This is a genomic window from Cytobacillus sp. QJM3NY_8, assembly GCF_056173585.1.
The window spans coordinates 3,090,410-3,321,095 of the sequence record NZ_CM149681.1; the positions used below are offsets into that span (position 1 = coordinate 3,090,410).

Annotated in this window: 212 protein-coding genes and 3 pseudogenes (2 of these 215 cut by a window edge); 47 read left to right on the forward strand and 168 right to left on the reverse strand. The window is 40.4% G+C overall.

Annotation, left to right across the window (positions count from 1 at the left end; translation table 11 throughout):
• A protein-coding gene (locus AC0VZ9_RS15940) for a LacI family DNA-binding transcriptional regulator (protein ID WP_475396441.1) crosses the window boundary here: on the forward strand, positions 1-902 show its 3' portion. It extends 82 nt beyond the left edge of the window; 902 of the gene's 984 nt are visible here — the last part of the coding sequence; its start codon lies off the left edge, out of view; the stop codon is at positions 900-902.
• A gap of 556 nt (positions 903-1,458) precedes the next feature.
• Here the strand turns inward: AC0VZ9_RS15940 and AC0VZ9_RS15945 are convergent.
• The 3 genes from AC0VZ9_RS15945 to AC0VZ9_RS15955 form a co-directional block, all read right to left on the reverse strand.
• Entirely contained in the window at positions 1,459-2,463 is a 1,005-nt protein-coding gene (locus tag AC0VZ9_RS15945; RefSeq protein ID WP_071157098.1) for an anti sigma factor C-terminal domain-containing protein, read from the reverse strand.
• On the reverse strand, positions 2,456-2,956 hold the full coding sequence (locus AC0VZ9_RS15950; protein WP_071157100.1) for an RNA polymerase sigma factor: 501 nt from the start codon (positions 2,954-2,956) through the stop codon (positions 2,456-2,458). The genes AC0VZ9_RS15945 and AC0VZ9_RS15950 overlap by 8 nt, the downstream gene beginning before the upstream one ends.
• 540 nt (positions 2,957-3,496) lie before the next feature.
• Positions 3,497-4,165, reverse strand: coding sequence for a DNA alkylation repair protein (locus AC0VZ9_RS15955; protein WP_475396442.1), 669 nt, complete (start codon positions 4,163-4,165; stop codon positions 3,497-3,499).
• A 315-nt stretch (positions 4,166-4,480) separates the two neighbouring features.
• Here AC0VZ9_RS15955 and AC0VZ9_RS15960 point away from each other — a divergent pair, with 315 nt between their 5' ends.
• On the forward strand, positions 4,481-5,101 hold the full coding sequence (locus AC0VZ9_RS15960; RefSeq protein WP_475396443.1) for an NAD(P)-dependent oxidoreductase: 621 nt from the start codon (positions 4,481-4,483) through the stop codon (positions 5,099-5,101).
• Between the two features lie 257 nt (positions 5,102-5,358).
• Here AC0VZ9_RS15960 and AC0VZ9_RS15965 read toward each other — a convergent pair whose 3' ends face one another.
• Complete coding sequence (locus tag AC0VZ9_RS15965; protein WP_475396444.1) at positions 5,359-5,850, reverse strand: CBO0543 family protein; 492 nt, start codon at positions 5,848-5,850, stop codon at positions 5,359-5,361.
• A 1,354-nt stretch (positions 5,851-7,204) separates the two neighbouring features.
• Here AC0VZ9_RS15965 and AC0VZ9_RS15970 point away from each other — a divergent pair.
• Both AC0VZ9_RS15970 and AC0VZ9_RS15975 read left to right on the forward strand, forming a co-directional pair.
• Positions 7,205-7,873, forward strand: coding sequence for a hypothetical protein (locus AC0VZ9_RS15970; RefSeq protein WP_475396445.1), 669 nt, complete (start codon positions 7,205-7,207; stop codon positions 7,871-7,873).
• A gap of 48 nt (positions 7,874-7,921) precedes the next feature.
• Positions 7,922-9,424 (forward strand): glycine betaine uptake BCCT transporter, encoded by a 1,503-nt coding sequence (locus AC0VZ9_RS15975; RefSeq protein WP_475396446.1) that lies wholly within the window; start codon positions 7,922-7,924, stop codon positions 9,422-9,424.
• A gap of 250 nt (positions 9,425-9,674) precedes the next feature.
• Here AC0VZ9_RS15975 and AC0VZ9_RS15980 read toward each other — a convergent pair whose 3' ends face one another.
• The 5 genes from AC0VZ9_RS15980 to AC0VZ9_RS16000 all read right to left on the reverse strand — a co-directional run bounded on the left by AC0VZ9_RS15980 (position 9,675) and on the right by AC0VZ9_RS16000 (position 16,238).
• Positions 9,675-9,818, reverse strand: a complete 144-nt coding sequence (locus tag AC0VZ9_RS15980) for a hypothetical protein (RefSeq protein WP_475396447.1) — start codon at positions 9,816-9,818, stop codon at positions 9,675-9,677.
• A gap of 189 nt (positions 9,819-10,007) precedes the next feature.
• Positions 10,008-10,820, reverse strand: coding sequence for an aminoglycoside adenylyltransferase domain-containing protein (locus AC0VZ9_RS15985; protein WP_475396448.1), 813 nt, complete (start codon positions 10,818-10,820; stop codon positions 10,008-10,010).
• Between the two features lie 233 nt (positions 10,821-11,053).
• Entirely contained in the window at positions 11,054-12,853 is a 1,800-nt protein-coding gene (ltrA, locus tag AC0VZ9_RS15990; protein WP_159871190.1) for a group II intron reverse transcriptase/maturase, read from the reverse strand.
• A gap of 753 nt (positions 12,854-13,606) precedes the next feature.
• A complete protein-coding gene (locus tag AC0VZ9_RS15995) occupies positions 13,607-14,476 on the reverse strand; it encodes an alpha/beta fold hydrolase (protein WP_475396449.1) in 870 nt (289 codons plus the stop codon).
• A gap of 487 nt (positions 14,477-14,963) precedes the next feature.
• Positions 14,964-16,238: an IS110 family RNA-guided transposase gene (locus tag AC0VZ9_RS16000; protein WP_009336805.1), complete on the reverse strand. Its 1,275-nt coding sequence runs from the start codon at positions 16,236-16,238 to the stop codon at positions 14,964-14,966.
• 458 nt (positions 16,239-16,696) lie between these two features.
• Between AC0VZ9_RS16000 and AC0VZ9_RS16005 the strand changes: the two genes are divergently transcribed.
• The 8 genes and pseudogenes from AC0VZ9_RS16005 to AC0VZ9_RS16040 form a co-directional block, all read left to right on the forward strand.
• Positions 16,697-17,146, forward strand: a complete 450-nt coding sequence (locus AC0VZ9_RS16005; protein ID WP_258752449.1) for a MarR family winged helix-turn-helix transcriptional regulator — start codon at positions 16,697-16,699, stop codon at positions 17,144-17,146.
• Positions 17,136-18,686: an ABC transporter substrate-binding protein gene (locus AC0VZ9_RS16010; RefSeq protein WP_475396450.1), complete on the forward strand. Its 1,551-nt coding sequence runs from the start codon at positions 17,136-17,138 to the stop codon at positions 18,684-18,686. Before AC0VZ9_RS16005 ends, AC0VZ9_RS16010 begins: the two co-directional genes overlap by 11 nt.
• 72 nt (positions 18,687-18,758) lie before the next feature.
• Positions 18,759-19,676, forward strand: a complete 918-nt coding sequence (locus tag AC0VZ9_RS16015) for an ABC transporter permease (RefSeq protein WP_475396451.1) — start codon at positions 18,759-18,761, stop codon at positions 19,674-19,676.
• An 8-nt stretch (positions 19,677-19,684) separates the two neighbouring features.
• Positions 19,685-20,587, forward strand: a complete 903-nt coding sequence (locus AC0VZ9_RS16020; RefSeq protein WP_284521844.1) for an ABC transporter permease — start codon at positions 19,685-19,687, stop codon at positions 20,585-20,587.
• A gap of 16 nt (positions 20,588-20,603) precedes the next feature.
• The gene (locus AC0VZ9_RS16025; protein ID WP_475396452.1) at positions 20,604-21,593 is read left to right on the forward strand and encodes an ABC transporter ATP-binding protein; all 990 of its coding nucleotides are present in this window, start codon (positions 20,604-20,606) and stop codon (positions 21,591-21,593) included.
• Positions 21,551-22,597 (forward strand): ABC transporter ATP-binding protein, encoded by a 1,047-nt coding sequence (locus AC0VZ9_RS16030; RefSeq protein WP_423376005.1) that lies wholly within the window; start codon positions 21,551-21,553, stop codon positions 22,595-22,597. Before AC0VZ9_RS16025 ends, AC0VZ9_RS16030 begins: the two co-directional genes overlap by 43 nt.
• Positions 22,578-23,759, forward strand: coding sequence for a M24 family metallopeptidase (locus tag AC0VZ9_RS16035; RefSeq protein WP_251265155.1), 1,182 nt, complete (start codon positions 22,578-22,580; stop codon positions 23,757-23,759). Before AC0VZ9_RS16030 ends, AC0VZ9_RS16035 begins: the two co-directional genes overlap by 20 nt.
• A 286-nt stretch (positions 23,760-24,045) precedes the next feature.
• Positions 24,046-24,297 (forward strand): annotated as a pseudogene (locus AC0VZ9_RS16040) (hypothetical protein); the annotation flags it as partial.
• A 274-nt stretch (positions 24,298-24,571) separates the two neighbouring features.
• Here the strand turns inward: AC0VZ9_RS16040 and AC0VZ9_RS16045 are convergent.
• Together AC0VZ9_RS16045 and AC0VZ9_RS16050 are read right to left on the reverse strand one after the other, a co-directional pair.
• Positions 24,572-25,087: an SRPBCC family protein gene (locus tag AC0VZ9_RS16045; protein ID WP_475396453.1), complete on the reverse strand. Its 516-nt coding sequence runs from the start codon at positions 25,085-25,087 to the stop codon at positions 24,572-24,574.
• Between the two features lie 85 nt (positions 25,088-25,172).
• Positions 25,173-25,499 (reverse strand): ArsR/SmtB family transcription factor, encoded by a 327-nt coding sequence (locus AC0VZ9_RS16050; protein ID WP_048008571.1) that lies wholly within the window; start codon positions 25,497-25,499, stop codon positions 25,173-25,175.
• 321 nt (positions 25,500-25,820) lie between these two features.
• Between AC0VZ9_RS16050 and AC0VZ9_RS16055 the strand changes: the two genes are divergently transcribed.
• Together AC0VZ9_RS16055 and AC0VZ9_RS16060 are read left to right on the forward strand one after the other, a co-directional pair.
• Positions 25,821-26,261, forward strand: coding sequence for a CBO0543 family protein (locus AC0VZ9_RS16055; protein WP_475396454.1), 441 nt, complete (start codon positions 25,821-25,823; stop codon positions 26,259-26,261).
• A 51-nt stretch (positions 26,262-26,312) separates the two neighbouring features.
• On the forward strand, positions 26,313-26,828 hold the full coding sequence (locus AC0VZ9_RS16060; RefSeq protein ID WP_071155332.1) for a CBO0543 family protein: 516 nt from the start codon (positions 26,313-26,315) through the stop codon (positions 26,826-26,828).
• Between the two features lie 44 nt (positions 26,829-26,872).
• Here the strand turns inward: AC0VZ9_RS16060 and AC0VZ9_RS16065 are convergent, their stop codons facing one another.
• Positions 26,873-27,418 (reverse strand): cupin domain-containing protein, encoded by a 546-nt coding sequence (locus AC0VZ9_RS16065; protein WP_071155333.1) that lies wholly within the window; start codon positions 27,416-27,418, stop codon positions 26,873-26,875.
• A gap of 113 nt (positions 27,419-27,531) precedes the next feature.
• Here AC0VZ9_RS16065 and AC0VZ9_RS16070 point away from each other — a divergent pair, with 113 nt between their 5' ends.
• The gene (locus tag AC0VZ9_RS16070; protein WP_009333938.1) at positions 27,532-28,155 is read left to right on the forward strand and encodes a LysE family translocator; all 624 of its coding nucleotides are present in this window, start codon (positions 27,532-27,534) and stop codon (positions 28,153-28,155) included.
• Between the two features lie 83 nt (positions 28,156-28,238).
• On the opposite strand, the gene AC0VZ9_RS16075 is transcribed toward AC0VZ9_RS16070, so the two are convergent.
• Positions 28,239-28,367, reverse strand: coding sequence for a hypothetical protein (locus AC0VZ9_RS16075; RefSeq protein WP_256815164.1), 129 nt, complete (start codon positions 28,365-28,367; stop codon positions 28,239-28,241).
• A gap of 393 nt (positions 28,368-28,760) precedes the next feature.
• On the opposite strand from AC0VZ9_RS16075, the gene AC0VZ9_RS16080 reads away from it, so the two are divergent.
• On the forward strand, positions 28,761-29,108 hold the full coding sequence (locus tag AC0VZ9_RS16080; RefSeq protein WP_009333937.1) for a PadR family transcriptional regulator: 348 nt from the start codon (positions 28,761-28,763) through the stop codon (positions 29,106-29,108).
• Entirely contained in the window at positions 29,095-30,093 is a 999-nt protein-coding gene (locus AC0VZ9_RS16085) for an HAAS signaling domain-containing protein (RefSeq protein ID WP_071155337.1), read from the forward strand. The genes AC0VZ9_RS16080 and AC0VZ9_RS16085 overlap by 14 nt, the downstream gene beginning before the upstream one ends.
• A gap of 62 nt (positions 30,094-30,155) precedes the next feature.
• On the opposite strand, the gene AC0VZ9_RS16090 is transcribed toward AC0VZ9_RS16085, so the two are convergent.
• The 18 genes from AC0VZ9_RS16090 to AC0VZ9_RS16175 all read right to left on the reverse strand — a co-directional run bounded on the left by AC0VZ9_RS16090 (position 30,156) and on the right by AC0VZ9_RS16175 (position 48,740).
• The gene (locus AC0VZ9_RS16090; protein WP_009333935.1) at positions 30,156-31,505 is read right to left on the reverse strand and encodes a purine-cytosine permease family protein; all 1,350 of its coding nucleotides are present in this window, start codon (positions 31,503-31,505) and stop codon (positions 30,156-30,158) included.
• 96 nt (positions 31,506-31,601) lie between these two features.
• A complete protein-coding gene (locus AC0VZ9_RS16095; RefSeq protein WP_071155341.1) occupies positions 31,602-31,931 on the reverse strand; it encodes a cupin domain-containing protein in 330 nt (109 codons plus the stop codon).
• A 1-nt stretch (position 31,932) separates the two neighbouring features.
• The gene (locus AC0VZ9_RS16100) at positions 31,933-33,681 is read right to left on the reverse strand and encodes a hydantoinase B/oxoprolinase family protein (RefSeq protein WP_475396455.1); all 1,749 of its coding nucleotides are present in this window, start codon (positions 33,679-33,681) and stop codon (positions 31,933-31,935) included.
• Complete coding sequence (locus tag AC0VZ9_RS16105; RefSeq protein WP_475396456.1) at positions 33,682-35,727, reverse strand: hydantoinase/oxoprolinase family protein; 2,046 nt, start codon at positions 35,725-35,727, stop codon at positions 33,682-33,684.
• Between the two features lie 43 nt (positions 35,728-35,770).
• A complete protein-coding gene (locus tag AC0VZ9_RS16110) occupies positions 35,771-36,316 on the reverse strand; it encodes a helix-turn-helix domain-containing protein (protein WP_009333931.1) in 546 nt (181 codons plus the stop codon).
• 261 nt (positions 36,317-36,577) lie between these two features.
• A complete protein-coding gene (locus AC0VZ9_RS16115; protein WP_009333930.1) occupies positions 36,578-37,402 on the reverse strand; it encodes a cytochrome c oxidase assembly protein in 825 nt (274 codons plus the stop codon).
• Positions 37,392-37,895 (reverse strand): DUF2243 domain-containing protein, encoded by a 504-nt coding sequence (locus AC0VZ9_RS16120; protein ID WP_009333929.1) that lies wholly within the window; start codon positions 37,893-37,895, stop codon positions 37,392-37,394. Before AC0VZ9_RS16120 ends, AC0VZ9_RS16115 begins: the two co-directional genes overlap by 11 nt.
• Positions 37,896-38,208: 313 nt before the next feature.
• Complete coding sequence (locus tag AC0VZ9_RS16125) at positions 38,209-38,685, reverse strand: hypothetical protein (RefSeq protein ID WP_071155349.1); 477 nt, start codon at positions 38,683-38,685, stop codon at positions 38,209-38,211.
• A 315-nt stretch (positions 38,686-39,000) separates the two neighbouring features.
• The gene (gene cyoE / locus AC0VZ9_RS16130) at positions 39,001-39,918 is read right to left on the reverse strand and encodes a heme o synthase (RefSeq protein ID WP_009333927.1); all 918 of its coding nucleotides are present in this window, start codon (positions 39,916-39,918) and stop codon (positions 39,001-39,003) included.
• Between the two features lie 257 nt (positions 39,919-40,175).
• Positions 40,176-40,916 (reverse strand): hypothetical protein, encoded by a 741-nt coding sequence (locus AC0VZ9_RS16135; protein WP_251267005.1) that lies wholly within the window; start codon positions 40,914-40,916, stop codon positions 40,176-40,178.
• Between the two features lie 239 nt (positions 40,917-41,155).
• On the reverse strand, positions 41,156-41,806 hold the full coding sequence (locus AC0VZ9_RS16140) for a hypothetical protein (RefSeq protein ID WP_009333925.1): 651 nt from the start codon (positions 41,804-41,806) through the stop codon (positions 41,156-41,158).
• A gap of 171 nt (positions 41,807-41,977) precedes the next feature.
• Positions 41,978-42,595, reverse strand: a complete 618-nt coding sequence (locus AC0VZ9_RS16145; RefSeq protein WP_252245053.1) for a malonate decarboxylase holo-ACP synthase — start codon at positions 42,593-42,595, stop codon at positions 41,978-41,980.
• On the reverse strand, positions 42,589-44,280 hold the full coding sequence (mdcD, locus tag AC0VZ9_RS16150; RefSeq protein WP_009333923.1) for a biotin-independent malonate decarboxylase subunit beta: 1,692 nt from the start codon (positions 44,278-44,280) through the stop codon (positions 42,589-42,591). Before mdcD ends, AC0VZ9_RS16145 begins: the two co-directional genes overlap by 7 nt.
• On the reverse strand, positions 44,258-44,569 hold the full coding sequence (locus tag AC0VZ9_RS16155; protein WP_009333922.1) for a malonate decarboxylase subunit delta: 312 nt from the start codon (positions 44,567-44,569) through the stop codon (positions 44,258-44,260). The genes mdcD and AC0VZ9_RS16155 overlap by 23 nt, the downstream gene beginning before the upstream one ends.
• Before the next feature lie 18 nt (positions 44,570-44,587).
• Complete coding sequence (locus AC0VZ9_RS16160; RefSeq protein WP_341001783.1) at positions 44,588-45,457, reverse strand: triphosphoribosyl-dephospho-CoA synthase; 870 nt, start codon at positions 45,455-45,457, stop codon at positions 44,588-44,590.
• Between the two features lie 18 nt (positions 45,458-45,475).
• Complete coding sequence (gene mdcA / locus AC0VZ9_RS16165) at positions 45,476-47,122, reverse strand: malonate decarboxylase subunit alpha (RefSeq protein WP_252245055.1); 1,647 nt, start codon at positions 47,120-47,122, stop codon at positions 45,476-45,478.
• Positions 47,123-47,151: 29 nt separating this feature from the next.
• On the reverse strand, positions 47,152-48,078 hold the full coding sequence (gene mdcH, locus AC0VZ9_RS16170) for a malonate decarboxylase subunit epsilon (protein WP_475396457.1): 927 nt from the start codon (positions 48,076-48,078) through the stop codon (positions 47,152-47,154).
• The gene (locus tag AC0VZ9_RS16175) at positions 48,075-48,740 is read right to left on the reverse strand and encodes a GntR family transcriptional regulator (protein ID WP_475396458.1); all 666 of its coding nucleotides are present in this window, start codon (positions 48,738-48,740) and stop codon (positions 48,075-48,077) included. The genes mdcH and AC0VZ9_RS16175 overlap by 4 nt, the downstream gene beginning before the upstream one ends.
• A gap of 288 nt (positions 48,741-49,028) precedes the next feature.
• On the opposite strand from AC0VZ9_RS16175, the gene madL reads away from it, so the two are divergent.
• Positions 49,029-49,442, forward strand: coding sequence for a malonate transporter subunit MadL (gene madL / locus AC0VZ9_RS16180; RefSeq protein WP_475396459.1), 414 nt, complete (start codon positions 49,029-49,031; stop codon positions 49,440-49,442).
• On the forward strand, positions 49,423-50,187 hold the full coding sequence (gene madM / locus AC0VZ9_RS16185) for a malonate transporter subunit MadM (protein ID WP_256815152.1): 765 nt from the start codon (positions 49,423-49,425) through the stop codon (positions 50,185-50,187). Before madL ends, madM begins: the two co-directional genes overlap by 20 nt.
• A gap of 89 nt (positions 50,188-50,276) precedes the next feature.
• On the opposite strand, the gene AC0VZ9_RS16190 is transcribed toward madM, so the two are convergent.
• The gene (locus AC0VZ9_RS16190; protein WP_217025648.1) at positions 50,277-50,843 is read right to left on the reverse strand and encodes a competence protein ComK; all 567 of its coding nucleotides are present in this window, start codon (positions 50,841-50,843) and stop codon (positions 50,277-50,279) included.
• Positions 50,844-51,513: 670 nt separating this feature from the next.
• Positions 51,514-52,152, reverse strand: a complete 639-nt coding sequence (locus AC0VZ9_RS16195; protein ID WP_475396460.1) for a hypothetical protein — start codon at positions 52,150-52,152, stop codon at positions 51,514-51,516.
• 214 nt (positions 52,153-52,366) lie between these two features.
• On the opposite strand from AC0VZ9_RS16195, the gene AC0VZ9_RS16200 reads away from it, so the two are divergent.
• Positions 52,367-52,831, forward strand: a complete 465-nt coding sequence (locus AC0VZ9_RS16200) for a hypothetical protein (RefSeq protein ID WP_475396461.1) — start codon at positions 52,367-52,369, stop codon at positions 52,829-52,831.
• 48 nt (positions 52,832-52,879) lie between these two features.
• Here AC0VZ9_RS16200 and AC0VZ9_RS16205 read toward each other — a convergent pair whose 3' ends face one another.
• The 9 genes from AC0VZ9_RS16205 to AC0VZ9_RS16245 form a co-directional block, all read right to left on the reverse strand.
• A complete protein-coding gene (locus AC0VZ9_RS16205) occupies positions 52,880-54,001 on the reverse strand; it encodes a hypothetical protein (protein ID WP_284521827.1) in 1,122 nt (373 codons plus the stop codon).
• Between the two features lie 17 nt (positions 54,002-54,018).
• Positions 54,019-55,041, reverse strand: coding sequence for a Nif3-like dinuclear metal center hexameric protein (locus tag AC0VZ9_RS16210; RefSeq protein WP_475396462.1), 1,023 nt, complete (start codon positions 55,039-55,041; stop codon positions 54,019-54,021).
• Positions 55,042-55,173: 132 nt separating this feature from the next.
• On the reverse strand, positions 55,174-55,536 hold the full coding sequence (locus AC0VZ9_RS16215) for a Na-translocating system protein MpsC family protein (RefSeq protein WP_009333910.1): 363 nt from the start codon (positions 55,534-55,536) through the stop codon (positions 55,174-55,176).
• A 144-nt stretch (positions 55,537-55,680) separates the two neighbouring features.
• Complete coding sequence (locus AC0VZ9_RS16220; protein ID WP_475396463.1) at positions 55,681-56,886, reverse strand: metal-dependent hydrolase family protein; 1,206 nt, start codon at positions 56,884-56,886, stop codon at positions 55,681-55,683.
• Positions 56,887-56,956: 70 nt separating this feature from the next.
• Positions 56,957-58,087: a M24 family metallopeptidase gene (locus AC0VZ9_RS16225; protein WP_475396464.1), complete on the reverse strand. Its 1,131-nt coding sequence runs from the start codon at positions 58,085-58,087 to the stop codon at positions 56,957-56,959.
• A 26-nt stretch (positions 58,088-58,113) separates the two neighbouring features.
• Positions 58,114-59,520 (reverse strand): sodium:solute symporter family protein, encoded by a 1,407-nt coding sequence (locus tag AC0VZ9_RS16230; RefSeq protein WP_252245062.1) that lies wholly within the window; start codon positions 59,518-59,520, stop codon positions 58,114-58,116.
• A gap of 171 nt (positions 59,521-59,691) precedes the next feature.
• On the reverse strand, positions 59,692-60,876 hold the full coding sequence (locus AC0VZ9_RS16235; RefSeq protein ID WP_475396465.1) for a metal-dependent hydrolase family protein: 1,185 nt from the start codon (positions 60,874-60,876) through the stop codon (positions 59,692-59,694).
• Positions 60,877-60,987: 111 nt separating this feature from the next.
• Positions 60,988-62,565 carry a helix-turn-helix domain-containing protein gene (locus tag AC0VZ9_RS16240; protein ID WP_475396466.1) on the reverse strand — a complete coding sequence of 526 codons (1,578 nt, stop codon included), beginning with the start codon at positions 62,563-62,565 and terminating at the stop codon, positions 60,988-60,990.
• A 165-nt stretch (positions 62,566-62,730) separates the two neighbouring features.
• Positions 62,731-63,327 carry a LysE family transporter gene (locus tag AC0VZ9_RS16245; RefSeq protein WP_475396467.1) on the reverse strand — a complete coding sequence of 199 codons (597 nt, stop codon included), beginning with the start codon at positions 63,325-63,327 and terminating at the stop codon, positions 62,731-62,733.
• A gap of 113 nt (positions 63,328-63,440) precedes the next feature.
• Here AC0VZ9_RS16245 and AC0VZ9_RS16250 point away from each other — a divergent pair, with 113 nt between their 5' ends.
• Entirely contained in the window at positions 63,441-63,998 is a 558-nt protein-coding gene (locus AC0VZ9_RS16250) for a helix-turn-helix domain-containing protein (protein WP_009333902.1), read from the forward strand.
• On the opposite strand, the gene AC0VZ9_RS16255 is transcribed toward AC0VZ9_RS16250, so the two are convergent.
• Positions 63,978-64,283 (reverse strand): hypothetical protein, encoded by a 306-nt coding sequence (locus AC0VZ9_RS16255; protein WP_475397509.1) that lies wholly within the window; start codon positions 64,281-64,283, stop codon positions 63,978-63,980. The two genes, AC0VZ9_RS16250 and AC0VZ9_RS16255, sit on opposite strands and share 21 nt — an antisense overlap.
• Before the next feature lie 311 nt (positions 64,284-64,594).
• On the opposite strand from AC0VZ9_RS16255, the gene AC0VZ9_RS16260 reads away from it, so the two are divergent.
• Entirely contained in the window at positions 64,595-65,065 is a 471-nt protein-coding gene (locus AC0VZ9_RS16260) for a DinB family protein (RefSeq protein WP_386850153.1), read from the forward strand.
• A gap of 96 nt (positions 65,066-65,161) precedes the next feature.
• On the opposite strand, the gene AC0VZ9_RS16265 is transcribed toward AC0VZ9_RS16260, so the two are convergent.
• From AC0VZ9_RS16265 to AC0VZ9_RS16305, 9 genes and pseudogenes are all read right to left on the reverse strand, one after another.
• On the reverse strand, positions 65,162-65,650 hold the full coding sequence (locus AC0VZ9_RS16265; RefSeq protein ID WP_475396468.1) for a DinB family protein: 489 nt from the start codon (positions 65,648-65,650) through the stop codon (positions 65,162-65,164).
• A 21-nt stretch (positions 65,651-65,671) separates the two neighbouring features.
• Positions 65,672-65,791: pseudogene (locus AC0VZ9_RS16270) on the reverse strand (DinB family protein); the annotation flags it as partial.
• Positions 65,792-66,069: 278 nt separating this feature from the next.
• The gene (purU, locus tag AC0VZ9_RS16275; RefSeq protein ID WP_192908804.1) at positions 66,070-66,969 is read right to left on the reverse strand and encodes a formyltetrahydrofolate deformylase; all 900 of its coding nucleotides are present in this window, start codon (positions 66,967-66,969) and stop codon (positions 66,070-66,072) included.
• Positions 66,970-67,532: 563 nt separating this feature from the next.
• Entirely contained in the window at positions 67,533-69,416 is a 1,884-nt protein-coding gene (locus AC0VZ9_RS16280) for a sigma-54-dependent Fis family transcriptional regulator (protein ID WP_475396469.1), read from the reverse strand.
• 192 nt (positions 69,417-69,608) lie between these two features.
• A complete protein-coding gene (locus AC0VZ9_RS16285; protein WP_019382247.1) occupies positions 69,609-70,667 on the reverse strand; it encodes a 2,3-butanediol dehydrogenase in 1,059 nt (352 codons plus the stop codon).
• 14 nt (positions 70,668-70,681) lie between these two features.
• Positions 70,682-72,061 carry a dihydrolipoyl dehydrogenase gene (lpdA, locus tag AC0VZ9_RS16290; protein WP_475396470.1) on the reverse strand — a complete coding sequence of 460 codons (1,380 nt, stop codon included), beginning with the start codon at positions 72,059-72,061 and terminating at the stop codon, positions 70,682-70,684.
• Positions 72,062-72,076: 15 nt separating this feature from the next.
• Entirely contained in the window at positions 72,077-73,306 is a 1,230-nt protein-coding gene (locus AC0VZ9_RS16295) for a dihydrolipoamide acetyltransferase family protein (RefSeq protein ID WP_475396471.1), read from the reverse strand.
• An 18-nt stretch (positions 73,307-73,324) separates the two neighbouring features.
• Positions 73,325-74,353, reverse strand: a complete 1,029-nt coding sequence (locus AC0VZ9_RS16300; protein ID WP_475396472.1) for an alpha-ketoacid dehydrogenase subunit beta — start codon at positions 74,351-74,353, stop codon at positions 73,325-73,327.
• Positions 74,354-74,417: 64 nt separating this feature from the next.
• Entirely contained in the window at positions 74,418-75,413 is a 996-nt protein-coding gene (locus AC0VZ9_RS16305) for a thiamine pyrophosphate-dependent dehydrogenase E1 component subunit alpha (RefSeq protein ID WP_009333893.1), read from the reverse strand.
• 381 nt (positions 75,414-75,794) lie between these two features.
• Between AC0VZ9_RS16305 and AC0VZ9_RS16310 the strand changes: the two genes are divergently transcribed.
• On the forward strand, positions 75,795-76,142 hold the full coding sequence (locus tag AC0VZ9_RS16310; protein ID WP_192908810.1) for a hypothetical protein: 348 nt from the start codon (positions 75,795-75,797) through the stop codon (positions 76,140-76,142).
• Positions 76,143-76,415: 273 nt separating this feature from the next.
• On the opposite strand, the gene AC0VZ9_RS16315 is transcribed toward AC0VZ9_RS16310, so the two are convergent.
• From AC0VZ9_RS16315 to AC0VZ9_RS16335, 5 genes are all read right to left on the reverse strand, one after another.
• Positions 76,416-77,519: an ABC transporter permease gene (locus tag AC0VZ9_RS16315; protein ID WP_251267026.1), complete on the reverse strand. Its 1,104-nt coding sequence runs from the start codon at positions 77,517-77,519 to the stop codon at positions 76,416-76,418.
• Complete coding sequence (locus tag AC0VZ9_RS16320; protein ID WP_475396473.1) at positions 77,519-78,784, reverse strand: ABC transporter permease; 1,266 nt, start codon at positions 78,782-78,784, stop codon at positions 77,519-77,521. The genes AC0VZ9_RS16315 and AC0VZ9_RS16320 overlap by 1 nt, the downstream gene beginning before the upstream one ends.
• A gap of 13 nt (positions 78,785-78,797) precedes the next feature.
• Positions 78,798-79,730 (reverse strand): ABC transporter ATP-binding protein, encoded by a 933-nt coding sequence (locus AC0VZ9_RS16325; RefSeq protein ID WP_475396474.1) that lies wholly within the window; start codon positions 79,728-79,730, stop codon positions 78,798-78,800.
• 117 nt (positions 79,731-79,847) lie between these two features.
• Positions 79,848-80,480, reverse strand: coding sequence for a response regulator (locus AC0VZ9_RS16330; protein ID WP_475396475.1), 633 nt, complete (start codon positions 80,478-80,480; stop codon positions 79,848-79,850).
• 241 nt (positions 80,481-80,721) lie between these two features.
• Positions 80,722-81,843: a sensor histidine kinase gene (locus tag AC0VZ9_RS16335; RefSeq protein WP_475396476.1), complete on the reverse strand. Its 1,122-nt coding sequence runs from the start codon at positions 81,841-81,843 to the stop codon at positions 80,722-80,724.
• Between the two features lie 366 nt (positions 81,844-82,209).
• Between AC0VZ9_RS16335 and sigJ the strand changes: the two genes are divergently transcribed.
• Positions 82,210-83,085, forward strand: a complete 876-nt coding sequence (gene sigJ, locus AC0VZ9_RS16340; protein WP_475397510.1) for an RNA polymerase sigma factor SigJ — start codon at positions 82,210-82,212, stop codon at positions 83,083-83,085.
• A 110-nt stretch (positions 83,086-83,195) separates the two neighbouring features.
• Here the strand turns inward: sigJ and AC0VZ9_RS16345 are convergent, their stop codons facing one another.
• From AC0VZ9_RS16345 to AC0VZ9_RS16445, 21 genes and pseudogenes are all read right to left on the reverse strand, one after another.
• Positions 83,196-83,672: a carboxymuconolactone decarboxylase family protein gene (locus AC0VZ9_RS16345; RefSeq protein ID WP_475396477.1), complete on the reverse strand. Its 477-nt coding sequence runs from the start codon at positions 83,670-83,672 to the stop codon at positions 83,196-83,198.
• A gap of 421 nt (positions 83,673-84,093) precedes the next feature.
• Positions 84,094-84,388: pseudogene (locus tag AC0VZ9_RS16350) on the reverse strand (sigma 54-interacting transcriptional regulator); the annotation flags it as partial.
• Positions 84,389-85,066, reverse strand: coding sequence for a deoxyribose-phosphate aldolase (gene deoC / locus AC0VZ9_RS16355; protein ID WP_475396478.1), 678 nt, complete (start codon positions 85,064-85,066; stop codon positions 84,389-84,391). It lies immediately after the preceding pseudogene.
• Positions 85,067-85,078: 12 nt separating this feature from the next.
• Entirely contained in the window at positions 85,079-86,074 is a 996-nt protein-coding gene (locus tag AC0VZ9_RS16360) for a substrate-binding domain-containing protein (RefSeq protein ID WP_475396479.1), read from the reverse strand.
• Positions 86,075-86,086: 12 nt separating this feature from the next.
• Complete coding sequence (locus tag AC0VZ9_RS16365) at positions 86,087-87,061, reverse strand: ABC transporter permease (protein WP_475396480.1); 975 nt, start codon at positions 87,059-87,061, stop codon at positions 86,087-86,089.
• A 23-nt stretch (positions 87,062-87,084) separates the two neighbouring features.
• Positions 87,085-88,569: a sugar ABC transporter ATP-binding protein gene (locus tag AC0VZ9_RS16370; RefSeq protein WP_475396481.1), complete on the reverse strand. Its 1,485-nt coding sequence runs from the start codon at positions 88,567-88,569 to the stop codon at positions 87,085-87,087.
• Positions 88,553-90,094: an FGGY-family carbohydrate kinase gene (locus AC0VZ9_RS16375; protein WP_475396482.1), complete on the reverse strand. Its 1,542-nt coding sequence runs from the start codon at positions 90,092-90,094 to the stop codon at positions 88,553-88,555. Before AC0VZ9_RS16375 ends, AC0VZ9_RS16370 begins: the two co-directional genes overlap by 17 nt.
• A gap of 3 nt (positions 90,095-90,097) precedes the next feature.
• Positions 90,098-91,132 carry a galactitol-1-phosphate 5-dehydrogenase gene (locus AC0VZ9_RS16380; RefSeq protein ID WP_475396483.1) on the reverse strand — a complete coding sequence of 345 codons (1,035 nt, stop codon included), beginning with the start codon at positions 91,130-91,132 and terminating at the stop codon, positions 90,098-90,100.
• Positions 91,110-92,084 (reverse strand): sugar-binding transcriptional regulator, encoded by a 975-nt coding sequence (locus tag AC0VZ9_RS16385; RefSeq protein ID WP_475396484.1) that lies wholly within the window; start codon positions 92,082-92,084, stop codon positions 91,110-91,112. The genes AC0VZ9_RS16380 and AC0VZ9_RS16385 overlap by 23 nt, the downstream gene beginning before the upstream one ends.
• A gap of 446 nt (positions 92,085-92,530) precedes the next feature.
• Complete coding sequence (locus AC0VZ9_RS16390; RefSeq protein WP_475396485.1) at positions 92,531-92,854, reverse strand: pyrophosphohydrolase domain-containing protein; 324 nt, start codon at positions 92,852-92,854, stop codon at positions 92,531-92,533.
• A 36-nt stretch (positions 92,855-92,890) separates the two neighbouring features.
• Complete coding sequence (locus AC0VZ9_RS16395) at positions 92,891-95,365, reverse strand: DUF2357 domain-containing protein (RefSeq protein ID WP_475396486.1); 2,475 nt, start codon at positions 95,363-95,365, stop codon at positions 92,891-92,893.
• On the reverse strand, positions 95,337-97,871 hold the full coding sequence (locus AC0VZ9_RS16400; protein ID WP_475396487.1) for an MrcB family domain-containing protein: 2,535 nt from the start codon (positions 97,869-97,871) through the stop codon (positions 95,337-95,339). The genes AC0VZ9_RS16395 and AC0VZ9_RS16400 overlap by 29 nt, the downstream gene beginning before the upstream one ends.
• A gap of 84 nt (positions 97,872-97,955) precedes the next feature.
• Positions 97,956-98,807 (reverse strand): phosphoadenosine phosphosulfate reductase domain-containing protein, encoded by an 852-nt coding sequence (locus AC0VZ9_RS16405; RefSeq protein WP_342025546.1) that lies wholly within the window; start codon positions 98,805-98,807, stop codon positions 97,956-97,958.
• A 3-nt stretch (positions 98,808-98,810) separates the two neighbouring features.
• Positions 98,811-102,251 (reverse strand): hypothetical protein, encoded by a 3,441-nt coding sequence (locus AC0VZ9_RS16410; RefSeq protein WP_342025547.1) that lies wholly within the window; start codon positions 102,249-102,251, stop codon positions 98,811-98,813.
• Complete coding sequence (locus AC0VZ9_RS16415; RefSeq protein ID WP_342025548.1) at positions 102,248-103,126, reverse strand: DUF4007 family protein; 879 nt, start codon at positions 103,124-103,126, stop codon at positions 102,248-102,250. The genes AC0VZ9_RS16410 and AC0VZ9_RS16415 overlap by 4 nt, the downstream gene beginning before the upstream one ends.
• Before the next feature lie 131 nt (positions 103,127-103,257).
• The gene (locus tag AC0VZ9_RS16420; RefSeq protein ID WP_475396488.1) at positions 103,258-108,336 is read right to left on the reverse strand and encodes an FtsK/SpoIIIE domain-containing protein; all 5,079 of its coding nucleotides are present in this window, start codon (positions 108,334-108,336) and stop codon (positions 103,258-103,260) included.
• On the reverse strand, positions 108,333-109,913 hold the full coding sequence (locus tag AC0VZ9_RS16425) for a hypothetical protein (protein WP_342025550.1): 1,581 nt from the start codon (positions 109,911-109,913) through the stop codon (positions 108,333-108,335). The genes AC0VZ9_RS16420 and AC0VZ9_RS16425 overlap by 4 nt, the downstream gene beginning before the upstream one ends.
• Positions 109,914-109,923: 10 nt before the next feature.
• Positions 109,924-111,603 (reverse strand): hypothetical protein, encoded by a 1,680-nt coding sequence (locus AC0VZ9_RS16430; RefSeq protein ID WP_226617757.1) that lies wholly within the window; start codon positions 111,601-111,603, stop codon positions 109,924-109,926.
• Between the two features lie 762 nt (positions 111,604-112,365).
• On the reverse strand, positions 112,366-114,525 hold the full coding sequence (locus AC0VZ9_RS16435; protein WP_342025551.1) for a DUF262 domain-containing protein: 2,160 nt from the start codon (positions 114,523-114,525) through the stop codon (positions 112,366-112,368).
• 321 nt (positions 114,526-114,846) lie between these two features.
• The gene (locus AC0VZ9_RS16440) at positions 114,847-115,077 is read right to left on the reverse strand and encodes an HNH endonuclease (protein WP_342025552.1); all 231 of its coding nucleotides are present in this window, start codon (positions 115,075-115,077) and stop codon (positions 114,847-114,849) included.
• Between the two features lie 229 nt (positions 115,078-115,306).
• Positions 115,307-115,549 (reverse strand): hypothetical protein, encoded by a 243-nt coding sequence (locus tag AC0VZ9_RS16445; protein ID WP_342026182.1) that lies wholly within the window; start codon positions 115,547-115,549, stop codon positions 115,307-115,309.
• A 158-nt stretch (positions 115,550-115,707) separates the two neighbouring features.
• Between AC0VZ9_RS16445 and AC0VZ9_RS16450 the strand changes: the two genes are divergently transcribed.
• Positions 115,708-116,751: a GIY-YIG nuclease family protein gene (locus AC0VZ9_RS16450; RefSeq protein WP_475396489.1), complete on the forward strand. Its 1,044-nt coding sequence runs from the start codon at positions 115,708-115,710 to the stop codon at positions 116,749-116,751.
• Positions 116,752-116,869: 118 nt separating this feature from the next.
• Here the strand turns inward: AC0VZ9_RS16450 and AC0VZ9_RS16455 are convergent, their stop codons facing one another.
• Entirely contained in the window at positions 116,870-117,934 is a 1,065-nt protein-coding gene (locus tag AC0VZ9_RS16455; RefSeq protein ID WP_475396490.1) for a tetratricopeptide repeat protein, read from the reverse strand.
• Positions 117,935-118,194: 260 nt separating this feature from the next.
• Between AC0VZ9_RS16455 and AC0VZ9_RS16460 the strand changes: the two genes are divergently transcribed.
• Complete coding sequence (locus AC0VZ9_RS16460) at positions 118,195-118,698, forward strand: DinB family protein (RefSeq protein ID WP_019382277.1); 504 nt, start codon at positions 118,195-118,197, stop codon at positions 118,696-118,698.
• Between the two features lie 316 nt (positions 118,699-119,014).
• Here AC0VZ9_RS16460 and AC0VZ9_RS16465 read toward each other — a convergent pair whose 3' ends face one another.
• Entirely contained in the window at positions 119,015-120,832 is a 1,818-nt protein-coding gene (locus AC0VZ9_RS16465; protein ID WP_192908820.1) for a LysM peptidoglycan-binding domain-containing protein, read from the reverse strand.
• Positions 120,833-121,351: 519 nt separating this feature from the next.
• On the opposite strand from AC0VZ9_RS16465, the gene AC0VZ9_RS16470 reads away from it, so the two are divergent.
• Positions 121,352-122,191, forward strand: a complete 840-nt coding sequence (locus tag AC0VZ9_RS16470; protein ID WP_009333858.1) for an isocitrate lyase/PEP mutase family protein — start codon at positions 121,352-121,354, stop codon at positions 122,189-122,191.
• A 104-nt stretch (positions 122,192-122,295) separates the two neighbouring features.
• Here the strand turns inward: AC0VZ9_RS16470 and AC0VZ9_RS16475 are convergent, their stop codons facing one another.
• The 5 genes from AC0VZ9_RS16475 to AC0VZ9_RS16495 form a co-directional block, all read right to left on the reverse strand.
• Complete coding sequence (locus tag AC0VZ9_RS16475) at positions 122,296-123,258, reverse strand: DUF3231 family protein (RefSeq protein ID WP_475396491.1); 963 nt, start codon at positions 123,256-123,258, stop codon at positions 122,296-122,298.
• Between the two features lie 132 nt (positions 123,259-123,390).
• Positions 123,391-123,855 (reverse strand): hypothetical protein, encoded by a 465-nt coding sequence (locus AC0VZ9_RS16480; protein WP_342025558.1) that lies wholly within the window; start codon positions 123,853-123,855, stop codon positions 123,391-123,393.
• A gap of 273 nt (positions 123,856-124,128) precedes the next feature.
• Entirely contained in the window at positions 124,129-124,587 is a 459-nt protein-coding gene (locus AC0VZ9_RS16485) for a hypothetical protein (RefSeq protein ID WP_475396492.1), read from the reverse strand.
• Positions 124,565-125,245: an MFS transporter gene (locus AC0VZ9_RS16490; protein WP_475397511.1), complete on the reverse strand. Its 681-nt coding sequence runs from the start codon at positions 125,243-125,245 to the stop codon at positions 124,565-124,567. Before AC0VZ9_RS16490 ends, AC0VZ9_RS16485 begins: the two co-directional genes overlap by 23 nt.
• 95 nt (positions 125,246-125,340) lie before the next feature.
• Positions 125,341-125,904: a TetR/AcrR family transcriptional regulator gene (locus AC0VZ9_RS16495; RefSeq protein ID WP_009333854.1), complete on the reverse strand. Its 564-nt coding sequence runs from the start codon at positions 125,902-125,904 to the stop codon at positions 125,341-125,343.
• Positions 125,905-126,096: 192 nt separating this feature from the next.
• Between AC0VZ9_RS16495 and AC0VZ9_RS16500 the strand changes: the two genes are divergently transcribed.
• Genes AC0VZ9_RS16500 through AC0VZ9_RS16510 form a run of 3 tightly spaced genes read left to right on the forward strand, consistent with a single transcriptional unit; the run spans position 126,097 to position 129,790 of the window.
• The gene (locus AC0VZ9_RS16500; protein WP_475396493.1) at positions 126,097-127,611 is read left to right on the forward strand and encodes a spore germination protein; all 1,515 of its coding nucleotides are present in this window, start codon (positions 126,097-126,099) and stop codon (positions 127,609-127,611) included.
• Positions 127,601-128,680, forward strand: coding sequence for a Ger(x)C family spore germination protein (locus AC0VZ9_RS16505; RefSeq protein WP_009333852.1), 1,080 nt, complete (start codon positions 127,601-127,603; stop codon positions 128,678-128,680). The genes AC0VZ9_RS16500 and AC0VZ9_RS16505 overlap by 11 nt, the downstream gene beginning before the upstream one ends.
• Positions 128,681-129,790, forward strand: a complete 1,110-nt coding sequence (locus tag AC0VZ9_RS16510; RefSeq protein WP_009333851.1) for a GerAB/ArcD/ProY family transporter — start codon at positions 128,681-128,683, stop codon at positions 129,788-129,790.
• A 68-nt stretch (positions 129,791-129,858) separates the two neighbouring features.
• Here the strand turns inward: AC0VZ9_RS16510 and AC0VZ9_RS16515 are convergent, their stop codons facing one another.
• Both AC0VZ9_RS16515 and AC0VZ9_RS16520 read right to left on the reverse strand, forming a co-directional pair.
• The gene (locus tag AC0VZ9_RS16515; protein WP_009333850.1) at positions 129,859-130,287 is read right to left on the reverse strand and encodes an organic hydroperoxide resistance protein; all 429 of its coding nucleotides are present in this window, start codon (positions 130,285-130,287) and stop codon (positions 129,859-129,861) included.
• Between the two features lie 257 nt (positions 130,288-130,544).
• Positions 130,545-130,985 (reverse strand): carboxymuconolactone decarboxylase family protein, encoded by a 441-nt coding sequence (locus tag AC0VZ9_RS16520; protein ID WP_009333849.1) that lies wholly within the window; start codon positions 130,983-130,985, stop codon positions 130,545-130,547.
• 222 nt (positions 130,986-131,207) lie between these two features.
• On the opposite strand from AC0VZ9_RS16520, the gene AC0VZ9_RS16525 reads away from it, so the two are divergent.
• Entirely contained in the window at positions 131,208-131,702 is a 495-nt protein-coding gene (locus AC0VZ9_RS16525; protein WP_009333848.1) for an RrF2 family transcriptional regulator, read from the forward strand.
• Positions 131,703-132,032: 330 nt separating this feature from the next.
• Here AC0VZ9_RS16525 and bioA read toward each other — a convergent pair whose 3' ends face one another.
• Positions 132,033-133,394, reverse strand: a complete 1,362-nt coding sequence (bioA, locus tag AC0VZ9_RS16530; protein ID WP_009333846.1) for an adenosylmethionine--8-amino-7-oxononanoate transaminase — start codon at positions 133,392-133,394, stop codon at positions 132,033-132,035.
• Positions 133,387-134,100: a dethiobiotin synthase gene (gene bioD, locus AC0VZ9_RS16535; RefSeq protein WP_318871765.1), complete on the reverse strand. Its 714-nt coding sequence runs from the start codon at positions 134,098-134,100 to the stop codon at positions 133,387-133,389. Before bioD ends, bioA begins: the two co-directional genes overlap by 8 nt.
• Positions 134,101-134,215: 115 nt before the next feature.
• On the opposite strand from bioD, the gene AC0VZ9_RS16540 reads away from it, so the two are divergent.
• Positions 134,216-134,797, forward strand: a complete 582-nt coding sequence (locus AC0VZ9_RS16540) for a biotin transporter BioY (RefSeq protein WP_009333844.1) — start codon at positions 134,216-134,218, stop codon at positions 134,795-134,797.
• Positions 134,798-135,018: 221 nt separating this feature from the next.
• Here AC0VZ9_RS16540 and AC0VZ9_RS16545 read toward each other — a convergent pair whose 3' ends face one another.
• From AC0VZ9_RS16545 to AC0VZ9_RS16595, 11 genes are all read right to left on the reverse strand, one after another.
• A complete protein-coding gene (locus AC0VZ9_RS16545) occupies positions 135,019-135,972 on the reverse strand; it encodes a branched-chain amino acid ABC transporter permease (RefSeq protein WP_034296916.1) in 954 nt (317 codons plus the stop codon).
• Positions 135,973-136,013: 41 nt separating this feature from the next.
• Positions 136,014-136,883 (reverse strand): branched-chain amino acid ABC transporter permease, encoded by an 870-nt coding sequence (locus AC0VZ9_RS16550; RefSeq protein ID WP_009333842.1) that lies wholly within the window; start codon positions 136,881-136,883, stop codon positions 136,014-136,016.
• Between the two features lie 20 nt (positions 136,884-136,903).
• On the reverse strand, positions 136,904-137,608 hold the full coding sequence (locus AC0VZ9_RS16555; RefSeq protein ID WP_009333841.1) for an ABC transporter ATP-binding protein: 705 nt from the start codon (positions 137,606-137,608) through the stop codon (positions 136,904-136,906).
• A complete protein-coding gene (locus tag AC0VZ9_RS16560; RefSeq protein ID WP_009333840.1) occupies positions 137,586-138,359 on the reverse strand; it encodes an ABC transporter ATP-binding protein in 774 nt (257 codons plus the stop codon). Before AC0VZ9_RS16560 ends, AC0VZ9_RS16555 begins: the two co-directional genes overlap by 23 nt.
• A 38-nt stretch (positions 138,360-138,397) precedes the next feature.
• Positions 138,398-139,600 (reverse strand): substrate-binding domain-containing protein, encoded by a 1,203-nt coding sequence (locus tag AC0VZ9_RS16565; RefSeq protein ID WP_009333839.1) that lies wholly within the window; start codon positions 139,598-139,600, stop codon positions 138,398-138,400.
• 21 nt (positions 139,601-139,621) lie between these two features.
• On the reverse strand, positions 139,622-141,469 hold the full coding sequence (locus tag AC0VZ9_RS16570) for a 6-bladed beta-propeller (RefSeq protein WP_341001646.1): 1,848 nt from the start codon (positions 141,467-141,469) through the stop codon (positions 139,622-139,624).
• Positions 141,466-142,476 carry a 3-oxoacyl-ACP synthase gene (locus AC0VZ9_RS16575; RefSeq protein WP_341001644.1) on the reverse strand — a complete coding sequence of 337 codons (1,011 nt, stop codon included), beginning with the start codon at positions 142,474-142,476 and terminating at the stop codon, positions 141,466-141,468. Before AC0VZ9_RS16575 ends, AC0VZ9_RS16570 begins: the two co-directional genes overlap by 4 nt.
• Positions 142,476-142,892, reverse strand: a complete 417-nt coding sequence (locus AC0VZ9_RS16580; RefSeq protein WP_087944881.1) for a MaoC/PaaZ C-terminal domain-containing protein — start codon at positions 142,890-142,892, stop codon at positions 142,476-142,478. The genes AC0VZ9_RS16575 and AC0VZ9_RS16580 overlap by 1 nt, the downstream gene beginning before the upstream one ends.
• A gap of 4 nt (positions 142,893-142,896) precedes the next feature.
• Positions 142,897-144,378, reverse strand: coding sequence for an o-succinylbenzoate--CoA ligase (locus tag AC0VZ9_RS16585; RefSeq protein WP_009333835.1), 1,482 nt, complete (start codon positions 144,376-144,378; stop codon positions 142,897-142,899).
• Between the two features lie 14 nt (positions 144,379-144,392).
• Entirely contained in the window at positions 144,393-144,995 is a 603-nt protein-coding gene (locus tag AC0VZ9_RS16590; RefSeq protein WP_071155541.1) for a TetR/AcrR family transcriptional regulator, read from the reverse strand.
• A 171-nt stretch (positions 144,996-145,166) separates the two neighbouring features.
• Positions 145,167-146,060 (reverse strand): Vgb family protein, encoded by an 894-nt coding sequence (locus tag AC0VZ9_RS16595; protein ID WP_475396494.1) that lies wholly within the window; start codon positions 146,058-146,060, stop codon positions 145,167-145,169.
• Positions 146,061-146,528: 468 nt separating this feature from the next.
• Between AC0VZ9_RS16595 and AC0VZ9_RS16600 the strand changes: the two genes are divergently transcribed.
• Positions 146,529-147,785, forward strand: a complete 1,257-nt coding sequence (locus AC0VZ9_RS16600) for a dicarboxylate/amino acid:cation symporter (RefSeq protein ID WP_009333832.1) — start codon at positions 146,529-146,531, stop codon at positions 147,783-147,785.
• Between the two features lie 30 nt (positions 147,786-147,815).
• Here AC0VZ9_RS16600 and AC0VZ9_RS16605 read toward each other — a convergent pair whose 3' ends face one another.
• The 11 genes from AC0VZ9_RS16605 to AC0VZ9_RS16655 form a co-directional block, all read right to left on the reverse strand.
• Positions 147,816-148,295, reverse strand: a complete 480-nt coding sequence (locus tag AC0VZ9_RS16605; RefSeq protein WP_475396495.1) for a DUF3574 domain-containing protein — start codon at positions 148,293-148,295, stop codon at positions 147,816-147,818.
• 288 nt (positions 148,296-148,583) lie between these two features.
• Positions 148,584-150,341, reverse strand: a complete 1,758-nt coding sequence (locus AC0VZ9_RS16610) for an ABC transporter ATP-binding protein (RefSeq protein ID WP_256816258.1) — start codon at positions 150,339-150,341, stop codon at positions 148,584-148,586.
• A gap of 32 nt (positions 150,342-150,373) precedes the next feature.
• Entirely contained in the window at positions 150,374-151,186 is an 813-nt protein-coding gene (locus AC0VZ9_RS16615; RefSeq protein WP_256816259.1) for an energy-coupling factor transporter transmembrane component T family protein, read from the reverse strand.
• Between the two features lie 34 nt (positions 151,187-151,220).
• Positions 151,221-151,799 (reverse strand): hypothetical protein, encoded by a 579-nt coding sequence (locus tag AC0VZ9_RS16620; RefSeq protein WP_256816260.1) that lies wholly within the window; start codon positions 151,797-151,799, stop codon positions 151,221-151,223.
• Between the two features lie 39 nt (positions 151,800-151,838).
• A complete protein-coding gene (locus AC0VZ9_RS16625; RefSeq protein WP_256816261.1) occupies positions 151,839-152,885 on the reverse strand; it encodes an NAD/NADP-dependent octopine/nopaline dehydrogenase family protein in 1,047 nt (348 codons plus the stop codon).
• 29 nt (positions 152,886-152,914) lie between these two features.
• Positions 152,915-153,604 (reverse strand): GntR family transcriptional regulator, encoded by a 690-nt coding sequence (locus AC0VZ9_RS16630; protein WP_342025563.1) that lies wholly within the window; start codon positions 153,602-153,604, stop codon positions 152,915-152,917.
• Between the two features lie 208 nt (positions 153,605-153,812).
• Positions 153,813-154,166, reverse strand: a complete 354-nt coding sequence (locus AC0VZ9_RS16635) for a GIY-YIG nuclease family protein (protein ID WP_009333830.1) — start codon at positions 154,164-154,166, stop codon at positions 153,813-153,815.
• 17 nt (positions 154,167-154,183) lie between these two features.
• Entirely contained in the window at positions 154,184-154,939 is a 756-nt protein-coding gene (locus tag AC0VZ9_RS16640) for a DUF2087 domain-containing protein (protein ID WP_009333829.1), read from the reverse strand.
• Between the two features lie 224 nt (positions 154,940-155,163).
• Entirely contained in the window at positions 155,164-155,331 is a 168-nt protein-coding gene (locus AC0VZ9_RS16645) for a hypothetical protein (protein ID WP_009333828.1), read from the reverse strand.
• A gap of 517 nt (positions 155,332-155,848) precedes the next feature.
• Positions 155,849-156,298, reverse strand: coding sequence for a CBO0543 family protein (locus AC0VZ9_RS16650; RefSeq protein WP_009333827.1), 450 nt, complete (start codon positions 156,296-156,298; stop codon positions 155,849-155,851).
• Positions 156,231-157,358: a DUF2515 family protein gene (locus AC0VZ9_RS16655; RefSeq protein WP_019382295.1), complete on the reverse strand. Its 1,128-nt coding sequence runs from the start codon at positions 157,356-157,358 to the stop codon at positions 156,231-156,233. The genes AC0VZ9_RS16650 and AC0VZ9_RS16655 overlap by 68 nt, the downstream gene beginning before the upstream one ends.
• 80 nt (positions 157,359-157,438) lie before the next feature.
• Here AC0VZ9_RS16655 and shc point away from each other — a divergent pair, with 80 nt between their 5' ends.
• Positions 157,439-159,310 carry a squalene--hopene cyclase gene (gene shc, locus AC0VZ9_RS16660; protein ID WP_019382296.1) on the forward strand — a complete coding sequence of 624 codons (1,872 nt, stop codon included), beginning with the start codon at positions 157,439-157,441 and terminating at the stop codon, positions 159,308-159,310.
• Between the two features lie 112 nt (positions 159,311-159,422).
• Here shc and AC0VZ9_RS16665 read toward each other — a convergent pair whose 3' ends face one another.
• The 11 genes from AC0VZ9_RS16665 to AC0VZ9_RS16715 all read right to left on the reverse strand — a co-directional run bounded on the left by AC0VZ9_RS16665 (position 159,423) and on the right by AC0VZ9_RS16715 (position 173,224).
• Positions 159,423-160,235: a sugar phosphate isomerase/epimerase family protein gene (locus AC0VZ9_RS16665; RefSeq protein ID WP_009333824.1), complete on the reverse strand. Its 813-nt coding sequence runs from the start codon at positions 160,233-160,235 to the stop codon at positions 159,423-159,425.
• Complete coding sequence (locus tag AC0VZ9_RS16670; protein WP_475396496.1) at positions 160,222-161,412, reverse strand: dihydrodipicolinate synthase family protein; 1,191 nt, start codon at positions 161,410-161,412, stop codon at positions 160,222-160,224. The genes AC0VZ9_RS16665 and AC0VZ9_RS16670 overlap by 14 nt, the downstream gene beginning before the upstream one ends.
• A complete protein-coding gene (locus AC0VZ9_RS16675; RefSeq protein ID WP_019382297.1) occupies positions 161,384-162,574 on the reverse strand; it encodes a Gfo/Idh/MocA family protein in 1,191 nt (396 codons plus the stop codon). Before AC0VZ9_RS16675 ends, AC0VZ9_RS16670 begins: the two co-directional genes overlap by 29 nt.
• Before the next feature lie 366 nt (positions 162,575-162,940).
• A complete protein-coding gene (locus tag AC0VZ9_RS16680) occupies positions 162,941-164,209 on the reverse strand; it encodes a TRAP transporter large permease (RefSeq protein ID WP_009333821.1) in 1,269 nt (422 codons plus the stop codon).
• Complete coding sequence (locus tag AC0VZ9_RS16685) at positions 164,206-164,727, reverse strand: TRAP transporter small permease (RefSeq protein ID WP_475396497.1); 522 nt, start codon at positions 164,725-164,727, stop codon at positions 164,206-164,208. The genes AC0VZ9_RS16680 and AC0VZ9_RS16685 overlap by 4 nt, the downstream gene beginning before the upstream one ends.
• Positions 164,728-164,792: 65 nt before the next feature.
• A complete protein-coding gene (locus AC0VZ9_RS16690; protein ID WP_217025584.1) occupies positions 164,793-165,821 on the reverse strand; it encodes a TRAP transporter substrate-binding protein in 1,029 nt (342 codons plus the stop codon).
• A gap of 116 nt (positions 165,822-165,937) precedes the next feature.
• A complete protein-coding gene (locus AC0VZ9_RS16695) occupies positions 165,938-166,786 on the reverse strand; it encodes a helix-turn-helix domain-containing protein (RefSeq protein ID WP_071155568.1) in 849 nt (282 codons plus the stop codon).
• Positions 166,787-167,179: 393 nt separating this feature from the next.
• Positions 167,180-168,754, reverse strand: a complete 1,575-nt coding sequence (locus tag AC0VZ9_RS16700) for a SagB family peptide dehydrogenase (protein ID WP_475396498.1) — start codon at positions 168,752-168,754, stop codon at positions 167,180-167,182.
• Between the two features lie 22 nt (positions 168,755-168,776).
• Positions 168,777-170,720 carry a TOMM precursor leader peptide-binding protein gene (locus AC0VZ9_RS16705; RefSeq protein WP_475396499.1) on the reverse strand — a complete coding sequence of 648 codons (1,944 nt, stop codon included), beginning with the start codon at positions 170,718-170,720 and terminating at the stop codon, positions 168,777-168,779.
• Positions 170,717-172,672 (reverse strand): putative thiazole-containing bacteriocin maturation protein, encoded by a 1,956-nt coding sequence (locus AC0VZ9_RS16710; RefSeq protein ID WP_475396500.1) that lies wholly within the window; start codon positions 172,670-172,672, stop codon positions 170,717-170,719. Before AC0VZ9_RS16710 ends, AC0VZ9_RS16705 begins: the two co-directional genes overlap by 4 nt.
• Positions 172,673-172,843: 171 nt before the next feature.
• Positions 172,844-173,224, reverse strand: coding sequence for a heterocycloanthracin/sonorensin family bacteriocin (locus tag AC0VZ9_RS16715; protein WP_309486486.1), 381 nt, complete (start codon positions 173,222-173,224; stop codon positions 172,844-172,846).
• Positions 173,225-173,392: 168 nt separating this feature from the next.
• Between AC0VZ9_RS16715 and AC0VZ9_RS16720 the strand changes: the two genes are divergently transcribed.
• Both AC0VZ9_RS16720 and AC0VZ9_RS16725 read left to right on the forward strand, forming a co-directional pair.
• Complete coding sequence (locus AC0VZ9_RS16720) at positions 173,393-174,817, forward strand: Na+/H+ antiporter NhaC family protein (protein ID WP_475396501.1); 1,425 nt, start codon at positions 173,393-173,395, stop codon at positions 174,815-174,817.
• Positions 174,818-174,928: 111 nt separating this feature from the next.
• A complete protein-coding gene (locus AC0VZ9_RS16725) occupies positions 174,929-176,383 on the forward strand; it encodes a flavin monoamine oxidase family protein (RefSeq protein WP_009333813.1) in 1,455 nt (484 codons plus the stop codon).
• 158 nt (positions 176,384-176,541) lie between these two features.
• On the opposite strand, the gene AC0VZ9_RS16730 is transcribed toward AC0VZ9_RS16725, so the two are convergent.
• The 5 genes from AC0VZ9_RS16730 to AC0VZ9_RS16750 all read right to left on the reverse strand — a co-directional run bounded on the left by AC0VZ9_RS16730 (position 176,542) and on the right by AC0VZ9_RS16750 (position 180,956).
• Positions 176,542-178,446: an endonuclease MutS2 gene (locus AC0VZ9_RS16730; RefSeq protein WP_251156085.1), complete on the reverse strand. Its 1,905-nt coding sequence runs from the start codon at positions 178,444-178,446 to the stop codon at positions 176,542-176,544.
• Between the two features lie 681 nt (positions 178,447-179,127).
• Positions 179,128-179,325, reverse strand: coding sequence for a hypothetical protein (locus AC0VZ9_RS16735; protein ID WP_251267082.1), 198 nt, complete (start codon positions 179,323-179,325; stop codon positions 179,128-179,130).
• Between the two features lie 222 nt (positions 179,326-179,547).
• Positions 179,548-179,814: a hypothetical protein gene (locus tag AC0VZ9_RS16740; RefSeq protein WP_009333810.1), complete on the reverse strand. Its 267-nt coding sequence runs from the start codon at positions 179,812-179,814 to the stop codon at positions 179,548-179,550.
• A gap of 213 nt (positions 179,815-180,027) precedes the next feature.
• Positions 180,028-180,165 carry a hypothetical protein gene (locus AC0VZ9_RS16745; protein WP_019382305.1) on the reverse strand — a complete coding sequence of 46 codons (138 nt, stop codon included), beginning with the start codon at positions 180,163-180,165 and terminating at the stop codon, positions 180,028-180,030.
• Between the two features lie 191 nt (positions 180,166-180,356).
• Positions 180,357-180,956, reverse strand: coding sequence for a GNAT family N-acetyltransferase (locus tag AC0VZ9_RS16750; protein ID WP_009333808.1), 600 nt, complete (start codon positions 180,954-180,956; stop codon positions 180,357-180,359).
• A 131-nt stretch (positions 180,957-181,087) separates the two neighbouring features.
• On the opposite strand from AC0VZ9_RS16750, the gene AC0VZ9_RS16755 reads away from it, so the two are divergent.
• Together AC0VZ9_RS16755 and AC0VZ9_RS16760 are read left to right on the forward strand one after the other, a co-directional pair.
• A complete protein-coding gene (locus tag AC0VZ9_RS16755) occupies positions 181,088-181,876 on the forward strand; it encodes a Cof-type HAD-IIB family hydrolase (protein ID WP_019382306.1) in 789 nt (262 codons plus the stop codon).
• 321 nt (positions 181,877-182,197) lie between these two features.
• Complete coding sequence (locus AC0VZ9_RS16760) at positions 182,198-183,658, forward strand: serine hydrolase domain-containing protein (RefSeq protein ID WP_475396502.1); 1,461 nt, start codon at positions 182,198-182,200, stop codon at positions 183,656-183,658.
• A 108-nt stretch (positions 183,659-183,766) separates the two neighbouring features.
• Here AC0VZ9_RS16760 and AC0VZ9_RS16765 read toward each other — a convergent pair whose 3' ends face one another.
• The 12 genes from AC0VZ9_RS16765 to AC0VZ9_RS16820 form a co-directional block, all read right to left on the reverse strand.
• Complete coding sequence (locus AC0VZ9_RS16765; protein ID WP_019382308.1) at positions 183,767-184,453, reverse strand: copper homeostasis protein CutC; 687 nt, start codon at positions 184,451-184,453, stop codon at positions 183,767-183,769.
• 32 nt (positions 184,454-184,485) lie between these two features.
• On the reverse strand, positions 184,486-185,502 hold the full coding sequence (locus AC0VZ9_RS16770) for an asparaginase (protein WP_475396503.1): 1,017 nt from the start codon (positions 185,500-185,502) through the stop codon (positions 184,486-184,488).
• Positions 185,503-185,530: 28 nt separating this feature from the next.
• Positions 185,531-186,685, reverse strand: coding sequence for an ROK family transcriptional regulator (locus AC0VZ9_RS16775; protein ID WP_071155584.1), 1,155 nt, complete (start codon positions 186,683-186,685; stop codon positions 185,531-185,533).
• Between the two features lie 27 nt (positions 186,686-186,712).
• Positions 186,713-186,856 carry a hypothetical protein gene (locus tag AC0VZ9_RS16780; protein ID WP_251156090.1) on the reverse strand — a complete coding sequence of 48 codons (144 nt, stop codon included), beginning with the start codon at positions 186,854-186,856 and terminating at the stop codon, positions 186,713-186,715.
• Positions 186,857-186,918: 62 nt separating this feature from the next.
• Positions 186,919-187,806, reverse strand: a complete 888-nt coding sequence (locus tag AC0VZ9_RS16785; protein WP_251156091.1) for a sugar phosphate isomerase/epimerase family protein — start codon at positions 187,804-187,806, stop codon at positions 186,919-186,921.
• Between the two features lies 1 nt (position 187,807).
• Entirely contained in the window at positions 187,808-188,869 is a 1,062-nt protein-coding gene (locus AC0VZ9_RS16790) for a Gfo/Idh/MocA family protein (RefSeq protein WP_251156092.1), read from the reverse strand.
• Between the two features lie 5 nt (positions 188,870-188,874).
• A complete protein-coding gene (locus tag AC0VZ9_RS16795; protein ID WP_341001600.1) occupies positions 188,875-189,783 on the reverse strand; it encodes a sugar phosphate isomerase/epimerase family protein in 909 nt (302 codons plus the stop codon).
• A 190-nt stretch (positions 189,784-189,973) separates the two neighbouring features.
• Positions 189,974-190,942, reverse strand: coding sequence for an ABC transporter ATP-binding protein (locus AC0VZ9_RS16800; protein WP_475396504.1), 969 nt, complete (start codon positions 190,940-190,942; stop codon positions 189,974-189,976).
• Complete coding sequence (locus tag AC0VZ9_RS16805; protein WP_475396505.1) at positions 190,935-191,924, reverse strand: ABC transporter ATP-binding protein; 990 nt, start codon at positions 191,922-191,924, stop codon at positions 190,935-190,937. Before AC0VZ9_RS16805 ends, AC0VZ9_RS16800 begins: the two co-directional genes overlap by 8 nt.
• 13 nt (positions 191,925-191,937) lie before the next feature.
• The gene (locus tag AC0VZ9_RS16810) at positions 191,938-192,834 is read right to left on the reverse strand and encodes an ABC transporter permease (RefSeq protein ID WP_019382316.1); all 897 of its coding nucleotides are present in this window, start codon (positions 192,832-192,834) and stop codon (positions 191,938-191,940) included.
• A gap of 12 nt (positions 192,835-192,846) precedes the next feature.
• The gene (gene gsiC, locus AC0VZ9_RS16815) at positions 192,847-193,770 is read right to left on the reverse strand and encodes a glutathione ABC transporter permease GsiC (protein ID WP_009333796.1); all 924 of its coding nucleotides are present in this window, start codon (positions 193,768-193,770) and stop codon (positions 192,847-192,849) included.
• A gap of 75 nt (positions 193,771-193,845) precedes the next feature.
• Positions 193,846-195,426, reverse strand: coding sequence for a glutathione ABC transporter substrate-binding protein (locus AC0VZ9_RS16820; RefSeq protein WP_475396506.1), 1,581 nt, complete (start codon positions 195,424-195,426; stop codon positions 193,846-193,848).
• Positions 195,427-195,801: 375 nt separating this feature from the next.
• Between AC0VZ9_RS16820 and AC0VZ9_RS16825 the strand changes: the two genes are divergently transcribed.
• The gene (locus AC0VZ9_RS16825) at positions 195,802-196,305 is read left to right on the forward strand and encodes a spore coat protein (RefSeq protein ID WP_009333794.1); all 504 of its coding nucleotides are present in this window, start codon (positions 195,802-195,804) and stop codon (positions 196,303-196,305) included.
• Positions 196,306-196,599: 294 nt separating this feature from the next.
• Here the strand turns inward: AC0VZ9_RS16825 and AC0VZ9_RS16830 are convergent, their stop codons facing one another.
• From AC0VZ9_RS16830 to AC0VZ9_RS16910, 17 genes are all read right to left on the reverse strand, one after another.
• Complete coding sequence (locus AC0VZ9_RS16830) at positions 196,600-197,457, reverse strand: PhnE/PtxC family ABC transporter permease (RefSeq protein WP_009333793.1); 858 nt, start codon at positions 197,455-197,457, stop codon at positions 196,600-196,602.
• The gene (locus AC0VZ9_RS16835; RefSeq protein WP_475396507.1) at positions 197,457-198,242 is read right to left on the reverse strand and encodes a PhnE/PtxC family ABC transporter permease; all 786 of its coding nucleotides are present in this window, start codon (positions 198,240-198,242) and stop codon (positions 197,457-197,459) included. Before AC0VZ9_RS16835 ends, AC0VZ9_RS16830 begins: the two co-directional genes overlap by 1 nt.
• Positions 198,232-199,020 carry a phosphonate ABC transporter ATP-binding protein gene (gene phnC / locus AC0VZ9_RS16840; RefSeq protein WP_019382320.1) on the reverse strand — a complete coding sequence of 263 codons (789 nt, stop codon included), beginning with the start codon at positions 199,018-199,020 and terminating at the stop codon, positions 198,232-198,234. The genes AC0VZ9_RS16835 and phnC overlap by 11 nt, the downstream gene beginning before the upstream one ends.
• A 239-nt stretch (positions 199,021-199,259) precedes the next feature.
• Positions 199,260-200,294 (reverse strand): phosphate/phosphite/phosphonate ABC transporter substrate-binding protein, encoded by a 1,035-nt coding sequence (gene phnD / locus AC0VZ9_RS16845; RefSeq protein WP_475396508.1) that lies wholly within the window; start codon positions 200,292-200,294, stop codon positions 199,260-199,262.
• Positions 200,295-200,411: 117 nt separating this feature from the next.
• A complete protein-coding gene (locus tag AC0VZ9_RS16850) occupies positions 200,412-201,116 on the reverse strand; it encodes a phosphonate C-P lyase system protein PhnL (RefSeq protein ID WP_019382322.1) in 705 nt (234 codons plus the stop codon).
• A gap of 29 nt (positions 201,117-201,145) precedes the next feature.
• Entirely contained in the window at positions 201,146-202,324 is a 1,179-nt protein-coding gene (gene phnM, locus AC0VZ9_RS16855; protein WP_475396509.1) for a phosphonate metabolism protein PhnM, read from the reverse strand.
• Between the two features lie 44 nt (positions 202,325-202,368).
• A complete protein-coding gene (locus tag AC0VZ9_RS16860; RefSeq protein WP_475396510.1) occupies positions 202,369-203,214 on the reverse strand; it encodes an ATP-binding cassette domain-containing protein in 846 nt (281 codons plus the stop codon).
• Positions 203,215-204,069, reverse strand: a complete 855-nt coding sequence (locus AC0VZ9_RS16865; protein ID WP_251156098.1) for an alpha-D-ribose 1-methylphosphonate 5-phosphate C-P-lyase PhnJ — start codon at positions 204,067-204,069, stop codon at positions 203,215-203,217. It abuts the gene before it with no gap.
• A complete protein-coding gene (locus AC0VZ9_RS16870) occupies positions 204,062-205,195 on the reverse strand; it encodes a carbon-phosphorus lyase complex subunit PhnI (protein ID WP_251156099.1) in 1,134 nt (377 codons plus the stop codon). Before AC0VZ9_RS16870 ends, AC0VZ9_RS16865 begins: the two co-directional genes overlap by 8 nt.
• A complete protein-coding gene (gene phnH, locus AC0VZ9_RS16875) occupies positions 205,183-205,803 on the reverse strand; it encodes a phosphonate C-P lyase system protein PhnH (RefSeq protein WP_475396511.1) in 621 nt (206 codons plus the stop codon). Before phnH ends, AC0VZ9_RS16870 begins: the two co-directional genes overlap by 13 nt.
• 18 nt (positions 205,804-205,821) lie before the next feature.
• Complete coding sequence (phnG, locus tag AC0VZ9_RS16880; RefSeq protein WP_009333782.1) at positions 205,822-206,244, reverse strand: phosphonate C-P lyase system protein PhnG; 423 nt, start codon at positions 206,242-206,244, stop codon at positions 205,822-205,824.
• A gap of 122 nt (positions 206,245-206,366) precedes the next feature.
• Entirely contained in the window at positions 206,367-207,068 is a 702-nt protein-coding gene (locus tag AC0VZ9_RS16885) for a GntR family transcriptional regulator (protein WP_251156101.1), read from the reverse strand.
• A 140-nt stretch (positions 207,069-207,208) separates the two neighbouring features.
• On the reverse strand, positions 207,209-207,844 hold the full coding sequence (locus AC0VZ9_RS16890; RefSeq protein WP_475396512.1) for a DapH/DapD/GlmU-related protein: 636 nt from the start codon (positions 207,842-207,844) through the stop codon (positions 207,209-207,211).
• Positions 207,845-207,876: 32 nt separating this feature from the next.
• Positions 207,877-208,743 carry a PHP domain-containing protein gene (locus tag AC0VZ9_RS16895; protein ID WP_251156102.1) on the reverse strand — a complete coding sequence of 289 codons (867 nt, stop codon included), beginning with the start codon at positions 208,741-208,743 and terminating at the stop codon, positions 207,877-207,879.
• Positions 208,744-209,049: 306 nt separating this feature from the next.
• Entirely contained in the window at positions 209,050-209,229 is a 180-nt protein-coding gene (locus tag AC0VZ9_RS16900; protein ID WP_251156103.1) for a twin-arginine translocase TatA/TatE family subunit, read from the reverse strand.
• A 2-nt stretch (positions 209,230-209,231) separates the two neighbouring features.
• A complete protein-coding gene (locus AC0VZ9_RS16905) occupies positions 209,232-210,644 on the reverse strand; it encodes a metallophosphoesterase (RefSeq protein WP_475396513.1) in 1,413 nt (470 codons plus the stop codon).
• A gap of 78 nt (positions 210,645-210,722) precedes the next feature.
• The gene (locus AC0VZ9_RS16910; RefSeq protein ID WP_217025564.1) at positions 210,723-211,925 is read right to left on the reverse strand and encodes a metallophosphoesterase family protein; all 1,203 of its coding nucleotides are present in this window, start codon (positions 211,923-211,925) and stop codon (positions 210,723-210,725) included.
• A gap of 309 nt (positions 211,926-212,234) precedes the next feature.
• On the opposite strand from AC0VZ9_RS16910, the gene AC0VZ9_RS16915 reads away from it, so the two are divergent.
• Together AC0VZ9_RS16915 and AC0VZ9_RS16920 are read left to right on the forward strand one after the other, a co-directional pair.
• Positions 212,235-213,026, forward strand: coding sequence for a DeoR/GlpR family DNA-binding transcription regulator (locus AC0VZ9_RS16915; protein ID WP_019382333.1), 792 nt, complete (start codon positions 212,235-212,237; stop codon positions 213,024-213,026).
• Between the two features lie 369 nt (positions 213,027-213,395).
• Positions 213,396-213,554 (forward strand): hypothetical protein, encoded by a 159-nt coding sequence (locus AC0VZ9_RS16920; protein WP_009333774.1) that lies wholly within the window; start codon positions 213,396-213,398, stop codon positions 213,552-213,554.
• A gap of 51 nt (positions 213,555-213,605) precedes the next feature.
• Here AC0VZ9_RS16920 and AC0VZ9_RS16925 read toward each other — a convergent pair whose 3' ends face one another.
• Positions 213,606-214,577: an HD domain-containing protein gene (locus AC0VZ9_RS16925; RefSeq protein WP_475396514.1), complete on the reverse strand. Its 972-nt coding sequence runs from the start codon at positions 214,575-214,577 to the stop codon at positions 213,606-213,608.
• An 82-nt stretch (positions 214,578-214,659) separates the two neighbouring features.
• Positions 214,660-215,376, reverse strand: a complete 717-nt coding sequence (locus AC0VZ9_RS16930) for a YwaF family protein (RefSeq protein WP_475396515.1) — start codon at positions 215,374-215,376, stop codon at positions 214,660-214,662.
• 156 nt (positions 215,377-215,532) lie between these two features.
• Here AC0VZ9_RS16930 and AC0VZ9_RS16935 point away from each other — a divergent pair, with 156 nt between their 5' ends.
• Positions 215,533-215,916: a hypothetical protein gene (locus tag AC0VZ9_RS16935; RefSeq protein ID WP_192908845.1), complete on the forward strand. Its 384-nt coding sequence runs from the start codon at positions 215,533-215,535 to the stop codon at positions 215,914-215,916.
• A gap of 221 nt (positions 215,917-216,137) precedes the next feature.
• Here the strand turns inward: AC0VZ9_RS16935 and AC0VZ9_RS16940 are convergent, their stop codons facing one another.
• The gene (locus AC0VZ9_RS16940; protein ID WP_475396516.1) at positions 216,138-216,980 is read right to left on the reverse strand and encodes an STAS domain-containing protein; all 843 of its coding nucleotides are present in this window, start codon (positions 216,978-216,980) and stop codon (positions 216,138-216,140) included.
• Positions 216,981-217,843: 863 nt separating this feature from the next.
• Between AC0VZ9_RS16940 and AC0VZ9_RS16945 the strand changes: the two genes are divergently transcribed.
• Positions 217,844-218,581, forward strand: coding sequence for a YqcI/YcgG family protein (locus tag AC0VZ9_RS16945; RefSeq protein ID WP_372675470.1), 738 nt, complete (start codon positions 217,844-217,846; stop codon positions 218,579-218,581).
• Positions 218,582-218,606: 25 nt separating this feature from the next.
• Here the strand turns inward: AC0VZ9_RS16945 and AC0VZ9_RS16950 are convergent, their stop codons facing one another.
• The 3 genes from AC0VZ9_RS16950 to AC0VZ9_RS16960 form a co-directional block, all read right to left on the reverse strand.
• Positions 218,607-219,296: a YetF domain-containing protein gene (locus AC0VZ9_RS16950; RefSeq protein ID WP_217025557.1), complete on the reverse strand. Its 690-nt coding sequence runs from the start codon at positions 219,294-219,296 to the stop codon at positions 218,607-218,609.
• A gap of 187 nt (positions 219,297-219,483) precedes the next feature.
• The gene (locus tag AC0VZ9_RS16955) at positions 219,484-219,936 is read right to left on the reverse strand and encodes a hypothetical protein (protein WP_019382342.1); all 453 of its coding nucleotides are present in this window, start codon (positions 219,934-219,936) and stop codon (positions 219,484-219,486) included.
• A complete protein-coding gene (locus tag AC0VZ9_RS16960) occupies positions 219,937-220,725 on the reverse strand; it encodes a hypothetical protein (RefSeq protein WP_251267090.1) in 789 nt (262 codons plus the stop codon).
• Positions 220,726-220,920: 195 nt separating this feature from the next.
• Between AC0VZ9_RS16960 and AC0VZ9_RS16965 the strand changes: the two genes are divergently transcribed.
• From AC0VZ9_RS16965 to AC0VZ9_RS16980, 4 genes are read left to right on the forward strand one after another with little or no spacing between them, the layout of a single operon-like run.
• The gene (locus AC0VZ9_RS16965; RefSeq protein ID WP_251175285.1) at positions 220,921-223,047 is read left to right on the forward strand and encodes an MMPL family transporter; all 2,127 of its coding nucleotides are present in this window, start codon (positions 220,921-220,923) and stop codon (positions 223,045-223,047) included.
• A 42-nt stretch (positions 223,048-223,089) separates the two neighbouring features.
• Complete coding sequence (locus AC0VZ9_RS16970; RefSeq protein WP_475396517.1) at positions 223,090-223,761, forward strand: response regulator transcription factor; 672 nt, start codon at positions 223,090-223,092, stop codon at positions 223,759-223,761.
• Positions 223,758-225,152, forward strand: coding sequence for a sensor histidine kinase (locus AC0VZ9_RS16975; RefSeq protein ID WP_217025554.1), 1,395 nt, complete (start codon positions 223,758-223,760; stop codon positions 225,150-225,152). Before AC0VZ9_RS16970 ends, AC0VZ9_RS16975 begins: the two co-directional genes overlap by 4 nt.
• Before the next feature lie 6 nt (positions 225,153-225,158).
• The gene (locus AC0VZ9_RS16980) at positions 225,159-225,557 is read left to right on the forward strand and encodes a hypothetical protein (protein ID WP_475396518.1); all 399 of its coding nucleotides are present in this window, start codon (positions 225,159-225,161) and stop codon (positions 225,555-225,557) included.
• Between the two features lie 51 nt (positions 225,558-225,608).
• Here AC0VZ9_RS16980 and AC0VZ9_RS16985 read toward each other — a convergent pair whose 3' ends face one another.
• From AC0VZ9_RS16985 to AC0VZ9_RS17010, 6 genes are all read right to left on the reverse strand, one after another.
• The gene (locus tag AC0VZ9_RS16985) at positions 225,609-226,454 is read right to left on the reverse strand and encodes a class I SAM-dependent methyltransferase (RefSeq protein ID WP_475396519.1); all 846 of its coding nucleotides are present in this window, start codon (positions 226,452-226,454) and stop codon (positions 225,609-225,611) included.
• A gap of 457 nt (positions 226,455-226,911) precedes the next feature.
• On the reverse strand, positions 226,912-227,331 hold the full coding sequence (gene arsC / locus AC0VZ9_RS16990; RefSeq protein WP_019382349.1) for an arsenate reductase (thioredoxin): 420 nt from the start codon (positions 227,329-227,331) through the stop codon (positions 226,912-226,914).
• Positions 227,332-227,359: 28 nt separating this feature from the next.
• Entirely contained in the window at positions 227,360-228,655 is a 1,296-nt protein-coding gene (locus tag AC0VZ9_RS16995; protein ID WP_475396520.1) for an arsenic transporter, read from the reverse strand.
• A gap of 14 nt (positions 228,656-228,669) precedes the next feature.
• Positions 228,670-229,014 (reverse strand): ArsR/SmtB family transcription factor, encoded by a 345-nt coding sequence (locus AC0VZ9_RS17000; protein ID WP_019382351.1) that lies wholly within the window; start codon positions 229,012-229,014, stop codon positions 228,670-228,672.
• Between the two features lie 574 nt (positions 229,015-229,588).
• Positions 229,589-230,086, reverse strand: coding sequence for an arsinothricin resistance N-acetyltransferase ArsN1 family A (locus AC0VZ9_RS17005; RefSeq protein ID WP_475396521.1), 498 nt, complete (start codon positions 230,084-230,086; stop codon positions 229,589-229,591).
• Between the two features lie 12 nt (positions 230,087-230,098).
• On the reverse strand, positions 230,099-230,686 hold the end of the coding sequence (locus AC0VZ9_RS17010) for an MFS transporter (RefSeq protein WP_475396522.1). Its footprint extends 663 nt past the window's final position; 588 of the gene's 1,251 nt are visible here — the last part of the coding sequence; its start codon lies beyond the right edge, outside the window; the stop codon is at positions 230,099-230,101.

A 230,686-nucleotide genomic window follows, 5' to 3' on the forward strand; every position in this document is an offset into this window, starting at 1 on the left:
TTTCAGAAGACAGCCGAACAAAAGTAATGGAAGCAATAGAAAAGTTGTCTTTTGTTCGAAATGCACGAGGTGTAAACCTTAGAACACAGACAACAAAAACAATTGGTGTGACAATCCCGGTCCTTGATCACCCATATTTTAGCCCGCTTGTTGGCATGATTGCAGCAAAATGCAGAAAAGCTGGATATAAGATAGTGATTTTCCAAACGTTTTATTCTATTGATGAGGAAAATAAAATTTATGAGAAGTTAACTGAAAATGAGCTGGACGCGGTAATTATCACCCATACTTTATTAGGTGAGAAGAAGATTAAACAGAGAGTTAGAGATAAGATAGTGCTTATTTGCAACGAACCACTTCAAAGAAGACATTTAGATGTCTTTTCACTTGATGAAAGGGATGCAGTTTATTCATCTACCCAATACCTGCTGAAAGAAGGACGCAACCAACTATTATTTTGTGCGGATGAAGAAAAAACGCCACTTCAGCGACAAAGATGGGAAGGGTTTAAACAAGCTCATCTTGATTTAAATAAATCATGTACTATTCAGCAAAAGTTAAGTGGTTACTCTACGATTGAAGAAGGTATACTACTGGGAGATGAAATTTTTTCAGGTAATTGCAATCATGATGGAATTCTTGCAGGCAGTGACTTTTTAGCGGCAGGATTACTTTCGTCAGCTAAAAAACATGGTGTTTCTGTTCCAAAAGAACTTTCCATTATTGGTTTTGACAACCACCCAATTTGCCTGACAACTTTCCCTGCACTTTCTAGCATTCAAAATCAGACTGAATTGATGGTCAAGGATTTGATGTACTGTTTACTTGACAGACTTGAAGGTAAAAAGTTTCCCACTGTAAGAAAAGTTTATAAAGGGAATCTGGTAATAAGGGGGACCTAAGAATGGAATTGAGTCCTGTACAAGATTAAATCCCTCTAAAAATGTTTCCCTTTTCATTTTTTATTTTATCATCCTTCTTTAACAAACCTGCTCCTTTAGTGCACTAAGAAAAAGCCGCCTAGTTTGGCAGCTGATCCTGATTTCATACCCTTATTTCTCCACAAAATTGAAGGTGCAGCAGAACATAGGAACCCACTAAATTAATATTTCTTTAAATTATCAATTCAAATGAGAGGAAAGACTTCTTTTTTCGTTTCCCTTTTGGGATCGTTATCATACGTTTCGGCCAATTAACATCCACTTTTTCATGTCAACTAACTCTCTAAGGCACACAGACCTGGCATTATGTAATAATGAAAGGACGTTGTATTCAAGAAAACCAAAGGAATGTCTCAACTTTGAAGTCATTCCTTTTTCTAACTAGAAATATTTAGCACCCTTTTTACCCTTTTCTGGTACAGCTCGATTGACATTAAACATCTAATTATTTATTTTGAGTTTTGTTTTCCATAGTGGCCCCCGGTTCTTTGAATCGTTTCCGTCCCCCTAGAATACATTAATATTTGTCGATGGTAGCACCGAGAACAGAGGCACGAATGAAAGGAAGGTCTTGAAAGCGTTTAAGCTCTTCAGCTGTTCCCGTCACAACAGCTCCGTTATATCGAATCTTCCCTTCAGTGGAACGGGTGTTTTCCTCAATTCCTTTTAAAGCTTCGTTGACTATACTTTTACGGACTCCTTTTTTCTTTAATTCTTTCAGCGTTCTCATAAAAAACTCTTCATGTTGGCTGGCATAAGGCTCTTGAGGATTAATATCAAATCCAAAAGCTCCACCCCCGCCTTTTGTCTTTACACTATCACTATCTAGTTCATCTTCCATTCTATGCATTTGAGCTTTCGTCGACGTGTCTACCCACAACCAATTCACATTTTTATAACCAAGCTGCTTGGAAACCTCAGCTAATGTCATTGGCTTATCAAAGGAAAGTGCTACTTCAATTAACTTATTTTTATCTAAATCAGCAGCAATATCTAGTTCATGAGGTAAATAATCGTATCTTAAACCCGGATAATAAAAATCAATTTTTCGTTCATTATTAAAATTGTTATAGCGTATATGGCGATGAGCTTCTTTATCAAGTGAAGTAGTATAAACCATACCGCTCCCTTGACTAAGAGTTTCTATCCTGCCGAATAAAGGTATTTTTTTCATTTTCGTATCCCATAATATAGAACGGTCTCCTACCGTCTTAAAAGTTCTTTCGTCTACTGTTACACTAAATAGATCATAATTATAAGAGCCACCACCCGATGATAGGTTTGCGCCATAAATGGGGTCCAAAAGAGACTTCTGGTTGTCATCTTCAATACGCTGATTTAGTATGTATTGGCTGCCGCTTATCAGTACATATAATAAAACGATTGTTGTCAAAACAGTAATGCCAATATATTTGAATGTTTGTTTTATCTTGGATCTTTTTACGGCTAACTGTAAAGAAGGCTTGCTCATAAAGTCAATCTCTTTCTCATCCTCTTCTTTTGATAAACGTTTATCACTCATCGCTTTCCTCCTTGTAAATCTTCGCTAGTTGTTTTCTAGCCCTAAATAAATTTGTCCTTACTGAATTGATATTTGATCCCAGCAGCTCTGCAATTTCTTTATAGGACAAGCCGGATTGGTACTTTAACAATAATAGTTCTTTAAAGTACGGCTTTAGCTTGGAAATTGCAAACGAAAGATGATTGTTCCGCTCTTTTTCAATAAAGAGCTCTTCTGGCTGATCCGCCGCAACCAATTTTGTAACATTTGCATCTAAATCAAGCTTATATCTCTGTTGTTTTCTGCATTGATCATAATAAAAATTTAATGCTACACGTATTAGCCAGCTACGTATTTTTGAAGCTTTAATGGAATCGTAATATAGTAAGTATTTGTACGCAGTTTCCTGAACAGCATCCTCAGCATCAGCTTGAGAAATTCCTAATTTACGTAAGTACCTATATACGATGTTAAGCTCTGTATTCAATGCATTATTCTTATTTAACTCATTCATTACTCCCCTCCTGAATACTAGACGTATTCGATAAGAAAAAATATACAGCAGTTCGTAATTATTTTTTTAAATATATAGGGGTTCAGCCGAGATACGTGTAAAAATAGGTCATATCTTTCTTTTTTTTTCCAAATTACGCGATATCAAGAATAGCATTAAAGAAACATTATTCAACCTAAAAAAGTCGAATTCCTGTACGCAAAGAAACCGATTTTTTAGATTTGATTATTCAAATAAAGCACCCTATAGAGTTGAAGAAGGACGATTACCAATTTTATGGCTAACGTTCTTTTTTATTTCCTGCTGAACAGTATCCTTGTACTCCGCTGCTGGAAAGCTGTTCTTCTTAAAGATATGCGCCCTACATATCAAAAAGAGATAGTGGGTTAATCCTTTACATTTTCCTTGCATACTTCACTAACTAGCTGCCATAACGTGTTGTTTTCTTTATTTTGCGGTCCAAGCCTATTACAATTTTCATATGAGGCTTTGAATTCCTTTATTCTTTGCATCAAACTCTATTGAATCTTTCAAAGGTAACTATTTATTTTGTCGTTTGTTAACTTCAATCTTAATGAACTCCGGCAAATAGCTGGGAGTACATCCTTTTGCTGCTATTTCATCTTTATAAAGACCCGTTTTCTCACCAAGTTTAATACAACGTGCACGATTCTTTTCATCATAAACGCCTATCCAGCCTGCGGTGAAATTCATAGCCCATTGAACTTCCGGTTCTTCCTGCGTAATATTAGCTTCTAATGCAGATAGCAAGTCTTCGGTGTTATCAGGCGGTGTTTGTCCAGTCCATCTCAATCGCCCTTGATAATACCAGAAAGCTCGTCTTTGAAGAGCAGAAGAACTATTTTCCCATGACTCCATCAATGCAATTGTCTTCTTGTCTTTGGTAATCTGATTAGCCATTAACCAATCCATTAAGTTATTTCGCTCATCAAAAGTGTGAGTCTGTATATCCTTATCAAGCTTATTTAGCACATCTTGTGAAAGAAGTTTTTTGTCCATAATTAAGATTGCTAATAGTCTTGGCAAAAACTCTTCGGTTGACCAAAGTTCCATAGCTAGTTCGTGATCTTTTTTAATGTCCTTCGCGATTTTTCGTAAGTCGCCTAGCTTAGTTTTACTATTGATCTGAGATAGAATGTTTTCTGCTTTTAAAGAGCGTTTTATATCTGTACCTTTATTTTCATTCATTTTATACAACTCCTTTATTGAAGCACTGTTTCATAATATGTCCTTGACAGGATATATCAAGAACTTAATTTCGTTATAAGTCTTATTGATTGCAGTGGTGTGCCTCCAAAGTTTATCTTTTTTAATATTGTAGCATAAATCTTATTTAAAGCTTTCTCCATCTATATTGTTCCCAACCTGCCCTGTTAGTCGACTAATAAAAGGCTGCCGAAGCAAACCTTGATCTTCAACTTTAGCCCTCATTAGTTTAAAAAGACAATAGAGTAACTTATATAGTAAATTAGTAAGTAGTATTTGCAAAAGGAGTTCATTCTTATGAATATATTAATTTTAGGTGCAACTGGACGAATTGGAAGTCAAATAGTTACTTATGCCCTTCGTGACAGACATAATGTTACTGTATTAGTTCGTACTCCCGGGAAGATTCAAATTAATAATGAAAATTTAACCATTATTCAAGGGAATGTTTTAAATAAAGGTGATATCGTATGTGCAATGCATGGGATTGATATAGTTATTAGTGCACTAAATACTGATGGCACCACCACTCTATCAGAAAGTATGCCACTTATTATAGAAACAATGGAAAATGAAGGTATAAAACGAATAATAACTATAGGAACTGCAGGTATCCTGCAAAGTAGGACCACTCCAAATTCTCTGCGTTATCAGTCAAGTGAATCAAAGCGTAAGTCAACCCGTGCAGTGAAAGAACATCATAAAGTTTATGATATACTCAAACAATCAACCCTCGAATGGACGATTGTCTGTCCTACCTACTTGCCGGATGGGGAAAGGATAGGTAAATATCGTATAGAGCGAAGTTTTTTGCCGGAAGATGGAGTTGAAATATCCGTTCCGGATACAGCAGAATTTACATTTAGACAGATAAAAACAAGCGATTATATAAAATCACGTGTAGGTATCGCCTACTAATAAGATTCTTATACTACTTTCATAAATATAAGTTTTGATAAACAAATAGATGGGGAAACCCGTCTTTATGAATGTCACAACAGTTGCTATTAAACAATTTCTTGTTCAACAAACCTCCCCGTTTTGTTGAACAAGAAAAAAGCCGCCTGATTCGGCAGCTGATCTTGAACATAAGCACCCTAATAACTTCCACAAAAAAGAGCACTTCTCCTTCTTAGGAAATGCATACCATTGCTTTAAGGAGAAACCCTACTATCTTAGGTCTTCATCTTTGCGTCTGCTCTACTAATTAGTGCAATAAATAGTCGCGTTAAAAGAGATTTAATGATTATACTAAAAAAAGTATGATACCATCTCCACTTTCTGGTCCATTCAACTAAATTCGTCTTTCTTTCTGCGAGAAATTCAATTAAAAATACAGGGATCGTAATAATAAATAATTTATAGATAATGCCAAAGGCTTTATCTTTTGCTGTCATCTGATTATATACTATCGTAAAAGTAGGATATAAAAAGAAATCAAACAATATATGTGTATCAAAAATCTTCGGAAATAGGCGATTTGGGTATTTAATTATTTTATTTTTAGTTAAAACTTTATCAATGATTCCATTCGTAACAGCATTAAATAAGTAAACGATAATCCAATCTTTTATTGGAGACTTTCGATGAATAAGGGGTAGTAAAACTCCTAAATTTAAAATGAGTGCACTGAGTAATAATTTTTCCTCAAACTTTTTTTTTCTCATAAAGTATCCATACACCTTTTTATTTTTAATGTGTTCTACTCAAATGGTTTTATTCAACAAACCTTCCCTTTTGTAGAATAAGACAAAGCTATCTGATTCGGCAGCTGATCTTGAATATAAGCACCCTTAAGTTGAATAACCGCCTTCTCCGGTAGTGCATTATTTTATCGATTATATCGAAATGCGAATTGACTTTTATCATTCACTTTAATGCCTTATAACTTTCATACCTAAATTCCCGATGGCTTCTTGTTATTCTTCGTTTTAAACTCCTGCATCCACACATTAATAAAGCCTTCAATTAACTTTGATCGGAGTTTTAGTTCAATATAATTGCTTCCCTTAACTATTTGTCTCAAGAATTCATAAACCAATTTAAGCTGGGCAAACTGTTAGGGGTTCCACAATATTAACTCTCTGCCAATTTAATCCTTTTTTGCCAATCAAAGAATTTATATCGATGAAGACTGTTTTATGCATACCTTATATGGATTGCTTTGATTATTTGCTGCATATAAATATGCGAATTGGAAAAACCTTGATAGTTATTATCCAACTTTTTTATTTCTCTGCTTCTGGGATTTTTTATATCAGTTATTCCTATTCAATCATTCCTTATGGGTTTTTAAACCTTCATTTGATCACTTTTACCTCCCAAACCACAGCTTTATTGTTGTATTCCGAATGCTAACTATTTATTTTTCTGCAGTAATAATTAGAAACTGATCTATCATTTTGTTTCAACAGATTCGAACTACTTGAATTTATTCTTTTTGTTTAAACTTGATTTATTTAGGGTTTAAAAAATATAGGGGGGACTTCCATCCTTTTCATTCATTATTCTTCTATCACTTACAAGGTAATTACGATTCTCATTTACCCATCCGTTCGAATACGGAATACCTTTCGTATTCCTCAATACCCAACCAAAACATATCTATTTAGGTTGCTTTCATCAATGCTATTCTCTTTGATTTGTCAATTAGTACAGCGAGAATATTTGCTAAGTCTTCATCGGTATTGAGTGTTCCGAAACATTGGTTTTAAGAATGTCAGAAGTTATTTTATATTCCCAATATTGATGTCAAACAATCATGGTCAAGTATCAGACTGTCTCATGCCTGTCTTAAAAACTATCCTTAATCGTATTCCTTCATCATAAAGATAATTAAGATTATCAAATAATTGTTCTAGGACATACTCTTTCTGGTTTTCTTTTATATTTTAGTGGGAGTAGTAATAGAACGGAGAATTTTCACATAACTTTTTGGGAAAGTTAACTGTTGTCGGATATTATTCGATGAACTTTCTTAACTTTATAAAAGTTAAATGATCACTGAAGGGAGAGTTTTACATGAAACTGTATCAAGTAAGAAAAGGACAATTTGTATATTTTAACAATGAATTGCACAGGGTATATTCTGTGAAGCCTGTATACAAACAGTCCGTCCATCTTATCAAACTTAAAGATTTAACGCAGCATTTATCCACTGCCTCGAAAATTGAAAAATATAAACCCAAACAGCTTGACAGCTTTATTTTCAACCATAAGGCTTATACACTTCACAAGGATAAAAAAGCTGAAGAAGGGGACTATATCTTAATTACAAATCCAAATCCCGATTACATGGATTACTACTCATTAAACGAAATTGAAATTGTATTGTCTGTTGAAACCGATGGGGTTATCACAACTAAGTATAATGGGGTTAAACATAACGAGTATTTACTGATGATTCCAGGCCGTGATAATGACAGTCACACTATAGATTATTTTGATAAAAATATGGCAAATAGTAATTTAATGAGCAACGATTCTGATCAACCTGAAAAAAATACCCAAGTTAATATGCCGAGTATTGGTGATGTATATAAAAAAAGAGGTGGGGATCATCCGCTTCAGACGATGGTGGTCGCCATCAACGGTGATACGATTTTTTTGGGAAATAATTTAGAACTCTCTTTGAATGAGTTAAACGATAATGAAATATGGGAGTTTCAATATAGCCTCCTAGAGGACTAACCATGGAGAAGGCTTGAAATGAACGCAAGAGTCTGAAAGGTGGATTTGATGAAAAAAGTAACGGTTGTTTTTACGATTTCAGTTATTATTTCCGTTTTATTTGTCCTCTGGGGTGCCTTCGCGCCCAATAATCTTGCAAGTGTAACAGGCAAAATCCAAAAATTTCTTCAAATGAATTTTGGCTGGTTTTATCTTATTGTGGCAAGCGTCATCTTGCTTTTCGCGATCTACTTAATCTTCTCTAAATATGGAAAAATTAAACTTGGCAAGGACGATGAAAAGCCCGAATATGGTCTCGTCAGTTGGTTTTCTATGTTATTCAGCGCTGGTATGGGTATTGGCATTGTTTTCTATGGCGTAGCCGAACCATTACAGGATTATATGAACCCACCTTTTGGAGATCCCGGTACAACGCAGGCTGCAACTGATGCCATGCGGTATTCCTTCTTCCATTGGGGACTCCACCCTTGGGGAATATATGCCGTGGTCGCCCTCGCCCTAGCCTATTTTAAATTTAGAAAAGGGGCACCAGGATTAATTAGTGCCACATTTTATCCACTATTAGGAGATAGGGTAAAAGGGTGGACAGGCAAGCTCATTGACATTATTGCCGTTTTTGCAACGATATTTGGTGTCGCTACGTCATTAGGACTTGGTGCAGCCCAAATTAATGGCGGTTTACATTTTATATATCCTAACATTCCAAACAACATTGTTGTTCAATTTTTTATTATTGCTATCGTTACGATATTATTTATGCTGTCATCTATATCTGGGTTAGGACGTGGAATAAAGTGGCTAAGTAACTCGAATGTAATTGTTGCCATTGCCTTGATGCTATTTTTATTATTTGCGGGCAATACAAGTTTCTTGCTTAATTATTTCACATCTACCCTTGGAAGCTATATCCAAAAACTGCCGGAGATGAGTTTGAATATCTCTCCATTTGACCAGCAGCACAGCAAATGGATGCAAAGCTGGACACTTTTTTATTGGGCTTGGTGGATTGCCTGGGCTCCATTTGTAGGGACGTTTATCGCCCGTGTTTCAAGGGGACGTACAGTACGTGAGTTTATTATCGGTGTTTTAGTTGTTCCAACCATTTTTTGTACATTATGGTTTTCCATTTTTGGCGGCTCTGGCATGTACTTAGAACGAGTCATGAATGTAAACCTCGGAGAAGTGATAAGCACCCAAGGTAGCGAAGTATCTTTATTTGCTGTATTGGCGCATTTTCCATTGAGCACTTTCACATCTATATTAGCGATTTTACTTATTAGTACATTTTTTATTACTTCGGCAGACTCAGCAACATTTGTTCTAGGTATGCAAACGACTAACGGAAGTTTAAATCCTCCAAACATCACAAAAATTGTATGGGGAATCCTTGTATCTGCAGCGGCATTGATTCTGCTTTGGTCCGGTGGATTGAACGCCCTGCAAACGGCGTCAATTATCGCGGCCTTCCCTTTTGCGTTCATCCTAATTTTTATCATGTTTTCGTTGATTAAATCCTTTAGGGAAGAGTTTAAAACAAGAAAGCGAAAGTAAGTGGAGTAAAACGTTAAACGGTCTGGTTGAGACCGTTTTTTCTGTGTGGCCGGCTCTACTAAACAACGCTACTTTAATTAAATTAAGCTCTACATGAAAATATAAGAAATCAGAAGTAATCGGGTATATTCTGCCAAGTTAAACCAACTATGACCTGTCGGATCCAAATCGACAATACTTTCTCCATACTACATGCTTTATCGTTTCCGAAATCCACTGAGGAAAATACTCAAAACCTTCTTTTGCATTTTTAAAATAACAAGGGATTCCAAACTCCATTCCCCTGAAATCCCTGGGCACGTGCCACATGCTTGAATTTCGAGATACGATATCCACCCCTATAATCAGTGTAAGGAGTAATTTGAGCAATCTTCTTATTCTTGTTATTATTCATTTTAAAGCCTCCTGGTATTTGAGAGTAATGTCCTTTTCGCTTGCCGGCTTCAGGACTCTCTCATTCTACCAAGAGGTTATTTTTTTGTTCAGACCCAATTTACCTTCATAACAGGAATGCTGCCCCTATACTTGAATAAAAAAGACCGGCTGTGATTGCAGCCGATCCTTTAGAATGTACCCGTTAGCTTTATAAAATGTCTTGCCTTATTTCTTTAATCATGAATTCAATGAATTCATAAAAAGTCTGGGAAACAACTTCGCTACTAAATGTTTCTCCGTTATATTCATTTAGACAACGTTCAACCAACTGCTGGTATTTATGAGGCAGGTTATTTAATCCCCATTCCCCGCCTTCGCGCTTTGAAGATATCTTACCTTCTTTAATAAAAAAAAGAACTCGACAGAGATTTAAGGTTAGGTACATAGGAGTCAGGTACGCAGGTGGATTGCTAATGATCTCCTCCGCAGCTCCCTCCACATCATGCAGAATGGAGGCAAGGTAATACTGACTATCGATTGGTTCATAAAGTTCACTTAATGGTTTTCCATACAGTGTTAATCCTCTCTCATAGGCAACAACAATTTGTGAAGCTAAATCCTCATCTTCAAATCCCCCGCAAAGATAATTCTCATTTGTGCGATATTTCTCCCTATGATATTCCGAGTAATGAAACTCGAAAGGAGTCGGATAAACAAACTTTTTTAGGTAAGTTTCTAAAATAATGGTAAACTCTATTCCACGCTCATTAGACATCTCATCATGTAAAGATAAAGATAATTTTGCGATCCTAGAAATATTTGCTGGTGTTAGCTTTTCATTTACAACGACTAAGAAATCGATATCACTTTTTTGGGGATTATAACACCCCATTGCTAGAGATCCATGCAAATAAATCCCTATCAAATTATCCCTAAGTTCTTCTTTAAAAAGTATTGTTATTTTGTCTAAGAAAAGTTTTGTATCCAAACCAATCCACTCCCCATATTCTTCCATCACCATTCTAAGTATAGATCCACTGAAAACTTGGTCAAGGTAAAACTTATATATAATTAAATCAACTGATGCTACCCTTTAGTTGAATATTAAAAAAGAGCTGAATCCTATTGGATCTTCAACTCTTTCACCCGTTAGTTTAATAGCAATAGGTAAGACTTTGATGTAATCTCCATCTTTTCCCCTGCTCCACACCCAACGTGCGATTTTCACCGCATTAGGCGTTCCATCTTATTCTTTTAGACTAAAGCAATTAAATTACAAACTTTACGGAATTGGTTTAGTTTCTTCAGTTGTTTTCCATCCAATTGAAGAATGTTCCTATATCGTTCAATCGTCGTTTCATTAGTAGCATGGATTAATCTATGTACATCTTCATGTACGATTACAAGATTGCTAAATTCATCTGTCCCCCCCATATGTCGGGGTAACTTATGGTGACAGTGCAGCTTATCGGATGTCAAAAATTCCCCTGTTACAGCACATTTTCCTAGTTGCATAGAGTACCTTGAAATTTTGTTATCTGCAAATTCTAAGTTGTCTTTACCGTAAGGTATTTGTAACATCTTGTTTATTTCTATGGCAATGTCAGCCCTAAGATTTTGATGAAGTTTAAGCCTTCCTTCTTTTGTATAGTCACATATATCTTGACTGAAGTTCATGGCATTACTTGTTTGTGTATCTCCGAAGAGAAATAAATGCAAACCAGCAATTTTATATGTTTTGAAATTATTCTTATGAAGTCTCTTGTATGTTTCCGATGGATTAATGGGTTTTCCATATTTCCCAATTGATTTTAGACGATTATACATGGTTTTCGTTAGACGATAGGCTATTTTTCCAAAGTCAATATTTACATGAGTTGCAATTTTAAAGTAATTTTTTATTCCGAGAATATAAGAGTTATAATCCAAAACAGTTTTTGGCGTTGGCTTATTTTGAATCTCGCGAATTAAATATCTAAGTTTATCTAGTATGTTTTTCTTCTTTTTATCCATAATATGTGTATTGGCTACATATTTATTACGCTTGGATACTGCTTTAATAGAAAAACCTAGAAAATCAGATTTTCTCTTTCTTAGATTAGTAATCGCTGATTTCTCGGAAGATACATCAAGGTTTAATTGATTTTTTAGGTATTCTTTGGTGGCGTGATGTATTCTTATAGCTGATTCATGAGAATTTGTGAAAATCTTGAAGTCATCCGCATATCTGATGATATACATTTGTTTGAGATTCGTTTTCTTTAACGCTCTAGTCTTACTATTAGGTGCATAAGAATGTTTTAGTTTTAAGCATTCCCATTGGTTAGCTATCCACCAATCTAAATCATTTAAAACAATGTTCGATAGTAGGGGGGATAGGATACCTCCTTGCGGAGTTCCTTTAGTTGGAACACCTATGCCTTTTATTGGTGCCTTTAACATTTTTGAAACAATGGCTAATACTCTTTTATCCCGTATACCTATACTGTACATTTGTTTAATTAATTTTGAATGGCTTACATTGTCAAAAAAACCTTTTATATCAATGTCTACTACATGATGTAACTTCACATTATTGACTAAGAACTGACATCTAGCCATTACATGATGAGTTGACCTATTTAGTCTGAAACCGTATGAATGGTGATAAAATTTAGCCTCACAAATTGGTTCTAATACTTGTTTGAACATCTGTTGTATTAACCTATCTCTCATAGTTGGAATTCCTAATGGTCTTTTCTTTCCATTCGGTTTAGGTATTTCAACTCTTCGTACCGTTTGAGGTTTATAATTCTTTAATGCTTTTCGAATTACTTCAATAAATTCATCAACGTTTTCAATTTTATATTTATCAATCGTGATGCCATCAGTTCCAGCTGTTTTTGAACCTGTATTCGCTTTGATGTTTCGAAAGGCTAATAAGATATTGTCTTTCGATATGATATGTTCATATAGCCTTAAACCCTTTGTAGCATTGTTTTTACTTCGCTCGTAAAGGTCATCAAATATGTCTTGCATACTGTAATATTCTGCATGCCGTAAAGCTGTACTCACCGATGGATTGTTTCTCCTTCCTTGCGGAAAATCCCATCATCGTACTCGACCCTGTGAGTTTCATTAAATTGATTTGCCTTCAACGAATAAGACTTGGGACCATCCCTCCACGTTCGTTACACGTTTCATCGGTACTATATCCCTACTTTCGCAAGAATAAAGTCACTTCGATGTTTATTTATCTTATAGACACCATCCAGATAGTAGTCTTTTAATAGTGGATGTTTCTTACTTACAACGTTCCGATTAACCTAGCTTTACATATATCCGTAGGTGCTTACTTTAAGCCTGTCAATTCTATATCCTCATTAGTTAGATATTCCGAGGTTCCTATGTACTAGTCGTACTTTTCGGTGTTTGACACTGCATTTACAGCATACGTCTTTCGAGCGTATTAGATTCTAGACCTGTACATTCGCAAGTTCGTCAGTCCATCTGGACATTCTCACCTTAGATATTTTATAGCATCCCGACCTATCATGAACCATATTCTGTTTAAGAACTTAGGTACATTTCAGCCGACTTCACCTAGCTTCATACACGTTCGGGCTACTACCATTCCGTGCATGTAGGAGTATCAGATAACTCGTTTCAGCTCAACATGACGGCCCTCATTCCAAGTTTCAATTAATCAGTTGTGATTGCTTTTTAGCAATCCTCCTATTTCGTGTTTATACACTTATAAGGAAACGTTTCGCACAGTACATTTCTTCACAAACTTTAGGAAAAAAACGATGGTGGATGCTATATCTCCTAAAGCAAATGACTCGAGTTACTATTTACTGTCAATCTTTTGAAATCAGAAACCATTTCATCAAATATATTTTTCTGCTCTAAAAATGGGGAGTGATTACTTTCTTCAAATATATATAATCTTGAGTTTCTTATTCCTTCGTTGATTTCTTCAGAAAAAACCAAAGGGCATTGTGCATCATATTTTCCACAAAAAACAATCGTGGGGGTTGTTACATTTGGCAGCTCGCTTTGGATATCAAAATTGGGTAGGTCTTTAAACGAATAGTAATCTAATCTCTTTTGCACAACTTTCCCACTACTTGGTTTTGAGAAGTATTCATCCCATCTTTCAGGACTATGTAATGACATACTTGTCCATTCCTTACTAGCTTCTCTTCTCTCTTCCTTAGTTGAGGTTGGAGATTTTAGTATTGAGAAAATATCCTTTAATCGTTTATTTAAGAGACTTTTTGGACAATACATACTTCCTTCGTGTTCCATATACCGCCTTGAAGATGCTGCACCTCCAATTAATAACCTTTCAAGAGAATGCGGGTACATTAAAGCATAAACCAAACCTAACATTCCTCCGGTTGAATGTCCTGCAAAACTCCATTGTTTATAATTTAGTGCTTCCCTAATCGCCTCCAAGTCTTTGACACTTTCACTTATACTGAGATCGGCATCACAAGAAACTTTGTCAGATTTACCAGCTTCTTTTAAATTAATCAAATACACTTTGAAATGCTTTACGAAAGAATCAGCAAAATAGTTACCTAATTCATTAAACTCAGTATATAAATGGGTAATACAAAGAGCTTCTCCACTTCCTTGAGTAAAGTATTCAAATTCTCCTCTAGATGTCTGAACGAAATTTTTCTCCCACATACTAATCCCCCTTCAACTCAATAAAATAGGCCTTGAATAGTTTCTATGATACGTATGGGAAATCCTCCCTGTTCAACTCCCTCAGTTTAATACGGTTTACTCACGAATGCTCGCTTATTCGCAGGATTTCATCCTCCATGGATATATATTTCTAAATTGAAAAGAGTAGATTCTGGACAAATGGCTACATGAAGACATAGTTAAATAGAGGAGTAGGATTATACTCCAAATTCTACCATATGATGTACTTCTCCACGCCAGCCCTTGGAGGCTTTCCCTCCCATGTCTCAACGGGTCAATTGCCCTCTCATTCCTTCGTCATGCCTATCCAAGGGGTGGAGGCCAGTTATGCTAACCTGATGGGTCAGTGCCCTTTTGTTGAACAAACCTGGTACTCCGTACATATTTGAAATCCTGCGAATAAGCCAACACTCGATCTTTAAAAATATAAGGGGTAATGATTCTCTTCGAGAAAAAGTGAATTGGACTACGCTGCCAACTCAGTTAACGGCTGGACCTTCTTGGCACAATAAGCTTCGTTTTTTCGCGCTATCCCTACAAAGATCCTAGCTAACTTCCCGATCAGCTTCATTATAGATTTCATTTTTTTCATTTTCTTGAGCTTAACATTATTCGAGTGGAGGGCTTTAAATTCCGGGTTGTTCATTACCAGACTCATAGTAGCTAAATAGAGGAAACGTCTTAACCTTGATCTTCCACGCTTTGAAATGATAATTTGCCCTTTCCACTTCCCTGAACTGGCTTCGGCTAGATGGAGTCCTGCATGGCGAAGTAAAGAGTTGCCGTGTGAAAAACCACTTAAATCTCCTGCTTCCCCTAAAATACCAGCTAACGAAATTTCACTAATTCCCTTAATCATAAGTAACTTATTCGCGAAAGGAATTTTAGGTAGTTCATCCTTGATTGCCAGCTCAACTCTTTCAAGTTGTTGAATCGCAAGGTCATACTCTTCGAGTAATTGTTCAAGATGAAATTTATAAGCTTCTAATGCTTGCCTTGTACCAACTGATTTCCTGGCTACATTGAGGAGTAAATAGGCTTTCTTTAATCCAGGCTGTCGCTTCATCAATAACTTCCACCCGGCCACGATCTCTTCAGGCTTCATGGAACCCAGTTCCATCGGAGATGGGAAAAGCCGAAGTGTTGCGATGGCCCCTTTAGCAGTGATGTCTTTAAATACTTGTCTAAGCTCGGGGAAGACAATATCCACCCAGCGATTCAATTGATTAATCGAGCTTACAAGCCTCTTAACAATGACATCCCGATTCGACATAAGTACCCTGAGCTTTTCAAACGACTCAGAAGTATCTCTTACAAAGGAATAGTAACCGTTCTTCACCATATCTGCTATTACAAGAGCGTCTTTTTTATCACTCTTTGATTGGGTATTATCACGGTTTTCTTTATTTCTTTTCACCAAATGAGGGTTAACTGTCACTACCTCAATATCTTGTTTCATCAGCCATTTAGAAAGATTAATCCAATAATGACCGGTAGGTTCCATACCAACTATGGCAGCCTCAAGTTTATGTAAACTTTTAATGCTATTAATCCAGATTAACAGGGACGAAAATCCCTCTTCGTTGTTTGGAAAAGTGATTGGATCTCCTACTACAATCCCACGGAAATTCACTGCTCTGGCTACGTGAAATTGTTGAGCAATATCCACACCAACCACAAGATGTTTTTCAGTAATTCTTTCTATTAGTTGATTTTGTTTGTCCTGCATTTTAAACTTCATAGTAAGGGTTCCTCCTAAGTTTGAGTTAGAGTCGTGTCTTACTCATATCTTACTGAGGAGCCCTATTTTTTTCAAAGCTCAAAAATAACGATCTACAGGAATGCTAACCTCCCTCAATAAAAGAAGCGAAAACGGCTGTTTACTCTTGTTTTCTTAGATTTTCAATAGTTAATTACCTGCCGGTAAGCCCTTTATGGGATTTATCACTTTAAAGTATATATTAGGATCCTTAAAGAAAACAGAATTATAACCAACTAACCAATCAACTACAGAAATTGGTGGATGAGTCAATATATAATTGCACTGGTCGATGTCCACAATTAATAAGGCATAAGAGAACCTGATTTTATTTATACAGAATTTTCATAAAATTCTGTTGACAAATGTGACCAATTAAAATTAATATGTAAACAAGTTGTTATTAGCAACTAAATTTATGAACTAAGGAACTAAACTATATGAATGAAAAAATCGAAAAAATTAAGAAGTTTAACCGTTTTTATCTTAATGTTGTTGGTTTGTATGCTCAGTATTCAAAAGGAAGCCCCTATTCAATGTCAGAAGCGATGATTTTATATGAGATAGATAAAAGGAAGAGATGTACAGCTTCTCAATTATCCGAGTATTTCGACTTCGATAAAGGTTATGTAAGTAGAATGATACATAAGCTCAGCAAACAAAAACTTATTGAACGGGTATCGGATAACCAAGATAAACGGAAGAAATATTTGCATATCACTGAAAAAGGGCAAAAAGTTCTTAAAGAACTTTCAGATAATGCCAGCCATGATGTAAGGAGGATGATTGAAAAAATTGATTTGGAACAAGTAAATTCTCTTATTCAATCAATGGAAGAAATCGAGAAAATTTTATCAGTCAATAAAGGAGGAAGATTTGATGAGGAATAATAAGCTCCTGATTACATTTCTTTTAATCATTACGATGTTATTGGCAGCATGTACAGAAAGTACGAATGTGGATGGTAATTCCAGTAGTTCACCAGATTCCAGTTCAGGTGCTAATAGTCAGGGTCCCCTTGTCATCGGTTTTGAAGCAGACGCTACCACACTTCTAGCAAATCACGATGTCAACTACACCACAGATACGCTAATTCGTAATATTTATGATCCACTGATTGATCGAGATTCTCAAACAGCTGAGTTTGTCCCTGTTCTTGCAGAGGAATGGAAAAATATAGATGAAAAAACATGGTACTTAAAGCTGAAAGAAGGAATTAAGTTCCATAACGGAGCAGATTTTAATGCAAATGCAGTTAAATTTAGTATCGACTACATCTTAGATGAAAGTAACGGGTCATTTTACCGTTCAAGATGGGCTAACGTTGAGGAGGTCGTTGTACTTTCAGATTACGAAGTGGAGATCCATACATCCGTGCCTTTTCCAAGCTTAATCCAACGAATTGCAGAAGATTTGCTCATTATAGAACCTGGCTATGTTGAAGAAGTAGGTATAGAGAAAGCATCAAGCAAACCAGTTGGTACAGGGGCATATACGTTTGTTGAATGGTCAAGAGATAACCATTTGAAATTAAAAGCTTTTGAAGATTATTGGCAAGGAAAACCTGAGATTGAGGAAGTTGAGTTCCGAATTATTCCGGAATTTAGCGCAAGGATGTCTGCTTTTATGAGCGGAGAAATATATTTATTTAAGAACATCCCTGTCGACTCAGTTAAACAATTTGAAAGTAATGAAGTAAAACAAATTTCTTCTTCACGTATCAATTACTTAGCATTATCGAACCTTGTCGATGGTCCATTAAAAGATGTCAAAGTTAGACAAGCGATTAATCACGCTATCAATGCAAATGAACTTCTAGAAACTGTATTAAGTGGGTATGGATCGAGAATTACAGGACCGCTGTCCCAATTGAATGCTGATTATGCTGAAACTAAAGAATACGACTATGACCCAGATCTTGCCGTAAAGTTAATCGAAGAAGCTGGCTATAGTCCAGAAGAATTAACATTAACTTTGGATACACCAAGTGGTCGATATCCGATGGACTCCCATATTGCTCAAGCCATTGCTTCACAATTACAAAGTATTGGGATCAATGTAGAAGTAAGGGTGAATGAATGGGGACAGCATTTGGAGAAAATTCAAAAAAGAGAAACTGGTGATATGTACATTCTTGGATGGGGGCCAGCTTTCGATGCCCAGTCAACAATTGAAAACTTGTTCACTTTAGAAGCGCCATACAGTAGTTTTTACCAGGAGAATATTGAGAAAAAGATTAAGGAAACAAACCAATCGTTTGATCAAGAAGCGCGCTATGCTGGATACGCTGAGCTTCAACAGGAGTTAGTAGAACAAGCTGCTTGGGTTCCATTATGGCAACAAGCAGACCTTTACGCTGTTAAATCCTCTTTAAATTTCTCACCTCGTGTTGATGAGAAAATGAACGTGTTTGAGATGTCATGGAATTAAATTTATAGTTTCAAAGAAGAGAGGGTCCCCTTCTCTCTTCTTTTATTCCAAGGGATAAGGCGGGGTGCTACTATGTTAGATTTTATAATTAAAAGATTAATACAAGTGGTCATCGTTGTATTTCTTGCTCTAACAGCAGTCTTCTTTTTAATTCGTCTTTCGGGAGATCCGACCACACTATTCCTCCCGCCTGATGCGCCAAGGGAACAAATTGAAGAATATCGTGAGTTATTAGGATTTAACCGCCCACTATATGTTCAATATACTGACTTCATGAAAGGCGCCATTCAAGGTGATTTTGGAGAATCTTTAAGAAGTGGCGACGATGCTCTAGGACTAGTTTTAGAAAGAATGCCTGCAACTTTTCAACTAGCATTCTCAGCATTGTTATTATCAATCATCATCGCTATTCCACTTGGTGTTCTATCTGCATATAAACGAAACACCCTATTTGATAAAGCAAGTGTAGGGATTACGGTTATCGGTCAGGCTATCCCCAGTTTTTGGTTTGGTTTAATTTTAATTTTTATTTTTGCTGCTCAACTAAAATTATTTCCATCGAGTGGAGGCGGCTCTGTTAATCACATGGTGCTTCCAGTTATTACACTAGCTTTGTATAGCGTATCGCGTTTTGTCCGCTTTACTCGATCGGCCATGCTAGATGTATTAAATAAAGACTATATCCGAACATCCAAAGCAGCTGGAACACCAACATCCACGCTAATTATGAAATACGCCTTAAAAAATTCTTTGATTCCGATTCTCACATTAATTGCGCTTGATCTCGGTGTTTTATTAGGCGGCGCTGTTATTACGGAAGCTGTTTTTTCTTGGCCTGGTGTTGGTAGACTATTACACCAGTCATTAATGAATCGAGATTTCCCAATTGTATTGGCTGGCGTATTTATCATTGCCATCATTTATGCAGTCATCAACTTTATTACAGATATTTTATATGCATATGTGAACCCCCAAATTAGAGTGAAGTAGGTGAAGCTGTGGAAACCAGTACAATTACAACCACTAATAAATCAATTGATATGAAATTTAAAAAGAAATCTAAATTCAAGGATTTCTTTCGAAAACTGTCAAAAAGCTGGGCTGGGTTGCTCGGTTTTTGCATCATTATCTTTTTAGTAGTTCTCAGTCTATTTGGGCAATGGATTGCCCCTTTTGATCCTATGGATGCCCCATTACGAGATCGTCTACTACCTCCTTTTACAGACGGTCACATATTAGGAACCGATCAATTAGGAAGAGATATACTTTCTAGAATCATTGCAGGTACAAAAGTATCCTTAATCATCGGGTTAGCCACAGCTTTATTAGCCGGGGTCATTGGCACCATCGTGGGTGTGATTGCAGGATACTTTAGGGGCTGGATTGATATAGTTCTAATGCGAATTGTGGATGTTCAATTAAGTTTTCCATTTATCTTATTAGTACTCGTCATAAGTGCAGTACTTGGAGCAGGACTTACAAACATTATCATATCTCTTGCTTTAGCTGGATGGGTTATTTTTGCCAGAGTTATTCGTAGTGAAGTGTTGGCTTTGAGAGAAAAGGAATTTATTACAGCAGCAATCGCAACTGGTGTGCCGAAATTCGAGATATTAGTAAGACATATCCTTCCTAATATCTTTACACCCATCATTATTTTGATCTCTTTACAAATGGGCACATACATTATCGCAGAAGCATCCGTAAGTTTCTTAGGATTCGGAGTTCAACCGCCTACTCCTGCATGGGGCAATATGCTTAATGAAGGAAAGGATTATATTTTCAGTTCTTGGTGGTTAATCACATTCCCGGGTATTGCGATTATCCTCACTACTCTTGGGGTTAATTTATTCGGTGACTGGTTAAGGGATACACTCGATCCAGAACTAAAAGGCGAATAATAGGAGGTGAAAAAAAATGACTGAAGTACTTCTTGAAATCAAAAATCTTGGTATCCAATTTAGTACAGGAGAAGGTACCGTTCAACCGATTCGAGGGGTAAATTTCTCCTTGAAAAAAAATGAAACTCTTGGGGTTGTTGGTGAATCTGGCAGTGGAAAAAGTGTTACTTCATTAGCGATAATGGGACTTTTACCAGAGAAAAAAAGCAAGATTGTTTCTGGGAGTATTCATTTTAATAATATAGATGTAACTACTCTAGATAATCACCAATACAGAAAACTTCGCGGGAATGAAATATCCATGATATTCCAGGAACCAATGACCTCTCTCAATCCTGTTTTTACAATAGGTGAACAATTAAGTGAGCCACTAAAACAGCATAAAAAAATGCCAAAGAAAGAAAGAAAAGAAGCCATCATCAATATGTTAAAGCAAGTGGGCATTCCAAGAGCGGAACAGATTATTAACGAATATCCTCATCAATTATCAGGCGGTATGAGGCAACGCATAATTATTTCATTAGCCCTTTTATGCGATCCTAAACTCCTCATTTGCGATGAACCTACTACTGCTTTAGATGTAACCATTCAAGCTCAAATCTTAGAACTGATGAAGCAAATTAAAGCTGAAAAAGATATGAGTCTTCTTTTTATCACACATGATTTGGGTGTGGTAGCAGAAATGTGCGATCGTGTTGTGGTCATGTATGCTGGGGAGATTGTTGAAGTGGCAGAGATCCATGAACTATTTGACAATCCCCTACATCCATATACAAAAGGTCTAATCCATTCACTTCCGACGAATAATTCGAGAAAAAGCAAACTCTATTCCATTAACGGACAAGTACCTAGGCCTGATGAAATTGGTGAAGGCTGCACATTCGCCAATCGATGTCCATATGCATTTGATAAATGCACTGTGAGCGCCCCTCCTACTTTTTCAATGGGAGAGCATTTAAGTAAATGTTGGCTACAAGAGTCCAATCGGCAGGTGAATATTCATTGACGGAAAAGCCCTTACTAGAAGTTAAGAATCTAAAAAAATACTATGATATATCACAAGGTCTCTTTAAGCCGAAGCTAGTAGTAAAGGCTGTAGACGATATTAGTTTTTCGATTAATAAAGGAGAAACTTTTGCCCTAGTTGGAGAATCTGGTTGCGGAAAATCGACAACTGGGAGAACCATATTAAGGTTAACTGGTGCAACTTCAGGTGAAATCCGATACAAGGGGCAAGACCTTCTATCATTACAGACTGAAAAAATGCGCTCATTACGGAAAGAGATGCAAATGGTTTTTCAGGATCCGTACGCTTCTCTTAATCCTAAGATGACCATTAAACAAATCTTAATGGAACCGCTCCGAGTCCATAAGAAATTTCATCCTGACGAACGGTTGGAGAAAATTATCGAGATTCTAGAAATCGTCGGTCTCTCTAAAACACATCTTGATCGGCACCCTAATGAATTTTCCGGTGGACAAAGGCAGCGGATCGGCATAGCTAGGACTGTTATTTTAAACCCAGACTTTATTATAGCAGACGAACCCGTTTCTGCTCTTGATGTATCTGTTCAATCACAAGTTATTAATTTAATGCTCGAGCTACAAAAAGATTTTGGTTTGACATACTTATTTATTTCCCACGATTTAAGTGTAGTTAAACATATGACAGACCGAGTTGCTGTTATGTATCTTGGGAAAATTGTAGAATTAGCCGACACTGAAGAATTGTTTTCAAATCCAAAGCACCCTTATACTCAGGCATTAATCTCAGCTATCCCTGTATCTCACCCTAGAGAAGCGAAAGAACGAATCGTATTGAAAGGAGATGTTCCTAACCCTGCCAATCCACCTTCTGGATGCACGTTCCACACAAGATGCCCATTTGTCATGGAAATGTGTAAATCTATTGAACCTTCACTCACAGAAATAGTTACAGGTCATACCGCAAGCTGCCATCTATATACCAATAACAAGGAGGAAAAAACAAATGCTATTATCTATTCCTAAATACGAATTTAAAGAAAGACAAGAAAAGTTTAAAAGCATTTACAAAGGAAAGGAATGTGATGCTACCGTTCTTTTCTCTGTAACAGATATCTTTTACTTAACTGGATTTCATTTCCATCCTACCGAGAGACCTATTGGTTTGCTGATTGATCCGCAAGATAAAGTTCACTTATTTGTTCCAGCATTAGAGCATGAACATGCGGAAGAATATAGTGTTGTGGATTATGTACATTCATATCCTGAATATCCGGGAATTAAGCACCCGATGGAGTATTTCAAAGAAATCTTAATAGAATATGGGTTTGAGAATAAAACGATTGGTTTTGATTCTATAGGCTATGGCTCCCCAATGGGCTATCGTGGTCCTGCTATAGATCAGCTAATCGACTCGAAGCAATTTGTATCTTTACAAGGTGTAGTTGAAGAAATGAGATTTATTAAGAGTCCAAATGAAATTGAATTAATTAAAGAATCCTGTCGCTGGGGAAATCTAGTGCACCGCTTGCTCCAAAAGTATACCAAAAGTGGTTTAAGTGAAATTGAAATTACTAGTAAGGCTTCGAATGAAGCAACAAAAGCCATGATTGATACTCTTGGACCCGATTATAAACCACATGGTCAAACACCTTACGCTGTTTTTCGCGGTCAAGTCGGTCCAGAATCTGCTTTCCCCCATGCCGTAACACAAAATATCGTACTAAAAAAAGGAGACACTCTAGTGACGGGAGCAGCATCCAGTGTTTTTGGATATACAAGTGAGTTAGAGCGAGTCATGTTCGTTGAAGAATATTCTAAAGAGCAGGAAAAATATTTTCACCATATGTATGAAGCCCAAGAAGTTGCATTTAAAGCCATCAAACCTGGAAGAACGTACTCTGATGTTGAAAAAGATGTTCAAGCATATTTCAAAGAAAACAACTTAACAGAATTAACGAGACACCATACCGGCCACAACATCGGAATACTAGGGCATGAAGCACCGTTTTTCGACTTAGGTGATCACACATTACTAAAACCAGGCATGGTTGTTACCGTTGAGCCTGGAATATATGTGAAGGGCTTAGGTGGATTTAGACACTCTGATACGGTTCTTGTGACAGAAGATGGTATTGAAATGTTGACCTATTACCCGAGAGACCTCCAATCCTTAATTTGTTACTAAAGGAATTATCCTTAGTACCAATAATGAATGACTCAATCTTTCTGAAAGGACGGTTGAGTCATTATAATTTTTTCTGAGGTACTTTAAATGAATTTTTTTATTTCGGCCAGTGGAACTTAAAAAGTAATGGAAAATGGAAAAAACGCACTTTACCCAAAGGATTAATTAACTACGATAGTAGTTTTACTCACTTGGGTAAAGTGCGTTCATAAATTAAAGATAATAACGCCCGCCCGGGTGTTATTAAAAATGAAAAGAAGAAGTATAAGTCTAGAATACCCTCTTCATGCTCCATATCGGACCAGGGCTTGGTACGATCTTAACTGCTTCTGAGCTTCCAGTAGCTGTAACATTTTCTGCACTTATCTTAGCTGAATTAGTAAGTTTTTCACATTGGCTAGGAGTTGTCATTATATTAATAAATATAAATGCGAATTGTCCATACCTACTCCCCCAATCTTTCAATACCTCCTCAACAGCATCGAGAGCATCATCTCCATCAGTACCTAAAACAATAAAGAGAGAGACTCATTTTTGAATCAGAAAAGCCCGAGTTTTTAAGATAATTAATCAAATCTTATTGAAGGAGAGCTTAAATTTGTATTTCACTCTTTTCGCAAATACTTTATCTTTAAAATACTGAAAACCATATAAAACCAATGCTACAATCTTAAAACATTCATTAATTAAATTTTTTTCGAACCAAGCTAATAAGCAATTAATTCATAAAACAAGCGTTAATCCTTCTTGGATTAACGCCATGTTAATTAATATAATTGCAGCAAACTTTGCCTTCTATATGTTAAATTTCGTTATTTGACCTCGTTCAAATGCTCTTCAAGACGATTCCAAGTATCTGTAATGCCTTGCAGCATACCCATTTCCATTACGGACTGAAGCGCTTCTGCGGAAACGTATTCTCCACGGTTAATTATTTTCGTTTTGCCGTCTACATCCACAAATTCCAGAGTCACTTCTGTAGATGGCATTTCCTCGTTAATTGTCCCTTCAGCATCGGAAAAATAGTCTGTATAGCTGATGCTCTCCGGCTCGCTAATCTCCTTGTATATCCCCTTGCCCCAGGATTCCATGCCATAGAATTGGCCCTGATTCCGATCAACACACTTCATGCAATAATGCCATACTCCACCAGGTCTGAAGTCAACGCTGCAGACCGGGAGCTCCCATCCTCTCGGACCCCACCAATGTTTCAGGTGTTCCGGTTCTTTGAACATTTTATAGACAAGCTCGCGCGGTGCATCGAATACGCGCTCCAATACCAGCACTCGTTCATCTTCAACTCTTGAAAGCATTGCATTATTTGACATTGTTACTCCTCCATTAGAAGCTGTATTTGTAAAACCGTTTGTAACTGAAGAGACAGATTTTGTTGAGCTTACTCCATTTTATCCATCAATTCAAAGGTTTTTTGCCCTGCAATACATTAAGGTAATCATCCAGCCTATCCATCCTGCCTTCCCATAATCGACGATAGGAATCAAGCCACCTATCCAGTTCTTGAAACGGTTCAGGCCTGATTTTATAAATCCGGCGGTTGGCGATCGGCTGAACCTCTACGAGCCCAGCGTCACAAAGAACGCGAAGATGCTTGGAAGTTTGAGGCTGGTTCAATTCTAGTTTTTTTGCAATATCCCCCACCGGAAGCGCTCCTTCCAGCAGCAGGTCAATGATATCCAGGCGGTTGGGCTCAGCAAGTGCACTGAAAATTTGCCCGTTCATGTTGAATCATCTCCCAGTGTGATTGTGTTCACTATTCCCATTTCAATTGTAGATCCCACCCCCGCTTCCTTATTGTAACTTTCCTTAAGAACAATATACACCATTAGGAATATTCCTGTAAAGGAATATTTTAAAAATTATAAAGTAATTTTTTTCTCCCCTCTAAATAAACATATCCGATAATACTCTTTACCTTGTTTAATCGTTAGTCAGCATGATTCTTCCCTGCTAATAATTTTCAGAATTGGTTCTATAAAGAAAAAACTGTGTTTCAGGCAGAACGGCGGGAAACCTCATGAGAATCGAATGGTGGATCTTATAATGGTTTATTTGGCAGCGACTGCCATTCTTCTCTTCATTCCGAAAAACAAAATTCGGCTTGCGGTTATGGCTGCCTTATTTAAGCAGTTTATTACGTTTCTGGCGGGTCTGGCTGTCGTGGAGCTGGGCATGCTTGAATATCCGATTCGGTTATTCCCCTCCATAAGCAGAACGAGCTTTACATATGAATACTATGCGTTCCCGGTTGTATGTGCCGCGTTTATTGTGTGGTATCCGAATGACCGGAGCCATGGTCTTCAATTCAGTTATTTTGCAGGATTTGCATCAGTATTGACCTTTGTTGAAGTCCTGATCGAAAAATACACCGATCTCATTACCTATATACATTGGGAATGGTATATTACCTGGTTTTCATTATGTCTTTCCTTCTATATCAGCCGCTTATTTTGTAATTGGTTTTTTCAAAAAGCGAATGCTTAATATTTTGGTCTTTCTTGCTTACAAAATGGTTATTGAGGGGCTTGTTATGATATGCAAACATCGTTTGTTGTCTTTTTCATCATCGTTAGCTTATTGTTTGGTGCCTGGAAACGGCTGAATGAATTTTATCCCACCTTATTATTTTGGATTATAGGCGACCTGCTATATGCATCGCTGCTTCATGACTTCAGGGTTTGGGAATTCCGTCCTGTATGGATTGACCATTTTATTTTGCCAACGCACACCATAATAGCAACAGCCATAGCATTTCTGATCTATCCATCTGTTATTGTTGTGTATTTGGGAAGATTCCCCAAAACCATTTTCAAAAGAATAGGCTGGGTTGTTTTTTGGGCTCTGATTTTCGAGGGTATTGAATTAATTGCTTATTTTAATGAAAGCATCATTCATCAGTATGGATGGACACTTGCTTATTCCTTTCTTTTTAACATAATGACTTTTTCCTTACTCGCGATCCATAAATGGAAGCCCTGGGCTGCCTGGGCTTTAGCATTTTTTAGCATTCTGCTTCTATGGATAATCTTTGATCCTCCGCTCCCCCAGTAAGTGACTCTGGTCCACTGCCTACACACATAGGATGCGGGTCCAGATTAAAAGGATGGCGGAGTCACAGAGAATAGAATAACAGCTTTTTCATCAAAGGTATTTTCCCACTTATGCTTCATATATGCTGGTATTTTAACGCTGTCACCAGCTTCTAATATGTATTCTGCTTCATCCAGATTCACCTTAATTTTCCCTTCCAATATATAAGCAACCTCTTCCCCTTTATGCTCCAATAGCTTCTCCGACGAGGAGGTGCCCGGAGGGATATTCATGATTGCAGTTGCCAGTGTCCCTGTAAAATCAGGCGACAATAATTCATAGGATATGTTTTCAACCACCATATGTTTACGTTCATTAAATCGTACAACTAAATCTTCTGTATTCGTCTCTTCGAGTAGAAAGCTAAAGGTGGGAACATCAAGGGCTTTGGCTAAAACCTTCAAGGTCTGAATCGAAGGATTCGCGAGCCCCCGTTCAATCTGGCTTAACATGGAAGGGGTAATTTCAGCTATTCTGGCTAATTCTCTGCTGCTATAACCCTTCTCCTTCCTGAATTTCTCCACTTTTTTGCCAATATCTATATTTTCCATAATCCCGCCCCTTAAATTTTTTAAATATTTTAACAAAACATGATCATCTTGTGTTAAATTATATTTAACATTTGTTAAATGATATTTTAACATATCAGCAAGGAGTGAAGAAAATGAATGATTTCTTTACGTTTTTGGTTCTTTCATTGTTTGTGGTAATGAGTCCAGGGATCGATACTGCTCTTATTACAAAAAGGACGATTGCAGACGGAAGAGCAGATGGCTATAAAATGGGACTTGGGATTACAGCCGGCTCTTTAGTGCATACCTTTGCGGCTGCTTTCGGTCTATCAGCCATCTTAATGCAGTCTGCTGCTGCATTTGAAATCATAAAATATGCCGGGGCTGTCTATTTGATCTATCTCGGGTTATCTTCGTTCATCTCGATGAAAAAGAAGAATGATACTGGTATAGAAATTGAGGTTAAATCCGATATGAAAAAGTCTGCCTTTAAACAAGGACTCCTTTCAAATGTGCTCAATCCCAAGGTTGCGATGTTTTTCTTAACCTTTCTGCCGCAATTTGTGAAGACAGGCGAAAACGCAACACATCAGCTGATCATCATGGGAATTATATACACACTGCTGAGCATCTCCTGGTTTTTCATATACGTCTACTTCATAAATTATATGCGGGAATGGCTCATGTCCCCGAAAGTACAAAGGGTTATGGATAAAGCAACTGGGCTTGTCTTAATTGGATTTGGATTAAAGCTAGCCTTGGATAAACAGCATTAAACTGTAAAAAACATTGGATAACCCCAATGTTTTTTTACTTCCGCTGAAGCACAACAGGAAGATCACAGGATACCCTGGTGAATTCAATGGTAATGGTGAAGGAGCAGCAGTGCTTCGGCAATCGATGATAAATTCTCTTTCTGCAGGAACTGCTCCTGGCTGCTAGGAGAATGTAAAAATTGCGCATCACGTTTCTTCTTTAAATCTGACAAAAGAAAACTCTGCAGGCTAAGGACTTTGACCAGGACCTAAAGCTAAAAATTCGGCAGTTTCCTTTCAGCATAACCAAAAATTCCTGCCCTTTTCTCTCATTCCTTAATGTACTGTCGGCACATCCCTCACAAGCTGATGGCAGCGGTTCACACCACCAGCATTTTCCTAAAACAAACATACTATCACCTCCTATATAACTAACATATTTACCTACCTGAGCCTGAATTACAAAGGTAAGTGTCTGCCCTGCACATCTGCTTATCCAAGCAGGACCAGATTTACTGATAAAAAAACTTAAAAGAAGCAGTTGATTATTGTCACGTCCATACTGTATGATACATAGTATAAACCATATAGTGTATGACATATAGTATATCAAGCGAGGTGAGTGAATGAGTACGCTGCTGAATTCGTTAACAACAGAACTTCGGAGAGGAACACTGACGCTGGCGGTTCTAAGCCAGCTGCGGACACCGCAATATGGGTATTCGCTAGTTCAATTATTAGAGGACTCCGGCATAAATATTGATCAGAGCACGTTATATCCATTGCTGCGGCGTCTGGAAAAACAGGAGCTTGTGACAAGCAATTGGGATCATACCGAGAGCAGGCCACGCAAGTATTATGTTTTGAGCGAACTGGGACTGGAGACTTTTCTGCAGTTAAGAGAGGAATGGATCAAGAATTCAAAACAGCTTTACGGGCTGTTGAAAGGGGATGAGGAAGATGAATTTAATTGAGGTATATATACAGGAAGTGACCCGGAGGCTGCCTGAAAAAAGCCGTGCGGATATCGCACTCGAGCTGCAGTCAACGATTGGGGATATGCTTCCGGATGATTACAATGAGGAGGATGTTAAGGATGTCCTCGGTAAATTGGGAAGCCCCGCAGCTTTAGCCGCCGGTTACCGTGATCAGCCGATGCATCTCATCGGGCCGCGCTATTTTGATGTTTATGTGTCATTATTAAAAATGATCCTGCCGATTGCAGCAGCGGTTGCATTGATTTCCGTTGCTGCCGAGTTCATTTTTGACTTTAACCGCGATGATACCATCATTAATGCGGTGCTCGGTTTCATGGGATATGGGATTTGGAGACTGATTGAAGTGGCCGTTCAGGTATTTTTCTGGCTGACGATTGTATTCGCCGTTATTGAGAGAATGGATAAAGGAAAAGAGCAGCATCCTTTATCTCCAAGCTTAAAACCATGGACACCGGAAGACTTGAAAAGCATCACCTATATTCCGAAGAAGAAAGCCATTTCCAAGTTTGAGGTTTTCGGAAGCTTAATGTGGACTGCCATTTGGGCAACCCTTTACTTTTATGCAGACCGGCTGATGGGTGTATATAGAGGCGGCGGTGAAGGACTGGAGTTCCAAATTGCAGCAGTCAGCCAGGAGGTTCTGCTCGGGTATTGGCCTATCGTCGTAGTCATCATTGCGCTCGAAGTAGGATTGGCACTCTACAAATTAATCATTGGCCAATGGACGAAAAGAATGGCGATCTTTAACACCGTCCTTGAACTGTTCGCCACCATCGTGTTCATCTTCATTCTGCTGAACCCGAATTTGCTCCAGCCTGAATTCACAGCCTACATGAGCGATTTATTCTCGATTTCAGCCGCTCAATTTAAAAACTGGCTGCTTGGCGGCATCATGATGGTATTTATCTTTTATGCAGGAATGAGTATCTTTGATGGGATACGTAAATCAAGAATTCAATAATGTGAAGTCCACAATCATAATGCCTGTTCTCAAAAATTAGAGAACAGGCATTATTGAATAGATTATAGAATTTTAACATTATCAGAAGTATATGAGTCTGGCTGGCTGCTAATCACGGTAAAATGATCAGGTGCCACTCTTGCTTTGATTTTCATTGCAATGATATATACAAGTGCAGAAGCAATGATGGACTGGACAGCTGGGAGGCCAAAGGATTGTACATATTGAGTATAATAGCCAACGAAAGTTCCTACTGCTAATGCAATGGTCGCCATCCAATTCCATCCTTTATTATCGGTCCATTGCTGTTTTCTGATAAAAAAGAAATCTGCCATCATTACACCGCCAATGGCTGGATAAATTAATGCCGTCATATAAAGAAAATCCATAAAATAATCCAGTATGCCTGCTAAAGCAATAACAATGGAAATAATCGTACCAGCCAAAGTCAGCAAGGCTCTCCCTTTATTAGAGTTAACGTTCAGCATATTTGCCAACGCCAGACCCATACTATAGTTATTTACTAATTGACTAGTCCAAGTCGCTAACCATAAGATAAGGAACCCCCATACCGGAAATCCTAAGTTCATCATGACATTTACAATATCCGCATCGCCAACCCCAATGGACATGATGGCGCCAACATAAAAAAGCGGGAAACCAACAGCAATTATACCCAGTGGTATAAGTACATTGTCTTTTACAGAAGGCTTTGCATAGCGTGTATAATCTGAGGCAATCACCCATTGTGAAACGTTTATGCCAATAACTAAACTGACGGCAGCAAGAAAAGTCATTTGTGGTTCAGGGTTCCAGGATGCTATCTTTTCCCAGCCGATATTTTTTAAAGCATAGAAAATACCGCCTGCAATTAATAATAATCCAGCTGGTACCGCTAAATAATCAGTCCACTTCATAGATGAGTATCCAATTATGGATGGCAGTGCAAATAGAAGGCCAGCAATGATTGTAACAATGGCCCACATAAACCACTCAGTCTTATAATCTATTCCAAACATCGCTGCTATGGCATTTCCTGCAACAGCTGTCTGGAGCGCCCACCACCCCATTGAAACGATAAATATTGTCAAGCCTACAATAAATCTTGCCTGATTTGAACCAAAGCTTGTTCTGGCAATTACTGACGATGACCGACCAGTTTTTGCACCGATGTATCCTGCAAGGGCATTACCGATCCATTGGAAAATAAACAAAGCTGCTGCCAAGATCCAGAACAACTTCCCGAGACCAAAGCTTGCTGTCAATGTTGCACCTACCATTAAAACCGGAATTGTAAATTCAAGTCCCCCAAAAATGATTGCAGGTGAAACCCAGTGCTGCCTTTCATTTATTGGTACTGAAGCAAGAGCTTCATCCTTTCCTCCGGTTTTCCTTAAAGACACATCCTCCATCCCTGTCCAACTCCTTTTTATTTTATATCGGAATATTCTGTAAAATCTTCTTATAATAAAGACCTTGCCCATGCAAGGTCTTTAAAGTGAAAGTAGTTAACCAACCAATACCCACACAATTTCACAATCCTCATTACTGTCATTGTAGGCAATATGTTCTTGCCCTGCAGGAATAAAGGTTGCATCTCCGCTTGAAACCCGATAGGTTCTTCCCTTCGTTTCTGTTACAATTGAACCTTTTACTATAATCGAATATTCATTTTCTTTATGATTAGAAACTCCTGTTAAAGGGACTCGCTTTCCTGGTGGAATGACAACCGTACCAACTTTCAGGTCTCCAGCCAATGCTTTTTGTGAGAATACTGTTTTAAGAGGAACTGCAGCATTCGAATCAATCTGGATATCCTCTATATTTAATACATCCACTTTATTCACCTCTCCTCTGACGTTCTTCTGTTAAACCTTCGACTTCATATGTTTTCTCATTTACTTTTACCCCAAAGTCAGCTTCTGCCTGCGCCACATTGATATAGCCATTTTTCACATCTTTGGCTACCTTTTCTGCAGGGCGCTTGAAAGGCTCTCCGTATCCGCCGCCTGTAGCGGTCACCAATTTAACGACATCCCCTTTATTCAAGGGGTATCTAGGATAGATCCCAAATGGGCCATCGACATCACCATTTGCTTTCTCAATATAAACCTTGTTAGCTGATCCGTCATTCCCGTCATTCATTCCCCAAGGAACAAATTTATTCCGTCCAAAAGTTACAGAAACCATTTGGTTGTCGGTTAGGGCTTTATAAGAGCGAATGACACCAGAACCGCCAATATACTCTCCTGCTCCGGCTCCATCTGTATGCAAGCTGTACTCATCAACCATAATGCCATACCTTGTTTCAGCTACTTCAACTGGAACATTATACGTTTCGCCATCTCCAATGCAGAATTGTCCTCTTGCACCATCCTGGCCTTCAGATGCGCCCCAGCCGCCAACAGAAGGCTCAACAATTAAAAATGGTTCATCTGTATCCTGATGCAATCCTGATAATACGACCGAACAAACAGATAACAGGTGGCCAGCATTAAGCCTATGTGGAATTACTGGAGCAAGAGCTTTCCATATCAAGTCCGCTCCTGCAAGCATGCTTTCCCAATAGATTGAAACAGGAGCAGGCCGTTCTGCTGAAAGAACTGAGCCCTTATCTGTAATAACCTCCAATGGACGGAACACTCCATCGTTCGCATCTTGAGAAGGATTCGTAATGGCGAGGAAAATAGTCCGTACAGCTGAAACAAGTGCCGTATAAGAACAGTTAACAGGTCCTGGAACTTGAGGGTGGCTTCCCCTAAAATCAGCAACGAATTTTTCATCAGAGATGGTTACTTTAACTTTGATCTTGAAAGGGCCATTCCCAAAGCCATCATCATCAATAAACCCTTCAGCATGAAAAGTGCCTTTTGGCAGTTTGGTTAATTCCTGACGTGCAAGCTGTTCTCCGTGGTCGAGCAGATAATCAACTGACGATAAAAATAATGGCTTCCCATGCTTATCACATAATTCCTTAACACGTTTTTCACCTGTTTTAAGGGCTGCAACCTGAGCCCACATATCTCCCAGCGACAATTCCGGGAATCGAACATTCGCTTCGATGATATCGACAATAGCCTGATTGATTTCGCCTTCATTGAAGAGCTTAACACTTGGAAACTGCAAGCCCTCCTGAAAAATATCTGTAGCATCGTTGCTGAAGGAACCTGGATCTTTTCCTCCCACTTCTGTCCAATGAGCCTTATTGGCAGAGAAAGCAACAATTTCTCCTTCATAGAATATGGGCATGACCAGGCCAACATCGGAAAGATGGGAGCCGCCGCCGCCATAGGAATCATTAATAATGATAATATCGCCCTCTTTTAGCTTTCCATCCCCGAATTTCTTGAGTGTTTGCTTTACCATATCTGAAAGCATCCCAATAAATCCTGTAACACCATTTCCTTGCGTCAACAGCTGCCCTTTTGCATCGGTAAGACCGCTGGCATAATCCAATACTTCATAAATAATGGGGCTCATTGATGTTTTAGCAAGTGCAATAAACATCTCATCGCCAATGGCAACAAGTGAATCTTTCACAATCTCAAGTGTAAATGGATCTACTTTACTGCGAACAATTTGCGTCATTTATTCCACCCCTGTTTCAATGATTAAATTTCCGTACTCATCTACAGTCAAGGACTGACCTGGATAAATAACCGTAGAAGCAGACTGTTCCTCTACAATGGCTGGCCCGGAAACCTCCATGCCTTTACCAAATAAACTGCGGGAATATACCTTTGTTTCGACCCAGCCTTCCTCTTCAAAATAGACCGGCCGTGTTTCTTTGTAAGCTTCCTGAATATTGCTGTTTATAGAATTAATTTTTTTCATTTTTAGCTTTAGTACCTTCCCAAAAGCTGTTAAATGCAGATTAACAATTTCTGCTGGTGTTCCTTCAAGCTTAAAAGTATAGTGCTGTTCATGAAGATCACCAAAGCGCTTTACCACTTCTTTAAGGGTTTCATCAGACCATTCCCCGTTCGGAACAGGAACCTTTACGGTATGCTCCTGCCCAAGATATCGAATATCTGCAAACCTCGTAAATAACACCTTTTCTTCCGATACGCCCTCTTCCTGATATTGTTTAAGTGCTTGTACTTCAATTGAATTCCATTCTTTGTTTAACTCAATAGGATTAAGTTCATTTATTCTTCTAATATATGTCTGGATGTAGTCATGCCTTAAGTCGGTCATAAGCATTCCCCATGCTGAAAACACAGATGAAGCTACTGGTACGATTACTTTTTTGACACCAAGTTCTTTAGCCAAGGCAGGTGCATGCATTGATCCTCCGCCGCCAAAAGCGACCAATGAGAATTCGCGGGGATTATGTCCTTTTCTTACTGATATAAGCTTTAAAGCATTCAGCATATTGGAGTTTGCAATTCGAATAATCCCTAATGCAGCTTCTTCCACCGTCATTTCAAAATGATCGGCAACCTTCTCTTTAATGGCAGCCTTTACTTTATCCAAATCTACTTCATAATCGAAGTTTTCTGGAGAAAGCCTGCCAGTAATCAAGTTTGCATCTGTGGTTGTTGGTTCCGTTCCACCTTGACCATACGCCACAGGACCAGGTAAAGCGCCGGCAGATTGCGGACCCACCTTTAATGAACCTGCTCCGTCTATCCATGCAATTGAACCGCCGCCATTTCCGATCTCAACAATGTCAACAACCGGTACTTTTATGGGATAACCAGCACTTCGTTCATTTTTTTCGATAAAATAATCAGTTGAAACCTTTACCTCCCCCTGATTAATCAGAGAACATTTCGCTGTAGTCCCGCCAATATCAAAAGCAATAATATTTTTCTCATTCAAGATTTCACCAAGAACTGCAGCACCATAAATCCCGGCTACAGGGCCGGACTCTACCATATTAATAGGGGTTTGTTTTGCACTATTAAAGGTTGTTGTACCGCCGTTTGACTGCATAATGTAATTCTGGCTGTCAGTCTTGTTTTCTACTAATTTATTATGCAGACGGTTTACATAGGTAGCCGCAATCGGCTTAACATATGAATTAAGAACCGTAGTGCTGGTCCGTTCATATTCCCGCCATTCCTTTGTCACTTCATAGGATGCTGTAACGGCTGCTTCAGGCCATAGCTTTTTTATTAATTCCACTGTCTCCATTTCATGAACTGGATTAACATAAGAGTGTAGGTAGGCGACAGCAATAGCTTCTACTTTTTGTTCCTTGAAATAGTTAATAACAGCCGTTAACTGTTCCTTGTTTAACGGAGTAAGTACCTCACCTTTATAATTCAGACGCTCCTCTACTTCCTGGCGTAAATAGCGCTCAACAAAAGGCACCGGCTTTTCGTATCGTACATTAAATAGATCCGGACGGTTTCCTCTTGCAATTTCAAGCACATCACGGAAACCTTTGGTTGTAATTAAACCTGTCTTGACCCCTTTGCGTTCTGTAAGAGCATTGATAATTACCGTGGTACCATGGATAAAAGTCTTGATGGCTGTCTGATCGATTTCACTTTTCTCAATAACGTCGATCACTCCCTTTTCAAAATTGGGAGGTGTGGTATGGCTTTTAGCAACCCCAATTTCACCTTCATCATTGACATAAACCAGGTCAGTAAATGTCCCGCCAATATCTGTAGCTACACGCATGATACTCCACCTTTCATTGAATAAGATATTTATAATCAGCCAATTAAAAAATAACTGGCGTCAAAACACAAAGTAATCTTGACTCTTCATTTATGGGATTCTCTACCGTATGCGGGCACGTTGATGGAAAGTGAATGGAATCTCCTTCTCTGACTATGTATTCCTTCCCATCCACATGGAAAATGACGAAACCCTTTAATACATAGTAAAATTCTTCGCCAGCATGGCCATACTGCTGAGTTTGTTTTTGATTAGGCGCTAAGGTAACCAATAATGGTTCAAGGCTTCTTCCTGAAAACTCCCCGTTCACCCTTACATAAGTAAACTCAGATCCCTTAATATTGAATGGCTTGTGCTCGCAAGACTTAACCATAAAGTTCTGATTGGGTGTTTCATCTTCAAAAAACTCAGATATTTTGACATTTAGCGCATCCGCAATTTTCTTTAAAGAAGTAATAGCTAATGAAGTAGCTCCTCTTTCCACCTGAGAAAGGAAACTGATTGACAACTCGGTACGTTCACTTAATTCTTTTAGGGTATATCCCTTCTGAAGCCTTAAATCTTTTATTTTTTTATAAATTTCTTCCATCTCGATCTCCTTTGAAGCAGTACTGAAAAAATTAAGTAATAGTGTAATTTATTTTAGTAATACTGTAATTAAACGTATAATATCATAAAATATTTAAAATTAAAAGAAAATTTAAAATAGATAAAAGATAACCACCTACACTTTGATAAAAGCTAAAGCTGCAAACCTGCATTGATAAATAAAAAAATCCGGCTTTCATATATGAAAACCGGAGTAAATTGACTTTAAAGATGAAGCCCATTAGGTAAGCACCCTCATTGATTACACTCTAGTACTTTCTGTTTCCGGGCTTACTGATACATCTTCTCTTTGCCTGCTGGCTCTGGACCATTGCCAGCAAAAGATGAATATGAGAATAATGTCAATCGCGTCCCCGCCATAATACATGATCATCCCTCCAATTTCAGCCTGACCTGCAGATACACCATCAGGCGGATTGGCATAAATGTATTTTGAAAGAATCCCATGCCCTGCCAAAGCAGAAACGAATACAAGTGCACGGTACAAAAAAGGAATACGATGAGGGATCGGATCAAAATAAATCATTGATACTGTAAATAAATAACCTGCCAGGAATACATGGAAATGAACAATTAGGTGAATAAGAATACTCTCGTGCATAAACGAGTAAAGTGAGGTCGTGTATAATAACCAAAGCCCCCCTATATTAAGAAAGGATGCTATAATGGGATGATTTAAGATTCGCGAAATCTTACTCTTCAGAACCCTTGAAAGCCTTCTTGCTAGAGGAACACTTAGCGTTCGCAGCACAAGCGTCATTGGCGATGCAAGTGCCATGAGCAACGGTGCAAGCATGCCTAAAAACAAATGACTGAACATATGTGCCGAGAAATCTGTATGGGCACGGGCAGCAAGAGGGCCTGCTACGGATGTAACAGCGAAAAAAACGCCAAAAATCCAGCAAACAATCCGGTATACCGGCCACGGCTTGTGATTCCTGCTGGAGACGAATACGGCAAGAATATATAAAATTAAAGCCAGCACAAACGGAAATGCAGTGAGTATTTGAGGGATTAGATCAGCTGCAGGAGCTCCGTCAGTATGATGCATATGATTATTGTTCATGGGGGACAGCCTTTTCAGGTTGCTGTTTCCTGTTTGTACGAATAACAAGGATCAGACCGATTATGATCATTAATGCAGCTAATGCATTCCATATAAGATCGTAAATAAATACATTCTCTACATAGCGAATCTGATGTATCCGCATTAATTTGTGCTGGATCGTACCATCATATAACTGGAAACCGCCAGCACCCAGCAGCTTCCCTCCCCACCACCGCTTGAAGCACAATGCATTTCGCCGACGAAGATCGGCAAAAATAAACAAGCCTCCAATTGTCGCAAACCAGCTGAAAGCATGAAAAAGCCCGTCGGAGATAAGTCCAATATCCGTAGTAGATTTGTCATAAAAATGATGCCAGCGCAGCAGCTGGTGAAAAATTGTCTCATCTATAAAGGCAGCAAACCCAATGCCAAACAGCACACCAGACCACAGATTGCGAGCTGAACTGGCAGGGTGGTTTGATTTAGCTGTACGATTATGTTCAGCAGCCATAACCTTATTCCTCCATTCGTATCCTGACGATACATTATTTCTCTTGTTCACCCATCATTCTAACCAGTATGATCATACATTACTCGAACTCATCACCTTTTATGAGCCATCTGTATGGTTTTATATACCCTCATTTTAAGATGAACTATCAGGCAGTCATGTTTATTTACGTTTTTTAATTGAATCATCTTTATCCGGTTCCAGTCCAATTCCTTTATCAGGCCAAACGAAAAGACGCGTGTCTTGATAAACGCGTCTTTTAATCAGATAAAAGATTTCTCCCTTTCATCTTTCATCCTCGAATTGTTATTCTTTACTTCCTCTGCTTAAATATTATTTTTTCTTCAAATAGATATTGAAACCAATATAATAAAAATGCTTTAAAAAAGAAATAAAGAAAAAACTGAAAATTATTAAAACGCACTAGCGTATAGTATCTTACTTTTTTTGCAAAAAAGGTAAATGGATATGCAAAGATAGCATGTATTATGGCATTGATAAAGAGATATTTCCTAAAGTTCCCGTATGCTGACTTTAGTGTCCAGATTGAGGTAAAAATAAAAGGACCAATATCAAAAGGCATTTCACCAAAAAGATTAGATTTTGGCTTATTGTAAAAAGCCCAGTATTTTTTCTTCTTTCCGATTCGTGCATGCAGGATCTCTAAAATACCAATCAGGAGTGTTGAAGGAAAAAATCTTTTTATATTGCCGCTGCCTAGAAGCGGTAATGACAACCATGATAGCAGCACCATTAGAATATTAAGTATCCATTGCTTTCTTAATGACATATTAGTACCCTCTCTTTTTAATTAGGGTTCTTTTTTAAAAAGATAATATACGTGATTACCAAGAAAGTCCTTTAAAAAATAAATGAATTTTTTTCTGAAGTGGACGTTTCCAAAAGAACTTCCTTCAGATCAAAAATCATAGAAAAGGAGCTTAGAATTTCTAAACATGCAAGTGCTGCTAAGCATGGATATGTGTAACTTAGGGATAGGACAACAGCGCTATTGTTTCTGGCGCACAGATACTTATTAGCAGCAGATTTAAGCAAAAAAAATAAGCCCCTCTGAATTTTTCAGGAAGGGCTTATTAGTTTCCATTTACAAATCAAAAATAATCCCCATAATCGAGTAAATAATAACCGTCGAAAACAGGACTGTCATATGAACTAGCGAAAAGATAAACAGGGATTTCGCCCACTTCTCCGGATCCATACGCTTATAGCCATAAACACTTATGCCCAGCCAAATAATCCCCAGCAGCAGGGCAACCAGCATAAGGCCAATGCTTAAGGAACCTAACAGAAAACTGATCCCGATCAGAATGATCAAATAAATATTTGTCTGGATATACGTTCTTCTGACCCCTTTTACAACGGGCAGCATCGGAACGTTTGCTGCTTTATATTCATCATGCTTCCGAATGGCAATCGCATAGAAGTGCGGCATTTGCCAAATGACAGTGATGATAAATAAACCAAGGATCGCAGGATGCGTGATATCCGGATGGATGGCAGCCCAGCCAATGAGCGGAGGCATCGCACCGGAAATGCTTCCGATTTCCGTATTGTAAATGGTTCTTCTCTTGCTCCACATAGTATAAGGAACCACATAAAAAAACAGCCCCAAAAACCCAAGGAAGCCCGCCAAAGGAGTCGTGAAGGCAAGAGCGAGGATTCCAAAAACAGACATGAGGGCACCAAGCCATAAAACCTGTTGTGGCTTGATTTCCCCTGTGACAGTTGGTCTGCTTTGGGTCCGCTTCATAATCGAGTCGATGTCACGGTCATATAAATTATTAAAAGCCCCGGCTGCCCCCATTACCAGGCTTGAGCCAATAAAGGCAAGTAAAATCTCAGGCAGCTTTTCCAAAAGGCCGAAGTCATAGGTATATAAGGCCAATGTTAATCCTGCAAACATCGGGATCAGGTTTGATTTTATAATCCCTGTCTTGACTGTCAGTGCGAGGATCTTTGATAAAGGCCGTCCCTGCATTTTCAGGGTTGCTTCCTCTTTCATGATCGATCTATTCCCCTTTTATTGATTATCTCTCTTCTCTATCTAAAAAATACTAATTAGATAAACAGTATACACTTATTATAACAGGAGTTGCCACTTAATGATTTCTGAAAAATCACTGTGCTGAAATGCTGATGGCAAATTGAAAAGAGAACCTTGCTCAGGTGCATAGTTCTCTTTGTCCATTCTACCATTATTCACATTGTAAAGGGGCTTATAATCGTGACAGCTTTGTATCACTTTACTGGATAAGCCGTCTAAAAAATAATTCCGCCGTCTCCAGCTCCAATTTCTTGACGTTGTACCATTTGAATATAAGACTCCTTTTCAAAGGTATGGATATACCTGCTTAATTTATAATAGCCAATATCGTTGATCGTATAGAACACGACTGTCGGTTTTCCTTTTTGATAGAAGAAATGAGGATTCAGAATAGCGGGAATTTCTTTGAGTTCATCCCATGGGTGAATGAAATTCAAGTAATCTTCTATGCTTAAATCTGCATCCGGATCGTCTATTTCAGAAAGCATTTCTTCTTTGTAATCATCCGTAAACGCCAATATCCGATCCTGTCCCCAGGAACAGCCATGCCACATAGCCCCAAATTCATGAAGTTCATGCCATGCAATCGCTGCCTGCAGATAAGATAATGGAGATCTGTCACCCTCAATCGCCCCCATAAAATCAGCCAGGGCAATTTCAGGCTTTGGCGGACCAAGAAACATTTCATCCAAACGGTCACAGAAATCAGGATGAGGAAGTTCCTCTGAAGCTGGAATCGCCCAGACAATTCCATTGCCGTTTCCTCCGCTGAAATATTGATATCCTCTAAGCTTGTATTCTTTCTTTATCTTTAATTGAGAGAAGCCATGAATAATGTCTTCTGGATTTTCAGCCGAAATGCTCCAGCCGGCTGGCGGTTCAATTCGGTCATCTGCAGCATTCACCAGTAGATTAGGTCTAGTCGCTGAGGCTGTGAAAATGGTCAGGTTTTTCATGTTTGATTATCTCCCTTTAATTTGATGTTATCCTCTTTGTTCTTAATTATATTATGCAGGCCTATTAAATTTTCAAATGGGTGGATCAGGAAAACTAAAACACCTGCCCTTTTTGTCCTGTACGGTACAAGAAGGTCAGGTGCTGATTTTGGAAAATATTATTTAGATGAAGCAGTGAAGAATAGTATTCATAAATTTAATTGAATTGTGAGGAATACTAAGGACACAATGATCCAAAACTATGCATCAATCTCCGGCTCTATACCCGCCATAAAGCTTTTTACCTCACTTCCATATTTCCTGCTTACTTCAGCACGGTCCTCAGAATTATATGCTTCCACTAATTTTGGGTATAGCTTTTCGTTCGTAACCATCAGCATAAGGGAACTTTTTTCGATCTCCAGCAGCACTTCCTTTGGACTTAAATTATAAGTCTTTGCAAAAGCTTTGAGGTAACCTTCTAATGGAATGTCTGAAGAAAGGTCTTTTAATTGTTCAAGTGCCAATGCTTCCACCTCTTGTTCAGCAGCTTTTATGTCATATTTTACTTCGGCATATTCGATACTGGCATTTTCCAATTGAATCTTTTCCCTGGCATTCTTTATCAGTGCCTTTTTCGTTAATTCCGGCTTATGATCCATTTCCCTGCTTGCTATTCCTTTTACCACCCATCTTAGAAGTTCCTTGTCCTTTATTTCATAACTCTCCGCTTTCTTGATTGCCTTTACATAAATCTTCTCGTAATCTTCAACCTTAAACTCTTCCCCGTTCATCTTGGTTTCTTCCTTCACCTTTCCCACTCCAGCGGATTCCATTCCTGGCCTTATAAATCTGTCTGCAATAAAAAGAGTGATGAGAATGGCGAAAATAATCAGCAAATTTCTTTTCATAATCTGTTTAGACCCCTAACAATGTTAAATTTTTACTTTTCATTAATTCGACACTTTTTCTCACTTCCCTTTAAAACAGTAAAATTGAGACTTCCATCCGGCAAAAAGATTGCCAAAGCTCAAAAAACCCCTCTTAATTTACTAAGAAGGGTTTTCCAGCAGTTCCATTGATTAATTCACTTTACTTTTCCAAGGGTTTTCACAGAGTAATGGTCCAAATTTCGTTTTCACCATCATTGTGGCTGAACCACTTGCATACTCCGCTAAAGAAAACGAACCCGCTGGCGTTTCAGCCTGTATATCGACTCTTGCAGGGCAGCTCTTCATTACATTCATTATCTCTGCTGCTGTATGAATTGGGATCGGCTCTGGAGCACGCAGTATAAGATCAAGATCGCTCTCCGCTGTTACAGTCACGTTCCCGGTGGCCAGTTCAAACCCGGCACTTCCCCCTGGCCCCCATACCAGTTTATGTTTTGCCAATATCTCACTTGCTATGGTAAGAGATAAGAATACAGGTGATGGCTTATTTTCCCAAAGAGTGCTTGCTGTTAAATCTTCAGGCCTGATATGGGAAATGATCGCATCTGCTGGCAGAAAGGCACCGAATCTTTCATTCCTTGCCTTCCCCCTAATCCCTACAGCAATCTGCCCTTTCGGAGCATGTGCCCTCCGGACAACCACATAGGGTGCCATGTTCAGTGCTTGAATCGCCCAGTCCGGAATTGGTGTATGGCTTATGAGATGTTTTGCGTCAATCTTCAATAAGTCGTGCGGCTCGATTACCATTGGTCCGCCAGCATCTTTCTGACCAAAATGGAAGCGGATCTTCCTCCTTCTTTGGCAAAATCGGAGGAAAGCCTGCTGCTTAAATCACGCGGACAATTTTGGATGTCCTTGATTGCTGCCTGTATTCTGTTAAAGATTACATCACGGTCAGCTTCCCCTGGTGCATCAGCATTTAGATCGGAAATCAATTCATGGAGCGCCCCCAATTTTTCAAATGACCGGATATCATAAGCCATTGACGGCACTTTTTTGGTTGCTTCTTCAAGTTCTTCAATGGTTCTCTGCGTGATTCTTGCAGCAGATTTTTTGGACATCACATGGACATTGACCCCTTCATCATCCAAGGCAATTAATCGGTTCGCCTGCAATCCATGTGATAAAAATGCACCTGAAATAGCCTTTCCCGGAATAAAAGCAATGACCGGATGGCCGGACAATCTTGCTGTTGCATAGGCATCTGCAGCTGCAGCACATGCCTGATGGATTCCCAAAAGCTCTTCACGGTACCCGTAAGCCTGGCTTGGAACATCAACAACCGCTACAATTGCGCGTTTTTCTTCCTTATATTTATCTTCTTCGATTGCATCACGGACATGCTTGGCGATCATCCATCCCTGCTCCAGGCCAAATTCACCAGAACGTGCTCGAGGGAACCGGCTTGATTCATCCGGCACAACTGCCAGGAAGCGAACTGATACATCGCCGATTTTTGAATCGGAACATAAAACCGAAGGAACTGCACTGATGTTTTGGCTGCCGGCAGACAAAAGGTTAAACCATCTATGCCCCCTGCTTTTGATTTTCACAACATGATTCTTACTATCACTATCATCCTCTTCTGAATGATAATAGTCAGTTTCTGCCCACAAATCTTGAACTTTCTGAGGAGTGAGCACGGCAGAAGTATTTATAGAGCGAAGAAAAGCAAGATACCTTTCAACTTGTGAGCTTCTTGGCTTTTCCACAGGTCCCTGCAGGATGGCAGACAATATGGCTTTTCTGAAAGCGGCGATGTCATCCTCAGCCTCAATATCGGCAAAACCTGAAGCCACCCTTTGTCTGCCTCCAATCGTGCCCCAAATATGCTTGCGGTCAGTTGAATCAAACTCCTGTATCCCCGCTTCCTGCTCGATTACCTCTGGCCCATTTAATCCAAGCCGGCCTTCACGGGTAATGATTAACGTACTGCATAATCCTGCGTTAATGGACATCCCGCCAAAAGCGCCAATTTTCCCGGGAATGACTCCTATAACAGGCACGTATTCCCTTAATGCCACGATCGCTGCGCCTATTTCGGCAATGGATAAGAGTCCGTAGTTAGCTTCCTGGAGTCTGACACCCCCTGTATCAAAGATAAAAATAGGATAGATAGTATGGCCGGCCTTATTTTCAACAAGTGCCATCTCTAAAGCACCAGCTATCTTCGCACCGGAAACTTCTCCAATACCGCCTCCCTGAAAGCTGCCTTCTATGGAGATGACGACTGCCGGCCTCCCCTCTATTTTTCCTTTGCCGACCACAACCCCATCATCACTTTGGGGAACAATGCCCTGCGGTTCCAGGTGGGGGGATTCAAGACCTTCAAATGGTCCCAAAAGCTCCCTGAACGTGCCTTCATCCATAAGCACTCTTGCACGCTCTCTGCCTCCGCACTCTACAAAGCTATTTTTTAATGTATCCAGCATTTCTGCCCACCTCCAATGCTTGTGAGAGCCTTAATGATACAACGCCCGGAGTTGCCCCAAAATCATTGATCTTAATGTTTGCTGAAATAGCATGATGGCTGAAAAACCGTTCTAATACCTTTTCCCATATTTGATTGAAGCCTGTTGTACCAGTACGGACTGTTACATCTGCATATCCCTGGTCGGATGGCTCCATTAAAATCTCCAGGTCGCCTGATCCTACAACTCCCACATGGGCATTTGATTCAAGCATTTGAGTTGCAGGAAAGCGAAAGTTCAATTTCTCCATTCGGCAGCTCTCCTTCTGCTAAATTTTTAAAGCTTCTAATCTCCTAAACTCGCTTTTCGCATTCTGATCCAGATAATCCAGGAAAATGGCAGCGGCAAGCAAATCAGCGCTTCCACCCGGTGATACATTCATGCTGCATAACAATTGATCCAATTGTTCTAACAGCTGCCATCCTTTGTCGGCAGAAACCCCTCCTGCCAGTACTATTTCCTTTGCATGAGCCTTTGTGATTTCGAGGGCTTCTGCACCTCCCCTATGCATAATACATGTGTCATTTAGCTCTGCCATCAGTGCGATAAGTACGTTTAGCCTGCAAAAATTCTCCTTCAGACCTCTTTCTCTTGATTCTTCAAGAACTGGCAACGCTATCTGTCTGATATGGGGAAAACCTTGCTCGGCCTCTCCCCTTGCTCCGTCCACTCCAAACCTTGCTTTAACCCGGCTGCCATTTGTATTACCGGCAGGCAGGTTTCGATCTTTATATAGAGCTAGCCTTCCTGCCTGAACGGCTACCTCTTTGCCCGGGCTTTTCCCCAGGTCCATTGCAGCACTTGAAACGAGCAGCCCTAATGCCCATATCGCTCCTTTATGGGTATTTACTCCACCCGTAGCCAGGAACATCTCCTGTTCACCCCGCCTGCCAATCATGGCGATCTCTTCGCGCAGCTCCTGAGAAGGGGTCCGGTTAAAGCTTGTTTCAGCGATTACCCTGAATGTATCCTTAAGTGCAATAGCTGACCGAATCATTGTGTTTAATGACATATCTCTATGCGAGCCGGAGCTTTTCTTATCGACCAGTCCTGGTTTTGGCGTCAGCTCAGCCTCTTCAATGAGTGATTGTACGGCCAGCTTTCCAAGATATAGGCTGTAAGATTCTAAGTCTTTCATTGTTTCCAATCAGCCCCTTTACCAGCTTCTAAATTTGGCAGGCGGTTCATATAACCCTTCTGACCATTCCACAAGCTCCTCAACATTTTTGGCAGCCAGCAGGGATCGTTTTGCATCGGTCCTTCTAATTCCGAGATCCTCCGGAAGAGCGATTAATCCTTCTCTTCTTAATTTTTCCGTCGCCTTTACATCATGCTTCAGGCCAAGTGGGGTCACACCGGCAATGGCTGCGATGGCCTGCCTCCGCTCCTCCATGCTATCCGTTTTATATAGATAGGCAATGCCCTCCTCGGTGACTATATGTGTCACATCATGCCCATAAATCATGACAGGCGCTGTTTCAAGGCCTATATCTGCTTTAGCTCCTACAGCATCCAGCGATTCAACAAATACAGGTTTATTTCCGTTTTGGAAGGTTTCAACTACCTGAACAACCAATTTTCTTCCGCGTGCAAGCGGGTCAGTGTCCGTCATCATGTCAAGCCACGCTTGAGAGGAATGGCGCCTTCCTCCCGGATCATGTCCCATGTTCGGCGCTCCCCCAAAGCCGGCAAGCCGTCCTCTCGTTACAGTTGAAGAATTTCCAGCCTCGTCGATCTGAAGGCTCGAGCCTACAAATAGATCAACAGCATATTGTCCTGCAAGCTGGCAAAGTGTCCGGTTTGAGCGCAAGCTTCCATCATGACCGGTAAAAAAAACATCACGCCGGGCAGCGACGTATTTTTCCATGCCTACTTCTCCGCCAAAACAATGGATACTCTCTACCCATCCGCTTTCAATGGCCGGAATGAGTGTAGGATGAGGATTCAAAGCCCAATGCCTGCAAATTTTCCCCTTCAAGCCTAAGGATTCACCGTAGGTAGGGAGAAGCAGTTCAATCGCGGCAGTATTATAGCCTATCCCGTGATTCAGAGATTTCACTCCGTGCTTTTCATAGATTCCCCTTATGATCATCATGGCCTGCAGAATCTGAATATCTGTAATATGGCGAGGGTCACGTGTGAATAGCGGCTCAAGCTGATAAGGCTTGTCAGCAACAACGACAAAATCAATCCAGGAGCCTGGAATGTCTACGCGAGGCAATTCATCAGCCAGTTCATTCACCTGTGCAATGACAATTCCGCTGCTGAAGCCTGCCGCTTCAACAAGTGTCGGTGTTTCCTCCGTATTGGGGCCAGTATATAAGTTGCCTTCTGAATCAGCTTTATCCGCGGCCACTAAAGCCACTGAAGGAATCAAATCAATGAAGAGCCTTCCATATAACTCTACATATGTATGAATCTCTCCCATTGTCAGCTTCCCATCTTCAAGCATTTGCGCCATCCTGAGACTTTGCGGGCCGGCATATGAGAAGTCCACTTTGCTGGCAATGCCATACTCAAATATATCGAGATGTTCAGGTCGGGAAATGCTGGACATGATCATGTGCAAATCGAATAATTTTTTCGGATCAGCCTGAGCAAGAGCAGCTGAAAGGAAGGATGCCTGCTTTTGATTGTTCCCTTCAAGCACCACCCGATCGCCCGGCATAATCAGTGTTTCGAGAGCCTCGACAATTTGGCTGGTTGGAATAATTCGATTGCTGGTGATGCCTTTCATTCTCTCTAATCGTTTTTGCTTGGCTTCAAAACGTGTATTCCAGGATCGCTGTTTGGCAGCCTGCATGATAAAATTCCCCTCTCTATTAAAATATTTTAAGAACAAAATCTCTTTGCCAGGAAAAGGCAATTATCTAACCCATTTTCATCCACGGAGACAGAGCGGGCACCAGGCAGAGTTCTTTTATTTAATGTGGTCAGGACATTCCCTGGAGACATCTCAATCAAAAGCCTTGTGCCATGCTCACAAAGCAAAGAGCTGATTTCATACCAGCGGACCGGATGCGAAACATTATAACCGAGGTCTTCTCGAATTTGCTCCGGATCCCTTAATAGCCTTGCTGTCCGATTTGCGGCATATGGGATAAAAGGGGCACGGATATGGACAGAAGCAAGCTTGTCATATAAAGAATCACCGACTGATTTCAGCAAAGGACAATGGGATGGCACACTTACATTCAGAAGCTCGGCCGTCCTTGCGCCTCGTTGGCCGGCTTGATCAAGAACCTTCTTGATGCCCGGAATGGAGCCGGATATGGTTACCTGGTCTGCTGCATTAATATTCGAGGGATATACCGGATTCTCGTCTGAAGAAATGGCAGCAGTGATTTCATATACAATCCTGGCATCAAAACCAGTAATCACCCCCATCCCATAGCCCGATGGAAAAGCCTGCTCCATCAGCTCTCCTCTCAGCTTTACAATCTCCAAAGCATCGGTAAAACTCATCGCCCCGCACATAACGGCAGCTCCAAAGGCTCCGGCTGAATGACCTGCAGCAAAATCCGGCCTCACCCCTTCCGCTTTAAATGCTTTTGATACAGCCACTGACGCAATAAGCAAAGACAATTGAACTGAAACAGTGGACTTTAGGGCTTTGTCAGTATCGAGATTTAAGACATTTTCCCCTATTACATCTCTTGCTTCCTGCAGAACTTCAAGAGCGGCTGGGTGGTCCGGCAGGCTGTGCAGCATACCATTTTTTTGGGAGCCCTGGCCGGGAAATACGAATGCAAGCTTCATTCCATTCCCTCCCGCTTGCCCATCTTTCGTTTCATGCTGGCTATTACATCCTGATTATGCCTTGTGAGCAATTCTGCTGCCTCGTCTAATTTTCCATCTTTTAAAAGGCCAATTAATAGATCATGTTCACGCACTGACTTTTCAATATTTCCCTGGCTGGCAAATGAAAGACTCTGTATTCTCAGCAATGGCCATCCAAGCCGGGAATACATGGTCTTGATCGTTTCACTTTTGCTCATTTCTATAAGTGCCGTATGAAAAGAGTGGTTCAGCTGCGTGTACTGATGAACATCCGTAACATCGTTCATCTTGTCTAGAAGCGCTTTCATTTTTTTCAGCTCATGCTGATCAATTCCGTTTCTGCTGATTCTATCCATAGCCATTGACTCCAGCATGATCCGAATTTCCAGCAAATCATAAATTTCGTTTTCCGTGTAATCCTTAACGATGGCTCCTTTACGGGGTATCCTTTCCACAAGCCCTTCAATCGAAAGCAAGTAAATGGCCTCTCTTACTGGTGCACGGCTTGTTCCATACTCTTCGGCATAAATATGCTCTATCAATTTATCCCCAGGAACCAGCTCTCCCTTTAAGATTTGTTCGGTGATATGCTCCGCTATATGATTTGATAATGCATTTTGATTAAATTTATCCGCTTTCATGACATTGTCTCCTTTAGTGTAAAAATGTTTGGTCGACTGTCGATTTTAATTATAACGTTACATTTTCGATAATTCCATATTTTAAGAAAATTTTAAAAATTAATTGACTTCGTCTTTTCATTCGTTTTATGATGGGTTCTAGGAATACAGTCGACTGTAGATTATAAAAAATGAAAACGCTTTCTTTTCTGCAATCTTTGATTACCGGCCCCTAAGTTCAGTCAGATTATTAGATTCTATGCTTCTCTGTTCCTTAGCTCAGTGCAAAAATATTAAAGGAGAGATGAGATGGTTATTTACGGGGTTGCTTTATTATCTATCTGTTTATTATTGGGTGTATTTTTGGGAGATCTTCTTGGAAACATTCTGGGAATAGACGCAAATGTCGGCGGTGTAGGCATTGCCATGCTGATGTTAATCCTTCTGGCTGAATACTTAAAGAAGAAAGATAAATTAAAGGCTCCGACACAGGAAGGGTTGTCGTTCTGGAGCGCCATGTATATCCCCATCGTTATTGCCATGTCAGCTCAGCAAAATGTGATTGCAGCTCTGGACGGAGGACCTCTTGCCCTAACCGCGGGAGTTGCTGCAGTTCTGATCAGCTGGGCGATCGTACCTATTCTAAGCAAGGGCGGCAATACAGACGAAACGCTGGAAAATGAAATGACGGGAGGGGATCAGCGTGTTAGAAATATTAGGTAATGCACTCACGGACAATGGCCTTATCGTTGCTTTCACTGTGGTAGGATTAACAATGTTCGTCTCTTATTTCCTCTCTGATAAACTGACAAAAGGCAGAATACACGGTTCAGCCATTGCCATAGCTCTTGGATTGGTGCTCGCCTATATTGGCGGAATGGTAACCGGCGGTGAAAAAGGCCTTTCTGACATCGGCATTTTCGCTGGAATCGGATTGATGGGCGGAGGCATGCTCCGTGACTTTGCCATTGTGGCCACTGCCTTTGGCGCCAATTTCAGTGAAATCAAAAAAGCCGGTGTAAATGGCGTTGTTTCCCTCTTTTTGGGTGTTGTCCTCTCCTTTGTAATCGGAGTTGGAATTGCCCTGGCATTTGGATATACTGACGCGGTCAGCCTTACAACAATTGGTGCCGGCACTGCAACATACATAGTTGGGCCTGTAACAGGAACGGCGATTGGAGCCAGCTCTGAAGTCATTACTCTCAGTATCGCAGCGGGTTTAGTAAAATCCATTCTTACGATGATCGGAACACCTTTTGTCGCAAAGTATATTGGCCTTAATAACCCCCGCACGGCAATGGTTTACGGAGGGCTTATGGGAACGACAAGCGGAGTTGCAGGCGGATTGGCTGCTACCGATCCAAAGCTGGTGCCCTATGGAGCGGTTACGGCAACCTTTTACACGGGACTGGGCTGTCTGATGGCACCATCTGTGTTATTTTTAATGACAAAAGCTGTGTTCGGTTAAATACATTAAATCAGTAAAAGCGGCATTGTGCCGCTTTTTTCTGCTGTAATGGGGGCCTGCCCCCAGTTTATCGGAACAGGCTCCAGCTTCTACTTATCCTTTTTCCTTGTGATAATGTAATTCCTCTTCCCTTTTTCAACGGTGTAGGTACTCGTTGTTCTTTCCATAATAAAGCTGAAGGTGTTGACCGTGCGTTTGGATATTCTTGATTCCAGCTTCTCTGTCCGATCATATTTGTATGTAAGATCTTTTTCAGCAGCATTCAGCTTAAAACAATGTCCGCCGCTCACATAAACGTTTGATAGATCATGATCTTCAGGCAAGATGGCTTCTACATGATGAAGAGCAAACCACACACACTCCTCCTGCCCCGGCGAAGTATGAGGAAACCAATACATGTTAATCTCTCCTGGAATTCGTACAGGCACTGCCTTGCATGGGCCAAGAATGGCTCTCGAACCGCTGATGGCCCCATTCAAGTCAAAGCCATAATACTTGAGGCTTTCATCAATGATCTCGACAGGTTTCATATCTACCTTAAACGTATAGTCACCTTCCAAAACCAGACTGTGGCATTCCCCATTATCATTAAACTGAGCTCTAATCGATTTCGTTTCAGGAACAATAATATATCTCCTTATTTGCGTTGCTTCCATCGTTAGTAAAAGCCTCCTTTTAATTTAACTATTTAAAAAATGAAATTTAAGGAGTATACTAACTTATGAGCTGGTATACTCCATCTCACTGAGACTCTCAGGCTATCGTCTGCCAGGACCTGCCTGAGGGTTTTTATTTTGCTTACAATTTACTCACCTCCTTTGAGACTTCAGCTGAGTGATCAATACCTTTTCACCAGATTGATACAGGACCCTTAGTTTCTTGCTGATGAACCAAAATTTGTAATACCCCTCTTCCCGAGGTCTATTATAGGCATTTTGTCTGATTATTGTAAATTATTTTTTTTTGATAAACTATGTCATTATCACTACTTTTTCTTGATTTTATTTATTTAGGCTGTTTCTATACTATTGACAAACTGGGGAAGAAAAAATATAATGTGCACTTAAATTATCTGGATTTAAAATATGACTGTTATTTGTGATGCATGTCACAAACAACACCTATCCTTTCATTTTTTAGCCATTGCCAGAAAAGTCTTGGATGAAGAAAAGAAATTTATTTTCTAATTTCGAATATTTTGTGAACTTCTTCCGTAAAACAAGTTGAGAATGAACAGAGGTTCCATCTGGTCCGGCTCAATGATTTATAAATTCTAAAAAAAACACGTGCCCTATCTTAACAAGGCACGCATTTTTCATTTGCTTTTTAAGATTCTTCCCCTGTCTCTTCCATTGCATCCGGATAAATGATCTCGTCAAATACCTCGCCTGTCGCCGCATCCTTAACCAAGATCTTTACTTCGTATTCCTCAGGACTCACCCCGTTGAATAGCTGATAAAACATTCCGGATAGTCCAAGTCCAAACACGGCAAATCCATCAAAGCTGTTTTCATAAGCTTCTCTTTCCACTTCTAAAGTAAACTCTGAATAGTCCTTGTTGTGCGAAACGGCTTTTACAGACGGATAATCTTCACCATTCTTCGTATCCGCAATGGTTTTTTGCAGCTCAGTTTCCATCTCCTTCATCATTTCCTTATGCTTACTCTTAGACATTTTATAAGTCGCTGAACCGTCATCATTCTTGGTGACTTTAATGCCTTCCTTTTCGGCATCTGCAATGGAGCTATCCATATCTTCACCTTCGAACATGGAAGCTGGCAGCGTTACCTCTACATTTAACAGACCTTTATCCACTTTGACAGACTCGTTTTCATCTTCACTCTTCTTATCAGCTTCTTTTGGCGTTTCCTCCGTTCCTGTATCCTTTGTTTCCTCACTGCTGCATCCTGTGATGAACAAAAAGGCTGCCAATATCACCAGTCCTAAAAAGTGCTTGCTTCTCATAATTTTTTCCCCCTGTTATTAAAATTCTCTTGTTGAATACCAGTTAGTTGGTATATTCATATCTTATCAGGGAGGGGTATCAAAAAATCGGAATGGTTCTTGAATAATAGCTATGTTCATAAATAGTAAGTTTTACACTGATGGAATCATAGCAGATATTTTTGCTTTTTAGCGCATAAACATCAGTAACGAGCAGCAGAAAAGAGGGAGAGCCATGTCCTTTATCGGATTTGAACTTATAGCCAAAAGAGCATGGACCGTTTTGCCAGGCCACACTTTTTCAATGTCCGTCCTATGGAACAAAAAAAAAATCCCTTCATCCATCGGAAGAGACATCTATCATGAAACTGGACTGATTCTCCCTGATAAAAGAATTGCAGCTACAGGGAGGATACACCATCTGTCTGAAAATACAATCAATCACTATGAACCTTTACAAACAGCACCTTGTAAGCTTATTTGCCGGCCTGACTTTCTCCTGGATGATCTTAAAATTGAACTACTTGCGCAGAAGAAAGGGATTATGGAACCCTTTCATCAAACGGCCGTTCTTTTCTTATGGAGCGAGGAAAACAATCTTTTAAGCAAAACAGAGCTCCACCTGGATCCCCAATCAATTGAAAGGAACCCTCCAGATCAATATTTTATCGATCTATCTTTTTTACTGGGTAAAATTTAGACCTTATAATCAATCCTTAAAGCCATTTTTTCACCTTCACTCCGAGCATTAAACCAATATCGGTGTTAAGAAATAAACAATTAAAAAGGCTGTCAATATACGCATAACGATTCCTAATACAGCTGCTCCCAATGCTTCTTTTTCACTGAGGTCAGAATTAGCTGCCCAAATAACCGGGATTTGACCAAAGATTGTTGACAGGGGTAAACCCGATGACGCCAGCACGAAAGATCCAATCACCAAGCGTGGATCCAAAGAACCCGCAACTTCTGATAACTGGGCCATTGCAAGCGCCGGACTAGCCAAAATTGAAAGAATACCAGTCTCCGGGTGAATATTTAGAGCTAACAATACTGCTGATAAGCCGGACTCAAATTTTGACCAAATTCCGATATAGTCCAAAACGCCAATAGCAGCAAACACGACAGCGGCAGCAGGAATAATGAGAAGGAATAAAAGCTCTGCTCCCTCCCTGGCTGCATTAAATAATGTTGGAAGAAATCCAGTATTGGGTGTGAATTGAGGCAGCTTTGCAATTTGGACAGCTTTCGTATCCCGATAAATGGTTTTAGATAGAAGAAACGGGACTATAATGACAGGCATGAAAACAGCTAACACAACGACTACAAAGGCATTGGCCCCTACAGCCGTTAATGCAACCATGCCTAACATAAATGTAGCAAAGGATTGCTGAGATTGAACCATGGTTGCTACCGCTATTTTCTGCTCTGCTTTTGTTGCTCCCGAACGGATCAAAATCGGTCCGGCAATTTTTCCGGCAGCATTTATATCACCAAGAATATTATAAATACTCGGAATAATAACAGCTGAATTTACTTTCATCAGCTTTGTAACAGGGATAAATATCCGAATTAACGCGTCTGTAAATCCCAGCCTTTCCAGTACCCGGCCTAAAATGACACTAACAATAATGGAAACTCCTACCGTGCCGGTTAAAAATATCTCTACGATAACCGGGAAAACCTGATCGACAATGGAAGTAAATAACCCGGCTAAGGTTCCTGGAGAGATTAACAATACCAACAGTGAGGCTATTACTAAACCAAGACCTACTACTTCGATTTGTGTCCATTTTCTGGTTAAAGGTATCGGGGTACCAGTCTCTTCTATTTCTATATTTTTTTGTACTAAGGATTTAACCTCGCTCATCTACCTGCACTCCTTTTCTATAACGTATGGACAGCCGTTTTTTTCAATAGATAACCAGCAGCCATTTCTTCTGCATATTTCTTTAAATGAGGTGATCCCATTTCATTTATGGACATGCTTGTCACACGTTCCCGGAAAACAACGACTTCAACACCAGGCAGCAGTCTGTCTAAGGCATAAGCTAAAGGTAAACCATTTTCGAGTATTTCTAACACATGGCAGTTGCCAATAATAAAATTAACTCCTAACTTCTTAGCCGTTTCAATCAGGGGATGTCCATCATAAACACGGCTAATGGAAGCGAGAACAGTGTCAGCTTCCGGGTGTTCTTTGATGACTTGCCGCAAATGATCAGGGGAAAATCCCGTATGCGGGAAAATGTGCACAATATTGTTCACAGGGCTGGTTTCTTCACCAACAACAATTCTCCCGCGCGTCACCGTACTTGTTTCAACCAGAGATGAAGCAGTGCGAAGCTCCTTTTCAGTATGTAATAGATCATCTTCGTCCTGCAGACCCATATATTTATCTAACCGGGTTAGAATATCTCCGAGAGTGTTCACCTCTGGGATTACTTTTCCCACATATAAAATATTTCCGTGTACTCCTCCATAAGAAACCTCTGTCCGGTAGACCTGATGGCCGTGCAAAAAAGGGATGCCAGGATGTAATCCATGGAAAGCTTCATGCAATTCAAAAGCAGCTACGTTATATAAATCCAGATAGTTTTTCAAAATAACACCACCTGAATTTGCCGCTTCAGCTATCGGATGGTGAGCAACAATGGCATCGACACCAGTAGCTCCGGCAAGTTCGATACTTCCTTCTGTCATTGTCATAGCAACGGCTATTTTTTTTACTTCTTTTTTCATGTCACCATAGACAAGACCAGGCGTTTCGATAATCTCTTTTCCGGGAATGTTGGAAGACTTCATGAGGACAAAGGGATGCTCCCCTCTCGTTATATCATTTAGTGATTTAATCACTCTTCCTCCTGTAAGGTCATCCAGCGCAATCAATACATCTTCTACTGTTTTCATAATGTTGCTGCCTCCTCTATTTTTTTATAAAAAAAACCGTCAGCACAAATCAAACAGACGCTAATCTGAAAGATTGTACTGACGGTTTTTATGCACTCTTAAGAGTTCAATGGACCAGTCATCATTATTTAGTTACCTGGAAATATAGGCACTTGTATCGCGATCCAGGGTAATGATAGTACCTGAAAGTTCAGTAACGGGATCATAGTCTTTTAAAATAGAAAGTACCTTCATCCCATATTTTTCTTCCAGGACATTCCTTAAGTGTTCCTTATAACTATCAATGATGGCAATGTCAGTCATTCGGGTTACAAAGCGATTAATCTCGTCCAAATGTTTAAGAGAAGGAATTCTCTTATGATAGGCGAAAATTAATATCTTATCCCCCAAAAAGTCGATTCTTTGACTTTTGACACCAATGTTAAACAAAAGAAGGTTAATATTGTTATAGTCCTTGATAAGTTCCTGTTTAAATGGGCCAGCAGTCCAACTCATTTACTCACACCATCTTTTTGAAATTTCAGAATCATTTGATAAATAGAATTTATCATAGTTAAAACTATCTGTAAAGTGTTTATATTAAAAATATAATTTACTAGATAAAATTTGCATCATTAAAACTCTTCCTTCAGAAACTACTCATTCCGCTATCATTTCCAGGTTATTATTTGTATACTTCATGAGAACTTTTCCCCTGATTACAACCATCTTTATATTTTCTAAATTACTCAGGCACTCAAGCGGATTTTCTTTAAGTAAAATCAGATTTGCCCTGTAGCCCTCTTTAATTTGCCCAACGTCATGTCCTAAAATTTTTCCGGCATTTACTGTTGCTGTTTTTAGCACCTCTTTCGCATCAGGAATCATTTCATTCATGGTATACAATTCATCCAGCAGCGCCCGGTGAGATGTACATGGTGAACCCGCATCTGAACCCGCCCCAATTACGATATTCCGGTTAAAGTAGCATTCAAATGCATTCCGATGAATGCTGACGATTTCCTCTGCTTTGTCTCTTGCATAAGAAGGGATCCCTTCCTGAGTAGCAATTTGCTTATAAACGAACAATGTTGGAATCCAGGCCGTATTCCGTTCTTCCATTAAGGCAACCAGTTCATCATCCAGAAAATGGCCATGCTCAATCGTATCGACTCCCGCAAGTATCGAATTATGTATTCCATCACGACCAATCGCATGGGACGCAACTTTGAGACCAAAACGATGCGCCTCATTACAGATGACTTCCTGCTCTTCCAGGCTAAGTTCCGCATTGCCGACCTGTTCCCCTTCTATTCTTCCGTAGACCCCGCCAGTAGAACTTACTTTAATCACTTGAGCACCTTTAAAAATTTGTTCTCGCACACCTTTTAGCGCCTCTTCCATCCCATCGACAAATCTTGCCCAGAACGGATCATGCCCGCCTGTCATGGTTAATGTTTTTCCGCTGGCTATGACATCAGGACCTGAAATGAGCCCCCTTTTGATCCCTTTTGCCACATGCAGAGCAATATCATCAATGGAGCCAATGTCCCTGACAGTTGTTATACCGTGCTGGAGATAGGTTTGACAGTTGGAAACAGCTCTTATCAGCATCTGCTCATAGCCTTCTGTTTCGGAAGTTTGAACCGGATTCAATGAACCGTCCCACATCATATGAATATGTAAATCTATCAAACCTGGAGCTAGAAACCCTCCATTTCCATCGATGACTTTTACGGTGGCCGGCAGTTGGGATTCAGGGATAATATCTTTTATCAACCCATCCTTTATCAAAAGAGCTAAACCCTTCTTACATTCCAATTCTTCACCAAATAATAGCTGCACATTCGAAATTACAAACTCCATCACATGTTCCTCCTATCACTTTTAAAAGGAAGAAGTACAATACTTCTCCCTTTCTCGTTTGATATATGATTTAGAAAAGCAGCGACTCCATATCACACGGATATTCTGTAATTAATCGGCATCCATCAGATGTAATAAGAACAGTATCAGAGTGTCTAAAACCGCCAACCCCAGGTATATAAATCCCGGGTTCAATCGAGAATGCCATTCCTTCCTCTACCACATCATGATGGTCATAACGCAAAAATGGCTGCTCATGAGCTGATATACCTATTCCGTGTCCGGTACGGTGAATCGCATATTTTTCCAGTCCCGCTTTTTCAAACACTTCACGGGCAACACCATCTACCTCTGAAAATTTCACACCTGGCTTAATAAAATCAATCGCACGCTGCTGAGATTCTATCGCAGCCTGAAACGCTTTTTCCTGTTGGGAAGTCGGCTTTCCGACAATCACGGTTCTCTCTAACTCTGCTCGATATCCATTTAGCCCAACCTGTCTGCTGTGAATAATGACATCTCCCGCTTCAATTTTTCTTGTGTTGGAGAAGACGTGCGGCATGATGCTTCGTTTTAACCCGGAAGGTGACATAACCACAATATCAATAACTGAATCCGGATATTGGGCCGCAGTTGCTTCAAACAGGGCCGCATTTCCCGCTGCATCTATTTCCATTTCTGTAGTTCCCGCTTGAATTTGCGCTAATGACTTGCTTACTGCAAGGTTCACTAATTGTCCGGCCTGCTCCAGCATGTGAATTTCATCTTCATCTTTGATAAATCGCATTTGATAAATGAATTGCCCGATGTCAACTACCTGATAGCCTGATACCTGAAGATAGAGAAGAACCTCACCAGGAATAAAGGCTAAATCCACACCAATTTTTGATGATTTAGGACTTTGTTTTACCAATGCACTTATATGCTCCATATGTGATGTCTCATCCCTGCCAGCATCAGGATGCTCATAATAGACCAGCACATCATCTGCATGTGAATGTTCCATTGCATGGGTTTCTTCAAGGCCAGGAACAATCATGGCTGTCTTTTCCTGTAAATGAAAGATGATGGGCCGTGAATAAATTAAAGCTTTAAAATTCGTTAAATAAAATTGATGGTCAGGATTAAAGACAAATACAGCAGAAATTGCTTGTTCTTTCATATACTCTTTTAATCGATTGATTCGTTTCGTTGAATTCACGCTTTCCAACTCCTTTTAAAATACTTTTAGCTTGTATGATCTGTCGTAAGGTCTGCTGAGACATTTTTGTTTCTGGTTAACAGGCTGACAATAATGAGTGTTAAAACGGACAATGGCAAGGCAAACAGGACACTATTCCAATCTAAAGGCCGATCAAGGCCGATTTCCCAGATCATAGTTGCAGACCCACCCACAATCATGGAGCTGATCACGCCTGCTTTTGTGGCATTCTTCCATAATACGGTTGCCAGAATGGCAGGAGTTAAGGACGCTCCATACATCGTATACGAATACATTTGGATGGCCAGGACACTTGGGAAGAATTGCCCTAATACATACGCAAGTACCCCTAAAATCACGACAATGACACGGTTGTACCATAGAAGTTTACTCTCTGATAGCTTGCTTTTACTTGAGCGCTGGATTAAGTCACTAACGATATTTCCTGATGCTGATAACAGATAAGAAGTGGCTGTTGTGATAATAAAGGCAACGGCTGAACAGAGAATAAGCAATCCGACTACAAGGGGTACACCATCGATCGCAAGGGATAAAATGGCTGTATCGGGTTTTATGTCCGGAAAAAGCACAATGGAGGTAGTTGCTAAGATGATGGTTAAACTAATGACAAACACACTGCCAACAAAAAATCCGATCGTGGATTTCCGGGCTACATTCGGATCTTTTGCAGCGGAAAATCGCTGGTACATGTTTTGATCACCCAAAACGAGTAAAAACAATGGCAGGAAGAAGCCGAGAAGCTGAGGAAATGATAAACCGCCATTCCAGGTCTTATTCATTTCAGGCAAAGATAGAGATAATCCTTCAAATCCCCCAACTGCATTCAATGCAAAGGGAACCCCGAAAAGAAAGCCAATGATAATGAGAATGGCACTAAGTGCATCCGTATACGCAACTGAAAATAGACCGCCGCTTACGGTTAAAAAGATAACCAGTGCACACATAATAATGGCTCCAACTTCCAATGGAATGCCGGTAGTTAATTGCAGCACATAGGCTCCGCCTGTAAACTGATAAGCTGTTATTCCGACAAAGGCAAAGATGATAATAACGGATGATATATAAAGTGCTGTTTTTCCAAAGCGCCGTTCCAAAAGATCTGGTACTGTATAGATTTCAATCTGGCGGATTTTAGAAGCTATAAAATACAGAATGATCGCTCCAACAATTCCGCCTGACAGATTAAAAATAGCGGCAAACGGTCCGTATTGGTAAATAAAGCTTGCTCCGCCGACGACAGTTCCAGACCCGACAAACGTTGCCAGAAGAGTACCCATGACAACGAATAGAGGCAAGCTTCGGCCTGCAACCATGAAATCATCACTGTTTTTCACCGATTTTTTTGCGAAATACACACCAATCAGCGCCATCAGGATCAGATAAAGAATGACTGCAACTAAATAAGTGTTCAATAAGCTCACTCCTTTTACTATTTTTATATAAGGCTGTGTGGAAGCTTAAAGCAGATTTTATCCTGGAATAGTGATCCATGTTTCCTATTTACTTTTCTTGAGATGGTATCCAAGGGAGACCCCGCACTTGCAGAGCCCCGTTGCAGTTTCCGTTTCAGCTTACAGAAGACTTCAGCTGACCAAAACACCATTTTTCATAACCAGCTTGTCTCCCCGCAAACTATTTAAATCATTTAAAGGATTGCTGTCTACAATCAGCAAATCGGCAAACTTTCCTGGAGAAATACTGCCGCGCTGATCTTCAATCCCAAGGCATTCAGCGGCAACATTCGTAGATGCCTTTATGACTTCCATTTCCGACATTCCCGCTTCGTGCATAATCGCTAATTCATCATAATAATAGCGGGGCGGGGTTAATGGTGAGCCACAATCAGTACCTGTCGCAATCTTCACTCCGATTTGAACTGCCTCCTGCAGCATGGAGAAATGAGGTCCCACTACTTGCTTGGCTTTTTCAAGAGCATATGCCGGAATGTCCGGACTGCTTATAAGCTGTCTCATGACAGCCATTGTCGGCACTAAGAAGGTTCCCTGATTTTTCATGATTTCAAGAGCCTGACGATCTGCGTATATTCCATGTTCAATTGTGTCAATGCCGACCTCTAAACAATTCATGATTCCTTCAAGTCCATCTGCATGAGCAGAGACCTTCTTATTTTTCTTAAGTGCCTCTTCTTTTGCAGCACTCAGTTCTTCAATTGTTAATTGGACGGAACCAGGTTCTTCCCCTTTGGTATAAATACCGCCCGTTGCCATCACCTTCACCAGGTCCGCCCCTTCTTTAAGCACCCTTCTAGTATTCTTGCGGACTTCGTCCGGCCCGTCCGATTCATAGCCTAAATAATAAACATGTCCGCCTGTCATACAAATAGGTGCTCCAGAAGCAATAATGGTAGGTCCTGCAAGCAAGCCGGAATCAATGACATTTCTTACATGTAATACAGTGCGATCCGGTGCACCCAAATCTCTGACCGTAGTGACTCCTAATTTCAGTGTATCTAATGCATGCTTGTAGGCTTCCAAAGCAATCCTGTCATTTTCTTCGTTTTTTATGACAGATTGCGGGTCTGCACTGCCATTCCAAACGAGATGTACATGACAGTCAATCAGGCCGGGAAGTATATGTTTTCCGGTACAATCAATGACTTCAAACCCTTCTGTTTCACCTGGCTCCCCTCGCTGCACCTCTGTAATTTTCCCATTTTCAATCTTAATGTATGAATTCTCCACCACCTCATCATTTAGCCCGTCAATAATGCTGCCATTTATTAAGATCCATTTCGTGTTTGCCGGCATTGTAAAGCCCTCCTATTGTTTGATTATTCAAAATCATAACAATAGAAAGATTTTTTATCATTGTACACTACAAACAAAAAAGAGACAGTAATTTGTCCCTTTTAAACAATTCTATTGAAATTGATCTGCCTTCTGTTTATAGCTATGTATGGAAAATGCCAGCATCAGCATGGAATAATTGGATGGATTTTGAATATCTACCTGCATTATTTCGTTTATTTTCTGCAATCTGTACTTTACCGTATTTGGATGCACAAATAATTCACCGCTCGATTTTTGCAGATTGAAAAAATGTTTTAAGTATGTATACAGCGTTTCAGTTAAGGAAGCATTTTTTTCCTGATCATAGGCAAACAATGGACCCAGTAATTCTTCATCAAAGTTTTGAAACAAGTGATGGGATTGTAAGTTATAGGCTATTTTTTCAATCCCCATCTCATCCCAAAACACCAATTGTTCATCATGGATTTGGCCATGCAGCAGCCCAACAGATGATTGGTCATACATCGCTTTCAATTTACTGCAATGGTTCACCTCGTCTATCGCACTTACACCGATACGGATTCCTGGATAATCTGTCAGCATTTTTGCTAACCTGTCTCTGTCTAAAATTGAATCAATCACCCCGACAATTTTTCTGTTATAAATCCATAATCGGGAGTTTGTTTCATTTTCTATTAAACTCTCAGAAAGCATTTGAAGTTTTGACTGAAGTGTTTCCGGAGAGGAGGATTGTACCTGGAAAATGCATCTTACCTTCTTAAGATCCATATAAAAGTCAGATAGACTCTTATCATCGGACTCACCTTGAAAAATACCTTCAAGCATTTCGATATCTTTGCTTTTTTGATAGTGGAGCAATGTATTTTTATTATAAGCAGCTAAGCTTAAAGCACGAATACCATTCCTGATGACCTCTTCTGAATACTTATCCGCCGTTCCATTTTGACAAATTATCAAATATCCAAGAAAGTTCATCTTAGAAAACAGCGGGGCTACCTTGAAATTCTGTTCAGCAAGACCATCCATTTTCACTGCTATATTGGTTTCACGATTGGTGAAGCGCACTTTTAACACGTTCTCTTTATGCTGGTTTATGATTAAATTAATCAGGTGCTTAATCTCATCTCTGGTTTGCTCTTTCGTCTTCCAATATGCCATCAAATCAAAATACGGATCTAATACGCACACAACATTGTTTATATATTCTCCTATTACTTTTACAATCGAATTTAAATCCTTTTCCAGCAGAACAATTTCCATCAGTTTTTCATTTAATTTATGGATTTTCGAAGCCTGTTCATTTTCCCTTTGATTAACTAGCTTATTGTATTTTTCGTGGATGATATAGTAAGGGACCTCTTGGGGGATTTCAAAAAGCGGGAAAGAATGGGTATGGGAGTAATCAATAACTTCCTTTGGAATTGTTTTCAATGCTGCTGTATGAAAACCAATTGCACTGATTCCGATCTCCTGCATCCATTCTAAATGGCTAATCATTTGATTCACATCTTTAAATGCATGAAACGTAGTCATAACAAACCCTTTTTCTTTCATACGGGATGTTTTTTCTGTAAGCTCCATGCTGGTTAAATAGGCAATCTCTCTATTCATATTTTGCCTGCCGCCGCTCACCAGCAAAATATGATCCCTTTCTAACACATCAGCAAAGTCTTTGACTGTAATCATAAGATTCCCCCCTTTGGATAAATACTTATCTATGAATTTCTTATTTCTTTCAATAGTTAGATAATATTATAAAGGCAACTTATGATAAATAAAATGGATAAAACCTACTGAACATGTATGGGGTACAGCATTTGGCTGTACCCCATTATTAAGACCCTCAATCATTTACCGAATGAAGTACCCCACAAGAATCGACCCGGCACTATACACCAGCAATAAAGCCATTATCATGTTAAACTGATTTCTATACTTCGCCAGGAAGGATTGAAAAATCGATCCAAAAACACTCCAGCAAAAGGTGCTCAGGAAACCAACAAATGCAAGGAAAATGGAAAAGAATATCAGACTCGTATGTGAGGTATGGTATGGAAGGATAAAGGTTGATATCACTGTAACCCCATATAAGATCCCCTTTGGATTAATAAATTGTAAAAGCATCCCGATAAAAAAGCCGTTATGCTTATCATCATTATTGTTCTGGTCATCCGATTTACTTGTCATGATTTTATAAGCCAAAAACAGCATATAAATGACCCCAACGATGGTCATGATTAATTCAACCCTTGGAATGAATTGATGAAGCAATAGATTAAAATAGCTGCAAATTATCATTATGACAAAGAACCCTGCGCTTACGCCCAAACAAAATCGAATCGTATTTCTTAAACCGAACCGGTTAGCGAATACCATGGCCATAATATTGTTTGGACCTGGTGTAAAGCTGGTAACAAAAACATATAAGAAAAAAGATAATAAAGACACAGCTGCTTTCCTCCTCTGCATGTATGTTATAATGTACAGAAACGACAATATAACGATTTACTACATATTGTATATTATGGACGTTATATTGTACAGATGAAAGGAATGCAGGTATGGAGGAAATTCATTTAATTCTGGCTAAAAATTTAAAAGCATTTCGGGAAAACAAAAAATTAAGTTTAGAGAAGGTGGCCGAATTAACGGGAGTAAGCAAAACGATGATCGGCCAAATTGAACGGGGCGAATCAAGCCCTACGATCACAACCATCTGGAAGATTGCAAATGGTCTAAAGATCTCTTTTACCTCCCTGATTAATCATCCTCAGCCGGATACTCAAGTTGTTTTAAAGAAGGAAATTCAGACATTATCAGAGGATCATGGCAAGTATCGGGTATACCCTTACTTTCCTTTCGAAAACGATAAGCGATTTGAAGTGTATACCGTCGAAATCGACAAAGGTGGATACCTTAGCGCTGAACCACATATCGAGGGAACCGAAGAGTTGATCGTGGTCTTTGATGGGGAAATCACCATACGGGTGAATAATGATGAATATACGTTAGAAAGCGGTGACTCCATCAGATTCAAAGCGGATCGGCCCCATACCTATCATAATTCAGGGAAATCTTTGGCACGTGTCAGTATGATTTTATTTTATCCGGCAGAATAAATGCGTTGCTATGATTGGCGTAAATCCAACTGAAAGCTTAAATTGACAAACCCTTCCGTACAAAAAGCAGCCTCCCGGGGCTGCTTTCCTTTTGTCTTTCTCATACTGTGTATCTAACCAATAAAGTGTGTAATCTAAGGTTTTTCCAGTAATAGCGCAATTCCTTGCCCACCGCCTATACAAAGTGACCCAAGCCCATATTTCACATTCCCCTTCATTCATCTCCAGCGCCTGAGAATAACTAATTCGGGCTCCATTCGTTCCAACTGGATGTCCCAGAGCGATTGCGCCACCATTCGCATAGACGACTTCCTAATCTAATTTCAATTCTTTGATTACGGCTAATGATTGTATATAGGAATCGGTTAATGTTCCCCACAGCATATCATCAACCGGTTTGATAAAGAAAAGCTTACTGGTTTGCTTAACGTTGTGTAAGTGACATTATAATTGGCTGGATGTAAGGTCCTGCCATTTACTAAACCTTCGCCGTATATAAAAGAAAACAATAATAATTTTTCAGTCCATTGACACTCCTAATCTTTACGAATTTTTGGTATATTAACAGATGAGAATTTTTGGAAGGGGAGAAAAGAATGAATGAACTAGTGTTTAAACAGTTTGAGAAGACAAGAGGTTATTTTATTAAAAAGATCGAGTCCGTATCAAAGGATGTAGCAAGTATACAGCCAGACGGTTTTAACAACACGATCCATTGGCATATTGGCCATGTATTAACGGTCTGTGAACAGTTTATGTTCGGCTTTCCCCGCAAAACGACCCATATCCCTGCAAACTATATTGAATTATTTGGAAACGGTACTAAGCCGGCTGATTGGAAAGGTGATATACCTGAAGCAGATGAGCTCATTATCCAGCTAAAGGATCAATTGGCCCGGATCCAGCAAATTCCAGCTGGACGGTTAAATGAAAAGCTGGATAAACCATTTCTGGGACTTGAAACCTTTGGTGAATTAGCTGAATTTGCGTTGTTTCATGAAGCAAACCATTTGGGGCATATTCAAGCGATGGAACGGGTTATTCGTCATACAGAAGTAAAGAGCTAAAAAAGGAAAGATCATTTTAATTTTAGTCTTAAAAGTGACAAAGGGTGCCCATCGATATTACGTATATCACCATTGGGCATCCTTTCTTATCTAAATCTACTCTCTCGTCCCCAGAACATCTGTATTTGGCGGTTCATACCCTAACTGGCGGGCCATCGCCATTATCTGTCCTTTGTGATGGTATTCGTGAGTGACAGTATGCATGAACAGTTTTCGAGGAGTCATTGAAATCTCCTCCGTTGATTCTCTCCAAGGAATAGGCTGCACGATTGACTCATCCATTCTTTGAGAAAATGCCTCAAGAACTTCATACACATAAGCATCTGCTTGTTCAAACAGTGTCCTGATTTCCTCGATACCGATTGTCGGAATGTTTTCTCTAGGCGTGATAGGCTCCTTCGTTTTTAATAAAACAAATGATCCTAGCCAGCCATGATAACAATTCGCTATATGAACAAGTGTGTCTCGCACACTCTGCCAGCCGAATCCCATTTCACACGTAAAATCTTTTGGATCCATTTTACTGCAAAAGTCCAAAAGCACTTCTCGATTCTCTTTGACCCATTCATATTCCTTCCGCTCCATTGTATCCAACCTCTTTTCTTTCTACTCTTTACTTTGCCAGGAACCCTGGACTTTTCGAATATAGATGATCTGTCCAATATGATAAGTGTTATGTGAGCACAAATTTGATAACGCCCACCACCAAAGCGCGTCTACAGGAAAATCGGGGATTTATTCATGCAATTTTGATTCCGTGGCTGCCTCAATCTCATTTTGCCACTAAGCTGATCCCTATTCTAATCGTTGTACAAGATCTTGCCATTTCATTTCGGTAAAACCTTCAGCAGAAACCAAAAACACTTAAACGGCCTTAGCCCTATGGAATATAGAGCTAAAGCTGCCTAAAGCTTTTTTAATATTTCCATGTCTACTTGACAGGGGGGTCACATGAAAATGCATTACTAAACTGAGGGACAGGCACTCATTACTGCTCCTTTTCCTTAAAAAACAATTGTTTTGTTTTCATGAACAATAATCCGGTCTTCTAAATGCCATTTAACCGCTCTGGCAAGAACACTTCGTTCAATAGAACGTCCGCTCTTTTTTAGATCATCTATATGATCCCGGTGGTCAACACGCTTGATATCTTGTTCAATGATTGGTCCTTCGTCAAGATCGTTTGTAACATAATGAGACGTTGCCCCAATTATTTTTACTCCGCGCTGATGGGCTCGATCATATGGCCTCGCACCAACAAATGCAGGAAGGAAAGAGTGATGAATATTAATGATCTTGAATGGATGAGCCCCCACAAAGGCTGGCGTCAAAATTTGCATATATCTTGCTAAGATGATTAAGTCAATATCAAATTCTTTTAAAAGCTGCAGCTGTCTTTCTTCAACTTCAACTCTATTTTCTTTACTTGCTGGTATGTAAAAGAATGGAATATGCAAGGATTCTGCAATCTCTCTTGCTTCCTCGTGGTTGCTCACAATAAGAGCGATGTCGGTAAGCAAATCACCACTTTGCCATTCCCATAACAGCTCACGTAAACAATGAAGTTCTTTTGATACGAAAATGGCTGTCTTCTTCAATTCATAAACAAATGCTAATTTCCATTCCATTGAAAATGTTTCTGCGATTTCCTTAAATTGACTCTTCAACTCTTCTTCCTTCGACTGTAAACCAGGACATTCAAACTCGATTCGTATAAAAAAGGTTCCACCCTCTGGATTTGTCGAATATTGACTCGATTCAATAATATTAGCATCATGCTGGAACAGAAACCTGGATACAGCAGCCACAATACCCGGTTGATCAGGACAATTGATAAGCAGCCGCCCCCTGTTTTTTTGACTTTCTCTAAATACTTGAAGTTGTTCTTGAATAGATGAATTCATATGAATCTCCTTTTTTAATTTTAATAACTATAATAGACTTATTGGTTTGGATTTAAAAGCATATTTTTATTTTTTATCAAGTTATTTATTTGGGTTTATGGGATAGTAAACATGGAGTAAAGCTGAAGTCTTGGTGCCAGCCCTTTCAATGGAATGTCTACGAAAGAGCTACTCGAATAAGCGGCAGCTCTTTTTTATCTAAAAGATTGTTGTTTTTTATGATTTTGTGATTAAAAAACAATGAGTGAGAAGAGGTTGATTTCCACTCCAGGATGCTCAGCGAACCGCGGGGCGGGGGCGGTGTGCCTCCTCGGCTCGCAGCGCCTGTGGGGTCTCACCATTTTAAATAGGTTAATGATTGGATTCGACCTTACAGAGAAGGGACCGTGTCTATCCTGCAAATAATAAAGGTGCCCTACTACGGTGAGTGAATTCTTAAACACACCGAGAGTTTTGCACCTCTTGGGCAGTCCAATGGAATCTTCCATCATACAGATACATGTCAAAAACGGTTCCCTAGCTTTCTTCCTGAAAGCAAAAGAACCGTCCTTAGTTTCTCATAATCACATTCCAAACTTCTTCAGCCTTTTATAAAAAGTACTTCGTGGAATGCCAAGGAATTTTGCTGCTGCTGTTACATTTCCATTTGTCCGTTTTAAAGCGTCCAGCATTAAATCCCTTTGGATTTTCTCACGTGTGTTTAAGCTTGTTTCTTCCACTTTGCCTTCTTCAAACGGATTCGCTGAAGCGGAAGAATAATTCAAGTTTAATAGCTCTGGAGGCTGTTCTAAAATGGTGTAGTCTGACTGTTGTTCTGGGAGCATGATGTGCAGCCGTTCGATCAGATTGGTTAATTCCCTTATGTTTCCTGGCCAGTCATAGTCTCTTAATCTGGTAATCAGATCTTGGATGTCTATGCTGCCTATGCTCCAATTGTTCTTTTGGCAAATATGCTTAATGAGATGCGGGATATCTTCTTTTCTATTTCTTAAGGGCGGAACATCGATTGGATATACATTTAACCGGTAATAGAGGTCCTCACGGAATTCTCTCCGTTTTACAAGGTCTGTAATGTCACGATGTGTCGCCGTTATGATCCGGACATCCAAAGAAACTTCTTTGGTTCCGCCAATAGGGGTGACTTTCCTTTCCTGAAGGACACGCAGTAAAGCTACCTGCATCGTGTGCGGAATTTCACCAATTTCATCAAGAAAAATCGTCCCCCTTTGAGCCTGTTCAAATTTCCCTTTATTTCCTTGACGTTTTGCCCCGGTAAAAGCCCCTTCTGCATACCCAAAGAGTTCACTTTCCATCAGGTCTTTAGGAATAGCGCCGCAATTCAACGAGATAAAAGGGCCGTTTTTGCGAGGGCTGTTATCGTGAATGGCCCTTGCAATCAACTCTTTGCCTGTACCCGTTTCCCCTGAGATAAATACGGTAGCATCTGTTGGAGCAACGAGTTTCACTTTCTTTAATGTGTTCTGGAAAATCTCACTTACTCCACATTCCCCTTTAAATACAAAGGAGTCTGCTGGTCTTGAGGGAAGGAAGCAAGCTTTTTGATGAGCCACATTCACTTCAGACAGGAAAAGGCAGATTCCATTCATACAGTTGTCTTCCTTTGTATAGAAAGGCATTTCAGACTTGATCCGGTATCTGTTATGCAGTAATTCCTGCAGATTCATTCCAATGACCTGCGGTATTTTCTCACGGATGGGTTTACTTGCGGATATGATTTGTTTGTGCTGATTACACACGATGAAGAGCTGGCTGTGATGGGTCTCAGCTAATTGGGAAGCTTGCCGGACCATGGTGATTTCTTTTCTGTGGGATCTCTTAATTAATTCTTTTTCAATCGCATAAGCAATGGAAGTAACCATGCCAATCATAAAAGGGTGAGATTGCTCTACGGGACATGAAACATCGATGACTCCAAGTAATCTTCCATGGTCGTCCATAATGGGAGTGGCAGAGCAGCTCCATTGATGAGAAGCTACAGAATAATGCTCAGGGCCCTGAATCATGACTGCTTCTTTTGTTGCCAATGCCGTTCCGATTGCATTGGTCCCGACAGCGCCCTCAGTCCAGCGTACGCCTTCCATAAAGTTAATTCTGCTGGCATCCATTAAGGTTTTTTCATTCCCTAATAGGGATAATACATATCCATCAGGATCGACCAATAATGCCATCATGCCAGAACTTTTTATCATCGGTTCCATCTTTTTTAAATACGGGTCAGTCATTTCGATAAGCAGTGAATTTTGAGCTTTCTTATTATGTAATTCCTCTTCAGTTAATAAAGGCATGCCTTTATTCAAATATGGGTTTACTCTTTCTTTTTTACATCGGTACCAGGATTCCAAAATTCGTTTGTCTAATCGTGATTGGTCAAGAACACCTTCATGAACAAATCGCTTCCAAGTATCAAAATAAAAAGTAGTATCCATGGAGCCCCCTCTATTCAGAAAAATTTTCCGGCATACATTTATTTCATTTGAACATGAGTCTCTGAGTGTTAATAGGCATTTTTCAAGTTTATTATATTAAATTATGTATCCGCTTTCAATAAAAAGCGGTTCCTTATTATGAATATTCAAAAAAAATAAACTTCGCGCATTAGCACGAAGCCTGAAATGATCTTATAATGATGGATCTACCAATATTTTAATTTGGTTTTTATTTTTCGTGAGTGCTTCAAACCCTTCAGTAACGATTTGATCAAGGGAAATTTTTTTTGTGATGAACTCTGTTGCTTTCATTTGCCCATTTGCAAGCAATTGAATAACTTGCGGGAAGATGTTTCGATAAGCTATGATACTAGTCATCTTTCTCTCTGTTAAAATAAATTGGTTTACCGGAATGCTGGCAGGTTTTTCCCATATACTGATATTCACTACATTCCCTTCCGGTTTTGTCGATTCAATTGCGGTATGAATAGCAGCCTCGATGCCAGCTGCCTCAAATGCAACATCAACTCCAAGCCCATCAGTAAATTCTTTTATGGCTTGAATGGGGTCACTTTCTAAAGGATCCATGACAAGGTCTGCTCCAGCCTGTTTTGCAAAATCCCTTCGTTCCGGGGAAACCTCGACTGCAACGATTTTACTTGCACCCGCTGCCTTAGCTGCTTGAATAACCAACAAACCGATTGGCCCTGTTCCAATAACAGCGACTGAATCCCCAATCTTCATGTCACTTTGGCGGACAGCGTGAACGGCAACAGCTGCCGGCTCAACTAGAGCTGCCTGTTCCCATGTCATATGGTCCGGAATTTTATGAATCATCTTAGATGGCACCACACTGTATTCTGAAAAGCCGCCTAATCCGCCGGAAAGACCGATAAAACCTAAATGTTCACAAACATTATAGTGTCCTTTACGGCAAGAGCGGCATGTTCCACAGCTGTAAATCGGTTCTACGCACACGCGGTCCCCCACTTCTATTCCAGTTACATCTTCCCCAACGGCAGCGACCACCCCGGCAAACTCATGACCCATGACAATCGGCGCCTTGTCCTTCGATATGGGGTGGGGTTCTTCTACTGGGATAAAAATGGGACCGGCCAAATATTCGTGCAAATCTGACCCGCATATGCCACAATAAGAAACCTTTATTTTCACCTGATCCTTTTCAAGAGAAGGCTCAGGAATTGTTTCCAAACGGATATCTTTTGTGTTATACCAAAGAGCAGCTTTCAATCAAATCCCCCCTTTTATACATGAACAGCATGACCAACAGCACTTAGCAGCGCTTCATGAACGGCTTCAGAAAGGGTTGGATGGGCGGCGATGAAATTTTCCATCAGGTCTGCTGTCAATTCTGCATGAAGCATGACAGCTCCTTGCCCAATAAGCTCTGTTGCATGAGCTCCCACGATGGAAATTCCGACGATTTCCCCGAATTCCGGATCGATCATAACCTTTACTTTTCCAGCCTGTTCATTGGCGATTAGCGCCTTGCCATTTGCCGAGAATGGAAACTCACCCATTCTGATATCACCATATTTTTCTCTCGCCTGCTTTTCTGTTAAGCCAACACTTGCGATTTCAGGTGATGTGTAAATACAGCGGGGAACAGCGCTGGCATGAACCACCGCATCCATCCCGCAGGCATTTAAAGCCGCCACTTTTCCTTCATGGAAAGCCATATGGGCAAGCTGTATTCCACCGACTATGTCACCGCATGCATAAATGGAAGGGATGTTTGTTTGCATATGGTCATTAACATGGATCCCCTGATGGGAAAAGTCAACCCCTACACCTTCTAAACCCAAGTGATTGACTCTAGGCTTGCGGCCAACGGAAACGAGAACCCGATCTGCCTGAATTTCATGGAGTCCCTTATCGTCTTCAATGAATGCTTTCTTCCGGGCTGCTTCCAAATACTTGAGAGTAGCAGAAGTGTAAATCGCTGCGCCGTCTTCTTCAAGCTGTTTATGTAAGACCCTAGCGATATCCTCATCTTCGCCTGGAAGGAGCTGACCCTCCATCTCGACAATGGTCACTTTTGTGCCCATTCTGCTGAAAATACTGGCAAACTCACAGCCTATTACACCACCGCCGACAATCAGCAGCGAGGATGGAATCGACTGAAGCGACATTGCCTGGCCGCTATGAATCACCCATTCCCCATCAAAGGGGGCGAAGGGCAATGGGGCAGGTTCGGAACCTGCCGCTATGATTATGTTATCGGCCTTCATTTCTTGCTGATTTCCATTGCTCACAACTTGCAGAACCTGACTTGTCTTGAAAGAGGCCGTTCCTTTAATTACCTTCACTTTATTTTTCTTCATTAAATATTGAATCCCTTGAACAAGAGTTGAAACGATCCTGTTTTTACGATCCTGGACCGCATTCCAATCAATTTCTATTAGCCCAGATGGCAGACGAATCCCAAACTTATTGGCATGATATAGCTGGCTGTACACTTCAGCACTTTCTAACAGAGATTTTGTAGGCATACAGCCCTCATTTAAACATGTTCCTCCAAGAGGCCCTTGGTCAATAATGGTCACTTCCTGTCCCTGCTGGGCAGCCGTAATGGCAGCTACATATCCAGCAGGTCCACCTCCAATAATGGCGATCGATCCCAAAGCATTCCCTTCTTTCTATAAAAGCATCGTAACCGGCTCTTCCAAAAACTGTTTGACTGTTTGTAAAAACGCTGCTGCCGGTGCTCCATCAAGGACACGGTGGTCAAACGTCAGACTGAGAGGCAGGATGCTTCTTTTTTCTATTGTTTCCCCCTTAAAAACCGGCGTATCATAGACAGCTCCGACCCCAAGGATCCCTGATTCCGGCGGATTTAAGATTGGGGTAAAATGTTCCACACCGTAAGAGCCAAGATTACTGATCGTAAAGGTAGATCCCTGCATCTCCTCGCTGCTCAGCTGCCCAACTCTTGCCTTCTGTGCCAACGTTTTAATGCTACTTGACAATTCAACGAGTGAACACTTTTCAGAATGGCGAATAACTGGAACAACTAAGCCCTTATCAATAGCAACTGCCATTCCAAGATGCACATGCTTAAATAAATGGATTGTTTCATCGATATAGGCACTATTCATTTGCGGATGCTGCTGAAGCGAAAGCACCACTGCCCGAGCGATAAAGTCAGTCACCGTCAGTTTATTCTCATAACGGTTTTGTACCGTTTCGGCTGTTTGCTTCTGCAATGAGATTAATTCCGTCACATCCACCCTCATGTTTATCGTCAGCTGTGCGGTCTGCTGCAGGCTATCATGCATTCTGCCTGCAATAACCTTTCGAATGCCAGAAACCTTCATTTCCTGGGCCTTTTCAGCTGTTTCCAAGGCGGGTTTGTCCATTTGCTTCTCTTCTGCCTTTTGCACACGGGATTGTTTCAAAGCTTCCTGGACATCTTCCTTTGTAATTCTTCCTCCAGGTCCTGTGCCCTGGATTTCACTAATATTGATGCCGCCCGCTTCTGCCATTTTTCTGGCTACTGGAGAGATTTTTACGCGGTCTCCACCGGTTTTCACCTGCTTGCTCTTCTCTGGTGTTTCTTTTACTGGAGATTCGGCAGCTGCTTTAGTCTCCTCAGTTTGTACAGAGGCACTCACCGGAGCAATTTTTTCACCAGGATGGCCGATATAACAAATAACAGCTCCCGGCGGGACTCCTTCCCCTTCAGGAACGGCAATTTCCAATAATGTTCCTTCTGCTGGAGATTCTACATCAATTTCAATTTTTTCCGAGCTGACACTTGCAATCGGTTCTCCTTTTCCAACCCGATCCCCGACCTGCTTGTTCCATATGGATACCGTTCCTTCCTTCATAGCCATTCCCAATTTTGGCATTACAACTTCTACTGACATGGTTATCCCGCCTTCCCATTACACTTCAAGAGGTGTTCCTAATAACTCCGATACCACTTTCACCACTCGTTCTGCTTTTGGCAGATAAATATCCTCAAGCGGCGGAGAGAATGGTACGGGAGTATGAGGAGCTGTGATCCGTTTGATTGGTACATCAAGGTAATCGAATCCTTTGTCAGCCACCAGTGCGGCTATATCTGTCGCTATACTGCACCTAGGATTCGCTTCATCAATCACAATGAGTCTATTTGTCTTTTCTACTGATGAAAGAATCGCTTCTTCATCCAATGGCGAAAGGCTCCGCGGATCGACAACTTCAATTTCAATTCCTTTTTGAGAAAGCTGTTCCGCAGCCTCCAATGCGGTATGAACCTGCTTCCCTATGGCTACAACCGTCACGTCTGAACCTTCCCTTTTAATATCTGCTTTGCCGATTGGAATCGTATAATAGCCTTCCGGGACATCACCTGTCATGTTATAGAGGGTCTTGTCTTCAAAAAAGATGACAGGGTCATTATCTTCGATTGCAGCAAGCAATAAACCCTTTGCTTCATATGGGGTTGATGGAACGACCACTTTCACACCAGGGATTGCAGTAAATAGTGCATATAAACTTTGAGAATGCTGGGCAGCGGCTCTAAATCCGGCGCCATGCATCGTTCTGATCGTGACCGGAACCTGGGCCTTTCCGCCAAACATGTAACGGAATTTTGCCCCCTGATTTAAAACCTCGTCCAAGCAGCTGCCGATAAAATCATTAAACATTAATTCGGCAATGGGACGCAGTCCGGTAGATGCAGCAGCCATCGCTGCTCCCATATATCCCGCTTCCGTAATCGGTGTATCTAAAATCCGCTCCCGCCCAAACTCCTGGACAAGACCTTTCGTGACCCCAAGCACACCGCCCCATGCATCTTCATCCTGCAAGTGGTCCACCTGGGCTCCGCCGGCAACATCCTCACCCATTAGAATGACATTCTCATCCTTGCGCATCGCCAGTTTCATAGCCTCATTGATGGCCCCTGACATACTTACCTTTCTTGTCATGAAAGACTCCTCCTTTTATTTAAAGTGTTCTTTAGTCAAAACATTGTCTTGTATACTCTTATAACTAATAAGAGACATATACGTCCGTTAACAGCTCGGATGCATTCGGATATGGACTTTCTTCGCTGAACTTTACAGCCTGATTCACTGCTGCCTCAACAGATTCTTCAATTGCCTCAACTTCACTTTCAGCAAGCAGCTGCTCATTCAACAAATGATTTCTAAAGAGGAGAATGGCATCTTTATCCTGCTTGTGCTCTGCTTTTTCCTGATCTGCTTTGTAGGTTTGGGCGTCTCCCTCAAAATGGCCATAATTCCGGTATGTCACACATTCAATCAGTGTCGGACCTTCCCCGCGTCTTGCCCGCTGAACAGCTTCTTCAGCAGCCTGGTAAACAGCCAGAACATCCTTCCCATCCACCTTGATGCCAGGAATATTGTAGGCAATTGCCCGGTCCACAATGGACTTACAGCTCGATGCATACGAAAATGGCGTTGCTTCCGCATATCCATTATTTTCAGCAACAAAAACAACAGGAAGCTTCCAGATCGCAGCCAGATTAATTCCCTCGTGGAAAGTCCCATGGTTCTGGGCACCGTCACCAAAGAAGCAAACGCTTACATTATCAGTCTTTTTATACTTGGCTGTTAGTGCTGAACCACAGGCGAGCGGAAATCCTCCACCTACAATTCCATTGGCTCCAAGCATGCCTTTATCAAAGTCGGCAATATGCATGGAACCTCCCTTTCCTTTACATAGCCCTGTGACTTTTCCATAAATTTCAGCCATCATCCCATCCAAATCACAGCCTTTCGCAATGCAGTGCCCATGTCCGCGATGGGTGCTTGTTATGCTGTCCTTGTCATTTAAATGCGCACAAACCCCAACAGCGACCGCTTCCTCACCTGCGTATAAATGAACAAATCCCGGCAGGATTCCCTTTGCAAACAGCTCATGAACTCGATCCTCAAACTGACGGATCTCAACCATTTTTTGATACATCCACTGGGCTTTCTCCTTTGATAAAGCTACATCTTTACTGCTTTCCAATGCTTTCATTCTTTCAGCCTCCTTGGAAAAATAGATTTCAACTAAATTAATTGCAAGAACCGTGCCAAGATAGTAAGCCGCTAAATTCAGCAATTTTGTATAATTTTGCTCGAAAAAAATAGACAAAACGAGACAGTGTCTCGATTTGTCTACTTATGTTTCTACTAAAAAGGATTTCTATTTTGCAGACGGAAGAAGCCAGCCAGCACCAAAGAGAGCAGCATCCATCATGGCTTCGAGTTCTAATTTCTCTTTGGCTTTAACAGTTGATTTTTGCTTATAGAGCTGAGAAAAAAAATAAATGAAATTGCTTAAAATATTTACTAAAATAAAACATTTCACCTTTGGTGTTTTTGGTATAATTTAGTAATAAATTCAAAGGTGGTTACTATGAACTATTTTTTAAGTTTTATTCTAGCTGTATCTCTTACTTCATTGTCTTATTTTTTCGGCAGTATCCTTACAAAGAATGCTATTTCTGTTCTAGCAGCATTCATAATTGGTACTTCAGTAGTATCGTTAGGATCCATTACGGAGGCATTAGGTGCCCCCATCTGGTTAATTGTTTTAATTCCTTTTCCTGTTGGGATGTTTCTGCTCTATCTTTTTATGAAAAAACCTTTGCCTATTTGGTTTCTTACCTATATAACAACATTAGCTTTGTATTCTGTCATTCACATCATAATGAGTTACTTTTTTAACTTCCACTCATTAATTCCTGCTTGGAAATTGTCGTAATTTAACGGTAATCCTCTTGGATTCCCTGAAACCTGGCCACTCTGTCATTGAAGTTATGAATTGGTGCAAAGGGAAAGCTAAGATGCAGACTACTTGGAAAATTTATTTCATCTCCTTTATTCGTGCCAAAAAAAGAAGTCAATAATACTGGCAATTCTGTGAAAAAAACGTTCAAAAAATAGACAAAACGAGATAATGTCCCGATTTGTCTATTTTTATTTCTATTCATAAGGGAAGAGAGCTAAAGGGTTAGCGAAAGAACCCAGCCCATGCTTACCTCCTGCCCCGTTCCCCTAAATTAATCCCAATCCCCATATAGATAACGGCAATCAGCAGCATAAACGAAACCGGCAGCAGAATATCACTCCAGCCTGCATCAAAAAGAGCAGCATCCATCATCGCTTCTAGTGCATAACCCATAGGGAAAAGGTCAGCAATAAAGGTGAATACCGGATTATCCATTACACCCGGCGGCACATACACACCGCTGATAATCGGGATAATCGGAATAACAGATGGATAAACCATGTTGAACTTTTCCGGCGTTTTGGTCAAGCCGGCAACCAGCATAGCCAAGCTTACACTGCTAAATGTAAACACGGCGGCAATCGTCAGAATAAGGGAAAGCGGCCCTATTTCATAGTTCATGACATATTCGAATATCAGAAAAACAGCGGCCATTTGAAAAAATCCAATGAAAAAGCTATACAGCAAATGGCCGGTATACATATTGGTTTTACTTACTGGCGAAAGGTTCAGACGGTTCCACACCCCGCTGACTTTATCCGCATTTATGCCATTAACCTTAAATCCAATGGTGAACATGGCAATAAACAGGGTAAAGCCAAACAGCAGCTGGGTTCCCATATTATGGCTGGTCAATTCTCCGCCATTCACACTTTGGGTGTTAACGGTCAGGGGCGGTTTTTCCAGGTAGCGATCGATTTCTTCTCTTAATTCAGCTGTATCAGCAGAGCCTGCAATCGCCTGAAGCTGTGCTTCCTCCATAAATACTTTATGGACCTCCTGCTCGATCAGCTGGATATTGGGCATATCAGATGCGGTTATTAAGCGATAATCCTGTTCCATTAATAGAATGGCAACATCCCTTTTTCCCTCTCTAACCTGTTCACGAGCTTCCCCTTCTTCCGATATAACATATTCGGTATTTTCATTATCCTTATTTAATAGCTTTACCCATTTTTGTTCAATCTCCTCGGCATTTGGCCCGGAGGCAAACACAGAAACAGTGGTATTCGTCTGCCAGGCAGAGTTTCCGAAAATGAGGGTAGCTAAGATGCTCAGGCCAATAAATGTCAGGATTAGGAGCGGCTTTCGTTTGTCCTTTAGAAATTGAGCGTAAAACACTGGATACATCAGCTTCGCCCCCTTTTTGGAAAGATTGACACACTGATGGCAAAACAAATGATAAATACACCCATTAGAAAAATAATCGGGAATAGCAAGTCATTGAAATGGCTGTATTGAACCCATTCAATAAGGGCTGTCTGTGTCAGGCCATTCGGTGTCCATTCGCCGATTTTTTGAATCGGGTCCGGAAGTCCTTCCAGCGGAAAGAAGCTGCCGCCCAGAACGCCAAACCCCATAATGACCAGGGTAGATATACCACTTGCTGCGTTGGTGTCGCTTAGATGGAGTGTTAGAGCCGTAAATAAAGCGGAAAGTCCCCCTACCGTTAAGGCAAATGCGATCAGGACAACCATTAACCCCGCCCAAAATGTGAATGTTTTATCCGGAAATACATTTAACACCAATTGAACGACCGTCAGGGTAATCGCGATTTGCAGAATGGAGAGAATAAAAGCGGATACCGTTTTCCCAATTAAGAAGGACAGCGGATGGCTATTCGTTAATAAGATCCGATTGAACACCTGCTCCCGCTTTTCTGTCATCGTTTTTAACGAAACCGTTTGAGCCATAAATAAGGCAAAAAGGGTACCAATTGCAATTGCGAAATATTGGGAAATGGTATACGCATCCGCACCATCATCCCCTTCAACCACTTCCTTGCCTCCCTTTGGCAAAATGGGTTCTGCCGTGGCCTGAACTCCTTTACTCCCAAGGGCAAACTGCGTATTTACCGTATTTACAAAGGTATGGACGACCTCTTGAAGGGTGCTGACCTCTGCCGATTCCTCCTCGGCTAAAATGGTTACGGACCCTTGAGATGTTTCCCCTAATAGAACTCCGGATAACGTTTCAAACGTAAACCCTTCTGGAATTTTAATAATCGCATCCAGTTCCCCGTTTTTCACATGTTCCGCTGCTTCCTGTTCACTTAAGTCCTTTACAGTCACCCATTCCTTCAAATCAGAGCTGTTCAGAATATCATGAATAAGCTTAACAGGATCTAGCTTATCTGCTTCTGCAAGTAGTACACTTTTTTCTTCGGAGGATAACCCCTTCGCTTCCACAGAAGCTGCAAATTGCTCCTTCCCCTTCTTCACATCATCCTCCTGCACCACTGAAATATCTATTTGCATCGCTTTTTCATCCTTAAAAAGGCCTGAAAAGGCAAAATTCAAGATCACAATGATCAGGATGGGGAGCAATAATGCCATTAGGATCTCTTTGCGGTCTCTCCAGAAAACGAGAAGATCTTTTTTAATAAAAGCGCCCATTTTTCACCTCTCCTTAATCCCGCAATGTTTTACCTGTCAGGTGCAGGAAGACGTCCTCCAGGCTTGGTATTTCTACTTGATAGTTCATAATTTGAATGCCTTCTTTTTCAGCAGCGTGCACAAGGCTGCTTAAAAGATGATGATTCTTTTTCGCCAGAATGCGAAGGCCCTCACTCGTTTGTTCTACTTGGAGGACATCTGGGAGTGTTTTAATTTTGTCCGTGAATGCTTCACTTCTCTTGCTGAGCTGAACCCCGATGGTATCTTCACTGGATAAGATGCTCAGCAATTCTTCCTTGCTGCCAGTAGCAATGATTTTTCCATGGTCCATGATGTAGACCCGATTGCATAATTGCTCAACTTCCTCCATGTAATGGCTCGTATACAGGACGGTCGTGCCTTGGGTTTGATTTAATTCCCGAACGTTTTCTAATATATGGTTTCGTGACTGGGGGTCAATGCCGACAGTCGGTTCATCGAGTATAAGGATTTTCGGGTTATGCAGCAGCGCAGCAGCGATGTTGATTCTTCGTTTCATTCCGCCGGAAAAGGTTTTAATCAGCTCCTTTTGGCGATCCTTTAAGCCAACCATGTCCAGCACTTCCTGAATTCGGACTTCTAGGGTCTCTTTCTCCACCCGGTAGGCTTTTCCGAAAAACTTCAGATTTTCATAGGCTGATAGCTCCTCATATAGCGCAATTTCCTGCGGTACTACCCCCAGTACTTTTCGAAGATCTGAAGGGTTTTGAATCGTGCTTTTCCCATCAAGCTTCACATCTCCGGAAGTCGGTTTAATGAGGGATGCAATCATGGAAATTGTTGTTGATTTACCTGCGCCGTTTGGTCCCAGCAGACCGACTGATTCGCCTGTATGCAAGTATAGGTTGATTTCATCCACCACTTTTTTATCTTTAAAACTTTTCGTCAGTTTTACCGTTTCGAGCATGGTTCCACACTCCTTTATTTAGTTGATACGTTTAGGATATAAAAAAAGAAACAGCATCACTACTGTCTCCCGTCACGAGGTATGTATTTTACCATTACTTTCATCATTTTATTTGAATTAGACAAGGTTATGGCGGATGGCATAGATGGCGAGCTGTGTCCGGTCTCTTAAATCCAGCTTCGTCAAAATCTGGCTTGTATTATTCTTTACGGTGCCTGTGGAAATGGCAAGACGTTCTGCAATTTCGTTATTGCTGAGCCCTTCCCCAATGCATTTTAGGATGGCCCGTTCCCTGGGTGTTAGAGAAGGATCCGGTTCCTTGGTGTCCTGCTGTTTCATTAACTGGGGAACGACCTTTGCAGCCACCCCTTCTTCTATGGATAATCCGCCCTTTAGTGCACTACGGATTGAACGGAGCAGTGAATCCGTGTCACCGTTTTTTAGAATGTAGCCGCTCACGCCTATTCGAAGGGCCTCCATGACATAAGCATCGTCATCAAAGGTTGTCAGCATTAAGATCTTGGTTTGTGGCCAGCGGGATTGGATGATCTTTGCCGCTTTTAGTCCATCCATTACAGGCATGCGGATATCAAGAATGGCAATGTCAAATTGACTTTTTTCACAAAGGGCGATGGCTTCTTTGCCGTTATCTGTTTCGCCTGTGACTTTGTACTCCGGTTCGGTTTCAATCATCATTTTTAAGCCTTGTCTTACCATTACCTGGTCTTCTGCGAGGAGTATTCGAATCATGGTTATCACCTCTACTTTACCTTTTTTGCTTAATACTTTGATATTTTTATTTGTGTTTTGAATGATGCCCGTTGATTTCCGCTGCAGGTACTCGCTTTCCACGGGGCGGGCGCTGAGCCTCCTCGACGCTATGCGTCTGCGGGGTCTCAGCTGTCCCGCTGCTCCCGTAGGAGTCTCGCACCTTCCGCTCCAATCAACTCAGTGGAAAAATTAATTTGCCACTTTAGACAACAAAAACACCTTACTTTATTTTAATATATCCGCTAACTATGAAATGTCCCTCGGTTTGGTACACCTTTAAACCGCCATTATGTTTCTCTAACCGCTGCCGCATTTGGCTTAGTCCAAAGCCTTCCTGATAGCCATCCGTTCCAGTGGCCGGGTTTCGAATTTCGAATCGGAATATGCTGCCGCCTGGTGCTTCGAAGGTGATTTCTGCTTCTTTTGCATCACTATGCTTCATGATATTGGTTAATGCTTCCTGGACTGATCTGTAGATCACAAAGGATTGTTCACCCGTCAACGGGGCAGAAAAGGCACCGTATTTGACAGAGAAATGAATGTGCATCATATTTTCCAGTTCGAGTCTGCGAATTAAGCGCAGGATGCCTGGTAGACCTCCGGTGTCATTTGCCTTCAGAGATTTTACGGCCCTGCGTGTTTCGTTGAGGCTTTCGTTTGCCAGTTCCTTTAATGATTCCACTCTTTCCTGTTCGTTTTCAGAGGTTTGCAGACGAAACATTTCCAGCTGCATGATAAGGGCGGTCAGTTTATGGCCAACTGAATCATGGATTTCATGGGCAATCAGGACACGCTCCTCCTGTCTGGCAAGCTCCTCCTCAGAGACAGCTCTCCGTTTTAAATCGCGAAATTCACTGAAAATAGCCTCGTGGCGTGCTTCAAGATCCATTAGATGATCCTTGGTTTTTTTATAATGGATGAGAGCAATCAAAAGGAATATGATATATACAATTATGAAAGTCTGAAGGAACCCGCCCAGATTACTATGTAAAGTGGTGAACCCTAATGCGATTGCATCAATTGCCCCATTCAAAATACTGTATCGAAACGGTAGTCGATAAAAGCCCTCAGCAATTAGAAGGGAAAGGATGAGAATAAGAAAGGGATTAAATTGATCATTGTAGGGAAATAGGGTTGCTGCTGCAATAACCGTTTTAGTACCTAATATGAAAAATAAAACAATGGGCTTTTTCTCGATCAAAGGAACGAGAAAAAATAGCAGGAAGTAAAATGATACTCCAAATATGTAAACTGGTAATTGATTTATAGGGAGGTTAAGATAAGCAATCGCAAAAGGCCAAACAACCACATTTAATAGGATCCATAGCCAGTAGGATTTCATATTATGACCCCATTTCTTTAGGGTTTACAACTGTAAATTTTATCATTTAATAACCAAATTAACCATATTTTGTTTGTGGCTCAGATATAATATATATAAAATTCTAAGTCTAATATTAAATACACCTGTTTTTCAAAAAGTCGCCCCATTATATTTATAAGAAGCGGTATTTCAACTCCACAATCCGTTTATAGTGAGTAAAAAAACAAACTCATCCTTAGCCAACACACATAAATACAAAGAAGTTTGTGTACTAATTTCAGGAGCACCTCTGCACTTTGTCACAAAAATTCTCCTTTAATCGTTTTATTTTTGCAGCCTTTGCTGTGAATCAGCAATTGGCAGAATAAGATTGGAAGTGAAATGATGCAAAAAATGTACATGCAATATAAAGGATTGCTGTTTAGGCTCGCCTATCAATTGACAGGATCTGTCTCTGATGCAGAGGATGTTGTGCATGATGTTTTTTTGAAATTATATGATGTTCCGAAGGAGAAGCTATCTGAGCCTAAAGCTTATCTTTGTAAAATGGTCACAAATCGATGTTATGATTTACAGAAATCGGCGCGCAAAAAATGGGAGCAGTATTTTGGAGAATGGCTTCCAGAGCCCCTGTTTCATTCGAGTTCGAGTGATGATTCCATCGAATCAGTCGAGCGGGGTGATTTATTGTCTTATGCGATGATTGTACTGCTTGAACGGCTTACACCAACGGAGCGTGTTGTTTTTGTCCTGCGTGAGGCACTCGGCTTTGACTATGAAGAAATTGCAGAGCTCATGGAAAAAAGCGCGGTGAATTGCCGTAAACTATTCAGTCGTGCACGTGCAAAAATGGGGATTACCTCTGAAGAGCTTGTTCATACTGAAACAGCCCCTAATGAACTGGTTACTGACTTTCTGGCAGCACTTAAACAGGGGAACATGAAGCGAATGGTATCTATGCTTGATCCTAATGTTATACTGGTCTCTGATGGAGGAGGAAAAGCAAAGGCTGCTATTTTTCCCATTAAAACGAGTGATCGGGTTGTTCGCTTTCTTCTCGGCGTTTTACGCAAAGCATCAATGGTTGAGGGAACTCTGAAAATGGAAATCAGTCAAATTAACGAACAACCTTCTTATATCTTAAGAACCAATGATGGCATTCATACAGTAGGAATCATTCATGCAGAGGGAAATATGATCCGAAACATATACATTATCCGAAACCCCGATAAACTGAAGCATACAGGAGTATTAAGGTAGCATTCAGGTTCTATTTATACAGGGACCGGTAAGATGTCAATTCCATCTTACCGGTCCCTTTTGTTTGATTCAATCTATAAAAGCCCATCATAATCTCAGGTTTATACCACTCATAGCCCAGCTTTAGTCAATCCAAAAGCTGTGTCAGCAGAACCCGGCACATTTTTGAAAGCTATGCTGATACGGTTCCAGGCATTGATTGCCATGATGGAGAAGGTAAGATCTGAAAGTTCTTTTTCTGATAGCTGCTCACGAACACTGTCATAAATATCATCAGGAACACCGTGTGCAGGCAGCTTAGTCAAAATCTCAGTCCATTCAAGCGCTGCTCGTTCGCGTGGGCTAAACAGAGTGGATTCGCGCCAAATTGGGATATGATATAGGCGAAGCTCTCTCTCTCCATGGATTTTTGCCTCCTTGATATGCATATCCAGGCAAAATCCGCATCCATTCATTTGGGAAGCTCTAATGTGGACGAGATGACGGATTTTTTCCTCAATTGAACTTTCTTTCTCTGCATTGCTCAGTGCCATCATCTTGTTAACAAATTCCGGAGATTGCTGCATGTAATTAATACGTTGTGTCATTATTGTGTACCCCTTTTCTTTAAATTGATTGATTTTCTACTGGCGTATTAAGTAGGTCATAAAAAATTGGCCCATTCGTGACGCCTCAAGACTAAAGCTAACCTTTTATTTCTACCTTTCATAGTTACTATTTCGCTCACTCCTCTGCCATCTTTCACCTCCCTCTCTTAATCTCGTTCATATATATAACGATGGTGGGATTCCTTTTGTGACATCCTGATTACCAAACAACCTAAGACATGAATTATAATCACTAATATTCAAGCTAAATACAAAACGGTTCTTTTACTTTCCTTACGAAAGCAAAAGAACCGTCCTATTTATCACATACTCAAATTCCAAACTTCTTCAGCCTTTTATAAAAGGTACTACTTGGAATGCCAAGGTATTTTTCTGCTGTTACCTTTCCAGTTGTCCGTATTACAAGATCCTTAATGTCACGATGTGTGGCCTTTATAATTCGGATATCCAAAGGTACATCTTTAGTGCGAGTGACTTTCTTTTCCTGAATGACCCCGCAGTAAAGCGACCTGAATCGTATGCGGAATTTCACCAATTTCATCAAGATAAATCGTTCCCTTTTGAGCCTGTTCAAATTTCCCTTTATACCCTTGACGCATGGCCCGGGTAAATGCCCCCCTCTGTAATCCAAAGAACTCACTTTCCATAAGGTCTTTAGGAATGGCCCCACAATTCAAAGAGATGAAAGGGCCGTTTCAATACCCAGATCCAGAAGTCTGGTCGGTGAGGCTAATAATTCCGACCCCATTGCTTGTGCCGATTCTGGTTGCTCCAAGTTGAATGTATTTTTCGGCGTCTTCTTTTGTTCTAACTCCTCCAGACGCTTTTACTTCAACTTTTGAGCCTACAGAGGCTTTCATGAGTGCAACGGCTTCTTCCGTTGCACCGCCAGAACCATAGCCTGTTGAAGTTTTGACAAAATCGATTTTTGTATTTTTTGCAATTTCACAGACTTTCTCAATCTCTAAGTCTGTTAAATAGCAGGTTTCAAGAATGACTTTAATAACCAGTCCAGGGTGATCATCTTTTAATCCCACAAATGCAGCCATTTCCGTTTGAACTTGATCAAATTCTCCGTTCTTCACATCACTTATGTTTAGAACATAGTCTAATTCAGTTGCCCCCTCGGCCAATGCATTTTTGGCTTCATAGATCTTCACATCAGTTACATTCGCTCCAAGCGGAAAACCAATGACGGTACAAACCTTTACATCTGAGTCTTTTAATAATTCATTGGCTTTTGTTACATAGGCTGGATTTATACAAACGGAAGCAAAACGATATTCTGCTGCCTCCTTGCATAATTTTTCAATTGCATCTAAGGTCGCGTCGGCCTTCAGGAGAGTATGATCAATATATTTTTCAAGCTTCAAATTAAATCACTCCTATTTAATTTCTGCAAATTTCTTCGTATCATCTAGATACTGATCGGCATTGCCTTCATCAATTAAACCAGTACCGCCATCAATATATTTTTCTACTGACTCACCACTTCCAACCTTTACTGCGTTTTGTACAGCCAGAGTTCCAAGCGAAATCGGATCGTTCAGTACAGTCGCTTTAAATTTTCCATTCTTAATTTGTTTAACCGCTTCCATCAATCCATCTATACCTACGATTTGAACTCCTTCTAGCTTCCCTGATTTTTCTAGTACTTGAATTGCTCCAAGAGCCATATCATCGTTATGAGCATATACTAGATTAACATCAGGGTGAGCTTGCATTAAATCCTGCATCGCAGATACTGCTTCAGCACGAATATAGTTACTATAAGGTCCCTCAATAATTTTAATCCCAGCTTCTTTTTCTACAATTTCATGGAAACCATCGTGACGCGCCTGCATAACTGTACCGCCGGCATCACCTTGAATTTCAATAATTTTTCCTTGTGCTTTGCCTTCACCGCCAAGTAATTCAACAGCTTTCTGCCCTGCTAGTTTACCCATTTCTTTGTTATCACGACCAATATACGCTGCCACTTCTTCTTTCGTATTACGATCAACTGCAATAACTGGAATACTTGCTTGTTCTGCTGCCTTCAAAGAAGGTGTAACCGCTGCCGGGTTAACAGGGTTGAGTAAAAGAACATCTATACCCTTTGTAATTAAAGACTGAACATCGGAATTTTGTTTTTCAATATCATTTTGAGCATCTACTACAACCAGTTCCACACCTTGCTTTTCAGCTTCTGCCTTTGCACCATCAATAAGTGCAGTATAGAAAGGCGATTCCAGTGTTGGCTGTGAAAAACCAATAACAAGCTTTTCTTTTTCTCCCTCACCAGTACTTTCACTGTTGCTCTCACTGCTCCCGCCGCCGCAAGCTACTAAAAACAAAACTAATGAGATAAAAATTGCTAAAAAGCTAAATATTTTTTTCATAAAAACTACCCCCTATTTTTTATTTGTAATAAATTGATTCATAATTAAAGCGGTTACAATAATGGCACCCATAAAAATAGACTGATAGTAAGAAGAAAGGCCGAGAAGGTTGAAAATATTAACAATCATACTCATAATCAGAACACCAATGAAAGTACCTCCTATACCGCCTTTTCCACCTGCTAGGCTTGTGCCTCCAATAACTACCGCTGCAATAGCATCTAGCTCTAAACCTGTACCAGCAGTAGGCTGCCCCACTGTCAGCCAAGCAGACATGAGGATTCCTGCAATAGCGGCCATCGTACCAGACAGAACATAGGTCGAGGTAACATATTTTTCAACCGGAATCCCAGATAACCGAGCTGATTCTTCATTACCTCCCACAGCATATAGTTTTCTTCCAAATGTTGTATACTTTAGTACAACCACTGCCAGGATCGTTAACACAATCCAGATGATTGCAGGAACAGGAATATTTCCAAGACTTTCTCCTAATGCTGTAAAAGCTGGAGGCAAATCGTAGATTGGCTCGCCATCAGTAGTCAATAAGGCAAAACCTCTGGCACTAACCATCATCGCAAGTGTTGCAATAAATGCAGGTACTTTAAACTTTGTTGAAATAAACCCGCTTAAGAACCCCATAAATGCCCCTGCCAACAGCGTAATTGCAATTGCAAGAATAGGATTCATCCCTTGGCTAAGCAGCAATGATACAAGCATACCTGAAAGCGCAAGAACTGCTCCTACAGATAGGTCAATCCCCGCAATGAGGATGACAAATGTCATTCCAATTGCAACAATTCCAACAAATGCTGACTGCTGAAGGATATTTAAAATATTTTGGGTCGTTAAGAAATGATCTGATAATAAACTACCAATAATTAAAAATCCTACAAAAATGAAAAATAGATTATATTTTTTCATGAAACCCGCTGCTTGAAATTGCTTTTGCTGTGGCTCTTCAATCACTTCCATTTTCGTATTCATTAGGTGACCTCCTTTGATTCAATTTAAGCTCCAGAAACAGCTACATTTAAAATCTCACTCTTATAATTAGCTGGAGAAGTATATTCCTTTACAATCCTTCCTTCAAACATGACGAGAACTCGATCACAAACGGCAAGGAGTTCATCGATTTCAGAAGAAGCTACAATGATGGTCGTTCCCTGATTCGCTAATTCCTTCATAATTTTGTAGATTTCATCTTTTGCACCGATATCGATACCTTGTGTCGGTTCATCAAATAATAATAGCTTTGATTCATGAATGAGCCATTTTGAAATAATAACCTTCTGTTGATTTCCTCCACTTAAATTGCGTAATTCAGTTTCAGGCCCTGGTGCTTTGACATTGAGCTTTTTAATAGAATCGAGCATCGCCTTCCTTATTTTCTGACGCTGCAAGAATCGATTTCTTGAAAACTTGTTTAAGGACGGCAAAAAGGCATTTTCTTCTATAGATAAATTCCCTATAATCCCTTCTGTTTTCCTATTTTCCGGAACAAGCCCCAAGCCTTCATTCACTGCTTTTTCAGGAGTTGTAATATTCTTTTTTACTCCATCGAGAAAAACTTGGCCATCTAAGACTTTATCCGCACCATAAATCGCCCGAAGCAGTTCAGTTCTTCCTGATCCTACAAGCCCGTATAATCCAACCGTCTCCCCTTTCCCAACGGTAAAGGAAACATCTCTTAGTTTCTTGTTAGTAAAATTATTTACCTTTAAAAACTCTTCTTTCTTGTTATAAACCTGCTCCTTTGTCTGCTTTTCTATTTTCCTTCCGGTAATGTACTCAATCAATTCTGATTGTTTGATTTTCTTTAATTCATCCGTAAAAATCCATTGTCCATTTCGGAGTATAGTTACTCGGTCACCGATCGTATATAACTCATCTAGCTTATGGGAAATATAGATAATGGTGTAGCCCTGATTTTTTAATAACCGTACCGCATCAAACAACTTGTTCACTTCATCACCGGATAGTGCGGTAGAGGGCTCATCCATCACGATGATTCTGCAATCAGAAGCTAGAGCTTTAGCAATTTCCGTCATTTGCTTTAATCCCATACTGACATCCCGTACCAATAAATTCGGAGAAAGAGAAAGGCCAAGCAATTTAAAAATTTCATTCGTTCTATACTTAATTTGATTCCATTTAATAAAACCGCCCTTGGGCTTTAAATAGTTTCCCAGAAAAATATTTTCTCCAAGACTTAGGTCTTCTACTAGAGACAGCTCCTGATAAATAGTAGCAATTCCATTCTCTTTGCTATCTGCTGGGGAAGTTATATTCACTTCTTTTCCATTCAATAAAATATTGCCTTCATCTTTTTCATATACTCCAGAGAGAATTTTCATTAAGGTTGATTTTCCAGCTCCGTTTGCTCCTATTAAACAGTGGACCTCACCGGGCTGGACTGAAAAATTCACATTCTGCAATGCCTTGACTCCTGGAAACGATTTAGAAATCCCTTTCATTTCAAGTACATAGTTCATAGCTTTCCTCCTTCCCATTTTTTAATTTCCTCATCATTGGAAATAGAAGTTCGTTTAATTCCAAATAGTTTTGGAAAACGGTTTCATATTTTGCTGTTTTATCTAAATCTGGCTTAAATTCAGCCTGTATCTCAACCATTTGTTCAGAAGCATCTTTTATCGTTTGATATAACCCAATTCCATAGGCTGCAATAATCGCAGCACCCTTGGTTCCGGTTTCTTTATCCATAGGAATAGAAATTGGCAGACCTGTTACATCACTAATTATTTGCATCCAACAAGCGTTCTTGGTGCCTCCACCGCCCGCAATAATCTTCTTTACGGGAATCGAGGAGTTCCTAAAAGTCTCAATGACATTTTTGGTACCAAAAGCAATTGACTCAAGAATTGCCCGATAAATATGATACCTTGTGTGTGAGAGTGTTAAACCAACAAAGGCGCCTGTTGCATAGGGATTTTTATAAGGCGTTCGATTCCCTTTCCAGCTATCTAATATAACCAGACCTTCACTCCCAGCTACGATTTTTTTTATTTCTTCTTCAAGTTCTCTATAAACTTCACTCTCATCCGTACTGTTAGGATAAAATTCATTAAGAAACCAAGAAATAATTGAACCACATGATAATTGCCCGCCTTCAAGAAGCCAATGATCATCTAGTAATGGACCCTCATAAGGTCCCCATAAGGAATCGTTAAAAATAGGCTGCTCATGATGCATTAAATGAACAAAGCTGGTTCCGGTGATCATGCTCAGATTTCCGGGTTCAAGGGCCCTTGAGCCAATCATGCCGATATGAGCATCAATTCCACCTTGAAAGACAGGAGTTCCAGCTAATAGCCCAAGTTCTCTCCCAGCGCTTTCAGTAACCTCTCCAACCTTATCTCCAACCTTTAAAATTTGCCTAGGCCAATGCTTTGTAATTCCCTCTAATCCGATTACTTTAAAAAACTCATCAGAAAATCCGTTAAGATGTTCTACATAGTTCCACTTGCATGTAGCATTACACTTTGAAGCGACAACCTCACCAGTAAGCTTAAAATTCATCCAATCGATCTGCTCAAGTATAAATTTGTCTGATAGATCGTAATGACGCTTTAACCAAAGAGATTTAGTTGTCATCCATTCAATCGACGTTTTTTGTCCTGAAAATAATAAACGATCTTTTACTACAGAGCTTGGATTACTATTAATCTCATCTTCTTCCTTTACTGAACGTTGATCCATCCAGCATTGCGACGGAGCAACAGGCTGATAATTTTTATCTGTTAATACAACAGTGGATGAGGTTGCGCAGAGCGATAGTCCGGAGATCTTGGTTAAATCAAGATGATCCTCTGCTTTTTGTAATGCTTCTTTTAGAGCTTGCCACCAGTCCATTGGATTCTGTTCAGAAAAACCATCTTTCGTATGGTTAGTTGGATAAGTCGCACTTTCTTTTAAAAGCAGCTTTCCATTCTCGTTGTAGATTCCCACTTTTAAAGACTGTGTTCCCAAGTCAATTCCTAAAAGATAGTTGGCATCCATATCCTACTCCTCCGGGTAAATCAGGATTTTATTGAAAACTATTTCTCTATTTTTAATTTTTTCAAAAACAGCAGGTGTTTCATCTATTTGAAAACGGTGTGAAACAATTGGTTCCGTTTGAATCTTACCTTGTGCCATACATTCAATAGCATATTCCCATTCCCTTCCAGGGAATGGATCTGAGAATGAATTCCATGAGCCATGAATTCCAATTTCATTGCGAAGCAGCTTATCAATAGCCTTGGCTGATAAAGTCAGCTCTTGATTTGAAATACCCAGAAAAACAACCCGCCCCATTTTACCAGTAATAGACACGGCTTGGTTTTGTGCAATAGGTGATCCGGATGTATCTAATACTACATTCACTTTCGTACCAGCAAGCGCTTCAATAGGATCCACACTTTTTGAATCGATAACACGATCAGCTCCCAATTGCTTGGCTATTACTAATTTTTCCTCGAAAATATCCATTGCAATTACTTCTTTCGCTCCCATTTCACGAGCAAATTGAACAGCAAAGAGACCGATTGCACCCAGGCCAATTATTACAGCAGTATCACCTTCTTTCAGGCTTCCTCTCCATAGCCCATGCACGGCATTTGCTGCAGGGTCAACCATTGCACCTGCATCATATGAAATTGAGTCCGGAAGCATAAGAAGGTTGTCTTTGTGAACTTTTATGTATTTCGCCATCGCCCCATCCGTTCTTGATCCGTAATAATTATAGGTATCGCATAATCCATACTTTCCTTGAGTACAATATTCGCATTCCATACAAGGGACAAGCGGAGCTATCGTTACGCGATCTCCCACGGCCCATCCTTCTGTATCAGGTCCGCACTCAACAATTTCCCCAGCAAATTCATGACCGAGTGTCAATCCTTTATGATACGCTCCCTTTACCAGTGCTCTAGGAATATCAGAACCACAAATGCCAACCGCTTTTACCTGAATTAATACCTCTCCTGCACTAATTTCCGGTTTATCAACTTGTTCAACTTTTAAATTTCCTGGTTCATATAACTTTACTGCTTTCACTTTTATGCCCCCCACTTGTTAATTGAACAATTTCACCTGCCAATAATTCATCGATAAATAATGCACTTACATAACCGCCATTGAGTGCACCTATGACACTCTTAGCCTTTGATTTTCCAGAAGCTACTGCGATTGAATACTCTTTTTTACGAAGCTCCTCAAGCTCTAATCCAATCGTACGATTGTTTAACTCTTCATCCGCTAGTGTTCCATCCTCTTTAAAGTATCTAGAACAGATGTCTCCCACGGCTTTCTTTGACATTAACTCTTCATAAGCCTTTCCTTTAAAAAACCCACCCTTATAAAGGATATTTTTATAGGAAACGGTTCCAATTGAAAAAATAGCAATATTACTTTCTCTTGAAAGCTCAAGTGTTTCTTTAATGCTAGAATCCGATGTCATTACTTTCGCAATCAATTCTGAATCGACAATCGTAGGAACAGGAAGCAAATGGTATCCGGTCGAAAAAGCTTCAGAAAACTTTTCTAAGAGCTGTGCTGCACCAGTTGAATATGAATTCTTCGCAATACCGCCATTGAGCTGTACGATTTTCATATTATTTACTTTCTTTGGTACCAAATGAGGAAGAACATATGCGAGCGTTGTCCCCCATGAAACTCCCAAAGTACAATTGTCCTGACAAATTTCATATAAATAATGGGCTACAGCCCTTCCCACATCATCTAAAATTAAGGCATCATCTTCTACATAAACTGGTGCAACAAATACCTTTTCTAAAGAAAATTTATCCTTAATCTGATCTTCTAGCTGCTGCAGAGAACTAATTGGATAATTGACTTTCACTTGAATAATCCCTTGTTTGTACGCGGTATCCAGAATACGGCTGATCGTAGCACGTGAATAGGGAAGTCTCTCAGAAATATCTTTCTGGGTTAAATTCATTTCATAATACAATTTAGCAACCCGTATCATTTCCTCTTGAGAATACATCAGCCAACCCCCTCTCTTGAAATTTTGTTCACTGTGATTAAATTTTGTTCAATTCTTGTTACCAATTATATAAACAAATTCACAAAAACGTAATATTATTTTCACTAATTGAACAAAATTTCAAAATAATTTAAAAAAATAAAATTTTATTGATTTGTTAATAAAACTGAATTATAATTTAGCAATTTTAAAATTATGTGTGGAGTCATGGAGGTGTGTGCATGATACATCCCTCTCTAACCTCAATCCTTAACAAATTGAGACTAATAAAATGGGTGCTTACCCTGATTCCAGGATAAGCACCCTATTGAATAAATTATTTTTTGGGCAACTCAAGTACTTATTCTAATAAATAAGTTTTGAATTTGCGCTAGTTCTGATTCTGTTCACCGTTGATTAAGCTGATTTTTGTAACCTTAACTTAACTTGATAAATGATAAACAATTTTACTTTTCTACCTCAATTAAAAAAACCTTTTCCTTAAATCCCCCACGTTGTCCAGCCTTTTGCCTTCTCAATTCCTCCACCTTCTCAATCGACACCCCATGAGTCTCAGCAAGTGCATGTAGTACTTCAAGCAAATCGGCTAATTCCTCAATTGCCTTTTCATCATTATTCGTGTTTAAATATTCATCTAATTCTTCAATACTCTTTTTCTTGAGTTCTAGAATGAATTCTTCCTGATTAAGAATCCTTGTTGAATAGTTCTTGCCTGTTTCTGCAATGATTTCTGGGATCCGGTCACGGACAAGCTTGTTATATGTAGGCATTATTCCCCTCACTTAAAATGATTAGTATTCTTACTGCTAACTGCCTAACAGGTTAATCAAGTCTTTGAAGATGGAAGAAGGATTCCTTTGTAATGTATCAAAGGGAACAGTTTTTTGATCTCCTTCACCTATCAAATAAGCTTCCCTATTTTTTTTATTAAATTTTATCAAAACATTTTTAATCCCATATTCCTCAACCTTAGTAGCCACATCAAGATTAACTGAGTCAAGATCAATGGAAATTCTGTCTGAGACCCTTCTAAGCATTCTCCATATCGTTTTTTCTTCCTTTGATTTCATAAACAGTTCCGGAAGCTCTGTAGACTCTTTCAAATTGCTCAATGTAGTATGCATATATTCAGCGATACCATATCCAACAGGTTTAATGAATGGATTACAATTAATCCAATGCTCCACTTCAAATTGCATATATTCATCTAAACCTGATTTCACTGGCCTAATATCCTTAATCCTGCCATAGCAAATGACTCCATTATGCTCTATTACACCATTCTTAACATAAAGAGCTATATACCTTGTCTCTTGCCATCCAGCTTTTAGTTTATTTACAGGAATACGATAGCAGCCAGTCTGTTTATAGCCAATATATTCTTCTCGATCTCTAACAAGCCCGACCAGAACTTTTTCGTCCAGGTTGGAGTTCCACTCTTCTAATGTCCCCCTTGGTAAAATGCCTTCCTGCTGGATTTCCTCAGGGCTTTTTTCAATAAGCCTCTCCACAAATCTTTCGACTAAATCCGTTGCATTAGGGAGAAATGGCAGCCCACCAATATTGACTTTATCGATGCTTTTATAGAAGTGATGATTTTGATAAAGCTCTTCATAAGACCAAGGAAACAGTACATAGGCTCCAAAAGCTGTTCTTTCATATGGCCCATCATTGTAGGTAACAATGGAATCTCGATAACGATGCATGGTATTAATATCATCTTCAAGAGGTCCGGGATGTTTATACCGATTTTGATAATAACTTCCATCTTGGGCGTAATCGATTCGATACTTGGCATCAAATACATAGTTATAGGAAAAGTCTTTTCCCTTTTTAGCAATGCTGAGCATGGTATCGGGCTTTTGAGGAATAGTTGGCAAACCACTTTCATACTTTTGGTAAGTCAGAATAATTTCCTCTTCGGTATATGGGTGTTTGTATTTTCTTGTCGCAGAACGGTTGGTTTGAAGATTTACAAACAAGCCTTCCCGGTTCACCTGGATAATGTCCTGGCTCACAAGCTGATATTTTTTATCAAGGATTTGCCCGAGTTTTAAGAATGTCCAATATTCATACAGAGTTGCTACATCTTTAACAGACATCTGATAAAGCTTCCCTTGAAGCATTAACCCTTTAGAAACCGTCAGATAGATCTGAAAAGCATCGCGGTAGCCCGGGGCCATTTGCAAAACCAAGCTAAGGATAGAGCGATCTAGCTTTTTTATGCCCTTCCAAAAAGGACTTTTCAGCTTACCCTCCAACTTCACTATCATTTCATTCAATTTGTCTAAAAGATCAGCATCCGGTTCTGTTTCCCACCTCGAGCTTCTATTAATCAAAGTATCCAACAAATCATATAGCTTATGTTTTACCCGCTGCATCATCCATTTCACATATCGATTTTCTAATGTATCAAAGGTAAGCTCCTTTTTAACACGAAGACCTTCGGTTGGCATAAGTGTTTTGTTATTGATATGGATGCCATTTGAAACCTCTGTAAATAGATGAGGTTTTTTTTGCAAATAGCTCCTGCTTCTAGTGTCCAGCTTACTTAATTGGTCTCCCCTAACCTTTTCATACGTTTTCTGGAGAAGGTGATGTGGCTGCATTTCAATACGATTAACTGCCTGAATGAACTGATCAAAATGTTTACTAATCAAACGGTAAAATTCACTTCTTGATGGCTTGCCGTCGAGCTTCACTTTAGCTCCCAAATAGGTTTTCCGGATAAAATGAAAGGCAAGATTATAAATTTCATCGTTAATTTCTTCTAGTAGTCTTTTATAATCATTTTTGTAGTCAAGCTTTGCTGGAAAGATTTCCAATGTTACTTCTAACAGCTTTTTACTGCCGTCTCTAATTTCAAAGGTCGTTAATCCCACTTCATTCTGGAACTGCAAGTTTCCCATTAACATATAAGTATTTGGGATTTCCACTCTTGATATAGATTGCCTTAAGCCAGGATGCTCATGATAAAAGGATAAGTCTCTGCTTGTTTTAGGTATGACAATAACCTGATAAACTCCATTTTCGAAAAAGATAGGCCTTAATTGAGTAGATTCCTGCAGCAGCTGTGTTTCAATATCATAGATTAATACCTGATTTACCTGATCCCCATGAACAGAAAACTGCATGACATCGTGCATATCCATTGCACGATACTGTTTTAACCCCTCATACCTCTCATGAAACGGTTTTCCTTTCACCAAAACAGAGAAATCATCTGTTTCAATCTTAACCAATTCAACTTCGTTACGAGATCCAGAAGGATGTAAAGCCATCTACTTGTAACCTCCTAAGCATCTCAATCACTTTTCGAGCGCTCTTAGGATAAATAGAACTTTGTTCATCGAACTGAGATTCCTCATCCTGAAACTCAGTATTTGTAAAGAGTAAATATAACTCCCTTAGCAGCTGCTCAATTCTTGAGTCACTCCCAGAGAGACGCGGCAGGATCTTCTGGAGGATACAATGATCAAATGCTTCCTCAAAAGACATTAGAGCACCTTCTTTGTTATAGGCAAGATAGAAGCAGATCTCATCCCTAACCCGGTACCCAATATGTGCATTAATAAGTTGAAGACTCTTATTAATCCTTACCAGCTCACTAGTAGCCTTTTCAATAATCTCTGTATCTACCTTGTACAGATCCTTTAAGTGCAAATATTTTGAGGCAAGCTGACTCTGACCTATTTCTAATGGATCTATGTCCTCAAGATCCTGGAGAAAAATTAAATTGTCCAGCTCAACTCGATTAAACTCAATTGTATTAGCACGGTCTAACACCTTTTTACTAAAAGGATGTGTCGTTTCATCCATATTAACGGTTCCAATAACATAAAGATTATTCGGAAGTGTGACCTCTGCTTTTGCGACCTCCTCCGATAATAAAGTGGAAGAAACAACCTTTCCATCCTCCCACCTTCTACTCTCCATAACACTAAGAATATCACTGAAGTAATATTCCACTCGTGCTAAATTCATCTCATCTAAAAGAACAAAGTAAGGCAACTCTGGATGCTCTTCTGCTCCTCTAATAGCTTTTGTTAAAGGTCCTTCTTTAAAATCTCCTTTAATATCTACATATCCTAATAGATCTGATCCATCACTCCAGTCAGGACGGACAGGGATCAATGTAAACTGTCCATTTTTCTCTGTAGCCGCTAAACTCTCGGCAAACCATTGAACCATTTTGGTCTTACCTGTTCCTGAAATACCAGATAGAATCACAAAAGGTTTGGTTTTTAAAGATAGGAATAAATTAATAACTTCCTCTTTTGGATAATAGAAGCCTTTACTTTTTATGTAAGAGTAAATGTGATTGATTAAGTCCTTAGAAGGTAAATAAGTATTCCAATTTTCTTTTACCACTAGCTTCTCACCTTGGAGTTGCTCAGTTTCATATCCTGTTCCCTCATTCATGGAGATATAATTCTCATAAATATGTATCATTTCCTGTAAATCATTTACGATGACCTTTTCTTCTGGCATATGATCTACCGCATAATGAATGTAAGCTGCAGTTGATAATGCATAATCTCTTGCCTTTTTGCTTTCTCCCAAGCTAATATGGTCGTCTACCTTTACCTTGCTCGATGGCGGAATAGATTCTCTAATCTGAGCTTTAACTCTTACCATTTCTTCCTTCGAAGTTTCAGTAACCCCTTGAGCAAAAGTAAGATAAACACTTTGCATATCCTCACTGAACAGATAAACAATGTAATAGCCTCTTTGGGTAGAAACGGTAATTTTGCGATTCATGATGGCTATCCAGGGAACAGAAGCCCAGTTACCTTGTCCTACTGATCCTGTTACCACATACTCTGAGGGTTCTATAAATGGTAGATTATTAATTTCAGCTGTTACTTCATTTCTAACAAATGGCCCTAGTTGATGACCACCGAAGGGTTCTCTCTTAGCGGCTAGATATTGATTCATTATTCTAATTATTTTTTCTCTTAGAACACTATACAAGACTTGCTCCTTAATCTTATTAATATCGAATCTCCTTGGGTTAAAGTTTTCATCTATTAAACGAGTGTTTTCAAGCCAAGAAAGTATGTTTGATGTTCTTTTTTCAGCAACCGAATCAACCATAAGATTGCTTCCTTTTGAATTCTGAACTATTAGCTTTCCTACCTCTTTTAATATTTTTCTCTTTTCACTCCTGCTTTCTTTCTTTAAAATTTCCAGAAGCTCTAAAACTATATAAAAATAATCTTTCTCGACCATGATACTTTGTAAGAAGAGTATTTTATCTTTGGTTTTAATGTATCCGTCAATAAGTCGATGATTTAAATTATTATTTTTGTCTATAAAACCTAATAACTTTATATCTTGAGTATAGGAATATTGAATATTATTGTCTCTAATGTTAGTTGCCTTTTGACTAAACTCATATAATAATTGATTTAGTCTCTTAAAAGAATCTCGAGGTAGTTGGTCAGTTTGATAAGTCTTTAGATAAATACTTAGTATTTTACCTCTATTTGAAAGTTCTACAAAAGGTAAAATACTTAACATCGAAAAAATAATATTTATTTGATCATCGTTATAAGCTAATTCATCAGCTGCAATTAACTTGTTTTCCATAAGATCCAAAAGTGTTTTATGCAGCATACCTTTTGATATTTGGGTTGCTGCATTTGATTGAGCATTGTTGTAAACTATATAACCTTTTTCACTTACCTCATTCATTATTAAGGGATCATCAGTAATTGATTTGAAGTGACTGTCATTATTAAGAAAATAATTGTAAAGGATTCTTTCAATATAATCTAGATTCATTAATAATCCTCCAAGATTGGTATAGTTTAAGCATTCATCATACGGAAAAGGGAAGAACCAGTGGTCCTTCCCTTCATTCACATTTTAAGAATACGAACAAACACAAGGTACAGCATCGTCCTTAATATTAAGGTACTTCTCTACACCATCTTGTTCCAATTGTTCTCTATATTGTTTTAAAGTGAAAGGACCGCCGTCTTTCTTCAAAATAGATACATCCTTTTCAAAATGCTCTCTAAAACGTTCTTCCATTTCTTCTTGTTCCTTATATCTATCTGGCCAAATCGCATAAAGTAGTGCGTAGTGTTGATATCCTCCTCGAACACATCTTCCTCCGCAATTGGCATGAGAAAAACCTTTGATCCCTTTAGCTGCAAGATCAGGTCGCACTTCACTTGTAATGTTATACATCCTAGGCAGCTGGATGCCCCATTCATTCTCAATGATCCCCTTTATATCAATGTCTTCAGTGAAGGTATCGATCATTGGAAATCTTGTTTCAATTGGTTCTAGTGGGTGATGTTTATAAAACTCCGTTAAGTTGTCCGCACGATGTTTTTCGTGTGGTCCAATTCCAAAATACAAAATTGGCTCCAGGTTTTGTTCATCTCTTAGTTCTTCTAAAAAAGTAATGGTTTGATATACTTTTAATTCTTCAGAACATTTAGCTAGACGTGAATTCCCTAAGAATCTATAGTCATAAAATACTTCTTCAGGGGTCCTTCCATCAACCCGTTCAGTAATATCAAGACCTATATAATCTGCAACTTCATCCATAAATCTATAGTTATCTTCATCTTCCCATAATGTATTAGTAAAAAACAAAATACAATTTTCATGACCATATTTTTGGACCATGTTATAGGATACGTAGGCGCTAGAAGCCCCTCCACTAAACATGGCAATATGCACTGGTTTACGTGCCAAGATAATCACTTCCTATTCTACAAACTCTTTAATTAATAGCAATACAATGTTCTCAATCTCTTCTTTAGGTACATTTCTTCCACCATTCTTCAGGATTCTTGCAACATTAGTGTGCAAGGTTTGAGATTTAGTTGAAAGTTTTGATTTACGTATTACTTTCACCCCGTCACCCATCTGAATTTGTACAGAGTCAGATGGAGTTTGAGTTTGCATGTTGATTTTACTAAACTCATAATTTAATTGATTAAAAAACATTTCTTTTGTCTTATCTGACCAGTTTTGCAACTCCACTCCAACAAGATCATAAGAAACGTTCTTAACCCATTCCTTTGAATTTATGTTGTTTTTTAGTGACTTAGCAAGCTGATTATCCTTTAATACTGATGGCTGCTGATTTTCAACCCAGAATTTGAGTTCGCTATAATCATTTACGCCGATCTTATTGCAGATAATATTTTTGACCTCATCTTCAAGGCCTAAATAAACAGTGTTTAAATTATCAACCATGTGCTTCAACAGGTCTGGTTGATCTTTAAACTGTTCATATATCTTTTCTAACCCTACCTTAGGATCTATCTCAGCTAGTTTTATACTATCCTTTAATGCTACCAAATTACTATCTATAGTGCGAGTAATTTGTACGTATCTTGGTAAATCACGGAGCCAATTTAACATTGCAGATATCACTAAAAGAGGTCTATTTAATCCTTGATTTTCGGGGTTAATATAATTTCTAAATAAATCTTGTAAATACCCCACAAAGCTATTTATTTCATCTTTAAAATGCATAAATACAAATTGATATTGATCCGGTTCACTGACCATTGTATAAATGTGTTCTCCGTTTAATTGTGAAATAAACATTCCGTTTCTATAGAATAATAGTTGATCCCACTTATCACGAAGCAAAGCAACAAGCAGCACTGGAATTAATGGTTTTCTAATACCAAAAGGCTCTCTAACCATTATATTGACAAGCTTATCAAGTGATCCCTCGGAACCTTTAGTTAATTCCAAAAGTAAAGCACTCCTTAACTCCATTAACTCATTTGAGGATATAGAGTCAAGAGAGCTTAAGTTTAAACCATTATTTTTAAAGACTGTAGCATATATTAAATATTCTGGACCATTGCCTTCAATACCCAAGTCCTTCTCAAAAGGATTATGCAAAATATGTTCAATTAACTTGTAACCAGCCTTTAATTGAACATTATTAATTTTCCTCCTATTATATCCATCGTTTCGTACCTCTGGTGTTAATGGATATAGTTCAAACATTAAGTGAGATAATATTTCTTCTAGTTTTATTTCATTATTAATTTGATAAGTTTTTCCTTTTACAATCCAGGTCAGGTTTTGTGAAAAGTTTAGATATGCATCTAAGTATTTTTTTATATCATAGGTTATATCTTCCAAGTATAACTGTAGTTCTTGTTTTAATTTCTTGTCATTGTTAATAATATCCGGATCATTAATTAATTGTTGCACAATGTACTTTGTCGTTACTTTTTGTTCTATTGATTTAAAGGCAGTCGGATTAATACAAAAAATCGAAGCAACGTCTTGATAATTTTCTATACTTTTAATTATAGAATCATATTGATTCGAGTCTTCTAGTAACACAAAGTTAATTAGTGCATCGGGACTTTTTTCTTCTCTTACCAACACTGGGTTAAAATTTCTTTCTAATATGTCTCCACTGGTCACAATGTTAATTGAAGCAAAACGGGTTATGCTTTTCTCATCATTATATTCTCTAGCAAGAAAATATTTTTTAGTAAGGCAACGTTCTAAAATCTCAATTTTTTTGGTTTTACTTATTCTGTAATTTGCTACACTCTCTTGAATTAATTCATCTATATCGTATGCACTACCCTCAAATAATTCCCAGTACCCTAAAACTCTATTGTATCTAATTCCTTTTAACCTCTCTAATTCTAAAAGAGACTTAGCAATTACTTCCTTTTCTGTATCTAGCGCAAAGGATAGCAATTCTGTAGACAGTTTGATTCTTCCTTGTAAACCGCATAACTCCCAGAGAGTAATTGTTTGTACAATTTTTAACTTTAATTCATCACTAGTAAGTTCAGGGATCCTTTGAATCAATTTTTTATATAGATCCGCTGATTTATCATTTGCTTCAAAACTCTGCTCTTCAAAATTTGGGAAAAAGAAATTAAAAAGCTTATAAGGTAGGTAGTAACCATTGTCATTATTTATATGGTCAATTAATCCAAATGAATCTGAACTTTCTAGAAACGTGAAAAGTGTTCTTTCATTTTGTCCATAGTGACTTGATAAGAAAGGCAATAAAAATAATGCAACCGGATGAACTGGATATGAGTGCTTTACGATTAGGTTTTCAATTTCGACTTGGTTTAGTTGTGGAAACATTGCATATTTCCTTAGCTGCTGGGTAGTGAGATTTTTTTTCTCGTCGGTAATACTATCCCTATCAATACTATTAATAACGTTTTCAGCGATCCTATAGAAGGTAGCAGAGTCACTGGCTATATAATATAATCTAAAACGTTTCTCAATCCTTTGAAACTCATTTTGAAGCTCTTTATCAAAGCTTGAAAAGTAGTGCCGTAAATGCTTATGAGTAATAAACAAAAGATGAATATTGTCATTATAATGATCAGTCAACTCAGCTAAGTCTTGTAGATTTTGCATAGTCTCGTTTATTTCATTTCTTTCAATACTCTGCAAATATCTCCCGAATTCATCATATACAATAAATAAACCAATATTTAATTTTTCCATCTCATCAATGATATATTTCATTTGATCTATAAAATCTTCATTTAAATCAACCAAAAATTCTGCACCAGACGTCAGTTTGGGAAACTCATTCTTAAACCACTCTATTTCAAATTTGTCTTGGCTCAGAATTTCTAATCGCCATATGTCTATAGACTTGTTTCGTTCCTTTAATAAAGCTTTAAATTGTTTATATGCCTTAGGATAATTCTTTTGCCAGATTTCAACTGTTTCTAGTATTTTTGTCATTACACCAGGGACTATTAACTCAATTCCACTTGATGATAATGTTTTTAATATTGCTGAAAGGATGCTATGCTTAAATTTTCCTTCGTACCCATTAAGTACAACAGGATAATATTTTTTATCTAAATCTCGTGATTTAAGTAAACCATTATAAATCTCATCATCTAATGATGAAAATTTTTGGCTTATTAGAGAGAAGTCATTTTCACTAATATTTTTAGTAACTATTGATGCCAGCAGAGTACTAAGCATTGATTTCCCAGTACCATAAGGGCCAATAATAATATGTGATCTTCTAGCACCCGTCGTATTAAAACCTGCCAGGATACCGTTCAAGGAATCTGCATGAGAAGGTGTAGGCATATATTTTCTTATAATCTCTATGTTATCAAGATCAAACTTAACGTTTACACTTGATTTGAAATTTGATGTTTTTGTTATCATTTTAATGCCTCTACCTTTCTAGCATATTCATACTCAAGAAACTCTAATGGATCTATTTTAGGAATACGTATTGTATCTAGATTATTTGTCCTTGTGAAAGTAATTGGAAAAGCAGGGTGATGAGTTAGGTTTTCTAATACGTTTATTACTGTCGCCCTTTGCATATTAAATACCTTTCCCCACAAGGCTTCATTTGATATGATCTCTTCAACTGAAATTGTATCGACATCATAAATTTCTTTATATTTCAGCAATACATACATCAAAGCAGAAAGTCCAATTACCTCTGGTTTTCCATTATTTTTATAAACTTGTCCTTTAGACTCTTTGATTAAATCGATCTTATACAAGGGACTTTGAATAACTTCTTCAGGATCATTCTCTGCATGCCCAGCAGTATAAAGTTTTATAAGACAATCTATATCTCTTTTTAGAGATTTATCTGAGATATTCTTTTCTTCATTACTGTTAACCCACTTGATAAATTCTAATAGTAATTCATCTTTTGAAATAACAGTTTGATTTAAAATATTAAAGAACCAATACCAAGCAGTACTCGGCTCCTTACTCGATGACAGGTGATAGTGTATGATTGAAGCTGAATCACTAAATTGAATAAACCTATCAAATCTATATAATATCTCACCAAAGCCTGTAATATTATATATTTTTTTTCGTTCAGAATTAAATTGCTCCTCAGCAACCCTTGTTGCTAAAACCCAATATCTTAGGGATTGAACCATGTTTTTACCTAAGCCAATTTTTTCAAATGCTTCTTTATCATAAAAAAACCTTGAATCTTCTTTAATGTTTCTAATTCCTTTATTTAACCATCTATCCCTCAAATAAAAGCTTTGATGTTGACCGTAACCCATATGTAAATCCCTTTCTATTTCACTGGAGGAAATCCTCCAGTAGCTTTTTTATCGTTAAAGAAGGCACCTAGATCTCCTAGATGCAAAAGAGGAGGGGCTGAAAATTTTTCAGCCACCTGTTTTTAAAATTCTTATTCTTTATTGAAATATTTTAGGAGTGCTCTTCTTACTTTGGGAGTTAAGAAAGGACTCTTTCCTCTCTCTATATTACCATACAATTTTGCCAAGAAATCGCCTTTTCCGGCAAGTTTTTCAGCACCTGACTCATCAAGAATTATATTTGAAGCAGTCGCATCAGATGCTCTTAAGGCTAATCTTGCACCTAAGTTATTTCGTATATTGGTATTAATAATATCTGCTTTAGGATTTTGAGTACAAATAATCAAATGGATTCCTGCTGCACGTGCTTTCTGACCCAATCTCATTATCGCATTTTCCACTTGCTTTTTCATGTCAGCATCTTGAGTCATAAAATCTGCAAATTCATCAAAAACCAATACAATTCTAGGCATTCTTTCATTTACTTCTGTAATATACTCGTCTAGGTTAGTTACGCCTTCCTTTGCAAACTTGGTATATCTATCTTCCATTTCATTTACTAAATATTGCAGTACGTTGACAGCTTCTCCTAAATCTGTAATTACATCACGTGTATGCTGCTTGCCTTCGTAAATAGTAAACTCAACTTTTTTAGGATCAATGAACATGAACTGAACTTGTTCTGGACTATATAAACACATCATACCTAAGATAATTGAATTTAAAGTAACACTTTTTCCACTACCCGTAGTTCCGCCCGTTAAGAGGTGTGGGGACATGGAATTTGAGAAATCCATAAATAATACATTATTTAGAGGATCTAACCCTAAAGGAGCGACTAAATTTGTATCAGAAATTTTATTACTTAGTTGCTGTCTAGTTAGAGCCATAAACTTCTCGAAATAAATAGTTTCGGGTTCTTCTCGAATTATATCAATTTTCATACCTTTATTTATAAATATATGAGGTTCTGTAGAGAGCCCTAGCCAAATTTGTATGTCCTTTGAACGAGACAAAATTTTATTTGCTGGAAGATCAGCTGGTAAATCTAATTCAAATCTTATAACGGAGGATCCAATTATAGCTTCTTTTATATTTAGATGTATCCCATTCTGGTTGAAATTGTGTTTTAACTTTCTAATATATTGGTCTTTTACCTGATCAATATTGCTATCTTCAATTTCATACTCAAGCGTGATGCCTTCTAAAGCTTTTACTTCAGGATATTGTTGGTCGTCAGGTAATATGTTTGGTGTTACTTCCTCACTTGTATCATGATCCTCAGACTCAGATCCACTTGGTACATCAGACTGTTCATTATCAGAAGCGCCTTCTTGCCTATCAGTATCAGATATAGTTTCGTCAGGTTCAGGCATCTCTTCATAACTGACTTTTTCGATTGTATCTCCTAACTGTTCTCTACCAACATTAGAACTATCATCTTCTAATGTTAACTGTAATATTTCTTTTTCACTTTCAGTTATGACCAACTCTTCGTAAGCAGGTATTTCAGACTCACTGGCTTTTAACTGTTCTAGGATATATGCTCTTGTATAAATATAGTTTTTTATATTTGAATCTAATTTGTCAACGAATATACCTTCGTCAACTTTCTCAAAATTAAATTCAGTAAGATTTGAAGTATAGCAATAAACATCTACTCTTCCTTCAATACTAACTTTAATTTTGTCTCCATTAATATGTTGAAATTCCTTCAATAATTGGACATTTTCTGGAGAATAAGCACTTCTCTCAATAAAGTATTGGATTAATTCATCTCTCCAGTAATCACTATCAAGTTGTTTTTTCTCAAAATTAAACAACTTGTTATAGAGACTCATTCCAGTTTTTATTTGCTTGAGAGCATCAAAACGCTCTTTATCAAAGATATTGTGATTTACAAACTTTAATTCAACTAGCTCAAAACTCAATTCTAAAGTATCATCTTTCTTTTCAATAGTAGTTAAAACTAAATCCGGTCTACGCTTATTACTTGAAAACCAAGGAAGATCATCACAAACAGCCCATACTCGAAGCTTATTAGGTGTCTCTTCTTCATTATTTGTTGAGAGATAGGTTGCAAGCATTTCATGTGCAAACTTACCACGCCCAATTGTTTTAAGAACTAAGCCACCTGATACATCCTTAACTTTATTTACAGCCTCAACAATGCTTTCTCGAGAAATTTTTTCATTTTTCATTATAGATACTAGCTTTCTATGCAACCTGTCATAGTAAGCATAATCTGTTGTTTGCTGACTAAGTTTCCTAATATATTCAGAAGAAGATACGATTAATTTATATTGATTGTTTTTTCCTGCTTTTGGTTTATATTGAATGATATTCGCCTGGCTTGAAGTTTTGGTTAATAATGTCTTGTCTAAGTAACGATCTAAAATCATAGTCCAGTTAAATTTTCTATGCATCATATCGATTAAAGAATTATGATTGATATTGTTGATTGAAATGATGTTCTTTAAGACATTTAATTCATCTTTTGATGGCATTGCGCTAGATTGAATAATATATTGTAATTGATAAAAGCTTTGTAGAGTATTTGGTAAATGCTCACTAACAAAACTTATTCTTTTTACGGCCTCATCATTTTTTAAAGGCTCTTTGTAAATGGTCTCAAACCAGAATGTTGTATCTTTGGGTTTAACTCTTTCAAGTTGATAACTAATTTGATTTCCTTGACTAAAGTAATCAGCAAGAACAACTAAATCAGCATCAATCATCATTTTTTCCACCTGAGAAAAGATTTCATTTACCGATTTGCCTGATATCACATTTATTTCCACCTTTGGAAACTTGCTTTCATACTCAGGCTTAGTAAAGTCTTCTTTTTGTTCTAACCATTTATTTAATTGATAGTGAAGCTTAGAAGCATTTTCACTATGTACAGTTAAACGCAATTTATTAACCTTTGTCTTAGAGAAAAGGGACTCCACACACTTTTTTACTACTTCTGAACTTTGACAGTAAAGCATACAGATATCCATACCATCCTTGGCATATGGATATACTTCTAAATAATTCTTTGTGACCTTTACAATTTCTTCTGAAAGTTCGTTTGCCAAATAATCATTATTGTTCGGGGCTTTACTACTAAGAACAAAAGTACCCTCACCAAATACCTCGGCATTTTCAATTAAATAGGAAGGATCACCATAACTAGCAAAATATCTTGGAGCAAGCTGAGAAGTTTTTGTTCTTGCATACTCAACATACTCTTCAAGTTTTTCAATCTCTAAGGATCCTACTGTTGAGAAGTGAACCCATTGTTCAATTTGGTTTGAAATCTCTTCACATCTTCTGATAAATGCGACCAACCTGATAGGGTTAAATACTGTTAATGTTCTAGCTATAGGAATGCCCGATTCTTCTTTTTTATTATCAAAATAGTCTACTGCACCAATCAAATTAATATTTTGATAAATATGTTGTGAAACTTGTGAGGAACTATAAATATTTTCAAGTAGGTTCTCTAAGTCAGTTTCTAATTGTTTACTATCTAATGAATATACACCGTAATTTCGTGCATACTGAACTTTCTTTATATAGTTGCTTAAGTAATCTTCAAATTTCTGCAGATGCTCTTTTACATCTAATTGATTTAATGCGAGATAATTTTGTACCTTCTCTCTAGTCCAAGACATAATATCTATTTGCTCAATTTCATTTTCAGCATAATTTCTTGTATATGGAATTATTCCATCTTCTATTTTTTCAAAGAAAGAATATGTCTCTAAATCATTAAATCGAGTTACCTTAAACTTTTTACTCTTAATAAGTTCTTCTCCAATATAATGAGAGAGTTTAAATGTAACTTCAGTTTCTTTTGCATTCTCATCAACGCTCGGTAGTGTATTTTGGTTAAAATGAACTCTGGGTATTACTATCTGAATATTAGTTAAAAATAGCTTTAATAGTTCCTGGATATTTTCATTAGTTTTATTCGTTTCAATTTCCAAAATAAATTTGGACAAACCAATACTCTCGTGATTTCTCTCATCCTCAATAAGTGAAAAAATTTCTTTTATAAAGGCTTGAGTTAAGTCATCGTAAATAGAAGGATTTCGGAGTTTTTCAACAGTACGATTTAATTTCTTAACTAATCCTGGTTGGAAGTCTAAAAAACCCTCAAATTCTTCAATAAAATCTTGTATAGCTTCAGCATCATTACCGCTTACTAATTCATCAATACCAGATTCAAATTCTTTAATTTTGCCTGCATCGCTTAGCTCTTCTTTATATTTATTTAGTACATCTTCTACCTCTTCTTTAATTGAGGGTGTTTTAAGCTTAAAATCTGTGATTTTTTTTACAAACTCAAAATCATTAAATAAAAATAAATTTGAACTCTGTGTCACAAATTCAACAACTTCTTTAGTGAGTTGCTCTACAGATTTTGTATCCCAGATTTCATCGCTCCAGCCGTTAGCTTCTTCTTGTTCAATAAATGAATATAGGTTATTCTGGATGTTTTCTCTGTCTTTTTCTTTTATCTCCAGGTTTGCTAGTTGAAAGTTTTTTTTGAGTCGACCTTTATCTTCCAAATTTATTTTTAATTTACTGTCCATAAATAAGTTCAAATAAGGTAATTTACGTTGGATTTTATCAATTACTGATGGACTTTGATCACTCAAAATCTCTGAAATGAAATTAACAATATTGCGAAGTTGCGGCTCTGAAATAGTTTTGTACATATCAAGAAATGTTTTAATAAACTTAATTTCATCAGCTGCGATTAAACCAGTCTCTGATAGCACATTATATAAAGAACTCAATCCATCCTCCGTTAAGAGATATGATTCGTCGATAGTAAATAGGTTCTCTAAACTTTGTGCCTCTGGTGTAATTTCATTAATAATTAATATTAATGCTTGATTATTTTTAGTGTTATTTCGCAACCATGTACTAGTTTCATAGTCTTGATAAGAAAATTCTTCAAATCCTGGATGCTCTTTAACTGTTCTTATTATTGGGTCATAGAACGTTTTATAAACAGATAAATCTGTTCGTAATTGATTTAAAATTGCTTCTATATTTGAAATAGTAAGTCCCGATATTTTTACAAATAATTTTTCAGTATGATCATTTTTCTGCTTTTTAAAATGATCTAATAATAATCTATTAATCCATAATGCTAATAATTTATTTCCATTCATTTAATTCTCACACCTTCCGCTACATCGTAAGGGTTTCTGATCATGGCTGTAGCATCTGAAAACTCAACTAACAATCCATTTTTCTTTAGCTTAGTACGCAGTGAATTTTCATTCTTCTGGTAATAGCTAATATTTAATTTTGATCTTTCGTACAAACCACTGTTTCTGGCCTGTACTTCCCCAATAACAAATCCATATTTTTTATAAAGGAGATTTAAGAACTCACTAAACTCTATAGAATCGTTAGGTTCTACATTGACGAATACTAGTGTTTGTAAAAATGTATCTGTCATTGTGTATCTGTAATTTGTACCGGTTTTGAAGTTTCCAATCCCGCCATCTCTAGCAAGAGTACGTATAATTGATAACTGGTGCTTTTTCAATTGATCGGATATAACTTCCTTAACTGTGTTAAAAAGCTTAGTGGTCACATCATTATAATTGTTACAACTCATTAGGGTGTTTATAACACGTTTCTTCCTTGATTGGAGTTTATTTAAGCCCATTAGGGTAACAAAGGTACCATTTGGGTTTTCTTTCCATTTTGGTAGTTCTTCCAAAACATGTTCTTCATCTCCTATGATGGAATAGAAATGAGTCCCAAAATAGTCCTCAAATTTATTTTTAATTAAGAGTTCATTGTTACTAAAAGTATTTGAGGAGGTTTTTAATATCTGACTGTTTTGTCCATCTAAACAATCAAAAAAGAACTCAATTCTATCTCCTTCATTAACCTTTGCTCTTTCGTACATATATCTCATTAATTGGAAGCTAATAAGACTTGTCAAAAGTTTAAACATTTCATAAACATCAATATTGATGTTCAAGAGGTTATTCATCTCTTTAGCAAATTCATCAAAGATATAATGCTCAGTAACAGGTAAATGAGGATATTCTTTGTTATCGTTATTTTCTCTTAATGGGTAAGTATCCCTTTTGATATCGATTTCATTGTCCCCTAGTGCATCTTGTATAGAATCAATGATCCTCTCTACTGAATTATTTTTCCTTAGAAGAGTTTTTATTCTTTTTTGAATGGATTCTCTTATTTCAGGGTAATTAGTAGTCCCGTAAGAAAGCATCAAATAATATAATTCTCCACCACGAGCAAAGAAGTTCCTCTCATAGGAAATGCTCTTTCCTTTTTTTCGAATTTCAAAAAATAATAAACTTTCATGTAATGGATATAATGATCTAGCGTACCAAGAGCGATCCGCTTCACGACCTCTTCCATCAATCAACGGAACTTCTAGGTTTCTAAAGAATTCTCTAATTACTTCTACCTTTTCTTCGTCCTGAATCTTCTGATACAAACTAATTTTTTGTTCTTCCTTTAATTGAGCAATATCTCTCTTACTACCCTCTTTAACACCTTCAAAAATAAATTTTCTAAGGTTAACAGCTTTATTTCTAAAGTAACAATCTGAATCTAAGCAGTACTCTGTTCCGAACATTACATTTAAAAATTCTAACACATATTCCGGGCCCCTCTGCCCGTCCTTAAAACGATGTCCCCATATTTTAGCAGAGAGTTGGGAAGAGAATTCTTCTACATTATTTTGTGTATTTTTAGTCAACGTAATCACCTCAATCTATAAAAATTTCATCTTGAATATAGAGTCCTTTATCTCTATCAAGCCTTAAGATATTCAAAGTATACTCATTTGTATCACTGTTCTTTATAATTTCATTCTTAAACGTATCCAATAATATTTCTACGTCTTCTCTTAGAATGTTGTGTGTCGTTCCTGAGTTAAGCCTCATTAAATATTCAAAAACATGTAAATCAATTGGTAAATCTATTTTATGGTTAACTAACAAAATAAACTTTGAAGGCAAATGGTCAATATCTGCCCTGCTTTCTTCTTCGTTTATTATCACCTGATTATTTGATACAATTGAATGAACCATTAAGTTTTCAGTTGTCGCATATAATTGTGAACTTGATGCCACTAACCTTTTCGAAAAAGCTCTGTTTAATCCATTTACTAAATCCTTCCTGCTCTGAATTCTTTTCATAGGATTATCAAACATGCCACCAAATTCCTTCAGAAATTGAAATGGGATTAAACTATTTCTATTAAATAATTCATCATTTGGGAACTCAAAGAAAAACTTTCTTCTTAATTTATTGATCCATTCCTCAATTAATTTATCATTACTATCTTTATTATGATCTCTGTACATGTCTAGCCTTTTCTTAAAATAACCAAGATAAAGGTCTAAATCATCATTAAAAATTTCATTATGCAAAGACTCTAATTGTTCAATCCCACAAATATCACCATTTAAAATAAAGTCATCTATATTTGATATTGAATAATTACCTGGATCTAACTCTCTAAAAAGTTTCAAAGCTCGCATTTCAGAAAAAGCCTCATGCTCAATGTTATGGCCATAAAAATTTTGATAATATGGCTTCTCAATTTGATTTTTCAGGTCTTCGTAATCAGCATTTTTTATGTCGGTGCAGTTTAATCCACCTGTAAGTATATAGCTAATATGAATTAACATTTCACGCATTGTAATATGAGACCCTAAGTAATCTAATGTTCTATATTGTTCTACTAATCTGTTTTTAACATGTTCTTGTGAAGTTCTTTGGTGATTTAGATATATAATGCATGTATTATTTTTTGCACAGCCGTTACAAGGTGACCAATTCTCTTCCTGATTCCATTCATTTAATACTTTTTCCACATATATCGATGATGTAACATCTAAAAGGTTTAAAATACTGAGGGATTGATTATTATTTTTATAATCTTTAAACCTCACCGAAACTTCTTCTTTCAAAAGTTTTAAATTTTCATTTTGTGAAAGGAACTTAGTTAACTTTCCTTCATTAGCTGCAATAAGATAATATAATTTGTCAGAATGATTTGATTGTATTGATATTTGCAGTTTAGATAATTCTTGGAAAATCACCTCATCCTTTAATTCAGATAGATCCTTAACAATTCTAATTCTTCCATGTTTAAAAGGCACTTCAATAATTCCAGAATTTGGCCATGTCGATAATTCAGTTTCACTGAAATAGTTATAAATCGATCTACATAGTCTAGTTTTCCCATCACCCGCATTACCAGTTAAAATTACGCTATGAGCATTATTATTAAAAATTTCTATAAGATAGTTTTCAATTTTAGTTTCAATTTTAAAAGAGTAAGACTTTTCACCTTCATCATATGTATACTCGTCATATATTTTCGAATGATTAGGAGAAAGAACGTTAAATTGATCTAGATAATTTATAAAGGAATTCATAAAAAGTCTCCTTTCTTCCTATTTATGATTTTTCATTTAAACAATTTATAATTATACCATAGTTAATTGGAAGGAAAATGGATAGATTAAATAATTATCATTACTTTTATTACAATTTTATTTTAATTTTATCAGGAGAGGTTGTTAAAAAATCGCCTGGGTTCCTAATTTATAAAAAAAGACAGAAATATTCTGTCTAAAAAGAGTCGGTTTAGGACTCCAATTTCTTTAGCCGCACTGGTAAAATGTACCTTCGTGATATTTCATAATACTTCTAACCCTCTAACCAATGTCATCATTCCTTCTTAACGTTCTTAACAGTATCAAAGAACGCATATTTTAATATGGTATACAATATCTATAGTTTTATTGTGAAAAGTTATCAATAAAATCCGTACGACTGTACGAAAATAACACAAACCCTTCTTATTAGGCAGAGTGAAAGTTTAATTTGCGGAAATATTTATTATTAAATAAATGAAAGCTTATTAATGTATCCAAGTACCATGGTTCGTTAATAACTATATGGAGTTTCCTCCTAATTCAAACAACTCTAAAAGCCCTTCTTACTATAAGGCAAGCAAATGAATTACTTCTTTCACATAAAATATTTATATTTTTCGCAAAAAAAAGTTTTGTCAGCTATTATTTAAAAGTTAAGAATACGTATCTGCAAGCTTAGGAAATAAAAAAATAATAGCAAAAACATAATCTTCGTTCCTATTAGATAAAAAATCCCCTCAACTAAGAGGGGTAAGGCTATTATGACAATTGAGCTTCACGTACTTGTTTTAAATTGCTCAATTCTAATTTGATGTTTTCTAAAAGTTTGTTATAACGGCTTGTTAATAAACGTTCGTGGAAATCTTTTATGGATTCTCCTTCATTCCTTCTCCATTCTGTGCTATTAATAGAGTGTCTCCATGTGGTTACGTCTGTTAGGGATCTAAAGTATTGTTCAGGAGACTTGTCTCTAATTAAAGAATTAGAATAGTCAGAAATAAATGTTCTATTAAGGGGACTATTTAGGATATGCTTTCTTGTTCTAATTTCCCTAGTTGACTGACCTATTGTTAGATCGGCACCTAGAGGATAAATATGGTGATCTTCAACTTTCAAATTCCTTGTTACAGAATCACTAAAAGCAATTTCCTTTTCACCAGCTATGTCCCATGCGTTCAAAAGTATCTCTTTCTCTGGATAAAAATCCCTAGGCTGAGTACTAAGGATGTATTCCAAAATCCCGTTATGGATTGCTGCGGGTATCGAAGCGTCCTTAGTTTGATTCAACAGAACTTCTAGATTGGAGTAATCTTCACTATTAAGAATTCTATTATATCTACTTTCAAACGGGTTTTCTCCACCTTGGATCCATTGATAAAGTTGCTCAATATCATCTATACACCTTTGTCCCTGTTTTTCCCTATATGAACCCCCAAATAAAGATGACCAATACCAATATTCTATTTTCGCCAGGCTAGATCTGTTAGCCCACGCTTCATCTGATTTTAAGATATAAGCGATTGGTAATAACATTAATTTATAATTAAGATCATTAATATTTAGTTTACCGCATCTGAATTGCAAAAAGGCACAAGCACGAACTAACGCTTTAGTTGTAACTTCTGTATTTTCATTTATTTTTTCTGAACTAATTTCTAATTGCTTTTCCTTTTTAATTAAGTCAATTTTAAGCTCCCCAAATTCCCCATAATTTGTATGAGAAAATATCGATAATAGATTAAGGTATTGGTCTCTTATTGGGTTAGCTATTTTATTGTCTCCAAAAGTCCCCATTATACCTGATGTCCAAGTTGTCTGTACACCCCCTATTATAGTATCTAAAAGGCCTGCTGATAATTCAATTTCTCCCTGTAGTTGATCTATTATTTTTTGAGTTAAAGTCCTTTCTGAACGAATTCTAGCGGCTTTTGCTACTATTAAATCATATGTATTAAGACTCACTCCACCTTTGTTTATACTTTCATAAATAGCAGTTGCTCTACTTATTTCATTAGCAGGTAATTGGATAACATGCATTTCCTGATCTAATATACCTTTTAAATAGTTAAACATATCCTTTTTCCAATCTGTTGCTAAAGAGGACCAGGCAAAAGCAATGCTATCTTCATTATCCTCAGCTATTAAGTCTTCGATGTCTGGAGTGCTTGCCTGCAATAGGTCAACCAGGGATCTGGTTCCATCTGCTACTTCAGCTTTTAATTTATTGACTCTTTCATTTGCAATTCTTTCAAGAGTATATTCTAAGAGACTTTTCTCTTCAATATTAACTGCATCAAAAATATCATATAATGGTACCAATCCGGCTTCGCTAGCTCTTTTAGCAATTAAGTTTTTTAATCTATGTCCTGTCAATGCATTACCAGATTCTTCTTTATGGAAGCGGGGATGAAACCATTCATTTTTATTTTGTTTGGTGATTTTTTTTTCAACAATAACTTCATAAATTTGACCAGGCTCGTACTTTGAAATAGTTTTGAATTTTAAGTTATCATACCCGAACACGTCTTCAGACTGTAACTTTTTTACATCTATAAACCACCTATATCTTAATGCTTTATATAAGTTATCATATTTTTCTTCCCAATTATCCTTGTCGCCTAATAAATTCGAAAAGATGGCTCTGAGAGTAGAAGTTCGTTGTTGTCCATCTAGTAGATACAAACATTCGTCATTTTGCTCAAAGTCTTCATCACTATAACAAAGTTGGCGAGTTGCAAAATCATTTTTTTCTCCCTCTAAAAGCAAAATACTTCCTATTGGTAATAAAGTTAATACAGAGGAAAGCAATTTTTTTTGCTCTTCAACTTTCCATTCAAATCCTCTTTGGAAATTTGGTAATACTAATTTCCCTTCTGAATTTTCTATAAACAATTTATTGATCTTCTTAGCACTATCCATAAAATCCCTCCTAGTTGTTATACTGGAAGAATTCTCTAAACATATTCCAATTCCTTCAAAACTCCCAAAAAAATTTCGTTTCTCTAATTACCCTTATATATCTTTAGATATAAATTCGAAACGATCTCATTAAAGTACCTTAGTAGCATTTCTATTTTTTCTTTCCATTTTAGCCGTAATTTCCTCTCAAATGGTTTCCCCCATGCCTGCCGCCTGATACCATGATAAGGTACACACATGAAATACGTAGCATTTTGCAATCAGCCTATGACTAAAAAGAAGCCCTTTTCGTAGGACATCTTAAAAAGTTCTTACTTTTAATTATGGAGAAATTAACTTTCCGGAACAATAAAACACTTCAATCCAGGCTGTTAGCGGGAGCCTTTTTTTTACATAATCCAATAGGTTCCATGCATGCATCTTCCTGTGGCAATTAGGACAAATATAAACTGTATTTTCAAATGTGTCATCTCCACCATTCGCCAACCAAATAATATGAGTTTCTAAATATGGCTTACCCTTTTTAGCCTGAAATGGGGGCAGGTTTTTCATTTAGCTGACAGATACAATTTTCTTTCCTCTTCGCAAATTCAGTAACATAGGCGTTCCTTTCAAACCCACTACCTGAACTTAATACCGTCCGCGTTCCAGTTTTTTTGGAGCAAACTTTGCCCTCTTTTTTAACTCATTATCACTTTGACGTTTTGCCTTTCTTGATATTCTTCCTTAGCCTTCAAATTTGAAACAGGCACGATTACTTGGTGTTGGCCATCCTTAATTTTCAAAGGAAAAACATAGACAGTACCTCGAACCACATTCTTACCAGGTCGAATCTCCTTTCCTCTTCCATCGCCACTATGTACTTCGAATAATAATCTGTCCAGAACGCTGCATACTCGGTCAAAAGCTTCCCGCTATTGTTCATTTCACCGTTTGTTTTCATCCATGACTGCGGACTCCAGAGAAAAGCCACGATGAATAACTGCTCTCCAGCAGCTTTCATTGCATTATGGATAAGGGGCAGGACGAATTTCTTTTCATGCCAATACCCAAATCAGAGAAATAGCTACCAAATCCCACCCTATGATAAAATACTAAATATATATTCTAGTAAAGGAATGAATGTCCATTAATCTTCCAGAAAAGGTGAAAAACCTGCCCTTAACTCCAGGCGTATATCTGATGAAGGATTCGCAGGGTCAAATTCTGTATGTGGGGAAGGCGAAAAATCTAAAGAATCGGGTTCAGTCTTATTTCCGGAACTCTAAAAATCATTCTCCAAAGATTAAAAAGCTGGTCAAACACTTAAGGGATTTTGACTATATCCTGACAGATACTGAATTCGAGGCTTTTATGCTTGAATGCCAATTAATTCAAACCATTAAGCCGCTCTATAATCGAATGATGAAGAGTCCGCAGTCATTCATTTATATTTCGATCAGCCTTACCGGCAATCACCGTAAAATTGATATAGCCTTTAATCCTATTGAAAATGACGGCAAGATTTATTTTGGCCCTTTTACAAGCCGAAGAAATGTAGAAAGAGCTATTCGGAGGTTAAAGGAATGCTTTATGCTGAATTGCAGCAATCCCAATGGAACGAACTCCGCCTGCCTGAATTATTCCTTAGGCTCCTGCCTTGGCCGGTGTCTTGGCGGGCCTGCGGAACAAAAGTACAATGACATCCTGGACAGGTTTATCGGTTTTCTGAAAGGCACTGACATGAGTATTCTCGAGGACATGAATCAAATGATGTTGAATGCCTCTGAAACATTTGATTTTGAAGCGGCATCCGCTTTTCGGGATCATATACAGGCAGTAAGCTCCCTGTTAAAAAAAGAAAAAGTGATTGAATTCACTGAAGAAAATCATAATATCGCCGCTATCGAAAGATTAACAGATTCAACGATTAAACTTTTCCTTATTAAAAGGACAGATATTCTGTTCAGTCACAACTATGCTGCAGCAGGCAACACGGAGGAAAAAATAAAAACGAACATTTTAGCTTATTTTAAAAAAGATGAAGTAAATGCTGCCGGAGACATTAGCAGACATGAAATCGATGCAGCGCATATTATTTACCGTTATTTAAACAGCGGCAACTGCTCTTATCTCATCATTCCAGAAAACTGGTTGGACCCTGAGAATCATTCCATCCTGGATCTGGCACTAAAGAATTTACTAAATAACATTCAACACTTCCAGCCCCCTATTTATCATGAATAAGGGGCTGTTCTTATTGCACTTCTCAAGATAAGACTGGTCCTGTGACAGGAATTCCATGCAAAAGAGCCTAATCGGCAGTTTATAAAAACTGTTTATTAGGCTCCTCATTCGTGCATTTTCAGTTCACATACTCATTAGCAAATGCATCATCTATCCTAAACAAAACAGTAAAAGGAACCGACTCATTAAAATAATAAGCAGTCTCCCCCCTGTAATGAGTAACATCAATAATTTCAGGTATATCTATTGATCTTAGAGTTACCCTCAGTCTTTCAATAGATTTAATAAAGGTGTTCTTCTTAACCTCTCCATCACTTCCATTCCTTCCAAAGAAATCACACATGGTCATTCTCGTGCATGGATTCTCCTTGCTGGAGGACAGCAGGAAGTGCCTGATCATATGGGCTTGGGTTGGGGTGATAATGACTTCCTCCCCATTAAATAAGAGAATATTTTCGCGGTCATTAAAGTACAGGACCAGTTCATTAGGTTCACTGTTTTCATAGAGGTCTTCACATTCTTCCTTTGAACATGTTCCGGTATTATTTTTAGTGATTTTGTAGAAAGCGTGGTTCTGTAAGTATTTTTCATTCGATGCCAATGTTTCAAATAATGGCGACAGCTCTGGATTCGACATCTGCTCCTCAGGCGAAAAGGGGAGTTTTTCCATCGTTTCATAGGTCTGGCTGGCAACATATAAAGCGCTGTTGGCCAGATACATATGGGCATGGAATTCCTGCTGCTTATTAAGGGCGTATCTTGGATCATTCAGAAGCTGCTTGTTCAGGGCTTGCTGAAAATAGCGGACGGCTGATCCATACTTGCCATGTTTATAGGCCAGAAAACCAAGACTATAATAGGCGATGGGAAGTTTTTGCTCTAAACCGATGGCCTTGATCAGCGACTCTACAGCATCACCGTCATCCTTGAAGTGATTCATTTTTATGTAGGGACCGTATTTAATAAGATGGGATACATAAACATTTTTAGTATGCTGAAGGGAATGATCATAGTGTGGTCCATTATTTCTCGCTAGACTTTTTAGCTTTTTATACATCATTTCATAGACGGTCACCAGCTGCATGTAATAGCCGTAATCGCTTTTTCCCCCGTTTTCGTGAAGATCCTGTTCAAGCAGCTCCAGCTCGTCCAGGGTTAAGTCTTTTATCTTTAAAGTCCTCATCCCTACACCTCATTTCTATTAAAAGGTGCCAGCATTGACACCGCATCTATCATGTATCAGAAACACTTTCAACTATATAGAAATCACTCCTCCGTTTCGCGCGAATATTGTCGAATGAAATATGAATTTTTTGTTGCGAATCTCATACATTATAGGTGGCTTAGATCTTTTAACTTCTCCTATATTTACTTGAGCTTGAAAAACACGAACAAATGTTTTATGATTTATCTATAATATCCAACGAACGGAGGAAACGATTGATGTACGTAACCATTTCAGACTTTATTAATGAATGGAATCGAGAGGCAATGCTGACGCAAAAGGTTTTGGACGGATTAACAGATGACTCTTTAAAGCAGCAGGTTTACCCAGAAGGACGCACATTAGGGAGAATTGCCTGGCATTTAACAGCAAGTATTCCAGATTATTTAGCTCATTTCGGGTTAAAAATCGAAAAGGCTGTAAATGAAGAAAATGTCCCCGCTTCGGCAAAAGAAATTGCGGATACATTTAAAAAGCTGAGTGAGGAAGCAGCTCTGGCGATTGAGCAGCAGTGGTCAGATGACTCATTGAGCCAGACACAGAATGCATTTGGAAGAGAAGAAACCAATGCTCAAATTATGATGGGATTGATCAAACACATTGTGCATCACCGGGGGCAATTGACCATTCTCATCCGTCAGGCAGGATTAAAGCCTTTTGGGGTGTATGGTCCGCCAAAAGAAGATTGGGTTAATTTAGGTGTCACTAATCCCCCCCTATAAAAGGAAAAGAGGAAACGCTCGGAGATGGCCGGGCGTTTTTCTTCGTTTCTAGATAAAGAACTATCCTAACCAGCTCTCTCTATTTCCCTGTTCTTCTTCTCCTTCCTCCCCTTTTTTCAAATGACCTTATTAATAAAGTCTGTTAAACCAGAAGAAAATCCAAGCAGCGCAACAATATATAAGAAACCGAGATAATGGTCCATCTTACAAAATGGTATAAGTCCTTTAGGGCAGCTGCCATCAATAGGAACAAAAAAAGAGCCTAGCCTCCACATTACGCTAATACTTCAACGAACCGAAGGACAGGCCCACATGTTTATAAAAAGATTATACTTAAAGCTATCTCCTTCAAATGCGGTTGATCTGCCCATAAGATGAAGTAATTGTAAGTTTCTCCTTGGATTGTAATCGGAGTTGGATACCTTACGATTAAAGCGGATTGATTCAGCATTTCTGCTGGCTGGTCCGCAGAGGGAAAAATGTAGCAGGCTTCCTGGTTTTGAATTCGAGCCTTCAAGATGCTTGGCCTGGATCCATAGGGCATTAATGGATGGAAAGCTTCTCCATGGCACACCTCATCTAAGTTTTTACCTGCTGAAATCGCTGATATTTGAAAAAAGCCGTCAGCACCTTCGTATCTTTCCTCGTTCACTTTTCGCCAGTTCGCCGGATATTGGAAAATAACCTTGTAGGTCGTGTTCGTATATGTCTTTTGGGTAACATCCATAATGGCAGTTGGAGACCATTGAAGTGACTGAATGTTAACTCCTGCAATTAGCCGTATCGGGACGGGGTGACGGAGGTCGATAGCCCACATTTCACTTGCAAATTCCTGTTCCGTGCATCCACTAAGATAGGCTATTTTTGTTCCGTCTGTTGACCATGTGACAGGCGATGCAAAACAATTGGAAATAGCCCAGATTCGATCCTCTTCTCCTCGCCTCCCCACCGTTCGAACTTGTGAAAAATACCCGCGATCTTCAAAGGCGGTAGAGCTATAGGCAATTTTCAAAGAATCAGGTGACCATGTCGGATAATAATTTTTTGCAAGGGGCCCGCCTTTTACTTCAACCACATTGCCTGTTGAAAGCTCCACTGTGTGAATGATGGAGATACTGACGCCTGGTGTTGTATAAAGTGCAAATCTTCCATTAGGGGATAGCTGGGCATTATTAAGCCGCCCTTCTGTGTTCCTTGTAATTTGCTGTTTCCCAGTTCCGTCGGTTTGAATTCGGAAAAGCTGACTAATTCCTGATGCATCTGGTGCTTGAAAAAGCAGTTCCCTGCCGCTCGGAAACCATTGAACATCTGTTGAGTCAGGTTGTTGAATGCTTTCCGCTTGATGAGACAGGACGTTGTACAAGATAATATGACCTTGCTTTGTATAAGCAATTTGGCTGCTGTCAGGCGACCAATCCAATTTGAATTCAGCACCTTCTTCCATCTGGTCGATTTGAGCGATCGCACCAGATGCCACATCCACAACATATATAATTCTGTTCTTTCCAATAAATGCAATTCTCCTACTGTTAGGTGACCATTCTGGACTTGAAAACGAGTCACCCAATCCACTGGTGAGCTGCACGTTCTCTCCTGTCCGGGGATTATATAACCAAATATCATATTGGCCACCTCGATCAGCAGTATAGGCAATCAGGCCTTGGCCACCAGGAGGGGCGTATGGAATCCTTAATTTCATTCCGGGAAATAGCTGTGAGGATGAAAGCTGGTTTACAAACCTAATATGCTCAGTATTTGGCTCTCCATTCGTCATGACATTAAAACGAATGGCAAGCCGATAAAGTGTATCCCCTGGCTGGACGGTATAATATGGAACACCTGGCGGAACCTTTAATAATTGACCGGGCTGAATGACATAGGGTGGCTGAAGCTGATTCGCCTCTATGATAACTGAAGGCGGAACGTTGTATAATTGTGAAATTCCATACACTGAATCTCCTTGCCTAACACGCACAGCATCAACCCCAGGTGGAACGGACAGCTGCTGACCTATATAAATCGTGTAAGGGGGCTTCAAATTATTTGCCGCAATAAGGGAATCGGCCGGAATTTCCCATCTCCTGGAAATTCCGAACAGCGTATCACCTGAACGTACTGTATAAAAAATTTGCATGATCTTCACTTCCCAAAGAATAAATTTCCATTGAGGAATTAAATGCGCACACACTATCTGCCCATATACTATTCAATAGGAAGTGCGAGGTTCAGTACAAATGAGGAAGAATTAGATAAAAAAGAAATTTAATACCTATATTGATAGCTCTATTACAAATCTGTATAGCATGATTCGATTCAGGAAAAGCCTGAAGGAATCATTATTAGCGAAAAAAATTGTGATAAAAAGATAAAAAACCTTCAAATGGGAAGGGCTTTTACTAAGCAGCCCTCTTCACTTCGTCATCGCGAGCTCTGAAAGATAATTTCTTAAGGATTCGATGATCCTGCTCCTGCAAAGGCACCATACAGGGTTTCGAATCCTCCGATTATCGTCATTAAAATGGCATCCGCTGTGACTTCATTTGAGAAAACAATATGTATTCCATATTTCGATGAAAATCGAATTATTTAGCTCTTATAATAGATTTGAAGCAAAAAGAAACTTTAATCCAAATCACGAAAAGGAGCTTAATTTATGAGTAGCAAAGAACAATCATTAAAGGCAAAAACCTTTCACCGCTTACACCAGCAATCGTCAACATTTGTTCTGCCAAATGCATGGGATGTAATCAGTGCCAAAATGTTTGAAGAATGCGGCTTTAAAGCGATTGGAACAACAAGTGCTGGCATTGCTGCCTCATTGGGGTATTTGGATGGGCAAAGTATACCTCTTAACAAAATGGTTGAAACGATTGAAAATATCGCCAAATCAGTGAATGTTCCTGTGAGCGCAGACATTGAGGCAGGTTATGGACAGACGGTTGAAGAGGTTTTAGAGACCGTAAAAGCAGTAGCTGCTGCTGGAGCTATCGGGATAAATCTGGAGGACGGTACAGGTGATCCTAACCGGCCTATCTTTGATATTTCATCTCAAGAGGAAAAAATAGCAGCGATTAAAGAACTTTCGGAATCCAGAAATATGCCGTTATTTATCAATGCACGAACAGATCTATATTGGTTAAATATTGGGGATTCTTCAACTCGTTTACAGGAAGCTGTATCGCGGGCAAAGGCCTATCAAGATGCAGGGGCAGATTGCATTTTCATTCCTGGTTTAACTGATAGGAAGATTATTAAAAAAATGAGAGAGGAAGTTTCTTGTCCGATCAACTTATTGGTTGACCCAGAGATGCCTTCTTTAACGGAGTTATCTGAGATCAGAATTGAAAGGCTTAGCTGTGGATCCGTCCCATTCAGAGCTACCCTAACATACTTACGGACTATCAGTGAAGAGATTGTAAACCGCCAGACCTTTCATCAAATGACAAATGGGGATGTTCTATCTTATAAAAGGTTAACTGAATTCATTCAATAAAATTAATCCAAAAACAAATTATTAAGGTTTTATTATTTTAAAAAGCCGATTTTTTATAATCAAGAAATCGGCTTTGGTTCTTATGATTTCCGGGAATCTAATAATTAACTATCAATTGACCTATTGGTTACCGGCGGCTCATTAAACCAGTCTTTCCTTACCAATAACTTAAACCCTTTCTCTGAATAATCTTCCACTTGATCAATTAATTCCTTTAGTGCTTTCACGTGACTTTTTTTATAACTGGAAACGACAGCAGTCTGCAGATTGCCGATTGCGATAGGATTTAAGAACATGATTAAGTTAGCCATTAGTTTATCTGAAAATGGGGATTTATTCACCTTTTGAACGTGAGCCTCTAATCCGGTCGTTGTTGGGACTCCGTTTTCTCTATATATTTCGGATAAAACATCCACTTGATGATAGGATAATTTGATCCCATCCTGCAAAAAACTCTTTGTATCTTCATCCTTCGCCACATCCGAAAAAGCAGTACATAGAGCTACCCCAACATTATTACATTGAAAAGAACCAAACATACTTGCTAATTCAACAGCATTAAGCGGCCTCTGCTGGGTGGATGCCACTTTAAATAATTTGTTTTCTCTGTCTTCAGCATTTGTGTATGAAAAGGACCTGTTTTGCAGCAGCCCTTTATGCTCCAGCAAATTTAATATAGAAATGTCAATTTGAATTAACTTATTGAGTATTTCTTTAAAAAAATTCTTAACCTTTGGGATGGTCAAGTCTGTATAGTGAAAAGAAAGTACACCCAATCCGTTGCTTGTTATATGCTTAAGAATTTCTATCATTAATTGATCAGAAAATAACTTTTCTGAGGGGCTATGTAAATCATTTTCACTAAAAAACGGTGTAACATGTAATCCATTATCAGCTAAGAATTGCAAAGCCTCTTGTTCCTGGAATGAAGAAAGTGTTTTAATTTCCGTTAAAACATCCTTCAAATCAGTATCTTCAGCAGTCTCCATCAGATTTCCCAAAAAAATATTGACCATATTGGAACTTGAATGTAAGTACCAAAGAAAGCCTAATTCGTTTAAATTCATCTAAAAGGCCCCTCCACAATTTATTTCTTATCTTAGTTTGTAAATTGAAAATAGTAATTATTCATTAAATAGTCTCTAAACATCTTACATTGCCTATTATTAAGCTGCTTAACCATAAAACGTCTGTCCTGTTTACATTGGCTCGATGTGTTTCTTACTTATTATCTTCATTAAAATAACACCCACACTGACACCTGGTATTACGCACAATATCGGAAGCCAAATAGGCCCTAATAATACACCAAAAAGCTTAAAGGTAGAGGAATATATACACCCCACTGTAACGAAGTAAGCTGAAGACACAAACGGAAGAAACGAATAATTGTTTTTCCCTCCTCCTGCATCTTTAAAGGAATCCCACATCGCAAAGAAATACAAACAAGGATAAAACATCAGCCACAAATAATCGGTTTCTGCTATTGCTTTCTCAATATCTCCATGAAAACTTGAAATAATGACCCCGTTGAAATTCGCTTGTACATTGATAAGGAACTCTAAAAATACAATAACCAATCCCTTTATCAGTTTTCCATTTAAAAATTGCCCAAAACCAGGAAGTGCAATACTCCATAATAGCCTTTCTATAGATGTCGCCATTCTATTCAAGCCCCTTACCATGTTTCTTATAGGTGTTCTCTTCCTGTAATTCCCTTTTAAAGAACAGCAAACTAATTGCCATCTGCCTGAAGGTAACATTTAATATTTCTCAGCATCACACTTATTATTATGTAAGCACACTTCTCAAACTAAACTCCCTTTTAATAGGAGAAAAAAAGCTGCCGAACCGGCAGCTGAATTTTAATGCACTCTTGATTAGGTTCGAAGAGCTTAGTAATAGATCAGGGATTTATCATGTCCGAATAAGTGCGATTATATCTGACGGGAATACAGCAGCACATATATAACAATAAATGCAGCAAACAGGTTCAGCACGATCAGCGAATGATTCAAACTGAAAAATTGAGTAAGCGCTCCGACTCCAATCACGGGAACGATAAATCCTGAGTATGCACACAAATAAAAAACCGAGATGACTCGTGGCCGTTCCTTTGGTTCCGGTAACTGTCCGGCAAGCCGCAGGGCGATTTGAAAGGTCCACCCGCCTCCGATAGACTGGATGAAAATGCCTGCCCAGAGCAGCGGCAAGCTTGAAGTTAACCCGGAAGAAACAATAATCCATGACCCTACCGCAAGAAGCAAGATGCCGAATCTCATACGTGTTATGGGGTGACTTGGCCAAGGAATGAACTGAGCCAAAGCTGCTCCACTGAGAAGCACGAAAATGATTAACCCGGAAACAGCAAGGTTAGACGTATGAAATAAGAGCAAACGCGATTCCTTGAATTGTGAAAACTGTGAAGATAGGCAATCCGGCCATTGAGAAAAATGGAGAACGAATATTATTTGGCACACCAAGCGATATCTTCCTTTTTACGCGTTTTTGTTCAATGGAAACAGAATCTTTAGGAATTGTTTCCAGCACGCATAGTGAGATGATGAGCAGCACGAGCAAAATCCAAAATGGCAAATGGAGTGGCAGGTAATGTATATATTGCAGAATCAAACCCGCGATAGCTGGTCCCAGACCGAAACCAATGAGAATCGTAACACCTGATAATTTGAGAGCTGCACTCATTTGGCTGGGAGAAGTTTGCTTCATAAGAAAAGCAGCAGCTGTACCTGTAAAGGCTCCGTATGCGATTCCTTCCAATGATCTGGCGAGATAGAGCATCCAGGAATGATTGCCTGCCAAGAAGAACAAGGTAGATGCGATGGATATCCATATACTGATGCGAACAACCCTTTTTAATCCCCACGTGCTGCCTTTTTCTCCCGTAATAAACAAAGCAGGCAATAGGAATGCAGCATAAATGGCAAACAAGATCGTGATTTGCAGACTGTTCAGCCGGTAAGCCTCACTATATAGAGGGAATAACGGAGTAATAAAGGTAGCCCCACATGACATCAATAGAGAAACCAATAGCATTCTTTTCACTGCGGAATTCCCCACTTTCTATAATAAATTCTCCAAGAAAAAGTTACTTACTAGAAGGTAAGTGTTTGATGTTAAAAAAACCGTTACTACGGTTTTTTTAAGAAACGATCCAACTGATTTAGTACTTCGGCTAATACATCATTACCCAGAACACGTCTATATAATAATGCTCCTTTAACACTTGATAATATCGTAACCGCTACTTGATGGACATCTTGAGAGCTATTTATGATATTTTCAGTTTGTGCCTCTGCAACTAATTCTTTCATTACCCTGATCTCCAGTCTGCTGACTTCCCCAATCTTTTCTTGAACGGCAGATGGCAAAGATTCATAATCCGTCTGCAGTGAAGAAATAGGACAAATTTCAGTACACTCAAATCTTTGAGCCTGCTGCTGGATGAACTGCTTCAGCTTCTCTTCAGCAGAAGCCTGCGAATTTTTAATTGACATTAAAGATTCCTGCAGTCTCAATAAAATGCGTTCTGCAACCGCGACTCCTAAATCCTCCTTCTTCTCAAAGTGATAGTGAATGCTTGCTTTGGTCACCCCAAGCTGTTTAGAAATGTCATCATAGCTGAAGGCTACATACCCTTTTTGCTGGATCAATTTAATGGCTAAGTCTACAATTTGTTTTTTTCTGTTTTCCATGCCTCAATAGTAACTTACTAATAGGTAAGTGTCAAATTGGAAAAATTCTGAGCCAAAATGTTAATTTCATAAATTTAAATATTTCCTCTATCTGCTTGTCTTTCAGCAATAATAAAAATGATAAAGTGCATACAATTTTTGTTAGTAATAATAATAATAAGTATTAACACATCTTAGGGAGTACATTTTTTTATGATAAAGGAAAAAAATAATCTGAATCCTGCAGAAAATCAAACACCTGCAGAGATAGTGAAAAAAGCCAAAAAGTCATCTGATTTTAAAGAGATTAAAAAAAATTTTTCTGGAATTCAGATATTCATTTTATACTTTACTTCACTAATCGATCACAAGACGATGGAACATGTATTTCTTCCATATATTAATGAGTGCGAAAAAAAGACTGACCAGGCTTTTGATCTTAATCAATTTAAAAACAGCCTTCCGCTTGAAGACGTTATCAGAACAAAGGAAGCAAAAGAAATCGAAGAAAAAATTCATCAGGGATATGTCCTAATTCAATTTAAAAATAACTTAGATGATTTTCTTTTGGTAAATGTAAATAATTTATCTAAAGGGATAAGAGAATCTAATGAAACAGAAAATGAATTTAATGTTATCGGTCCAAAATTAGGATTTGTTGAGAGTCTTGATACGAATATTCTTCTACTTCGAACTAAGTTAAAATCTCCTTTATTAACGACTGAAGAGATCGTGCTGGGCACGCTGTCAAAAACAAGGGTGGTCATTGTTTATTTAGATGGTATTACAAATGAAGACCACATAAAATTTGTAAAGAAAAGGCTCTCTGAAATAGATTTTGATATTATTTGGGATACTTCTGCTTTAATCCAGCTCATTAAAGAGAATTCTTATACTCCCTTTCCACTTTACTTTTCTTCAGAGAGGCTTGATCGAATCTCATATACACTCACTTCCGGCCAAGTCGTGATCTTTAGTGATGGTTCACCCTACGCAGTATCCGGACCTACTACCATATTCGATTTTTTTCTCTCATCTGAAGATTATTATTATAACTGGATTATTGGGTCTTTCTTTCGTTTTACCCGAATACTTGCGATCATCTTTTCCATCTTTTCTTCATCCATTTATGTTGCGGTTGTAACGTTTCATTATGAGGTGGTGCCCGCGGATTTACTGGGTCCGCTAATCGAGTCCAGAGCAAACGTTCCATTTCCGCCGCTGCTGGAAGTTCTTTTTTTAGAATTGACCATTGAATTATTAAGAGAGGCAGGAGCCCGTTTGCCTACTAAAGTAGGACAGACATTGGGCATTGTTGGCGGTATTGTCATTGGACAGGCAGCTGTAATGGCAGCACTGACAAGTAATATTTTATTAATCATTGTCGCTTTATCAGCATTAGCTTCATTTACTACACCCACTAACGTTATGTCCAACACCATTAGAATATTAAGATTTCCATTTATCATCATGTCATCATTCCTGGGCGGGCTGGGTATCATGATAGGCTTTGCTGTGCTGCTAAGTCATTTGTTTACATTAAAATCATTTAATACTCCTTACATGGTCCCATTACATCCGTTCCGAAGCAATAGTCTTGCGGATAGTATCATTAGGCCGCCTTATACTAAATTAAACAAAAGGCCGGATTATTTGAGACCTAAAGATAAAATTAAATATTCACCTAAAGAGAGTAACAAAAAGAAGGAAGATCTTAATGACGAATAACACATTTCTTAAAGTGAGTATTGTTGTTCTTGCTCTAACTCTGGCTGGATGTGTACCACCCAGTATTATTAATGAAGTTTCTTTGATGCATAATGTCGGATATGACAAAGAAGAAGAGATGTTAAAAGCAAGTGTTGTTTATCCAAATTATGCCGAGAGTGATAAACCTGCTTTGATCACAGCTGCCGCTAAAAATCCATCCAGCCTGCAGGAAGAGCTTAGTCATAAATCTCAATTCCCCTTTGAAATTGGTCAGGTGAGGCTCATGATATTTGGGGATCAATTAAGCAGAGAGGGGTTGGCACCTATACTAGACACCATCTGCAAGGATCCAAAAATCGGCATAATTAGGATTGTCATTACAGATGGAACTCCAGAACTTCTGCTTAGTAAAACCATGAAGGAAAGTCCCCTATATCTAATGGATATGATTGAAAAAAGTATTGAAAATGAGGGAATTCCTGAATCTGATCTTCATGTGATGTATGACCAGTATTTTGGAACCGGAATTGATATGTCCTTTCCAAATCTCACTGTTGATTCTAAAGATCATGTTAAAGTCGATGGAATGGGGATTTTTAAAGATGACAAATTAGCACTCAGGATTTCGGAAGAAGAAACCTTCCTATTAAAATTAATGACGGACACAAATAAAAGAGGGGTTTACAGTTTTAACCTCGACATGAATGGACACAAAGCAAATATTGGGGCCAGAACGATCAATGGAAAACATAAGATCAAAATCACCAGGGAAAACCTCAGGGACCAGGTAAATGTGAGTCTGAATTTGGATGTAGAGCTTGATGCATTACCTGAGTGGATTAATTTAGAAAATGAAAAAGACCTTGAACTGTTTAAAAACGCCTTACAGAAATCCATTTCAAAAGAGGCTGAATCACTCCTTAAGAAATTTCAAACAAATGGGGTAGATCCTTTAGGTATAGGAAGAAGGTATAAAGCCAATCACAGAAATTATTCTGAACTGAGTTTTTACGATCGGATTTATCCCAGTATGACACGTGATGTAACTACCAAAATTACAGTTAGGCAAACCGGGGTGGGAAAATAGGTGAACGTAAAAGTAGAAAAACAATTTCAGGTTTCAGCTTTTTTCACATTTTTTCTCATTCACTCTTCTCAAACGGGAATTGGTATCCTAAATTTTCAAAGCCAGGTGATCAAAGATGCTGAACAGGATGCGTGGATTTCTTTAATTATTACTTGGGTCACAACCCAAATCATACTCTACATGATCTTTAAGCTGCTAGGCGGGGAAACCAATGATTTAGTAGCTGTTCATCAGTATTGCTTTGGAAAAGCACTTGGTAGCATTATGTCTATTCTGGCATTGGTTTATTTCTGGCTGGCTTCTTTTACGGTCCTTCGTGCTTATATTGAGGTCATCCAAATTTGGGTGTATCCTACCATAAAAACATGGCAGCTATGTTTCATTTTCGGACTGACATTTTATTATATTATCTCAAGCGGCTTCCGCAGTCTTGCCGGCTTTAGTTTCTGGGGAGTGATTCTGCCTTCTTTTCTGTTCTTTTTAATCTATTTCCCATTGAAGCATACGAATTTTATTTATCTGCTCCCGGCCTTCAGTCATTCCCTCAAAGAGCTATTTGTCTCTTCTAAAGCGTATGCCCTGCTTTTTCTTGGCTTCGAGTGGATACTGATGTATTATCCCTTCATTAGGAGTTCGAATAACAAAGATATTTCTAAATGGGCCTATTATGGCAATACATATACTTTCATTGTGTACCTGGTTATCACGTTAATATCCTTCTCATACTTTAATCAGGATGTATTGAAACATTTACCCTGGCCCACTTTAATGATGGTTAAAATCGTTAAATTCTCTTTCATAGAAAGATTTGAATATGTATTCATTTTTATATGGCTGTTAGTGATTATATCCCCTATATGTATTTCATTGTGGGCATGTACAAGAATCGTAAAAAGGACCTTTTCAATTCCACCTAAAGCGACTTTACTATTCCTGCTTATTGCAGAGATGATAGCTTCTGTATACCTTCAGGAATTTAGGAGTATCGATTATCTTGTCCAAATTACTTCTAATGCGGGAATTGGTTTTGTATACGTGTATCTGCCGCTCCTTCTTATTATAAAATGGATAAAGAGCCATTTTATGAAACATAAGTTAAACAAAATCTAATTCCTACTGCATAAAGAGTGCCTATCTAGTTAAAAGATAGGCACCCTTTAGGTGATCCATGAAGCTGTTTAACCAACAACTTTTGATATTACTTCGATATTACCTTGAGTTGCTTTGGCATAAGGACAAACCTTATGAGCTTCTGCAACGACTTCTTCTGCCACGCTTGTTTCAACGCCCTTAACAGTGATATCCATTGTAATAGCCAGCACATAGCCATCGTTCGCATCCTTGCCAAGCGTAACTTGTGAAGCAATATTTATACCGTCTGTTTTAATGTTCCTTTTCCTAAGGACAGTGCCCATCGCTCCCTGGAAACATGCGGCAAACCCTGCAGCGAACAGCTGCTCCGGATTGGTTCCAGCTCCGTCCCCGCCTAATTCCTTTGGATATCTCAAGTCTACATTCAGATTGTTATCGTCAGATACGGCTTTCCCATCTCTTCCGCCTTGAACATTTACAGTAGCCGTGTACAATTTCTTTTCTATTTTCATCATTTTAAAAACTCCCCTTTTTATAATGGATTAGTATATTTTTGGCTTCAATATTTCCACAAGTAGCTTTTGCATTCAGGGTAACCTTTATGAGCTCGACAATGACTTTTTCTATACCGCTGGTCTTTGCCCTTATCTTTGGTGCACCGTGAATTTACTTACTAGAAGGTAAGTTTATCTTAAAAAAACGATCTTGTGCTACAACGACAAGCAAGGGAAAAATGGACAAATTATGAACTCACGGAACTGTTGGAGAATTATTATTCAGTTGCGACATTCCCCATTGCAATTGAAATTCTATTCCAGCTGTTGATTTGATTGATGATTAGAACAAGGTCAATATATTGCTTCTCATCATAATGTTCACGTACCCGCTGATAAAGCTCATCTGGCACACGTTTTGCCGGGATTAAAGTTATGTGCTCTGTTAATTCAAGAGCTGCTTTTTCTGCTTCGGTGTAAAATGTGCACTCTCTCCATGCACTGATGCAATATAAACGCTGTTCTGTTTCTCCCATTTTTCTCGCATCAGCTGTATGCATGTTAATGCAATAGGCACAGCCATTTATTTGTGAAGCCCTGATTTTTATAAGTTCACGCAGCTTACGGTCTAAACCTGTCGTTTTCGTATACTTCTCCATTTCCATCATTATTTTCATTGCCTCTGGTGCTAAATTGTAATAATCAATTCGTTGTTCCAATATCAATTCCTCCTTATAAGCTGATTCAACAAATAATTGAACCGCATTTTGAAATTTCAATTATAGATAATATCAATCAGCGATTGATATTATCTATAATAAATTGTACACTTTATTATGTCAAACAACTTTTCATGTTAATTGATTCCAATTGACCCTGTTTGACAAAGAAATAAAAAATTCTTAAGATAAATGAATCTCATTTATAAAGAGGTGTTTGTAATGCAGTATAGTATTGGGGTTGAATATGCACTTCACTGCCTCGTATATTTAATTGATCATACAGAGGATTCCTCCATTGGAATAAAGGAACTCTCCACCTTCCAAGGGGTTTCCGAAACATATCTTTCAAAGATTTTCAGTAAATTATCAAAGAACGGTATTGTCAGTTCCGTTCCTGGAGTAAAGGGTGGCTATAAACTCGCTAAATCTCCAGAAGAAATATCTTTTTGGGATGTAATTGAAGCAGTGGAAGGTCCCAAGCCGATTTTTCAATGCAAAAACATTAAAGATAATGGTTATTTGTATAGAGATAATACCTGTTCTTCGGCTCCCTCCTCTTGTACCATCAATTTAGTTATGCTCTCAGCCGAAGAAAAAATGCGTGATTTCCTGCGAAGTAAAACACTTTCATGGTTAAATGAAGAGCTTGATCGTGTCTTGCCAAATCAAATACGTGAAGAAACCCGGAAATATTTCTCCAAGAGCAGCCTATAAAACAAACCTCTCTTGTAATTCCTTAAAGAGGAATATGGAGAGGTTTGTTGTACCATTGGATTGTTTATTGTAACTGCAACCACCCTCAATAAACATGCCCCATTGCCGAACCGCCAGGTAGGCTCACGGCCTTTTGGGGTGTATGGGCCACTTTAAAGAAGACTCGGTCAAATTAGGGGCAGATAACCCACCACTAATCAGTGACAAAGGTAAAAAGAAAAAACGCTTGGATTACCAAGCGTTTTTTCGTTCTAATTGTATTGTTATTTGAGATGAAGTTTTAGAGAACAAATCTCCTGAAATCAATTACAATTAACACGATTGCTCCTCTCAAACCACTGACTTCTTTTTTTCAGTCACCGCTTCAATTGAATTACTCATAATTTGAACCATTTTTCTGATTTGATCATCAGAACTCGCCAGGGGCGGCATAAAGACGATTACATCCCCAAGCGGCCTTGTGAGCATCCCCCTTTTTCTCATTTCCAGTGTGGCATGATAGCCCATTCGCTTTTCCCATGGAAAAGGTTTCCCTGTTTCTTTATCCTGAACTAGTTCAATACCGCACATTAATCCTAATTGGCGGATGTCTCCTGCATGTTTTAGGCTTTTTAATGCTGCCAGTTCGGATTTTATTACTTCTGCTTTTTTTACTGCCTGTTCCACGAGTTTTTCTTTTTCATAGATTTTCAGATTGGCCAAAGCAACCGCACATCCGAGCTGATTGCCCGTGTATGAATGTCCATGAAAGAATGTCTTCATTTCTTGATATTCGCCATAAAATTCTTTATAAATTTCCTCTGTCGTAAGTGTTGCAGCAAGGGGAAGATAGCCGCCAGTTATCCCTTTCGCAACGGTCATAATATCCGGCTGAACGCCTTCATGCTCGATTGCAAACATCTTTCCTGTCCGGCCAAAACCAGTAGCTACCTCATCAACAATTAAAAGGATATTGAATTCCCGGCACAGCTCTTCTACTCCTTTAAGATAGCCCTCAGGCATGATATTCATGCCTCCTGCCCCCTGGATAAGCGGTTCCAGTGTTATGGCTGCAATTTCCTCATGATGTTCCTGAAAAATGGCTCTTAGCTCTGTTAATGCCCGTTCTTTAACTTCCGCTTCTCCTGAATAAGGACTGCGGTATTGGAGCGGAAAAGGGGCCTTTATCGTTGGAAACATTAAGGATCCATAGACACGGTGAAATAGATCGACACTCCCAATACTGATTGCACCAATTGTATCTCCATGATAATTGTTAGTGAGGGTTACGAATTTCTTTTTCTTTTGATTTCCTTTGTTTTGCCAATATTGATAGGCCATCTTGATGGCAATTTCTACTGATGTTGCTCCTGAATCAGAATAGAATACTCGCTGCAAATTCTCCGGTGTAATTTCAATAAGTTTGTCAGCAAGCCGAATGGCAGGGACATTAGCTGCTCCTAATAAGGTTGAATGAGCGATTAAATCAAGCTGCTCCATTATGGCCTCATTCAATTCCTTTTTCCGGTGGCCGTGTACATTTAGCCATAGTGAGGAGTAGCCATCCAAGTATTCCTTCCCGCAAATATCCTTCAGAATGATGCCTTCTCCGCATTCAATGATCAGCGGATCACTCTCATAATCTTTCATTTGTGTAAACGGTAACCATAGATGCTTTGTGCTGCTTTCTAATAGATTTGCCTGCTCACTCATTTCTGTCCTCCTCCATTATATTGCCCAGCTTTGAAAATATGTTCTCAAGAAATTCCGAATCACCAACTGCGGATGATGGATTTTCTAAATGTGGTATCATGCCAATTACTGGCAGCTTTGTCATAAGTTCAATCATCTGTATGTTGTCCTGCTCAATCTTTGTATCTCCGATGGACATCTGATTCATAATAATCCCCTTTACATCCACACCCTCCTGTATTAATCTCTCTGCTGTAAGAGTTGTGTGGTTGATTGTGCCTACCCCTGTCCTTGCTACAATAACAACAGGAACATCCAGATCTTTCATTAAATTAAGCATGTTATATCCATCATCCCTTAAAGGAACGATAACTCCTCCAGCACCTTCCATTAATACAAAATCATTGTCCTCTGACAGCTGCTCATAATGTTCAATTATCTTATTGACATCTATTTCTTTTCCTTCTTCCCTTGCTGCCAGATGCGGGGAACATGGTTTTTTAAATAAATATGTATAGGAAGCTGTTAATTCCGGATTGGCCAGTTTATAAAATTCCACATCAGGTGCTGAAAGCTTGCCATTAATGATTTCAGCTCCACTTTGCACAGGCTTATATGCCGCGACCTGGGTACCTCTCTTTGTTAAAAATGCTATTAGGAGAGCGGCAGCGGTGGTTTTTCCTGCATCTGTATCTGTACCTGTTATAAAGAGACTTTTAATATAAATTCCCCCTTTTTATATGTTAACCATATTTACAATAAAGTTAACATATGAGACTATTATATTCAACTTATTGTTAACTAAGTAACTAATTAAATTAACACAACTTAAGGAGGTTAATATGAAAGCTTTAAGCACTCAAGATTTAGTTCTTTGTGGCCTTTTTGCAGCTCTAATGGCAATTGGCGCAAATCTATCCCCTTTTTTAATGATAGGGAGTGTTCCGATTACTATCCAGCTTCTCTTTGCTATTTTGGGCGGGGCGGTATTAGGGAGCAGAAAAGGGACACTGGCAATGCTTGTCTATATGTTTGTTGGTTTAATAGGAGCACCTGTTTTTGCGCAGTTTAAAGGGGGACCTGTCCAGTTATTAAGCCCTACTTTCGGTTTCGTGCTGTCTTTTGTGGCTGTTGCTTATGTTTCTGGAAAATTAGTGGGGGATTCTCAAATTATTAAACAAAAGCACTATTTTACTGCAGGATTTTTAAGCATATTATGCAATTACATAATTGGAACCAACTGGATGTACTTAGCTCTTATTCTTTGGGCAGAAGCACCAAAGGGGTTTAGCTATAGCATGGCCTGGGGCTGGATGCTGGCCTATTTGCCGCTTGACTTGGCGGTTACGGCTTTTTCATTTTTCCTGGTCCCAAAACTGAAACACGCACTTAGAAGAACCCATAATCTTAAAACCGATATGTGATCGAAATAAGTTTTACAAGCTGCTTTAAGAACAGTCCTATCGATATGATGATGAAGCGTTAGATCCGTCATTTAGAATTGGCCACCTAAAGAAGACCGGGTTAATTTATGTGTCGCGAATCCACCACTATAATCTAATACAAATATGAAAGAAAAACGCTGGGATGACCGAGCGTTTTTCTCTACTAAATTATTTAAGGGCTCAAAATGGCTTTTAGTACCCTAAGCAGCCCTCTCCATTTCCCTTTTCTTCTTCTCTTTCCTCCCCTTTTTCAATGTGAATTTTTTCATAACTCCTGCCAAGCCGGAAGGGAACCCAAGGAGCACCACTATATATAAGAACCCAAGGATAATCGTCCATCGTTCAAAGATGGGGTAAGTCATCGCAAGCTCTGAAAGATAATGTCTTAAAAATTCGATGATCCCCGCTCCTGCTATGGCACCTGCCAGGGTTCCCAGTCCTCCGATCATTGTCATCAGGAGGGCATCCAGCGTGACTTCAATGGAAAAGACATTGGTATTGATGAACCTTAACGATACAGCATACAGAGCCCCGCTGAAGGAAGCTGCCACTCCGGCCGTTACACTGGCAATCAATTTATAATGTAAGGTTTTATACCCTAATGCCTCTGCGCGATATTCATTCTGGGATATGGCTTTTAATACCTTGCCTGTGGATGATTCCGTAAAGAGCTTCAGCAGGATAAAAACGGCAGCCACACTGAAGAGCGTAATATAATAGAAGGAAGTACGGTCTTTGAATACATCTGGCACACTGAATGTAAATCCGTCACCGCCTTGTGTCAGTCCCCTCCACTTCTCTGCCAGTACAAGAAACAGCTGTGATACAGCCAGTGTCAGCATCGCATAAAAGTGGCTTTTGAGCCTTAGGGATAACAACCCGATGATATAGCTAACCAAAGCGGACAGAAGGATGCCTATCACCAATCCTATTAAAAAGTTGGGCAGAGTTGCGTCCAGCTTATTAAAAATGAGAGCCGTGCTGTACGCGCCGATCCCAAAGAACATGCAATGACCAAAGGAAACAATGCCGGTATAACCTAAAAGAATATCAAAGCTCATCGCAAATATGGCAAAAATGAAGATTTGTGCAAGTAAAATCAGTGTGCTTCGGGAGTCATTAACAAAGGGAAACAGAAGCAGGAATAGCAGAATCGCAAGCCCCCAGTACAGCGGCACTTTATGAAATACCCCTCTCATACGGTACTCCCCTTTTCTCCCAGCAGCCCTGTTGGTTTTACTAATAATACAATGGCCAATAGGAGCATATTCAATGCCAGTGACAAATCAGGCATATAATAAGCCATAAACGCTCCCGCTACTCCTACGATCAGGGAAGCCAGTGCCGATCCCTGCAGACTGCCCATTCCGCCAATGATGACCACAATAAAAGCCAGTATGGCATACTGCATACCCATTTCCGCAAAAACGACTCCGGAATACGGCGCCAATAGCGCTCCTCCTAAAGCAGCCAATCCGGCACCAAGCAGGAATACGAATGTAAAAAGACCCTTGACATTGATTCCGAGCGCCTGAACCATTTCCTTATCAAGCACTCCAGCCCTGATCATAAGTCCAATCTGCGTACGGCTGAGCAATAGCCATAATGCCAGATACAGCAGCAAACCAACCACAATCACAAACACACGGTATTTTATGATGATGATTCCATCAAACTGATAACTCCCTTCAAGCCACGCTGGCAGGTTTACCCTTATCGGGTTTGGCCCCCAGAAGATTTTGATGCTTTCCGATAATACCAGCATCCCGCCTAATGTAATCAGCAGCTGCCTCACATGATTCCCATAGACAGGACGGATCAGGAATCTCTCCAGTACCCAGCCCAAGACCACTCCAACTGCAGCGGCACCCGCTATCGCTAATAGAAAACTGTTTGTTTCTTTAAAGATCCACGCTCCTGAGAAAGCGCCCCAGACGAATAATCCGCCATGGGCGAAGTTCAATACACTCATCAGTCCAAAGATTAAGGTAAGTCCAGCAGCCAGAAGGAATATCAAAAGCCCTGTTGAAACCCCATTGACCAATAAATTAATAAAGACTTCCATTTCCAGCCCCCCTTCACTGCTTACGCGATGCCCAAGTATTTCTGACAGGTTTCCTTGTCTTCCTTAAGATCCTGCATGCAGCCATCATGGACTATTTTTCCGTCGTCCATAATGTAAAAGTAATCGCCGATTTCACTCGCCATTAGGAAATTCTGTTCCACAAGCAGTATCGTTGTTTTTTCCTTCATTTTCAGAATAGATTCCATGAGTTTTTCCACCATAATGGGTGACAGTCCTTTGCTAGGTTCATCTATCAGCAGCAGTCCATCTCCATTGATATAGGCTCTGGCAATGGCAAGCATCTGTTTTTGTCCGCCGGAAAGCAATCCGCTTTTCTTGCTCCAGAACTTCTTCAAATCCGGGAAGAGCTCCAACATCCACTCCATTTTTTCCTCTGTCTCACCTGTGCTCTTTGCCTTGGCCAGATTCAGGGTTTCTTCTACTGTCAGCGCACTGAACATTCCCTGATTTTCCGGCACATAGCCGATTCCTTTTCTGGAGATAAGGTGGGTAGGGATTCCGCTGATCTTCTGATCGTGATAATGCACGGAACCCGTGGTGGATGGGTTAAAGCCCATGATGGTCCGCAGTGTTGTCGTTTTGCCTGCGCCATTTCTCCCGAAGAGAACGGTGATGCTTCCCTCTTCCACAGACATGGACACACCCTGAAGAATGTGATATTGACCCAAATAGGTCTCCAGATTATCCAGTTTTAATAGACTCACGGTGCAAGCCTCCTAAATATGCCGTCTGAACTCTTTGATCCTTAATAATTTCCTTCGGATTGCCACTGGCCAAGAGCTCTCCATTGAATAGCACCACAAGGGTATCGGACAGATGCATGACCATTTCCATTTTGTGTTCGATTAAGACAATCGTGTACATGCCTTCCTTCTTAATGTTCTCAATCACTTGCAGAATCGCAGGGATCTCTTCAATCGATATGCCTGCCGTCGGCTCATCGAGCAGAAGCAGTTCTGTTTTAAGAGCCAGCAGCATGGCCAGTTCCAGTTTTCTTTTTTCCCCATGTGCCAGATCCTGTGCCAGCACATCTTCCTTGCCACTTAGCATGCACCGCTCCATGGCAAATTTTGCTTCCTCCTGCTGGCGGCTCATGAAAGAAAGCCTTGGTAAGATCGAATAATAATCTTTGCTCGATGACTGGATAGCCAGCCTGATATTTTCCAGGACCGTCAGCTCCGGAAAAATATTGGTGAGCTGGAAGGAGCGGCCGATGCCCCTTCTCGCCCGTAAAGGTACCGAAAGCTTGGTTATATTATCTTTCTTAAAATAAATCTCTCCATTTGTCGGGGTGATCTGGCCGCTCAGCAGGTTAAAGAGTGTGGTCTTGCCTGCCCCATTGGGACCGATAATCGAAGTCAGCTTCCCTCGCTCTATTTCCAGGCTCACATCTTTGATGACATCATGCTCGCCAAAGGAAACCGATAGGCTTTTTGTTTCCAGTATTTTTTCCAACTTGTCGGCCCCTCCTTTTACCTAACTATTTTGACTTTTTACTTGCCATTCCGGACTGGCGGCTCGGTTTCTTCCATATTTAATTCCCTGATCAGGACCGGTACCGGATGATCTACGCCTTCCTGTTCCTCGAGAGTTACTGCATACAAAGACTGCATTGCCTGATGATCCTCAGCACGGAATTTCATCGTTCCTTTCGGTGTCTCAAATTCCATGTTTTCCATTGTGCTGATCAACCCATCCACATCTTTATCGCCTTCCGTTTTCTTTAGTGCCTCCACAATGGAAATGGCAGCTGTCATTCCGCCTGCTGTAAACAGATCCGGAATTTCACCGTCAAATTTTTTCTTATGCTCCTCCACCAGCCAGTCGTTCACTTCATTATCCGGAAGGGTATGATAATAAATGGAAAAACCGCTCATGCCAATTAAGGAATCCATCGTTTTTAGGGAAGCAATGTCCTGTGCGGCTGTGGAAATTTTTATACCCTGCTCTTCCAGCTGCATATCCTTTAACTGTTTCCATGGTGCATTGGATCCTGCCCAGACGATATAAAGATAATCAGGCTTTTCATTTATGATGCTTTGAATATTCGCTGTGAAGTCAGTGGAATTCGGGTCTGCATACTGTTCATTCACAATAGTGGCACCGAGCTTCTCTGCTCCTTCTTTAAAAGCGGCGATTCCTTCCCGGCCGTAGGCATTATCCTGTGCGAAGGTCGCGATTTTCACATTTTTTTCAGCGATTGCTGCCGCACCGGCAACAGCATCCTGAGACGAATTTCTTCCTGTCCTGAAGATATACTTGTTCCAGTTCTGTCCAGTGATGCTATCTGCTACAGCAGGCTCAACCACCATAATTTTTTCGTATTCTTCAGCGAGCGGCAAGACGGCAAGAGTGTCTCCAGAGCTTGATGAACCCACTAAGAAATCTACCTCATCCTCTTCCAGCAGCTTCGTTGCTTTTCTTACTGCTACATCCGGCTTTGTTTCTGTATCTTCCACAATGAACTCAACCTTTTTGCCGGCTATTTCATTGGATCCCTCGGTTGCATAATCGAGCCCCAGCTCAAATCCGGCAACTGTTTGCTTTCCGTACGTCTCGAGAGGACCGGTTAAGGAGGCTAGAACACCAATTTTAACCGTATCTTCTTCTGAACTTGCTGTGTCTCCGGAACATCCGGTAATGAATAAAAGAGTGAGTACGATTAAGAGAGTTAAAACAGACTTAATGCCTTTCACCTTACACTTCACTTCCCTTTTTTAATTTTCTTTTCTAAAGAACTGAATTTTATGGAGCAGTCCGTCAGCGACAATGATATTCCCGCTGCTGTCTATATCAAGACCCTGAGGTGAAAAGAAATGTCCGTCCTCACCGCTGAAAGATCCAAACTGCTCTATGAATCTGCCATTTTCATCATAGACATTCATACGGTTGTTGGAAGTATCTGTCACATACACACGGTTCTGTTCATCAATGGCAATGCCTGTAGGCAGGAACAAATCACCCGGTTCTTCGCCCCAATTCTCTAATGGATCCAGGTGGCCGGTTCCTCCGTTTGTTCCCCATTTCGTAATAAACTGGCCATTGTTATCGAATTTCTGAACACGATTGTTGATTCGGTCCACTGCGTACACATTGTCTTTAGAATCAATCGCCAGCTGCATCGGCTGAGAGAATTCGCCATTGCCAGTCCCTTTTCTGCCCCATTCCTTCATATACACGAAAAAGGAATTAAACTTTTGGATTCGGTTATTTTCAGAGTCTGACACAAAGATATTGCCTTTGCTGTCAACTGCCACACCGCTTGGGAATTGAAAAAAGCCGCTTAATGTTCCTAAAGATCCGTAGGCTGCCAGAAAGGTTCCTGAATTGGAGAACTTTTGAATGCGGTGATTCACTGAGTCAGCCACATATACATTGTCATAACGGTCAACTGCTATTTGTCTCGGCACAAAAAATTGACCTGCATAACTGCCGTAGCCAAAAGGTCCGCCTGTCCCGTACATACTTCCCCATTTACTTACCAGACTTCCGTTTGTATTATACTTCAGGATTCTATGATTAAAGGAATCAGAAACAAACACATTTCCCTTTGAATCGCTTTGAACATCGTAAGGTCCTGCATATTGTTTGTCACCATACCTGCCTAATCCGATTGTCATCTTATACGAGATGCTCAATCCTATTTCCTTGTAGACTTCAATCCGGTTATTGCCTGTATCGGTAATAAATAAATCTCCATCTCCATCCGGCAGGACCTGATTCGGATACACTAAGTTAGGAAAAATACCAGTTGTATAGAGAAAACGGTCAGAGGCATCAAATTTCATGATTCGGTTATTATAGGTGTCCGCTACATATAAAGCTCCGGAATTAGGCTCAAAGTTGATTCCCCTTGGATGGTAAAACTGATAAGAGCCTAATCCAGGTTCAAGACCGCCTATTTTTCGCTTGAAGCTGCCGTTCTGATCGAACACTTGAATTCGATTGTTGTACGTATCCGCTACATAAACTTCGCCACTATTGTTTATGGCAATGCCTTGCGGAAGCGCCATCTGCCCATCGCCTTTTCCATAGGATCCAATCGTAAGGAGATACTGTCCCTCGGAATTATATTTTTGAATGCGATGGTTAAATTCATCTGTAATGTAATAATTGTTCTGCTGATCTATCGCTATTTCTCTAGGAAACCCAAATTGATTATTCCCTTCCCCTTTAGTTCCCCAGCTCTTAATGAATTTGAATTGGGAATCAAACTTCTGAATTCGGTAGTTGCCTGTATCAGCAACCAGAATGTTCCCTTCTCGATCAATGGCAATGCCAAAAGGCATATTAAATTCTCCCGGTGAATGGCCGAGGGATCCAAATGCACCCAGGATTTTGCCGGAGGAATCCATTTTTACTATACGATGATTCCCCATATCTGCCATGTAAAGATTACCGGAGCTATCTTTGGCCAGTGCTACCGGCGTCCTGAACTTGTTGGCGGGATCAGTCTCATTTCCCCAGGCCTGCTGAAAGCTATAGGAAGATTCTGCAAAACCGCTGCTTCCGCCCCAAAGTGAAAATAGAAGGAGGAACAGGACTATCCCCTTTATCCTTTTCATCTTTTCTCTCCTTTCCACTTCACAACAGTCGCAGCCCACGTATACCCAGTTCCCGCACTGACAGCTACGGCAATATCCCCTGGTTTTAAAAGTCCCCGTTCCTGTGCAAAGTGCAGACCAATGCATGGGTCGAGTGAAGACATGTGGCCATGGTGATTTAAGTAAATGGCTTTTTCTTCTGTAAGTTCGAGTGATTGTAAGAGTTCTTTGAACATGGAACGTTTGGTGTGCAGTGGCAATAGGAGTTTCATATCTTGAGGAGTATAACCGCTTCTATGGAGTGCTTCGCGAACTACATGATCAAAATTTGCAATCGATACAGGATCAAGTCTTTCTTTCATGGATTGCGGATCTTTTACATCAATATAATGGAGGTTTTTCTCGACTGTTTCGTGGCTTGCAAAGTGCTTGGACCCTCCAGCCGGTGTTCGGACATCATCATGAAAGGATCCGTCTGTCAGGATGGCACTTTCGAGTATTTCATTCTGGGAGGCATCCCTTGTGACCAGAGCAGCAGTGCCTCCATCCGCAAAGTTGAACATGAAGCGTGAGCGCGGGTTAGCATAATCGATAATTTGTGATTCCTTGCATCCCCCAACCAGCAAAATATTTTGAATGGAATGGTCTGAAGCAATCATATCTTTCGCTACCTTCAATGCAATCGGAAAACAGGAGCTGACATTCATGATTTCAAACGCATAGGCATTTTTTGTCCCTAATTCATGCTGTATTTTCGGAGCACTTGACCAGACATAATAATCCTTATGAGGACTTCCAAAGTAAATCACGACATCGATGGACAGCGGGTCGATCCCTTCGATCGCCTGCGTTCCCGCAGCAATTGCCAGGTCGGAGGCATGCAGGCTGTCATCTGCAACGTGCTTTTGAACTAAACCGAACTTTTCGATAATCACCTGTTCGGGTATTCCCGTCTTTACAGCCAGATCGGCTGCCGTTTCGATTTCAGGAGGAAAAAAAACTCCTGTTGCTTTAATGCCAATTCCCATCAGATTACCCCTCCATCCTCAGGCACCATCATTTTGGCTGTGCCCGTCAAAACTAGTGTCCCATCCTGATTAAAGCATTCTGTCAGCAAAGTCAGTATTCGCCTTTCGCTGTCAATTTCCTGAACCGTTCCTTTTGCGGTAATGGTATCCCCTATAAAAACAGGCGCCTTAAATCGGATCGTCTGTTCTACATAAATGGATCCTTTTCCCGGCAGATGCACACCCAATAGCTGGGATAATAAACTGGATGTTAAGAGACCATGAGCGATCCGCTGTTTGAACCTCGTTTTTTTGGCGTATTCCCCGTCTATGTGGACCGGGTTGAAGTCGCCGCTTAATCCCGCAAACATCACAAAGTCTGTTTCCGTAATGGTTTTGCTGCAGGAGGCCTGCTGGCCGACACTATAACTGATCACCATTTCACCCTCTTACTAAAAGTTGTGTTTTCTGTATTTTTCCCGTGGCATTTTTCGGAAGCCCGTTTAAAAAAGTAACCTTCTTCGGAATCTTATATTTTGCGAGTTTCCCCTGACAGTATTGAATAACATCCCCCTCTGTTAAAGCGCTTCCATTTCGTTTGACAATAAACGCTTCAGGTACTTCACCCCAAAGTGGATCAGCATTCCCAACCACGGCAACTTCAACAACATCTCTTAATTGGCTGATCACTTGCTCTACTTCAAGGGGGTATATATTTTCTCCGCCTGAAATGATCATTTCTTTCTTCCTGCCTACAATGTAAAGAAAACCTTCATCATCCGTTTTCGCTAAATCGCCTGTCAGAAGCCAGCCATCTTTCAATGAATCCTTCGTGGCATCAGGCCGGTTCCAATATTCCTTCATAATATTTGGCCCTCTCACCGCAAGCTCGCCAACTTCTCCTTTTTCAACCTCCTTACCGTCAGAATCGATCAGCTTATATTCGGAAAATAATACCGGCTTGCCGATCGATCCCTTCTTTCGCGGTGCGTCTTCTTTTGTAAGCATAAATAGAGTAGGAGAGGTTTCGGTCATTCCAAAGCCCTGGCCGAACAGGAATCCTCTATCAAAATAGGCATCTATTAATTCACGCGGACATGGTGCTCCTCCATTATAGAACCAGCGGACTGCGCTTAAATCAGCCGTTTGGAATGATGGACTTGTCAGCAGTGCCTGATGAATGGTCGGAACACCCATCACGATGGTCACCTTATGCTCCTGGATCATCGACATCGCCTTTTCAGGCTCAAACTTTCCGGGAATGACGATCGTTCCCCCTGAAAACAGGGCCGGAAATGCAAATAGTCCAATTCCGCCAATATGAAACAGCGGAAGGAGCACAATGCTGCGGTCCTCTGATGTTAAATCAATCGCGAGTTTGTTATTGACCGCATTCCAGAACATATTGCTCTGTGTCAGTACGGCCCCTTTCGGTTTGCCGGTGGTCCCCGAGGTGTAGCAGATAATGTATGGAGCTTCTTCATTAATCGTATTTTCATTCACAAAGCTTGTTTGAGTACCCTGGTATAAGTCCTCCATAAACTCCATACTCTGGAGTTCGCTTTGTTCAATAAGGGAGGCTGCAAACTCAGCATTTTCTTTTTCAGCAAAGATCACCTTTGAACCGCTATCGTTGAGCTGGAAAACCAGTTCCGTTGCACTTAGCCGAATATTGAGCGGGACCGCCACACATTCTGCCTTTGCAATGGCAAAAAGGAGGACTATGTATTCAATCCGGTTGTGCGACAGAATGGCGATGCGCTCCCCTTTTCCTCCTTGCAGCTTTTCCTGAATCTTCGCGGCAGCTGAATCGACCATTCTATCCAGCTGCCTGTAGGACACCTTTTCGTTATCTGTTATGACTGCTGTTCGATCTGGATGTGTGTATGCCCATTTCTGAATCCAATAGGCAATCCCTTTCATCGAACTCCCCCTCTTTACTTTTTTAGTCCTTGAAAGATGAGTGTCATTGCAGCATCAAATGCCTCTTCAGGGACTTCTTTCTTTTCCCAATACACCCATCTCATACCGAGGAACTGTCCAATCGACATTAAACAATAAGCAACTGTCTCCTGGTCAAGGTCTTTAAATTCGCCAGCCTCTACGCCTTGAGACAAACTCTTTAAAAATCCATTGGCGAGCTTCCCGTAATACCAGCGGAACAGCTCCTGATCCACCACGACAGCCTGCTGGACAATGCTGTATAAATTAGGATGATTTTTGACCCAGCTGAAGAAAGCAAAAAAGCCATTTCGCTGTGCTTCTTCAAATGTAGAACTTCCTGCCATTCCTTCCTTAATCGCAATGCGCAGATCCCGGCTGTAGCTGCGGATTAACTCATCATAGATATCTTTCTTTGAAGGAAAATAGTTATAGAAGGTTCCCTGGGCGACTTTGGCTTCCTGTGAAATATTGACGATGGAAGTCTCAAAATATCCCTTCTGCCCAAAAACCTCTTCAGCTGCTCTTAACAGTTTTTCACGCGTTTCAATTCCTCTTGGAGTAAGTACTTTTTCCTCAGTCGCATTTTTAACTGACACCTGAATCACCTCTCAACTTTATTATAATTAATATTCTTAAAATTACAACAATAACTTATAATATTTTTTCTGAGGATATTAGTTTTGGTTTTTAAAACACAATTAAAAGATCCCCGTATAATAGTTATAACGGGGTTGAATACTCTATTAAATTTCCTCTAAAAAATGAGATCAATCATTCATAATAGTGAGTTTCCCAATCTTATCACACTCCAATGCAAACCATATGGTTTTCCCATCACTGCTTGAAATCCCATGCGGTTCTGCATTTGGAGTTTCAATCGGATACTCCTCAATAATCCCATTATCTCTAAGTCTTCCAATCTTATTTGCTCCCCACTCCGTGAACCATAAATCATTTCCTGCTCCTGCCGTGATGGCATGCGGCCTGGCGTTCCGGGTTGGAACTTCATATTCCGTTATTTCTCCAGATGTGTTAATACGTCCAATTTTATTGCCGATAATCTCGACAAACCAGAGTGCACCATCGTTGCCTTTCGTAATTCCAACCGGACCAGAAGCTGGTGTAGGAATTGTAAACTCTGTAACCTCTCCATTTTCCGTAATTCTTCCAATGGAATTATTTTGGTTTTCTGTGAACCATAGGGCATCATCAGATCCCAGCGTAATAAATGCTGGGTACGAACCTTGAATAGGAAGATTGTATTCATGGATAGAACCGTCATCCTTAATCCGCCCAATACGGTTTCCATTCATTTCAGTAAACCATATCTCTCCGTTTGACCCTTCTGTAATTCCATAGGGTGCTGAACCTGGATGGGGCAAGGGATATTCCTGAATAGTCCCTTCTTTTGTTATTCTCCCTATTTTGTTGGCTGCATTTTCGGTAAACCAGACCTCTCCTTTTGACGACACTATTACACACATGACCTTTGCATCGGGTGTCGGCAGCGGGTATTCTGTCAATCCCCCATCCAACCCAATGCAGCTTATCTTATTGGCTTTATGCTGTGTAAACCAGACCTCTCCCTTGTCTGAAACAGCGATTCCGTATGGACCTGTATCTTTACTGGCAAGATCTATTTCCTGTAATTTAAATTCCATACTGTTCCCTCCGAACACCAATATTTTTTTTCAAAAACAAAAAGCCCCCTATCTCGTTTTTCCGAGACAGGAGGCAATGCAGCACATAAATAGACTTAAATAGGCTTTCGATTAGTTCAGCCCCTTTTCAAGTCAAAAAGCACACACATTAATCCTATCTCAGAAAAACAATCGATAAATAAAGCCCATTCCAACACATTTTCGGAACTGAACCAGAGGCTGAAATATCGATTTTCTCTAAAGCTAGGATTATAGGATCATGTGCTTTTCTTCACCCTTTCGACTATTGGTTGTTTTAACTGTAAGATATTTAATGATTCAAGTCAAATGGTGCTTGGTCAAAGATGGAAATACTTATCCAGAAAAAGCGAATCAGACAGAATTTAAAAAAATAATTCTACAGCCTTTTTTATAACAGTATTTGATAATATAATAGAGTGTTGGAATATATAGAAAGGTTGAGACATTATGAAAAAGGTTCTTTCAAATTACAAACTAACCATCTTCCTGCTCCTTTCCATCCTGATCGGCGGAATTGCCGGAGTGGTTTTTGGCCCGAAGACAGCGGTTGTGAAGCCGTTTGGGGATTTATTCTTAAATTTATTGTTTATGATCATTGTCCCGCTCGTCTTCTTCAGCATCGCTTCAAGCCTGGCGAATATGGGCGGTATGAAAAGGCTCGGGAAAATCATGGCCGGAATTTTCACTGTGTTTTTCATTACGGCTGTTATTTCCGCTATTCTGGGCTTCATCGGAATTTCTATTGTGGATCCGCTGAAAAACACAGATATCTCTGCCATTAAGAGCATTATGACGGAGGCAGCTGTTGATCCTGAAGCAGAAGATGTCACGTTCCTGGGTCAGCTGGTTCAGGCGTTCACGGTGCCTGATTTCCAGATGCTGTTTTCGAAAAATAATATGCTGCAGCTGATTGTGTTCTCGATTTTATTCGGACTGGCAACTGCGATGTCTGGTGAAAAAGGCAAGCCGATTGCAAATCTTCTTTCTTCTGGTTCAGCTGTCATGATGAAGATTGTTGGATTTGTGATGTACTATGCGCCAATTGGTCTTGGCTGTTACTTCGCAACCATCATTGGTGAGCTTGGCCCGCAGATTCTTGGGGGATATGTACGTGTGTTTGTCCTTTATCTTGTATTAACGCTCATTTACTTCTTTGGATTCTTTACACTGTATGCCTTTGCGGCTGGCGGGAAGGATGGGGTCAAGGTGTTCTGGAAGAATGCCATCACTCCTTCAGTCAGTGCGATTGCCACATGCTCGAGTGCAGCATGTATTCCGATTAACCTTGCAGCCGTCAGAAAGATGGGGGTTCCGCAGGATATTGCTGAGACCATGATTCCGCTTGGGGCTAATACGCATAAAGATGGTTCTGTTCTTGGCGGAGTGTTTAAGATTGTTTTCCTGTTCAGCTTGTTTGGAAAAGACATGTCGAGCATGACAAGCATTCTGACCATTCTTGCTGTATCATTCCTGGTTGGAGCTGTAATGGGGGCTATCCCTGGCGGCGGTATGATTGGCGAGATGCTGATCTTAAGCGTGTTCGGGTTCCCGCCTGAAGTACTTCCGATCATCGCGGTCATCTCTACAATCATTGATGCACCGGCAACCCTTCTGAATTCAGCCGGCAATACGGTTTCGGCCATGATGGTCAGCCGATTTGTCGAGGGAAAGAATTGGCTGAAGGAATCATTAGCCTTGAAATAGCAATCAGAGAGGCTGGAAGGATACACACCTTCAGCCTCTCTTTTTTATATATTTTTCAATAAAATACATCTTTCCGTTGACTTCAAGTGATACGGATGATTGTTTCATTTCTTCCTTTAAAGATTTGGCATAGGCAACTACTTCCTTAATCTTTTTCTTGTCAAGATCCTCTGCAAAGCTGTACACGATTGTCACTTTCTCCTTTACAAGCTGCTCGTCATCAGACAGCCATGCACCTGTTCCATCAACAGCTGTTGCCCCTCCAAACATTCCCGAAAATTTTTCTAAAGTTTTGTTCACATAGGGAGTATTATCAATTGGCTGATCAACATCATAGGTGGATGGCACATAAATTTTTACCACGTCTTCAAGATAATATTGCCCTTTTAGGGCGGATTGGTTCTTACCGCTCGCTGCTTCCGGCTGCCCTGCAGTATAGACAGCACTTCCCAAAAAGCAAATGAACAGGATGAGAGGGATAACCCAATAGGCAATTCTTTTCCTTTCCAACACTGCCACTCCTTTGTTTGATATTTTGCTGCCGAAAAAAAGGGGTATTTCTATCAGTGATTATAGCTTCTGCGATCAATTTATTCACGGTGAATTATTACTTATTTTCAAATATTTGTGTATATCCTTTTCACTAAATCATCCCGCTTTTTGCCAGCTCTTTTGACTTTTGATATATCCTTTATCTCCAAACGGCTGCAGTTCACTAAGCCACTTTTCTTCTAATTGTTTTTTTACACTAAAAAGGACACCGTTAACTCCGCAGTGTCCTTCATAACATTACAACTTTTAAATTATTGATTTCTTCCCGAATTTATCAGATTTACTGTTAATAAAATTGCTGCTGAACATATTCCAATTTGTAACCTTTGGAAACCCCTCTTCTGATAAATCTGCAGCAAACTGCGAGATGATCGGCGGCTTTAATTTAAGTGAATACAGCTTTTGGCAGCTGTTGAAAAATACGTCACTCGGATGCCCATCCAGAACGATTTTACCGTCATCAATGACAACTACTCTACTTGCATATTGCGCAACAACCTCCATATCATGTGTAATCATGATAATCGTTGCATCCTTCTCTTCAATAAGTTTTTTCATTAGCGTTAACAGGGCTTTAAGGCTTTGCTCATCCTGACCTGTCGTTGGTTCATCAAGCAGAATTATTTTGGGGTTCGATACAAGCATCGTGGCAACAGCCAACCGCTGTCTTTCACCCCTGCTAAGCGAAAACGGATGATCTTTTCTTTTTTTCTGTAATCCTACCGTACTGATGGCCAATTCGACTTGCTCCTCGACCAATTCTTTGCTGTAGCCCCTGTTTATCAGTCCAAATGCCACTTCCTCTTCCACAGAGTTGCAAAAAAGCTGGTTGTCGGGGTTCTGGAAAACATATCCGATATCCAATATGATATCCTGGACTCTATGCTCTTTCGTATTCTTATGATTGATGATAACCGATCCTTGATGGGGCTTTAGCAAACCAATTAAGTTTTTCATTAAGGTGGACTTCCCACAACCATTGTGCCCGACAATTGCAAGGAATTCGCCTTTCTGAACTTCAAGATTGATATCATATAGAATTTGCTTGCCTTTCTGGTAACTAAAATTTACAGCTTCCAGTTTAGCAACAGTCTCTTCATTCATATCATTTATTTCTACCTTGTGTTTTGGCAGGTTTAATTTTCCCGATACAAGCAGTTTTTTAGCCCATTCATATGCTTCTTTCTTTGAGATGGGATAAAAATCACATTGGTGTCCATTTTCTATGAGGTACTTAGCCAGCCTGATATGATCTGGAATTCTGATTCCGAGCTTGTTCAGTTCATCAAAATAAGTATAAAAGATTTCACTTGGGCTCCCATTATAAAGAATAGATCCTTCGTGCATTATGATTACTCTGTCAACGGCTTCAATCAAATCATTTAAATCATGTTCAATAATGATAAAGGTTGTATCAATTTCTTCTTTCAATTCCATTAGAATGTCCATTACTTCCTGCTTGCTTACCGGATCCAGATCGGTTGTAGGATCATCCAATATAAGGATAGATGGGAGCATAGCCAGGTTGCTGGCAATGGAGACCTTTTGCTTTTGCCCCCCTGATAATGAGAAGGTAATTTGCTTCTTAATGTCTTCAAGCTTTAGCTTTTTCAGCGCGTAATGAACTCTTTCCCGAATGACTTCCTGCTGGCAGCCCTGACATTCCACTCCAAAGGCAATTTCATCCTCCACCCGGATGGAGAAAATTTGATCCTCTGGATTTTGAAAGACCATACCAATCTCACTGGCAAGGTCATGCATAGGAACACGCTGAGTATTCATTCCATTGATAACGATTTCTCCTGCTAGATTCCCCTCTGCCAGATGGGGTATGATTCCGTTTAGACATTTCGCTAAAGTCGTTTTTCCACTTCCGCTGGTACCGGAGATAAGGACAAATTCTCCCTTACCTATCTTCATATTTATATCATGTAGTGCTTTCTTTTCCGTGCCTGAATAAGAAAAACTGACCCCGCTTACTTCAACAATAGGATTGTCATTCATACATTCACTCCTTTCTTAAGGGGATCCTGAATTTAGCTGTAGACGATTGAATTTGATCCTCCCAGCCCCAGGATGAATCGAATATAGATGGCACCAGCAAAGAAGATAATGGTGAAGGCGATTGCAAACCAATCCATTTTTTTTAACTTCATATCTTGATAGTATTCTTTCCATGCCATTTTACTAAAGCCTTTGCTTTCCACAGCCAGACCCATTGTCCGGCTTTTTCTCAAGGAATTGATTAAGAGCGGAAATACAGCCAGTTTAAAACTATTCCAGCTTCCTCTCAGCCCTTTTTTATTGACTCCTCGAATGGTCTGGGCATTTGATATATTCGTCAGTTCTTCAAAAACCAGCGGAAAAAATCGCAAAGTGCCAAGGAACATAAACGCCACATTAATCGGCACTTTCATTTTCATTAACCCCTTAGCCAATAGGGCAGGGTCTGTGGTAGAAATGATTATGATCGTCATAAAACAGGGGATGCCAATCCGATATCCCAGGATTAAGCCTGAATAAAGGCCAACATCCGTTGCCTGAAGAGAACCGATTGAAAATAAGATGGTTTCATCCGGCTGATTGTAATTGTAAAACGTCGCAAACACGATTGCTGACATGGCTAGAATTAAGATGGTCACCAGCAAAGGAAGAATCGGTTTGATCTTGATCTTTGCCGAAAACCACAGCACCATTCCCAATAGAAGGATTCCTGTTAAATATAGAGGATCCATAAATAAAAGCGGAATGATCACAAAGCCCAGAATTAAACATAATTTTGCCCTTGGATCAAGTTTATGCACCCAAGTTTCTTCATCCAAGTTGGAAACAAAATCAATTGCCGCCATTTGTCACACCTCCCGAAGATTGATTGGGCTGACCTTAGCCCATGAGAGCTTTAATCCGAGTACCAAATTTTCTCCCAAACACGGTTCCGATGACCATACCAACAATGGAAATGGCAAAGACAATGCCCATCAAATGGAATGGTACAGGAATTTTCATCACGCTAACAATGCTCCACCATACAAAAGCTTCATAAACGGCGTTATAGAGGATTGCCGCGATGATCAAATGTTTAGTGCTTGAATAGATGTCATCCGGATTACTAAATGCTTTTCTGCTGATGTTCAAATAGAGCTCAGGCAGCAGCGGAGCGATGACGACAAGAACCCAGTAAACAGGAATTTCTCCCTGAATGAAAAAGTTAATCGCACACCAGGCTACGGTAAAGTAAAACGATGCATAAGGCCGCCTGACAATAACCCAGCAAAGAACCAGGCAAAATGCACAAAATAAGTAGACAAATGTATGATTGAATGGGAAAACAATTCCTGCAAATTTAAAGAAATACCAGAGGACTCTATACAATACAGCGAAGATGACGATGGTAATCAAATCAACAGCCGTAATTTTATTCTTTACCTGCTGAACTGGATTGTTCATTTCTAATTGACCCATCTTAGTACCCCCTCTATTAGATTAAGGAACACTTTACATTCACTGAATAACTCCTCTAAGGGCTTGCACATCCTCCCTTGTTAACCCCTTAAAATCGACTCCTTCCTTTCGAAAATCCCTTTCCATTAACAAGGAAGCTGTTTGAATAATGGCGTCAGTGTAAGGAGTCTTTACTCCTGCCAATTTCCCTAATTCAGATATCGGAACAAGACCATAAGGAATATCTTCTATTAAATACCTATGGTCCAATGATACAGGTCCGCTGCCTTTAGGGAATAATCCCGATAAAGCTTTATATAAGCTTGAATAATCCGATTCGTAGAATTCATTTAATAAAGTTAAGGTATCCTGAGTCTCTATCTCTAGAATTTTTGCTATGCGAAGTCTTTCTTCATCAATTTTTTCAATATATGAAACGGTTTTTTGTGAAGCACCTTGCGGGTAGAATTGAAACTCCTCTGAAGCGTCAATCCTGCTGGCATTAAATATGGCAATTGGCGTGTGGATAATAACATTTGTATTATTTATGGAAGTTTCAAAGACATTCTTAGTCGGTGTTAATTGCGGAAAAGTTTTTAGGAACTTTTTAGAGATTGGAGTATTTGCGGAATGTGAAATGGAGCCTATTTGAACGTTTTTCTTAACTTTATTGATAGAGACGTTTCCGTTATAATCTGCTTTACTGACAAAAGGCATGGCACTTGTCTCTGCTATCGTGATATTCTTTTTCTCGAATTCTTCACCAAGGATTTCTTTGCATTCGACCGCTCCCCAATACCCTGGAAAAATCACAATCGTCTGATTGGCTTTTATTAATGGCTTTAGCTGATTAAAGATCGGTCTGTGTCCAAACGCTGTAGTTGAAATAATTATAAACTCAGCTTCATCTATTACTTCTTTTAAATCAACCGATGCTTTTAAATGAACTTTGCCTGAATACACACCTTTAAGGGTAAGTCCCTTTCGGGAAATCAGCTCTGCTTTTCGGGAGTCTCTGCTATATAATTTCACCTCCTCGCCTTGTAAAGAAAGATAACCTGCAATAGCCTGCCCTGTGTTGCCAGCACCAATGATGGCATACGACATAGAATCCCCCTTTTCCCAATATGCTTTTTCTATTTAATCTCATTCACCTTGTTTTCATACTGTTTTATAGCTGTTACAGCCTTCTCCATAGAATTTAATACATGCTTTTTCATCATAGCTTCGGCATTGTGTTTATCTTTCTTTACTATAAAATTCAGAATCACTTCATGTTCAAAGGATGTCTCTTTTGTATCTATAAAATGAGCGAGCCTCCTATAACGCATAATATGATCGTTAAGCTGCCTAAGTATTTTTACAGCTGTTTTGTTTTGGCTTAGTTCATAGAGATACGTATGAAATTGACTCCCGAAATGGCTGATATCTTCCATGTTACCTTCATAAGCCGTTTGTTTGATCATGCGGGCAAAATAAGATAAATGCCTTATATCCTGTTCTGTGCATTTTTCTGCTGCTTCGGCTGCAACAATGCCTTCCAGCATACTGCGGATAAGAAAGAGCTCTCTCACTTCTTGTGCGGATACAGGTGCAACCTTTAACCGCCCATTCGTCTGTCTGACTACCAATTCCTCAAGTTCAAGCCTCTGCATGGCTTCACGGAGCGGAGTTCGGCTAATTTCCAGCTCTTTAGCCAATTCCTCCTCTGCAATAGGCTGATTTGGCATATATTCACACTTAAGAATCCGATTTTTGATCTCCTGATAGGCGAAGTCTTTTGCGGAAATTCTTACTGCCGCTGCTTTTTTATTCAGTTTAACCACCTCCTAAAATATAATTGTATACAGTTATATTTTAGTTCAGAATTTTCAAAATATGACTAACATGTTAAATTAGTTACGTAAAGAATTTTCATTACTCTTTAAGGCTGCCCGATTATCATGGTTACTGCATCCAAAAATTCAATAATAAGAAAGCTATTCGTGACTGTGGAGTAAGTTTTTCGGCAACAAAAAATGACGTGTGCACACGTCATTTCTTCTTGTTATATCCATTGTCCCCATATGGCTGCAGCTCCTCCAGCCACTTTTCTTCCAGCTTTTCCAGGGCTTCCTTTTCGTTGAAATACGGATCATTTTTCTTTTTCAGCTTCTCCAGAATGCCGATTTCAAATGCCTCTTTCCCGTATTGATTCCACTCGTCCTGCAGCTCCCGATTAGGCATGTAGCCGTTTGTTTCGAGTGAAAATCTTACTCCATTCAAGCTTTTTAAATTATTTGTGCTGCCAATGAAGATTTTATTGTTCACTGTATTCTTTATTTGATAAACCCCTGCTTCAATGGGCGTTTCTTTAAACTGCTGTTTTAATTCTCTTTTGCGTTCCATGATAATCCCCCGTTTGTCTATTTTTTAAGCCAATACTCGCTGCCATCCAGCTTCCGGTCCAAAAATCCATAATCGATCAAATATCGTCTGATCAAAGCATAATCCTCATAAAAGCCCTGCAATGCCCGATTTATCTCTTTCTCGCCATATGTGTGCTCAGGCTGAAGCTGCCCGGCAATCTCCCGCAGCACAATCAGCCTTTGCTTCTCCTTTGGCGGAAACTTTACGAGGGGCTTATCAGTGCCTTCAGGGAAGTATTTCTTAAGGATTTTCTCCTGTTCTTCTTCTGTAATGTTATAGCGGTCATCCACCATCGTGGCTGTTTTATGGACAGGCAGGAACGCTGGTGCGTACTCATCCTTTGCCTTCAGCAATTCCATGATTGCCAGGAAGGTCTTCGCCTGCCGTTCCTTTTCCTTTAAAGCAAAACGGTGATGGCGGATGGTCGAGGTGCTCCCCATGTCCAGTTCTTTCTGAATGTCCTTATCGCTTTTACCCTGATGAAAAAGCTGCAGAAGACTTTTTTGATGATCGGTAAGCCCTGTAAGCTTCTTATCCATGGACAGCAAATAATCAAACACCGAGTTATGCGCCGTTTCGATATGAATGCGCATATACCGTTCCGCTTCGTACAATCTATCTTTATACGGATATACAATCCCTTTTTCAATCTTTTCCCCGCATAAGAGGCATGTAAATGAATCCTTTTCTTCGATATAGCCCTGTTTAAGCTCCTCCAAAGAAGCGTCCCAGAATAGATTTGATAATTCCATTAGCCAATACACATCCTAATCCATATGAATAAACAAATTATCACTTTGTTTGCTTTATGATAAACATAATAATACAAAGTTTGAATTTAGTCAATGAAATAACAAACACACCTATTAAATGTTTGCATACTTCCAAACACCTAACAAAAAGGTTTAAATTTTTCATAAAAAAAAGACCTCCGGTTAAGAAGGCCTGGCATTATTACTCCATTTACGACTCTGCTTCATTTGCCCAGGGATTTAACTTCCTCTTTTTCAAAGTCCCTGTAATGGATGATCTCAGAAAGAATCTTACATCCATTTGCTTTCTCGAACTCCGTTCTGGCTTCATCCTTGTTGTCATACTCAAACATTTTGACTTTGTCATGTAAAAAAAGTGTTAGAATCCACAAATCTTATAACCTCCCTGGTTTTAAAGATGCTTGAAGAATGAGCACAATCCGCAGAACCCTCTATCGTGTATGGAAGTGGGAGGTTGTGTTCATTTTAAAAACAGATTAAAAGCAACCGTAATCAGCCAGCCGAGGGCAAAAGTAAGAGAAATATATGTACCGACATAAAGTAAAACCTCCGTCATGATTCCTCCCCCAATGATTTTGACGTGAATTTTTCTTTATAGATGGGTTAATTCTCGCTGCGAAGGATTGTCAAATTGTATTAAACATGCAAGTACTTAGCCGGTTTCATCTCCCTCCCTTTAAAATACTGTCATTATATCAAGCGTTTTTTAAAAATATGTCGAACAATCGCACCTTTACCGATTTGTAAATAGAGTGTTAACTGTCTTTAATAATTCTAATCTTTGTATTATTACTGAAAGATAGTCTTCTATTTTCGTTGATGCGTATTAATTGATACAGAAAAAAGAAAAAAGCCTATTTTCCATCGAAATAGGCTTTTAAACATAATTCATTCCTTATTCTTTTTATTGATCCATCCATGAAACGCAGTGATCAATCCGATAAATAGGCTGTATCCCACAAAGGTATAATGATGATGCCAGTTTTCTGCATGGACAAACATTCCCATGTCCTCTCCCATTTTTTCCAAGGCTGCCATTGCTAAGCTGATGGATAAAACAAACATCCCTTTTAACCAGCCCTTCAGGCTTTTCATGATTTTTAATAATGGAATCATGAAGATAGGAAGGACTGCCAGGGTGAACAGTATATTGATTGAAAAAATGGCTGAGAATGGCCGGTTCGGGAAGTAGTACATCCCCTTCCCGATAAAATACAAATCTAAGTATGTGCCTAACAGCGATGCCAATAGCATGGCCGGCATATAGCTTCTAATTCCAGACGGCTTTTTTCGCAAGGGCTGCGAGCTCGAGCCTTTCAAGTGTTTTACAGTATGCATGCTGGATCTCCCCATTGATCATATCGTCTAACTCCAGAAAATACTCCAATACGTGAAAATCCCTAAACCAATCCCCTGATTCGGCATCATGCTGGCTCCTATTTTTCCAGGCCGTTTCAAGGCTTGGGCTATAAATCCGTCTTCCCCCCGGCCGCAGCTGGCACGATTTTAATTGAAACTGATATTGCTCGCCTGGCAGTCCTTCATGGACATCATTGAAAATATGCGGCCAATAATCCTTCCTTGAACCGGTATGGGGGTGAGCATATGCCCATTGTTCCGTTAAGGCAAGCAACTCTTTGTCCTTAAACAGGATATCATACAGCTTTTTCCCTAATAGGATCCGTTCATGAAGCGATTCAAAATGATTCAATGTCTGGCCCTTCATATGGGTAACGCCATTCCTTTCATAAGGAAAAAGGATGTGATTCAAGGCCAGAAGCTCCTGCAGCTTAAATTCAAACTTATGAAAAACCTCTTGTTTATATAGCGGATTTTGAATCACCCTATTTTCTAAATAGCTTTGTTCATTTATGACAAGGGCAATGGTGAGAAGGTAAGGATCGGGCTTTCTCCAAAAACAGCTCCAGACCGTTTCCATGAAGACGGAAATATTAAGGAGCGGAAAAAGGTAAAATAATGGCTTATTTCTTTTCAGGCTTTCCCGGTAAATCAAAAATTGCGGATAGGCATCTTGAAAAATGAGCCAATTCCCTCTTTCCAGAAAGGAAAAGAAGGAATGTTTTTCGCGATTCGGTAATAATCGGGACAGAATCTCCCCCTTTAAATCGGTCATATTCCATCCGCCATTGCGGGAAACCATATGTCCCAAAAAGGCCCAATGGATTTCCGGTTGCTGCCGGTAGAAATCAAGATAGGCTTTTGTCCTGGTGACATTATTCAGATTCCAGCCCATTGTCTCCCGTTTAATATGGCTGAGGATTCCCTTCTCCTCTTCTGAAAGATGGATCGATTTTTGAGTTCGTGTCCTTTTCTTTAATTCTTCCTTTAACCAGCCCATTGGGGACTTCCCTTGTTTCTTTTGAAAAAAGATGAGCATCCCCTCCTCCATGAATTCTCTTTCAGTCAGATGAATATGTATCTAAAGGATCCATTTTACTTGAGAGGAATGTGCATGAAATGACTGATACGGTTTCTAGCATGAACAATCTCATCACCCTGTTAAGAAAAGACCAGTCTCCTGATGGTTCCTGGAATTATCCATTTGAAACTGGCATTTCAACAGATGCTTATATGATCATTTTATTAAAGACACTGGAGATACATGATGAAAAATTAATACAGGGGCTGGCAGCAAGGATCATAAGCAAACAGGAGGAAAATGGCGCCTGGAAGATTTTTGAGGATGAAAAGGATGGAAATGCAACTGCCACTTTGGAGGCTTATTACGGGCTATTATATTCGGGTTATATTCAGAAGGAAGATCCCCGAATGAAAGCCGCCAGGGAATTCATACTGGAGCATGGCGGTATGGAAAGCGTGAATGTTTTCACAAAAATTATGCTTTCCTCTACAGGACAGTATAAATGGCCTGAATCCTTTCCGGTTCCCGTAGAGATTATGCTTCTGCCTCTCTCCTTCCCGTTTAACTTTTATCAGTTTTCCGTGTATGGGCGTGTAAATCTGGCTCCGATTTTGATTCTGGCAGAGAAAAAGTTCAGCATCAAAACGAAAAACAGCCCCGACCTTTCAGATTTACTTTTAACAAGGTCAGGAGAAGTCCCATGGGATATCCAGCCGGAATACCGGTCATTATTATCATTCATCAAAGAAGGAGTAGAAGATCTTTTAGGACTGCCTGAACAGTTTCACTCATTGGCTATGGACCGGGCCAATAAATATATGCTCGAGCGGATTGAACCGGATGGAACATTCTATAGTTATTTCAGTTCTACCTTTTTAATGATCTTTGCACTCCTGTCTCTTGGCTACTCCAAGGATGATCCGATTGTAAAAAATGCGGTCGCAGGGCTGAAATCGCTCAGGACTGACATCGATGGTCTCCCCCATATGCAGTATGCTAACGCCGGTGTCTGGAATACTTCTCTGATTAATGCAGCTCTCCAGTTAGCCGGCCTTTCACCGGAAGATTCTGCTGTAAAGAAAGCAAATACCTATTTGCTGCAGCGTCAGCATGATCAGTTTGGAGATTGGGTTATTCATAATCCGAATGCTCTGCCGGGTGGATGGGGATTTTCCGACGTAAACACCCGCAATCCCGATATAGACGATACAACTGTTTCGTTAAGAGCGATAGCCAGGAGTGTGGAGGACAATTCAAAAAATCAGGAGGCCTGGAATCGGGGCACCCAATGGCTGCTATCCATGCAAAATGATGATGGAGGCTGGCCTTCCTTTGAAAGAAACACCGAGAATCCATGGCTTGACTTCCTGCCAATTGAAAAGGGTGAATATATATTTGGAGACCCCACATCTGCAGACCTGACCGGAAGGACGCTGGAGTTTTTAGGGAATTATACAAACCTGCCTGATCATGACCCTGCAGTTCAAAACGCCATTAACTGGCTGTTGAACAACCAGGAACAGAATGGCTCCTGGTATGGCAGATGGGGTGTTTGCTATATTTATGGCACGTGGGCAGCCGTAACAGGGCTTATTGCTTCAGGCATGTCAAAAGACCATCCTTCCATCCAAAAAGCCGCTGACTGGCTGAAGGGTATTCAAAACGAGGATGGCGGCTGGGGGGAATCCTGCCTGAGTGACAGCAAGAAATCATATGTTCCTTTGCATGCAAGTACCATAACAGACACGGCATGGGCACTGGATGCCTTAATTACAGCGGAAGATCAGCCAACCGAAGAGATCCAGAAAGGAATTCATTGCCTGGTCCATTCAATCGATAAAGAGGATTGGACAACAGCCTATCCAAAAGGGCAGGCTATGGCAGGAAGCTTTTACATCCATTATCATAGCTATCGGTATATTTTCCCCCTGATGGCTTTGGCTCATTATCATCGTAAGTTTGGATGAAGCGTTGATCCATTAGCCAATCTGGAAAGAGATGTTAATTACCTCCTTGCACTTAATGCGCCAGATTCCCTCATACAAAAAAGAAGCGACAACTCTTGTCGCTTCTTTTTTACTACACATGCTTCAAGTAGCTTTCTTTCATTTGAATTAATGTATCATCGGCAGGCTGGCTCCAGATTTGATCATTGAAAATTTCCACTTCAATGGGCCCCGAGTAGCCTGTTTCCTCTACAGCCTTGCGAATGCGGCTGATTTCTATTACTCCGTCGCCCATCATGCCCCGTCCCTTCAGCATATCAGGTGTAGGAACGAGCCAATCGGAAACATGGAAGCCTAAGATTCGGCCTTTGGACCGGTTTATCTGGTTATATAAGTCGGGATCCCACCATACATGAAAGACATCGACAACGACACCTACCTGTTCAGGCCGGTATGCTTCCGCAAGAGTGTTAGCCAGGTCCATAGAAACGACCACCGACCGTTCCGCCGCATACATAGGGTGCAGCGGCTCGATGCCTAATTTCACTCCATGCGATTCCGCGAATGGAACCAGCTGGGAGATTCCTTCCTCGACCATTTGCCGGGCAGATACAATGTCCCGGTCAGGAGACGGCCCGCAGACCAGAACGAGAACATCCGTACCCAGCTCGGCCGCTTCTTCCACCGCTCTTTTATTATCTTCTATTCTTTTTTGCCGCTCAGATGGAGTTCCAGCGGGAAACATGCCGCCTCTGCACAAACTGGAAACCTTTAATCCCGCATCCCTGATCAGCCGTTTGCTTGTGCTTAAGCCCAACTCCTCTACCTTATGCCGCCAGGGGGCGATCCAGGGAACTTCCGCCCGGGCACATCCCTCGATGGCTTCTTTTAAATTCCATTGCTCTGTCGTAATTTGATTTAGACTTAAACGCTCATAATTTTCCACTGGAATACTCCTCCTGACGAATCCCGGCTAAATTCAATACCAGCTTCATTCTTTCTGCAGCAAGCTCAGGGTCCGACAGCAGTCCGGCCTGGTCTGCCAATACAAACAGTTCCGACAGATGCACGATGGACCTTGCACTCTCAGCCCCGCCAATCATGCGGAAATGGGATTGGTGCCCGTTCAGATAAGCCATGAAGACGATACCGGTTTTATAGGAATAAGTTGGCGCCTGGAAAATATGACGTGACAGCGGAACTGTTTTATCCAATAATGCATGATAGGACTCATAGTCACGATCATCCAGAGCATGCAGGGCTGCAGCTGCAGCTGGTGCGATGGCGTCAAAAATCCCCAGCAGGGCATGGCTGTATCCATGTTCATCCCCTTTAATCAGTTCAGGATAATTGAAATCATCACCGGTATACATTTTCACACCTGGTGGAAGAAGCCGGCGCATTTCTATTTCACGGGAAGCATCAAGAAGAGAGATTTTAATTCCGTCGACTTTGTCTTTGTTATCCCAAATGACATTCAGACAGACTTCCATCGCATCATCCAGATTCTTATAGCCCCAGTATCCTTTTAAGGATGGATCAAACATGTCGCCAAGCCAGTGAAGGATAACCGGCTTAGAGACCTGTCTTAAAGTATTGGCATAAATCCTCTCATAATCCTCAGGGCCTTGGGCACAATCTGCCAGGGCCCTGCTTGCCATCAGGATGATTTGCGAGTTATGCTGTTCCACAAATTCGCATTGCTCCTCATAGGCAGCCTGAACATCCGCTAAGGTGACGGATGGGCCAGGGAGCAGCTGATCTGTCCCGGCTCCGCATGCTATCCTGCCGCCTTCTGCTTTTGCCTCCGCCGCCGACCGGCGAATCAGCTCCTTTGCATGCTCCCAATTAAGACCCATTCCGCGCTGGGCCGTATCCATCGCCTCTGCTACCGAGAGACCCATAGACCATAGATGCCTTCGATAAGCTAAGGTGTTTTCCCAGTCGATCTTTGCCTTTAAAACGGGATCGGAATCTGCGAGAGGATTACAAACCACATGGGCAGCTGAAAAGGCGATCCTGCTTTTGAAAGGGCCTTCCGGCAGGATGAAAGCTTTCTGATTCCCAGCGTGATATTCATATGACTTGCCGTTTTTATCTGGCAGAGTTAACTGCTTCACCATTCTTTCTCACCTCCAGGCTTAATTCCGGTACATCAACCCAGCGCCGCTCCTCCCACGATTTAAGCCCTAATTCAGCCAGCTGAGTTCCTTTGGCACCCTCGAGCAAATCCCATGGGAATGGCTCGTCGACTGCAATATGCTTTAAAAACAGCTCCCACTGGACCTTGAAGCCATTATCAAAAACCTGGTTATCCGGGACTGTTTGCCATTGTTCTGTAAATGCAAAAGGATTCTCAATGTCAGGATTCCATACAGGCTTCGGTGTATTGATGCGATGCTGAATCTTGCAATCTCTTAAACCAGCTACAGCGCTTCCGTGTGTGCCATCTACTTGAATAGTTAATAAGTCTTCCCGATTAACCCGGACAGTCCAGGAGGAATTCACCTGTGCAATAATGCCGCCTTCGAGTTCAAAGGTTGCATATGCTGCATCATCGGCTGTGCACACGTACGTATTTCCATTCTCATCGACCCGTTTTGGAATATGGGTTTTACCCAGGCAGGAAACAGACTCTACATTGCCAAACAGGTTGTCGAGAACATATCGCCAATGTGCGAACATATCAACAATAATCCCGCCGCCATCTTCCTTGCGGTAATTCCAGGATGGCCTCTGTCCAGCCTGCCAATCCCCTTCAAATACCCAATAGCCAAATTCCATCTGAACGGATAGGATTTTGCCGAAGAACCCTGAATCTATCAGTCTCTTTAATTTTAATAGTCCAGGCAGGAATAATTTATCCTGCACAACCCCATTTTTCACCCCAGCCCCATACGCCAGCTTTGCCAGTTCAATAGATTCCTCCAAGCTTGTGGCAGTTGGTTTTTCACAGTAAATGTGCTTTCCGGCTTTTATGGCTTTCCGAATCGCATCTGCCCTTCGGACGGTGGTTTGAGAATCAAAATAGATTACATTATGCGGATCTGCCAGGCACTCATCAAGGTCTGTGCTCCATCGGCTGATATTGTGCTTTTCAGCTAGCAATTGCAGTTTATCTTTGTTTCTTCCAACAAGAATGGGGTCCGGCATAATAACATCACCATTCGCCAGCTCCACCCCTCCTTGCTCGCGGATTGCCACGATAGATCTCACTAGATGCTGATTCGTTCCCATCCTACCGGTCACACCGTTCATGATAATTCCAATATTTTTAACTGCCATAACTACTTCCTCCTTTTGACTTTAAAGCCAAGTAATTTGTTGTTTAGCTTACTTTTATTCTAAAAATTTTTGAAAGGATTATCTCATCCATATCGGAAGGCTATTTGCAATATCGGAGATAAGAGGGGAAATCTATTACAATTGGCTCTGTTAAATTTGCCTGTTTATTTCCGTTGCAGGTACCCGCTTTCCGCGGGCGGTCCGGGAGCCTCCTCGGCGCTTTCGCACCTGCGGGGTCTCCCGACGACACGCTTCTCCCGCAGGAGTCTCGCACCTTCCACTCCAATAGCAGGGTGCTAAAAGCTTTTTTAGAAACTTCAAAAAAAATACCGTCACTTCTCAGAAGAAGGACGGTAATTAATGAGATCATTGGTAAACAAAATCTGCTAGATATAGAGAAAGCTGCGGAACATACGTAATGACCATTAGCGCTGCAATCAGCACAAATATAAACGGCATGGTACCTCTTGTTACACCAGCCAGCGACATTTTGCTGATGCCTGATGCCACAAATAGATTCAATCCAAAAGGAGGAGTCAGCATTCCGATTGCTAGATTGATAATCATGATAACGCCGAAATGAATCGGATCTATTCCCATTTCAAGCACCACCGGCAAAAACAGCGGGACGAGGATCAGCACTGCTGCGCTCGAATCCATAAACATCCCCACGATCAGCAGGATGATATTGACCAGAATTAAGAAAACAATAGGATTTGATGCATACTCTATCAGTGTTCCTGCGACGGTAGACGGGATCTGTTCATAGGTCAAATACCAGCTGAACACCTTCGAAGCAGAAATGACAAGCATAATCATGGCAGATGTCACAATCGATCTTTTTGTAACGGCAAATAATTCTTTAAAGGTCAGTTCCTTATAGATAAAAAAGCCGACAATCATGCTGTATACAATCGCAACCGCTGCAGCTTCGGTCGGGGTGAAAACGCCAAAGTAAATACCGCCAAGGACGATGACTGGCATCAAAATTCCCCAGATGGCAGAAACCGTTGATTTCCATAATTCCTTTCCGGTCGGTCTTGGATCTGGCTTATGCCCCTGTTTCTTTGCAATAACATACCCGACAGTCATAAGAATCAGTCCGATAAAGATTCCCGGAATGATTCCGGCAATAAACAATTTGCCGATTGAAACTTCCGCCACTGAGCCATAGACTAGAAACGTTATACTGGGAGGGATGATGATCCCGAGCGAGCCGGATGCACACATTAATCCAACCGAGAATTTTTCAGAAAACCGCGCTTCCTTTAAGGATGGAATCATGATGCCCCCAATCGCAGCAACCGTTGCTGGGCTTGATCCTGAAAGGGCAGCAAAAAACATGGACGATAGCACCCCTGCAATTGGCAGGCCTCCGGTTGTCCAACCGACCCATTTCTTCGTGAAATCTATTAATCTCTTGGATGTCCCCCCTGCCAGCATTAAATCTCCTGCAAATACAAAGAAAGGGATGGCCATCAGTGAAAAGGAATCTACTCCAGAAAACATGGTCCTCGCCAATGTATCCATCGGAACATTGCTTTGAAAGATGACGATAATCGTACTTAACGCAATGGAAATAGCAATTGGAACCCCCAATAAAAGAAGAACCAGAAAGATGATTAATAGCATCATAGTTTGGGTGCCTCCTCTTTTGGAGGAATAATTGTTTGGTTTACTGTACGCAAGCTTTTTACATCCTGAACCAATAGCTGCAGAAAACGAATCAGCATCAGGCTTGCCCCAACAGGGAGAGCCAGATATGGGATATACATCGGCATTCCGGTGGACGGAGTCACACTGCCGAATTCAATAACACTGGAAACGATCCCGCTGCCTGACCACATTAAAAAGACACAGAAAACAATGGAAATCAGATTGGCAATCGTTGAAAAGATTCTTTTTCCCTTATCAGGCAAATACGTAACAAGGGCATCCATCGTGGCATGCGCTTTTTCTCTGACGGCAATACTGCTTCCTATAAATACAAACCACACTATTAAGTATCTTGCCACCTCCTCTGACCAGGACAGCGAATAATTGAAAACATATCTTAACACCACCTGGACGAAAACAAGCAAGGAAGTAAAGATTAGGGAAACAACGCCGACATATTCCTCAAAGTAGTTCAAAATATGATTGAATTTCTGCAATGAAGATCCCTCCTTCTTGAAAAAGAGACGGCTATCAGCCGTCCTTGATTGTATTTTAAAACATGCTATTGCGCTTCTTTTATGGCATCCAGTACTTCCTGCCCGCCCTCCACTTTCTTAAAGTCTTCATATACTTCACTTGTAGCCTCAATAAATGCCTCTTTATCCGATTCTGTCAGTTCGGTAATCTCAATCCCTGATTCTTCTAATGTTTTCATATAGGCTTCTTCATCAGCTGCAGATTGTTCCCATTGCCAATCCGTTACCTCAGCAGACACTTCATCGACAGCTTTCTGAAGATCTGCAGGAAGCTTCTGATAGAATTGCTCGCTGATTAATAATGGATAAGCCATATATCCATGGCTGCTTAAGGTTAAATAATCCTGGACCTCATAAAATTTCTTGCTGACGATATTGCTTAAAGGATTTTCCTGCCCATCAACCGTTTTGGTTTGAAGAGCCGTATATAATTCCGCAAAGTCAATGGAAACCCCGCCAGCGCCCATCGCCTGGAACTGGGAAATTAAGAGCGGGCTTTGGGAGACACGCATCTTCAGGCCATCCAGGTCCTCCGGCTTTTGAATCGTTTGCTTGGAATTCGTCAGATGCTTGAATCCACCGTCCCAATATCCCAAGGCACGAAGACCCTGTTTCTCTAAGTGCTGGTTGAAAATTTCACCCACTTTTCCATTTACCGCGCTTTTCACATGGTCACGGTCTTTAAATAAATAGGGAAGGTCAAACACTTCAAATTGTTTAACAAAGGCAGGCAAAACGCCAGTAAAAGGAGCGTTCATTTGAATGGTTCCAGACTGCATTTGTTCTGTGATTTCCCGGTCAGCTCCCAATTGGGAATCCGGGAAGACTTCCACTTTGATTTGGCCGTCTGTCCGCTCTTCCAATAGCTCTTTAAACTTCTCGGCAGCTTTGCCCTTTGCTGTTGAAGCGCTTACAACATGTGCGAATTTTATTACATATTCCCCTTTTTCTTCAGCCTTGCCGCTTCCCCCTGATGATGCTGATTTTCCACAGCCAGCTGTAAACATAGCGAGCATCAAAATACAAATTGAAAATAATCCCCATTTTCTTTTCATGTCCCTTTGGCCCTCCTAAGTAAAATAATTTTCTCTCTTGTTTACTATTTTGAATTTTCTTTCAACTATTGTCTTATGAGATTGAGAGAAAAATTCTTAATTTTGGAGATAGGCCATCAGGAAACGGTATCTGACACATCTGAAGCTGACTGAGAGGACAAGCGGAATTTATTCGGTGAAATCCCCACCAGATTTCTGAAAGTACGATAAAAGGTTGATAATGTTTCATATCCAACCTCAAAGCAAATGGATACGATATCCTGATCAGATTGGAGCAGCAATTCCTTTGCATGGTTAATCCTTACTTTCTGGAGATATTGCAGGGGGGTATCATTAAACTTCCTTTTAAAAATATCATTCATGTATCTTGTTGAAATTCCGAACACAGCAGACAGGCTTTCTGCCGTAATATTATTGAAATAATGCCTTTCTATGTATTCCTTCATTTGTATGGACCGAATATCATTCGCGTCCTGGACAAATGAAAAATTCTGCTGACGCAGAAGGTGAATGATGATTTCAATCAGATATACAGGCATGGACAGCTTTCCAAATAAGTCCCCATTTTTTTGTTCGTACAGCATTTTTCTAATTAACGGCCGAATTTCACTTGCCGTATATAAATCAAGCTCAAAATGGCGTGCGCTTTTCTGAATTAAAGAAAGCAATTCATTTTGCAGGGTAATGTTCAGCAAAGGTACTGAAAATGCCAGAACCAGAACAGTCATTTTAGTAGTCGCTTTTATGGAGTGAACACAGTTTGGAGTTATCAGCACTACCTTGTCTTTAGAAAAATTATAAGCCTTGCCATCAAGGGTAATCTCCCCTTCACCTTCAAGCGCATAGAGAATTTGAAAATGATCATGATAATGTTCAGCCACAAACTTGCCTCTGAGATGCTTGCTTTCATACAAATTAATTCCTGTTTCCGGAAAATCGAATCTTCTGTAAAGATTTTTGTCCATGAGGGCCTCCTTATAAAACGGGTTATTTTCTGATGATATTTAATATTCTCTATATTCAAAGGTTACCCTTTAATAAATTTTGCGCAGGCATTTGTAAAAAGCTATAAATCCTCAGCTCACCAGTCCATCCAATTTTGCCGTTTTATTTTTCACACATGGCGCTCTCTCAAATAGCTAGATTTTGTATGTTTAAAGCGGCATCTAAAATAGATAAGGCCCCTGTTAATGAATCCTTCATTCAAGAACAGGGGCCTTACATATTTAAGTTATGAAATTAAAAAAATGTACAACTATACTAATAAGTGTTTCCTATAAGAATTACAATATAGTCTTATATTGAATTATTAGCAGGGAAATCTACCAAGCATGCCTCTCATAAAATCATCTCTTCACCTAGCTGATTAAATTCCCTCTCAGCCATGGACGTGCCCGGTAGAAGCCAATCGGGATTTGGATAAGGCTTGTTTTTCCCTGACATTCCATTCTGTAAATTTCATCACACATTTTCGCATCAAATCCGAGAAGCGGATGCCCGCCCATCCCAAGGGCTGTCGCAGCTATAAGCAGCCGCTGCATAAGCATTCCCGCTTCTATTTGCTGGATGCGATAGCCTCTGTAGCCCATTTCCGCTTTATGGAAATCTCTATCCCCTGCTACATGAAAGCAGAGCGGGACTTGAAACAGATTCACATTGCCTGCAGGCATTCCGTTTTGAAGCGCAATTCGATGGTCTCCGGGATTAAGCTCCCTTAGTGAATGAGCATCGCTGTCGTAATAATAAGCTCCATCCGGAATCCCTTCGACATTATTCAAACACACATATAGAGTTACACGTGACGCGCGCCTGTCAAGTGCCATATCTAAGTCGTTTCGATACAAGCAGGATGCGATCGCCTCCTGAAGGAGTGCAGCAAGCTGCTCCTGGCTAACCTTTCCTGAAACAAAATCCATGTCAGGTGAAAATCGCTCGCGGCAGACTGACGCCAAATCATACGATATCCTTTTTACATGAGGAAGAGTCAAAGGCCGGCCCTCACAATTGGTTTCACTAGGGCTGATTTGACGAAACGATTTAGCTGATTCCTGCATGGACGCTTTATTGATGCCGGTTAACATCGGAAATTCTTTCACTCTGATTGACCTGACCCAGTCATTATTCTGAACCGATGTTACTTCCTCGCACAATTCGGAGGCAGAGGCCATTCCATCCCTGCTGCTTCTGTTCACAGCCCAGCTGGTCGGTTCAACTGACATCGGGATAACGGCATATACGCTCTCCTCCTGATCAGACAGTCCAAGGAGATGGTTTAGGGCACGATCAAGAAAGTTGAAGTACACTCCCGCTGCAAAACCAAACCTCTTTGTAACCTCCAATAACTGTCCCATCACTGCACCTCCATCCAAGCCCTGCAGTCGATAAGCAAAGTTATTGTATTTAAAGTAATTTTTCCAGAACATGGTCGTCATAAATACAGTCCCAAAACAAGATGACACATCACAGCGATTGCCAAGAGCACGGGCTATATAGGAATCGAAATTACCCTTGCGCAAAAGCACCAGGCGGTGGTGCAGCACATCGTAGTGGTAGATTCCCTCCGGCAAGTCATCCAATTTCAGGAACATGTATAGTTCGTTAGGATACAGCGCTCCGCCAGAAGGCACAGACCGCCGAAACGACTGCATAAACCCATCCGCCTCTTCATTGGACCCAATTGGAGAGAGGGATTGGCTAACCTGATTAAGGCCGAATGTGTACCAAAGAAAATGACCCATTCTCCTAAGTTCAGGCTTTGCAGGTGCCTCCATTTCTTTACAGGAAAGGGGAACCTCCAGTGACAGGGGAACAACTGGCAAGCCCCGGTAAAGCTTATAGGCAAGCGGCGCATCTTCCCAATCCACTTCCCAATCCGGCGGGCTTATTTGGTCAATATCAAAATGCAAATTGTGCAGAAAGGTATCTAGATTCATCCTTTTTACCTCCCGGTCATGCTCATGGAAATGGGTGAGGATGTGGATTAAGCTGTTCAACTGTAAGGGGTTCTTTTGCATATCCCAGTTTCATTGGGACCTCAAGCACCCTCTCAAGCCCTGTTACACGTGTCAGGTGGTGTCCAAATGTCATTGACAGCATACCCGGAATCAGCACTTTGACACAATGCAATCCGCTCCGCTGTATTTCCGGTGTCGTCTGATCCACCACTATTACATCAAGATTTTGCCGGTGCAATGCCTGAAGAAGGTCCTGCAGATCATCTGTCAGGTCTGCATGTCTCCTCTCCCGCTTGAACTCCTCGGAAAACGTTCGGAGCGGACGGTTTTCATCCAGCAAAAACTTCAGGCGCTCCTCCGCTTGCGGCAAGCCGTAAAGCATCCCATGGTCATCCATTTTGCCGACGAGGGAAGAATCCTGCAGCATTCGCAAAAATTCCCCCTTGTTTTCTTCGAGTTTATCGTCCTGTGTCCCCATCATTCCGGCTAACTCATGAACAGCGCTTTTTACAGCCCGGACCGGGTCGGGATGAGCTCCAGCCGCACAAATGATATTCAATCCTTTTTTCTTCCTGTTTTTCGCCATCGCCCAAACACTTGGAATTCTATGCTCCATTGTGGCGTTATACAGATGCAGATCATATCCCGCCACTGTCCTCACCCGATCAATCATCAGCTGCAATTCCTGGTCATTGGAGGAATAAGGATCAAGACGCGGCAGGGACAGCTGTCCATACCAGGTCATCAGGAATGAATCACGCTCCACCACTTCTAAAATTCCGTAGAAGATCGCTTCTTCCAGGCTGCCGCCCAGCGCGCATCCGTTGGATGTTTCATAAACAAATCCATTCCCACAGCCCAGGCTGTAATAAGCAAGCAGCTCAGGAACCAAAATCGGGCGCTCCTGCAAAAACGAATAACCCCATACCCAATTCATCGGGTTATCTGGATTAAATTTTTTAAATGGAAAGTTGGGCCGTGCATATTGATCATCCGTATGCACACCTACTTTTACAGGATTAAGAGCCCGATCTTCCAGGTTGCGGAAACTGTCATAGACTGCTGTCCTCTTTCCACGGGGCGATATGCCGCATGAACGCTCAAGCCCCTCCAGGATGGCTGTCAGCTCGCTCACCTTATAGGAATGAGTGCGGCCAGCCACGCCTTCGTCCCCTCTAAACAGCGGAAGGTTTACGACTACATCCGCAAAAGGCGGCGTGAAATCATACATTTTCCCATTCATTAAACCAGTCCGCGGATCCAGATAATTATTGGCGAGCGTTTGTTCTAAATCTTCCAATGAGCGGCAGCGGTAACTGCCTGCGCTTATTTTCGGACTTGGCTTAATGGTAATTCTTGCAGCTTCCTGTGAATCTTCTGGCAGGGAGCTGCACACTGGGCACATTGAATCCGGCAAAATGAGGTGGCAAGAGGTTTTAAATGTTTTCAGGCTGACCAAATACATTCGCCCTTCCAGATCCGCCAAACTGCCCTCCAGTACCCTTTTTATCTCTGACACAAGCAGGCAGGACATCTGTAAAAGTCCTGTGCGCGATGCCCAGGCATCACGCTCTAATCCGCTGCTCCCTTCGAGTCTCTGCTGCAGTTCCCACATCTCTTCCCGGTCACGCCCTGCCAGGAGTTTTCGAGTGTCCGCACACTGTGAGCATCCCGGCGCGGACGGGTGAACAAATGGGCCAATCACACCCTCTCCAAATGATACAAAGCCCCGCAGCCAGGGAATACCTGATGATCGTGACACCTCCTCCGCTTTCTTATGAACTGAAGGCATCCAGCTATCGTGCACCACCAGTATCAAATCAGTCCCAACCGGCAGTTCAGGCTCAAAGTTCACATGACGGACTACCTTATATTCGGCGGGCAGTTCTTTGCTTACGCTGTCCGCCAGCAGTCCCTCTCCGACAACTACCACGACAGCACTCACTGAGATTCCTCCTCTCTTATGAACACCCCAAACACCCCTGCCAGACTCTCTTTCAAAAATGGCTCGAACGAAAATTCACAGACTAAGAGCCGCTTGCTGTTTTCTTCCAGCACCCTTCTTGCAGACAGCAATAGCTGGGTTTGTTCCTTCTCATCACAAGGAGGAATGACTAGACTTTGAGGCTCCTTTTCTTCGAGAAGCACAGATGGTGCCTCCACAGCGGTCCCCTTATGAGTCCCCAATTGGTTTTGCATCTGTATAATCGCATGCTGCAGCGCTTTCCTCAGAGCTAATGTGTTATTAAAGCCAACACTGCCATACCAGCGATCGTCCGTGCCGACCCAGACCACAGGGAAGCCGTATACTCCCTCACCCCGGCAGATTTTCGGTGCTCCCTGCATCGTTGTCAATGCATCCAAATAGAACCTGCATCGTTCATCTTCTACTGCATTCAAATGGAGCGGAGAAACTGTTTTCTGAACCTCTTGACGCTTAGCCAGTTTCTCTTCCAAACACCTATCCAGCCCGCGTAAAACACCCTCCGCAAATGTTTCCCCTGCTCCAATTCCAGCAAATTCATTTAAATTTAAAATATTCCCCTTTATTTCGCTATTTGGAGGCAGTTCAAGCCGGCCAGCCATCCGCGATACATACGCTTCAATCCCGGTCAACCCCGCTTCCCTGCGTGCCTCGTCATGCCTCAAGTCTGTACAGATTATATTTGGCAGGAGCTCTGCCGGGCCCTTTGACAACGGGTCTGCTGCCTGTACGCTGCACTGTGCCAGCGGAAGCTGCTTTAAATCCCCCTCCTCCCATGTATGAAAAATCCCGGATTCTTTGGAAGTCAATTGGCTGAAAAACAGAAACAAACTGTCAGACTTATTTCTTTCGGAACTCTGCCCGATCCTCTGATCAACATCTTGAATCCATTCCACAGCAGCATTTCCGGTCAGGTTCGGATGTGGCAGGTAGGAATGCCAATTTCCTTCAAGCGTCTCCAGATTCAGCAGGAAAAACTGATTTCTCTGTTCAGCACTGATTAATCCGGTAACCTCTTTAAACAGTTCAAACACGATTAAATTAGCCAGCATCGCTCCTGCCGTTGGGGAGGTGGTGTGCAATTGCTTGTCTTCGCAAAACGCGGATTGATGGACTCTATGCCAGGCAGACTCCCAGCAGCCTTCTGATTCCGGATGCACGAGAGGCCCTGCCATACCAGCCTGTTTGTAGATAATAGCAGGAAGAAATATCTTCTTCTCTTTCCGGCACGCGGCATGTATAACCTGCAGTTCCTCTACATTCCCTGCTTCCGAAACATATAAAATGGAATCATAAGGCTGTATCAATTCCTCCCAGGGACAGTCTTCTTCCTTCTGGTGTGTTACGTCCTCAACTGAAACTTCGGGGTCTGTTTGCCGGGCATGTGCGACAATCTCATTCAGCCGCCTTGTATTCGTCGATTCAGGGTCTGTAATGACCATATGAACTTTAGGCAATCCGGACTCAATCAGCGAAGAAACCAGCGAAACCAAAAAAGGGCCAGATCCTGCTGCCAGCACTTTTTCCTGCCGGTAGGCCTGGAATCGGTATGCACCCGAGTCACCGAAGCTTTCCAATAATTCGATTTGAGAAGAATACTTTTTAAGGACATGATCTTCCAATTGATGAGGATGGTCCCCGCTTACATCCCTTACAAAGCCGTTACGGTATAGCACTTCTGCAATTTCAAACACCCGATCCCTATGCGGGCCCGGCAAGCCGGCTGTCAATTCCCCCAGCGAATGCTCGCCATTAAACATTGGCATCAGCTTTTGAACCCACTGATCGATCATAGTTCCTTCCATTTGGAAGGAACTTACATTATTGCGGAAATACACACCCATAGTTGGATCTGGGAGAAAAAACGTGTCCCTTTTTACCTTCAGCCGCATAGAAGGGGTCAAATTTTTCATTTCGCGCCTCCTTACCCGTAAACTGTTCCTATTTATTAAACATTACTTTCTCTATAATCCTATGTACCGGGCTTTGTCTCATATGTCTTACCTTCAAGAGAAGAGCCCCTGCAAAATGCAGGGGCCTTCCTTTTGCAATACAGCAAGGATTGTTTTATAGATTCATGGTTATCAACCACCGCAGCGGCCGCCACAACGGCCTCCGCAGCGACCGCCGCATCTGAAACAATTAGAGCATCTGAAACAGTTGAAACAATTAAAACAGTTAAAGCAGTTGAAACAGAAGAAGAAAAAGCAGCTAAAGCATCGGCCAAAACCAAAACCGATTTGCCGGGATTGATCATTATAATACTGGCTTTGATCCCATGGAACCGCCTCGTTCGCATGGAAATCACCAACATTCAGCATTTGAAGATCTCTCTGAAAATCATTCATGTTCATACCTCCATAAATATTAATAAGCTGTGCCTGCAACAAAGGGCAATCATGAAGAACAGCAGAAATCAATCGGCATTTCTTTGAATTCATCCATTCTCCGAATACTCTCCTCATCAAAATATGTGCCGGGCTGGGGTATTGTTACTGAATCAAACACCCAGATTTATCGGGTTCCATATAACCATGCAGAAAGGAATAAGGTTCATGGCATTTATAGCTCTACATAGAACAATTTTGGGCAATACTAAATAAGTAATGGCATTCTTAATGGAGGGCAGAAATTTGAATCATACCTGGCTATCTCTCATACCATTTATAATCGTAATCGGAATGTCCATCTGGCTGAAAAACATCCTTCCAGGCTTAGTAGTCGGCATTCTCGTTGGTTCCATCATTGTTTCAGCTGATTTGCTGACAGGTACGGAGCAATCAGCCGCTTATATTGTGACAACCCTTTCAGATGAAACAAATATTAAGATTGTCGGGTTTTTATATTTGTTCGGAGGGCTTGTCGGGATGATGAATATCTCAGGGGGCATTAAGGGGTTTTCTGAATGGGCCGGGAGGCGGATCCGGTCAGAACGCGGTCTTCTTGTGTTCATCTGGATCACCCTCCCTTTCACTTTCATGATGCCGATGTTCCGGATTATGATGATTGGGCCTATTATTAAATCCTTAATCAAAAAGATGAACCTGTCCAAGCAAAAAGTGGGCATGACCTTGGATATTTCAACCGAATCAGTCATCGTGCTCCTGCCGGTTGCAACGGCATTTGTGGGCTTCATGGTGTCCCTGGTTGAAGGCGGCATCAGCGGGCTGAACCTGGATATGTCGGCATATGAGATCTTTTTATTAAGTATTTTGTTTAACTTTTACGCGATCATTATGCTGCTGATCGGAATCATTCAAACCTTTTGGCGCCGGAAAAAGACCGGAGAGCAAAATGGGGAGGCCCATACCGATTTGGAGGAAAAAGAGCATGAGTTCCATCGGATGGGAATTAAAAAGGAATTATCCCTTGTCAAAGCCCAGCCATGGCATTTGATTTTACCGGTGGTTTTATTGCTTGCCTTTTCTCTGTTCTTGTTATGGCAGGATGGCAAGGCACAGGGTGCAAATACAATATTCGAGGCCTTTTCCATGGCAGATGCAACCTTTGTGATGCTGCTTGCTGTTTTTATTACCCTCGTTATAACCTTTATTTTCTACATAATAAGACGGGAGAAGATGAACGAAATCCTTTATCATTTTTATGATGGAGGCAATCAGATGATGGAGGCGATCAGCCTGCTCATCCTGATTTGGGCACTGACCTTAGCTGCAGAGGATCTTGGATTTTCCGAATTCATCGGGAGTTCACTCGGAAGCTTTCTGCCTGCCTTCCTGACTCCAGCAGCCATCTTCGTGCTCGGTTCAGTGGTCGGCTACTTTATAGGAAGCTCATGGGGGACCTGGGGATTATTCATGCCGCTTGGAATTACCCTGGCGGTTTCGACTGGCGCCTCCATTCCGCTTACCGTTGGAGCCGTATTCGCAAGCGGGGCATTCGGAGCGTTAACCTCACCGCTTGGAGATACGACCATTACCACTGCTTCGATCTTAGATATGGACCTTGTGGATTATGCACGATATAAATTGAAGGTCTCAGCCATTGGCGGTGTGATTGCAGCGGGGTTATTCATTGCAAGCGGGGTTTTTATTTCCTAGGAAGTTTGTATTCACTTCTGCTGTGTCCAGCAGTCCCTTTTCCACTTATGCACATAGTGATTCATGCAGATGAATATACTGCAATGAATCCTATTGCAAAGGGGCGGTGAGATGACTTGGAAGAAAAAGCCGGAATTAACGAATGATCAAATGCTGAATGTGATTCATCACGGCCTTCCAAAGACACAGTCGCCAAAGCATATCATCATTGTTGGTGCAGGTATGGCTGGCCTGGTGGCAGGTTCTTTATTAAAGGAATCGGGGCATAAGATCACCATTCTTGAAGCAAATGACAGAATAGGCGGACGGGTATATACCATGCGCTCCCCTTTCAGCAAAGGATTATTCTTTAACGCAGGCCCAATGAGGATTCCTCATATCCATTCGCTTACCTTGTCCTATATAAAAAAATTCAAGCTCCCTATAAATGTTTTTATAAACCGCACTCCTATGGATCTTCTTTACGCAAATGGCATTAAAACACGGCTTGAGGTGTTTGAACGCTATCCAGGCATATTAAATTTCCCCATTCATCCTAATGAGAGAGGAAAATCGGCTGAAACGCTTCTGCTGACAGCGGTACAGCCTTTTATTGACTTTGTCAGCACAGACCCCGCCAGAAATTGGGCCATTTTGGAAAGCCAATATAAAAAATACTCTTTTGGCTACATATTAAACCTTTATTTTTCAGCTGGTGCGATTGATATGATCGGTGTGCTGCTGGATTTGGAAGCATTTATGGGAATGTCTTTTACCGAAGTTTTACGTGAGTTAGTCATTTTCACTTCTCCAGGAGCTTACTATGAAATAACAGGCGGAATGGACCGATTGCCAAAGGCTTTCCTCCCTCAATTGAAAAATGATATTCATCTTCATCAAAAAATGACTGGAATCATTCAGGACACAAACAGCGTGACCATTCAATTAACCCATCAGCAGACCAATGAGCATTCCACCATAACCGGAGACCTTGCCATTATCACTATCCCCTTTTCAGTTATGAGATTCGTCAATATCGAACCCTTTCATTCATTTTCCTATTTCAAGCGGAGAGCTATTCGCGAACTTAATTATATGGCAGCAACCAAAATCGCCATTGAGTTTAAGTCCCGGTTTTGGGAGATAGCAGGCCAGCCGGGCGGCAAAACCATTACAGACCAGCCGATTCGATTTACCTATCTTCCAAGCCATGGGATTGGCACAAGCGGCCCTGCCATTCTTATTGCCAGCTATACCTGGGCGGATGAGGCTCATACGTGGGATAGCCAGCCGGAGGAGATGCGTATTCAATACGCACTAAAAAACCTGGCGGATATTTACGGCAATATCGTTTATAGCGAATTTGCTGCAGGTGCTTCATACAGCTGGGCACTGGATCCTTTTGCTTCTGGCGGATTTTCATTCTTTGAACCAGGACAGGAAACCGAATTGTTTCCCGGTATTGTTTCACCTGCGGGACGTGTCCATTTTGCCGGAGAGCATGCCTCCAAAACCCGGACATGGATTCAAGGGGCAATCGAATCCGGCATACGAGCTGCATATGAGGTAAATGATTTGCCAAAGTAAGTAATTTTTAAATACTGGTGTAATGGCTGATTAGAAATCTACTTCTGCTTAAACGGATTATCTAACTATTAGTTCATATTATGGGCCGAAACGCATTGACACAAAGAAGAAAAAGCGATCTCTCCAAAACTGGAGGATCGCCTTCATACCATTAGACACTATTCCTGCTTTCTATTTCTGATCTCCTTTTGAACCTTTCTCAGCGCCTTTTTCGATCCTCTCTCCAGATCATGCTGCAGCTTCCGTTGATGGTAATTGGTAAATAAGGAATTCATATCATATCCTTCCGGATAAAGCTCGCTTGCTTTAATGTCCAATTCAACCCGCTTACTGTTCACTTCCACTATTTCATCTTTATAGAACAGCTTGATGTTATTAAATTTATCTATTGGCTCATAAACAATGGCATAATCATCCTGGCTGATCCATTTTACCCGGTCACCGATTTCATAATGATATTCCTCTATGTTCTGCGTCACTTCAATCACCGGCTTCTTTATTCTGTTCTCTCTTACTGCTTCCAGATTATAATCCTTGTTTTCAATATACATTTGCGCACGCTTCAGGACATGTTCGCGGATATTCATCTTTCTGGAAATCCAAAGCGCATTGCTCTCTCCTGATTCACCTATTAAGAGCTTATACATCGGCTTCAATTCCGCACTATCGAATAACATGGCAGCATTCATAAAATCATCATGCATTTCAGAATATCGTTTAATCTCACCATAGTGAGTAGTGGCAACCGTGATGCATCCCATATGATAAAACTCTTCCAGAATGGCAATCGCTAAAGCGGCACCTTCATTCGGCTCTGTTCCGCTGCCGATCTCATCGAATAAAAGCAGTGTATTATTCGTGGAAGCACTCATGACCTCTGATATGTTCTTCATATGGGAAGAAAACGTGCTTAGAGCGTTCTCTATGCTTTGATTATCGCCAATATCAACAAACACATGATCAAAGATGGCGATTTCACTTCCCGGTTTCGCCATAATATGAAACCCGGACATGACAGCCAGAGTGAGGATTCCGATTGTCTTTAAGACGACGGTTTTCCCGCCCGCATTTGGGCCTGTTATGACTAAACTTCTATAATCTTTCCCGATTTCAAAATCCAGCGGGACAATGGTTCCTTCTAATAAGGGGTGTTTGCTGCTTACTAATTTGATATACCCATGATTATTAATCTCCGGTTCAATGGCGTCCGTACTTTTGCTGTACTTCGCTTTCGCAAAAATCATGTCGTACTGGCTGATGCATTCAATATTGATGCGGATCTCATGAATGGATTCAAGAATGGCTCCGGAAAGCGTGGCTAATATTTGATATTCCTCTACCGACTCCTCCGATTTTAGCATCGCCAATTCAACATTGAGCTTTGAAACTGCATCAGGCTCTATGAAAACAGTCGACCCTTTTGAAGATGTTTGGATTACGGTTCCGGCTACTTGATTTTTAAAGGATGCTTTAATCGGAATTGTAAAACGGTCATCCTTTTTGCTGATATAGAATTCTTGAATGTACTCCTTATTTGCTCCGCTGCGCAAAAACTTATTCAAACGTTCTTCGATTTTCCCTTCTGTTTTTGCTATGTGATTTCTGATTCGTTTCAGCTCTTTGCTGGCACCGGAATCAACCATGTTTCCTTTAATCGCATATAAGATCTCTTCTTCGATATTTCTAAATTCAGTCATAGATAGCGCATAAGTGTACAGAACTGGCGCAAAGAATTCTTTATCAGCCATAAACTTCTTGATTTTCCGGCAGCCTCTTAAAAAATCGGATACAGCGTTTAACTCGGATGGAGTTAATATGATGCCTTTTTCCAATTTTTCAATATGGCTTGTGATATTGGAAATGCCTGTTAATGGCAAATGCTTTTCGGCGTCCAGCAGCCTTCTGGCCTCGCTTGTTTCATTTAAGCGATTGCGGACGGCTTTCATATTCGAGCTCGGCTGTAACCGGTCGATTAACTCTTTCCCTAAACTGCTGACGCAATGCTGTTTCACTTTATTCTTCAATTCGTGGTATTGTAATTTTTCAAAAGTCATTTTATTCATATTCTCTGCCTCACTCCAAATAAAATAGCCCGCAAAAGCCTTCCCCACCGCCAAATTGAATTGGGCAGAAAGCTTCCGCGGGCGTTCTATTTCGAACAGGCATAAACAAACTAAACCCTAAAGCAGGAATAGTGTCTTAAGCTACACGAAAATATAGAAATGGAAGCAGTCTTATAGTAGGTATTCAAACAAGTTATGTTTGAAAAAAGGCATTCTTAATAAACTGGCTAAAACCAGAAAAATAAACACCTTATTCAACTAATAACAATTAGTTGACACCTACTACCGACATACTTCACCACACCTTTTTGTATTATGAAATTACTGTAGCACGGAACTGCCAGTCTCGTCAAACAACTTTTGGAATTATTTGTACATTGTTTAAGGCTCTTTTCGTATAAATTGTTGTTTTTCGTCTATCAATGTTGTCCGTTGATTTCCGCTCCAGGATGCTCGCTTTCCGCGGGGCGGGCGGTGAGCCTCCTCGACGCTGCGCATCTGCGGGGTCTCACCTGTCCCGCTACTCCCGCAGGAGTCTCGCACCTTCCGCTACAATCAACTCAGTAATAATAATATATAAAAAGCAACAAACCTTGCGAAAACAGCCTTGTTTATAAAGCTGTTTTTCCAAAAGAAAAGTGCACCTTCTTCAAAAGGCGCACTTTCTTTGAATTTGAATCTTTACTCAGTTTCCTCTTCAGTTCCTTCTTCTGTTCCTTCTTCTGTTCCTTCTTCTGTTCCTTCTTCAGTGCCTTCTTCTGTTCCCGTATCTTCAGTTTCTTCTGTGTTAGTCTCGTCAGTATCATCTTCATTGTTGCAGCCTGTAGCCACACCTGTAATCATTAAAACTGCCATCATAGCTAATAACCATTTTTTCATTTCCAATTCCTCCTTGGCTGCTATATTTGTTACAGTAGTAATCATAGAAGAATCCGAACGGAAATAGAAGGTCACAATCCATTTTTTTACATTCATTAACCTTCTTTTAAGAAAGTTCATGAAAATAAAACATAGCTTTTTCAAAGAGCGGGACTAAAAGCCCTTCACAAACGGGTACCTTGAAACTCATGATCTAATTTATTTCAGGGTAACTGCTGGCACTCATTCTCCCCCGTCGTCCCCTCCATCATCGCTGTCTCCTGTATTACTCTCATCGCCGTTCCCGGCATGATCAGCTTCATCAAAAAATCCTTTAATCGAATCCAGTATATTTTTATTCGTATCTTCACTTTCATTCCAGTGATGTGCATTTAAAAAACTCTCTAAAGTAAATACCTGAACCGCTTGTTTTTTATGTCTGGCAATAAAGTAAAGACAAAGGATTATAATCAGCAAGATAATAATTGTAAGAATCCAGTCATTAATCACCGCAGCCGCCGCTCCTTATTTTTTTCTATAACCGATTAAGTTTTAGTCCCCGTTAGCTCTTTTTTTTGTAAGAGTCTTTTATTTTATGATAGGGAATTAACACAAATGGCTGGTCTGTAGGTGTGAATTGCTCGATTCCATTCTGGTTTTCATCAGGCAAAAAGTATGTTCGTCCCCATTTTTTGATTAACCACCCTTCACAGCCTGCCGGGATCATCCCCAGTTTTCTGCTTTAATATCGTCTAAAAAGGGATAAAACCCTCCAAAAACATTATCGAGAATGCCTATTACCTGGCATGGTTTAATAATCTGAATCCGATACAGTTTCTCTTCTTTGAATACAGATGCCATTGATATTATTCTCCTTCTTAGAAATATTTTATAATCGAAGCCTAGTAAAATTGATGTCTTAACTTTACTTCTATTAAACTTCTTTTTCGTGAAAATAACGTATTTTTAGATAAATGGATTCAAATCAACTATACAGCATCAGGGTTTCTCAGTTCGTCCATTTAGCCATCACATCACAGGACAGGCCCCAGCTACTCAACTTCTTTCTTCTTCACATGCTTCATATAGACAAGATTATTGACACCGCTTCTTTCACTATGCTTTTGAGGTATACGCATAAACTCTGAAAAGCCCAGTTTTTCATAAAGCTTGATGGCATTTGTATTGGTATCTGCTACCTCTAGAACATATTCGTCAAATGGATTTGAATCCATTATGGATTTTAGCAGTTCTGCCGCCACACCCTGTCCTCTATAATTAACTGATGTTGCCACAAACTCTATTGCACCCATATTTTCAGATATTTGAAAGGGATATTGATTTTTCTCAAATTCTTTTTTAAGAACGATATAAGCAATACTTCCCATAATTAAACCAAGATGCTTTCTAAATTCACTATATTTTAATCTCACTGCAGGTGTATTGTTTGTACAGGCGGCTATAGCTGCAATATGATTGTCATCTGCAGCCGTATAGAAGACCTCAGTATTAAACATATGGGCAAATGTCCTGTAAAGTTTAGCTTTATCCTTTGAAAAGTAATTCAGCCATTGATAAAAGCCGTCTACAAAAATGACACTCATCTCATTTCTTATATTTCCTTTTGCTTCACTAGCAAGAATAATATTCATAGTCTGCCCCTCTATTCTTTGTGGATGTTTCAACTCGATAAATAAAAAACACAAAACTATACACTGAGTTTACCTGGCTTTAATATTAAGAGGATATGATTGGTTTATCAACGAAAGAGGAGGCAATATAAATGAATATGCGTGCAGTATTTATTGATATGGATGGTACACTCCTGAAAGCCTCAAACTGCATTTCCCGCCGAAACATGGAAGCCATTTATCGGCTCATAGATCAGGGAGTCATGGTGTTTCTAGCCACTGGCCGGCACTATGAAGTAACTGCTCCCTACCATAAAGAAATTGGATTGCAAACTCCCATGATCTGTTTGAATGGTGCCTCTATTCACGATGCAGAGACAGGAAGGGCTACGCAAATAAAAACCGTACGATTGAACGAGGAACGCTTTCACCATCTGACCGCAGAAAGTCCATGTAATGTTATGATCCATACATCAACTGGGCTATATTGTAAGGAAACAAATGAAGAAATCGATTATTGGACGAAAGTTGGGCAAATTCCGCCGCAGTATATTGGAGATTTAAGACAGGCTGCTTATCAGGATGTTCTTAAATATAGTGTTCGAACTGGTTCCCCAAGCCAAGAAATATCTGCTTTGTTTAAAACGGAAGCAGCAGTCATCGATTGGAATGACGGGTTTGAGCTGGTTGCTCCCGATGTTTCCAAATGGGCTGCTATCAAAAGCTTACTTAACGAACTTGGAATCAGCCCAAATGAAGTCGCAGCCATTGGAGATGGCCCCAATGATATAGAGATGCTTCGTCATGCCGGTACGGGTGTGGCAATGGGGAACGCCGGCAAACTGGTTAAAGACGCAGCTGATTTTGTTACAGGGCACCACGAAAATGATGGATTAGCTGAGTTTATTGAACGTTATCTTCTTAAATCTTATGCGATTTAAAGTATTTTATAGGTCTTTTTGAAATAAAAAAGACAGGTGTAATTCGTTAACGGGTTCCGATAAGGGAGAGAACAATTGAATTAGTATATGAAGCAGACCATTCAGCATATCAATTTGGTCTGTTTTTTTATTGTCATAACAATGTTTGCAATGAATTGACATGGAAAATAACCATCATTAACAGCAGAATTTTCAAATACGACTGAGGGCTTAGAAAATAATTAGTCTATAGCAGGTTAACCTAATAAAGACTATCTTGTATGATTATGTTTGTACTTCGAGCCTTTCATAATAAACACAAATCTACTGGAGGAAAATTATTTGATACCTTTTAATACGAAGAAATTATTTTTTATTCCTCTTTTAATAATTCTTGTAATGCCTATGTTCCACCTTCCTTTTTCTGCACATGCTGCTCAATCGTTTAGAACTGAAGATGTTGATAAATTTGTTACTAACTATATGGAACGTAACGGACTACCCGGTGCATCCATCGTAGTGGTAGAAGATGGTAAATTAGTATATGAGAAAGGATATGGTCACGATTCTGAAGGTATGTCTATAAATGAAAAGTCATTAATGAGAATCGGTTCCACATCCAAATCATTTACTTCATTTGCTGTTTTACAGCTCGTTGACGAAGGAAAAATCCAACTGGATGACCCAGTAATAAAATATTTACCAGAGGTAAAACTTGACGACACACGATGGAAAGAAGTTACAATACGTCAACTAATGAGTCACACATCAGGGATTCCGAATCCGATTATTGTTCCGCCATCGAGCAGCTTAAAAGCAGGAGTGGAACGTTTATATGATTGGAATCTGCAATCAAATCCAGGAGAGAAACACTATTATAGCAATGCAAACTACTGGCTCTTAGCCCGCTTAGTGGAAGAAGTAAGCGGAATAGAATTCTCTCAATATCTTAAACAAAAGATATTCTCTCCATTAGGAATGGGTGATTCACTTGCAACAGTGAACTCTACTGATTTTGTACAAGGACTGCCTAAAGGATATGTAACAGCTTATGGAACTGCAATACCCTGGACAGAGCTTGAAGCGATGAATATGGGGGCTGGAAGTGTCATATCAACTGCATCAGATATGGGGAAATGGCTTGCTATGCACACGAACGAAGGGAAAAACAGTTCTGGGCAACAGCTTTTATCCAAAGAATTATTGGAAGAATCTTATTCACAGCAGCCTGGCAGCAATAAATACGGACTTGGCTGGTCTTTAAGCTCACCAAGCGTCAAACCAGTCCGAATCTCACATAGCGGTGCAGTATCAACGTATCAAACTCAACAAGATATTGTTCCTGGCAGTGGCTATGCGGTTGCAGTTTTACTAAATAGCTTTACCCCTACTTTAGAACACGCTTATGAGATTAGTTCAGGTATTATCCAATTAGCCGAGGGACAAGAACCTGAATCAAAAGCTCCTTCACCTAAAATAATCGATTTATCCCTTCGCGTTATCACATTGATTTACTTACTTTTAGGAATAAGAGGTATACTGCGAAGTAAAAAATGGTCGAAAAAACGGAAACATCAACCAACTTGGAGATTTATCCTTCGATTAATTCCTCAATTAATTCCAGCATCATTAATCGGATGGTTGTTCTTTATTGTCCCAACATTACAAAATAATAGTTCAACCACAATTGATGCATTTGGTCTTTTTCCTGCTGCAATGGTCTTATTAGCGATTGTTTTCATTATTGGATTGGTTCTTACCGCTTTAAGAATCTATCATCGATTCACCTTAAATAAAGATTAAGAATTATAGAAAATTACACTCAAAAAAAACGCTCAGAATAACTCTGAGCGTTTTGGCTTGTAATTTATATTGCTTCAGCAGGTCGCATTCCGCTAAAGCCTTTTCACATTATGCACCGATTATTTTCTTTACCTTTTGCACTCTCTCAGGATCAATCGCATGCTCATAGCTTGATTCCACACGAACTCCTGTACCAAAATGAACTTCAGTGACTGGCACCTCATCCAAAAACACACTGATATTTTCAATGGAAAGACCTGCACCCGCCATGATCTTTAAATGACTATTTGCTGTACGTTCATACAGGCTCTTTAGTCTTTCTGCTGCATCAGCAGCACTTCTCCGGCCACCGGAAGTAAGGATTCTCGAAATTTGCGGATACTGTTTTAGACTTTCCAATGCTGCAAATTGATCATCGGCCTCATCAAAGGCACGGTGGAAGGTTATATCCAAACCACCTGCTGCATCGATTAGACGTTTCAAATGATCGTTATGTACTTGATGATCAGGTGTAAGAACGCCAAGCACTACACCTGCCGCTCCTAATTTATTGCATACTTTAATATCCTGAATCATAATGTCAAGGTCTTCTTCCGAATAGAAAAACCCGCGGCTGTGCGGACGGATCATCACATTTACTGGAATCTTTAATTCCTTGCACACTCTTTCAATGACGCCATAGCCTGGTGTCAGACCGCCCTCTGCGAGCCCGGTTACCAGTTCAATTCTGCCTGCTCCTGCTTCCTGGGCAATTAGCGCATCACTTAGGGTATCTGCGATCACTTCTATTAACATGTATGTATCTCCTTTAATCGTGCGTTCTAATTTTAATTTAAAGGCAATTTCTCGGACTGGAATATTTCCTTTATAGATCCCACTTCCATTCCAGCATCATTTCGAATAACGGAAGGCCTTAGGTTTCTCAGGTTTTTTATGGTTTCGTGATTGCTATAGTGTATTTGTTCAAGAATAGATGCTACAATGTTTGGCCAGACATCCTCAGATCCATTTAACACTTTGAGGGCAAATCCAGCCCGTTCTTTTTTTAGTCCGAAGCAATACACACCCTGGGCCCCGCCTTTAGCTACAATATTCTTGTCTTCCAATAAAATCGAACAGATAAAATGCTGTGATGCAACCATATTGAACTGGTTATTCATAATGGCCGTCATCTTAAAAACTGCCAGCTGGAGCTGGGGATCTTGAATCAGATCGGGACAAGCCAGCTTCAGGTATACTTCTGACATCCTCTTTAAAGGAATGGCAAAAACGGGGGTCCCGCAGCCATCAATACCAATATGAATAGCAGAGACCGGGATGCCCGATAAATGAGAAAGAATATCCATGATGTGCTTTTGTAAAGGATGGTCTTCTTTCCAGTATCCCTCCACTGGAAATCCCCATTCACGGCATACTGCAATAAATCCCATATGTTTGCCTGCGCAATTGTGATAAAGCCTCCTTTTCTGAATCCCTTGTCTGATCATCTCTTCTCTTGGCTGTATATTTAAAGGATAAGAAGGCGGGCAATAAAGTTCTTCTTCCTTTACAGGGAGTTTTGCTAACATGGATTCCAGCGCCTTAATATGGTAGGGTTCTCCTCGATGGGAAGCTGTAAACAGTGCAGCTTCCTGCTCTGTTAATCCGTACTTATCAATTATGTCAGTCAGAAATACCGGCAGCGCCTGGATTGGCTTAGAAGCAGAGCGAAAGTATGTGTAATGCTCTTCATCACCAACCTGATAAAAAGATTCTAATTGATTATTCATACCGCAAATGATCCCCGTATGAATATTCTCAACCAGTCCTCCCCTGACTTCCTCTACTAATGCAGTGTATTTCAATTCAGTTCTCTCCTTAAAATTAGCTTATCTACTCAAGCTCCAGCATGAGATTTTGGGCCTGTATGGCCGCCCCAAGAACAACTCCGTTCTCGCTTAATTCCGAATATACGATTCTCACCGATTGCTTCAATGGCTCCCATATATATAACTCGCATTTTTGCTCAATGGCTTGCTTCATTTCAGGCAGCTTCTCAATCGTATTGCCGCTTAAGATAATGACTTCAGGATTATATAGACAGAGGAGGTTGCTGATGGCCAATGCAATATAAGTGGAGGCTCTATCCATAATATTTAGTGCCCAGGGCTCCCGGTCCCGGTAGGATTGGAACACATCTTCTATAGAAGAAATATCCTTCACCTTCCTGCTGTCAGCAAGGATCGCCCCTTCAGAAATATAGGTTGCAAGACAGCCTATTTTGCCGCAATTGCAGACATTGCCAGTAGGATCAATCACGGTATGCCCGATTTCCCCTGCATTATTGGTTTCCCCTCTGTAAATGTCTCCATTAAGCATGATAGAAGAGCCTATTCCTGACCCAATGCCTATTAATATGGAATTCTGCGAATTCTTCGCTTTGCCTGTAAAGCTCTCTGCCACAATCTTCATTTTTAATTCATTATCTACTATGACATTAAAAGAGGTAAGCTTTTGCAGATCTTCAGCCAGGCTTGCATCTTTCCACTTTAACTGATCCGATATCTTTACAATTCCGTTTTTATAATCAATATATCCAGGTAAACCGACTGCCAGGCCCATTATTTTAGCAGCAGGAATCTCGTTTTCATCCATGATCTTTCGAATGACCGCATCTATTTTATGAAGCGTTTCCATATAACTCTCTGATTCATTTCTTTTACTCTTATGTAATGAAACCATTTCTCCAATATAATTGACAATTCCAACCTTCAGCAGGGATTTATCAATTTCAATGCCAACTGTATAAAGCACATCTCCGCGAACTTCCAGCAAGGTTGCTTTTCTCCCTACTCCCGATGCAACTGCCTCCGTTTCCCTTAGATAGCCCTGCAGCTGAAGCTCAGTGACAATTCGTGTTATGGAAGTCGGGCTCATCCCCGTCATTTTTGCAATATCTATCCTTGATATAGGAGACTTGGTCTTTAAAATATCAAGAACAAGATTTTTATTTTGTCTTTTCATTAAAAGCTGATCGTGTTTCTCCATTATCCTACCTTCTTTATGCCTGCAGATTTAGACTTCCAACTCTGAAGGTGCATTTAAAGAATCGTGTTGACTCTCGCCTTCATTGGAAAAACCAACAACATCCTTTAAAACTAAATCACTTTTCTGTGCAAGTTCGTTAAAGCTTCCAAAAGAGAAATCATACGTTTCCATTTTGGAAGCTTTCAGTGGAAATCCCTATCTCATTATACACTTTGTTCAAAGCATGAATCCATTTACCTAAAGCTTTTAATGAACCCTACCGCTTCCGCGATATCACGGATTGGATTTTGGTCCACTTCTCTTTCAATCGTTAAGTACCCTTGATAATTAATTTCGTTCAAAGCATTGAAGTAAGCCTCGAAGTCAACATTTCCCTTTCCGAGCGGAAGCTCCCTAAAATATTCACCTGAGGCAACCATTTCGGCAATTTTCGCATGGTCTGTACCGCCGCCATATCCAAGGAACCCGTAGACATCACGGGGATCAGCAGGCTTAAGCCTCTTTCCATCCTTCACATGTGTATGGACAATATAATCCTTTAGGAGCCTAACACCATCTGCCGGGTCATCTCCGGTTACCATAACCATATTCGCTGGATCGAAATTAACTGATACTCCATTTGTGCTCAGGGTATCCAGGAAGTCTTTAAGCCTGGCAGAAGGTTCAGGACCTGTCTCAATGGCAAAGTAGGCATTCATGCTTCTTGCGTAAACAGCCAGTTCTTCACATGCTGTCTGCATGGCTTCAAATATGGGGCTGTCCTGCTCCTCAGGAATAATGCCAATATGCGTCGTCACAATATTTGTTCCCAATTCTGCAGCAAGATCCAAAATACGTTTGGATTTTTCGATCTTAATAGGATTTTGCTCAGCATCCTGAAACCCATGCCCTCCAAGGTCGCCGCAAAGTGCCGATATTTCCAGGCCAATGGAATCCAAATAGCTTTTAAGTTTTTTTCGGGAAGCTTGATCTATATTTTCAGGAGCCATTTCTCCTTCAACGGCGTATATTTGTACACCATCAGCCCCCATATCCCTGCAGACTTTAAGTCCTTCGTACAAGGGCAGCCGCAGACTATCCACCATGACACCAATTTTATTTGAAAGTTTTACAGTCTCCATTTTAAGCAAATGTCACCTCACTTTTCTTATCGGCCGCTTCATAAATGCCAGCGAGGATTTTCATCATTTCCACCCCATCTTCAACGGGCGCCAAAGGATTTGTTCCTGTTATGCAGCTTGAAACAAAGGAATCGATCTGATTCTGAAAGGCATTGGCAAAATCAAATGTTAAATGATCCATTTGCGGGTGAATATTTAAAATGGTGTTATTTTCTTCACTTACAATGGCCAATTCAGGCTCCAGTTCTGCGCCGCCTTTTGTGCCATATAATTTGACTCCAATTTCATCTTGCTTCGCATGAAGTGTATAGGATACATCCACAAATAAAGAGGCACCGTTCTCAAACGTTATAAGGGCATTTGCTAAATCTTCTACTGTATTACGGTCTTTTTGATAATCTGCCGCTTTATAAAAGCGCAAATTCTCGACATTCCCTCTGTTCCCCAGCTTGCTGTACACATTTCCGGAAATCGACTTCACTTTAGGGCGGCCCATAAGGTACCAGCATACATCGATGACATGGACACCTAAGTCAATTAAAGGGCCTCCCCCTGAGCGATCCTTGTCAGCAAACCAGCCCCCGGGATTTCCGAGACGGCGCAGGCATGATGCTTTCGCATAGTAAATGTCGCCTAAAGTTCCGTTATCAACAAAAGCTTTCAGCACTTTTGTATTTGTAGCAAACCTTCGGACGAATCCTACCTGCAGGGTTTTCCCGCTATTCCTTACAGCTGCTTCCACTTTTAACGCTTCTTCCACATTCATGGCCAAAGGCTTTTCTACCAGCACATGTTTTCCAGCGTGTAGTGCCCCAACAGATATTTCCGCATGGCTATTATTCCAGGTGCAAATGCTTACTGCATCGATATTCGGGTCACTATACACTTCTTCTATATCCCTATATACATGGGTGATTCCATACTCCAGCGCTTTCGCTTCCGCTCTTTCCGCAGAATAATCAAAAACTCCGTATAGGACAGCATCAGAATTGCTGGCAAAGGACTTGAAGTGCATATCAGATATGGATCCGGCTCCTATAATACAGACTCTTAAAGGCTCCACTTTCTTCACCCTTTCAAAACCGGCTTAGTATCATTCACTGCCTGCACTTCGTTCCATAATCTTCTTACATTATCCATGCCAATTTTCGAACCGGTCCTGCAATCTTCCATGCCTTCAAATTCCACTGTTAGATAGCCGTCATAGCCGGAGCCTTTTATCAATCTGATAATCTCGCGTATATTTAGATCTCCGTGGCCCACGATGGCTCCGCGCAAATAGTTTTCATTTACCGTTCTGAACCATACTCCATCACCCGGATTCTCATAATATGGGCGAATATAGAAATCTTTTAAATGGACAGTTGCCGCGTATTTCAGATTCTTTTTCACCCCAACGAGCGGATCCTCATCAATGCAAAGGAAGTTGCCGACATCGAGAGTTGTTTTGAAGTTAGGACGGTCCACCTCATGAATGACCCGCTGTACCCGGTCGCTCGATTGGACATTGAATCCGTGGTTTTCAATGGTTGTCGTAATGCCGTATTGTGCTGCATAATCTGCGATTTGACGGCTTCCTTCTACTAGCTTATCAAAATGCTCTTCGAAGTAGTGAATCGTCATTTCTTCTGGCTTCAGCTGAAATGCTGTTACATCATGGCGCATAATCTTAATGCCCATGAGATTAACAATATCCACATGCTCCTTCAGCCTCTCCACTTCTTGTTCGAATGCTTCCTGTGTCGGCTGAACAAAATTGGCCGGCAGGGAATAGGCAGAAAGTTCAATACCTGCTGCTTCTGCTCTCTTCTTAATTTGATGTGCCAGCTCCGCATTATCCACAACCGAAAAACCATAAGGGACTATTTCCATATGTTCCCCGCCATTTTCGGCAATCCAGTCGATCACATCCAGAACCGTCATATTGCCATCTCTTAATTCTCTTACCAAACTGTACGTGCTAAGTCCAACCTTCATGAAAATCCTCTCCTATTTCTTATATTTTTATAGTGAATTTGCAGGAATGCTGATATTCCGCCAAATGGCCGATATTTTAAACATGTGACCGAAAAAATTAAATTCTGAACTATATCTCCGAAAAGTGACCGATAAATTCCTGCAGTGCGTAAAATCCTTAAGATAAATCTCCTTGAATCAGCACGTTTGGCTAATCCATTAAATGACATGCAACAAAATGATCATCAGCCAGTCCTTTTTTCACCTCTGGTTCCACTGTTCTGCAAATATCCATACAGGCAGGACACCTCGTGTGAAAGCGGCAACCGGAAGGAGGGTTAACCGGACTCGGCAAGTCTCCCTGCAGGACAATCCGCTCCCTTCTCAGCCGCGGATCCGGGACTGGCACAGAAGATAACAGTGCTTTTGTATAAGGATGCTGCGGATTTGAGAAGATGACATCCTTCGGGCCTGATTCAACTATGGTGCCAAGATACATGACCCCAATGCTGTCGCTGATATGTTCGACTACACTTAGATCATGAGAAATAAATAGATACGTAAGATTAAATTCAGTCTGCAAATCCTTTAATAAGTTCAGGATTTGAGATTGAATGGAAACATCAAGAGCGGATACGGGTTCATCAGCTATAATGAGCTTAGGCTTCATAATCAGCGCTCTGGCTATGCCAATCCGCTGGCGCTGGCCGCCGCTGAATTCATGAGCATACCGGTCTGCATGATGTTCTGTCAGTCCAACGACTTCGAGCATTTCTGACACCAGGTGATTCCGTTCGGCTTTTGATAGTTTCGTATGGATCACAAGAGGCTCGGCAATAATCTCTCTTACTTTCATTCTTGGATTAAGAGATGCATAAGGGTCCTGAAAGATCATCTGCACCTTTTTTCTTACCAATTTCAGCTGTGATTCTTTCTTTTGTGAAATTTCTTCGCCATCAATCCAAATTTCACCGTGGCTGGGAGTCAGCAGCCTTGAGATCAGCCGTCCTGTTGTAGACTTGCCGCAGCCGCTTTCTCCAACCAGACTGTATGTAGTTCCTTCCTCGATCCTGAACGACACATCATGAACTGCCTTTAATGATCTCTTTTTGGCAAACATGCCGCCCGGAAGCGTGAATGACTTCTTCAGCCCGTTTATTTTCAGCAGTGTCTCAGGCATATACATTCTTCCTCCCTTCTTCAATCATCCAGCAGCTGCACATTCTCCCATTTCCCAAATCAGTGGCATTCGGCTCTTCCTCTAAACAAATTGCCATGGCCTCAGTGCATCTTGGCGCAAATTTGCAGCCCTTTGGCATATTGCTGGGGTCAGGCACATTCCCTTTAATGGATGTCAGTTTATCCTTCCTCTGCCCGATTTTTGGAACAGATCCTATCAGTCCTTTCGTATAAGGATGCTTAGGGCTTTCAAATAAATCGAATACATTTGCTTCCTCTACTACCCGGCCTGCATACATGACTGCTACCCGGTCACACATTTCCGCCACTACACCCAGATCATGGGTAATTAATAGAACGGACATGCCTTCCTCTCGCTGCAGCTGTTTCATCAACTCCAATATTTGCGCCTGAATGGTTACATCCAGTGCAGTCGTCGGCTCATCTGCTATTAGAAGCTGAGGATTGCAGGACATGGCCATGGCAATCATAATCCTTTGCCGCATCCCCCCGGACAGCTGATGGGGAAATTCATAAACGATTTCTTCTGCCCGGGGAATCCCAACTTTCTTTAAAATAAAAATCACATGCTCCTTCGCCTGTTTTTCGTTTAAAGCAAGATGCAGCCGGATTGGCTCAAGCAGCTGTTCTCCTATTTTCATTACGGGATTTAATGAAGTCATCGGCTCCTGAAAGATCATGGCCATTTGTTTTCCGCGGATCTTTCTCATTTCCCGCTCTGATTTATGTGTAAGATCCTCGCCTTTAAAGGAAATTCTCCCGCCCGATATTTCTCCGCTTGTGCCTTTAAATAATTTCATGATTGACAGGGAGGTTAAACTTTTGCCGCAGCCGGATTCCCCTACGAGCCCGAGTACCTCTCCTTTATTGATATGAAAACTGACACCCCGCAAAATTTTCAGCTTTTCCTTATCCTTTGTAAATTGCGTCTCCAGCTCGTTTACCTGCAATAGCTTCTCCATTATTCAATCTCCCTTACTCATTCTTCGTTTTAGGGTCCAGGACATCCCGGAGCCCATCTCCGACAAGATTGAAAGCAAGCACTGTCAAAAAGATCGCTAATCCCGGCATCATGACAACATGGGAAGCTGTTCCTAAATAATCACGGCCAAGGCTGAGCATAGCACCCCAATCCGGTGTTTCAGGACTGGCACCGAGACCCAGGAAACTCAAACTGGAGGCCGCTAAGATTGCCGTGCCAATTCTCATCGTAATAAATACGATTAAACTTCCAAGAGTTTCAGGGAAAATGTGCTTGAACATAATTCTTCGGTGCGAGGCTCCCATTGATTTCGCTGCTTCCACAAAGACGGTCTCTTTCCCCTCCAATGTCGAGCCCCTTACCAGTCTTGCAAAAGATGGAATACTGAAAACGGATACTGCAATTACCACATTCGTTAATCCCGGCCCTAAAATGGCCACAATGGCGATTGCCAGCAGCAGATCCGGAAACGCAAACATGACATCACTGCCCCGCATTATAAGACGATCCAGCCAGCCGCCAAAATAACCGCTCATTAGTCCAAGGATGATTCCTCCAGCCGCTCCCAAAAAAACGGCCAGAAAACTGACACCAAGCGAAATTCTCGCACCGACGAGCAGCCGGCTGAAAATATCGCGTCCGTATTCATCCGTGCCTGCCCAATGTTCATTGCTCGGACCCTGCAGCGTCGTATTATAATCGGGCTCATAAGGATCATAGGGTGCAATATAAGGCCCAATGATGGCAATGATGATTAGCAGCAGGATAAAAATGCTTGCCCCAAATGCCATTTTTTGCTTTTTCCAATTCTTAAAGAATTCTTTAACAGGTGAGTATTTTTTCTTTGGAATCACTGGGGTATAGGCATTTACTTCTTTTATGATTTCCATGATTCCCCTCCTCTAGGAAACGTAGCGTATTTTCGGATTCAGCATACTGTACATGATGTCTACTATTAAATTAACGAGAATAAATTCAATGGAAAAAAGCAATAGCTCGGCCTGGATGACTGGATAGTCCCTGAAGGCAATGGAATCAATCAGCAATCGTCCCATTCCCGGAAAACTAAAGACGGTTTCTACTACAACTGATCCTCCAAGCAGGAAGCCAAACTGCAGCCCTGCAATAGTGACTACAGGAATTAAAGAGTTTCTCAGTGCATGCTTTGGAATGACTACTGATTCCTTTAACCCTTTCGCTCTTCCCGTCCGGATAAAATCGGCTCTTAATGTTTCAAGCAATGATGACCGGGTAAATCTGGCAAGCATGGACATGATGCCTGCGCCTAAAGTGAGGGAAGGCAATATATAGCTTTTCCAGCTCTCGGCCCCCCCTGTTGGAAACCAGCCAAGCTGGACAGAAAAAATCTGAATAAGAATCAACCCAAGCCAGAATCCCGGCATGGAAATTCCAGAAACGGCTGTGACCATCCCAAGATAATCCGGCCATTTATTTTTGAATACCGCAGACAGTGTGCCTATTAACAAACCAAGCACCAATGCCCAGCCCATACTCATGAACGTTAAATAGATGGAGGGCATGAAGCGGTCTGCAAACATCTCTGAAACCGGAAGACCTGTCTTTAAGGAAGTCCCCAAATCTCCTTGAAACAAATTGCTCATGTATGTAATGTATTGATCCCAAATAGGTTTATCGAGCCCCAATTCCGCCCTGATGATATTGACCTCTTCAAGAGTTGCATCCTTTCCGGCAACTAATCTGGCAGGATCTCCAGGAATTAAATGAGTGAAGAAAAAGATTAATATTGAAACAATAAATAGGATTGGGATCATTTCCAGGATTCTCTTCAGGATATATTGAAGCAAAATGAAAACCCCTTTCTTAGAAAGGAAGAGGCATTAGGTGGTACACAACCTTTGCCTCTTCTGATTACCTTGCTTTTACTTAAGATTCGCGTCTGTCACATTAATTCCGCCTGTTGGAGAAATGAAGACGCCCTCGACATTGGACCTTGAACCAGCTAGAATCTCATCTACCCCAAGGAAGATCCAAGGTGCATCTTTGTAGATAGCTGATTGAATATTGCTGTAGATTTCTGCCTGCTTGTCAGGATCTGCTGTTTGATTTACCTCTGTAATCCACTTATCTACATCATCATTTTTGTAGTATGCAGTATTCGCTCCATCCGGCGGGAATGAGCTGCTGCTGAACAATGGCTTCGTTGCATTGGTGGTATCGGATGGATACGCAGACCAGCTGACATACCACATTTGCACCTTTGCCTCTTCCGGTGTCTGAGCTCCATAAATCTCATCTGACAGCGTGCCTTCTTCCATTGATTTAATTTCAACCGTAATGCCAATTTCTTTTAACTGCTGCTGGATAAACTGCATTCCCTTCAATGTATCTGAATTGGTGTTACCCCAAATTTCAGCATTGAAGCCATCTTCAAATCCAGCCTCTTTCATTAATTCTTTTGCTTTCTCAATGTTGTGATCATAGGTTTCCTGTTTGGAGTAAAACTGGGTTTTGCTAGGTATAATCGAATCCAGCGGCAAGCCGTAGCCGGAATTTACGACACTTATGAATGCCTCTTTATTCACTGCATAGTTAATGGCCTGGCGAATGCGGACGTCATCATAAGGCTCTTTCATCGTATTGATGGATACATATCGGGCAATCGTGGAAGGAATCTTATGAATTTCAACGTCTGAATTGCTCTCCAATTCCTTCAAGTTTTGAACTGGCGCCGGATAGATCACATGTGCTTCGCCTGTTTTAAGCATAGCTACACGGGAGCCGTTTTCTGGAACAGGTTTGTAAGTAATCTTTTTCACACGATCAGCCTTATCCCAATAATCATCGAATCTTTCAACTGTTAGATGATCCCCCTGAACCCATTCCACAAACTTGAATGGACCGGTGCCAACTGGTGTTTTGCCGATATCACCGGAAGAATCATTGACCAGCTTCGGGCTTAAGATTTTAGCGGAAACAAATCTTGTCAGCATACCTGCATATGGTTCCTTTAATGTGACTTTAATTTGATAATCATCAATCACATCGATGCTGGTAATAAGATTGAAACCGCGGCTATTTAACCTGAGGCTCTCATCCTTCATAATCCTTTCAAAGCTGGTTTTAACCGCCTCTGCATTGAACGGCTCTCCATCATGGAAGGTAACACCCTGCCGGAGTTTGAATGAATATTCCAGTGCATTGTCACTGACACTGTATTCCTCAGCCAGCTGCGGAATAATTTGCCCTTCTTCATCCGATCCCAGCAATCCCTCTAACATGGCCGTCTGGACAGAATTTGAATTCGTATCGCCCGTATTATGCGGGTCCATGGATATAAAGTTTTCATTTACCGCAATCACTAATTCTTCTTCATTCGAGCTTGAAGAGCTTCCAGAGCTTTCTTTCTCATCCGTTCCGCTTTCTTTGCTGGAGCAGCCAGCCATTAGTACCAAAGAAACAAAAACAACAAATAGCATTTTCCACACGTTTACCCTTCTCAAATTGCTTTCCCCCTCGAACAATTTTGTCTTTTTTGCTTTTCTTGGAAGTTCAATTCAGATAATTAATTTCACCAAGTTAATAAATATGCAAAAAAATTATGTATTTTAGCGTATTTTAGTTTGTTTTACATATTATTTTCTCCACTGATGAAAATAATTAAATTTATTATAGATTGATATTCTCGTGATTTCAATATTAAATTCTGAAAATTTTATATTTTTTTATTTTTTACGGTGTACATCTTATCTCTTCCCTTTTCGTACAAGGCAGAGAAATATCGAACTTATAAGCCGGAAATTTAAAATTCAATAGACAAAGTCCCAGATTCATTTTTTTGAATACAGTTATATAAATTCTTTACTGGAGGTTTGATAATGGAACAAAGCTATAACCGTCCCCCGCAGCATCTCGCATGGCACGAAACATTGGAAATCCATGAATTAGTCGCTTTTCAATCTATTGGACTTATGAAACTAAAAAAAGCATACCGGGAAATAACTGACCCGGAATTAAAGGAAATATACAGACAGTCCATTCATGCGCTAAGTAAAAATATCAGCGAGCTTCTTCAGTTTTATCCCATGGCTCCAGGATCGGATCGGTTTGATGAGGAAAGAGTGGATAAACTGCCATTTTACTCTGGGGATTTATTAGGCCTGGCCAAAACTTCTGTCAGGAATTATGCAATTGCCATTACCGAAACAGCGACGGTTTCAGTAAGATTTGTATTAACTAAACATCTTATGGGAGCAATTGATTTACACGCAAAAATTTACCAGTATATGTATAAAAGAGGCTTTTATCCTTCTTACAATTTAAACAAATTACTTAAAAACGATGTAAACCTTGCAAATAAAGCTCTTTCTGAGCCTATTTAACGCATTAAATCAGCTTCCGCTTTGACTTATGGATATCTGATTCTTTTTGACAATGTCGGGGTCACCTGATGAATGAGCATATCGGAACAATTTCCCAGATTCCAGGCTTAACTTCAGATTTTTGGCCCCCGTTAAATGAACTTGCCAATAAGACCAATTCATTTCAATCTTGTTGCCTGGCTAATCGTCCCTTTTCCTCAAATCCATTGTAAACATCAAATTTGATAACCACCGAAATTCTTCTTATAAAATTAATAGACCAGGCATATCAGCACCTGGTCAAATTCTTGCTTATTAAGCTGTTTTCAGCTTTCTTTTTATCCTGGCAGCAAAGACTTCAAGGATAATCGCTACGGCCAGGATAAAATAAGTAATTGCCCCTATTTCCCTCATATCCAGGTAAAAGCTGCTTGCCATGAACATGTCAAATCCGATTCCGCCGGCCCCTGCTGCTGCTCCCATGGCAACGGCTACTGCAAAGTTAATCTCAAAGCGGAGAAATGTCCAGGAAATCATATAAGTGATGGAAGATGGGATAACCGCTTGAAAGACAATTTGCCACCAATTGGCTCCGCTCGCCTGCAGCGCTTCAATCACTCCCCTATCCAATTCTTCAAAGGACTCCGAATAAGCTTTGATTAGATAACCGATCGAATGGAAGGTCATTCCAATAACTGCAGCTGTACTTCCAAGTCCGGCTGCAACCGCGAAGATCAGCACCCACAGGACGGTCGGCACAGCTCTTATAAAGGCTACCATGCTTTTAATGACTATTGAAACCCTTTTGGAGGACAGATTCTCAGCAGCCAGCAATCCGAATAGTACTGCAATTATGGCTCCAAACAAGGTTGTCAGGAAAGCCAGCCCGAGTGTGACCATAACTTGGTAAAGGGCATGTCCAAAGGAGAAATGCTTCAAGTGCGGTTCAAGGAAGATGGTTTTTAAATTGGCGAATGTGCCAAGAAGCGCATCCATAAAGTCCAGTTCTTTATAATCAAAGCTGTAAAATGCATAGACTGTCACCGCAGCCAGAATAAAGAGGGTTAATCTTGTCACAATGGCCGCTTTGTTCAAAGGCTTAGCCGGCATTCTTTTGCCAAGCAGATGATCGGCTGGTGCTGTTACATTACTCAGCTGTTCCTTTACCTCCATTACAATATCACCTTCCTTACATAATTGGATGCATATTCGATCAATAGGATAGCAGCAATGATGACAACAACGACCAGACTTGCTGTGTCATAAGCCAAACTCTTATAGTATAAGTTGAATGTAAAGCCGATTCCAGATCCTGTCAGCAGTCCAATTAATGTGGCACTTCGGACATTCGTTTCGATCATGAACAAAACCCAGCTGATTAATTGCGGTATGCTTGATGGGATCACTGATTGGAAAATGATAGAAAAGTAGCCCGCACCTGTCGCTTTTAACGCCTCTACTGATCCTCCGCTCACTTCATCGATCGTTTCCGTAAAAGCCCTTGTTAAAAATCCAAATGACCCGAAGAATAAAGCAAAATAGCCAGTTAAAGAACTTTGGCCGAATGAAAACAGCAAAATCAGCGCCCATGCTGCAACATCGATGTTTCGAAAGACAGTGGCAATTCCTCTTGTAATCGCTCCAAAAAAGGGATTTACTCTTGTTGTATTCGAACCGAGAATGGAAAATAATAGGGCGAATACAGCAGCTGCTGTCGTAGCCGCAATCGAAACCAGGAGTGTTTCCTGCAGCTTTTCCAGAATAACTGGCAGCTTTTCTAAGGATTTTGCGGTTGGATAAAAGTTCGCCATTCCCCATTGAATGGCTTTCGGGATTGAAGCAAAGCCCTTTAAAGCATTGTACTCCGTAATAATCATGGCAAGGATGGTCACGGCTCCAAGGAGTAATAGGAAGGCAAGTGTGTTTCGCTTTTTCTTAGCAAAGATATCAGCCTGCATGTATGCCTCCAATGTCAAAGATTAAATCTTCTGCTTCCGATCCATATATTCGCTGAATGTCTTCTGAAGTCAAGCCTTTAGCCGATCCATTATACACTACTTGCCCTTTGTTAATGCCGATGATTCTGTCTGAATATTTGATTGCTACATCTACCTGATGAAGATTGACAACAACGGTAATGCCCATTGTTGTTGAAACCTTCTTCAAATGATCCATGATCACTTTTGCCGAATTAGGATCCAGGGACGCAATGGGTTCGTCGCACAAAAGCATCCGCGGATTTTGGATAAGCGCACGGGCAATGCCAACTCGCTGTTTTTGCCCGCCGCTTAATTGGTCTGCACGCTTATATATCATTTCGTTCAGTCCAAGCACATTCAAAATCTGGGCGGCCTGCTGCTTTTCCTCTTTGCTGTAATATCCAAGAACTCCAGCCAGTGTTGATTTGGTTCCCAATTTTCCATGCAGCGTGTTTTCGATTACCGATAATCGATTCACTAAGTTATAGTGCTGAAAGATCATGCCAATTTTGGTGCGGACCTGCTTTAATTCTTTTTTCTTCAAGTCCATTACCTGGAGATCCTGGAACCTTATTTCTCCGCCTGTCGCATCAATCATGCGGTTGATGCAGCGGAGGAGAGTTGATTTCCCTGCTCCTGATGGGCCGATAATGGAAACGAACTCCCCTTCCTGGACTGAGAAGCTTACATCAGTTAATGCTTTCGAATCTTTGCCAAATTGCTTTGTAAGGTGATTAACTTCCAATAATGCTGTCATGAGTTAACCCCTCCTATCCAATTGTTTTATCCTGCTTTAACGGGCAGAAGATTTCATCACTCTGTTCTAACTGCAAATAAATCTTGACTGTAAGCAAATTAATAATTTTATCCGAAAATAAATCAGAAATATACCTAAAAAATTCTCTATTCTATGCAAATAAATTAATCTATCCCCAAAGACAATTAAGTAAAAGTCATCAGCGGGGAATGGAAGCCCCCACTGATGAATGCTTAACTTTATTTTGCAAGCTCGCGGATCGGATTGAACCACTCATCCTCTACTTCAACCAGACGCTCATTTCCAGATTTCTTGCTGAATAATCCGGAAAATTCGGAGTCCTCCGGAACAAAGATTTTTTCGTTATTTGCCACTTCATCTGATGTCATGATTTCAAGCAGCTGTTTTTGGTCTTCTTCGCTCAATGTACCGGAATTAATTACAAATGGTGCATTTAAAACAGGAGTTACTGAGATTAAGGAGAATTCTTTTCCGGCAACCGTGTTCAATGGTTCAGCAGCATCATCTTTCACTTTATAAACTGCGCCTGGCTTGTTAGCATCACCTTCTGCAAGCTCCACATAATTGTTCACACATGTATCACAGAATGCCGCTACATCCGCTTTGCCGGTTAATAGATTGACAGCAGAACCCTGGTGGGAGCCGCCAAATAATACTTCATTGAAGAACTTGTCCTCTCCGCCCTCAAGTAAATCCTCAGCTGTCAAACTCTTAAACTCTTCTTTTTCGCTGAAATAATCAGTAATGCCTGTAGATGGAACCTTGAATCCTGATGTGGAACTGTTTGAAACAAAGGAGAATTTCTTTCCTTGAATATTGTCTATGGCAAATTCCCCGCCGTTTTTGTATTCATCTGCATTTTCCTGCTGAACAGCCAGCCAGCTGTAATACACAGCGTCCTCCAAAGTGCCGGACTCGCCGCTTGGAACAACCAGCGGAAGAACCTTTTCATTCTTTTTATGGGCTTCTATGTATCCTTGTGCACCAAGAAACGCCATATCTGCATTGCCGTTCGCAATCGCTTCAATTGCCACAATATAGTCAGTCGTTGTTTGATGCTCCACTTTCTTTCCTGTTTTCTCTTCTATTAATTTCCCAATTTCGTCACGTGCCTCACCTAAATCAGCGCCTGATTCGTTTGGAAGCCAAGCGATCGTCAGTGTATCATCCTTCTCTGAGTTTGCAGTGAACGAACAGCCTCCAAATACAACTGTCATAGCCATAGAAAGCAGAAATAGCGCCATTTTCTTCATAATTTTTTCCCCCTCTTATTTGGAAAAATTTTTATAATACCATTGACCTAACTATAGCGAAAGAATATTAATCTACTGATAAGGCATTATGAGAAATCGTTAAGCACTGGTAAAGAATTAATGAGATAATGTAAATACACCATTCTGCATGTTGTATTCCCTGTCACATAAGTTGTTCATAAATTCAAGATCATGAAAGATTCCCAGCATCGTCGTGCCTTCTTGCATTAGTTGCTCTATTAAGACTTTCACCTTCATTTTAGATTCATAGTCCAGGCTTGCGGTCGGTTCATCCAGAAGAAGCAGTCTTGGCTTCTTGACCATCGCCCGCGCAATGTTGAGTCTGAGTTTTTCCCCGCCAGAAAAGGTGGCAGGATAGCTGTCCCATAGCTCTGGGTCCAGCTCGAAATGCGAAAGGATCTGCTCTGTCTCTTTCTCAGCATGAACCTGGTCCCGTCCCATTTCAATAAGGGCCTGCATTACAAGCTGCCTGGCAGTGGTTCTTGGCATAACATTCAGAAATTGAGATACATAGCCTATTTCATGCTTGCGCAAATAAATCATTTGTCTATTTGTTGCCTCTGCAATATTGAGAGGACCGAACTTTTTGGAATTGTACCAAATGCTTCCATGTTGAAGTCTGTATGTTCCAAAAATACATTTCAGGATTGTTGATTTTCCGCTTCCGCTTTTTCCAGTAATTCCAACAAAGTCTCCTTCCCCTAATCTGATATCAATGCCGCTCACTGCATGGATATTTTTCCCCAGATTATGAAGGGTAAATGATTTGGACAGTTCCCTGATTTCCAATAGATTTTCCACCAATCCACCTGCTTTCTCTCAAAGTAGTATTAAATTCTGTAATTCGTTTTTTGGATCAGCTTCCCATCAACGAATACGCCCGTGATTACCGGAAAATCGTCTGCCAATTTTTCAATGATCAAAAGGTCTGCTTTTTTTCCTTCCTTGATCGAACCGATTTCCTCATCCATATTCACGGCTTTTGCAGGATTAATGGTGACAAGCCTGATCATGTCTGCCAGATCCATCCCAAACTTCCTTACCAGTTCAAAAATGGCATGAAGCATGGCAGCCGGATAGTAATCACTGCACAAGATATCAATTGAATCATTTTGAATCGCGTCGGCAGCACCCAGATTTCCACTGTGGGAGCCTCCGAGCAGCACATTTGGGGCTCCGGCCACTGTATACATGCCAAGCTCCTTCGCCTTGTACGCCACCTCCTGGGTAATCGGGAATTCACTGATGGTCGTGCCAAAGCTTTTGACCAGCTCCAGCTTTTCGAAACTGTCATCATCATGTGAAGCAACTGCTATATTATGTGCCCGTGCGTGCTCTGCAATCTCCTTCATATCTTCGACAGAAAGCTTTTCCTTCGTTTGGTGATTTCGGATTAAAACGTCTATAGCGGCATCGCTCATGCTGTTATAGCTTTTAACCGTGTTCCGGTAAATTTCCAGATGGCGATATTGCCCTTGTCCGGGTGTATGGTCCATAAACGAAATCAGGTGCACCTTATCTTCGCTTATATAGCTTTTGAGGTTTTCGATTTCATCCACATTATCAATTTCCATTCGTGCATGGAAGCGATGTCGGACAAGATGCTTCGTACTGTGTGTCTCATCAATCAGGTCGATGAGCTTTCTGACATTTTCCGGTTCCCGGATCGGCTTGTATGCATATTCTGTTTCTTTAAATAGGGAAAGGGAGTGGAACATCGTTGTGATTCCATGGGATATGAGCTCCTTCTCTGCTTCCCTTAGACTTAAATGAAAGTTCATTAATGAGGTTGGCCTCGGTGCCGCCATATGCTCAATATAGTCGGAGTGGATATCGATAAATCCAGGTGTGACATAGCCGCCCACTGCATCTATCACTTCCATGGAATCTTCAAATTTCATTTCTCCCTTTGGAGCAATTCTGCTGATCCTATCATTCTCAATCAGAAGGTCATAGCCTTGCAGAATAGTATCCTCTGTAATAAGTTTTCCGTTCGTAATGACGTACAATGTGCTTCCCCCTAATTTGAAATGAAATATATTCCGATTAAGCCTTAAAGAAGCGAATGAACCAAGCTTTGAGTAAATGGAGCTTGAGGATCTTCGAGTATTTGATCTGTCAGCCCCTGTTCAATGACCTGTCCCTCCAGCATGACCAATGTTCTGTCCGCAAGCATCCGGATAACGCCCAAATCATGCGAAACCAGCACTATGCTAATATTCATCTCCCTCTGCAGACTTTTAATTAAATCCAGAACACTTGCCTGTACAGATAGATCCAGTCCGGTCGTAACCTCATCCAAAAGCAGAATCGGAGGCTGATTAGAAAGTGCCTTGGCAATTTGCACACGCTGCTGCATTCCTCCGGAAAAATTCTTTGGTGCTTCTTTCCGGCGATGGACGGGAATATTCACCTTACTGAGCAGCTCTGATCCCCTGTCTTCCATCATTCCTACATTCCTGCTGCCGGCTGCAATCAATTTTTCAGCAATATTTCCAATCGAAGAAAAGTCGATTCTTAATCCCAAAAGAGGGTTTTGATAGACTTTCCCCATTAAGTGGTTGCGGATATACCGTTGTTGCTGGGAAGACTCCTCAAAAAGATTCTTAAGCCCATCCTGGTAGGTAGAAATATACGCTTCCCCTGAAGTTGTTTCCTGATCAAAGTACAGGCATTGCATTAAGGTGGACTTGCCGCTTCCGCTTTCCCCTACAATTCCAAGCACCTCTCCAGGGTAGACATCAAATGACACATCCCTGCATGCATAGACCGTTCCGCACACACTGCAGTAATTTTTGATCAGGGTCAAAGGCTCAGGGTTTCTGCAATGATCGCAGCCGGGACCGAATTGCTTGTTTAAGTTTTTTATAGATAAGACCGGAACCTCAAATTCAGTCATTTAATTCACTCCTGTCTTTTCGACTTCGTTTAATATTTCATAGCAATAGCTTGTATCATTGCATTGGTAATATGTCTCTCCTGTTGTCTCATCGATCAGTTCGTCAAGGAACACTCCCTCAGAGCCGCACAATCTGCAGCATTTCCCATCAAAACTTTCCCCTTCAAACGGATAATCTTCAAAATCAAGGGAAACGATTCTCGTAAATGGCGGAACTGCATATATCTTTTTTTCGCGACCTGCTCCCAATAAAATGAGTGCTTCGTTTTTATCCATTTTCGGATTATCAAAGCGGGGGATCGGGCTTGGTGCCATTACATAGCGGCCGTGAACCATGACCGGATGATCTGCACCTGTTGTCATGCTTCCGTATTTCATGATCTGTTCAAAGAGCATGAGCCAGGCACCGCTGTATTCTTTTTCTGCATGCAGCTTTTTCGTCACATGCTCACTCGGTTCAAAATAACGGAGCGGTTCAGGAAGCGGTACCTGCAGCACAAGGATTTGTTCCTTTTTCAGCGGTACCTCAGGAATTCTGTGCCGTGATTGAATAATGGTCGCCTGAGAAGTATGTTCCGTTATCTGAACACCTGTTGTATCTGATACAAGCTTTTTAATACTGACCGCATTGACAGATTCATCTGAACCCTGATCAATTACCTTTAAAATATCCTCTCTCCCGATCAATGAGAGTGTCAGCTGCAGGCCGCCTGTCCCCCAGCCTCTCCCAATCGGCATTTCCCTTGATGCAAATGGAACCTGATAACCCGGGATAGCAATCGCTTTTAAGGTAGCTCTTCTAATTTCCCGCTTCGAACCTTCGTCAAAGAAAGCAAAGTTATAGGCGTTATTCATATGCTTGCACCTCTTCCCGTTCGTCTGCTTTTGTTTTTGTCTTTCTCACACTGTCAAGCTTCGACTGGAACGTTACATAATGCGGCATTTTCAAGTGCGATATAAAGCCGGTTGACTCGACAGAATCAATATGAAAAAGGACAAATTCCTCATTATGGCTTGGGAAGCTATTATCAGGATGCTCCAGACAATTATCCAGAATGCCCATTGCGATCGCTTTTGTCTCATTCTGTCCGAAACATAATCCGTATCCGATTTCAAACTCCAATTCCTTTTTGCCTTTTTCCTTTTCAGCCATGAACGGCATCAGCATTTCCGCTTCTGTTGTTTTGATATCACCAATGTAATAGTCATCTTCATCACTGCCCTCGTCATTCGGATGGCCCACGTATATTGGCAGGCTTCCAACTCTTAGCTCCCCAACAGTCGGATGCAGAGCGCCATAGCCTCTGATAACCGCATAAGCCAGTGAAGTAACAGCTCCTGTCTCTCCTCTTGTCAGAATTTGCAGGCGCTGGCTGCGGCTTGAGGGAAAGTCAAGGCTTTCCCTCGTCACATCATCCGGCTCAGCATCATTGTTTTCAAGTGGAGGAATTAAGCCTTCTTTCCTCAAATAATCCAGCACCTTCGGTAATATAAGATCGGGCTCCTGCTGCAATTCACCAAATGGGTTATTTTCTGAAGCATAAGATGACAGCCATTCTTTTACCGTCTTTTCCGTTTCCTTCATCAGATTGAAATCGAGGAGCCGGTGGGTATAATCCGTTGTCGCCCCTAAAATCTGGCCGCCGGGAATATCTTTGAAGCTTGCTGAAATCCGGCGTTCAACCTTCATTTCCCCGGTTTCAATGGTTTTCGAGCAGTACTTTCTCGGCAGCGTCGAGCGGTATGCGCGAAGCAGGAATACTGCTTCTTCCGGATTTCCTTCAGCCTGCTTGATCGCTAATGCTGCAAGCTTTTCATTATATAAGCTGCTTTCTGACATCACTTGATCGATTAACCCTCTCATCCCTGCTTCAATCTGTCCGGTTTCCAGCACTTGTTCCTTATGAATCCTTTCATATTTCAAGCGTTTTATCGATTCTTCAATGGCTTGTGTCCCGCCTTTTACCGCTACATAACCCATTCTTTCTCCACCTCCCTGGTTTCAGTTATTTGAGTCGTTCTTGGCAGTGATAAAAGCTGATGATATCGGTCCACGAATATCAGGTCGACCCCTGTTGGATACTCTTTATTTTTTTCACTACGTCTTTCAATCCAATTTCCTGTTAGATCTATACTGATTCCGGTGCTTGTTTGAATGCCAGGTCCTTTCAAAAGCAGGTCATTACCGACCGTGACCGCTCCTGTTTCTGCTATAATCACTGCGGATTTGTGCGGGTTTATAAACGTCCCCGGATTCGCTATTTCAATGGCATGTTCCAGAGACCCAGCCCCGGCATCCTTCAGGAGAAATAAATAATCTGCCTGACCCGCTTGTACCGCTTTTGCGAATGTTAATTGATTGATTTCTTTTTCAACTGCTTCAGCCTTACTGCCATACACCTTAAACGTAACCTCAGGATCAAGCAGCGTGAGTGCCAGCAGTAAAATTGAGCTGGAGCAGCCAGCAGCATTTTCTCCGTCCAGTATTGCTGCCTCCTTGCCCAGGTCTGATATCAGTCCTGGCCTTGAAGTGGAATCGACTAATTTTCTATATACAGATTGCAGGTCATGAACAACATCCAATTTCAAAGCCTGTTCCTCCTTCTATTAAACATCCATCGTCTCAAAGCTGACTTTTGTTCTTAAAATGGCTTCATTCTTTGCTTTTCTTTTCTGTTCTATATAATACTTTTCAATTTCGAATATCCCGGTCCATGGTTTGGTTTCGGGAAGATCCCCGAGAAATGCCGCGTCAATCACGGCAAGATGATAAGCCAGATCTGGGTGATCGCCTTTCACAATTCCTATGCCGATCTTTCCTTCCACCTTTGCCTTGCATTCTGTCACCAGCACTTCCCCTAAATAAAACAGGCTTTTCCTGGAAGTCTCCCGTACCTTTAACATCACAAGCCCATTTTCCGGTTCCTGTATAACAGAAACTGAATATTTTTGCTCAATTTCTTTCGCTAAAGATTTTGCCAATTCATGTGAACCTTCAATCAAAATTTCTGTTCGCTGTTTTCTTTTCACCTTTTGGCCTCCATCTGTTTTTGTTCTGCATCTTAAATCTATCTTGTTGCCAAGCTGGCGGATGTTAAAGAAGTGTAAATTATGTAAGAGTTTTATTAACCTGATCTATCTCCAAAGCCAAATTAAATTAAGTAAGTAAAGCAATCGCTTCTATATTTGATTCTTGAGGCTTCTAGTACTGTTCCCGTCTCCTTGTCCATACAGAGGGACTCCAGAAGCAGAAGCGGAATCAAGCTCGAGCATTGCAGGATTTTCCGTTCAGATTCATTCGGGAAAACCACACTCAGCTGACTTTGGCCCGAAGTGAATTCTTTATAGCCATGCGTTTTGTAATAATGAAAAATAGAGGTAATTCCTGGTCCATCCCTATCAATTTGCGGAAAAACTGATTTGGCTGCATAAGATGTATGCAAGGCAATCGGGCAGCCGTCCACGATTCTTAATCTGGAAATTTTATAGACTTCATCCTGCTTATTAACCTTTAACGAATGATAGATATCAGATTCATAGGGGATCTTTTCAAAGCAAACATTCTCCGACCTGAAGTCATACCCATGCTCATTCATCTTTTCACTGAAGCTGATATCTCCTGTCAAAATCAGCGGAATCTGCTGTTTCCTATTTTGGACATAGCTGCCCCTTCCCTGCTTTGAAAAAATGAACCCCAGATCCTGCAATTGTTCATATGCTTTCCGTACAACCATCCTTGGTATCCCATATTGATCTGCAAGCTCATTCTCAGAAGGAAGTTTTTCATTTGGTTTATACACCCCTTCCTTTATTTGGGTAATCAGCTCGTCTACCAGCAGCATTTTTTCACTCATACAGTCAGCCCCTTTCGGAATCCGGAAACAATTTAAGTCTAAAGAAAGAGTTTATATGGAGAGTTACATGAATGTAATGTTTTTATAAAAAATGAAAATGACCCAATCCTTTTAGTGACTGGGTCTTGTAAGGCTATGTTTTAGCTCCCAAATTTCCTGATGAAAGCTTCCGTATCGTTTAATTCATTAAAATGGGCTTCCAGCTTTTCTCGTGGCCAATCCCACCAGGCAATCTCAAGCAGCTTTGCAGCTGTTTTTTCAGTGAACCTTCTTTTCAACGGCTTAGCGGGCACGCCGGCTGCAATCGTATAGGGGTCAACATCCTTTGTAACGACTGCCCCGGACCCGATGACCGATCCCGTGCCGATTTCAACGCCCTTCATGATGATGGCACCGTGTCCAATCCATACATCATGGCCAATTTTGACCCGATTGGTTCGGCGCCAATCAAAAAATTCATGATCGTCCTGATTGTCAAAACCATAATCGACTTTCCGATAGGTCATATGGTGCTGCGTCACCCGGTCCATCGGATGCTGAACGGGATTAATGCATGCATGAGAAGCAATGGAACAGAACTTGCCGATTTCAGCATAGTTGACTGTCACATCATCCATTGTATAAGTGTAGTCGCCAAATTTTGATTCGATAATTTTGTTTCTTTCTCCGATTGATGTCCATTCTCCCGCATAGCTGTCAATGATGAAGCTGGAATGATGTACAGCAGGTGAAACAGAGAGCTTTTCATCCTTTTTTGGTTTATAAATCATTGACATGTGCAAATCCCACCCCTTTTTAAATGTGCTGCCTATAATCGCTGGCTTTTCAGTCTCTGCCGTCTTGCAGCTAATTCATGCACTCTCTCCACCCCCGGAGACATGCAGCCCAGCACAACCTCTTTCTCACCATAAGCACCATGAAAGTCGGAGCCTCCAGTCATGGTTAATCCATATTGTATGGCCAATTTCCTTGCCATTTCTTCATGCTGTTCATTATGAAGGGGGTGCCAGACTTCTATCCCCTGCAAGCCGGCTTCAACCAGCTCAGGCACTTTTTCAAAATTTCCATATTGGCCAGGGTGGGCAAGTACCGGGACACCGCCTGCTTCAAGAATTGCCTCAACAGCAAGCCTCGCATCCACATATTCCATCGGGATAAAAGCCACTCCTTTCGATTCTCCATTTTGACCGCGGCCAAATAATTTTTTGTATTGGGAACCATATATAGAATCTGCATATCCAGTTTCAATAAGAGCTTCCATGATGTGCTGCTTATAAACTCCCGTTCCACCCGCAGAAAGCTCCAGACAGCGGTCCCATGTAATGCTGTAGCCTGCTGATATCAGCCTTTGAACCATTTCGAACGAAAGCTTATGCCTCCGCTCAATGATCGGCTGGCACAGCGTTTCAATTGACTTATGCCCAGGTTCGATAAAATAGCCCAGAATGTGGACCCGGCGTGCCCTGTCAAAATCAAAAGCAGAAATTTCAATACCAGGGATCACCTCCACTCCATACCTCTTACCTCGCTCAATTGCTTCCCTCAGCCCTTTTGTGGTGTCATGGTTCGTAATGGCCAAATGTGAAACCTCATTGGCAATGGCCAGATTCAAAACCTCATCAATTGATAGCGGGCAATCAGAAATATTCGTATGGCAATGCAGCTCTGCTTTCATCTCCATTCCTCCCATTTGCAGCCTTTTTTACTAGAATAACTTGGTGCCAAGCCAGATAGGTTAACGGGATGTAAATTTCTGTTAAGAGTTTGTAATTCCTATTATGATTTTCAGTTTAGTGGTTTCTGCCTTAGTAAAAGCCCCGCATTAAAGCAACTGACCGATATAAGTAAAAATTGACCGATATATTCAATTTCTGACCGACAATCTTCCGAAAGTGGCCGATACTCCCATTTGGAAGACAGCTTTTTCATAAAAGTCTTCACGAAAAAGGGCCAACTCCAAAAAAGTCGGCCCATTTCTGCTTTATGATTTCGTTTTGCTGTCTTCCTGGTTCTCTGACAGCAATTCTTTTGTTGAGCTTTTAAATTCCCTTAATGTTGAGCCGAATGCTCGGCCAATTTCCGGCAGCTTCGATGGACCGAAAATGATAAGTGCGATAACTAATACTAATATTAGTCCAGGTATACCTATATTTTGCAGCATGTTCATCCCTCCTGCTGAGTTTCTGCGGCAGCCAATGTTTTCGTCTTCCCTAAAGCTTTTAAAGGCCTCTTACATACATTCCCATAAGCATCCAGTGCATGCACCTCAATTTGATAGGCTGTATTGGCCTCTAATCCTTCAATTGTTAACGTCAAGGGGTTTGGCACAGGATCTTTATAGAATTCCGAGAAAGCAAGAAATTCCTTCACAACTTTCTCTGAATTTGCATGTCTTGCCACTACCTTGTAGTCATGAACCAGCAGGTCATCCTTGGCCTGGGTAAACATAATGGCCATGCCAGTGGCTGATGTCATTTCATGATTAATGGAAAGCATCGCATCTTTTGTAAAAAAAGGTGCCTGCTTATCTCTGTCTTCTGTGTATGAAAATTTCCGCTTATTTGCCGGATAGTTTATTTCAAATGGCTCACCTGTCCAATCATTATGATGAATATCGCGTCGCCTGATCAGCACCTTATTATTATGTACCTCTACAATTAATGCCTGATTCAGGACATCTGCACCCTCAGGCACTTCCCCTTGAATTCTGCCGGCATCCAGCCACAAATAGGCGCCAGTTGAGGTTCCAATTGAAGTAAAATCCTTCTGGTGAATGATTCTCGGGTCATCAAGAGGATAGTGCGTATGACCGGAAAATGAGATGACTTGCGGATATTCCTTTAAAGTGTTGTAAAAAAGGTCTCTATTTTGAGTAAAGCCCCATTCGCTTCCATAGACCGTCCCTTTAATCGGCTGATGGTGAAAGACAAAAATTGGCTTTTTCCAATCATCTTCATGAGCAATCTGCAGCTGCTCACCCAGCCAATTAATTTGTTCAACGGAGAATGTGCCCTCTGTTAATCCATCTTCTGTTCCCAGAATAATAAAATGGTAGCCTTTGATTACCTTGTGATAGCAGATAGATTCCATGCCTGTTTTTGTTAGGAATCGCTTCTGTGCATCTGCTGCTGATAAGCCATTCCAATAGTCATGATTCCCTATGGCAAACATGGAGACGGCACCCGGCTGTTTGTGGGCATTATAAGCTGACATAAACTTATCGAATTCGGCTTCATATCCATAATCTGTTAAATCTCCCACAACCAAAAAAGCATCCTGCTCCGGAACAGCCTTATTTAGCTGTTCTAAAGTTGTTATAAACTTTTCAAGTGTTTTATTGCTGCTGTTATGGATATGAATGTCACTAATAACCGGGAAAACTAAATCCGGTTTGCCAGCAGAATTCATAATCGAAGCAGAAGAGGCAGCACTTGCTGTAATTAAATTAAGAGAGTTAGCAAGAGATAATCCAATTGTTGCACTGGCAGCTAAGGTAGTCTTCTGCAAAAAAGCACGGCGATCCATTTCTTTTTTAAATATATTTTCATCTCTTTGTCCAGTCCGATTATCATTCATGATTAATAAACTCCTTCTCCAATTTCTCCATACTCCTCTTAACACCGTCCCTAATTAACTTCGTTGGCCTGTTTTAGCCTATTCTTTCTCCAGCGGCAGCGGATCAATGCTCTGGTCGTTGGCTGTTAAATCAATACCGAAGTCTTTGGCAAAAACCATATGGGTATCTGCTAAAACACCTTCATGATTTTCATCTAAATTAAACACTCTCGCTCCCCGAAGTCTGTTTCTGTCGGGCCCTGAAAGACCGTAAGTGCCAAAGCCGGTATTCCCGGCATATCCGAGCAGAATTCCATAGTAGTTGCCGCAATATGTATTAATATGATCATGGCCGCAGAATACGCCTTTCACATCCCCTCTATCCAGCATGGCTGTAAACAAGCCGCTGTTGATTGGGCCGGGGCACTCATCTTCATTCCGCTCTCCATTGATTTGATGCCTGGCCACAGCCAAATCATGCCCGGCCTGTGTTCTGCCGTCCACACTGCCCCACCACATAAAACGGTGCTCCCATAGAGGAATATGAATGAATACAAGAGAAGGCACTTTATAGCCATAACGCTTTTCTATTGCTTTGGATCTTTCATAATACCAATTAACCTGATTAAATCGCAGCCAATCCCATGTTGGATAGCCCTTGAAATCCTGGCCGGCGATCGTTTGAGGGGCATATCTGCCGCTGTCTAAAAGCCAGAGATTAAATGCTGCCTTATTCCCTCTGGATTTTTTGATTAATAGATTCATATTTCCTGTTCCTGTAAGGCCTTTTTGTCCAGGTGTGTTCATATTATGCTTGTATTTCATATAGAACTTGAGCATACCGCTCTCATCCATGCCGCTCTTTGGAGATGAGTCCTCATCATGATTTCCAAACGTAGCCGCCCAGCGGATTCCCCTTTTTTCCATTGGCTGGACGACATTATTCATGGCTTGCTTCATTTCTAATTCTGTATCACACCCGCCTGTTATATTGTCACCATTTAAAACGACAAAATCAGGCTTCTCTGAATCAAGCACCTTTTCCATCAGCTGTATGGTCCGTCTGTCGATCCTTTCATCATCCTGAGTATCATTAAATTGGACAACTTTAAATTTCCCATTCGAATTGAAGGAAAGCCTTGGCCCTTCCAGCTTTTCACTTATCTCTTCCGCTTGAACCCTGCTTTCGAATAAGTCTCCAGGCAAGCCTGCAGCTGCCATAGTTAAAGCCAGTGTCCCTGCTCCTCCCGCTTTAATAAATGCCCTTCTGTCCATTCCTTTGCTTTCATTTTCTTTCATCATCCTTACCTCCATGAATTGATAAAAAATTCCCCTACGGTTAAAATCCTAGAGTAAATCTATTAAAGAAGTATTAATATCAATAGATTGTTTAGTAAAGAAAACAAAGGCAAAAAGATAAACAAAAATATGATTTTCAATTCTCATCTGAGATTAATAGGAAGGAAGAATGAAATTCGGGACTTTCCTCTCTTTGTATTCTTTTGTTTTCATTTCTGTTTTTAAACTTTTATATAAATTAATATTTTTGACCTCAATTTTTAAAACTTCAGCCCTATAATGATCCATAAGATGAAAACGGGGGGACCAATAATGAAAAAAGGGTTCGTTGCGGAAAGGCACAGGAGGATTATCAGGGAATTAGAATTAAAAAATAAAGTGAGTGTAGCGGATCTCTCCAGAAAATTAAGTGTAACGCCAGAAACAATCCGGAGTGACTTGAGACGGCTTGAGAAGGGAAACAAATTGCGAAGAATTCATGGAGGAGCCATATGCTATTTTGGCTTAGAGAAGGAGCAGCAATTAAATAAAAGGATTGTTGTAAGCCTTCCCATCAAAAAGAAAATTGGTGAAGCTGCAGCAAGCTTTATTTCCGATGGAGAAACAATTGTTTTGGATGTCGGCTCCACAACTCTTCATATTGCCGGTTCGATTGAAAATGTTGAGAACGTAACGATCGTAACCAATTCACTGGCTGCCGCAGAAATATTAAATACAAGAATGGAAAATAAACTGTTCAATGGCAGGGTCATTCTGATTGGCGGGACCGTGAATCCTCTGCAGCGCTCAACCTCAGGTTCACTAACTAATCAGATGCTGGAACACTTTTATTTTGACAAGGCCTTTATCTCCTGTGGAGGAATGAACCGCGAAGGGATATGCGATTATAATATTGATGAAGCTGCTGCCTCTGCTATCATGATAAAAAGATCTAAACAGGTTTATGTGGCAGCCGATTCCTCAAAACTGAATCAAAGGGCATTTTTCCATATCAGCCCTTTTTCGGCTATTGATTTTGTCATTACTGATGCGGATTTGCCGCAGAATTGGCCGGAGGAGGAAATCAAGTTCAATGGGCTAAAATGGGTAAAAGTCTATACATAAAATGAAACAGAACTCTCAGGCCACTGTTAGACGGAGTGACTGAGAGTTCTCTTAAAAGAGGCCAAATGCAAAGATAACAGTTAGAACGATCATACACATCATTTTTGTATAGCGAATGGCCCCTTCCGATTTCTCTGGCTCTTCCTTATACATCTACCACTTTCCCCACAGCAGGCTTTCTTCCGGATCGAAATAACTCCAGATCTGCACCCCGAATACAGGAATAAATAAGATAAACATCAATTGAAATCTGCCATTTATCAGCCCCTTCGCTATCATTTTACGTTGGTTTCATCTCTATCCGGATTGTTTATTTCCTTCTAAAACGGAAACATTAGTAACATACAGGAGAAAAGGGAGGCAAATGATATGAGTGAAAAAACTCCACAGGATGTTAACCGTATTCAGGAAGAAGCTCAAAAGCAGGATCGGGAAGCGCAGAAAGCACAGGAAGTTGTTGAAGATGCCATTTCCAAAATGACTCCGCAGCGGCAGTATGAAAAAGAAAAGGAACAGAATAAACGATAAAAATAGGAAAAGCCTTATTCCTGCCCGGATGCAGTGATAAGGCTTCCTTCATTATTGAATTTTTATGTACACACCTTCCATGGCTTTTTCATATGCATTTTGTCCACTGTTTTTAACATCATCTGACAGGCTGGATGACCTGATGAGCTTGCTGTTAATCAAAACGGAAGGGTCTATCAATCTGATTTTCCCTTTGAAATGAATATCGTAGTCTAACTTGTTTTCTTCTGCGGTGACCTTATGATCAATTTTCTCAAGCAGACCCTTCACTTCCTGATCCCCTGATTCCCTTATTTTAACTAATACCTCTTCATCTTTCGCAAGGAGATCACCCAAATGAAGAATTTCTTTTTCCAGAGATCTTTTCAGGACCTTTGCAAGAGAATCATTTGCATAAATATTTAAGGGTTCCATGAAGAAATCAATGACTTCTTTATAGTAAGTTTTTACGAACCACTCAGCTGCCTGCAGGTCAGAAATATAAATTTGGCCGTCAACAACGATCAGATTCTTCAGAAAGCCGTGTGCCTCATTTAAAGAAATATAACCGTATCGGTACATGTCCCTCAACGTGTAGTCCAGCCGGTCCGCACAAAGTTCGGGTGCGGGCTGTTCTAATAATGTCCATTGTGAATCCTCAAAAAGAATACTTTCATAATCAAGATGATGCCTTTTCAATATAGCCGGGATCTCAGATTCAAGGACAACACGCTCATAAATATGTTCATGATAATCTTCTGCTTCATTTTCCAAGACTCCATCAACCACATGGGAAAAGGCAGTATGAGAAACATCATGAAGCAAACCGGCAATCTGCTCTTCCACAGAACCGCCCAGTTTCCTTATTAACAGCATCACGCCTAATGAATGTTCGTACCTCGTGACATTCCATTTTTCATTGACAAGATAGCCCGCTCCGCCCTGGTGTACACCCTTTAACCTTTCCACCGGCCTGCTGTTGATTAATTCTTCCAGCACTTGTTCAAGCTTGTATTCTCCATATAACTCGTCTTTAATCAGCATAAATCCTCCTGCTTAGATAATCTGTACCTACATTATATATGTTTCAAAGAGAAAAGCCTTAATCCCGGCAGGAATAAGGCTTTCATTTTCCGCGGACCCTTTTTTGTTCCGCTGACTGCAAGTAATGCATCGGTAAATAGGTAATAAAAAAGACTATCAGCGCAGCAGCTTCAAGTGCTGCATAGTACCAGACACCGTTCCCGAAAAACGACAGCAGGGTTTTAGTTTCTGTCGGGCTGGCCAAATAAAAGAAATTTGTACTAAGCATCATATTCAAAAAGAAGATTGGAACCGCAATGACATTGAGTGTTAAAAAGCCTTTCAGCACTGCTTTTTTTGGCACCCTGTACCCTTCAAACAAAATAAAATATAATACGGCAAGCGGAATGGCTGAATGATGAAGAAAGTATTTGATGTAGCGGTAATGAGGAAATTGGTAAACCATATCAGGTGTCACCATGCTTAAAATTGGAGGTATTGCACCAATAAAATAAAGCAGCCAAAAAGCCAATTTATCAGGCTTCAAAAACAAGTAAAGAGCAATGAAAGTGCTCAAAGAGCAAAGCTGGAGCGGCAGATCTGCCACATCCCACTGATTTGTAAGAACCAGCCATATATGATGCGTCACTTCACAAGCCAGCAAAGCACCAAACAGCGACCATTTTATGATTTTCTGATAGGCCCTAAGTGCCTGCCTGTAATACACAAGCCACCAGGCGGTAAAAAAGAAAAGAAACAGTGTAACAAGGTGCATAACCGAAAACATTTCAAATCCCTGCATACCCGATACCGAAAACATGATGTCATCCCCCCTCAATAGGCAGTGAAGTGCTGTTTGATTCATTCTATTCACAGTGAGGAAAATAAACACGGTTAATATGTGGAAAAACCGGATTTTATGCCCGCCAAATGGAAAATTATGTTAACCTTTTAGTATAAGGTGCAGGGGGATGGAATGAGTTTTAAGTCTCCTCTTTTTATCATTAACCTCATTGCTTTACTTGGTTTAATCTTTTTCCTCTGGATAGCCGGCTTCTTCGGAATCTGGAAACATGAAATAAAGGATATATCGGAAGATGCTGGGGATATTTTTGCTCAAGCCTATCCTGTTGTAAAAATAAATTTTGAAAAAACTGAGGGAAAAGTTATTTATGAGGAAGATAACAATAAGATTTATGTTTCAGAGGTATTTATCGACACATATTCAAATTATCAAGTGATTTTTAGCTCCATTGGCAGCTATAATTTCAGCGGGGCGACACTGGTTTCCGGAATTGAACACGCCAGACAAAATAAAGGAGATACAGATATACTGCAGGTGCAGCTTATCAGGGTATAACATTTGAACTATTTCCTGCGTGCTCAGGCCCTTTAAGGATACAAGGATGCGGATGACTTCAGTTTCTATATACGCTTCAGATGTTGATTCCGAAAATGAAGAGACTGTTGAGATTACTCTTTCAAACCTTTATATCAATTATTGGGCACGAAAACCCAATTTATGAAACCAAAAAATAGCAGAGTAAATTCATTTTGAATTACTCTGCTATTTTTCTATGCTCACCCATGCAGTTCTTCAAAAGCCTGATACACATTGGCTTTAACCTGAATGCCATTCAGCTTAATGCCGAGCGTGACTATCGTCTGGGCCACTTCCGGACGGATACCGGTAATAATCGTTTTAACTCCAATCAGCGAGAGTGCCTCAATTACTTTAAACAGCTGATCTGCCACCATCGTATCAACAATCATCACGCCTGAAATGTCTAAAATTAAATGCGACAGCTTCAGGTTCGCAGACTGTTTTAATGTTTCTTCCATCAGAAGCTGCGCTCTCTCTGTATCAATGTTTCCAATTAGCGGCAGGATGCCAACTCCCTTTGAAAGAGGAACGACAGGGACGGATAACTCAAGAAAAGCCTGCTTTGCATTTTCGAGTGTTACCTGATGGTATTTGACATAAGACATGCTGAAGCAATGGATGGAATGATCCAGCAGGGGATCTATAAAATAGATAACCTTAAAAACCTCTGCTGCCGGCATCTCAAGCTCCATCATAGCTTCCTCTAAAGATTTCCAGATATGTTTCCGATAATAACCCGCATCTTTTAAAGCTTCATCCAAAGGGATTCCAAGCTTAGATAAATTTCCCCCTGTTTCCTTGCACCATTTTTCTATCTTTTCCATCGTTTTATCTTTATTATCATGGTTCAGCAATGCTTCACCGAGCAATCCAATAAACTCAGCACGAATCTGAATAATCTGCGCTTCCATTTTGTCAGCCTGCATTCTCTCCATTTCCGTCATCTCGACACCGCTCATTCGATCCTTACGCAGGTTTTTGGCTATCATATCTTTCTCTCTTAAAATCTTTTCCCCTAAAAGACACATCTGTTTACTCATGTTCTCCCCCTATAGTACTTAGATTTAATCCATTAAGAATGGGGCCACTTCATCCTAAATATATCTCAATACCCGTGCGAGTTTTGGAATAAACCTCTGACTTTAAAATTATTTAAGTTAATTGAGGAAGAATGGTGAATAACTACCACTTTCGTTTTGCTTTCCCCTTTTTCGTCGTTATTCATTTCGATTAACTACCATTTTAGTTGAGCATTCCGTTTTTCGTCGTTATTCGCTCTGATTAACTACCAGTTTCCTTGAGCATTCCGCTTTTTCGTCGTTATTCGCTCTGATTAACTACCAGTTCCCTTGACCATTCCGCTTTTTCGTCGTTATTCACTCTGATTAACTACCAGTTTCCTTGAGAATTCCGCTTTTTCGTCGTTATTCTCTCTGATTAACTACCAGTTTCGTTGACCATTCCGTTTTTCGTCGTTATTCGCTCTGATTAACTACCAGTTCCCTTGACCATTCCGTTTTTCGTCGTTATTCTCTCTGATTAACTACCACTTTCGTTGACCATTCCGCTTTTTCGTCGTTATTCTCTCTGATTAAATACCAGTTCCCTTGACCATTCCGCTTTTTCGTCGTTATTCTCTCTGATTAACTACCATTTTTCCTGATCCCTGGATTTTTCGTCTTTATCGCTGTGTCCATGACTGCCACTCTCCCACCTCTCCACCCCTTTTCGTCGCCTTGTCCCCACCATGGGTACCATTTCCCAGCCCACTCTCCTATTTCTAGTCGCCATCCCCTGCAAAAACCACAACGTCACCTCCTCTGTCAGCCCATTTTCACCATGGACACTCACCTGCCTTATCCCATTTTGAATATAGTGTAGGAGTCTGAAGGGGGTGACTAAGATCAACAGTCTATATACTGCGAACTCCTCCGGCATGCATAGTTTAGAAGATTGGCAGCAGATTGCTTTTGATAGATTCCAGACAAAGATGACCGATAAAGAAAGGCCTTTCCCCTGCATACCAGCAACTATAGGGTTTGCCAAAAATCAGCTCCGTTATGGGTTTGCTGACGACCCAATGGATCCGGCCGCCATTCAGCAAACGGCAGTCATGCTGAGGGAATTCTCTCTACATTCAAGAGAGTTCGGAAGCTACACTTCGCTGATCATTTTTTACAAAACAAGGGATGATTTGAGTGTGGAGGAATATGAGCAGCTTTTTTGGGAGCAGCTCACAGAGTTATCTGAGATGGATAATGCTGAGTGGCCAAACGAAATCCCAAAGGACCCGCATGATCCACTTTGGGAGTTTTGCTTTAACGGAGAAAAGTATTTTGTCTATTGTGCCACCCCTGCGCATAAAAATCGGCAGAGCCGGCATTTTGATACGATGATGCTCGCCATCACACCGAGGTGGGTTTTGCAAGAGTTTATGAAAAAAGTACCTTTAGCATCACGAATTAAAAGTCAGGTCCGCAAACGGCTTCAAAAATATGACAGCATAGCGATACACCCTGATTTGAACAGTTATGGAGCCGATGATAACTTCGAATGGAAACAATATTTTCTGCGGGATGATGACACCACGATCTCTAAATGCCCCTTTCATCGTCTGCTGGGAACTTTCAAGAATAAATAAGGAGGACAGAAGCAGCTTCTGTTCTCTATTTGTTTTTTCTATCGATATAAAGAGTGCCATCCTGCTGGACTTGAGCAAAAAATACATCTTCGGCTGAGTGGATCTTCGCTTTTTGCAGTTCCCTGTCAAGCCAGTTGTTGTCTAATTTTAATTTAGAAAGATTTTTTGAATTGACCTTTCCATCTGCAATGACTTCTGTTGGTAAAGGAATGAGATCATTTTTTGGACTCATAATATTTAAATCATTTTTCGTAACAGGCTGTTGACTTTCCTTTTTCAAAACGGACAGATCTCCGTTTGTTTCCAGGATTGCGTAATCGACATCGTTAAGCGAAAATATGTCCTTTTGCCTTAATAATGCCTGCAGCTCATCCAGATCCACCCTCGATATCTTGAGTGCCCTTTCCATTATCCTGCCAGCTTTTATGACTATTAATGGTTCACCTGTTGTGACTGTCCTTCCCTGTTTCGACTTGAGGTCAAGCATGTCCATCAGTATGGTAAAAAGTGTCCAAACAATCAGTGATATAACTCCATCTTTGATGAGGGTACTCTCATTCACAGCAAGGTTACCGGCGATAGACCCGATTCCAATGGCTGAAGCCCAGTTGAAAAAGGTCATTTGTCCAATTTCCTTGCGTCCCATCAGTCTGGCTAATAAGAAAAGTACTAGAAACGAGATAGTTACACGAAGGATCGTCTCGTTTACCGTCATTAAAATTCCCCCTACACATTATGGGCCTGCGCCTTCAGAACAGCTGCCAGCTCCTTAAATCATTTTTCAGCCCGGGGATTATTTCGCTTCCCCCAATACGGATCATCAAAGCCTTTTTGCATATCTAATACCATTAATGCTGGTGCATTAGGAAATTGATTCATCACTCGTCCTCCAAAAAGGATATTTAATTTACTCTGGCGACTCCGTTTGCAAGATGCTCCCAGAGGATTGCCTCAACCTTTTTTCCTTCTTCCTCCTGGCAGTCAATAATAAGAATAACCTCTGACTTTACTCCTTTTAACAGGCGCTTATTTCTGGACCTTAGCTTTAAAAGAGTGAAATCAATCGCAAATCCAAGCAGAAAACCAGCAACAGCTCCAATTAGGCCCCAATAAATTGGACCCCATTCCAATATAAATCCTCTGCTGGCTCCAACAACCGAGAACATTACTGCCAGAATCATCCCTTTATTTATGAGAGATGTTCCATCCGATTGGTGAATGGTGTCAAACAACGCGGGATCCTCCGCCCGGTTATCCAATGGAACTGAGTATATGTCCTTTATTCCATGCTGCTCCAGCTTTTTAATTGCCAGTTCCAGATAGGATGAATGATCAAATGTTGCAAATACCTGCATTTACTTCACCTTAATGCCTTTCTTTACTATAAATGATTTGGATTGATAGAACTTCCTTAATAGCCTTTTCTGCTCTGAATCATATAATTTATTATTTTCAACCACATTCATATAGGAATCATAAATCGTAAAAAAGTAGAAAGAGGGCAAATACATTAACCACTGAGCATTCAATACCTGAGTGGATTTTTTAAGTTCACCCACCAAGAGGTAATGAAAGGCTTCGATAAAGTGAGAAAAGTGAACAAGTATGACGGTCATGACCAAAGTAAATAAAGCTGCAAATATTCGGTGAATGTACAATTGGCCAAGGCTTGGGATAGTCACTGACCACATGATGGCGGATAAAGGATTTCTCTTATCAAGATAATTTATTTCAAAAGGCTTTATCACTAAACGTTCCACAGCAGCAGCGTCCTTTTCATTAAGCAAATATATTTTATTCATATCCACGGTTGTCCGGTAACTATCCCAGATTGCGAATATATAAACAGGGATATACAGGTGCATATACCTGACATCCAATACTTCCTTTGCTTTTTCAATTTCACCAATAAAAGAGTAAACCATGGCCGAATTTAAATGGATCGATTGGTTTATGAACAATTCCCATATAACCAATGAAAACCCTCTTAAATATTTATTTAACAGGAGATGCCCGTAGCCTGGGAACATCACAGACCACATGGCTATAATATATGGATTCCGCAGATGGATTTGTGTTGTGCCAAAGATACTTAAATGGGAAAGCTTTGAAGCCTCTTTCTGTTTCCTGAGTACAAGAGCCATAATTCTCCTCCCAAGACAGCGAAAATCATTATGGCTATTTTCTGCAAAAAGATTTTTTTCATACTTTATCCAATATGCTTGTTAATGCTAAATCATCACCTTGTGCCTTCACCATTCAACTGTAAACAAAAGTTGATCTTAAGTTTATTTTCCTTTTGTAAGATAGGCATTGAAATAAGTTAAGGAGGCATTCATGTGAAAAAACTGCTGCATTCGATTACAGATTGGGTTTCCACCAAACGGGGGATGTGGATTACCATTATTGCCTGGCTTGTGCTGATGATTGGCTTAAGTGCAGGTCCAAAGCTTGGCGATTATAAAACAAATAATTTCCAGTCACTTCCTGATGAGGCGAAATCCATTATTGCCGAAAATAAAACCGAGGAATATTTTCCAAACAAACAAGGAACTCCGGGCATCCTGGTTTTCCATAATGAAAATGGCGAGGTTGATATCGAAGAAGCTAAACAGATATTAGAAGGGATCACGCTTGAGGACATCGATGGAATCAAGACGATTATCGATATCAGCAAGCTTCCCCCTCAAGCCTTAGGTTCTTTCATTTCTGAAGATAAGTCCACGATGATTGTGCCGATGGAGCTTGAGAACGGGCTTGGCAATGACCAGTATGCCGAAATTAACGACCTTGCTTCTGAAGCTGGCAATAACATTGCAGAGGATCTCGAGAGTACTGCATTTTATATCACTGGCCCAGCGGGTATAGCGGGAGACACGGTTAAACTTTTTGAACAGGCGGACTTTGTTCTCCTGATTGCCACCGTTCTTATCATTCTTGTTTTGCTTATAGCGATTTACCGCTCACCATTGCTTGCAGTCATACCGCTTCTGGCAACGGCGATTGTCTACCAGGTCGTAAACCAGAGTATAGCTTTGATGGGTGCTGGCGGACTTGAGGTTAATAACCAGACAACCTCGATTATGAGTATTTTGCTGTTTGCTGCTGTCATTGATTATTCATTATTTGTATTCTCCCGTTATCGGGAGGAGCTCAACCATTACGAAAACAAATATATAGCGATGAAGCATGCGATGCGCGCAACAGGCGAGCCTGTGTTCTTTGCGGGCGGAACCGTTCTTGCTGCCATGCTGGTTCTGTTCTTCGCGGATTTCCGGGATTATCAGAACTTTGCTCCTATTTTTGGAACAGCCATGTTTTTTATCATGCTCGCGTCCGTAACGCTGGTTCCTGCTTTATTCACCCTGTTCGGGCGTAAGGCTTTTTGGCCGAAAGTTCCTCAGTACGGAACGGAAACGGAAGTTAAACATAAAGTCTGGGGACCGCTTGCCAGATTCGTAGTGAACAAGCCTGGCCTCTCAGGCGGAATGGTCGGCATTTTTATGCTCATCACAGCGCTTAATATCTTTAACCTTGATTATGAATTTGATATGGTTAAAAAATTTCCGGATGACCTGCCATCCCGTGTCGGCTATGAAATAGTAGAATCCAGATTTGACAAAGGAGAACTGGCTCCTTCGACACTTCTGGTTGTCAGTAATCAAAAATTGGATGAAACAGATGCCAGTGCGATAACTGAGAAGCTGCAGGGATTTGATGAAATTGCTTCTGTCCGCCTGTCAGCACTTTCTGAAGACGGCAAGGCAGCTAAAATGAGTGTCGCTTTATCCATTAATCCCTATTCGACTGAAGCCTTAGCCTTTATGGAAAATTTGCGTGACGACACACCGGAGCTGCTGCAAGAAGCCGGTTTGGAAGCTGAATCTTACTACAGCGGGGTCACTGCGAAAATAGTGGACGAACAGGATATCAACAACGGTGATATAATAAAAATTGTTCTGCTTGAGACGGTTCTGATTCTTGCGCTGTTATTTGCGCTTACGAAATCTGTAAAGATGCCGATCTACATGATGGCAACCATTCTGCTCTCATTTGTCTCAGCTTTAGGACTGGGGATATTCCTTGTTGATGTATTATTCGGCTTTGAATCCATCAGTTCCCGTGTTCCTGTCTATTCATTCATTTTCCTTGTAGCATTGGGGATTGACTATAACATCATTCTTGTTTCAAGGTTTATCGAGGAAAGGAAGACACATAGAGTCAAGAACGCTCTTGAAATTGCCATCCGGAATACCGGAGGCGTCATTTCTTCTGCCGGCCTCATTCTGGCTGCTACATTTGCGGCCCTGATGACCATGCCGATAGCGGACTTATTCGTTTTTGGATTCATTGTTGCCATGGGAATATTGATTGATACCTTCCTTGTTAGGGGGATGCTGCTTCCAGCATTAATTCTGTTTTTCGAAAAAGACAAGGAGACTTCCCGGCAAAAAATATCGGAATAGAGAGAGGGTCCCCTCCCTATTCCTCTGTGAGGTGGCCCTGATATGAAGATACTTGTCGTAGACGATGATGTGAATATACAGAAACTCGTCACAATCCATCTAAATCGTGAAGGCTATCAAGTCCTGCGCGCAAACAATGCACAAGAAGCACTAGCACTTTTAGAAGAACAAACCGCAGATTTAGCAGTTGTCGATGTCATGATGCCTGGTATGGACGGTTTCGAACTCACCAGGCTTCTGACTAATGACTTCGGAATCCCTGTTATACTCTTAACGGCGAAGGGGCAGCTGGGTGATAAGGAACAAGGCTTCTTATCCGGATCTGAAGATTATATTGTAAAGCCGTTTGAAGTGAGGGAGCTCCTTTTCCGGGTAGCCGTGGTGTTAAGAAGGGCTGAGCGGGCAATGGAAACAGTCATCAAAGCCGGAAACCTGTTAATGGACAGAAAAAGCTTTGAAGTGGAAATCAATCAGGAGACCATCCTTTTTCCATTAAAGGAATTTGAGCTGCTGAGCTTACTTTCGGCACGAAAAAGTAAAATCACACAGCGGGCTGCATTGATCGAACAGGCTTGGGGAGCGGATTACGAGGGCAGCGAACAAACTTTAAATACCCATATCAACCGAATTCGCGATCGTTTGAAAAAATATGGCGCAACCGTTGAAATCCAGACTGTTCGCGGTATCGGTTATAAGCTTGAGGAAATAAAATGAAAACCCTATACCGGAAATTCATTGTAGCCACAATTGTGATTCTAGCCATAAGCATCGTGCTTTCCTTCATTTTAACCAATTGGGTCTATATGACTTCGACAAAGGGGAAAATCGACCGACAAAATGTTGTGATTGCAGAGGAAATTGCTCATGGCCTGGAAAATATGCATTCCTCTGGCCCTGCTTATGAAACTTACTTAAATTCCATGAGCAAGCTCGGCTATCAGCTCTATATCGTGACGGAATCGGGTGAAGGGGAATTCTTCGGGCAGCCGTTTAATAAGACCGAATTGCCTGAGGAAGCTGCCAAAGTGCTGACCGATCAGGAAGTTTATCATGGGATGGATAGTTTTGCAGGCCAATTTCTGCTGATGGGGCATTTTTCAAACGATCTTGAAAATACCGTCGGTGTCCCCTTTACCATGAACGATCAGAATTACGGGCTATTCCTTCGCCCGAATAATAAGCTTCTTTTCTCGGACATTCATATGATTTTCGCATGGTTCTTTGTCGCCATTGCCGTTGTCAGCATCACCGGAGTAATTTGGTTCGCCAAGCATCTCATTAAGCCGATAACAAAACTGACGGAAGCCACCAGGGAAATCACACGGGAGAATTTTAACTTCCCGCTGAATATTGCCCGCAGGGATGAAATCGGACAGCTGGCAGAAAGCTTCAGCCGCATGCAGGAACAGCTGCAGCACAATGACGAGGCCCGCAAGTCATTCATCAACAATGTATCTCATGACTTTCAGTCCCCTCTTATGAATATTCAAGGGTATGCAGAACTTCTGCAGACACAGAAATTGTCTGCAGAAGAACACTTCGAATATGTACAGATTATCGATCAGGAGTCGAAGCGGCTCTCCAATCTGACCAAACAGCTTTTGCTTTTGACTTCTCTTGACCAGAAATCGTATCCGATGAAGCTTTCGGATGTGAAATTGGACGATCAGATCAAGGAGACCATCCGCAGACATCAATGGCGGCTGGAAGAAAAAGAGATTGAGGTTTCCTACAAGCTTGCGCCTGTCATTTTCAAGGGAGATCCGGAGCTCTTGGTGAATATCTGGGACAACCTGCTGACGAATGCGATAAAATATAACTCTCATGGCGGAAGTATTTTAATCAGCCTGTCTCAAACTGAATCATCGATTGAAGTTGTTTTTAAAGACACCGGGACCGGAATATCCGAGGATGCGATCAGCCAGATTTTCGACCGATTTTACCGGGTGGACTCAGCAAGAAAAAAAGATGGCACAGGACTCGGGCTTTCGATTGTGAAACAGATTATTGAACTGCATACTGGGGAAATCAGGGCAGTCAGCCAGGCTGGCAAAGGAACCACCTTTACCATTACATTTTTCAGGGAGAAACATCGGGAGGAATAAAAAACTATGGAACAAAAATGGAGCATCAGATTAATAAGATTTGCAGCCATCTTTGGCATTATCGGGACCTACCTTGGATCGCATATGTCCGGGCAAATGGATTATTCTTTAAGGCCTATTCATGCCCACATCCTGCTCGTCGGATGGCTTTCCGTATTTGCATGGGGAATCTTTTATAAGGTATACCGAGTAAAATATAAAAAGCTCGTTGCCATTCACAGCATACTTGGAATGGCAGGAGCACTCGGATTGACAATCGGAATGTGGATGTACACATTAAATCCGTTTAATTTAGGGGATACCTTAGTTCTGGTCTTCTTCATCGTTGGCGGAACCTTGCTGCTGCTGGCGTTTGCACTGTTTGTGGCGATTACCTTTTTGACTGAAAAAACTTCGGAACGCTGAGTTAAAAGAGCCATGCAGTCCTCTTGGGGGCTGCATGGCTTTTTTAGTCAGCTATTCAGCTATAAAACTATATACAGATAGAGGCTTAACTTCTGTTGATTCTGCTACCGTTTTCAGCATCGAAACCTCGGATTGCAGGAGATTTGTTAATTTCTCAGGCAAATTCTTTATCCCCTTTATTTCTTCGTTAAAGTCCGTCAGCACCTTATCTATTTCCCAAAGGCCGTCCTGCAAATCAGGGGAATCTATGTTAGAATCTTTAATGATTCGCCATCCTGCTTGTTCAGCAATATCCCTCAAATCGCCAGGAGTCAGCAGGGTTCTCACATTAGAATCACTTTCTTGTTTAAAGGCTTCATATTGTGCCTGAATGAGGATCGATAATAAATGCGGATATTGTTCGATTGTGTTTATATCGGTGTTCCATTCTGCAAAACAAAGCTGCTTTCCCCATTTTTTCACCTTTTCGAGGATCCTTAAAAGCTCGGCAGAAGATTTCGTGTACCATGAACAGTGGGAGAATACGATATAATCATAGAAGTTTTCCTGAAATTCCACATTCTCAGCTAAAATATCTAAATTAAAATCTATTTTGATCTGCTTGCCGACTTTGGATTGGTTCAGGTATTCAGCCGATTCACCGAGTGAAACCGGACTCCCGTATTCAGGTGAAGCCGAATCAATCCCATGTACAAATCCCTTTTCACCAGCATAGGCAGCCAGCACCGCGGTTGTATCTCCCTGTCCGCATCCGATTTCAAGAATTTGGCTTTCAGCTTTTATACCCCAGAAATCCACAAGCTTTATGCGATGCCTCGTCTGAACCATCTGTACTTCATATGCCATTTTGCCCGCAGCCATGCAGTCAACAATAGCCTTTATTTCATTTTTATTCATGGGTTTATTTGCTCCTTCTTTTACTTCGATGCTATGACTAAGTTCCGCAAGAATGTGCTAAATTCCTCCTGCAGCTTAGGTTTTTGATCCGATTTCACCTATCTCTTAAAGAAAATAAAAAAGGACCCTAAAGGTCCTATTTCTAACAGCATCTTCCCGTATTCCCGATCATCGAAATCCCGCTTCCGTTTCCGCTTCGCTCTAAAACAAGGTCTTCGGTGTTTGGTTCAATAATAGGGTCAATTGCTACTTTGATTTCATTGATTGTGACAATAATATCATCTGCTGCCGGCTCATCCAGAGCCAGTCCTATTCTTGGCTGTCCTCAGCCATAGCCATCAAAAAAGATGCGAATGCTGCTGGCATTTTGTTCTCCAGCATTTTTCTTAATTCATCACGCGCATTGTCTGTGATTATCATGTTTGTTCCCTCCCTTGAATGTTTTTTAGTATATTATTTACTTTCCTGTTTCGGCAAATGTTTTAATGCGGCTGCCAATTTCATCACGGACACGCTGGAAAAAAGCCCATTTTTCTGCTTCTGTTCCTTCTGCTTTTGCAGGGTCATCAAATCCCCAGTGCTCCCGCTTCACATAAGGAGGTGTCATCGGGCATTTATCAGCTGCGTCTCCGCAAAGCGTTACAACCAAATCAGCATGATTCAGAATCTCAGGATCTATGATATCAGAAGTCTGATTGGAAATATCAATTCCTGCTTCTTTCATTGCTTTTACAGCGTTAGGATTCAAACCATGTGCTTCGATCCCCGCACTATAAACCTTCCATTCATCACCTAGATGCTGCTTGGCCCATCCTTCTGCCATCTGGCTGCGGCATGAGTTGCCTGTGCATAGGAAGTAGATTGTTTTTTTAGTCATGTTGAATTTCTCCTTTTAGGTAAGTTTTTTAAAGGATCTGCAGCCAAATATATAGACCGGCTAATGTTATAAATAATGTTGGAATGGTTAATACAATCCCTGTTTTAAAATACGTTCCCCATGAGATTTTTACTCCCTTTAGGGACAATACATGAAGCCATAGCAAGGTTGCCAGGGAACCAATCGGCGTGATTTTCGGGCCTAAATCAGATCCAATCACGTTCGCATAAATAAGGGCTTCACGCATGAGTCCGCTTGTATTCGTATCAGCAATGGCCAGGGCATCAATCATAACGGTTGGCATATTGTTCATGACAGATGAAAGGATGGCCGCAATGAATCCCATTCCGATCGTGGCTGCAAATAGTCCCTGGTCCGCTGTCATTTGAATTAAGTCTGCCAATATATTTGTAAGACCCGCATTTCTTAATCCGTAAACCACAACATACATGCCAATTGAAAAGAAAACGATCGCCCATGGAGCACCCTTGATGACAGTACGCGTATTCACAGCCGGGCTTCTTCGCGCCATAATCAGGAAGAAAATGGTTATATTGCCTGCAATGAATGAAACGGGGACACCAATCCATTCACTTGCAAAATAACCAATTAATAAGATGCCTAAAACAAGCCAGGACAATCGGAACATTTTGCTGTCCCGAACTGCTTCCGCCGGTTCCTTCAAATGAGATAAATCATAATTTTTTGGTATGCTTTTTCTAAAGTATAGGAATAAGACTAAAATGCTGGCTGCCAGCGAAAAGAAGTTCGGAATAATCATGCGGGACGCATATTCCACAAAGCCGATGCCAAAAAAGTCAGCTGAGACGATATTGACAAGGTTGCTGACAACCAATGGCAGGGACGTTGTATCCGCAATAAATCCGCTCGCAATGATAAACGGAAAAACCAATTTTTCTTCAAATTGAAGGTTCCGGACCATTGCGAGGACGATTGGCGTGAGAATGAGTGCCGCTCCATCATTCGCAAAGAATGCTGCGACAACCGCTCCCAAAACGGACACGTAAATGAACATCTTCACTCCGCTGCCCTTTGCCGCTCTCGCCATATGTAAAGCGGCCCACTCGAAAAACCCGATTTCATCTAAAATAAGAGATATAATGATGATGGCAATAAAAGTTAATGTCGCATTCCAGACAATTGAAGTAACATCTATAACATCATGGAAGTCAACCACACCCGCAATTAAGGCCAGGATGGCTCCACCGCATGCTGACCAGCCGATGGATAGCCCTTTTGGCTGCCAAATGACTAATATGAGGGTGACCAAGAAAATCACCGATGCTAAAATTATTTGAGTCAATGTGTTCCCCCCTCTTACTCACAGGAAATTCGCAAACCCTGTTCTTTCAATTTTTCTAATAAATAATCTTGGCTTGGAAGGTGATCGAGCACAGTCTGAACCAAAGTATAGTATTCACTATCCTGATTCAATGAATAAATAATCCACTGACCTCTTCTGGTTTCCCTTACCACACCTGCATCTTTTAGTTTCCTGAGATGCTGGCTAATGGCCGGCTGGCTCATTTTAAAAATTTCCACAAACTCACACACACAGCAATCATGGTTTTTTAAAAGTTTGACCATTGTGAGCCGTGTTTTATCGCCTAATAATTTTAAAATGGATGATGCTTTGTCGATTTCAACTGTGGACACTTTCACGATCTTTTCACCCCCGCTTTGCACATATTAATATATAATAATTTACTTATATAAGTAAATGCTTTTTTTCTTATTTACAAAAACTTTACACATATAGTTGGCTTTTTTTACTTCAGCTGCATTCATTTTGGTTTGCTGGTTTTGACAAAAGAGCTTATTGGAACAGAGCCGTTTTTTTGTGCGGTTGCCTTACTTAAGGCTTTTTCGAACAAGGGGATTTTACTATGAAGAGCTGACTATAGATAGCACTCCGTTCCTTCGGACAGGCGAGGGAGAAATCTAAGAGACCCGGTCTGAACTTAGTCCAACTTCGAACAGGTAAAAAAAAGCCGAGAGATCCTGTCTGAACCTTCTCGAACTTCGGACAGGCAAACAAAAATTCCGAGAGATCCTGTCTGAACCTTCTCCAGCTTCGGACAGGCAAACAAAAAAGCCGAAAGATCCTGTCCGAACATTGTCCAACTTCGGACAGATAAACAGGAAATCCGGGAAACTCTGTCTGAACCTCTTCCCCCTCCGAACTTTTAAGAAAAAGCCCACAAAAAAACGGCTAAACCAATAGCCGCACCTTTAATTAAAGCAGTTTTTCCATAGCCATCACATCGACAAACTCTCCATCCAAAACACCCTGGTTTTGAAATACGCCTACTTCACGATACCCCATTTTCTTGTACAGTCCCTGTCCAAGTCCATTAAATGGAAAAGTAAACAAAACCAGCTTATGAAACTTGTTTTCTTTTGCTTTCATTTCGAGAGCAGAAAGCAGCTTCCCGCCTGCTCCCTTGCCCCTGAATGCTCTGGAGATATAGACTGATAGATCTGCCACTCCATCATAAGCACAGCGGCTGCTATACGGATTCAAGGAAGCCCAGCCAATCACTTGATCCCCTTCTTCAGCGGCAAGTACACTATATCGGCCTTGATGCTGTTCAAACCAGTTTGTCATATAGGAAAGATCTTTTGCCTCTGTTTCCAATGTAGCGATGCGATCTTCTATTCCCTGATTATAAATCTCCAGAATATCCTCTAAATCTGTCTTTCTGGCTTCACGAATAACAGTTTCACTTATCATTTCTGGTCCCCGCTAATAAGATTCATAGATCTCTTTTTTTATACATGTGTTTAACCTCTTTGCTAACAATATCCAAATCGCTGCTAAAATAATCAGTATGATCGAACCGCCCCAATATAAAAATGTAAAACCCGCCTCTAACTGTATTAATATGTAACTAAGCGCCGGGCCTAAAGCTGCCCCCATATCTTGAGAGATTGAGTATATCGTAAGGAAAGATACAATGTTTGCAGTCTTTGCTGTGTCCAGTGCAATCGTGTCCAGAATGGTAGATAAAATTGTAGCACCGGCCATTACTAAAAGAGTAACGGCTATCCACAGCTCTAATGGAAGTCTAATGGATACCATGCCAAAGACAACCCCTGCAAAAATCAGGGACACAATAAAAATCGGCAGCCTCCCACGCGCTCCATCAGACCAATGCCCCACTGTCCTTCCCAAAAAAGGTTCCCATGTCCACCTTACCGCTTGAATGATGCCTGATAATAATGTAACACTGACAACCACATTCCATATTGATATATTCTCTCCGTAAAAATGTTCAATCAAGGAACTAAGTGTGGATGTCACTATTCCTTGATATAACATGGCAATTAGAAA

What these genes read in the sequence shown, in the direction of transcription:
- AC0VZ9_RS15945 (WP_071157098.1), bottom strand. Translation starts at nt 2,463, where the DNA reads ATGAGTGATAAACGTTTATCAAAAGAAGAGGATGAGAAAGAGATTGAC.
- AC0VZ9_RS15950 (WP_071157100.1), bottom strand. Translation starts at nt 2,956, where the DNA reads ATGAATGAGTTAAATAAGAATAATGCATTGAATACAGAGCTTAACATC.
- AC0VZ9_RS15955 (WP_475396442.1), bottom strand. Translation starts at nt 4,165, where the DNA reads ATGAATGAAAATAAAGGTACAGATATAAAACGCTCTTTAAAAGCAGAA.
- AC0VZ9_RS15960 (WP_475396443.1), top strand. Translation starts at nt 4,481, where the DNA reads ATGAATATATTAATTTTAGGTGCAACTGGACGAATTGGAAGTCAAATA.
- AC0VZ9_RS15965 (WP_475396444.1), bottom strand. Translation starts at nt 5,850, where the DNA reads ATGAGAAAAAAAAAGTTTGAGGAAAAATTATTACTCAGTGCACTCATT.
- AC0VZ9_RS15970 (WP_475396445.1), top strand. Translation starts at nt 7,205, where the DNA reads ATGAAACTGTATCAAGTAAGAAAAGGACAATTTGTATATTTTAACAAT.
- AC0VZ9_RS15975 (WP_475396446.1), top strand. Translation starts at nt 7,922, where the DNA reads ATGAAAAAAGTAACGGTTGTTTTTACGATTTCAGTTATTATTTCCGTT.
- AC0VZ9_RS15980 (WP_475396447.1), bottom strand. Translation starts at nt 9,818, where the DNA reads ATGAATAATAACAAGAATAAGAAGATTGCTCAAATTACTCCTTACACT.
- AC0VZ9_RS15985 (WP_475396448.1), bottom strand. Translation starts at nt 10,820, where the DNA reads ATGGTGATGGAAGAATATGGGGAGTGGATTGGTTTGGATACAAAACTT.
- AC0VZ9_RS15995 (WP_475396449.1), bottom strand. Translation starts at nt 14,476, where the DNA reads ATGTGGGAGAAAAATTTCGTTCAGACATCTAGAGGAGAATTTGAATAC.
- AC0VZ9_RS16000 (WP_009336805.1), bottom strand. Translation starts at nt 16,238, where the DNA reads ATGAAGTTTAAAATGCAGGACAAACAAAATCAACTAATAGAAAGAATT.
- AC0VZ9_RS16005 (WP_258752449.1), top strand. Translation starts at nt 16,697, where the DNA reads ATGAATGAAAAAATCGAAAAAATTAAGAAGTTTAACCGTTTTTATCTT.
- AC0VZ9_RS16010 (WP_475396450.1), top strand. Translation starts at nt 17,136, where the DNA reads ATGAGGAATAATAAGCTCCTGATTACATTTCTTTTAATCATTACGATG.
- AC0VZ9_RS16015 (WP_475396451.1), top strand. Translation starts at nt 18,759, where the DNA reads ATGTTAGATTTTATAATTAAAAGATTAATACAAGTGGTCATCGTTGTA.
- AC0VZ9_RS16025 (WP_475396452.1), top strand. Translation starts at nt 20,604, where the DNA reads ATGACTGAAGTACTTCTTGAAATCAAAAATCTTGGTATCCAATTTAGT.
- AC0VZ9_RS16030 (WP_423376005.1), top strand. Translation starts at nt 21,551, where the DNA reads ATGTTGGCTACAAGAGTCCAATCGGCAGGTGAATATTCATTGACGGAA.
- AC0VZ9_RS16035 (WP_251265155.1), top strand. Translation starts at nt 22,578, where the DNA reads ATGCTATTATCTATTCCTAAATACGAATTTAAAGAAAGACAAGAAAAG.
- AC0VZ9_RS16045 (WP_475396453.1), bottom strand. Translation starts at nt 25,087, where the DNA reads ATGTCAAATAATGCAATGCTTTCAAGAGTTGAAGATGAACGAGTGCTG.
- AC0VZ9_RS16050 (WP_048008571.1), bottom strand. Translation starts at nt 25,499, where the DNA reads ATGAACGGGCAAATTTTCAGTGCACTTGCTGAGCCCAACCGCCTGGAT.
- AC0VZ9_RS16055 (WP_475396454.1), top strand. Translation starts at nt 25,821, where the DNA reads ATGGTTTATTTGGCAGCGACTGCCATTCTTCTCTTCATTCCGAAAAAC.
- AC0VZ9_RS16060 (WP_071155332.1), top strand. Translation starts at nt 26,313, where the DNA reads ATGCAAACATCGTTTGTTGTCTTTTTCATCATCGTTAGCTTATTGTTT.
- AC0VZ9_RS16065 (WP_071155333.1), bottom strand. Translation starts at nt 27,418, where the DNA reads ATGGAAAATATAGATATTGGCAAAAAAGTGGAGAAATTCAGGAAGGAG.
- AC0VZ9_RS16070 (WP_009333938.1), top strand. Translation starts at nt 27,532, where the DNA reads ATGAATGATTTCTTTACGTTTTTGGTTCTTTCATTGTTTGTGGTAATG.
- AC0VZ9_RS16080 (WP_009333937.1), top strand. Translation starts at nt 28,761, where the DNA reads ATGAGTACGCTGCTGAATTCGTTAACAACAGAACTTCGGAGAGGAACA.
- AC0VZ9_RS16085 (WP_071155337.1), top strand. Translation starts at nt 29,095, where the DNA reads ATGAATTTAATTGAGGTATATATACAGGAAGTGACCCGGAGGCTGCCT.
- AC0VZ9_RS16090 (WP_009333935.1), bottom strand. Translation starts at nt 31,505, where the DNA reads ATGGAGGATGTGTCTTTAAGGAAAACCGGAGGAAAGGATGAAGCTCTT.
- AC0VZ9_RS16100 (WP_475396455.1), bottom strand. Translation starts at nt 33,681, where the DNA reads ATGACGCAAATTGTTCGCAGTAAAGTAGATCCATTTACACTTGAGATT.
- AC0VZ9_RS16105 (WP_475396456.1), bottom strand. Translation starts at nt 35,727, where the DNA reads ATGCGTGTAGCTACAGATATTGGCGGGACATTTACTGACCTGGTTTAT.
- AC0VZ9_RS16110 (WP_009333931.1), bottom strand. Translation starts at nt 36,316, where the DNA reads ATGGAAGAAATTTATAAAAAAATAAAAGATTTAAGGCTTCAGAAGGGA.
- AC0VZ9_RS16115 (WP_009333930.1), bottom strand. Translation starts at nt 37,402, where the DNA reads ATGAACAATAATCATATGCATCATACTGACGGAGCTCCTGCAGCTGAT.
- AC0VZ9_RS16120 (WP_009333929.1), bottom strand. Translation starts at nt 37,895, where the DNA reads ATGGCTGCTGAACATAATCGTACAGCTAAATCAAACCACCCTGCCAGT.
- AC0VZ9_RS16125 (WP_071155349.1), bottom strand. Translation starts at nt 38,685, where the DNA reads ATGTCATTAAGAAAGCAATGGATACTTAATATTCTAATGGTGCTGCTA.
- cyoE (WP_009333927.1), bottom strand. Translation starts at nt 39,918, where the DNA reads ATGAAAGAGGAAGCAACCCTGAAAATGCAGGGACGGCCTTTATCAAAG.
- AC0VZ9_RS16135 (WP_251267005.1), bottom strand. Translation starts at nt 40,916, where the DNA reads ATGAAAAACCTGACCATTTTCACAGCCTCAGCGACTAGACCTAATCTA.
- AC0VZ9_RS16140 (WP_009333925.1), bottom strand. Translation starts at nt 41,806, where the DNA reads ATGAAAAGAAATTTGCTGATTATTTTCGCCATTCTCATCACTCTTTTT.
- AC0VZ9_RS16145 (WP_252245053.1), bottom strand. Translation starts at nt 42,595, where the DNA reads ATGGTAATCGAGCCGCACGACTTATTGAAGATTGACGCAAAACATCTC.
- mdcD (WP_009333923.1), bottom strand. Translation starts at nt 44,280, where the DNA reads ATGCTGGATACATTAAAAAATAGCTTTGTAGAGTGCGGAGGCAGAGAG.
- AC0VZ9_RS16155 (WP_009333922.1), bottom strand. Translation starts at nt 44,569, where the DNA reads ATGGAGAAATTGAACTTTCGCTTTCCTGCAACTCAAATGCTTGAATCA.
- AC0VZ9_RS16160 (WP_341001783.1), bottom strand. Translation starts at nt 45,457, where the DNA reads ATGAAAGACTTAGAATCTTACAGCCTATATCTTGGAAAGCTGGCCGTA.
- mdcA (WP_252245055.1), bottom strand. Translation starts at nt 47,122, where the DNA reads ATGCAGGCTGCCAAACAGCGATCCTGGAATACACGTTTTGAAGCCAAG.
- mdcH (WP_475396457.1), bottom strand. Translation starts at nt 48,078, where the DNA reads ATGAAGCTTGCATTCGTATTTCCCGGCCAGGGCTCCCAAAAAAATGGT.
- AC0VZ9_RS16175 (WP_475396458.1), bottom strand. Translation starts at nt 48,740, where the DNA reads ATGAAAGCGGATAAATTTAATCAAAATGCATTATCAAATCATATAGCG.
- madL (WP_475396459.1), top strand. Translation starts at nt 49,029, where the DNA reads ATGGTTATTTACGGGGTTGCTTTATTATCTATCTGTTTATTATTGGGT.
- AC0VZ9_RS16190 (WP_217025648.1), bottom strand. Translation starts at nt 50,843, where the DNA reads ATGGAAGCAACGCAAATAAGGAGATATATTATTGTTCCTGAAACGAAA.
- AC0VZ9_RS16195 (WP_475396460.1), bottom strand. Translation starts at nt 52,152, where the DNA reads ATGAGAAGCAAGCACTTTTTAGGACTGGTGATATTGGCAGCCTTTTTG.
- AC0VZ9_RS16200 (WP_475396461.1), top strand. Translation starts at nt 52,367, where the DNA reads ATGTCCTTTATCGGATTTGAACTTATAGCCAAAAGAGCATGGACCGTT.
- AC0VZ9_RS16205 (WP_284521827.1), bottom strand. Translation starts at nt 54,001, where the DNA reads ATGAGCGAGGTTAAATCCTTAGTACAAAAAAATATAGAAATAGAAGAG.
- AC0VZ9_RS16210 (WP_475396462.1), bottom strand. Translation starts at nt 55,041, where the DNA reads ATGAAAACAGTAGAAGATGTATTGATTGCGCTGGATGACCTTACAGGA.
- AC0VZ9_RS16215 (WP_009333910.1), bottom strand. Translation starts at nt 55,536, where the DNA reads ATGAGTTGGACTGCTGGCCCATTTAAACAGGAACTTATCAAGGACTAT.
- AC0VZ9_RS16220 (WP_475396463.1), bottom strand. Translation starts at nt 56,886, where the DNA reads ATGGAGTTTGTAATTTCGAATGTGCAGCTATTATTTGGTGAAGAATTG.
- AC0VZ9_RS16235 (WP_475396465.1), bottom strand. Translation starts at nt 60,876, where the DNA reads ATGCCGGCAAACACGAAATGGATCTTAATAAATGGCAGCATTATTGAC.
- AC0VZ9_RS16240 (WP_475396466.1), bottom strand. Translation starts at nt 62,565, where the DNA reads ATGATTACAGTCAAAGACTTTGCTGATGTGTTAGAAAGGGATCATATT.
- AC0VZ9_RS16250 (WP_009333902.1), top strand. Translation starts at nt 63,441, where the DNA reads ATGGAGGAAATTCATTTAATTCTGGCTAAAAATTTAAAAGCATTTCGG.
- AC0VZ9_RS16260 (WP_386850153.1), top strand. Translation starts at nt 64,595, where the DNA reads ATGAATGAACTAGTGTTTAAACAGTTTGAGAAGACAAGAGGTTATTTT.
- AC0VZ9_RS16265 (WP_475396468.1), bottom strand. Translation starts at nt 65,650, where the DNA reads ATGGAGCGGAAGGAATATGAATGGGTCAAAGAGAATCGAGAAGTGCTT.
- purU (WP_192908804.1), bottom strand. Translation starts at nt 66,969, where the DNA reads ATGAATTCATCTATTCAAGAACAACTTCAAGTATTTAGAGAAAGTCAA.
- AC0VZ9_RS16280 (WP_475396469.1), bottom strand. Translation starts at nt 69,416, where the DNA reads ATGGATACTACTTTTTATTTTGATACTTGGAAGCGATTTGTTCATGAA.
- AC0VZ9_RS16295 (WP_475396471.1), bottom strand. Translation starts at nt 73,306, where the DNA reads ATGTCAGTAGAAGTTGTAATGCCAAAATTGGGAATGGCTATGAAGGAA.
- AC0VZ9_RS16300 (WP_475396472.1), bottom strand. Translation starts at nt 74,353, where the DNA reads ATGACAAGAAAGGTAAGTATGTCAGGGGCCATCAATGAGGCTATGAAA.
- AC0VZ9_RS16305 (WP_009333893.1), bottom strand. Translation starts at nt 75,413, where the DNA reads ATGAAAGCATTGGAAAGCAGTAAAGATGTAGCTTTATCAAAGGAGAAA.
- AC0VZ9_RS16310 (WP_192908810.1), top strand. Translation starts at nt 75,795, where the DNA reads ATGAACTATTTTTTAAGTTTTATTCTAGCTGTATCTCTTACTTCATTG.
- AC0VZ9_RS16315 (WP_251267026.1), bottom strand. Translation starts at nt 77,519, where the DNA reads ATGTATCCAGTGTTTTACGCTCAATTTCTAAAGGACAAACGAAAGCCG.
- AC0VZ9_RS16320 (WP_475396473.1), bottom strand. Translation starts at nt 78,784, where the DNA reads ATGGGCGCTTTTATTAAAAAAGATCTTCTCGTTTTCTGGAGAGACCGC.
- AC0VZ9_RS16325 (WP_475396474.1), bottom strand. Translation starts at nt 79,730, where the DNA reads ATGCTCGAAACGGTAAAACTGACGAAAAGTTTTAAAGATAAAAAAGTG.
- AC0VZ9_RS16330 (WP_475396475.1), bottom strand. Translation starts at nt 80,480, where the DNA reads ATGATTCGAATACTCCTCGCAGAAGACCAGGTAATGGTAAGACAAGGC.
- AC0VZ9_RS16335 (WP_475396476.1), bottom strand. Translation starts at nt 81,843, where the DNA reads ATGAAATCCTACTGGCTATGGATCCTATTAAATGTGGTTGTTTGGCCT.
- sigJ (WP_475397510.1), top strand. Translation starts at nt 82,210, where the DNA reads ATGCAAAAAATGTACATGCAATATAAAGGATTGCTGTTTAGGCTCGCC.
- AC0VZ9_RS16345 (WP_475396477.1), bottom strand. Translation starts at nt 83,672, where the DNA reads ATGACACAACGTATTAATTACATGCAGCAATCTCCGGAATTTGTTAAC.
- AC0VZ9_RS16360 (WP_475396479.1), bottom strand. Translation starts at nt 86,074, where the DNA reads ATGAAAAAAATATTTAGCTTTTTAGCAATTTTTATCTCATTAGTTTTG.
- AC0VZ9_RS16365 (WP_475396480.1), bottom strand. Translation starts at nt 87,061, where the DNA reads ATGAATACGAAAATGGAAGTGATTGAAGAGCCACAGCAAAAGCAATTT.
- AC0VZ9_RS16370 (WP_475396481.1), bottom strand. Translation starts at nt 88,569, where the DNA reads ATGAACTATGTACTTGAAATGAAAGGGATTTCTAAATCGTTTCCAGGA.
- AC0VZ9_RS16375 (WP_475396482.1), bottom strand. Translation starts at nt 90,094, where the DNA reads ATGGATGCCAACTATCTTTTAGGAATTGACTTGGGAACACAGTCTTTA.
- AC0VZ9_RS16385 (WP_475396484.1), bottom strand. Translation starts at nt 92,084, where the DNA reads ATGTATTCTCAAGAGGAAATGATACGGGTTGCTAAATTGTATTATGAA.
- AC0VZ9_RS16390 (WP_475396485.1), bottom strand. Translation starts at nt 92,854, where the DNA reads ATGCCTACATATAACAAGCTTGTCCGTGACCGGATCCCAGAAATCATT.
- AC0VZ9_RS16395 (WP_475396486.1), bottom strand. Translation starts at nt 95,365, where the DNA reads ATGGCTTTACATCCTTCTGGATCTCGTAACGAAGTTGAATTGGTTAAG.
- AC0VZ9_RS16400 (WP_475396487.1), bottom strand. Translation starts at nt 97,871, where the DNA reads ATGAATCTAGATTATATTGAAAGAATCCTTTACAATTATTTTCTTAAT.
- AC0VZ9_RS16410 (WP_342025547.1), bottom strand. Translation starts at nt 102,251, where the DNA reads ATGATAACAAAAACATCAAATTTCAAATCAAGTGTAAACGTTAAGTTT.
- AC0VZ9_RS16415 (WP_342025548.1), bottom strand. Translation starts at nt 103,126, where the DNA reads ATGGGTTACGGTCAACATCAAAGCTTTTATTTGAGGGATAGATGGTTA.
- AC0VZ9_RS16420 (WP_475396488.1), bottom strand. Translation starts at nt 108,336, where the DNA reads ATGAATGGAAATAAATTATTAGCATTATGGATTAATAGATTATTATTA.
- AC0VZ9_RS16430 (WP_226617757.1), bottom strand. Translation starts at nt 111,603, where the DNA reads ATGAATTCCTTTATAAATTATCTAGATCAATTTAACGTTCTTTCTCCT.
- AC0VZ9_RS16435 (WP_342025551.1), bottom strand. Translation starts at nt 114,525, where the DNA reads ATGGATAGTGCTAAGAAGATCAATAAATTGTTTATAGAAAATTCAGAA.
- AC0VZ9_RS16440 (WP_342025552.1), bottom strand. Translation starts at nt 115,077, where the DNA reads ATGAAAAACCTGCCCCCATTTCAGGCTAAAAAGGGTAAGCCATATTTA.
- AC0VZ9_RS16450 (WP_475396489.1), top strand. Translation starts at nt 115,708, where the DNA reads ATGAAGGATTCGCAGGGTCAAATTCTGTATGTGGGGAAGGCGAAAAAT.
- AC0VZ9_RS16455 (WP_475396490.1), bottom strand. Translation starts at nt 117,934, where the DNA reads ATGAGGACTTTAAAGATAAAAGACTTAACCCTGGACGAGCTGGAGCTG.
- AC0VZ9_RS16460 (WP_019382277.1), top strand. Translation starts at nt 118,195, where the DNA reads ATGTACGTAACCATTTCAGACTTTATTAATGAATGGAATCGAGAGGCA.
- AC0VZ9_RS16465 (WP_192908820.1), bottom strand. Translation starts at nt 120,832, where the DNA reads ATGCAAATTTTTTATACAGTACGTTCAGGTGATACGCTGTTCGGAATT.
- AC0VZ9_RS16470 (WP_009333858.1), top strand. Translation starts at nt 121,352, where the DNA reads ATGAGTAGCAAAGAACAATCATTAAAGGCAAAAACCTTTCACCGCTTA.
- AC0VZ9_RS16475 (WP_475396491.1), bottom strand. Translation starts at nt 123,258, where the DNA reads ATGAATTTAAACGAATTAGGCTTTCTTTGGTACTTACATTCAAGTTCC.
- AC0VZ9_RS16480 (WP_342025558.1), bottom strand. Translation starts at nt 123,855, where the DNA reads ATGGCGACATCTATAGAAAGGCTATTATGGAGTATTGCACTTCCTGGT.
- AC0VZ9_RS16490 (WP_475397511.1), bottom strand. Translation starts at nt 125,245, where the DNA reads ATGCTATTGGTTTCTCTATTGATGTCATGTGGGGCTACCTTTATTACT.
- AC0VZ9_RS16495 (WP_009333854.1), bottom strand. Translation starts at nt 125,904, where the DNA reads ATGGAAAACAGAAAAAAACAAATTGTAGACTTAGCCATTAAATTGATC.
- AC0VZ9_RS16500 (WP_475396493.1), top strand. Translation starts at nt 126,097, where the DNA reads ATGATAAAGGAAAAAAATAATCTGAATCCTGCAGAAAATCAAACACCT.
- AC0VZ9_RS16505 (WP_009333852.1), top strand. Translation starts at nt 127,601, where the DNA reads ATGACGAATAACACATTTCTTAAAGTGAGTATTGTTGTTCTTGCTCTA.
- AC0VZ9_RS16515 (WP_009333850.1), bottom strand. Translation starts at nt 130,287, where the DNA reads ATGATGAAAATAGAAAAGAAATTGTACACGGCTACTGTAAATGTTCAA.
- AC0VZ9_RS16525 (WP_009333848.1), top strand. Translation starts at nt 131,208, where the DNA reads ATGCAGTATAGTATTGGGGTTGAATATGCACTTCACTGCCTCGTATAT.
- bioA (WP_009333846.1), bottom strand. Translation starts at nt 133,394, where the DNA reads ATGAGTGAGCAGGCAAATCTATTAGAAAGCAGCACAAAGCATCTATGG.
- AC0VZ9_RS16540 (WP_009333844.1), top strand. Translation starts at nt 134,216, where the DNA reads ATGAAAGCTTTAAGCACTCAAGATTTAGTTCTTTGTGGCCTTTTTGCA.
- AC0VZ9_RS16550 (WP_009333842.1), bottom strand. Translation starts at nt 136,883, where the DNA reads ATGGAAGTCTTTATTAATTTATTGGTCAATGGGGTTTCAACAGGGCTT.
- AC0VZ9_RS16570 (WP_341001646.1), bottom strand. Translation starts at nt 141,469, where the DNA reads ATGAAAAGGATAAAGGGGATAGTCCTGTTCCTCCTTCTATTTTCACTT.
- AC0VZ9_RS16575 (WP_341001644.1), bottom strand. Translation starts at nt 142,476, where the DNA reads ATGGGAATTGGCATTAAAGCAACAGGAGTTTTTTTTCCTCCTGAAATC.
- AC0VZ9_RS16585 (WP_009333835.1), bottom strand. Translation starts at nt 144,378, where the DNA reads ATGAAAGGGATTGCCTATTGGATTCAGAAATGGGCATACACACATCCA.
- AC0VZ9_RS16595 (WP_475396494.1), bottom strand. Translation starts at nt 146,060, where the DNA reads ATGGAATTTAAATTACAGGAAATAGATCTTGCCAGTAAAGATACAGGT.
- AC0VZ9_RS16600 (WP_009333832.1), top strand. Translation starts at nt 146,529, where the DNA reads ATGAAAAAGGTTCTTTCAAATTACAAACTAACCATCTTCCTGCTCCTT.
- AC0VZ9_RS16610 (WP_256816258.1), bottom strand. Translation starts at nt 150,341, where the DNA reads ATGAATGACAATCCTATTGTTGAAGTAAGCGGGGTCAGTTTTTCTTAT.
- AC0VZ9_RS16615 (WP_256816259.1), bottom strand. Translation starts at nt 151,186, where the DNA reads ATGGCGGCAATTGATTTTGTTTCCAACTTGGATGAAGAAACTTGGGTG.
- AC0VZ9_RS16620 (WP_256816260.1), bottom strand. Translation starts at nt 151,799, where the DNA reads ATGGGTCAATTAGAAATGAACAATCCAGTTCAGCAGGTAAAGAATAAA.
- AC0VZ9_RS16625 (WP_256816261.1), bottom strand. Translation starts at nt 152,885, where the DNA reads ATGTCGTATGCCATCATTGGTGCTGGCAACACAGGGCAGGCTATTGCA.
- AC0VZ9_RS16635 (WP_009333830.1), bottom strand. Translation starts at nt 154,166, where the DNA reads ATGGAACGCAAAAGAGAATTAAAACAGCAGTTTAAAGAAACGCCCATT.
- AC0VZ9_RS16640 (WP_009333829.1), bottom strand. Translation starts at nt 154,939, where the DNA reads ATGGAATTATCAAATCTATTCTGGGACGCTTCTTTGGAGGAGCTTAAA.
- AC0VZ9_RS16650 (WP_009333827.1), bottom strand. Translation starts at nt 156,298, where the DNA reads ATGCATACTGTAAAACACTTGAAAGGCTCGAGCTCGCAGCCCTTGCGA.
- AC0VZ9_RS16655 (WP_019382295.1), bottom strand. Translation starts at nt 157,358, where the DNA reads ATGCTCATCTTTTTTCAAAAGAAACAAGGGAAGTCCCCAATGGGCTGG.
- shc (WP_019382296.1), top strand. Translation starts at nt 157,439, where the DNA reads ATGACTGATACGGTTTCTAGCATGAACAATCTCATCACCCTGTTAAGA.
- AC0VZ9_RS16670 (WP_475396496.1), bottom strand. Translation starts at nt 161,412, where the DNA reads ATGGTGAAGCAGTTAACTCTGCCAGATAAAAACGGCAAGTCATATGAA.
- AC0VZ9_RS16675 (WP_019382297.1), bottom strand. Translation starts at nt 162,574, where the DNA reads ATGGCAGTTAAAAATATTGGAATTATCATGAACGGTGTGACCGGTAGG.
- AC0VZ9_RS16680 (WP_009333821.1), bottom strand. Translation starts at nt 164,209, where the DNA reads ATGATGCTATTAATCATCTTTCTGGTTCTTCTTTTATTGGGGGTTCCA.
- AC0VZ9_RS16690 (WP_217025584.1), bottom strand. Translation starts at nt 165,821, where the DNA reads ATGAAAAGAAAATGGGGATTATTTTCAATTTGTATTTTGATGCTCGCT.
- AC0VZ9_RS16695 (WP_071155568.1), bottom strand. Translation starts at nt 166,786, where the DNA reads ATGGACAAAAATCTTTACAGAAGATTCGATTTTCCGGAAACAGGAATT.
- AC0VZ9_RS16700 (WP_475396498.1), bottom strand. Translation starts at nt 168,754, where the DNA reads ATGAATCTAGATACCTTTCTGCACAATTTGCATTTTGATATTGACCAA.
- AC0VZ9_RS16710 (WP_475396500.1), bottom strand. Translation starts at nt 172,672, where the DNA reads ATGAAAAATTTGACCCCTTCTATGCGGCTGAAGGTAAAAAGGGACACG.
- AC0VZ9_RS16715 (WP_309486486.1), bottom strand. Translation starts at nt 173,224, where the DNA reads ATGAGGAGAGTATTCGGAGAATGGATGAATTCAAAGAAATGCCGATTG.
- AC0VZ9_RS16725 (WP_009333813.1), top strand. Translation starts at nt 174,929, where the DNA reads ATGACTTGGAAGAAAAAGCCGGAATTAACGAATGATCAAATGCTGAAT.
- AC0VZ9_RS16730 (WP_251156085.1), bottom strand. Translation starts at nt 178,446, where the DNA reads ATGAATAAAATGACTTTTGAAAAATTACAATACCACGAATTGAAGAAT.
- AC0VZ9_RS16735 (WP_251267082.1), bottom strand. Translation starts at nt 179,325, where the DNA reads ATGAAAAAATGGTTATTAGCTATGATGGCAGTTTTAATGATTACAGGT.
- AC0VZ9_RS16745 (WP_019382305.1), bottom strand. Translation starts at nt 180,165, where the DNA reads ATGGCATCTGTATTCAAAGAAGAGAAACTGTATCGGATTCAGATTATT.
- AC0VZ9_RS16750 (WP_009333808.1), bottom strand. Translation starts at nt 180,956, where the DNA reads ATGAATATTATTCTTGCTAGTGAAGCAAAAGGAAATATAAGAAATGAG.
- AC0VZ9_RS16755 (WP_019382306.1), top strand. Translation starts at nt 181,088, where the DNA reads ATGAATATGCGTGCAGTATTTATTGATATGGATGGTACACTCCTGAAA.
- AC0VZ9_RS16765 (WP_019382308.1), bottom strand. Translation starts at nt 184,453, where the DNA reads ATGTTAATAGAAGTGATCGCAGATACCCTAAGTGATGCGCTAATTGCC.
- AC0VZ9_RS16775 (WP_071155584.1), bottom strand. Translation starts at nt 186,685, where the DNA reads ATGGAGAAACACGATCAGCTTTTAATGAAAAGACAAAATAAAAATCTT.
- AC0VZ9_RS16780 (WP_251156090.1), bottom strand. Translation starts at nt 186,856, where the DNA reads ATGGAAACGTATGATTTCTCTTTTGGAAGCTTTAACGAACTTGCACAG.
- AC0VZ9_RS16785 (WP_251156091.1), bottom strand. Translation starts at nt 187,806, where the DNA reads ATGGAGACTGTAAAACTTTCAAATAAAATTGGTGTCATGGTGGATAGT.
- AC0VZ9_RS16795 (WP_341001600.1), bottom strand. Translation starts at nt 189,783, where the DNA reads ATGAAGGTTGGACTTAGCACGTACAGTTTGGTAAGAGAATTAAGAGAT.
- AC0VZ9_RS16800 (WP_475396504.1), bottom strand. Translation starts at nt 190,942, where the DNA reads ATGCCTGAGACACTGCTGAAAATAAACGGGCTGAAGAAGTCATTCACG.
- AC0VZ9_RS16805 (WP_475396505.1), bottom strand. Translation starts at nt 191,924, where the DNA reads ATGGAGAAGCTATTGCAGGTAAACGAGCTGGAGACGCAATTTACAAAG.
- AC0VZ9_RS16810 (WP_019382316.1), bottom strand. Translation starts at nt 192,834, where the DNA reads ATGGAAATCATAAAAGAAGTAAATGCCTATACCCCAGTGATTCCAAAG.
- AC0VZ9_RS16825 (WP_009333794.1), top strand. Translation starts at nt 195,802, where the DNA reads ATGGAACAAAGCTATAACCGTCCCCCGCAGCATCTCGCATGGCACGAA.
- AC0VZ9_RS16830 (WP_009333793.1), bottom strand. Translation starts at nt 197,457, where the DNA reads ATGGAGGTAAAGGAACAGCTGAGTAATGTAACAGCACCAGCCGATCAT.
- AC0VZ9_RS16835 (WP_475396507.1), bottom strand. Translation starts at nt 198,242, where the DNA reads ATGCAGGCTGATATCTTTGCTAAGAAAAAGCGAAACACACTTGCCTTC.
- phnC (WP_019382320.1), bottom strand. Translation starts at nt 199,020, where the DNA reads ATGACAGCATTATTGGAAGTTAATCACCTTACAAAGCAATTTGGCAAA.
- phnD (WP_475396508.1), bottom strand. Translation starts at nt 200,294, where the DNA reads ATGAAGAAAATGGCGCTATTTCTGCTTTCTATGGCTATGACAGTTGTA.
- AC0VZ9_RS16860 (WP_475396510.1), bottom strand. Translation starts at nt 203,214, where the DNA reads ATGACTGAATTTGAGGTTCCGGTCTTATCTATAAAAAACTTAAACAAG.
- AC0VZ9_RS16865 (WP_251156098.1), bottom strand. Translation starts at nt 204,069, where the DNA reads ATGAATAACGCCTATAACTTTGCTTTCTTTGACGAAGGTTCGAAGCGG.
- AC0VZ9_RS16870 (WP_251156099.1), bottom strand. Translation starts at nt 205,195, where the DNA reads ATGGGTTATGTAGCGGTAAAAGGCGGGACACAAGCCATTGAAGAATCG.
- AC0VZ9_RS16885 (WP_251156101.1), bottom strand. Translation starts at nt 207,068, where the DNA reads ATGAGTGAAAAAATGCTGCTGGTAGACGAGCTGATTACCCAAATAAAG.
- AC0VZ9_RS16890 (WP_475396512.1), bottom strand. Translation starts at nt 207,844, where the DNA reads ATGTCAATGATTTATAAACCAAAAAAGGATGAAAAGCTCTCTGTTTCA.
- AC0VZ9_RS16895 (WP_251156102.1), bottom strand. Translation starts at nt 208,743, where the DNA reads ATGAAAGCAGAGCTGCATTGCCATACGAATATTTCTGATTGCCCGCTA.
- AC0VZ9_RS16900 (WP_251156103.1), bottom strand. Translation starts at nt 209,229, where the DNA reads ATGCTGCAAAATATAGGTATACCTGGACTAATATTAGTATTAGTTATC.
- AC0VZ9_RS16905 (WP_475396513.1), bottom strand. Translation starts at nt 210,644, where the DNA reads ATGAATGATAATCGGACTGGACAAAGAGATGAAAATATATTTAAAAAA.
- AC0VZ9_RS16910 (WP_217025564.1), bottom strand. Translation starts at nt 211,925, where the DNA reads ATGATGAAAGAAAATGAAAGCAAAGGAATGGACAGAAGGGCATTTATT.
- AC0VZ9_RS16915 (WP_019382333.1), top strand. Translation starts at nt 212,235, where the DNA reads ATGAAAAAAGGGTTCGTTGCGGAAAGGCACAGGAGGATTATCAGGGAA.
- AC0VZ9_RS16920 (WP_009333774.1), top strand. Translation starts at nt 213,396, where the DNA reads ATGAGTGAAAAAACTCCACAGGATGTTAACCGTATTCAGGAAGAAGCT.
- AC0VZ9_RS16925 (WP_475396514.1), bottom strand. Translation starts at nt 214,577, where the DNA reads ATGCTGATTAAAGACGAGTTATATGGAGAATACAAGCTTGAACAAGTG.
- AC0VZ9_RS16930 (WP_475396515.1), bottom strand. Translation starts at nt 215,376, where the DNA reads ATGTTTTCGGTATCGGGTATGCAGGGATTTGAAATGTTTTCGGTTATG.
- AC0VZ9_RS16935 (WP_192908845.1), top strand. Translation starts at nt 215,533, where the DNA reads ATGAGTTTTAAGTCTCCTCTTTTTATCATTAACCTCATTGCTTTACTT.
- AC0VZ9_RS16940 (WP_475396516.1), bottom strand. Translation starts at nt 216,980, where the DNA reads ATGAGTAAACAGATGTGTCTTTTAGGGGAAAAGATTTTAAGAGAGAAA.
- AC0VZ9_RS16950 (WP_217025557.1), bottom strand. Translation starts at nt 219,296, where the DNA reads ATGACGGTAAACGAGACGATCCTTCGTGTAACTATCTCGTTTCTAGTA.
- AC0VZ9_RS16955 (WP_019382342.1), bottom strand. Translation starts at nt 219,936, where the DNA reads ATGCAGGTATTTGCAACATTTGATCATTCATCCTATCTGGAACTGGCA.
- AC0VZ9_RS16960 (WP_251267090.1), bottom strand. Translation starts at nt 220,725, where the DNA reads ATGGCTCTTGTACTCAGGAAACAGAAAGAGGCTTCAAAGCTTTCCCAT.
- AC0VZ9_RS16970 (WP_475396517.1), top strand. Translation starts at nt 223,090, where the DNA reads ATGAAGATACTTGTCGTAGACGATGATGTGAATATACAGAAACTCGTC.
- AC0VZ9_RS16975 (WP_217025554.1), top strand. Translation starts at nt 223,758, where the DNA reads ATGAAAACCCTATACCGGAAATTCATTGTAGCCACAATTGTGATTCTA.
- AC0VZ9_RS16980 (WP_475396518.1), top strand. Translation starts at nt 225,159, where the DNA reads ATGGAACAAAAATGGAGCATCAGATTAATAAGATTTGCAGCCATCTTT.
- AC0VZ9_RS16985 (WP_475396519.1), bottom strand. Translation starts at nt 226,454, where the DNA reads ATGAATAAAAATGAAATAAAGGCTATTGTTGACTGCATGGCTGCGGGC.
- arsC (WP_019382349.1), bottom strand. Translation starts at nt 227,331, where the DNA reads ATGACTAAAAAAACAATCTACTTCCTATGCACAGGCAACTCATGCCGC.
- AC0VZ9_RS17005 (WP_475396521.1), bottom strand. Translation starts at nt 230,086, where the DNA reads ATGATAAGTGAAACTGTTATTCGTGAAGCCAGAAAGACAGATTTAGAG.